This window comes from Corynebacterium jeddahense (assembly GCF_028609865.1).
Taxonomy (GTDB): Bacteria; Actinomycetota; Actinomycetes; order Mycobacteriales; family Mycobacteriaceae; genus Corynebacterium; species Corynebacterium jeddahense.
In genome coordinates this window covers 115,344-341,212 of record NZ_CP063194.1, presented here as the reverse complement: position 1 = coordinate 341,212, position 225,869 = coordinate 115,344, and the positions used below count along the sequence as shown (strand labels likewise).

Here is a 225,869-nt window from a genome sequence, read left to right as displayed (position 1 = left end):
GCCATGGGCTAGTTTCCCCAGCGCACCCCATACAGCAACTGTACAGCAAACTCTCGGACAACAGATGCGTAGGTACCCGCGTAATTTAAGTAGGTGCCTGCATACTCATCCGCATGAGCAACCGATTCTCCCGCGCATGCGCGGCCCTCGCCCTCACCGTCAGCCTCGCGTCCTGTTCCGTCGCCCCGGACCACTCCGCAGCCGGCAACCCAACCGCCACACCGGCCGCCGCCACCGCGAGCGCCACCTACGCCAACGCCTCCCAGACCACCGGCACCCAGACCACCGCCGCCACCGCTGCCGCCGCCCAGGCCTTCATGGACACGCTCACCGACGAGCAGAAGCAGGCCCTCGTCGGCGACTTCAACGACGCCAACCGCACCGTCACCTGGTCCAATTTCCCCGTCACGTTCGTCCAGCGCGCGGGGCTGAACCTCAGCGACCTCACCGACGAGCAGCGCGACGCCGCCATGAACGTCCTAGACACCCTCCTCAACGACGCGGCCTACAAGCGCGTCGAGGACATCATGGCCTCCGACGAGTACCTGCACGAGCACTCCTCCTCCACCGAGGGCTCGCTGGGGCAGTATTACATCGCGTTCTTCGGCGAACCCGACGCGAACGGCGACTGGACCCTCCAGTTCGGCGGCCACCACCTCGGCCTCAACGCCACCCTCGAATCCGACGGCATGGTCACCTTCGCGCCGACCCACTTCGGCGTGCAGCCCTCGCAGTGGACGGACGAGTACGGCAACGACGTCGAGGCCCTCGGCAGCATCTACGAGGCCGCCTTCACCTTCTACGACAGCCTCGACGACACCCAGAAGGCCAAGCTCTACCAGGGCGAACAGGTGCAGAACATGGTGTGCGCCCCGGGCAGCACGTGCTCCTACCCCACCGGCACCGGCATCAAGGGCAGCGAGCTTCACGACGACCAGAAGTCCCTCCTGCTCAACCTCATCTCCCAGTGGGTCTCACTCACCGACGACGCGAACAACAACGCCAGCATGCAGGCCATCGCCAACACGCTCGACGAGACGTACGTGAACTGGTCCGGCGCCACCGTCTACGACATGACCCAGGGCGACGGCATCTACTTCCAGATCTCCGGCCCGCGCGCCTACATCGAGTTCGCCAGCCAGCAGGGCTCCGCCGGCGCGGACATCCCGGGCGTGGTCACCTCCGGCTGGGGCCACGTGCACACCATCTACCGCGACCCGGCGAACGACTACGCCGGCGCCGTGGAGCAGCAGCAGGGTTCCGGCCCGGGCGCGGGCATGGGCAGCCCCGGCGGCGCCCCGGGCAACGGTGGCCCCGCGGGTGCCCCGGGTGCGGCGCCGGGCGCTCCCGGCGCGGGCGTGCTCCCCGACGCGATCACGAACTCGACGTCGAGCTCCAGCGATAGCCTGAGCAGCGCCAGCACCCGCCGCGACTAGGCGGTTGCGTATCGACGCCCCTCCGGCCCCTACCCCGCCACCAGCGCCGCCGCGCGCTGGTAGGAAACGCCCAAAACTTGCCCCATCTCGCGCAGCGTAAATCCCGCGTCTTTCATCTTGCGCGCGAGCGCGGTCCTGGCAGCGGCGGCCTTTTCCGAAGCCGCCTTGGCCTTCGCGCCGAGATCGTCCGCTTGCACGCGCAGCTGCTCAATCTCGCCGGGGAGGACCGGTACGACATCAACGGCAAAATCACCGGGCTCTAGCCCCGATTGGAACGCGATCGCCTCTGTGACCTCATCTTCTGCACGGTCGAGACGTTTCGTCTGCGAAACGACCCCGAGCTCGTCGCACTCCAGCACCCACGCGCCGCTCGCCCCGCGCTCCGCGGTCACCGTAAACACTTTCATCGCCACCACCCTTTTCCGAGTTCATCCTTGAATTGATCAATTACCGCACGCTGTTTCAGGTTTCAACCACCCCTTGTTGCAAAGTGTCAACCATCTGTTGACGTCGCACTGTCCCACCAGCCCCCTTTTCGAACACCCGATCCCCAAGCCCCTTGCCACGCCCTCCCCACGTCGTTACGTGAGATAGGTTGATTTCAATTGCAGACACAAGTTGGCCTCACGTTTGTCTCCAACGGCGGCTGGATCGATGGCAATACCGGCGACGGCGTTCGCTTGTCGATGGAACAGGACTTCACCGACCTTTACGTGTTCAACCTTCGAGGCAATCAACGCACTGCAGGTGAGCAGTCACGTAAAGAGGGCGGCAAGGTCTTCGGTCCGGTCCGTGAGGCCCCGTCTGGGTTGTTCAACATGGTTCTTGACGCGCAGCGCTACATTCATAACCGGACGATCCAGACTAAGGACGGCCGGCGTCTCGCGAACTTTGTTGCCCTGCATGCTGGGGCGATTGCGAATCAGTTCCCGGCCGCCGATGATCTCCTGGAGCTCATCATCGAGCAGACCGCCTATATCGCCCGCCAAATCGAGAAGCGCGTGGGCGCGTCAGCTCCGCGCCCGGAGGCCCGCCATAACTCGACGGTCATCTGTGCGTTACTGGCCCAGCAGGGGGTGAGTGTGACACCTGAGCTGCCACGGAAGTGGGCAGAACGCGGGAAGATCTCTTCCGTCAACGACACTGGTGGGAGTCGGAACGAGTATCTACTCAGCGAGGTATTGCGAAGGGTAACGGATAAGCACGACAGTCAGTGTTGACCGACCACACTCGATGTCAACGCGAGTACCAAACCGCCTTATATCGCGTTCCCTAAGGCAAGCTGACAGGCCAATCATCAATATTCGTGTGGTGGTCGATGTTGATACTATCGATCTATGAATAGATCTACGGCTCCCACAATTCACCTTCCTCTTTCCGCTGAAGGGGCGGCATATTTCGTAGATGAGGCGGGGAGCAAAGGGAGTCTCGGCAAGCATTTCGTAACCGCGGCAGTTAGAACCACCGATCCCGACAAACTTAGTCGAACTATCAAGGCATGTCGAGACAAAAATCGATTTACTAATGCGGACGAGATCAAATTTTCAAAAGTGAATCGGAATTCCCAGCCTATTCTCTCTGAAATCTTTTCTGAGGCCGTATCTTCGGGATGCACTTTTGGAGCTTTCGTGCTTGATAAGCGTCATTTTGACCCGTGGTCGGATAGAGACCAGTGGCAAGGGCATCTCTTTGCAACCGACAGACTGCTGCGTGGACTTATTACTCGTCGCGAAGTCAGCGTTGCATTGCTGGATCATATTGATGTCCCGGCGGGAATCTCATACGGTGATGAACTCGCAGCTTCCTTAAATAATCGATTTGGTAACAAGCGTGTAATCACCGCAGTCAGCTTAGATTCGAGAACTTGCCCAGCTTTACAGGTTGCGGATCTTCTGGCCAGCGCCGTATTTCACACAAGGAAGAAAATAGAAGACCATGGACTTGAGAGGTTCCTAGAAGATAGAACACCAAAGGCCCGATTAGCTAAGGATATCGCTGCAGCACTAGGTGAAACGCACTTTGCTGATTGCCGAACTCACTTGCTGAAACTCCAAACCAGCCATAAAAAGTCTTTGACGGAGTTGACGAAAGCGCATCATGAAGTAGTCTAGAGATAGACGCTTAAGCCATAGTCGCAGACTAACAGCGAGCGTCGCTCGGGCCGAGTCTCAGACTCACAACCCGTGAACAGCGGATATCGTAACCGCATCTGTTGCCGTACTTATCGCGACGCCTCACCTAAAGGTGGGGCGTTTGCTTTGCGGCATATTCTGTCACGCTTGGTGTTACGAGGAGCTGGAGCCGTTGCCTCTCGACGTGCGCGTGAAGGGCGACCCGGACGACCGCGAGACGTGGCGCGTGATCAAGCCGAAGTGGGCGAAGAAGAAGGACCTGGAGACGGGCAAGAACGTCAACGACACGACGACGATGATCTACAACTCGCGGGTGACCATCGCGGGGATCCCTGAAGAGGCTGAGGAGTACCAACTTGGTTCGCGCTCGGCGCTGGGGTGGATCATCGACCGGTACCAGGTGAAGAAAGACAAGGCGTCCGGGATTGTGAACGACCCGAACGACTGGGCCGACGAGGTGGGCAACCCGCGCTACATCGTGGACCTGGTTGGAAAGGTCACGCGGGTGGTGATGGAGACGAACCGGATTGTGCGGGGGCTGTAGTTCCGTTTCCGACAGCCGCCGCTGTCTTTCGTCAAAGACACCCTTGTATGAATCGAAGCTGCCGCTACACTTTAGGGAGACATGACTCGTGATCATGTCTCCCAGCGGCTAGGCCCCCGCGCCGCTTTAAGGTACAGCGCGAGGGTTTGGCGAGACTAGCTATCTGGCGAGTTTCTCCGACGCACACAGCTCTGACGCCCAGCGCAGGTCCTGGTGCCACTCCTTCGCGGTATCTTGCAGCCGCGAGTTCAACACCGTGTGCGACACACCCGCCCACGCGATCAGCGCCGCGCCTAGAGGCCCAATCGCCTTCGCGGTGAAATCCAACACCGCCACTGTCATATTCGGTGGCCCTAGAGCAAGCGTGACCGCGTATCCGAGTGATGTCGCAACGGAAAGACCGGTAAACAACCAAGGTAAATTTGTTGAATTCTTCATACCGACTAGACGCGGCAACCCTGGCTACGGTTCCATCGGCGTGACCTCGATCTTAAATTCATCTTCCGCAAGCCCAGATTGAAACGCGACCGCCTCGCGAACTTCATCCTCTGCCCGGTCCAGGCTGTCCGTCTGGGACACCACGCCAAGCTCCTTACACTCCAGCACCCACACACCATCCGGCGAGCGCTGCGCGTCAACGTTAAAAACCTTCATCGTTCATCCCCTCATGTAGTTGTCCTCGTTCTTACCAGCATTTCTTCGAACATGTTTGTCAAACCCGCTTGTTCCCCATTCAGCGCGGGACCTTATCGGTCCCAGGTGACGGCCTCGGGGCCAGCAGGAGGTCCGCGAGCTTCTCGTTATGGAAGCGCGAGTACATCGTGGAACCGCGACGCATCAACCGGGTATTCAGATTGAACGCTGCATCAACAAGCTCATCGAAGTACGGAAAATCGATATCCCCGTAGATGATCGCGAGGAAGGTGCCGAGGTCGAGCTGGAGACTCGAAACGGTCTCACCTCGGTAACCAAGACGACCGACGGCCCACCTTCCTGCGGGATCCCGAAAACGCGACTCGTCGTCGAGTAGCGCGGTGTTCATATTGACGAAGACAAACGCATCAGGGTCGTTCGCATAGTCGCGAGATGTGCTCGCGACAATAAACAGCGTTTCCAAGTTTCCGCAGGACAATGTGAGCAGCCGGTGCTCGGTTTTGGTGCGGTTCGTCTCCTCGTGCATCGCTACCCTCCCCTGTCTCATTCCGTTGCCTAAGTCACGCAACTTTGATTTGATTGAAATCAATCGAGACCCCCCTCCGAGCTTCCCGTAAGATCAGCGTCATATGAGAGGGGGGCTTTTACCTCGTGGTCCCGGCGGCTCCCCCCTCATACCGGAACGGCATCGCACGTCCTAAACATTCTTGAGCTTGCCGCCAACGTTCCCGAGAACTCACAAAGCACAATCGTGTAATTCGTGCCACAATGCGGCAGTGTGAGGATCGAGAAGCAACGCTCCCGAAAACCGTCCAGTAATCCGAAGTACGCAACCTCCCCCTCCACCACCCACTACCGCGGCACGTCGCCGGCGCGCATGCAGGCGTCGAGGTTCCGCAGCAAGCAGCGAATCCCGATGATCCCGGCGTACTAAAGAGGCGCTACAGGAGTTCGTCGATAAGCGAGCGCACGCGGGCGTCAATGTCGTCGCGCACGAGGCGCATGCGCTCCATGCCCTCGATGCCGCGGAGGGAGGGTTCGTCGGTGCGCCAGCGCTCCAGCGTCCCGCGCGCGCCATCAGGCAATTCCACCTGTGCGTCCTCGCCGAGCACCACGACGCGATCAACACTGCGCAACAGTTCCGGATCGATGGGTTTGGGCGTACCGTGCGACATGTCGGCGCCAGCCTCTGCGATCGCCTCGACCGATTCCTGGTTCAGTTTCGTGCCGGGGTTGGTACCCGCGGAGTGGATGCCGAGCTGGCTACCGGCGTGCTTCTCGGCGAGCGCCGCCGCCATCTGGGACTTGCCGCCGTTGCCGACGCACACAAATAGGACTGAGGGCTTCACGTAAGGCTCCTTTGGTTAGGCAGGGTTGGGTCACCGGGGAACAGTTTCGGGCCGATCCCCCGCATGAGGTAGACCAAGCCGACGAGCACCGGGATCTCGATAAGCGGGCCGATCGTGCCCGCCAGCGCCTGGGCGGAGGTGGCGCCGAAGGTGCCGATGGCCACCGCGATGGCGAGTTCGAAGTTGTTGCCGGCGGCCGTAAACGCCACCGAGGCCGACTGGGCGTAGTCCATGCCCGACAGCTTGGCCACCACAAGAGCCACGGCGAACATGCCCACGAAGTAGCACAGCAGCGGCAGCGCAACCGTGGCCACGGTCAAAGGCCTGGACAGGATCTGGTCGCCCTGCAGGGAAAACAGCAGCACGATCGTGTACAGCAGGCCGATCAGCGCCAGCGGGGAGATCCGGGGCAGGAAGGTGTTCTCGTACCAGTCGCGGCCCTTGGTGCGCTCGCCGATGATGCGCGAGAGCAGCCCGGCCAGCAGCGGGATGCCCAAAAAGACGAGCACGGAGGAGACGATCGCCCAGAAGGAAAACTCCGCCGAGGTGGTCTCCAACCCCAGCCAGCCGGGAAGGACCTGCAGGTAAAACCAGCCGAGCTCGCCGAACATGAGCACCTGGAACACCGAGTTGATGGCCACCAGCACTGCGGTGGCTTCCCGGTCGGCACAGGCAAGGTCGGACCACACCAGCACCATGGCGATGCAGCGCGCCAGGCCGACGATGATCAGACCAGTGCGCAGCTCAGGCTCGTTGGGCAGGAAGATCCAGGCAAGCGCGAACATGAACGCGGGGCCGACAATCCAGTTGAGGATGATGGACACGGTCATGAGCCGTTTGTCGGTGGCGATCTCGCGGGTCTTGTCGTAGCGCACCTTGGCCAGCGGCGGGTACATCATCACCAGCAGGCCGAGCGCGATCGGCAGCGAGATCCCGCCGACCTCAAGGCGCTCGAGTGCGCCCGAAAGCCCCGGCACCGCTCGGCCGATGGCGAGGCCCGCTGCCATGGCGAGCATGATCCACACCGGTAGGAAGCGGTCAAGAAATGACATGCGCCCTATCGGCTGAGAGGTTGTGTCTTCCATCTGGAATCCTTATCTATTGACGATTATCAATACGAACACTAAAAGGCATATTTATCGCTGTCAATATGAAAAGGTAGGAAGCATGAAAGATTCTGTCGCCACGACAGCAGACGCTGGCTCCGACTGCTGTTCTCTGGGCTCCGGCTTGCTCTCCGCAGACGACGCGACGCGTTACGCGGCCCTGTTCAAAGTTTTGGCGGACCCCGGCCGGCTGCAACTACTCTCCTGGCTCGCCGAAGAGGGGTGCGAGCCGATGAGCGTGAGCGAACTGACGCAACGCTCTGGGCTAAGCCAACCGACGGTTTCCCACCACCTCAAAAAACTTACCGAGGCCGGGCTCCTAGAAAAGAGCCGCCTGGGCAGGTCGGTTATTCACCAGGTGCGTCCGGAACTCTTCGCGGAACTTCGCACCGTGCTGCAGATGGACTGAGACAGACCGACGCATACCCCCTACTCCGCGGCGCGCAGCTTTGCCACGTCCTCGGCGGAATAGGTCGCGGCGATCTGCGCGTCGTTGCCGCCGGACAGGTTCACGCGCGACAGCCGCACGCGCTGCGAGCCCGGCACGAGCGGGAAGTTCGCCGAGCGCTCCTCCACCTGCCGCACCGGGAACCCGGCGCGCAGCGCGCAGTGGTTGAGCCAGACGTCGTCGGCGCGCGGCGCGAGGTCGAGGAACTCGGTGCCGCGCGCGGCCACGAACTGCACCATTTCCTTCGGGTAGCGCACCCCGTCCACACCGGTTGCGAAGTTGCGTATCGACGGCTCCGCCGTCTTCACCGGCTTCCACTTCTTGTACGGGGCAATTTGGCCGTCTTCAAGCATGAGGCGGTGGGCGCGGTAGGCGGTGACGGTGGAGTCCGAAGGTGCGTCGACAAGCAGCTGCGCGAAGGTGCGCGGGTAGAGCACGTCGTCGTCGACCGTGATCACGTTGCGGTCAGTGTACTGCTGGAACGTGCCGAAGTACTTGGTGTGCGGGCCGAAGCCGCCCGGGGACTCGTGGAACTGCAGGCCGCGGTCCGCGAGCCCCTGGAGCGTCTCCGGCCAGCGCGCGTGGAAGTCCACCGGGTCGAGCCACAGATGCACGGGCAGGCGCACCGTGCCCACGAGGAGCGAGGCGATCGCGGCCGCCGCGGACTTCAGCCGGGTGCCGTGGGTGGTCAGGGAAATGACGGTGTCGCCGTCTTCGGGGAAGGCCACGTCGGCGTGGCGCGCGGCGTGCTGCAGGACCGGCAGGCGCACGAACGCGCCGGTAGCAACGATCCCTTGGCGCACGGCATAGTCGATCCACATGGCGAATAACCCTAGCCCACCGCAGAATTTGCGGGCATGATGGAGGCCATGAATCACTCCGCCACCGTCCGCGACTGGTGGGAGGCCGCCCGCCCCCACACCTGGCCCAACGCAATCGCCCCCGTTATCGCCGGCACCGGCTGCGCCGCACTCTACTTCCAGGCCGACCTCGGGCGCGCGGTGCTCGCGCTCATCGTGGCGCTGGCCCTCATCGTGGGCGTGAACTACGCCAACGACTACTCGGACGGCATCCGCGGCACCGACGCGGACCGCACCGGCCCGACGCGCCTCACGGGCTCGGGGCTGGCCAAGCCGGAGCAGGTGAAGCTCGCCGCCTTCGCCGCGTTCGCGGTCGCGGCCATCTTCGGCATCATCCTCTCCGTGGCGGCCGGGCAGATGTGGCTCATCCTCGTCGGCGCGCTGTGCATCGCCGCGGCCTGGTTCTACACCGGCGGGGAGAGCCCGTACGGCTACTCCGGGCTCGGCGAGGTGTCCGTGTTCATCTTCTTCGGCCTCGTCGCCGTGATGGGCACCGAGTACACGCAGTCCGGAATCGTCACCTGGGAGGGCTTCCTGTGCGCCCTGGCCATCGGCGCGATCTCGGCGTCCGTGAACCTGGCCAACAACATCCGCGACATCCCCACCGACGCCGCCGCCGGCAAGAAGACCCTCGCAGTGCGGCTTGGCGACGATCGTTCCCGCACCCTCTTCACCGTCCTCACCCTGTTCCCCTTCGTCATCTCGGTGATCCTCTCGATGAGCGCCGTCTCCTCCCTCGCCGCACTGGTGGCCCTGCCGCTCGCGGTGGCGGCGGTGCAGAAGGTGCGCCGCGGCGCGACGGGCGCGGACCTCATCCCGGTGCTGGGGATGAACGGCAAGACGATGCTCATCTGGGCGGTGGTGACGGCGGTGGCCTTCGCCTGGACGGGCTGGGACTTCTGGATGAGCGACCCGACGCCGTACTCGGACTGGGCGACGCTGTAGCTCCTCCCCACCGGGCGCAGTCCTAGGCTGGGAGACATGCTTGACGTCCTCACCGGCTTTGCCATCATCTTCACCGTCATCGCGGCGGGGTGGTGGCTCGCGCACAAGGGCGTCATCGGCCCGGGCGAGGAGCGCCTGCAACTCAACCGCATTGCGTTCTACGTGGCCACGCCGTCGCTCATCTTCTCCTCGGTGGCGGTGAGCGACACCGACGCGTTCTTTTCCCCGGTGATCCTGGTCATCGCGGCTGCCACCGTGGCCACGATGCTCATCTACTGGGCCATCTCCGCCGCCGCGTTCCACCAGGACCCCGCGGAGACGATGGCGGGCGCGGCGAGCTCGAGCTACTACAACTCCGTGAACATCGGGCTGCCGATTGCCACGTACGTGCTCGGCGACCCCACCTACGTTGTCCCCGCGCTCGTGCTGCAGATGGCGGTGCTCTCCCCGATCGTCATCGGCGGGCTCGACCGGGGCTCGAGCGGCTTTCTGCGCTCGGTGCTCTCCGGCCTCACCGCGCCGGTGGTGCTCGCCGCGTTCGCGGGCTTCGCCGTCTCCGCCGCGGGCTGGACGGTGCCGGAGCCGGTGCTCGCGCCGCTGAAGATCCTCGGCGGCGCGTCCATTCCGCTCATCCTCATGAGCTTCGGCGCCTCCCTCACCGGCGAAAAAGTCCTGCAGAGCCACCGCGCCCCCACGCTCACGGCCACCGCGCTCAAGCTGGCGGGGATGCCGGTGGTGGCTTTAGTCGTCGCTACGCTGCTGCACCTCGATGCGACCGAGACGTACGCCGCACTCATCCTCTGCGCGCTACCGACGGCGCAGAACGTGTACAACTACGCGGCGACGTACCGCTCGGGCGAGGTGATCTGCCGCGACACCGTCTTCCTCACCACATTCCTCGCGCTGCCGGCGATGCTCGTGATCGCGGGCGTGTTCTGATCGTCTTGACAGGAACACGTAGCGTAGATCACACTTTGGGAATGACGAAACGACGAAAAGCGCTGGCGGCCGCGCTACTGGCGGTGGTTGCGGGGCTGGGCGGATGCTCGTCGACAGGCGGGGCGCCCAGAAACGAGCACGGCGGGGACACCGCGGGCGGGGTGGACACGCCGCGCTACGTCGTCGCGATGGTCACCCACGGCGCGCCCGGCGACACGTACTGGGACCTCGTGCGCAAGGGCGCGGAGGACGCGGCGAAGAAGGACAACATCGAGCTGCGCTACTCCTCCGACCCGCAGGCGCCGAACCAGGCGAACTTCGTGCGCTCCGCGGTGGACGCAGGCGTGGACGGCATCGCCGTGACGCTGCCCAACGCCGAGGCGATCGGGCCCGCGGCGCGCGACGCCGTCGACCACGGCATCCCGGTCGTGGGCCTCAACGCCGGCATGACCGCGTACAAGGACTACGGGCTCAGCGGCTTCTTCGGCCAGGACGAGACCGTCGCCGGCCGCGCGGCGGGCGAGCGCCTGCGCGACGAGGGGAAGAAGAAGGTCCTCTGCGTCATCCACGAGCAGGGCAACTCCTCCCAGGAGGCGCGGTGCGCGGGCGTGCGCGACGGCCTCGGCGGGGGCGCGGTCGACCTGCTCTACGTCAACGGGCAGGACCTCACGTCGGTGCAGTCCACCATTACCTCGAAGCTGTCCCAGGACAAGAGCTTCGACACCGTCTTCGCGCTCCAAGCGCCGGTGGCGATGCGCGCGGTGGAATCCGTGCAGCAGTCCGGTGCGCAGGCGCAGGTGGCCACCTTTGACACCAACGCGGAGCTCGTCGGCGCCATCAAGGACGGGCGCGTCGCGTGGGCCGTGGACCAGCAGCCGTACCTCCAGGGCTACCTCGCGGTGGACTCGTTGTGGCTGGCCAAGCGCAACGGGGCCACGCTCGGCGGCGGGCAGGCGGTGTACACCGGCCCGAGCTTCGTAGACTCCACCAACGTGGACACGATCGAAGAGGCGGCGAAGGCGGGTATGCGATGAGCACGGCAGTGGAGGGGTCCGGGGGATCACAGGGGGCGCCGGAGGCGTCGTCAAGCGATGACCGCCTCCGCACCCGCACCGGGTTTGCCAAGCTCATCCGCCGCCCCGAGTTCGCCTCGCTGCTCGGCTTTCTGGCCATCTTCGCGTTCTTCCTCGCCGTCGCCCCGGCGTTTCGCTCCTTCGAAGCGCTGGCGACGACGCTCTACGCCAGCTCCACGCTCGGCATCGTCGCGCTCGCGGTGGGGCTGCTCATGATCGGCGGGGAGTTCGACCTCTCCTCCGGCGTCGCCGTGACCACCGCCGCGCTCGCCGCGACGATGCTCAACTACAACCTGCACCTCAACTCGTGGATCGGCGCGCTGCTCTCGCTCGGCATCGCGCTGGCGATCGGCGCGCTCAACGGCATCCTGGTCACGCGCACCGGCATCGACTCGTTCCTGATCACCCTCGCCGCGTTCCTCATGCTCCAGGGCCTCAACCTCGCCGTGACCAAGCTGGTCACCGGGCAGGTGGCCACCCCCACCATCGCGGACATGGAGGGCTTTCCGTCCGCGCACTCGTTCTTCGCCGGCACGTTCACGGTGGGCGGCGTGCGCATCAGCGTCACCGTGCTGTGGTGGGTCCTCTTCGTCGCGCTGGCGTCGTTCCTGCTGTTCCGCACGAAGTGGGGCAACTGGATCACCGCGGTCGGCGGCAACGAGGACGCGGCGCGCGCCGTCGGCGTACCAGTGCGGCGCGTGAAGGTGGCGCTGTTCATGGGCGTCGGCTTCGCCGCGTGGTTCGTGGGCATGCACACCCTCTTCGCGTTCGACTCCATCCAGGCGGGCCAGGGCGTGGGCAACGAGTTCCTCTACATCATCGCCGCGGTCATCGGCGGCTGCGCGATGGACGGCGGGCGCGGCACCGCGGTGGGCACCGCCATCGGCGCGCTCATCTTCGGCATGACCAACCAGGGCATCGTCTACGCCGGCTGGAACCCGGACTGGTTCAAGTTCTTCCTCGGCGCGACGCTGCTGTTCGCCGTGCTCACCAACACCTCGTTTGCCAAGTACACGAAGGGGCACTAGTGGCGGTCATCGAGCTTCGCGGCATCACCAAGAGCTACGGCACCTTCGAGGCGCTGCGCGGCGTCGACCTCGCCGTGCGCGCCGGCGAAGTCACGTGCGTCCTCGGCGACAACGGCGCCGGCAAATCCACCCTGATCAAGATCCTCTCGGGGCTGCACCAGCCCACATCGGGCGAGTTGCTTATCGACGACCATCCGGCCACCCTCTCCTCCCCCCGCGACGCGATCAACGCCGGCATCGCCACCGTGCACCAAACCCTGGCCATCGTCGACGAGCTCAGCGTCTGGCGCAACTTCTTCCTCGGCCAGGAGCTTGTCGGCCCATTTGGCGTGCTGCGCGAGGCGGAGATGCGCCGGATCTGCTCCGAGCAGCTGCTCGCGATGGGCATCGACATCCCCGACGTCGACGTCGAGGCCGGCAACCTCTCTGGCGGCCAGCGCCAGGTGGTCGCCATCGCCCGCGCGGTCTACTTCGGCGCGCGCGTCCTGATCCTCGACGAGCCCACCGCCGCCCTCGGCGTTAAACAGTCCGGCGTGGTGCTGCGCTTCGTCGCCGCCGCGCGCGACCGGGGCATCGCCGTCGTCCTGGTCACGCACAACCCCCACCACGCCTACCTCGTCGGCGACCACTTCACCATCCTCAAGCTCGGCCGCCAGGAGCTCGACGCGCCCCGTTCCGACGTCACCCTCGAGGAACTCACCCACCAGATGGCCGGCGGCGGCGAGCTCGAGGCGCTCAGCCACGAGCTCCAGCGCGACTAGAGGGGCTGGGCGGGGGCGTTCGGCCTGTTTCGGCCCCTGCGCCCACCGGACCCCGCCACGCCCGCCTGGCCCCACCACGCCCACCTGGCCCCACCACGCCCGCCTGGCTCCACCACGCCCGCCTGGCCCCACCTCGCCCACCTGGCCCCGCCACGCCCACCTGGCCCCACCATGCCCACTCGCCGGGTCACTCCACGCCCACTCGCCGGGTCACTCCACGCCCGCCTGGCTCCACCACGCCCGCCTGGCCCCACCTCGCCCACCGGACCCCACCACGCACGCAAACCATGAGAACCAAACCATGAGAAACCCCGAAATAGGGGCATTCTCATGGTTTGGTTCTCATGGTTTGTGCCCAGGGGGTGGCTGGAGGCGGTGGCGCGCCGGTGAGCCAGGGCGAGTGGGGCGAGTGGGGCGGCTGGGGCGCCGGTGAGCCAGGGTGGCTGGAGGCGGGGGCGGTGCGGAAGGGGCAGGGCGCGCCGGTGAGCCAGGGCGAGTGGGGCGGGTGGGGCGGTGCGGAAGGGGCAGGGCGCGCCGGTGAGCCAGGGCGAGTGGGGCGGGTGGGGCGGTGCGGAAGGGGCAGGGCGCGCCGGTGAGCCAGGGCAGTGCGCACCGGTGAGCCAGGGCAGTGGCGCTGGGGTAGGCGGGGGTGGCGGAACGGACGTCGAGAAGCGGGGTGCCCTAGCGGTCGGCGAGCTCGCTCTGGATCCAGTCCTTGCGGGCGGCGCGCTGGCGCTTCAGCTCCGCGACGGCCGCGTTCGCCTCGAGGCGGTGGCGCTTGAACACGAGCATGGACAGCGGGAACGCCACGATGAGGGCGAGCAGCGCCGACATGATGACCGGAACCGGCGCGCCGATGAGCATCGCGAGCGTCTGGATGACCACCGTGAGCGCGATGAACAGCAGCAGCCGGTCGAACCCGTAGACCCCCACGGCCTTGCGCGCGCGGGACCGCGCCTGCGGGTCGACCTGGGGCGAAGATTGTTCTGTCACAAGGCATAACCCTATCCCCCGGCCAAGTATGTTTAAAACCATGGGAAGAGTGCTACTGCTGGTCCTGGTCATTTTCGCCGCGGCGCTGCTGTGGCGCGCGTTCGGGCCTGGCTCGAGCGAGCGCTACGGGTCGCTCCGCCCGGGCCAGTCCGGCACGTCCGGGGCACCGGCGAAACCGGCGATCAAGGGGCCGGATGACGACGAGGAGTTTCTCTGGAACATCGAGAAGAACCGGTTCAAGGAGCGCCGCGCGAAGGAGGAGGCGGAGCGCAAGCGGCTCGAGGCCGAGCGGCTGCGGCGTGAGGACGAGGAACGGCGACGCCGCCGCGAAGAAGGCCGCCGCGAAGAGCACCCCGAAGAGTAACGCCCCTACTTGCCCCTACTTGTCGCTGAACTCCACCTTCAGCCCCAGCTCGCCGGCCACCGCGACAACCTTTTCCCAGCGCACGCCGGAGCCGCCGTGCTCGATGGTGTGCAGGGTGGAGCGGGACACGCCGGCCGCGTCGGCGACGTCTTGTTGGAGGCGGCCTGAGGTGCGGCGTCGAGAAGCGATCTGCTCCCCCAGCGCGATGAGCACCGGGTCGTCGCTCGCGGGCTTGCCCTGCTTGTTGCGGGGCTTGTGCTGGGCGTCAGCCACAGGCGGCCTCCTCGGCGAGTACGGCGGGCAGTTTGGTGGACCAGGCGAGGGAGTCGCGGACGCCGTCGACAAGTGAGCGCTCTGGTGCCCAGCCGAGTACCGACGACGCTTTGCCCGTGCGGGTGGCGCAGCCGACGACGTCGCCGGGGCGGGCGGGGCCCGTCTGCACCGGAAGCGGCGCGCCGGTGGCCTCGCCGAACGCCTCCGCGAGCTCGAAGACGGTGGTGCCCTGGCCGGTACCGAGGTTGATCACGTCGTAGCCGGTGCCGGAGCGCGAGGCGGCGCAGACCTCGTCGAAACGCTGTAGCACGGCGACGTGCGCGCGGGCGAGGTCCCAGACGTGGATGTAGTCGCGCAGGCCGGAACCGTCGCGGGTGGGCCACTCCACGCCGGTGACGGTGAACGACTCGTGCGCCTCGTACGCCTCGATCATCTTGCCCAGCGCGTGGGAGGGCGCCGGGTTCTGCAGGCCGGTGCGCAGCGCGGGATCCGCGCCGATGGGGTTGAAGTAGCGCAGCGCCACGGCGGAGAGGCGGCCGGCGGCGGCTGCGTCGCGAAGCACGCGCTCGAGCAGCCACTTCGACGCGGCGTAGGGGCTCTGGGGGTCAACGGGGCTCGTCTCGTCCACCATCCAGTCCGGCCCCGGCTCGTACATCGACGCGGTGGAGGACAGCACAACGCGGCGCACCCCGAGGCCGCTTAGCGTGCGCAGCATGGTCACGGCCTTGGCCACGTTGTTCTCGTAGTACTCCAGCGGCTGCTCGACGGACTCGGGCACGACGATCTTCGCCGCGCAGTGCACGACCGCGAAGATGTCCGGGTGGTCCGCCACCACGCGCTCGAGGAGGGCCTCGTCGGCGATGTCGCCCTCGTAGCACTCGAACCGCTCGGCGAAGACGCGCAGCCCCGTGGAGTAGTCGTCGAGGATCACGGGCGTGATGCCGTTGTCCGCGCAGCACGAAGCGATGGTCGACCCGATGTAGCCGGCGCCGCCGGTGATGAGCACCTTCACGCTAGTTCAGCCCCGCGTACGAGTGCAGGCCGGCGATGACGGTGTTCACGTACGTCATGTTGAAGATGGTCATGCACATCGCGAACACGTTGATCCAGGCGGCGGCGGTGGACTTCCAGCCCGCCGTCGCGCGGGCGTGGAGGTACGCGGCGTAGAGGATCCAGGTGATCATGGAGACGGTCTCCTTGGCGTCCCAGCCCCAGAACCGGCCCCACGCCACCTCGGCCCAGATGGCGCCGAAGACGATGCCGATGCCGAACAGCGGCAGGGTGATCACGGCGGTCTTGTACGCGATCTGGTCGAGCGTCTTCGCGCTCGGCAGCGGGCGCGCGATGGCGCCGAGGAAGCCGCTCTCCTCGCCGCGCGGCTCCTTCATGCGCAGCAGGTAGAGCAGCTCGAACACGCCGGAGACCAGGCCGATCGACGCGCCGATGGACACCGACGACACGTGCACCGGCAGCCAGTAGGACTGCAGCGCCGGCACGACGGGCGCGGCCTGCATGTGGAACACCGTCGAGTTGAGGAACATCGCGATGACCATGGGGAACAGTAGCCACGGCCACACGGTGTGCCAGCCCTTGCGCTGGATCACCACCGCGGCGACGACCATGATCACGGCCGTCATGAACAGGATGTACTCGTACAGGTTGCCCAGCGGGAAGCGCTTCGCGGCCAGCCCGCGGGTGATAAACGCCACCACGTGCAGCGCCACGCCGACCCACACGAGGGCCTGCGTCATGCCGGCCCATTTGCGGGCGGAGGCGATCTTCGCGGCGTATTCCTCGTCCTCAAGGGGCGATTGCGTATCGACGACCTCCGGCCCACCAGCGCCAACCAACACCTTCTGTTTGGCCTGCACCTCGCGGCGGGCCTCGATGACACCGTTGACGCGGCCGTAGTAGATGAACGACATGATCAGCGCCACGATGTAGACGATGAAGGCGGTGCGGAACGTCAGATCCGACAGCTCCGCCATGGTGGTGTTGACAAGCATGACGCTTAACCTACTCCACCGGGCAGGTGTCAACCAAGGTCATAGGGGTCGAACTCTTCCTCCTCCACCTCCGTGTGGGTGCCCAGCACGGACCCGGCGATGCGGTGGAACTCGCGGCCCCAGCCGGCGCGGTCGGTGCGGGCGAGGCCGGCGATCTCGACCGCGGTTTCCGGCTCCCCAGCGTCCGAGGTGTGCGGGCGCAGGCGCACCCAGATGCGGCGGCGCTTGATGGCCAGTGAGCCGGCGAGCGACACGAGCGTGATCAGCGTGGCGGCGAGCGCCCACACCTGCGTGGGGTCGCGCGAGATCTGGTAGTTCGCGTACTCGGCGGCGCCGTCGAAACGCACCTTGACCTTGCCGTCGCCAGTGTCCACCTCGGCCTCGGCGCCGGGGGTGAGCTGGATGCGCTGCTTCTTCTCTAAGCGCCCGTCCGCGACGAGCGACTGGTCGAGCACGAACACGTTCTGCGGGCGGCCGGTGTCCAGGCCGGCGTCGCCCGCGTAGACGTCGAGGGTGACGGCCGGGTCGTCCATCGTCGGGAAGGAGGACTGTAGCTGGTCCCCGTTCGGCCCGGTCCACTTCGCGGTCGGGGCGAAGTTGCCCTCGAGCGCGATCTGGTGCGCGCGCCGGTCGTTGAGGTCCGGGTACATGCCGGCGGGCGGGTCGAAGCGCATGACGCCGGAGGAGAGGAACGTGAACACGTCGGTGGGCCGGAACTGCACCATCTGCGTGCGGGTCTCCCCGTTCGGCCACGTCACCGTCACCTGCGGGGCGAAGCCGTGGCCCTGGAGGTAGACGCGGTCGCCGTGGATGCGCAGCGGGTGGTTCACCGACACGGTCGTGGGCGTCCACTCGTCCTGCGGCTTGGACACGTCGTCGGTGTAGCGCAGGTCCGAGCTGAAGCCGCTCGCCTGGCCGGTGTTGAGGTAGGACGCCTTGAAATTCTCGGACTCGAAGCAGAACGGGGTGAGCCCGGTGCCGTCGAAGAACGGCCCGGCGCGGAAGACGTCGAAGTTCGCCGGCGAGGTGTTGCAGAACACGCGCGACTGCGTCACGGGCACCGCACCCTCGGCCTCGGAGTTGGTCACCACGATGACCTGGCCCTCGTAGAACACCATCCGCCCGGCAATGAAGGTGACAATCATGGCCACGAGCCCCACGTGGAAGATGAGGTTCATTAGCTCGCGCGTGTAGCCGCGCTCCGCCGAGACGGACAGCGCGCCCGCGCGGTCCTCCTCCGGCGCGTAGGTGGCCACGTGCCACCCCTTGAGCTGTTCGCGCAGCCGCTTCTCGACGTCCTCCGGCGCCCCTGCCACAACCCCCTCGCTGTGCAGCGGCATGCGGCCGAGGTACTTCGGCGCGCGGGTGGGCGTGGCCCGGTAGGCGCGCCAGTGGTCGATGGAGCGCGGGATGATGCAGCCGACGAGCGAGATCATGAGCAACGTGACAATGGCCACGAACCACGTCGAGCTGAACACGTCGAACATCTGCAGTTTGTCGTAGATCGGGCCCATCGTGGGGTTGGCCCGAAGGTAGTCGTCGACAAGCGAGGCGCTCACCTGGCGCTGCGGCAGGAGCGCGCCGGGGATGGACGCGAGCGCGAGGAGGAACAGGAGCATGAGCGCGGTGCGCATGCTGGTGAGCCAGTGCCACGCCTTGCGCAGCCAGGAAAGTGCGGTTGCCATTTAGATGACCGTCCCTCCGTATCCGACGACGAGCTGGCGGGTCCAGCCGATGAACGCGTCCCACGCGCCGGTGAGCAGCATGACGCCGACGGCGATCATGGCCACCCCGCCCGCGATCTGGATGCCGCGCGAGTGCTTGCGCAGCACGTTGATGCTGCGCACCGCCTTCGACGACCCGAGCGCGAGGAGCAGAAACGGCAGGCCGAGGCCGAGGCAGTACGCGACGACGAGGAGCACCCCGCGCGCGGCGGTAAGCCCCTGCGTGCCCACGGACACCGAGATGATCGAGGCGAGCGTGGGGCCGAGACACGGCGTCCACCCGAGGGCGAACACCCCGCCGAGCAGCGGCGCGCCGAGGATGGTGGTCCACCGCTTCGGGGCCATGCGCGTGTCGTTTTGCAGCGCCGGGACCGCGCCCATGAAGACGAGGCCCATGAGGATGGTGACCACCCCGCCGATGCGCGTAAGCGTGCGCGCGTTGAGCGCGATGAGGCTCACCGCGCCGAAGACCGTCACCGTGGCCAGCAGGAACACGACGGTGAACCCGGCGACGAACAGGGCGGCCGCGCCGGCGACGGCCCAGTGCTTGCGGGACACGCGCGCGCCGTGCTCGTCGATCGTGACCTCGCCGCCGACGACGCCGGTGAGATACGAGATGTAGCCCGGCACGAGCGGGATCACGCACGGGGAGGCAAAGGACACGAGCCCGGCGAGCGCCGCCGCGAGCATGCCGAGCAGCAGGGGGCCGTCGGCGGCCAGGTCAGCGAACCCCACCTAGGCCTCCCCCGCCAGGCGGTCGACGACGTCGAGGACGTCCTGGGCGGACACCTCGCGCAGGAAGACCGCGGCCGGGCGGTGCTGCTTGTCCAGCACGATCGTGGTCGGGATGACGGAGCTGGGCACGCCGCCGAGCGACGCCGCGGTCTTGAACGGCGGGTCGTAGATCGACGGGTACGTCACCCCGTTATCGGCGAGGAAGTCGCGGGCGATCTGCGGGTTCTGGTCGCGCACGTTGATGCCCAGCACCGTGCCGAGGTGCTCGGACTGCAGGTGCTGCTGAATCTCCTCGAGGTCGTCCACCTCCGCGCGGCACGGGGCGCACCATTGCCCCCACGCGTTGAGGACGACGATCTGCCCGTCGAAGTCGGACAGCTTGATCGTCTGCCCCTCGTCGGTGAGCGACTCGCCTTCGAGGCCGGCGAGCGGCTTGCGCTCCGCCTCGTCGTAGGTGATCTCCGTCTGCCCGCCCGGGGAGTGGAACGAGAAGGTGCCGCCGCTGTCACCGGCGCCGCCGGAGCAGGCGGTCAGCGCGAGCGTGGCGGCGCACACGGTGGCGCACACGGTCGCGGCGATGGGCTTTCGCATGGGTGGTTACAGCCTTCTAGATGTCCTGGGCGGGGGTGGTGTAGGCCCAGTCAACAACACTGTCGCCCTCGAACACAAGTGACGTGACGCTGGCGAGGGCGCACTCGCGCGACACGTGGGCGAGCGGTTTGCCCTGCACGTGGCGCTGCACCATGACAATCGGCAGCTGGTGGCTCACCAGCACCGCCTCGTGCCCCGCGGCGCGCCCGCGCGCGTCCTCCACGGCGGACCACATGCGCTCGAAGATCTCCTGGTACGGCTCGCCCCAGCTCGGCTCGAGCGGGTTGGTCATGTGCCGCCAGCGAATCGGGTTGAACAGCTGCGAGCGCCACCCCTTCGTGCGCAGACCCTCAAAGGTGTTGCCCGCCTCGAGGATGTCCTCGCGGGTCTCAATCTCGCAGCCAGTGACCTCTGCGATCGGCCGGGCCGTCTCCTGCGCGCGCTCGAGCGGGCTCGCGGCGAGGTAGACCACGTCGCGGCCGCGGAAGAAGCGCGACGTGGCCACCGCCATGGAGTTGCCGCGCGAGGAGAGGTGGTAGCCCGGCATGCGCCCGTAGAGGATGCGCTTCGGGTTGTACACCTCGCCGTGGCGCACGAGGTGCACGGTCGTGGTGGGGCTCACTCCGGCGCCACCGCCGCGGCCGCCGCCTTCGCCGCCGGGCGCAGCGCGTCCTCGATGCGGCCGAAGTCCTCGTCCGTCAGCGCGGTGGAGACGAACCAGGTCTCAAACGCGCTCGGCGCCGCGTACACGCCGTTGTCCAGCAGGGCGTGGAAGAACGGGGCGTAGCGGAACGTCTCGGCGGCCTGCATGTCCGCGAAGTTCGTGCCCTCCCCCTCGGCGAAGCGGATCGAGAGCATCGTCGAGGCGCGCTGGATGTGGTGGGCGACGCCTTCGGCCGTGAGCGCGCTGTCAAGCAACCGCTCGAGCGTGTCCGCGTTGGACTGCAGCGTGGGGTAGATGTCCTCGGTGGCCAGTTGCAGGGACGCGAGCCCGGACGCCATGGCGACGGGGTTACCGGAGAGCGTGCCGGCCTGGTAGACGGGGCCGTTCGGCGCGAGGCGCTCCATGATGTCGCGGCGCCCGCCGAACGCCGCCGCGGGCAGGCCGCCGGAAACGACCTTGCCGAATGTGGTGAGGTCGCCCGCGACGTGGTCCACGCCGTACCAGCCCGAGTAGGAGGTGCGGAAGCCCGTCATCACCTCGTCGAGGATGAGCAGCGCGCCGTTGAGGTGGGCGAGCTCCTTGAGCTTCGCGTTGAAATCGTCCTGCGGCGCGACGGTGCCCATGTTGCCCGCGGCGGCCTCGGCGATGATGGCCGCGATCTCGCCCTCGTTCTCGCGGAAGGCGCGCTCGACGGCGGCGATGTCGTTGTAGGGCACGACGATGGTGTCGGCGGCCTGCGCGCCGGTCACGCCGGGGGAATCCGGCAGGGAGAACGTCGCCAAGCCGGAGCCCGCGCTCGCGAGCAGCGCGTCCACGTGGCCGTGGTAGCAGCCCTCGAACTTGAGGATCTTCGGCCGGCCCGTAAACCCGCGCGCAAGCCGCACCGCGGACATCGTGGCCTCGGTGCCGGAGTTGACCATGCGCACCTCCTCCACGGACGTGCGGGCGATGATGTGCTCCGCGATCTCGATCTCCGCCTCCGTCGGCGCGCCGAAGCTCAGGCCGTTGACCAGCGACTTCTCCACCGCCTCGACGATCTGCGGGTGCGCGTTACCGTGGATCATCGGACCCCAGGAGCAGACGAGGTCGACGTAGCGGTTGCCGTCGACGTCGATGAGCTGCGAGCCGTGCGCGCTCTGGATGAAGCGCGTCTGCCCGCCCACCGAACCGAACGCGCGCACCGGGGAGTTCACCCCGCCCGGCGTCGAACGCTGCGCCCGCTCGAACAGCTCGTGGGAGCGCTGGGTGTTAGCTGAGGTCGGAGTTTCGGCAGTCATGGTTGTCTATCGTAGGCCATATGAAGATCGCGTTTTTAGGCCTCGGCCGCATGGGCACCGAGCTCGCCCTCAAGCTCGTCGACGACCACGACCTCACCGTTTGGAACCGGACCGCCTCGAAGACCCAGCCGCTCGTGGACCGCGGGGCCACCGCCGCCGCGACGCCGGAGGAGGCCGTCGCGGACGCCGAGTTGGTGATCACCTCCCTGTTCGGGCCGGATGAGGTCCGGGAGGTCGTCGTCAAGCCTGGGCTCATCGGCGAGCGCACGTGGGCCGACGCCACGACCGTCTCCCCCGCCGACGCCCGCGAGTTCGCCGAGGCGGTGCCGGGCTACGTGCACACGCCCGTCGTGGGGTCGCTGCCGCCCGCGCGCGAGGGCAAGCTCGGGGTGTACGTCGGCGGGGCCGATGATTCTCGACGCCGTTCCGTCGCCACCGTCGTCGCCCCCTGGGCCGCCGCGAACCCGGACCGGCTGAAGGAGGTCGAGTCGGCCGCGGCCGCCGCGACCGGCAAGCTCCTGGCCAACCTCGCCCTCGCCGTGACCATCGAAGGCTTCAAGGAGGCGCTGGTGCTGGGCGAATCGCAGGGGCTCTCCGAGGCCGACGTGGTGGACATGCTCGGCTCCACCGGCCTGGAGTTCATCGTGAACATGAAGGCGCCGTTCCTCCTCGGCGAGCGCTCCACCAAACCCGGCGACTTCTCCGTCGACGCCATTGCCAAGGACGCGCGCCTCATGCTCGACACCGCCGCCTCCGCAGACCGAGACCTGCCCGCCGTCGCCGCCGCCCTGCGCTCGCTCGAGGCGCAGCAGGAGGCGGGCCACGGGGACGAGGACTTCTCGTCCGTGGTGGAGCACCGGGCGTAGCCGCTTACCGCCCCGCCTCGATCTCGTTGCCCACGATCTCCGTCTCGGCCTGCTTCTTCTTCGACTGGTTGCGGAACACGCCGACAAACACCACCACGAGCAGGCCGATGGCCACCCAGTTGGCGATCTTCGCGTAGCCGTCCAGCACCGTGACCACCGGGTCGCCGATCCACCAGCCGAGGCCGAGGTAGAGGAACGACCAGGCCGTCTTGGAAATGAAGTCGAGCGCGAGGAACTTCCCCAGTGGCATGTCGGTCATGCCCATGAGCACGAACACCACAAACGCGATCGGCAGCGGGATGGGCACGTAGGCGAGGAAGATGCCCAGCCACCCCAGCTTGGCGGCCCAGTGCTCGACGCGGTCGATGTTCTTCGCCGTGCGCTTCGAGCTCGCGGCCTGCACGTCGAGGATGCCGCGGCCCCACAGCTTGCCGGCCCACCAGTAGATCCAGTCGAACTTGATGGCGACCACCGAGCCGATGAGCAGGTACAGCAGCCAGTGCCTCGCCTCGCCGGCGGCGGCAAGCGCGCCCGTGGACGCCGCGCCGATGCGCGAGCCGGTCAGGGCGAGCATGGTCGGCGGGTCGAGGCCGAGCAGCCAGGCGCGCAGCGGGATCATCGCCATGCCGAACAGGCCGACGAAACCGAACCAACCGAGGCACCAGTAGTCGGCCTTCGTCGGCTTGCCGTTCCAGGGCAGGCCGTCGTCCTCCCACCACTCCTGCTCGGCGCGCCCCCGCTCGAGCATGGCCTCCTCGGCCGCCGACTCCGCCTGCTCGCGCCGTTCGCCGTGTGCACTCATAGGTGATCAACCTACCCCGTCGCAGCTAGGGCAGTTGCTTAGCAGCGTCTACAGCCACCGCCCGCGCGTCCGCAATCACCGCCGGCACGCCCACCCCGCCTGCCCAGGCGCCGGTGACGGTGACGCCGGAGGCCTTGGGGTCGTCGAGAAGCAGGCTGCGTACGCGGGCGACGGTGGCGAGGTGATGCTCGTCGAAGCGGGGCAGGCCGCCGAGCCAGCGCTGGACGTAGATTTCCTCGAGGCCGGCGGCGCGGCCGTCGAAGCCGGTGATGGTCTGCAGGTCGTCGAGGGCCCAGTCGACGAGGTCGTCCTCCGAGGTGGTCAGCGCGACGGTGTCGCCGAAGCGGCCGAAGCTCGCGCGCACGAGCGCCCCGCCGCGCTCGGCGAGGTGGGGCCACTTGCGCGATGAGAACGTGAACGCCTTCGCGTGGACGTCCGTCGCGCCGGTGGCGACGAGGACGCCGGAGTGTTGCGGCAGGTCCCCGCTCGGGCTGGTGTCGCTGGCGAAGCGCATGCCCACGACGGCGGAGTTCGACAGCTTCACGGCCTTGAGCGCCGCGGCCGCCTCGGGCGCGACGCCGTGGAGCAGCAGCGCCGCCGTGGGGGAGGGCACGGCGAGGATGACGCGGTCGTAGAGCTTGTCGTTGCCGTCGTCGTCGCGCTCGGCGCCCTTGAGGCGGTACTTCGGCGCGTCGGGCGAGCCCGCGAACTCGACGCCGGAGATGAACGTGTCGATGTAGATGTCGGCGCCGCACTGCTCGGCGAGCGTCTCGTAGAGCTCCTGGTAGCCGTCGCGGAAGGTCTTGAACACCGCGCCCTGGCCGGTGGGCATCTCGCGGCGGGAGCGCTCGAGGTTGGCCACGGCCTCGGAGAGGCGCACCGTGCCGTCGGCGGAGGCGGCGGCGAGCCGGTCGAGCTCCTCGGCGAGCTGCGGGATGGTCGCGCGCACGCCGAGGTCGTCGGCGTTGCAGGAGTACACCCCGCCAAGCAGGGAGGAGACGACGTTGTCCACCACCTCGTCGCCGTAGCGCTCGCGCACCAGCGTGCCGACGTTCACGTCACCGCCGACCTCCCACGCGAACCCCTCGCGCGCGCCCTCGGCGTCGATGCGCGCGGCGGTCTCCGCGCCCACGAGGTGGGCCACCGGCGCGGAGGAGGAGGGGATGCCCATCACGCCCCCGGCGGGCAGCGCGCGGGCCTCGCCGTCGACCCAGACGAGGGAGCGCAGGCCGCTCGGCTCGACGAGCGAGCCCGCCAGGCCGAGCTGGGTGAAGAAGTCGACGGCGTCCTGGCGCCGCGCCATGAACGCCTCGGCGCCCATGTCGGTCGGCCCGGCCTCGAAGGCGACGGTGTAGAGCTTGCCGCCGACGCGGTCGGTCGCCTCGTAGACGTCGACGTGGGCGTCTTTATCGTTGAGCTCGTAGGCGGCGGTAAGCCCGGCCAGGCCCGCGCCGATGATGGCGATGTTCATTTACTGCTCCTCGTGGATAATGCGCACGGCCTCGGTCACCGCGTCCGGGTCGGTGGTGGGCAACACGCCGTGACCCAGGTTGAAGATGTGCCCGGTGGCGTCGCCGGTGGAGATGGCGCGGGCGGCCTCGCCCTTGATCCGCGCGACCTCGGCGCGCACCACGTCCGGGCCGGCGAAGAGCAGCGCGGGGTCGAGGTTGCCTTGGAGCACCTTGGGCGTCGCAAAGCGGGATGCGGCGACGTCGAGGGGGACGCGCCAGTCCACCCCCATCACCTCGCTGCCGGCCTCGGACATGGCGCCGAGCAGCTCGCCGGTGGCCACGCCGAAGTGGATGCGCGGGATCTCCCCCGCCACGGACGCGAGGATCTCAGCGGAGTACGGCAGGACGAACTCGCGGTAGTCGCGCTCGGTGAGAAAGCCCGCCCACGAGTCGAACAGCTGCATCGCGTCGATACCGGCCTCGACCTGCATGCGCAAAAACGCCGTGATCGTGGGCACGAGGCGGCGCATGAGCGCGTGCCACGTCTCCGGCTCGGCGTGCATCATCGCCTTCGTCTTCTCGTGGTTTTTGCTCGGCCCGCCCTCGACGAGGTAGCTGGCCAGGGTAAACGGCGCGCCCACGAAGCCGATGAGCGCCTGGGTGTCCGTCAGCTCGCCGAGGATGATGCGGATGCCGTCGGCCACCTCGTCCACGGTGTCCTCGAGGAGCGGCAGCTTCTCGACGTCGTCCCGCCCCCGCACCGGGCTGGCCACCACCGGCCCCTTGCCGGGCACGATCGCGACGTCCACGCCCGCGGCCTTGAGCGGGACCACGATGTCGGAAAAGAGGATCGCGGCGTCGACGTCGTGCCGGCGCACCGGCTGCAGCGTGATCTCGGCGAGGAGCTCGGGCATGAAGCACGAGTCGAGCATCGGGATACCCTCGCGCGCTTTCCGGTACTCCGGCAGCGAGCGGCCGGCCTGGCGCATAAACCACACCGGGGTGCGCGAGGGGGTGCGCCCGTTGGCGGCCTCGATGAGGGGGGCGTGGGCGAGGTCGCGTCTGCTCATGTCGCCCAAGCCTACCGGCGCAGCCGCCTAGGTCCGGAACCGCCCGGCGCGCCTGGAACCGAACTCCACCAGCAGGGAGCTGCCCAGCATGAGCAGCGTCGCGCCCACCGGGGGCAGCACGCCCGCCGCGGCGAGGACGATGGCGACGATGTTATAGATGCCGGCGAAGGCGAGGTTGGTGTTCACGATGCGGTTGACGCGCCGGGCGTGCTCGATGAGTTGGGGTACAGCCATGACGTCGTCACGCACAAGCACCACGTCGCAGGTGCTGTCCCACTTCGGCTCCTTCGTGCCCACGAGGTCCTCGGAGGCGTAGAGGATGCCGGTGTCCGCCACGCGCAGGACGGGCATAACGCTGGAATCGCCCACCATCGCGACGATGGCGCCCTGGGTGTGCAGCGCGCGCACCGCGGCCGGCTTCTCCGGCGAGCGCAGGCCCGCGAGCACCTGGGAGATGCCGAGGAAGTCCGCGAAACGGCGGGCCACCGGGTAGGTGTCGCGGGTGAGCATGACCGTCTCCACGTCCATGGACTCGAGCCGGTCCACGGCCTGGATGGCGTCCTCCTTCGCCGGGTCGTAGAGCGTGATCACGCCGCGGTCCTTGCCGTCCCAGCGCACGACCACGGGCGTGCCGCCGGTGGTGGCCGCGACCGAGAGCTTACCGGAGAGCTGCGAGAGGTTGGTCGGGCGCCACAGGGAGGCGTCGAACGTCTGCGAGCGGGCGTTTTCGCCATTGCCCCACGTGGCGGTGACGCGGCCGCCGAACTCGCCGTCCGGGGTGACAATGTCGTCGCCGGCCTCGATCCAGTCCGGCAAGCGCGGGTCGCCCGAGCGGGCGTCGCGCACCTCGCGGGCGGCCTTGACAATCGCGCGCGAGGCCGGGTGATCCGAGTCCGCGGAGAGCACACCCGCGATGCGCACGACGAGCTCACTGCTCTCCCCCTTCGCCGGCGTGACGGTCTCCACCGTCATCTCCGGCTTGACCAGAGTGCCCACGCGGTTGAACACCACCATGTCCGTCTTGGACAGCACGCGCAGGGTATTGCCGTCGCGCACGAGCACGCCGTTGCGCACGGCAGACTCGAGGCCCTGGCGGATCGCCAGCGCGGGCGAGATGGCCAGGCTCACCGGCGCGACGACGATGAGGATGGCCAGCGCCGTGGACACCGCGGTGTTGACGTTGCCGGTGAACAGCAGCCAGAGCCCAAAGTCGAAGGCCGCGATGATGTACGCCGCCGGGATGAGCAGGCCCGCCGAGCGGGTGGAGACCATCGTCGCGGCGTTCTGGTGCCGGGAGGCCTCCTCGAGCCAGCGCTGCACCGCGGCAAGCAGCGTGGTGTGCCCGACGCGGGTGGTGCGCACCTTGATCCGGCCGCTGCGCAGCACGGATCCGGCGAGCACCTTCGCGCCCACCTTGAGCTGCGGCGTGGCGTACGTGCTCACGAGCTCCCAGTCGATCTCGCCGGAGCCGCCGATCACCTCGCCGTCGACGGGGATGACCTGGCCGGCGGTGACGTGGACGTCGTCGCCCTGGCGAATCTCGGTGGCGGGCATCTCCTCGCCCGGCCCGCTCGTGCGGGCGCGGTGGTTGACCTCGTAGAGGGAGTCCGGGCCGGGCCGGCGGGCGTCGAGGGCGTCGCGCAGGCTCGAGCGCACGCGCATGGAGAAGTAGCGGCCGACGAGGAGCAGCGTGGTCACCGTGCAGGCGACCTCGAAGTAGAGCTCCGGGCCCTTGCCCACGCTCAGCGGCATCCAGCTGCCGCTCGACTCGTAGCCGATCGTGCCCGCGGAGGTGAACAGCAGCGCGGCGAAGGACCACACGTAGGCGGCGAGGATGGCGATGGAGCTCGCGCCGTCGAGCGCCGACAGGCCGCGGCGCACGCCGCCCGCCATAGCGCGGTGGAACGGCTCGGCGCACCACAGCGCCACCGGGGTGGACAGGGCGAGCGAGACCCACTGCCAGCCCGGGAAGCTCAAGGCCGGCACGTAGGTGAGCAGCAGCACGGGGATGGTGAGCAGCACCGCCGTCCACAGCCTCGCCGGGGTGACCAGGTCGCGGGCGGTGAACAGCACGTCGCCGGTGCGCTGCGGGCGGCGCGGGGTGTTTTGGACGAAGCCCTGGGCGCGGGCGATGAGGTTCGCGTCCTCCTCCTTGCGGTGGTGCTTCGCCCGGCGCGGCAGCGGATGCTCCGTCCAGTACCGGCCGTGGGCGCGGCGCTGCAGCGTCGAGTCCGTGACGTTCGCCTTCACACCGAAGCGCTCGATGGTGTCCGTGATCTCGGACAGCGGGGTCGTCGCCGGGGCGGTCACCCACGCCATCCGGGTCGGGTACACGAGGCGGGCGGACACGCCGTCGAGCGACTCGAGCGCGTCCTCAATCTCGGTGAGCTGCGGCCCGTCCTCGATGCCGGTGAGCTCGAACGCGTACGAGGCGTTCGGCCGCACGAGCTCGCCGTCGAGGTCGCGCCGCGCCGTCTCCGGATCGATGCCGGCGAGCCGGGCCGCCTCGCGCGCCGCCTCGAGGTGCTCGTCGAGCGCGTTCTCGCCCGCACGTTCAAACCCGCGCATCTACTCCACTCCCCTCCACGGGTCGCCGCTGCGCTCGTCCACGAACGCGTTCGCCGCCGGGCGGAACATGAAAAACAGGGCGATCACCAGCACGATCACGACCACGAACGACGCCCAGCCGGCCACGCCGACAACGAAGCCGGCGAGGTTCAAAAACACCGTCAGGCCGATCGTCGCGCCGGCGACGCGCCGCGCCGTCTTCGAGCCCTTCGGGAAGTACGCGGCGGCCGATGCGAGCACGAGCGCGAGGACGATGTTGCCCCAGGCGACGAGGCGGAGGTTTCGGGAGAACGTGTCGCGCACGGCGTCGTCGATACGCTCGGGCGTCCCCGCCGCGATGAGCGCGAACCCGATGACCAGCATGAGCACCGCCGAGATGAGGCACAGCACGTACCCGCGGCGCAGCGCGTCCGGCCACGTCTCGCCGACCTCGCCGGTGAAGCGGCGGTTCCGGTCGTTTGGGTCCGAGACCAGCGTCGGAAACATGCCGGCCATGGCCTATTTCCCCTTCTTCTGGGCGTTCTTCTGGGCGCGATCCGTCCACGCGACGGCGTCCTTATCCATCGCGTAGATCAGGCCCATCACGCCCGCGACGCCGAGGATGATCTGGAGGACACCGTCGAACGCGTAGAACGCCACCGGCAGCGTGGTCGACGACGGCAGCATGAAGAACAGCGAAAGCATCCGCAGCCCGAAGAACCCGCCGAAGATCTGCAGCAGGCGCCGCGCATTGCGCGCCCACGAGCCATTCTCCTTCACCGTCCGCAGCGCGAACGCAAGCAGCACGAGCACCGCGAGCTGCAGCAGCGCCATGACGAAGATGGAGCCGTAGACGGTGGCGTTGACCAGCCCGTCCGAGACCTCGCCGCCGCGCGACTTCGCCGTCTCGCGCGCCGCCTCCCGCAGCGCCGCCGGGTCGAGCGCGGTGGAGACAACCACGAGGATCTGGTGCAGCAGCTCGCCCGCGATCATCACCGCCCAGCACGAGAGCATGAGCCGCACGGCCTCCGGGGTCTTGCCCGGGCGCTTTTGCGTATCGACGGCCTCCGGCTCCACATGGCTCGGCGCCTTCGGGTTCACGGGCGGGAGACTAACCATTGCAGGCCCTCGCCGCCTCGATGGCGTAATACGTGAAAATCTGGTCCGCGCCCGCGCGCTTGATGGAGGTCAGCGCCTCCATCATCGTCGCCTCATAGTCGATCCAGCCGTTCTGGCCCGCGGCCGCGAGCATCGCGTACTCGCCGGAGACCTGGTAGGCGGCCACCGGGACCGGGGAGATCTCGGCCACCTTCGCCACCACGTCGAGGTACGGCAGGGCGGGCTTGACCATGACGAAGTCGGCGCCCTCGGCGATGTCGAGCTCCACCTCGAGCAGCGATTCGCGGATGTTGGCCGGGTCCTGCTGGTACGTGCGGCGGTCACCCTTGAGCGAAGAGCCGACGGCGTCGCGGAACGGGCCGAAGAACTTCGAGGCGTACTTCGCGGAGTACGCCATGATGGCCACGTCGGCGAACCCCGCGGCGTCGAGCGCCTTGCGGATCGCGCCGATCTGGCCGTCCATCATGCCGGACGGGCTGACGATGTGGGCGCCGGCGCGGGCCTGGGCCACCGCCATCTCGCAGTAGATGTCCACCGTCGGGTCGTTGTCCACGACCTCGTTGCCGTGCGCGTCCGTGGTGAGCACGCCGCAGTGGCCGTGGTCCGTGAACTCGTCGAGGCACGTGTCGGACATGATGAGCAGGTCCTCGCCGAACTCCTCGCGCAGCGCGGCGATGCCGCGGTTGAGGATGCCGTCCTCGGCGACGGCGACCGACCCCGTCGCGTCCTTGTCCTCCTCGCGGGGCACGCCGAACAGGTCGACGCACTTCACGCCCGCGTCGAGCGCCTCGTGGCAGATGCGCTTCAGGGAGTCCTCGGTGTGCTGGTGCACGCCCGGCATGGACGGGATCTCGCGCGGCGCGTCGATGCCGTCGGCGATGAAGAGCGGGAGGATGAAGTCGGCCGGGTGCAGACGCGTCTCCGCAACGAACTCTCGGATCGCGGGGTTGCGCCGCAAGCGGCGGGGGCGTCGTGTCAGGTCGTAATCAGCCATGCGCCACATCTTAGGACCAGGACCCGACACCGCCTAGCTGACTGCCTAGCCGACTGCCTAGCTGGCCGCCGGGGCGTCGTCGCCCGGCGCGGCCGCGGCCTTGCGGCGCTTCTTGCGCGGCGGCGGCAGCTGCCCGGCGGCGCGCAGGCCCGCCACGTGATCCGCCAGCGCGTCGACGAGGGAGGGGATGTCGGCTGCGTCCGGGACGACGTCGACACGCAACCCCTGCTCCCTCGCCTCCGCCTCGGTGGCGGGGCCGATGCACGCGATGATGGTGCGCGCGTGGGGCTTGCCGGCGATGCCGACGAGGTTCTTCACCGTCGACGGCGAGGTGAAGCACACGGCGTCGAAGCCGCCGGTCTTGATCATGTCGCGCGTCTCCGGCGGCGGCGGGGCGGCGCGGACGGTGCGGTAGGCGACGACGTTGTCGACCTCCCAGCCCTTCTCCACCAGTGCGTTCACCAGCGCGTCGGAGCCGAGGTCCGCCCGCGGCAGGAGGACGCGGCACACCGGGTCGATGTCCTCGACGTACTCCGGGAACGCCTCCGCGAGCCCGGCCGCGTTCTGCTTCGTGCGGTGCGGCACGAGCTCCGCCTGCATGCCGTGGGCCTTGATTGCGTCGGCGGTCTTCTGCCCCACCGCGCCGAGGTGCACGCCGGCGAACGAGCGCGCGTCGAGCCCGAGCTCCTCAAACTTGCCCCACACCGCGTCCACGGCGTTGACGGAGGTAAACAGGATCCACTGGTAGCGGCCCTCGACGATGCCCTTGATCGCGCGATCCATCTGCGCCGGGTTGCGCGGCGGCTCCATCGAGATGGTGGGCACCGAGTGCGGGATCGCGCCGTGCTGCGACAGGCGGGCGTTCATCGGGCCCGCCTGCTCCTTCGCCCGCGGCACGAGCACGCGCCAGCCGTAGAGCGGCCGGTTTTCCCACCAGGAGTACTTCGAACGGTCGTCCGCCACCGTGCCCAGCGTGACCACGAGGTGGCCGTCGAGCTCCGTGTCCAGCTTGCCCACGGTCTCCAGCGTCGCATCGATCGTGCGCTGCAGCCGGGTCGTGCCGTTCGTGGTCACCGTCACCGCGGTCGAGCCGACGAACCCGCGCTGCATGAGCTGCGCCGCCATCTCCGCGAGGTGCTCCTGGCTCGCCTGGAACACGAGCGGCTGCGGCGCGTTGGCCAGCTGATCCCAGTCCACGTCCCCGTTGTGCAGGTCCGTCTCGGTGTACGTCGAGCCGAGCGCGATGCCGGCGAACGAGGGCACCGTCGACGGCAGCGACATCCCCGGCACCACCTGGAACTCCAGGCCGGCCGCGGCGACGGCGGAGAGCTCCTCCATCACCGAGTCGCGCGTGAGCGGGTTGCCGCACACCAGGCGGATCACGTCACCGTCGCCGGCCTCGCCGCGCTCTACCGCGGCGGCGGCCTCATCGAGCGCCGTCTTCAGCTTTTCGACGATCACGTCGCCCCCCAGCCCAACCTCCTCAAGCTCGGCCGCGGTCGGGTCCTCCGGGCGGGGTGGCTTGCGGCGCGCGCCGGCCTCTTTCGCCTCGGCGCACATCTGCTCGTAGCGGGCGTCCGCCGCCTCCATCTTCGCTTTCGGCACCGGCAGCGCCGACGCGACGACACTCCGGACCCCCGCTGAGACCTCCGGGTCCACCAGGGCGATAGAGTTGGATTCCATTACCTCGCGGGCGCGGACGGTGAGCAACTCAGGGTTGCCCGGTCCCGCGCCGACGAAGATCACCTTCCCCAGCTGGGGGGCGTGTGAGGGTTGGGTCATGGAGAATTTCTCTTCTAGGCACAAGTAAACCGCCCCCGCGCGGTCGGTGGTGCGGCGCTGCAGTTGCTGTTGCAGTTGCTGTTGCTGTTGCGCCGACCCGGTTGCACGGAGGGGAAAGAACGTATGGTATCTCCACCATAAAATGCTTCCGCCCGAGAACAAAACCACCGTCCGGTTTTGGGAGCGCCGTCCGCCGCCTCCGGGGCCACACACGGGGGATCCGGGGCCGCGCGCGGGCCCTCTCCGCGCCGCCGCCGAGCCAAATCCAGCTACCAAGACCCAGCTTTTCGGCTCTGAGGGGCGATTAGCTGGGTCTTACCAGCTGGATCTGGCGATGAGGGGCGGCAGGCGGGCCCCATGGCGCGGCGAAAGGGCCGAACCAGGGCGGCCGAGCGCGCCTCGAACCGCGTGGCCGCTAGTTCATCAGCTCGGCGGCGCCGCGCGCCAACAGCGCAGCGGCCACCTCGCGCCCGACCGTCTCCGGGTCGTCGCCGCGGGCCTCCTCGATGAGCTGGCGCGAGCCGTCGAGGGCGAAGACGCCGGCGCGCAGGGTGATCGAGGCGCCTGCGCCTGCGCCAGCGCCACCACCAGCGCCTGCGCCAGCGCCAGCGCCAGCACCTGCACCACCCACGAACGTCGCGGTCGCGGCGACCGGCGCGGTGCAGCCCGCCTCGAGCTCGGCGAGCACGGTGCGTTCGGCGAGGGATTCGGCGGTGGCGGAGGCGTCGATAAGTGTGCTGATCGCCTCGCGCATCGCGGCGTCGTCCACGCGGCACTCGACGGCGAGCGCACCCTGCGCGGGCGCGGGCATGAACGCGCGCGGGTCGAGCAGTTCGGTGGCGCGGTTGCCGAAGCCGCCGCGCACGAGACCGGCGTTGGCCAGCACGATCGCGTCGAGTTCACCGGATTCGACGTGGCTCATGCGCCGCTCGATGTTGCCGCGCAGCGGGCGGATGTCCAGGTCGGGACGCAGCGCGAGCAGCTGTGCCACGCGACGCGGAGCCGAGGTGCCCACGCGCGCGCCGTGGGGGAGCTCGGCGAGCGTGAGCCCGTCGCGGGCGATGAGCGCCTCGCGCGTGTCCTCGCGCACCGGCACGGCGAGGAACGCGCGCGGCTCGTACGCCGTGGGCAGGTCCTTGAACGAGTGCACCGCCACGTCCACCTCGCCGCGGAACAGGGCGTCGCGCAGCGCGGAGGTGAACACGCCGATGCCGATGCGCTCCACTGGGGCCTGCGAGAGGTCCCCGGCGGTGGTGACCACCTGCAGCTCGGCGTCGTAGCCCGCGCGCGACAGCGCGTCGCGCACGTGCCCGGCCTGCGTGGTGGCCAGGTGGGATCCGCGGGTTCCGATTTTCAGCATCTACTTCTCCTTGCCGTGCAGTTCCTCGGGCAGCGGCAGCCGCTGCGCCTCCACCGCCACCGCGGGCCGCCCGAGCCCGAACAGCTCCGTGACGGCGTCCTCGACGCTCACGCTCCCCCCCGTCGCGGCGAGCTCCTTGATCTTCACCGTCGGAGTGTGCAGCAGCTTATCGACGACCCTCCGGACCGCCCTGCCCACCTGGTCGAAGTCCTCTTCAGACAGGTCCGGCAGCTTGGTGCGCAGCCGCTCGAGCTCTTGGCCGGTGATCTCCTCGGCGTTGCGGCGCAGGCGCGTCACCGCCGGGGCGACCTCGCGCACGCGCTGCTGCGAGCCGAAGAGCTCGACCTCCTCGGCGATAATTGCTTCGGCGCGGCGCAGGGCGCGGGAGTCCTCGGTGTCGGCGGCGAGCATGGATTCGTGGAGGGACTCGATGTTCACCAGCTCCACGCCGTCGATCTCGGCGACCGCGTCGTCGATGTCGCGCGGCAGGGACAGGTCCGCGAGCACGACGGGCCCGGCGATGTCGTCCGGGGTGATGGTGAACTCGTCCGACGCGGTCGCGGAGACGGCGAGGTCCACCCCGCGCAGCGCCGCGGCGCGGTCGGCGAAGTCGACCACCTCGGCGGCCACGCCGGCCTCGCGGGCGTGCTCGGCCAGACGCTCGGCCCGCTCGCGGGTGCGGTTCGCGATGACGAGCGAGTCCACCCCACGCCGGCCCAGGTCGGTGGCGGCGAGCGAGCTCATCGCGCCGGCGCCGAGGACGAGGGCGCGTTTGCCCCGGAGGTCGTCGATACGCATGAGCCCCGTCGCCTCATCGAGGGCGACGGTGACCATGGAGGCGCCGGAATCGTCGATGCCGGTTTCGGTGTGCACCCGCTTGCCGGTGTGCAGCGCCGCCTGCGCGAGCGCGTGGAGGTTCGGGCCGACGGTGCCGCGCTCACCCGCGTCGACGTAGGCGGTGCGCACCTGGCCGATGATCTGCTGCTCGCCCACGACCATCGAGTCGAGCCCGGCGGCGACGGTAAAGAGGTGCTCCGCGGCGGCGTCCGCGTAGCGCACGTAGAGGTAGCGGCGCAGCTGCGCCGGGTCTACCCCCGAGACGTCCGCGAGCACCCGCAGCACGTCCTCGACGCCGGTGTGGAAGGCGGTGGTGACGGTGTAGACCTCGAGGCGGTTGCACGTGGAAACGATCATCGCCTCCGACAGCGACGGCTGCTCTACCAGCGCGGATGCCGCGCCGTGCTGCACGTCCGGGTCCATACTGAGCCGTTCCAGCAGGGCCACAGGCGCCGTCCTGTGCGACATGCCCACGACAAGAACACTCACGAAATAACCCTCCACTGCCGCTTGAAAATCAAACTAAAGGATAGCCCCTTACGCGGACAGTTCCGCAGCGAGGTCGTCGTTGTCCACTTCCCAGCAGGCGAACTCCTCGCCGTCGATGACGACAACCGGCACGCGGTCGCCGTACTCGGCGGCGAGCTCGGGGTCGGCGTCGACGTCGCGAAGCACGAGCTGCGCGCCGTGTTCCGCGACGACGGGCGCAATCTGCGCGGCCACCCGCTCGCACGACCCGCACGTGGACCGCACCATCAACTCCACAGTTTTCATGCACGCTCCTCCACGTTCGGCCCCGGCTGGGCGTTGTACGATTGCACACGCTAACACCGGCGGCAGAAAGGGCCCACTCGCCATGTCTGAACAGCGCGAATTCCTCGCTCAGTGGTCCGTGTCCCAGGGCAACCTGCGCCGCTTCCTCGAGGATCTTGCGCTTCGCCCGCTTGACGACGACGCCCAGCGCACCGCCGGCCGCGCCGCCGCAGCCGCCGCGGTGGAAGAGACCTTCGGCATCAACCTCGACGACTTCACACTCGGCGTGGACTCCGTCGGCGGCGCCTTCGCCACCGCCGGGCGCGGCAAGATCACGCTGCCCGACCCAGAGATCCCCCAGGACGCGGAGGCAGCCGCCTTCTTCGACGTGGACAACACGCTCATCCAGGGCTCCTCGCTCATCCTGCTGGCCAAGGGGCTGTTCCGCCGCCACTTCATCACCCTGTCCGAGCTCGCGCCCGCGCTGTGGAAGCAGATCCGCTACCGCGTGTCCGGCTCCGAGAACGCCGCCGACATCGCCGAGGGGCGCGAGCAGGCCCTCGCCGTGGTGAAGGGCAAGAGCGTGGCGGAGCTCAAGGCGGCCTGCAAGGAGATCGTGGACCAGCAGATGTTGCGCAAGTCCTACCAGGACACCGTCGAGCTGGCCGCCATGCACATCGCCGCCGGGCAGCAGGTGTGGCTCGTCTCCGCCACCCCGGTGCAGATCGGCCAGGCGCTCGCGGAGCAGCTCGGCTTCACCGGCGCGCTGGGCACCGTCGCGGAGGAGGAAGACGGCAAGTTCACCGGCCGCCTCGTCGGCGACATCCTGCACGGGCCCGGCAAGCAGCACGCGGTGGCCGCGCTCGCCGCGCTGCAGCAGCTCGACCTGTCCAAGTGCACCGCCTACTCCGACAGCATCAACGACCTGCCCATGCTCGAGATGGTCGGCGTGCCGGTGGCCATCAACCCGGACCGCAAGCTGCGCCGTCACGCGAAAGCGCAGGGCTGGGCGATCCGGGACTTCCGCTCGGTGCGCCGCGTCGTGCGCGCCGGCGCCGCGCCGGTTGCGGTGGGCGTGGCCGGGGCGTGGTGGTGGCTTCGCCGGAAGCGGCGGTAGGGCTGCGGCGGTTGGGCGCCGGAGGTCGCGTCGATACGCTGCCTGCTAGCAGACAACGAAAAACCCGCCGTCCTCTACGAACGGCGGGTGGTCCCAGGCTTACTTGCCCAGCTTGCGACGCTGCACGCGGGTGCGGCGGAGCATCTTGCGGTGCTTCTTCTTGGACATACGCTTGCGGCGCTTCTTAATGACGGAACCCATAGGGCATAGCCTCTTTTCCTTGTTGAGAGTACGTACGTACGCGGCCGGCGCGACCGCTTGCGCGGCACAGCGGAAGGTGCACACTCCCGCAGGTGGTGGCCGACCTGAACATGCCAAGCATACAGTCAGGCCATTTGAGCACCAAAACCACGCCGGCGGCGCCGAGACGCGAAAACGCCCGCCGCGGCCGGAATTCCGACCGCGGCGAGCGTTGGGCGCACCCGAGGTTATCCCACGTCGTAGACGGAGGACTCCAGGTACTCGTTCACTGCCGACTCGTTCACGCGAAACGAACGGCCCACCCGCACCGCGGGCAGCTCGCCCGAGTGGACGAGGCGGTAGACGGTCATCTTGGAAACGCGCATGATCTCGGCGACCTCGGCAACCGTCAGGAACTTTCCTTTATCTTCGTTAACCACTATTCATACCTCTCGGCACGCAAACGCGCTGCAGGCTTCCCCTCCTGCAGGACGAACACGCACGTGCATGAACCACCCTAACGTGAAATGTGCGCCGAGTGCGACTTATGTGGGGGAAAATTTTCAAAGTGCAGGCAGTTAACACACAGCAATTGGTGTCAACGGATGTGAAAACTGGGGAGTCTCCCCCGTAACAGGGGCAAAACCGCCCCTACTCCCCCAGCTCAGCGGAGCGGCGCGCGCACGCCTCCGTCGCGCGGTAGAACGCGCCGCGCAGCCCGGATTCCTCGAGCTCCCGGATCGCGCGCACGGTCGTCCCCGCCGGCGAGGACACGCCGGCGCGCAGCTCGGCCGGGGTCCGCCCGTCGTGGGCAAGCATGGCGCCGGCACCTTCGGCCGTCGATACGGCGAGGCGTTCGGCGAGATCCCGCGGGAGGCCGAGCGAGACGCCCGCGTCCGTGAGCGCCTCCGCGACGAGGAAGAAGTAGGCCGGGCCGGAGCCGGAGACCGCGGTGGCGGCGTCCATCTGGTCCTCGGTGATGTCCACGACCTCGCCGACGGCGGACAGCAGGTCGGCGACGGCCTCGCGCTGGGCGCCGTCGACAAAGCGGCTGTACGCGACTGCCAGCACCCCCTTGCCCTGCAGCATCGGGGTGTTCGGCATGACGCGCACGACGGGCGTGCCCGCGACCGAGACCGCGCCCTGCATCGCGGCGATGGACACGCCCGCGGCCATGGACACGAGCACCGTCTCCCCGCCGGCGACCGCATCGCCGAGCTCGCCGATCACGTCGAGCACCTGCGCGGGCTTGACGCACAGGAACGCCACATCCGCGTCGCGCACCGCCTGGGCGTTGTCGGAGGTCGTGCGCACACCGTAGCGCTCCTCAAGTTCGCGGCTGCGTTCCGACGACCTATTGGTCGCCGTCACCGCCTCCCCCTCCACGCCGGAGCGGATGAGCCCCGCGATAAGCGCCTCGCCGATGTTGCCGGCGCCGATAACCGCGATTCGCTGCACCTTCGCCACCCCCTAGAGCAGCGCCGGGCCGAACGCCATGACGGCGGCGGCGAGGCCGGCGAGTGTCATGGTCAAGCCGTCGCGGCCGGTGCGCAGCGCGCGCACGAGCCCGGCGACCGCGGCCACGGCGGCGATGCTCAGCAGCACGGCGGCGACGGTGGCCAGGTTCGCCCACACCCACTTGAACGCGAGGAAGCCGAGGACACCGAGCAGCACGCCGAAGAACACGAGCAGCACGAGCAGGATCGGGTTGACCGACGCCTCCTCGACCTCGAGTTTTTGCGCCGGGGCGAGCTCGTCCTCGTCTACGCGCTCGAGGAACGGGTCGTCGTCCTCGACGCGCTCCTGGACAACCGGCTCGTCCTTGACCACCGGGAAGACGTTCGTGTCCTCCTCCGCGGGGGTCGGCGCGGGCTCCTGCTTGACGACGGCCTCCGGCTCCGGCGCGGGGCTGACCTTCACGGACGTGGCCGCCGGGGCCGGCGGTTCCGCGGGTTCCGCGGCCGGGGTGCGCTCGATCTTGGTGAAGGTGGTGCGCTCCGACTTGGGCGCGGGCGCAGGCTCCGGCTTCGGCGTGGGCTGGTCCGAAGGTGCGTCGAGAGGCACGCTCGAGTGCTTCACCTCGGCGGGCTTGGCGTCGACCTTCTTGAAAGAGTCGGTGAGCTCGGCGACGGAGACGCCCCCGTCCTCGAGGCTGCGGCGGCGGCGCGGGCGGCGGGCCGCGTCCGGGTTTTCTTTCTCGGCGCGCGCGAGGAGCTCGGCAACCGTGAGCTGCTTATCGGCCATTAGTTGTCGTCTCCTTTATCGGCTTTCCCTGTGTTGTCCTCGGTGTCGAGGGATCCCTGATCCATGCGTTTGAGGATCACGCCTTCGCGCAACGCCCACGGGCAGATCTCCAATTTATCAACATTCAGCGCTCGCATCGCGGCTTCCGCCACGAGCGCGCCGGCGACGATCTGGTGGGAGCGGTCCGAATTAATGCCCTCGAGCTCCGCGCGATCCGCCGCCGTCATGCGCGAGATGAACGCGATGAGCTGGCGCAAGCCCGGCGCGGTGAGGGTGCGCTGGACGTACGGGCCCGCCGAGGACGGGGCCGCGCCGGTGAGGCGGGCGAGAGAGCGGAACGTCTTCGATGTGCCCACCGCGAGGCCGGCCTCCCCGAGCGCCTTGAACTGCTCGGCCGGGCCCGCGAGCTCCGCGTCGATGTAGTCGCGCAGCATGTTGATCTTCTTGCGCTCCGGCGGGTCGGTGTCGAACCACTCGTGGGTGAGCCGGCCGGCGCCGAGGTCGAGGGAGACCGCGAGGTCCGGCATCTCCTCGGTGCCGGTGGAGATCTCCAGCGAGCCGCCGCCGATGTCGAAGTTGGTGATGCGGCCGGCGGACCAGCCGTGCCAGCGGCGCGCGGCGAGGAAGGTTAGACGCGCCTCCTCCTCGCCCGAGAGGATCTGCAGGCGCACGCCGGTTTTCTTCTCCACGCGCTTGAGCACCTCGTCGGAGTTCGACGCGGAGCGCACGGCGGAGGTGGCGAAGGCGAGCAGCTCGTCGCACTTGAGGTTGTTGGCGAGGTCCGAGGCCTCCTGCACGGCGCCGACAAGCTTGTCGATGCCCTTTTCCTCGATGTTTCCCTTCTTGTCCAGCAGCTCCACGAGACGCAGCGGCTGCTTCCAGTCGCTCATCGGGGTCGGCCGGCCACCGCTGTACGCGTCGACCGCCACCATATGCACCGTGTTGCTGCCGACGTCTAAAACACCTAATCGCACCACCCCAGGGTAACGGGTCTACCGTGTCCAGGTGTGAATCAACCAGCCCCGAAACCCGTTTTTCTCGGCTTCCCGTCGGATTCCCCCGCCGGCCGCTCCATCACGGCCGGGCGCGAAATCCGCCCCGACTTCCCCCGCGAGTGGTTTGAGTTCGTCCACCCGGAGGACCCGAACCACATCTTCTCCATCGACCTCACGTGGCTGGAATCGACCTGGTCCTGCCGCTTCGGCACCCCCGAGTGCAAGGGCATCGACGAGACGCGCCCCGCCCTCGGCTGCTGCATCCACGGCGCCTACATCGCCGACGAGGAGGATCGCGACACCGTCTTCGCCGCCGTCAAGGCGATGGACCCGCAGTTCTGGCAGCTGCGCCCCGCGGAGACGGACGCGTTCTTCGCCGCCGACGACCCGACGTGGCTCGAGCCGTGGCTCGAGTGGGTTGAGGAAGACACCGAGGCGCTCGACCCGGACGAGGACGAGGGCCCCCACATCAAGACGAAGGTCGTCGACGGCGCCTGCATCTTCGCCAACCGCCCCGGCCACCCCACCGGCCCTGGCTGCGCGCTGCACCAGTGGGCGATGGCGGAGGGCCGCGACATCGTCGGCTCAAAACCGGAAGTCTGCTGGCAGGTCCCCTTCTCCCGCGAGGACGCGTGGGAGGAGCGCACCGACGGGCAAGAGATCCTGCGCACCACCATCGGCGAGTACCACCGCCGGCAGTGGGGAGGCGGCGGCGAGGACTTCGACTGGTGGTGCACCGCCGCCCCCGCCTGCCACACCGGCGCCACCCCCGTCTGGCAGTCGATGAAAGACGAGCTCATCGGCCTGATCGGGGAGGAGCCGTACGGTGTCGTCGCCAAGCATTGCGAGAAGCGCATGCAGCTTGACGACGACCTCCGGGCCACCCACCCCGCAACCCGGGCCGCCCGCGGGCGCTAGGCCTCGAACTTGTAGCCGAGCCCGCGCACGGTGACGAGCTGGGTGGGCCGCGACGGCTCCGCCTCGATCTTCGTGCGCAGGCGCTTGACGTGGACGTCGAGGGTCTTCGTGTCGCCGACGTAGTCCGCACCCCAGATCCGGTCGATGAGCTGGCCACGGGTGAGCACGCGCCCGGCGTTGCGCATGAGGTATTCAAGCAGGTCGAACTCTTTGAGCGGCATGGGCACCGGCTGGCCGTCGACAAGCACGGTATGCCGCTCGACGTCCATCTTCACGCGGCCGCCCTCGAGCATGCGCTCGTCGTCTTCCTCGATGTCCTCCGTCTCCGGGCCGCGGCGCAGCACGGCGCGAATGCGGGCGACGAGCTCGCGGGTGGAGTACGGCTTGGTCACGTAATCGTCCGCGCCGAGCTCGAGGCCGACGACCTTATCGATCTCACTGTCGCGCGCGGTGACCATGATGATGGGCACCGACGACTCGGCGCGCAGCTTCTTGCACACTTCGGTGCCGCTCATGCCCGGCAGCATGAGGTCGAGCAGCACGAGGTCGACGTTGCCCTCGTCGAACGTGTCCAGCGCGGTTTGCCCGTCCGGCGCGACGACAGCCTCAAACCCCTCCTTGCGCAGCAGGTAGGCCAAGGGGTCGGAGAGGGATTCCTCGTCTTCAACGATGAGAATGGTCGTCACTTCACTCTTCCCTTTCTGTACTGCCGGTGTGTTCCGGGTCGAAGATGGGCAATTCGATGGTGAACGTCGAGCCAGTGCCCGGCCGGGACCACAACGTTATGGTACCGCCATGGTTCGCCACCACGTGCTTCACGATGGCCAGGCCCAGCCCCGTCCCGCCCGTCGAGCGCGAGCGGGCCTTGTCCACGCGGTAGAAGCGCTCGAAGACGCGCTTTTGGTCTTCGGGCGCGATGCCGATGCCGCGGTCGGTGACCCGGATGAGCACGACCTTGCCGCGCACGACCTTCTGCGTCACGCTCACGGGCTGGCCGTTCGGCGAGTAGTTGATCGCGTTGGAGATGAGGTTCGACACCGCGACGGTGAGCATCGCCCGGTCCCCCATCACGCGCAGCCCCATCGGCTGGCCGCGCTTGAGCTCGATGCCACGGTTTTCTGCGGTGACCAGGTTGCGCGCCACGGCGTCGTCGATAATGTCGTCCACGCGCACGGGCGCCATCTCCGGCAGCGCCTCCGCGCCCTGGAGCTTGGACAGGGAGATGAGGTCCGTGATCATCTCCCCCATGCGGTGGGCCTCTTTGTGCAGCTTCTCGCCGAAGTAAACCACCATCTCCGGGTCCGTCGGGTCCTGCAGCAGCGCCTCGGCGAGCAGCGAGATGCCCCCGACCGGGGTCTTCAGCTCGTGGGAGACGTTGGCCACGAAGTCGCGCCGCGCGCTTTCCATGCGCACGTTCTCGGACTCGTCGGAACCGTAGATGATGGCGTACGAGTTGTCCGTGAGCGTGAGCGGCGCGACGATGGCGCGTACGTTGCGGATCCTATTGCCGGTGGTGCGCTGGGGCAGCTCCAGGTCGAGCACGTGCTGCTCCTGGTCGGCGAAGACCTCCGTGGCCACCTCGAACACGAGCGGGTTGACCGTGCCGTCGTGGACGAGGGACATGTCGTGGGCGCGCGCGTTGGACAGCAGCACGTTTCCGCCGCGGCTGACCACGACGATGCCGGTTGGCGAACCCTGCGTGACCAGGTGCATCACCTGCGTCACGGTGTTGACCGTCGCGTCCTCCCCGCTGTCTTCGACGCGGTTGCGCGCACGCCAGCGCAGCGCCCGCTGGCCGAGGAGCACAGCGGGCGCGGCCAGGACGGCGCCAATGAGGAACGCGAGGACCGGCGTCACGGACGGGCAGCTACTTCTTGCCCTGGTTCGCCACCGCGGCGGCGCCCGCCTCGGCAGCCTCCGGATCGAGGTACGTCCCGCCCGGGTTGAGCACCTTGCCGCGCTCGCCGATCTCGTAGACGAGCGGCATGCCGGTCGGGATGTTCAGGCCCGCGATGTCGTCGTCGGAGATGTTGTCCAGGTACTTCACCAGCGCGCGCAGGGAGTTGCCGTGCGCCGCGATCATGACGTTCTTGCCCTGCAGCACCTGCGGGAGGATCGCGTCTTCGTAGTACGGCTGGAAGCGCGCCACCACGTCCTTGAGGCACTCGGTGCGCGGCACCTCGGGGAGGAAGGCGTAGCGCGGGTCGTCGGTCTGCGCGTACTCGTTGTCGGTGTCGATCTCCGGCGGCGGGGTGTCGTAGGAGCGGCGCCACTGCATGAACTGCTCTTCGCCGTACTCCTCGCGGATCTCCGCCTTGTTCAGGCCCTGGAGGGCGCCGTAGTGGCGCTCGTTGAGGCGCCAGTTGCGCACGACCGGGATCCAGTGGCGGTCCGCCGCGTCGAGCGCGATGTTCGCGGTGCGGATCGCGCGGCGCAGCAGCGAGGTGAAGACGATGTCCGGCAGGACGCCCTTGTCGGCCATGAGCCGGCCCGCGTTCTTGGCCTCGGCCTCGCCCTGCTCGGTGAGATCCACGTCCACCCAGCCCGTGAACTGGTTCGACTTGTTCCATTCGCTCTGCCCGTGTCGGACGAGAATCAGCTTTCCGTTACCCATGCTTTCAAGCATGCCACGGATGCCGTTAATGTCGTCGGCATGTTGCATCGATCCCGCGCTTCCGCCCGCCTCTCCGCTCGCCCTTCAGCCCGCCTCTCCGCTCGCGCAGCCGCCCTCGTCGCCGCCGCGGCCGCCGCCCTCGCAGCGGCGCCCGCCGCCCCCGCCTCCGCCGCCCCGGCCACCGCGGCGCCGGGCGCGCCCATCGCCATGCGTTTCGACGACAACACGCCCTTCAGCCACACCCCGCGCTGCAGCCAGGGGCCCGTGGGCACGGTGCGCACCCCAGACGGGCAGGTGAAGACGGTGATGCTCACCGCCGCCCACTGCTTCGAGGTGGACGACAAGACGGTGCGCCCCGAGACCTTCACCCCGGTGCGCGTGAACGGCCGCGTGGAGTACCCGCGCCTGGGCACGGTGGACGCGCAGCGCATCCCCTTCGAGATCCAGGGCGAGCTGTTCGACTTCTACCGCATCATCGACGAGCCGGACTGGTCCTTCGTGCGCCTCGACCCCGGTGTGAGCGGCTCCGGGGCGTCCACCTCCCGCGACGAGCGCGGCAGCGCACCCTCCCCCGAGGTGGCCATCACCGGCGTGAAGGACTACCGGGACCTGCGCGGCGACGAGCTCATCAGCTTCGACAACGCGGGCCAGCCGATCTGCAAGGACGGCATTCGCACCGGTCGCTCGTGCGGCCGGCAGCTCTTCCGCACCCAGAACTTCGTCTGGCACGTCGGCCTGTCCTACAAGCCGGGCGATTCCGGCGGCATCAACTACGACCCGCGCACCGGCGAGGCCATCGGCCTGAGCGTGATCGGCTACGGCCCCTTCGGCAACTCGCAGCAGGTGGACCGGGCCATCGAGGACGCCTACGGCATCCCGGACAGCCAGGTCAACGCCGCCTTCACCCCCGCCCCGCCGGCCGAGCGCGCAGACTTCGCCCCGCTGCGCGAGGAGCTCACCCGGGCCAAGGCGGAGAACCCGCCGGCTGCCCCCGCACCGGCCCCCGCGCCAACCCCCGCGCCGACCCCGCGCGAGCGCCTCGACCAGGCCGTGGGCAGCGCGCAGGCCGACGCGGCCCGCTTCGCCGGCGAGGCCCAGCAGATCCCCGGTGCGCAGAACCCGGCCGCGGCGGCGCAGGACCTCGCTGGTCGTGCCTCCGCCGCGGCCCAGCACCACGCCGAGGAGATCGGCGCGGCGGTCGGCGGGCTCCTGCCACGCCCTTGAGGTCTTATTTCGGCTCGCGGAGAATAAGACCTCAAGCGGAAATGGGCGAGAACGCCGGCACCGCAGGATAAAGTGCGATTCATGCGCCACCCCAGAGCCCTCGCAGCAGTCGTAGCAACAGCAACAGCCACCATCCTCGCCGCCCAGTCACTGGCCGCCCCCGCGCTCGCCGCCGAGCCCGCGCTCGCCGCGCCCGGCGCGCCCATGCGCAACATGCCGGAGCAGGCCCCGCCGACGCTCACCATCTCCACCGGCGACAGGCTCAGGGTGCCGCCCGAGGTCTTCGCGATGATCTGCACGCAGGGCCCGAATGGGACGGTGCGGATGCCGGATGGGACGTCGCAACGCGTGATGCTCACCGCCTCCCACTGCGTGAACACAGTCCCGGGCAACCCCCCGATCAAGAACGAGTTCATGGCCCCGGTGGGCACGAGGTACGTGCGCCTCGGCGAGCGCGTCGCGTCGAACTACATGAAGCCCGAGGCGATGTACCTCCAGGACCCGATGGAGGCGATCCGCACCGCGGACTGGGGCATCGTGCGTCTCGACGACAACGTCACCGCCACCAACCTCTCCCAGTCGCGCGACTGGAACGGCAGGTCGCACGGCGAACCGGTGCGACTGACAACGATCAAGGACTACCGCACGCTCGCCCCGGGCGAGGTCTCGACGGACAACTTCGGCGAGCCGATCTGCAAGGACGGAGCGACGTCCGGGCGCAGCTGCGCAACACAGATCGGGCGCACCCGCAACGGCGTCTACTCGTGGAACCTCGGCTACCAGCACGGCGATTCCGGCGGCGTGAACTTCGACCCGCGCGACGGGTCCATCATCGGCGTGTCCTCGATGACGCTCGGGCCGCTGGGCAAGACGCAGCCGGCGGACCGCATCATCGAGGACGCGTACGGGGTGCCGGACGGCCACGTCAACGAGGTGTTCACCGTCACCGACTCCGCCGCGCCGCACGCGAACTTCACCACCGCCGGCGAGGAGGCGGACCGCCTGGACAAGGCCGTCACCGAGCTCAACCCCGACTTCACCCCGCCGGTGCCGCGCGAGGAGCTGCGCAAGGCCGTGGGCAACGCGCAGGCCGACGGCGCGCGCCTGGCGGACAAGGCGATGCGCGGCCAGTTCGACCGCGCCGAGGTGGAGCAGGCGGTGGACCACCACGCCGAGCAGATCTCGTTCTGGGGCGGGGCCGTCCTCGGCCAGGAAGTGAACAAGCTGCTGAGCTAGCGTTCCGGGACGCCGGCCGCGTCGCGCCCGGCGCCGCCGGGCACGAACGCGCGCGCCACGTCCTCGTACACCGCGGCGAGCTGTGTCGCTGAGGCAGCCCAGCTGAACTGGGCGGCGTGGCCGGTCGCGGCTTCGCCCATGGCGATGCGCCGTTGGTCGTCGAGAAGCAACTGCTCGAGCGCGTCGGCCCAGGCGGGCGTCTCGTGGCCGACAACGAGCACCCCGGTCTCCCCGTCCGCGACGGCGAGGGGGAGGCCGCCGACGCGCGCCGCGACGACGGGCGTGCCGGTGGCCTGCGCCTCCACCGCGACGAGGCCGAAGCTCTCGTTGTAGCTGGGCACGGCGACGATGTCGGCGGCCTGGTACACGCTCACGAGCTCCTCCGGCGGGCGGGGGCCGAGGAACCGGACCACCCTGCGCAGGCCCTCCTCCTCCGCGATGGCGCGGTAGCGCTCCACGGATGCGTCGGAGCCGCTCGCCCCGCCGCAGACGATGACGCGCACCGGCGCGCCGACGCGGCCGCGCCGGACCACCTCCCCCATCGCCCGGAGCAGCACCTGCGGGCCCTTGAAATCCTGCAGCCGGCCGACGAAGGCGACGACCTTCGCGTGCAGCGGAATGCCCAGGTGGCGCCGGGCGAGCTCGGTGTTCCGGTTCGTGCCCGGGGTGAACAGCTCCGTGTCGGCGCCGGGGCTGACCACGGAGATCTTCGCCGGGTCGACGTCGTAGAACCGCGCGAGCTCCGCGGTCTCCTCGGACGTGTTCACGACGAGGGCGTCGGCGTTGTCCACGAGCTGCTGCTCGCAGATGCGACGCGCCTCCGACTCCGCCGAGTCGGTGCCCGCGGCGTTTTTCACCGCCGCCCACGTGTGGCCGGTGTGCACGAGGGGGATGCCGGCGAGGTCCGCGAGCAGCCAGCCCACCTGGCCCGAGAGCCAGTAGTGGGAGTGGATGAGGTCGTAGGCGCGCGCATTCGTGCGGGCGAACTGGACGATGCCCCCGGCGAACGCGGCGAGCTGGGTGGGCAGATCCGCCTTCTCCAGGCCCTCGTACGGGCCCGCGACGACGTTGACCACCCGGTAGCCGGGCTCGACCTCGACAACCTCGCCCTGGCTCGGGCGCGTCGCGCGGGTGAACACGTCCACCTCCACGCCCTGGCGCGCGAGCTGGGTGGCGGTGTTGTGGACGTAGACGTTCATGCCGCCCGCGTCGCCGATGCCCGGCTGTTCCAGCGGGGAGGTGTGCATGGAGATCATGGCGACGCGCATGCGCGCCAGAGTAGCGCGCAACGCCGGCGCGGCTCCCGGGCGGCGCTTACCCGGCTTACCGGGCGGCGTGGCGGTGCCAGGACCCGAAGTCCGACGCCACCGTCGCAGCGAGGTGCTGGTAGGCCTTGCGCGTGGCCGGGGACATGCGATCGATGTCCACGACCGCGCCCTCGGCGAGGTGCCGGTCGTACGGGATGGTGTGCACGGCCCGGGTGCGCGAGGCGAAGTGGTCGCAGACCTTCGCCATGTCGATGGTCGGCTTGCCGGGCGCGGAGGCGGAGACGACCACGACGGCGTTGGCCGCGAGCTGGTCGTAGCCGTGGAGGTTGAGCCAGTCGAGCGTCGCCGCCGCGGACTGCGCCCCGTCGAGCGCGGGCGAGGTGACCAGGACCAGCGTGTTGGCGAGGTCGAGCACGCCCGCCATCGCCGAGTGCATGAGCCCGGTGCCGCAGTCGGTGAGGATGACGTTGTAGTGGTGCTGCAGGATGTCCAGGGCGCGGCGGTAGTCGTTCTCGGAGAACGCCTCGGATACCGCCGGGTCGCGCTCCGAGCCGATGACCTCGAGACGGGAGGACGCCTGGTTCGTGTACGCGCGCACCTGTGGGTATCGGTCCGTGTCTGGCGCGTGAAGCAGGTCGCGGATGGTCGCCGGCGGGGCGGCCGCGGCGCGCTGGGCGAGCGTGCCCAGGTCCGGGTTCGCGTCGATGGCGATGACGCGGTCCCCGCGCGTCTGCGCGAACACCCCGCCGAGCGCGACGGTGGTGGTGGTCTTGCCCACCCCGCCCTTGAGGCTCATCACGGCGATGCGGTAGTCGCCGCGCAGTGGGGTCCGGATTGCGTCGAGAAGCAGCTGCTCCTCGAGCTCCCGCTTCGAGCCGCCCGGGTTGATGCGGCCGCGGCTGGCGGTGTGGACGAGCTTGCGCCAGCCCTGCCGCGGCGGCGCCTTGACCGGGTCCACGAGGTTGGACTGGTCGAGCACCGCGGGCGGCGCGAGGTCGAGCTCGGGCGCGGGTTCAGGCGCGCTGGTGCCATCGAAACTGGTGCCGTCGAAATACGTGGTCATGGTTTCCCCCAAACATCCCCCGTTTGCATGTCACGGCACAGCATAAACGACGGGCCGGGGGTGCGCAGCGCGGCGAACCTACGCGTCCGTAGGTTACACTCTGGCGTATCGTCTACACCTGACCACAATGAGGATCGCATGAGCGCACTCGACGACCACGCCTGGACCCGCTCTACACCGCGGCGGAGCTCGAGCCGCAGTTCAGTGACCACCAGGCGCGGGTGGCCATCGTGTTTGACAGGGTGGCGGACACGTTTACGTCGTTACGCGGAAGCACCCCGCTCGAGACCGTCATCGCGGTGAACATGCTCGACGCGATGCCGCTGCACCTGCGGGCGGCGCTCGCCCTGCCGCTGCCGCCGCTGCGACGCCAGCGCGCGGAGCTCACCGCGGCCACCCCCGCGCCCGGCACGCCCGACATCGAGGACATCGCGGTCGTGGGCCGCCCGCGCGCGGACGGGTCGGAGGACGTCGTCGCGTGCGTCACGCTTGTCGACGGCTCCGCCCTCGACCCCGAGGGCCTCAAGACCTTCGCCCGGCAGCGCCTCACCCGCTACAAGGTGCCGCGCGACTTCTACCACTTCGAGCGCCTCGAGCGGGACCAGACGGGCAAGATCCGCCGCCGGGAGGCGCGACACCCTCCTCTCACTTCTTACGCAACCGTAGGTTTGACGTAGGGTAGTGCGCATGCCTACCAGCACATCACACGTCAACGAAGAAAAGCCCTGGCTGAAGTACTACCCCGAATGGACCGACCACTCGCTGGAGTACGGCAACGCCACGCTGAACCAGCTTTACGACGCCAACCTCTCGGCCAACGCCGCAAAAATCGCCACCCGCTTCTTCGGCCGCACCCAGACGTTCGGGGAACTCGACCGCGAAGTCCGCCGCGCCGCCGCCGGCCTCAAGGCCTTCGGCGTGCGCCCCGGCGACCGCGTCGCCATCATGCTGCCGAACTGCCCGCAGCACGTCGCCGCCTACTTCGCCGTGCTCAAGCTCGGCGGCGTCGTAGTCGAGCACAACCCGCTCTACACCGCCCACGAGCTCAAGCCACAGTTCGAGGATCACGGCGCCCGCATCGCCATCGTTTGGGACAAGACCGCCGGCACCCTCGAGCAGCTGCGCCGCGAGACCCCGCTGGAGACGGTGGTGAGCGTGAACATGACCAAGGCCATGCCGCGCACCCAGCAGCTCGCGCTGCGCATCCCGCTGCCGAAGCTGCGCGAGGCCCGCGCCTCGCTTACCGGCCCGTCGAAGAATACGGTGCCGTGGGAGGCGTTGACGTCGTCGGCAATCGGCGGCTTCGGCGGCGACCTCGAGCCCCCCGCCGAGATCACCCCCGACTCCCCCGCCGTCATCCTCTACACGTCCGGCACGACCGGCACGCCGAAGGGCGCCGTGCTCACGCACGCCAACCTCATCGCCAACCCGGTGCAGGGCCGCGCGTGGGTGAAGGAGCTGCAGGAGGGCAACCAGCGCATGCTGGCCACCCTGCCGTTCTTCCACGCGTACGGCCTCACCTTCTCGCTCACCCTCACCATCCTCATCGGCTCCGAGCTCATCCTCCTGCCGGCGCCGAAGATGGACCTCATCATGCAGGCGGTGAAGAAGACCCCGCCGACCTTCGTGCCGGGCGTACCCACCGTCTTCGAGCGCATCGTGACCACCGCGCGGGAGCAGCACGTCGACATGTCGAAGGTGAAGATCGGCTTCTCCGGCGCATCCTCCCTGCCCGCCTCCGTCATCGAGGAGTGGGAGCAGGCCACCGGCGGCCACCTCGTCGAGGGCTACGGGCTTACCGAGACCTCCCCCATCATCATCGGCAACCCGGAGTCCGCCGACCGCCGCCCCGGCTACATCGGCATACCGTTCCCGGACACCCAGATCCGCATCGTCAACCCCGACAACCCGGACGAGGACATACCGTTCGGCGAGGCCGGCGAGATCCTGGCGAAGGGCCCCCAAGTCTTCCACGGCTACCTCAACAACCCCGAGGCCACTGAGAAGGTCTTCCACGACGGCTGGTTCCGCACCGGCGACATGGGCATCATGGAGGAGGACGGCTTTGTCAAGCTCGTCTCCCGCATCAAGGAGCTCATCATCACCGGTGGCTTCAACGTGTACCCGGCTGAGGTCGAGGACGTCATCCGCACCCACAAGGACGTTGCCGACGTCGCCGTCGTGGGGCGCCCGCGTTCCGACGGCTCCGAGGACGTCGTCGCCTGCGTCGTCCTCAACGAGGGCGCCGCGCTCGACCCGGACGGCCTGAAGGCGTTCGCGCGCGAGAACCTCACGCGCTACAAGGTCCCGCGCACGTTCTACCACTTCGACGAGCTGGCGAAGGACCCGATGGGCAAGATCCGCCGCCGTCAGGTGCGCGAGGACCTGCTGGCCAAGCTCGCGGAGGGCTAGGCGCGCCCGTCACCCCCACCCCAGCGCCCCCACCCCGGTCGCACCCGGTTCTCTACAAGAAACCGGCTACCTACAACCGGCTACCACGCCTATTTGGGGATGCGGTCTTTTTGTTGGAGTGCGTTTTGGGGGACTTTGTCTCGTTGTTATGCACTCAGTGCCTTGCGGTGCTCGGCGATGGTGGTGTAGCCCTCGCCGAGTGTCGACTTCAATCGTGTGTTGATGTAGAAGTCGATGTAGGAATCAATATAGTCGCGCATTTGCGCCACCGTCATCGTCGACACCACAGGCCTGCCTTTGAGCAGTTCTTGTTTCATCGTGCCGAAGAAGCCTTCGGTGCGCGCGTTGTCGCCGCTGGTGGCTTTGCGCGACAGTGACGGGATGTATCGCCACCGGTTGCCGCACCATGTATCGGCCTGGCAGTCGGGGCAATCCAAGATGTTGTGGGTGTGGTCGGTAATCAGACTGACCCAGCGTTCACTGCGGTAGAGCCCACCACGATCGGAATGGATGATCGGTTGTGCCTCGTCGGGTTTTACCTCGTCGATTCGCGCGATCATCTCGGCGACCAAGTCGTGGTTCGGTGATGTTGACATGGTCACCGCAATCGGCATCCCGTCGTAGAAATCGATCGCTGCCGACAGAAACAATTTGCCGTCTGGGCAGTGGATTTCGGTGACGTCGGTGCCGATTTTCTCCCACGGGGCATCCGCGTGGAAATCGTGGGTCAGCCCCTGAGCGTCGGCGTGGTCGATGAAGTACTGCGACGGTGCAACAACCGGCCGGGCCACATCCACATCCGCATCCCCATCATCGTCACTGTTGTCGGTTGGGGCGATCAGCAGCAGGTTCGCGGGTTTGTGGTCGGTTTCACCGGTGTAGGAGGAGTATTTGCCCGACGCTTTCGCCGGCGGGCGGCACCCAAGCTCTTCCATGAGGGTACGCACGATCTTTTCCGACACTGTATGCCCCATGATCTTCAGCCAGGCGTGGATGCGCCGGTAGCCGTAGCTTTGCCCGGATTCGGCTGCTGCCTGCAAGATCAGCGGTTTGAGTGCAGCGCGGCGCTGTTCGCGCTGGTGCACCACCTTCGTGTGGGTGTGTCGGTGGTAGTAAAACGTCGACTGCGCAATCCCGACAACCGCGCATGCTTTGGCGATGGAAAACCCGTGGGCGTCCGTGAGGGCAACCACCACTGCGGCTTTCGCCGCGGTGGACAGTTCCCCGTCACGGACGTCGTCTTTTCCCCGCGACTCACCGCCACGGACGTTGCCTTTTCCCTGCGGCTCACCGTCGCTCATGAGCACTTGGATAATGGCGTCTTTGACTGTTTCCCGGTCGCGCATCTCGACAACGAGCTTTTTCAGCTCGTCCATGTCACTGGGTAAATCAGCGATGTCGTCTATCGGTCCAGGCCCTGGCAGCCACTCGTTGACTGGCCGGGGTGGCCTTTTCGCATCGGCTGCTTCATCGACTCGCTGCTGTTGATGGTTGCGTTGGACTTTGCGGTGTTTGCTCACGCGTTCCATTGTCGCCGCAAACGCCTCGTCGAAGGTCATCGACGCTGCCGAATCGCGGTCGTCATCGTCTGGCCAGTACCGCTTCGTCCAGGTCAGTGCTGCGGTGTCGTTGACATCGAACTCCACGGCAATCTCACGCACCGTCGCCTGCGAGGTCAACCTGCGTGCTACAACCTTCGCGATGGTCTCAGCGTCGTAGGCGCGTCGCGTGCCATCAAAGGACTGGCCGCGGCGTTTGGCCGCAACCCAGTTGCCGACCGTGTCCACCGATGGTCGGCGACCACATACGTCTTCAGCCCAGTCGCAGACCTCACGGGCAGACGCCCCAGCCAAAAACCTCTCAACCGCACCATCGCGGATATCAGATGGAAACCCTGCGGGCATTGGAATACCTTCCAGCCCCCAACACTCCAACTTTTTGTCCGCGCTCCCTTTCGGGCTGGTAACCGGCTCCAGGTAGCCGGTTTTGGCGTCCGCGGGGCGGTGCGGGGTCGAAGCGGCGGTGCGGCGGCGGGGGCGGCGGCGGGGCGGGGGCGGGCCGACCCCGGCGCGCCCGTCACCCCCACCCCAGCGTCCCCACCCCAGCGCGAAACCGGCTACCTACAACCGGCTACCACGCCTATTTCGGGCTGTTAACCGGCTCCAGGTAGCCGGTTTTGGCGTCCGCGGGGCGGCGCGGGGTCGAAGCGGCGGTGTGTCCGCGGGGCGGCGCGGGGTCGGGCGGCGGCGCTACAGCCCCACCCACACCGGCTCGGGGTGCAGCTCCACGCCGAACGCGTCGCGCACCTGGTCCTGCACGCGCCGGGCGAGCGCGGCGATGTCCGCGGCGGTGGCGGAGCCCCGGTTCGTCAGCGCGAGGGTGTGCTTCGTGGACAGGCGCGCCGGGGCGCCCTCGCCGGGGAAGCCGCGCGGGCACCCGGCGCGCTCGATGAGCCAGGCCGCGGAGAGCTTCTCCTGCCCGTCGCCGGCGGGGAAGCGCGGCATGCGCTCCTCCCCCACCTGCGCCTCGATGGCGTCGGCGAGCGCCGAGGGCACCACGGGGTTGGTGAAGAAGGAGCCGGCGGACCACGTGTCGTGGTCGGCGGCGTCGAGCACCATGCCCTTCGCGCGGCGGGTGGCCAGGACGGACTCGCGCGCCTCGGCGAGTGGGACGCGCTCGCCGCCGAGGTGGCGCAGCGGGATGGATACGTCAGTCTCTGCAAGCTGCAGCTCGATTTCCAGGACGACCGCGCGCGAGGTGAACTTCAGGTTGGAATACCGGTACGCCAGGTCGAGCGAGGACGCGTCGACCCACTCGTCGGCGCCGGTCTCGCGGTTGTAGAGCCGCACGCGGGTGAGCACGTCGGCGATCTCCGCGCCGTACGCGCCGACGTTTTGCACCGGCGTCGCCCCCGCCGAGCCCGGGATGCCGGACAGGGCCTCGATGCCGCCGAGGCCGTGTTCCACCGCGTAGGCCACCACCGCGTCCCACTCGGTGCCGGCTTGGGCGCGGAGCCGGAGGTCGTCGTCAAGCGAGATGCCCTCGTTGCGCACGAGGACCGCGGCGAGGTCGAGCTCGCCGTCCGCGACGAGGAGGTTGGAGCCGCCCCCGACGACGAGGAGGGGAACACGGTCGCGGTCCAGCTTGGCGACGGTCTCCGCCAGCGACGCGGCACTCGCGCACTCGTAGAGCGCGGACGGCGCGCCGCCGACGCGCAACGTGGTCAGGGAGGCGAAAGATGGGGTTGACACGCAGACAACGGTAGTCTGTGACACATGACTGCACGTAGTGACATCACCGTGACCATCAACCAGCCGATCGAGAAGGTCGCCCAGGCGTACGCCTCGCGCGAGTACTGGGAGTTCATCGCGGAGAAGCTGTCGCCGGAACCGGGCGAGCTGCACGAGTTCGCGGACAACACCGCGACCCTCTACGAGATCCTGCCCACCTCCGTACTGCCGGCGGCCGCGCAGGCGATGGTGTCCCAGGACCTCAAGCTCAAGCGCGTCGTGCACGTCGGCGAGCTCGAGGGCGACACCGCGAAGCACACGATGACCGGCGACGTGAAGGGCACCCCGGTGGACCTCGGCGCCGAGTACACCGCCACCCGCGACGGCGACGCGACGAAGCTGGACTACGAGCTCGAGGCGAAGGTGAACATCCCGTTCATGGGCGCCGCGCTCGAGCCGAAGGTCGCCGAGGCGCTCGAGGAGATCGTGGAGAACGAGGCCAAGCTCACCGACCAGTGGATTAGCGAGCACCTCTAATCCCCCACTACCACAACCTCCGCGCCGCGCAGCCGGGCACCGGGGCCGCGGGCAAACCCTACGGGGTCGTCACGCGCGGCACCACCGGCGTGAACCGGCTACGCCGCTCGGACCGCTGGACCCGCTACAACCCGCGGGTCCAGTCGTTGTTGCGCGCCGCGGATGCGCCGCTCGCGGTCGACGTCGGCTACGGCGCCTCGCACACCACCACCGTCGAGTGGGCCGGCTGGCTGCGCCAGATCCGCCCCGACGTCGAGGTCGTGGGCCTCGAGATCGACCCGGAACGCGTGCTGCCGCCCCGCGACGGCGTGCGCTTCGAGCTTGGCGGCTTCGAGCTCGCCGGCTACCGGCCCCACCTCGTGCGCGCGTTCAACGTGCTGCGCCAGTACGACGTCGACCAGGTCCCCGACGTGTGGGCCACCGTATGCGCGCGGCTCGCCCCCGGCGGGCTCTTCGTCGAAGGCACCTGCGACGAGCTCGGGCGGCGTTGCGCGTGGGTGCTTCTCGACGCCTCCGGCCCCCAAACGCTTACCCTCGCCTGGGACCCGCACCACACGGCCACGCCCAGCGACGTCGCCGAGCGGCTGCCGAAGGCGCTCATCCACCGCAACGTGCCCGGCGAGCCGATCCACGCGTTCCTCGCCGACGCCGACGCCGCCTGGAAGCGCGCTGCGGGTTGGGAGCCGCACGGGCCGCGGGTGCGGTGGCGCCACGCCCTCGACGACCTCGCCGCTCGCTGGCCGATCGCCCCGCAGCGGCGTCGCCTGCGCGACAACCTGGTCACTGTGGATTGGCTGGCAGTCGCTCCGGCTTCGTAAACTGTCCGGCATGAACAAAGCGTGGAAAATCGCCCTCTCCATCGTCGCCGCCGTGCTGCTCCTCTTCGCCATTGCGGAGGTGGGCATCCGCGCCTTCGTGGCGCACGAGGTGACGTCGCAGGCGCCCGAGGGCACGAGCGTGTCCTTCGGCCCGAGCCCGGTGACCATCGGGCTGCTCGGGGGCAAATTCCCGCACATGAAGGTGGACCAGCAGTCCAGCCTCGTGGTCAACGGCGACGACGTGCAGGGCACCCCGGCCTCGGTGGTGGAGATGGACAACATCCGCATTGCCGACGGCGACCCCGTGGCGGACTCGCTGCACCTGACCACCGAGCTGCCGAACGACTTCGTCCGCGCCATGCTGAACAACCAGCTCAAGCAGCAGCTCGGCGACAACTTCCTGGCCAACCTCATCACGGTCTCCGACGTCACCTCGAACCCCGACGCGGAGACGTTCACCATCACGTTCACCGCCGGCGCGGCCGGCATCGAGCTGCACCCGGAGATGCGCGACGGCCACCTCACGTTCGACGCCCGGAGCACCGAGCTGTTCGGCTTTGACCTGCCGGGCGAGGTCGCGCAGGCGATCAGCGACGCGATGTCTCAGGGCGTCGAGGACGAGGCCACGGAGGGCATGCGCGTGGAGGACTTCACCGTCGTGCCCGGCGGGCTCAAGGTCCAGGTCGCGGGCGAGAACGTGAACTTCCGCGAGCTGCAGGACCAGCAGCAGGCACCGGACCAGCTGCAGACGGGCCAGCAGGCGCCCGCCTACCAGTCGTAGTTGCCGGCGAGGATCTCCTTGATCTGCGGGCGGACGTCGAAGAAGTAGATGCCGATGGCCACCGCGCCGAACCACGCGATGAACGAGAGCTGAACGAGGCACGCCACCGCGGAAATGACGAGGATGCCCACCCAGGCGCCCTTCGACTGACGGTTCGCGGCCTCGAAGGCGTCGGGCCGCGTCGTGGCCACAAAGACGGCGCCGAGGAGGCCGGCGACGCCCACCGCCACCATGAGCACCCTGCTGACCACGCCGGGGATCGACATGATCTGGTGAATCTGCATGACGGTGGCGGTGTCCATAGCTGCTACTTCAGGTCCTCGTTGTCGACGATGTCGGCGTCGATGATATCTCCCTGCTGCTTCTTGTCCCCGAACTGGTCCTGCACGCGCGCCACGAGGCCGTCGAAACGCTCGCGAACGTCGTCGAACGCGCCCTTCGTGCCGGCGGTCTCGGTCTTGTCCATGCGCTCGTTGAAGTTCCGGCGGGCGTCCGCGATCGAGTCGCGCACCTTCGCCTTCATGTCGTCGGTGAAGGTGACGTCGCGCTCGCGCAGGTTGTTGAAGAGGCGCTCCGCCTCGTCCGTGAAGCCCGAGGTGGCGTTGCGCACGTCGTGGTCCGTCTTCGCCTGCGCGAGGTTCTGGCGCGCGCTCTCCGTGGCGGTCTTGAAGCGGTCCGACAGCTCGCCGGTGGCCTTGCCGATCGCGGTGCCGATGGCGGAGCCGGCAGCCACGAGGGCGTCGCCCGCCTCGCGCAGGTTCTCGCGGACCTCGCTGCGCTCCCGCTCGCCGCCGGTGGGGTTCGTGTTCGGGGTGGTCTCGGACATTGTGGGTCTCCTTCGCTAGTAAAAGATGAGCTGAGACACAGTGTAAACAACCAGCCCGGCGAGCGCACCAACAATCGTGCCGTTGAGGCGGATGAACTGCAGGTCCTTGCCCACCATGAGCTCGATCTTGTCCGCCGCCTCCTCGCCGTCCCAGCGCTGGATGGTCTCGGCGATAATGCCGACGATCTGCCCCGCGCCGTTCTCCGCCGCGAAGTGGGTCACCTTCTCCAGTTTCCGTTCGGCGTCGGCGCGGACCGAAGGATCGTCGACAAGCTTGCGGCCCCACTCGTGCGCCGTCGCAGTTGCTTTACGACGCAGCACGCTGCCCGGATCCGTCGCGGCGGCAGTGAGCGCCTCGGCAAACTGGGCCCAGATGCCGCCCGCGGCGGAGCGCACCGCGTTCGACCCCATGACGTCCGCCTTGAGCGCCTCCACCCGCGAGATTATGTCCCCGTCGAACTGGAGGTCCTGGGCGAATTGGTTGATCTGGCGGCGCACCGCGCGGCGCGCCTCGTGCTGAGGATCCGCGTCGACGTCCTCCATGAACGCCACAAGCTCGTCGTAGACGCGCTGGCCCACGAGCTCCCTGGCGAAGCGGGGCGCCCAGCCGGGCATCCGCTCGTCGATCATGGCGACGACGGAGGCCTCCATCCCGTCGACCTTGCGGCGCGCCCAGCTGACGATGTCGTCGACGACCGGCTCGACCTTCCCGTCCGCGATGAGGCCCTCGAGCGCGCGCCCGAGCGGCGGCGCCCAGACGGGCTCGGCGAAACGGTCGATCACCTGGGCGTCGATAAACCGCTCCGCCTCGGCCGGGTCGATGCCCTCGACGGCGCGGGCGACGAACGCCCCCGCCTCCGCACTCACGCGCTCGGCGTTCTCGGGCTCGGTGAGCCAGCGGCCCACCCGCTGGGGGATGCCGGCCGCCATGACCTTATCCGTGATTGTGCGGGCGTTGAGGAAGTTCTCGCTCACGAACTCGCTCAGCGCGTCCGCCACCTGGTCCTTCTTGTTCGGGATGATGGCGGTGTGCGGGATCGGGATGTTCATCGGGTACTTGAACAGGGCGGTGACCGCGAACCAGTCCGCGAGGCCGCCGACCATCCCGGCCTCCGCCGCGGCGCGGACGTAGCTCACCCACGCCGCCGCGCCGCCGGAGCGCGACTCCGCCCACGAGCAGACGAGGAAGATGACGGCGGCGAGCCCAAGCAGGCTCGTCACCGCGATTTTGTGGTTGCGCAGCACCCTGCGCCGCTCCGCCTCGTTGCCTGGGCTCGGCATGAGCGGAGGCGTCCCCTGATCAGTCATACCCCCGATTAAAGCAGCCGCCCCGACACGGGCACGAAAAACTCCCCGCCGGCGACGGCGGGGAGTGCGTGGCGACCGGGGTTAGTTCCGGCGGCCGGTGCGCTTGCGGTAGGCCTTATATTCCTTGCGGCCGGAGATGATGAGCACCGCGCCGAGCACGGCGGTGATCACTGCCTCCGCGATGCCGAGGATGAGCAGGCGCTCCGCGAGGTCGTGGGTCTGGGAGCCGAAGCCGTAGACCATGGCACCCGCGCCCCACACGGCGAGGCCGATGCCGAACAGCGTGGAGAGGATCAGGCCCATCGCGATCCAGGTCTGCGTGTGCGCCAGGGAGGAGTGCGGCGCACCGAGGGAGACCGGGTCGTAGCCCTCAATGTAGGTGTCGTCGATCCTGCCCTCGTACGTGCGGTAGGACTCGTTGCTGATGTCTGCAACTGCGTGGGAACCCATGATGTTGTTTCCTTTTCGTACTGCTGTTTCTGCCGGTGAGTATACGCGGGACTAGTCGTCGCCGCCCTTGAAGGCTGCGCGTGCGCGCTCCGCGTTGATCGCGCCGACGGCGTCGAGCGGAATGCCGGCCGGGCAGACGTCGGCGCACTCGCCGTAGAGCGAGCAGTGGCCGAAGTTGGTCTCCAGCTCGTCGACCATCTTGCGGGCGCGGCGGGCGCGCTCCTGCTGGCCCAGCGGGAGCAGCTTGAGGTGCTTGAGCTTCGCGCCGGTGAACAGATGCGCCGCACCGTTCGGGCAGGCCGCGACGCAGGCGCCGCAGCCGATGCAGGCCGCGTAGTCGAGCGCCTTCTCGGCGTCGTGGTGGTTCACGGCGAGGGTGTCCGCATCCGGCGCGGTGCCGGCGTTGATGGAGACGTAGCCACCCTGCTGCATCACGCGGTCGAGGGCCGAGCGGTCCACCGCCAAGTCCTTGATCACCGGGAACGCGCCGGAGCGGAACGGCTCGATCTTCAGGGTGTCGCCGTCGTTGTAGTTGAACAGGCGCTGCAGGCACGCGGTGGTGTTCTGACCAGCGCCGTGCGGGCGGCCGTTGACCAGCAGGCCACAGGTGCCGCAGATGCCCTCGCGGCAGTCGGAGGCGAAGACGAACGGCTCCTTGCCCTGCTCAACGTAGGTGTTGTTGACGTGGTCGAGCAGCTCCAGGATGGACATCTGCTCCACAGCGTCGTCGACCTGGACGGTCTCGAAGCTGCCTTCGGTGTCCGGACCGGCCTGGCGCCAGATTTCAAGTGTCAGTTTCATTACTTGTAGTTCCTTGCCATCAGCGGGATCGAATCAAAGTGCAGGGGCTCGGCGTGGCGGATGAACTGGCCCTCGCCGGCCGGCTCCCAGGCCGACACGAAGCACCAGTTGTCGTCGTCGCGCTCCGCCTCACCGTCGTCGGTGAGGTGATCCATACGGTAGTGCGCACCGCAGGACTCGTCGCGGTCGAGTGCGTCCACGCACATCAGCTCGCCGAGGTTGATGTAGTCCACGAGGCGAAGCGCAGCCTCGAGGGTCTGGTTCATGTCGTTCGGGGAGCCCGGGATGGAAATGTTCGTCCAGAAGTCCTCGCGCAGGGCGCGGATCTTCTTGATGCCCTCCTGCAGGCCCTCGACAGTGCGGGACACGCCGCAGTGCTCGTAGAGGATGCCGCCGAGCTGCTCGTGGAAGTGCTCCGGACCGTGCGGCTCCGGGCCGCGGATCGACATGATGCGCTCGATGCGCTCCGTGACGTTGGTGACCACCTGCTGCGCCTCGCGGGAGTCCGGCGGCAGCACGTCCTCGCCGAGGTGGCCGGCGAGGTAGTTCGGCACGGTGAACGGAAGGGTGAACCAGCCGTCCACGGAGGCCGAGAGCAGCGAGTTGGCGCCCAGGCGGTTCGCGCCGTGGTACGTCCAGGAGCACTCGCCGGCGGCGAAGAGACCGTCGATCGAGGTCATCTCGTTGAAGTCCGTCCACAGGCCGCCCATGGTGAAGTGGACGGTCGGGGCGATGCGCATCGGGGACTTGTACGGGTCGTCGCCCGTGGAGTCCTCGTACATCTCGAACAGGTTGGAGTAGCGCTCGCGGATGGTGTCCTCGCCGAGGCGCTCGATCGCGTCGGTGAAGTCCAGGTACGCGGAGTTGTGCAGCGGGCCGACGCCGTAGCCGTCGTTCAGCTGCTGCGAGATGGCGCGCGACGCCACGTCGCGGGGCACGAGGTTGCCGAACGCCGGGTAGCGGCGCTCGAGGAAGTAGTCGCGCTCTTCGTCCGGGATCTCGTTCGGGTCGCGGTCGTCACCCTTTTCCTTCGGGGTCCAGATGCGGCCGTCGTTGCGCAGGGACTCCGACATCAGCGTCGTCTTCGCCTGCCACTTCGCGTTGACCGGCAGGCCGGTCGGGTGGAACTGCACGAAGCACGGGGAGGCGAGGTAGGCGCCGCGCTCGTAGGCGCGCATCATGGCGGAGGAGTTGGAGTTCTTCGCCAGCGTCGTCTTGTGGTAGACGTTGCCGTACCCGCCGGTGGCGAGGATGACGGCGTGGCCGGTGAACGGCGCGATCTCACCCGTGATCAGGTTGCGGGTGACAATGCCCTCGCAGTGCTTCTTGCCGTCCTTCTCGGTGATGATCAGGTCCATCAGATCGTGGTGGGTGAAGATCTCCACGTTGCCCAGGTGGATCTGACGCTGCAGCGCCGAGGCGGTGGACAGCTGCAGCTGCTGGCCCGTTTGGCCGCGGGTGTAGTAGGTGCGCGAGACCTGCACGCCGCCGAAGGAGCGGGTGGCCAGGGTGCCGCCGTACTCGCGGGCGAACGGGGCGCCGATCGCGTTCATGTGGTCGATGACGCGGACCGACTCGATGGCCAGGCGCCAGCAGTCGGACTCGCGGCAGCGGTAGTCGCCGCCCTTCACGGTGTCCTTGGTGTGGCGGTACGCGCCGTCGTTATCCACCTTCTTGCCGCGGGCGGAGTTCACGCCGCCCTGGGCCGCGATGGAGTGCGCGCGGCGCGGGGCGTCGTGGTACGTGAAGGCCTTGACGTTGTAGCCCAGCTCGCCGAGCGCTGCAGCGGCGGCGCCGCCGGACAGGCCGGTACCGACGACGAGGACGGTGAACTTGCGGCGGTTGAGCGGCGAGACCAGGTTCATGTGGTCCTTCTGGTGCTGCCACATGTCCTTCATGCGCACTTCGTCGCGGTTCGGCTCGTTCGACTCGAGCACGTGGCCGGGGGTCACGCCGGGGCAGGCGGACTCGGGCTGGCGGAAGTCGCCGGAGCGCTTCGCGTCCTGCTTGGAATCCTGCGCCGAATCCTGAGTCTGCGCTGCACCCTGGGTGCCGGCGGCGGCGTTGCGCTGCTCGCCGCCCTGGTTCCCCGAAAGACCGGAAATAGAGGTAGTCATAGTTGTTCTCCTAGAAAGCCGTTACCTGGAAAAGTCGGGGAGCCAGCCGCACATGATGGCGATTGGCATGACAACGTTGCCGAGGACAACGATGAACGGGAGGATGTAGGCGAGCAGCACCATCAGGCCCTCGCCGCGCTTGCCCAGCCAGCCCAGATCGGAAACGGCGAGGTAGACGCCGTGCGTGAGGTGCAGGAGCAGCGCGAGGTTGGCAATCACGTAGATGAGCGTGACCCACCAGCGGCTCGGGGCGAAGGTGGCGATCATGTTGTTGCGCACCGCGCCCTCGACGAAGTCGCCGGACGCCACGGCCGTACCGAAGGTCAGGTCGAGCAGGTGGAAGATGATGAACAGCAGCAGGATCACGCCGGTGACGAGCATCGCCTTCGTCGCGGTCGACTGCCAGCCGCCCATGAGGTTCGTGCGCTTGAAGCGGCCGCGGGACTTCGAGGAGCGGGCCCGCAGGGTGAACGCACCCCAGATGTGCAGCACCAGGCAGGCGAGCAGCACGATGCGGACGCACCACAGGAAGCCCTCGTGCGGGAAGAGCGGCTCGCCGATCTCGCGCAGCCAGCGGCCGTAATCGTCGATCGGCGCGGAGCCGTCGGCGTGCAGCGGCATGAAGATCTTCAGGTTGCCGATCATGTGGCCGAGAACGAACAGGCCGAAGATAAGGCCGGTGATGGCCATGGTCAGCTTGACGGCCCACGTGGGGTAGGACGGCCGCTCGCGCAGCGGCTTTTCAGTGATTTTTCCGTGACGAATGGCTTCACGGTCTGCGTGTTGAGCAGCGTTTTGTACAGTCATGGCACCTCCAGTGTCGATAACACTCTAGGAAACCTTTCCCGTCGGTACACACCGGATTCGCAGGTTGGACGCGCCGCGCGCAAGGGTTCAAGCTGTGGTTTACCCAATCATCCTGCACTCCGAGCAAAATGTGACGTTTGCCACTAAAGCGGCTGCGGGGTGGTTAATCGACATCCCTCACCCCGTTCAGTGTCAATCTTTGGTTGGTTAGTTTCACCTAACAACCAGGGCCGACTCGCGAGGGCGAAAATCGGTACCCTGGCAGGCATGGCTATTGACAAGAACACCGAGAACTCCGCTACCCGCCAGATCGACGCCTCCGCGGCCGAGATCTTCGACATCCTCTCCAACCCGCAGCGCCACGCCGAGACCGACGGCTCCGGCATGGTCGTCTCCGCGGACCAGGGCGACCGCCTGAAGAACGTGGGCGACACCTTCACCATGAACATGACCAAGGAGGACGGCGACTACCAGACCACCAACGAGGTCTTCGCCATCCAGGAGAACAAGCTCATCGGCTGGAAGAACGTCGAGAACACCACCGCCGGCGTGAAGGTCGGCGCGAAGTGGCTCTACGAGCTCGAGCCGATCGACGCGGACAACACCAACGTCACCCTCACCTACCAGCGCGACGAGCTGGAGGAAAACCTGCTGTCCATGTCCGAGAAGTTCGACGACGACTTCCTCGCGAAGTCCCTCGACTCCCTCGCCGCAGCGGTCGCCGGCGCCTAAGCGCCTGCGTATCGACGCCACCAAAGGAGGGCACCCGCAACCGCGGGTGCCCTCCTTTATGCCGTCCGCGCGCACGCAACAGGCGGGCCCTGCCGGGATGGCAGGGCCCGCCTGTGGTTCGTCGATACGCGACTGCTTAGAGGTTGATCATGTGGCCCTCGACGCCGTGCGCGATCTCCTTGAGCACCTCGGACAGCGTCGGGTGGATGTGGATGGAGCGCGCGATCTCACCCGCGGTGAGGTCGAAGCGCTGCGCGAGGACGACCTCCGGCATGAGCTCGGAGACGTTCGGGCCCACGAGGTGGCAGCCGAGGATCTCGCCGTACTCGGCGTCCGCGATGAGCTTGCCGAAGCCGGCGGTCTCAGCGAGGCCCACGGCCTTGCCGTTCGCGGAGAACGGGAAGGTGGCCACCTTAATGTCCTTGTCCGGCCACTTCTCCTTCGCCTGGTCCTCCGTGTAGCCCATGGAGGCGACCTGCGGGTTACAGAAGGTGGCGCGCGGGGTCATCATGTAGTCCTCGATCTCGAGGGTCTCGGCGTCCGCGATGGTCTCGGCGGCGATGATGCCCTGCGCCTCCGCGACGTGGGCGAGCTGCAGCTTCGCGGTGACGTCGCCGATGGCGTAGATGTGCTCGACGTTGGTGCGCATGCGCTCGTCGATGGCGATGGCGCCGCGCTCGGTGAGCTCCACGCCGGTGTTCTCCAGGCCGTAGCCCTCGGTGCGCGGGGCGAAGCCGACGGAGATCATGACACGGTCGACGGTGAGCGTCTCGGTCTTGTCGGTGCCGTTCTTCTGGATGTCCACCTCGACGGAATCGCCGTTGTCGCGCACCGCGGTGGTGGCGTGGCCGGTGAGCAGCTTCACGCCGAGCTTCTTGTAGGCCTTGGCGATCTCCTTGGAGACGTCCTTATCCTCGTTGGGCAGGACGCGATCCATGTACTCCACGACGGTGACGTCCACGCCGTAGTTGGACAGCACGTAGGCGAACTCCATGCCGATCGCGCCCGCGCCCACGATGACCATCTTCTCCGGGGCCTCGGGGTTGAGGATCTGCTCCTCGAAGGACACGACGTTCTCGGACAGCTCGATGCCCGGCAGGGTGCGCACGACGGAGCCGGTGGCGATGATGCAGTCGTCGAAGGTGACGGTCATGCCCTTGTCGTCGCCCTCGGTGACCTCGATGGTGTTGGCGTCCTTGAAGGTGCCCAGGCCGTTGATCTCCTGGATCTTGTTCTTCTTCATCAGGTAGTGCACGCCGCCGACGATCTTCTCGGAGACCTTGCGGGAACGCTTGTGGGCATCCGTGTAATCGAACTCCACGTCGCCCTTGATGCCAAAGGTCTTGGCGTCGTGGGTGAAGATCTCCGCGACCTCCGCGTTCTTAATGAGCGACTTGGACGGGATGCAGCCCACGTTGAGGCAGACACCGCCCCAGTACTGCTTCTCGATGACGGCAACTTTCTTACCCAGCTGAGCTGCGCGGATGGCGGCAACGTAGCCACCGGGGCCCGCGCCGAGGACAACAACGTCAAAATGTTCTTTACTCACGGTGCTTATGGTACGTGCCTGTCTGGCAAAATGTTGCCGAGTATCTCCCCCGGTTCTGTTTGAAAGCGAGTGAACTCCCGTGAAATTCTCCCGTCCGGCGATCGCAGTCGCAGCCGCCGCAGTCATCGCCGCAGGCGCCGTGCCCGCTGTCCAGCACGTGTCTGCAGCCGGCGGGCGCGCGACCGTCCTCGACCCAGCCGTCTCCGCGGTGGAGACGACGCTCGCCGCCGCGCCGACGCGGGAGGAGACGGCCGCGAGCACCACGGGGACGATGAGCGAGCAGCCCACGACGAGCGCGCTGAGCACCCAGAACACGCCGACGAGCAGCACCACGGCGGCGGCTACGACGGCGGCTCCGACCCCGAGCACGACCCAGCGGGCCGCGGTACCGGCCACCGCCCCCGTGGCGCTCGAGGGGAAGGCCCCCGACAAGGTGGTCTCCGTCAACCCGGCCCCCACCGCGCTCGACCGCGCGCCCGTCGACCCGAACAACCCGCTCGTCAACGGCGCCGCCGGGACCGGCGACGCGGCGGGCAATGCGGCGGGCGCGAGCGCGGTGAAGCCGCTGGGCGACGTGCCGCAGACCACGAAGGGGAAGGACCAGCGCTGGGTGGGCATCCTCCAGCGCAACGAGAGGGCCTGGCCGAACGCGGCCGTGCGCGTACACTCCGACGCCATGGGCCGCGACATCCCGGTGGCGGTCTTCCGCGCCACCGACGCCCAGGGCAAGCACGTGGACAACGCGCCGACGATCTACCTGCTCAACGGCGCGGGCGGCTCCGAGCAGGACACCGACTGGGTGTCGCAGGCGTTCGACGAGATGTTTGACACGTACGCCCGCGCGGGCGTGAACGTCGTCGTGCCGATGGAGGGCGCGTTCTCCTACTACGTCGACTGGGCCGCCGAGCCGCCGGTGAACAACATCTTCTACAAGGGCAAGCAGATGTGGTCGACGTTCCTCGCCGACGAGCTGCCCGACGCAATCGAGCCGTACCTCGGCGCCGACCGCGACCGCCGCGCCATCGCCGGGCTGTCCATGGCGGCGACGTCGGTGCTCTTGCTCGCCGAGCACAACCCGGGCCTGTACAAGGCGGTCGGATCCTTCTCCGGCTGCGCGGCGACCTCGACGCCGATCCCGAACTGGTTCGTCGGCCTCACCGTCCACCGCGGCGCGACCGGCATGACGCCGGAGCACATCTTCGGGGAGATGGGCTCGGACTACAACCGCTACAACGACGCGCTGGTCAACGCCGCGGCGCTCAAGGGCACGCCGCTCTACATCTCCACCGGCACGGGCCTTGCGGCGGAGACCGACATGCCGGGCTACCTCAGGGAGCGGCTGGAGAAGGCCGGCTACGGCTCGGCCGAGTCGCTCGCCACGGGCGTGGCTAACGCCGCCACGCTGCAGATTGAGGGCGGCGCGATCGAGGGCGCGATGAACGCCTGCACCCACGATTTCCTGGTGAAGGCGCAAGCGAACGGCGTCGACGTGACGCACGCGGAGCTGCGCCCCGTGGGCACCCACGCGTGGTCCTCGTGGCGGCAGGACCTCAAGCTGTCGTACGACACCGTGTTCAAGCAGGCGCTCGGGCTGAAGTAAGCCCTTTGGCCTGAAGTAGCCCCTTAGAACATGCCCAGGCTGTAGGCGATGGTCGAGGACATCGACGAGCCGGCGTGGATGAGGTAGCCGAGCGCCTCGTTGATCTGCAGCTGGATGGATTCGATCGGGTTCATGGTCAGTCCTTTCGGGCGGGGCCGGGCGGGGCCGGAACGGCGGGTGGGCAATTGCGCCACACCTGTAACGCTAGCCCCAAGCGTAACGACGTTGCTTTAGGATGTCGCAATGACACCGTAGACGCCTGTAGAGCATAACTTCCCCGAGGACTGGATTCACATATGAAATCAATTAAGGCCGCAGCCCTTGCCGTGCTCAGCGCGGCCGCCCTGACCACGGGCGCAGCCACCGTCGCCGAGGCGCAGCCCGTCGGGGTGATCAAGCCGTGGAACGCGCCCGAGAACCCACCGATCTCGCCGGCGACGAACGCGCCGGAGCGGTGGGTGGAACACGTCGACCACAAGAACGTGCTGTCCTACAACGTCTACTCCCCCTCGATGCGCCGCGACATCCCCATCGCGGTCATCCCCGCGACCAACGCGGCCGGCCAGCGCGTCCAGGGCGCGCCGACGCTCTACCTGCTCAACGGCGCGGGCGGCGCGGAGCAGAACCAGGACTGGCTCACCCTCAACCCCTCGCGCGAGTTTTTCGCCGGCAAGGGCGTCAACGTGGTCATCCCCCAGGCCGGCGCGTTCAGCTACTACACGGACTGGGTCGACGAGAACGTCCGGGGGCGCTACCTCAACGGCCCGCAGAAGTGGGAGACGTTCCTGACCAAGGAGCTGCCCGGCCCCATCGAGCGCATGCTCGGGGCGAACGACCGCCGCGCCATCGCCGGCTTCTCCATGTCCGGCACGACCGCGCTCGTGCTGCCGGAGCACAACCCGGGGATGTACAAGGCGGCGGCGTCCTTCTCCGGCTGCGCGGCGACGTCGTCGGTGCAGGGCTACAACTTCGCCCGCCTCACGGTCAACCGCGCGGCGTGGGAGCAGAACTACCAGTCCATCACCCCGGAGCAGATGTGGGGTCCGATGGGCGGGCCGTACAACCGGTACAACGACGCCCTCGTGAACGCGGAGAAGCTGCGCGGCACGCAGCTCTACGTCTCCTCCGGCACCGGGCTTGCCGGGCGCGCGGACCAGGTGAGCTACCTCATGGGCATCGGCGCGCCCGAGTGGGCCGCCTACTACAGCGCGGGCGTGCTCCAGGTCGAGGGCGGCGTCATCGAGGCCGCGATCAACTCCTGCACCCACGACCTCAAGGCGAAGCTCGACGGGCTGAACATCCCGGCGCACTACGAGCTGCGCAACGTGGGCACCCACTCCTGGCCGTACTGGCGCGAGGACCTGGGCAAGGCGTGGCAGACGACGCTCGCGCCGGCGCTCGGCGTCTAGCGCCCGTCCCGGGGTGAACACCGGCTGGGCTAGACTTCCCCTCCGATGAACAACCTCAGGCTCCGCACCACCCCGATCCCCGGCACCCGCGACCGCTACACGGGGGTGGAGTTCAACCTGGGCTTCCACGTCACGCACTACGACCTCGACGCGGATTATCGGGTCGTGCCCAACCGGCTCGACGCCACCGCCACGCTGACGCTGACTACCTGGCGCGAGATGCGCACCATGTCGCTCGACCTCGCGCCGGGGTTGGCGGTGCGGCGCGTGGAGTCGTCGCTACGCATCGGCGTGAAGCGCTTCAAGCAATCCGGTGGCAAGCTCCACATCACGTTCGCCGAGCCGGTGCCGGTGGACACCGAGTTCCAGCTCACCATCCGCTACGGCGGGGTGCCGCGGCCGCGCCGCACGGCGTGGGGCGAGCTCGGCTGGGAGGAGCTCAACAACGGCGCGCTCACCGCGAACCAGCCGAACGGCGCGCCGACGTGGTTGCCCTGTGACGACACGCCGGACGAGAAGGCCACCTACACCTTCAACGTGCGCGCGGACCGCGGCTACGTCGCCGTGACCAACACCACCGCGCGACCGATGGCGACCTACCTTGCCACGGTGCAGGTCGGCCAGTTCCAGCGCATCGCGCTCGGGCGCAACACGCTCGCCTGGGTGCCGGGGACGGATGTCGGGGACCTGGCGAAGCAGCAGGCGATGCTCGACTACTTCGAGACCGTCTTCGGCCCCTACCCCTTCGAGGACTACCAGGCGGTCGTGCACGAGGACTCGCTGGAGATCCCCCTCGAGGCGCAGGGGCTGTCCATTTTTGGCGTGAACCACCTCCACCACCACGAGCGCCTCATCGCGCACGAGCTCGCGCACCAGTGGTTCGGCAACTCGCTCGGCCTCGCGCAGTGGGAGGACATCTGGCTCAACGAGGGCTTCGCCTGCTACGCCGAGTGGCTGTGGGCGGATTTCGCGGGGCAGACGCCTATCGACGCCTCCGTGCGCGCCCACTACGACCAGCTCACCCCCATGCGCTTTACCCTCGCCGACCCGGGCCCGCGCAACATGTTCGACGACCGCGTGTACAAGCGCGGCGCCATCACGCTCCATGCGTTGCGACGCACCTTCGGCGACACCACGTTCTTCACCGCCGTCCGCGACTACACCGCCACGAACGCGCACGGCGTGGTCGAGCCGTTCGACCTCGCCAACGCGTTCACCCGAGCCGGCGCCGACGCCGCGACCGTCGACGCGGTGCTCGACGCCTGGGTGCGCCGCCCCGAGCTGCCCGACTGCCCATGAAGCACCTCTCCTACGCCACCGTCTTCGCCGCGGCCAGCGGCTTCATCGTCATGTGGATCGCCGGCTGGGCGATGGACGTGGAGAACGGCTACCGCTACTTCACCGCGTACTGGGGGCTCTTTTTCGCCTGCACCGGCCTGATCGACGGGATTACGCACGAGACGACGCGCGCCGTGGCGTCGTCACGCGAGACGCGCGTGCGCGGCACCGCGAACCCGTGGGCGATCGGCGCGGCGATCGGCTGCGTGGTGGCGCTGCTCGTGTTCGTCTGTGGCTACTTCGGCATGGACGCGCTCGTGCCGCGCGACCCCGACGCCGCCACCACGCTGCTCGCGTTCGGCCTGCTCAGCTACGCGTTCCAGGCGGTGCTCTCCGGCGTACTCTCCGGCGCGGGGCTGTGGGCGCGCTACGCGGCGCTCGTCGCGCTCGACTCCGGCGTGCGGCTCGTGCTCGCGCTCGTCGCCTGGGCGCTCGGCGGGGGTCTGTTCGACTTCATGTGCATCACCGTCGTCGGCGCGCTGAGCTGGATCGCCATCCTCGCCGTGGACCCGGTGAAGGTCACCCTCGACGTCGACCGCGCCGCGTTCGTACGCCGCGTGTGCTCCGCCATGGTCGCCTCCGGCGCGTCCGCCGCGCTCATCACCGGCTTCCCCACCGCCGTGAGCGCCGCGTTCCCCTCGTTCGACCCGGAGGTCTCCGTCGCGGTCGCGGCGCTGAACAACGCCGTCATGCTCACCCGCGCGCCGGTGCTCGTGCCGCTGCAGCGCTTCCAGTCCGCGCTCGTGGTGCGCTTCGTCGAGCGTCGTGGCCAGATCTTCGCCGCCCTGGCCGCCCCCATCGGCGCGGTGCTCGGCCTCGGCGTGGCCGGCTTCGGCGCGGCGTGGCTCATCGGCCCGTGGATCCTGCGCGCGGCGTTCAAGCCGGAGCTCTACGTCGGCGGGCTCACGCTCGGCCTGCTCACGCTCGCCTCGGCGTTCATGGGCATGCTCATGATCACGGGCGTGGCCGTGCTCGCGCTGGAAAAGCACGCGATTTACGTCGCCGGCTGGGTTGTGGCCACGCTCACCGCGTTCGGGGTGCTGTTTTACGCGCCGTGGGGCGTGACCACCGCGGTCATCGCCGCACTGTTCGCCGGGCCGATCGCGGGCGCGCTGGTGCACGCGGTCGGGCTTGTAAAGTAGCGGGCCATGGAACGATTGCTGGTCACCGGGGGCGCGGGGTTCATCGGGGCGAACTTCGTCCGGATGGCGTCGCAACGCTACCGCGTCACCGTCGTGGACAAGCTCACCTACGCCGGCAACCGCGCGAGCCTTCCGGAGGGCATCGACTTCGTCGAGGGGGACATCTGCGAGCGTCCGCTTATCGACGAGCTCGTGTCCGCCACCGACGCCGTCGTCCACTTCGCCGCCGAATCCCACAACGACAACTCGCTGCGCGACCCGTCCGCGTTCGTGCAGACCAACCTCGTGGGCACGTTCACGCTGCTCGAGGCGGTGCGCGCGCACGGCACGCGGCTGCACCACGTCTCCACCGACGAGGTGTTCGGCGACCTCGCCCTCGGCGGCACCGACGCGTTCACCGAGACCACGCCCTACAACCCCTCCTCGCCCTACTCCGCGACGAAGGCCGGCTCCGACCACCTCGTGCGCGCCTGGGTGCGCTCGTTCGGGGTGGCCGCGACAATCTCGAACTGCTCGAACAACTACGGGCCCTACCAGCACGTGGAAAAGTTCATCCCCCGCCAGATCACGAACATCCTGTGCGGCCAGCCCGCGAAGCTCTACGGCACGGGCGCGCAGGTGCGCGACTGGATCCACGTGGACGACCACAACGCCGCCGTGCTCGCCATCCTCGAGCGCGGGCGGCTAGGCGAGACCTACAACATCGGCGCCGACCAGCCACAGAGGACGAATAAGCAGGTCGTGGAGACGATCTGCGACATCATGGGCGGGGACTACATCCACGTCGCAGACCGGCCGGGCCACGACCAGCGTTACACCATGGACGCCACGAAGATCCGCCGCGAGCTCGGCTGGCGCCCGCGGTACACCGACCTGCGCGCCGGACTCGAGCAGACCATCGCGTGGTACGCCGACAACCGCTGGTGGTGGGAGGCGGGCAAGGGAGACGTCGAGAAGCAATACGCCCAGAGGGGACAGTGATACACTGACCTGGGAAAAAGGGGGAATTATGGGGCATGGGCGAAAGCTACTACTGGTGGCGGTCCAATGCGGAAACTGAACGCCAAAATGGGATAACAGTGTCGGCTTCAGTTTCGGGATCAGGTGGTAGCCTGGCGTATGGTTTGCTCACCGTAGATACCACGATGAGCATGGATTTTGATGAGCGAGATGAGGCCAATCTTCTGACAACGGCACGCTTGCTCGCAGCGTTTCGGGATGCCGCCGACCGACTATGACCCACAAAGGAGTGAGTGAGATGAGCACCAGCTATCCCGCAAAGGCAATCCAACTGGATCAACAAACCGTTGATGCTCTCCGACAGCGGCTTGAAGCGAGCCGCAGGGTCAATGCGGAAAAGGCCCGGAAGCGCGCAGAATCCAATACTCGGGCTTCTCGGAAGATTCTGGGTTTCTAGTCGCGCGCCGTGAATAGCCACAACCCTCCCATTGAAGGCCTCGAGGTCCACCACCTCACCCTGCACGAGGATAACCGCGGCTGGTTCAAGGAGAACTGGGCCGGCCAGAAGCTCTCGCCGCGGCAGCAGAACGTGAGCTTCAACGCCCGGCGCGGCGCCACCCGCGGCATGCACGCCGAGCCGTGGGACAAGTGGGTCTCGGTGGCCACCGGGCGCGTTTTCGGCGCGTGGGTGGATATGCGCGAGGGCTCGCCCACGTACGGCGAGAAGTTCACCTGCGAGATCGGGCCGGACACCGCCGTGTTCGTCCCGCGCGGCGTGGCCAACGGCTTCCAGGCGCTCGAGGACGCGACGACGTACATCTACCTGGTCAACCAGCGCTACTCCCCCGGCGGCGCGTTCTGCTCGTACCGGGAGATCGACTGGCCGCTGACACCCACCGAGCTCTCCGAGAAGGACCTTTCGCACCCCATGCTTTGCGACGCCGTCCCGCTCCCCCCGCGCCGCATCCTCGTCACGGGCGCGGACGGCCAGCTCGGCCGGGCGTTGCGCAAGGTGTGGACGGATGCGGAGGCGCACTTTATCGGCCACGCGGAGTTTGACATCACGCGCCCGCCGGAGCTGGATTGGTCCGGGTACTGGGCGATCGTGAACTGCGCCGCGTACAACGACGTCAACGGCGCGGAGAACGACCGGGCCGGGGCATGGAGGGTGAATGCGGACGCTCCGGCGAAGCTTGCGTCGATAAGCAATGCCCACGACCTCACGCTCGTGCACGTCTCCAGCGACTACATCTTCGACGGCGCGCTCGAGGTGCACGACGAGGCCGAGACCGCATCGCCGCTGAGCGCGTACGGCGCGTCGAAGGCGGCTGGCGACACGGCGGCGCAGGTCGCCCGCAGGCACTACGTCGTGCGCACGAGCTGGGTGTTCGGCGAGGGCAAGAACTTCATGGCGACGATGGCGGACCTCGCGCAGCGGGGCGTGTCGCCGAAGGTGGTGTGCGACCAGCGCGGGCGGCCCACCTACGCCGAGGACCTGGCGAAGGGCATCGCGCACCTGCTGGCCACGGGCGCGGAGTACGGCGTGTACAACATCTCGTCCGACGGCGACGCCGCCACGCGCGACGAGATCGCGATGGCCGTCTACATCGCGATGGGCTGCGACCCGTCCGACGTGCACCCCGTGACCACCGAGCAGTACGGCGCGGAGTTCGGCGCCGAGGCGCCGCGGCCGCGCGAATCGACGCTCGCGCTGGACAAGATCAAGGCGACCGGCTTCGCACCCTCCAACTGGCGGGCGGCGCTCGCCCTCTACGTCGCGCTGCGCTGAACAGGGGTTATAGCAACATAACACTCAACATAACACCTACTTCCCACAGTGTTATGTTGAGTGTTAAGTTGGGTGTTATGTTACAGCAGGAGGTGGCGGAGATCGTCGCGCAGCTCCGCGCGATCGGCTCTGAGAGCTCTCGCGTGGAGGCGAAGTCAGGCATCGGGAAAAACGTCCTTGAGACGCTAAGCGCGTTTTCCAACCAAGGCGGCGGGATCATCATTGCCGGGCTGAGCGAAGCCAGCGGATTCACCCCGGTCCCGGACTTCGATCCGAAAGCGGCGCGCGACGCGCTGACGACGTATTGCGAGAAACTCACCCCGCCGGTCCGGGCTGAGATTTCCACCGTGCCGTTTGAGTCTGGTCAAGTTCTCGTCGCCGAGGTGCCGGAGATGGAACTGCAGGATAAACCCTGCTACGTCACGGACCGTGGACTGTACAAGGGCAGCTACGTGAGAGCGGGAGAAAGCGAACGCAAGCTCACCCAATATGAAGTGGATCGAATCGTCGAAAACAAGGGCCAACCGTCGTGGGACCGCACACCAGTGGACGAAGCTTCCCTCGCAGACCTCGATGCACAACTGCTCTCCAGCTTCACGGAGAAGCAGCAGGCGGCGCGGGCGAAGACGTTTGCCGACGGGATGCCGACTGCGCTTCAACGCCTTCAAGTCATGCGCGGGGAGCACCCGACGCTGGCGTCGCTGCTCACGATGGGCGAGTACCCGCAGCAGTACTACCCCCGCCTCGCGGTGACGTTCGCCCTTTACCCGGGCACAGGGAAGGGGGACGTGACTGAGGGGTTTCGCCTCCTCGACAGCGCCCGCATCACGGGGCCAATCCCAGAGATGGTTGACGAGGGCGTCCGGCTCGTCGAAAAGAATATGCGCACTGCCGGGCTTATCGAGGGGGTCTTTCGTAAGGACGTTCCCGACTATCCCGCGGTTGCGGTACGAGAAGCACTCGTGAATGCCTTAATGCACCGCGACTACTCCCCCACTGCGCTTGGCACCCCGGTGCAGATCGACATGTATGTGGACCGACTAGAAATCTCCAACCCGGGCGGGCTATTCGGAGGTGTGACCCCCGAAAACCTCGGACAGCCAGGTGTATCAACGTCGCGGAACCAACTTCTTTCGACGTTCCTCGAGGACATGCATTTCTCCGGCGGCGGCACAGTCGCGGAGAACCGTGGAACCGGAATCGCGGTGATGAGGTCTGCGACCGCGGAGGCACTGATGCCACCCCCTGAATTTACGAATACGCTGACGCATTTCACGGTGAGATTCCACAAGCGGAAAGTGGCGGTCACAGAGACGCACGAAACAGCGTACGAGCAGGTTAACCGCCTACTCAACGAGCGCGCGTCCTGGTCCACGACGGAACTCAAGGAGACCACTGGGCTCAGCCGAACCGCCGTCCAGAAGGCCCTCAACCAGCTTTTGGAACAGGGACTCGCCGAGCCAACTGAGCCACAGCGCAGCCCTCGCCAGCGCTACCGTCGGACTCGGTAGCAACATAACACTCCACATAACACCTACTTCCCACAGTGGTATGTGGAGTGTTAAGCAGGTGGCAAGTTGATTTCGCGACAGCGCGCGTGCAGGTTGCCGGAGGTTTATACTTATCCGGTCAACACCCATTCCTCAGGAGCCTTCCATGAAGAAGTCCCGCCTCGTCGCCCTTGCGACCGCCTCTGCTGTCGCCTTGTCCTCCGTCGTCCCCGCACACGCTGCACAGGTTGGCCCGCTAGACCAGAACAAGTGCAAGGTCACGTTCACTGCTGCTGAGAAGGCCGACCTCAAGCGCATTGAAACGGCATTAGACAGTTTCCCGGCCTGGAAGTCCTACCGCGACATCGCCTTGGCCATCGAGCAGGCATATAACGTGCGAGGCTATGGCGACAACTTCGTCGCAGCGCACAAGAATGAGCTGTCCGGGTACACGAGCGAAGCGGCGTTCGACGCTGCATACCGCAACCTCGATACGAGGTATCACCGTTCACTGCTGGCTATGGCGGGCATGACGGACGAACTTGCTCAGTCGTACCTCAAAGCCCGCGCGAAAGCCGAATACGGCCAGAGTTTTGTCCACCAGCAAACCAAGACTTCCGCAATCGAGGACTCGATGGAGGTGGAGGCACGCTCGGTCGATGCCGTTCCGGACGAAGGGCAAGACGCGAATTACGTCGTCATCTTGTTCACGCTTCTTTACGGTTTCGGCGGGACCCTCGGGGATTCAGCGAATATGCAATCGTTTTACAAGGCGCTTGCCAAGACCGAAACCGGCGCCGTACTCCGAAATTACGACCCATTTCTCACCTTCTACGCCCAGGCCGGCGATGCTTGCCTCCGCGGCGGCAACACGTCCATGACCTGGCTGAAGAACACCGAGAAGCCGGCACCGAAGCCGAACACTCAGCCGTCGACGGGCGACTCCACACAGTCCAAGCCGAACACGGACACGAAGCCGTCGACCGGTGACCACGCCGCGAAGGAGCAGGGTTCCTCCACCGCCGGCATCATCTTCGGCGTGATCGCAGCGCTGCTGGCAGTGATCGGCCTCGTGGTCGTCGCCGCGCCGCAGCTCGGCATCCAGATCCCCGGTCTGAACTAGTCGCAGGGCCTGCACGCCCAACGCCACCGCGCTCGCGCGAGACGGCGTCGGGCGTTTCGCGTGCGCGTTACCGCTCCCCGGCCCCGCTAGACTCGCACCTCATGAAGGGCATCATCCTCGCCGGCGGCTCGGGCACGCGCCTCTACCCGATCACCCAGGGCATCTCGAAGCAGCTCATGCCCATCTACGACAAGCCGATGATCTACTACCCGCTGTCCACGCTCATCGGCGCGGGTATCCGGGAGATCCTCATCATCACCACGCCGGAGGACAGGCCGAACTTCGAGCGTTTGCTTGGCGACGGCTCACGCCTCGGCATCATGCTCCACTACGCCGAGCAGCCGAGGCCTGAGGGCCTGGCGCAGGCCTTCCTCATCGGCGAGGACTTCATCGGCGGCGACTCGGTCGCCCTCGTGCTCGGCGACAACATCTTCGACGGCGCCGGCCTGTCCGGGGTACTCGGGCAGATCCGCGACATCGACGGCGGCGCGATCTTCGCCTACGAGGTGTCCGACCCGCAGCGCTACGGCGTCGTCGAGTTCGACGCCGACGGCACCGCCCTGTCGATCGAGGAGAAGCCCGCCGAGCCGAAGTCCAACTTCGCCGTCGTCGGCCTCTACTTCTACGACAACAGCGTGGTGGAGATCGCGAAATCCATCGCACCGTCCGCGCGCGGGGAGCTCGAGATCACCTCCGTCAACGAGGCGTACCTCCAACGCGGCGACCTCAAGGTCCACCGCCTGCACCGCGGCGACGTGTGGCTGGACACCGGCACCATCGACTCGATGAGCGAGGCCAGCGCGTACGTCGAGGTGCTGCAAAAACGCACCGGCACCGTCATCGGCTCCCCCGAGGTCGCCGCCTACCGCGAGGGCTTCATCGACGCCGCGCAGCTCGAGGCGCTCGCGCTGCCCGTGATGAAGTCCGGCTACGGCCGCTACCTCCTCGACGCAGCAAGGGACTGACCATGGCAACCATCACCGCACTCGTCACCGTCTACCACGGCACCGACGCCGACGACCTGCAGCGCGCGCTCGACTCGCTGGCGGCGCAGACCCGGCCCGCGGACGAACTCGTCATCGTCGCGGACGGGCCGGTGAGCGAGGGGGTCCGGAAGGTCGTCGAGAAGCAGGACGCCCGGGTGATCTGGCTGCCGGAGAACGTGGGCGCGGGACCGGCGTCGCAAGCCGGCTTAGCGACGATCGATGCCGACTACACCGCCCGCCTGGACTCCGACGACGCCGCCAAGCCCGAGCGCTTCGCCCGGCAGCTGGAGTACCTCGAGGCCCACCCGCAGTGCGGGGCGCTCGGCACCGCCGTGGAGGAGTTCCGCGATACCCCCGGCGACACGGGCAAGGTGCGCGCGCTGCCGGAGAACCCGCACGCCTACGCGAAGATGAACTCGCCGGTGAACAACCCGTCGGTGATGCTGCGCACGCGCGCCGTCAACGAGGTCGGCGGGTACGTTGACGTGCACTTCATGGAGGACTACGACCTCTACGCGCGGCTCATCGCGGGCGGCTGGCAGGTGCGCAACCTGCCCGAGCCGCTCACCGACTTCCAGGTCACCGACGCGCAGTTCGCCCGGCGCACCGGCCGCGAGATGCTCGCCGCGGAGGCGCAGATGCAGCGCAACCTGGTCTCGTACGGGCTGGTGTCGCGGCCGCGAGCGGCGTTCAACCTCGCCGCCCGCACCGCGTACCGCGCGCTACCGGCGGGGCTACTTCGGCGCGTGTATGCGGCCTTGTTCCACGACGCGGGGTAACGTATCGCCTGATATGAGCGGATTCGACGACACCTGGCTGATCGTGCCCTGCTACAACGAGGGCACGGTCATTTTTGATGTCCTTTCGCACGCACGCGAGACGTTCCCCAACATCGTCGCGGTCAACGACGGCTCCCGCGACGACTCGGCGGCGCAGATCCGCGCCGCCGGCGCCCACCTGGTCAACCACCCGGTGAACTTGGGCCAGGGCGCGGCGATCCAGACGGGCGTCGAATACGCCCGCGTCCAGCCCGGCGCGCAGTACTTCGTCACCTTCGACGCCGACGGGCAGCACCAGGTGAAAGACGTCGTGCGCATGGTCGAGCGGCTGCGCACCGAGCCGCTCGACATCATCGTGGGCACCCGCTTCGCCGGCCAGGACAACTCGCAGGTGCCGTGGATCAAGCGGGTGGTGCTCAAGACGGTGGTGCTGCTCTCCCCGCGCACGAAGAAGCTCGGGCTTTCCGACGCCCACAACGGCCTGCGCGCGTTCAACCGCAAGGTCGCCGAAGAGATGAACATCCGCATGAACGGGATGTCGCACGCCTCGGAGATCGTCGGCATGATCGAGAAGAACGGCTGGCGCGTCGACGAGGAGCCGGTCGACATCCTCTACACCGAGTATTCGATGTCGAAGGGGCAATCGCTGATCAACGGCGTGAACATCCTCGCCGACGGGCTCGTGGCAAGGAGGCTGCCGTGATCCAAGCGTTGCTCCTGCTCGCCGTCGTAGGCCTGGCGTGGTACTTCTTCGCCAACCGCCGCAAGGCCAACGCGAAGGCGTGGGTGAAGATCGGCTTCGCGCTCATGATGGTGGCCGCGATCTGGGCGATCGCGCGTCCCGACGACGTCACCGTCCTCGCCAACTGGCTCGGCGTGGACCGCGGCACGGACCTCATGCTGTACGTGCTGGTGATCGCGTTCTTCTTCACCACCATCTCCACCTGGACGCGCTTCCGCGAGCAGGAACTGCGCTACGCGCGCCTCGCGCGGGCAGTGGCGCTGCAGAACGCAGAGCCACCGGTGGCGGAGGGTGCGCCGGAGGAACGTCGCTAAGCAACCGCGCTAGTAGCCGCGGCGAATCCACTCCTCCAGGTGCGGGGCCTCGTCGCCGATGGTGGTGTGGTCGCCGTGGCCGGTGCGCACCACCGTCTCCGCCGGCAGGTCCAGCACAGACTTCTGCAGCGAATGAATGATGGTGTCGAACGAGGAGAACGACCGCCCCGTCGCGCCCGGTCCGCCCTGGAACAAGGTGTCGCCGGAGAAGAGCTCACCGGCCTCCTCGGCGTAGATGACCACCGACCCGGGCGAGTGGCCCGGCGTGGACATCACGCGCAGCTCGGTGCCGGCGATGGGGAACGTCGCGCCGTCGAGAAGCTGGCGGTAGTGCACGCCCGGGTTCTGGCGCTGCCAGAGGAACCCGTCGGTCGGGTGCAGGTACACCGGCGCGTCGACGAGGCACGACAGCTCCGGGGCGGCGTCGATGTGGTCGGAGTGGCCGTGGGTGGCCAGGATGCCCTTGACGCGGCGCCCGCCCACGGCGTCGGCGATGGCGCGCGCGTTGTGGGCGGCGTCGATGATGTAGCACTCGGAATCGTCGCCGACGATCCAGACGTTGTTGTCCACCTCCCACTCGCCGCCGTCAAGCTTGAACAGGCCGGATGTAACCACGTTGTCGATGCGCATTTAGAACTCCACCACGCTTCGCAGCACGTCGCCGCGCTTCATTTTGGCAAACGCCTCTTCGATGTCGCCGATGCCGATGCGCTCCGAGACGAACTCGCCGAGCGGGTAGCGGCCCTGCTTGTACAGCTCCACGTACGCCGGGAAGTCGCGCTCCGGCAGGCAGTCGCCGTACCAGGCGGGTTTGATGGAGCCGCCGCGGGCGTACAGGTCGATCGCCGGGATGTCCACGTGGTCGGTCTGGTTGGGCACGCCCACCATCACCATGCGGCCGGCGAAATCGCGGGAGTAGAACGCCAGGCGCCAGGTGGGCTGGATGCCCACGGCGTCGATGGTCACGTCCGCGCCGAAGCCGCCGGTGAGCTCGCGCACGCGCTCGATCACCGCGTCCTCCTCCATGTCCTTCGAGCAGACCGCGTGGGTCGCGCCGAAGCGCTCGAGGGCCGCGTCGCACTTTCGCTTATCGACGTCTACAGCAATCACCGTGGTTGCCCCCGCCAACGCCGCACCCGCGACGGCCGCGAGGCCGACACCGCCGAGGCCGAAGACGGCGACCGTTTCGCCGCGCTGGACGTCGCCGGTGTTCACCGCGGCACCAAGGCCGGCCATGATGCCGCAGCCGAGCAGGCCCGCAGCGGCCGGGTCAGCCTCCGGATCCACTTTGGTGCACTGCTTCTCGTGCACGAGGGTCTTTTCGGCGAAGGAGCCGATGCCGAGGGCGGGGGTGAGCTCGGTGCCGTCGGCAAGCGTCATGCGCTTGGAAGCGTTGTGGGTGTTGAAGCAGTTCTTCGGGTCGCCCTTGCGGCAGGCGCGGCACTCGCCGCACACGGCGCGCCAGTTCAGGACGACGAAGTCGCCGGGTTCGACGTGCGTGACGTCCTCGCCGCACGTTTCGACGACACCGGCCGTCTCATGGCCGAGGAGGAACGGGAATTCGTCGGCGATGTCGCCGTCGCGGTAGGCCAGGTCGGTGTGGCACACGCCGGTGGCCTTGACCTTCACCACGACGTCGTGCGGGCCCGGGTCCGGGATGACGACGTCTGCGACCTCGACGGGCGCGCCCTTGGAACGGGCGATTACTCCTTGAACAGTTTGTGTCATGCCCTCCAACACTAGGAGCGCGCGATGACGTTTGCCACGTGCTCGTGTCCGCGCTGGTTGACGTGGATGGGCAGGTTGCCCGGGCCGGCGTAGAAGTCGACGATGCCGGCCCACATGCGCTTGTCGTCGGGGGCGCACATGTTGTTGTTCCAGGTCGACGGCTTGAGGTCGAGGAACTCCACGCCGGCGGCGCGGGCAGCGTCGACCTCCATCCACTGCGCGAGGTTCTCCCAGCGCTGGACGTCCTGGTAGCGGGTCCAGTCGGAGGTGTTCGGCGCGATGTGGAAGAGGCAGACGCGGTCGCCGTCCGTGATCTTCGGGTAGCCCACGATCTGGATGCGGGCGTTCGGCGCGGCCGCCTTGATGCGGCGGATCTGCGGGACCATGTAGTTGACAAAGTCGCGGCGGATGTCGGCGTCCGGGCGCGAGGTGTTGTTGTACGTGTCGTTGAAGCCGACGGAGATAATGACGCGGGCGGTCGCCGGCGAGAGGCCGCGGTCCGCGATTGCGCGGTCGACCTGCTGGAAGAAGCCGGGGCCCTTCGAGATGGTGACCACGCCGGTGCAGGAGTAGTCGCGCGGCGTCAGGCCGAGCATGCCGGCGGAGCGCTTGCCCCAGTTTGTGGGCGACGTCGGGCACCAGGTGCCGTTGTCGGAGCGGCCCTGCGGGGTCAGGCCCAGCTTGCCGGCGGCCCAGGTGGGCACGTTCGGGTCGGCGATGACGGAGTCGCCGAAGATGACCATGTTGCGCTCCTGCGCTTGCGCGGCGGGAGCGAGCGGGGTAAAGAGGGCGGCGGCCGCGACAACGGCGGCGGCGATGCGGCGGGAAATAGACACGGGAAGCCTTTCACAGGGGACACATGCGCAACATAGGTTACATTACTTTCATGCGACCCACCCACCGACCGCTGTTCGTGTTGCGCTCCTTCGCCCGCTTCGTGCCCGCCGTCGTCCGCTCCGGCATGGTCAGCGCGGAGGGCGGCCCGCGCGCGGCCCTCGCCCTCGCGCCCAACCTTGCCCGCTACTGGTTCACCACCGCCCGCGAAATCGAGCAGGGCGCTGCCGCCGTCCCGGACCGCCTCGCGCTCATCGACGACGCTGGCGCCCTCACCTACCGCCAACTCCGCGACGACGCCCGCGCGCTCGCCAGGTGGCTCATCGCGCTGCAGGAGGAACGCGGCCTCGACGAGCTGCGCATCGGCGTCATGGCCCGCAACGGCCGCGGCATCGTCCTCCCCCTCAGCGCGAAGGGCTACGCCGGCGGGCACATCTTCCTGCTCAACATCGGCTCCTCCAGCGAGCAACTGCGCGGCATCATCGCCGAAAACCGCATCGACGTCCTCTTCGTCGACGACGAGTTCGCCGACCGTATCCCCGACACAGGCGCCACCGTCGTCCGCGCGTTCGAGGACAACGGCACCGGGCTTTCGCTGCGCGAGATTGTGAACCGGAGGGACGTCGATACGCAACTGCCCCGGTGGCCGAAGCACGGCAACCTCGTGCTCATGAGCTCCGGCACCACCGGCATCCCGAAGGGCATCGTGCGGCCCGAGCCCAAGCTGCCGTTCGTCGTCGCGGGCTACCTCGAGGCGATCCCGTGGCGCGCGGGCGACACGGTGCAGCTCACGGCGTCGATCTTCCACACGTGGGGCTGGTCCGCGCTGCAGGTGGCGCTGGCGACGCGCTCGACGATTGTCACCCGCCGCGTCTTCGACCCCGACGCGTGCTTCCGGCAGATCGAGGCGTTCCGTTGCGACGGGCTGATCTCCTCGCCGATCTTCTTCAAGCAGATGCTCGACCTCGACGAGGACTACGACACCTCCTCGCTGCGCTACCTCGCCACCGCCGGCAACGCCGTCACGCCCGCGCTGCTGCGGCGCACCACCGAGCGTTTCGGCCCGATCCTGGCGAACATCTACGGCTCGACCGAGCTCGCGCTCGCCGCCGCCGCCTCGCCCGCGCAGATGCAGGCCGACCCCACCACCGTGGGCAAGGTCCCGCCCGGCACGGTGCTCAAGCTTTACGACGACCAAGGGCACGAAGTCCCCACCGGCGAAACCGGGCGCATCTTCCTGCACAACGAGACGGCGCTGCGCGGCTACACCAACCCCGACACGCCGATGGTGGAGATCGACGGGCTCATCGAGATGGGCGACCTCGGCTACTTCGACGCGGACGGGTTCCTCCACGTGCAGTCGCGCAACGACGACATGATCATCGTCGGCGGGGAGAACGTGCACCCGCAGTCCGTGGTCGAGGTGCTCGACGACATGCCCGGTGTCGCCGAGGTGTACGCGCACGGTGTGGACGACGACGCGATGTTCAAGCGCATCGCCGTGTGGATCGTGCGCTCGGAGGGGCACCCCGAGGTCACCGAGGATGGCGTGCGCGAGTGGGTGCGTTCGCGCCTCGCCGACCACTCGATTCCGCGGGACGTGCACTTCGTCGATACGCTGCCGCGCAACGCGGTGGGCAAGGTCGTGCCGAGGTTCCTGCCCGGGCTTGGACAAAAAAATTGAGCCACCTGCGAGAATCGAACTCGCGACCTTCTCATTACGAGATCTGTGCTTTAGAGCGTTGACCAGCACCGTTAGTGGTCGTGCTCGGTGTGTGCTCGGTGCGGGGTTCTAAACGTTCTGTTTTTGAGACGCAAGAAGACCCCCGCCCGGCGCGATGGCGGGGCGGGGGTCTGGGTGGGTTACTTGGGCGGGTTTCTGGCTCGCGGCGGCGTGTCGACGAGCGCTTGCCAGGTGTCGATGTCGGGGGCGGGCGGCGCCGCGATGGTGTCGGGCGATGCCTGATGCTCTAGTGTCTCTGCGATCCAGGCGAGCGCGCGGCGAAGTGCGTCGCGGAGATCGCCGGCATGGGACTGGACAGCGTGCAGCTCGGCGCGGGTCTCGCGGAGCGCCGCTTCGACGGCGTCGAGGCGTCCTTCCAGTCGGTCAATGCGCGACGCCTGCCCGGTGATGAGCGCTTCAGACGCGGACTGGCGGGTCTCGTCGCGCTTGCCGAGGAAGCCAATGATGGCGCCGGCGACACCAGCGATACCGGCGATGATGCCGACGACGATTTCAGTGGCCATAGGGCACCACCCGCTTCACGCGCGCGCGCTCGCGGGCAATCATCCATGTGGAAAACAGGGCGTTGACCAGAAGCATGGCGTAGTTTTTGCCGGATACCCAGCCGCGGGGCTCGTCGACGAAGAACGCGACCGACCAGATGACGAGCTCGGCAGTGACGATCATCATGCCGATGATGCGCAGCCAGCTTGCCCAGTCCGTTGCCCGATCGGACGCTCTGGACGGCACGAGCACACCCAGGAGGAGCGCGACGGCGGCGACGGCCCACAACAACCACACTGGAGTGGCGATCGCACCGTCGACAGCTTCGAGCTGCTTCGGCACGAGGTGGACGTACGCAACGGCGGTGGCCGCCGCCCAGGCCGCCCATGCGACCGCGAGCAGCCGCGGCAGGTAGCGCTCGACGTACCCGCTCACTTTCGCTCGCGACCATCTATTGGGCACCGTGCACCTCCTGCGGGTAGGCGGTGAACCCGTCGAGCAGGCCTCCCTCGTCCGGTGTGGTTTCGCGGGCGGGCTTCTCGACGTGCACTGCCGCCATCCCGCCGCCGATCAGCGCTCCGAGGGAGACAATTTGGGCGAGCCAGTTGTCCACGTCGGCAGGCTCAACCAGGCCGAGCGCGGTGGCGATGAGGCCGCCGATTGCGACGACGACGTAGAGGCACAGCCGCAGCCACCACGGCGTGCCCACAACGTTGCGGGCGTTTTGCATGCGGTGGGTCATGGTCTACTTCCTTCCCTTGAAGATGCGGCTGAATGCCGCGGCAAGCGTGGGCAGCATGTTGCGGTGGATATCCTCGATCTTGCGGTCGAGGTTCAGGATGTAGCCCACAAGCGTTTCTTTGTGGACGTCGGCAGGCGTGATCTTCCCCTGCTCGAGCAGATCTAGGTCGTAGCGGGAGTCGAAGCGGTGCGTCATCTCGTGGTGAATGCGGGTGACCTTTTCGTACAGGTCGCGCTGCTGGTCGTCGGTAAGTGCCATGAGCATGCCTCCTTGGGGCTGAGTGATGCGGGTGGAGCCGGACGACGGGGCCGGCACCTTGGTCTTGGAGTAGGCGTAGCCCTTCGGCGGGATCAGCGAGCACAGCTGCTCGAAGTCGATCCAGTAGCCGTAGGGGGCGAATCCACTGTCGGCGATCCACACCCGCCGGCGGCCGTCCGCGTCCTGGGCGACGCCCATCGCGGCGACGTAGTGGGACACCCACCCGCCGGCATACGCCGGGGAGATCGTCGACGGCGCCACCGCGCGCGGGTAGTTCGACGGCGGCGCGACGATATTGGCGACCACGCCGTGGCCCGCGGTGATGGAATCCACGAGGTGCTGCCACAGCCGTTCCTTCTCCTCGCGGCTCGGCGGGTCGTTCGGCATTTCGACGTGGACGTACTCGGCGCCGTCGATGTAGTCGTTGAGCACCGCGGGGAAGGAGCCGATCCAGTCGGTGCCGTTGAGGGTGGTGCCGAGGCGACGGGCGAGCTCCGACTCCTCGATCAGCTTGCCGGTGGAGAAGATGACGGTCTGCGCGCTGGCGGGGCCGCACCAGTAGCCGGTTTCCTGGGTGATCTGGGTGCGCGGGTAGGGCAGCACCTTCTCGAACGTCACGGGCACCTCCTTTGGCTTGGTTGTGGCTGGTGGTGGGTTGAAGATGGCGGCAAGTTCGGCGCGGGCGCCGCAGAAAGCGTTGACGTCGACCGGGTGGTGGCCGGCGACGATTCCGTTGGAGCCGAACTGGAGAATGGCCGGTCGGCGGTCGCCTAACGGATATGACCAGCCGCGGTGCCCGTCGCCGCTGTCCCGGTCGTAGGTCGCCCGCGGGGTGCCGGTGCGGTTGTGTCCGTAGTTTGACACCCACAGATTCCCCAGCCCCGCCATCGACGGTTCACCGCCGGGCATGAGCTCCCAGTACCACGCGCCGGAGTAGATGCCGGCGACGTAGTACCCGCGGCGCTCCAGCTCGTGCTTTGCCGCGTGAACGTCGGCCGCGGTGAGCAGTTTCCGCCCGGCGCGATCGACGGATTCGACGTCGATCCAGACGGAGAGGTCGCGGCGTCCGCCCATCTGCTGGTCGATGACGTCGACTTGCTGCGCGATCGAGGTTCCCTCCGATGGTGCGCGGAGGTACCAGTAGGTGGAGACGAGCAGGCCGTTGCGCTCCGCGTCGTACAGGTGGGAGCCGAACGTCCTATCTCGGTAGGTGCCATCGCAGAGCCGCAGAATGACGAACTCGATGCCCTCCTGCTTGGCACGGGTGAGCGACAGGCCGTCCTGGTGCTCGGATATATCAATGCCGAAGATGGTCACGGTGGCCTCCTTTGTTTTTGGGCATGAGAAAAGCCCCGCGGTTGCGGGGCTTAGCTGGCGGGTTGAGCGAATGCAATGTCTCGAAGCGTCAACAGGGTGATCTTCCCTTCATCACGTTTCCTTGCCAGCCAACGCAAAAAGTCCTTGACCTCATCGACACCTACTTTGCCTTCCCCACCGAGCACTTCGGGATGGAAACTCACCATCGTCCCCCACCCCGCGGGAGTGGCCTTCTTGGCGTCCGGTGACGGGGTTAATACGCGGTCCGAATTCAGACGCAAGGTTGAACGTGCCACGTTTGAGCGGTAAAAACACGATGTCCTCCTGCTTAGGTAGCGACCATGCCGCGGTTGCGGATGAACTCGGCGAGTTTTTTCGCGATAGCAGCGTGGGCTGGCTTGTCAACGTGAACGACTTCGCCAGCTGGGTAGAGCGAGCGAGGGGCAAACCCATTCGCAACGTCCTCCCGGTCGCCGTCGGTGATCGTCAGTCCCGCCATTTGCATTGCGCCAGCATCGCCAAGGTCCTTGAGGAATCCGAAGTTGTCGAAGAATTGCCGGGGGTACGCTGCCTTTAAACGGGCATTGATCTCGGTGACAACATCTAAGCTGTACTTTTTCCCGTAGTGTGGAGTGATGGACATGACGATGATGTCGTGTGCTCGATTTGGTCTGGAATCTACAATCTGCCCAATCCCAGCCACCACATGATCAATCATTTCTGGATGCGGACCCCTAGTGCCGCCTGTGTTGTTGATGCCGATGTGGAGAATCGTCGGGCACGATCCGTATGTAATCGAGAGACCGGACTGCCACTCAATCCACCCGTCCCCCACAGTCAAAGGCATCCCGTTCAACGCTTTGTCTTTTCCACGCCTCAACGTCCACGCACCAGTCACGCCATTCTGCTCGAGGAATACTCGAGCTCCTGCGCAGAATCCTTCTGCAGAGAACCACCGAGGCGATCTAATTGCCGGTGACCAGTTCAGTGTCACCTCGACGCTCTCGCCCTCACCGGGGATTATTCCACCCTTGATTTTGAGGAATGTCCGGCGCGCACCTACCGCGAGGGCGGTCTCATCTACAACCGCACCTCCCTTACCCGCATTCTTTACCGCTACCCCGAGTTCCTGTGCGAGTCTGTCTGCCCACGCTGCACCGTCGGTCCACAGAACATTGTTCGCTCCGCCTTCCACCCATGAGTCGCCTATAGCCAGCACCGCTGTTCGGTTCGTCGCCGAGAGATCGGTAGTGTCACGCCGCTGCCACTGCGACCAAGTACTCTTTCCGTACACCTTGGTACGGATAAACTGCTCTCCCGTCTGACGGAAAATGTACGTTGCAGTTTGGATCGCCTGCTTAGTATTCGAGTTTTCCTCGTGGCGGATCATATGAGGTGCTGCGTCAAGTGGAGGTTGGTATCCGCGAGCGGCTGCATAGCGTAAGTTTCCCCAATCGGTCACCATCCACACACCGTTATCCGCACCCGTTAAGTCATTTGGAGTCTTTCCCGCTGCCGCTATATCCCCCCGAAAGTCCAAGGCGTTTCCGGTTCCAAACGCATTGAACCGGCCCCACGGTCCCCATGGTTTGTTATATTCTCTGGACCTCTTGTACAGCGTTGCCTTACCGTCGGCTGTGTAAGCAATCTGAACAGAGCCTGACGCGCCCGACAAGCTCCTATCCATGTGCATGAGGAAATGCGGTGTCATGTCCGCGGGCGGGTTATACCCTAGGTTTTTCAGAACGGTGATGCTACTCCAATCTGGAATGTCCCAAATCCCCTGCCGGCCTTGCCCACTTTCCCACTGCTCCGGGGATTCTCCTTGCGGCGGCTTGCCACGATTCCACGTCAAGCTCGCTTTTACAGCTTCTTCCCGAAGCGCCAGAAGGGCCTTGCGCTTAGCTTCCTCTATCGCCATGCCAGCGGCTTGCATCCCCTCCAAGAGATCCGCGAGCATTGCAGAGTTCGGCAGCGCGTTGACCACTGCTTCCCATAGTGTAGTCATGCCAGTAGCAGCGACGAACCGAATGCTGTCGGTCCAGCCGTCGCCTTCCAGGTACAGCCATCCGACCCCAGCCACAACATTAAGGGTGATTCGCCCATCGTTAGGCACGTCGACCACTGCGGGCTGAGAAGTGATGATGTCAACGTCGGGCCCAGGGCGGTACGCTGGTGCTTTCACCGTGACCTTGGTTACGGATTCAATGCTCCGGTCTGTGACATCGGAAAGTCGGCCGGATAGCGTGATAGTGGTTGCCACAATTGTTCTCCATTCATGCGAGAAGCCCACCTGACGCGTGCCGGTGGGCTGAAAGTTCGTGTGTCGTTAGGCGCTACAGCGGGAGGAGGGTGATGGTCACGGACGCGGGGGTGGTGTTGTCGAGAGTGACCCAGAATTGAAGCCAGTGCTCGGAGGTGATCGTGGCGGTGGCGAACGTTCGCCCTTGCGTGCCTACGAGGTAGTCGGTTGGCTCCCCGTTTTTTGCTATGCGCAGATTTGAGGTTGCTGCTACGCCTGTGGCCTCGACCAGTACGAGGTATTTGCCCGCAGGTGGGTACGCTGCCGTCGATGTGGAGCGTGTGCCTGGCGGTGCTTTGAATTGCACCCACCCGTTCGATGTGCGCGACCCGGTGAGCACAATAGGGGTTAGTCGCTGAATGTTCGCTACTGCCTGGTCAACGTAGCGTGTGGTCGCCACATCATCCGGCACAACGGGTCGCTCCTCCAATTTTTTCACCCGAGCTGCGAGCTCCCCCGCACTCGTATTCGCCGATTGCGCAGTCGCGTAAATCTCGGCCTGCACCTGGCCTGCTTGGGCGCCGACCTGCTCAACCGTGGCCACGAGATCTTCGGCGAGCTCCTGGCGAGTGTCCGTGACAGAGTCGTTGTCGCCGAACGGCTTAATCCCCACGCGCACCGCCCTCTGCCAGGTGGATGGCTTTGGCGCGCTGTGCGGCCTGCGCCCGCACAATCACGTCCTCGAGCTCTTGGAGGTCCATGTCCTCGAGTTGGCGGGCCGGAGCGGCGCCGGTTGGCGGGGTTTGGCGTGGCTGGTCGATGGGTATCCACTTGCCGGCAGCCCCCGGTCCGCCTGGCCCGCCGAGCGGGTCATACTTGAGCTTCGGGCCGAGGCGGAACGTGGCCTGGTACAGGCCAGCCTGTTTGAACGTGCCGACAAGCCGGCCAGTGTGCGGCACGAGCCTGATGCCGGGGGGCAGCGCACCACTGGTGAGGGTGACGGCGGTGTCGAACCCGACGCCTTCGTCTAGGTCGTCACCAACGCTGACGACCTCGCGAGCGGAGACGTCGAGTGGCCAGTCCACCGCCCACGCTAACGTCACCTCTCGCGGCTCCGGGGTCTCCAAGCGCGCCCCCAAGTCGTCAAATAGGTGACGGCACAGCTGGTTGATGGTGGTGGCGTCTAGGCCGAAGCCATAGAACACCCAGCTAAGCGGGTGCGCGCCCTCGGGCACGTCGAACGGGTAGAGCTTCATCATTTCCTCCTTAGTCGACAGTTGACGTCAATCGAGATAGGCGGCCCCGGATTGTCTCGACGTTCGAAGCGAACAGTGCCTCCGGGTCCTGCACCGGCCGCACATCCCCCACCCCGACGGTGAACCCGACCGGCTCGCCCGGCGCGGACGTCCACTCGATTGAGGAGACGTATGCGGCCCAGACTTCCCCCCAGGCGACGAAGCCGACGGTGTCGCCGAGCTGGAAGTCCCTTCCCGGCAGGTACGGGTAGGCATCGGCAATCGCGAACTCGACCGACAGGCCACCGTTTGTCTCGGTCTTGGCCTGCCAGGCCTTCTGGATGGACTCCATGCTGTTCGCCTCGCCCTGTTTGGCGATGGCGAGGTAGCCGGAGCGGCCGTGGCGGCGTTGTCGGTCGCGGTCGATATGCTCGTTGAGGTTCAGGAAATGGTCGGCTGAGAGATCCGCGAGGATGTCGCCGCCGGTGCGGATCGCTTCTGCCACGGGCGGGCCGATGCCGGGGATGAACGAGATGATGTACGCCGCAGCGCCTTTGATCGCTGCTTTCACCGTCGTGTTGACGACTTTCGGGGACTTCCCGCCGACGAGGAAGCGGGAGTCGGTCGACTTCCGCAAGGTGACCTTTGGCGCTTCGTCGCAGTCGAACACGACCCACGGCTTCTTCCCAGCCCTAGTAGGGGTCGCGGCGTCCGAGAACTCGGTGGCCGATGTGATCTGGTCTCCGGCGTCGATCTTGCGGGTGAGGGAGCGGATGCCCTGCCCGGCTAAGGTGCGCGCGCCGGACAGCATGGACACGGGACGGAAGTCCACCACCACCGTCGGCAACGTCAACGTGGTGTGGTCGGGGAACGGCTGATAGTCCCCCGGCAGCCACAACGACACGATGGGGAGGATGCCGGCGGCTTCCCATGTCGGCCGCAGCAGGTCGAACGCGTTATCCCACCGGGCGCACACCACGCTCCATTCGGACGGCAGGCCGGAGGAGATCGGCGAGCAGATGATCCGGTGCATCTCCGGCACCATTGCCCGCCACCGCTTCGGATTGTCATACCCGTCCGTCAGGGCGGTGAGGCCCGTGGCGGAGCCGTCGAAAAGCTGGTGGAACATGCCCGGTTGCTGGTAGCCGATCAGGTTGCGGCCAACCAGCTTGCGGGACACCCATTCGGCGGAGCCTTGCTGCTTGTCCTCGAACTGCATCTGCACGACCTTGGAGCGGGTCGACGGGTCCGCCCACAAGGGCAAGTGCTTGAGGTACTCGATACCGTCCAGCCCCGTCACAGTGACGGTTTCCGGGTAGTCCCTGCCACCCTCCGGGATGATGTCGAGGATCCGGTAGAAGCGGCGGAGGTTGCCGTTGTAGCCGCGGCGCTCCACCACAATCGTCACCGCATCGTGGAACACCCCGTCGGGGTCACTCGACCCGGTCTGCAGAAGCCACCGCACGAGCGGGTTCTGCACGCCCGGCGCGATCTCGCCCGGCAACACCATCTGCATGTTCGCGGTGTCCTGGTAGACCTCACCCCACGATGCGGACTGCCAATCCTCGACCTCCATGACGAACTGGAAGTCGCGGTCGAGCACGCCGACCCATTGGCCGCGGGTGCGGACAATCTGCTCGCGCTCCGCTCTAGTCGGTAGCGTCGGCATGGGTGATCACCTCCACGGGTGTAGGTAGCGAGGCGTGACACGCAGCGTGCAGCCCGACAGGTTCCAATACGACGCCTCGCGCGGCGTGAGCTCGACGCCGCGCATCTTCCCCTCGAGCACGGGCCAAAATTCGTACATCGTTGCCCCGCCAGGCTCCGTGGGCTGCCCCATCATCCCTGGCTCCATATTGAACCGGACCACGGACGGGAGACTGCCGGTGTACGACGACCGGGCGAACGACACCCGCCGGCCGTCGGGGAACGTCACGGCCAGGTCTTGGCTGGTGTCCCACTCCAGCGAGACGATGGGCGACAGCCCCGAGTCGGAGGTGTCGCGCACTTCCGCCGAGCCGGTGTAGGTGCGGGACTTGCCGAACCAGACGCCATCGAGGCACGACCACGAGACGTCGCACGGATAGGAGGGCCGGCCGCGCAGGTTGTTCGGCACGTCGGTCATGGACACGAGCCGGAAGCGGGCCCAGGCGTTCCCGCCGTCCGTCGCCGTCACCGTGCACACCGTGTCGACGAACGGGGACCAGGTGCGGCGCCACTGCCGGTCGATGTGCGCCAGCGGCACCCGCAGCGCGGGGTTGCCGACCACCACTTTCATGGTGCCGCCGAACGGCGGGAGCTTTTTGCCGACGACGCGCTCGCCGTACTTGTTCACGGTCGCCCGGCGCGTCAGGTCGGGCTTCACGCTGAACCCGTCCGTGCCACCTTGGAGCAGCATCACGGGCTGGTCGGCACGTTCCTGGCCGTGCGGCGTCGCAATGTTGAGCACCTGCTGGCCACTGGACAGGGTGATCTTGTAGTCCCCCTCCCACGAGTGGGTCAGCTGTGGGGTTGTCACATCGCACCTCCTCGGGTCACGGCCATCGGGCGCGGCCTACGCGGAGCCTTCAGCCCCAGAATCTCCTCCGTGTGCAGGTCGATCTGTTCCTCCGCCTCGTCGAGGCGGCGGCGCATGACCTCCTGGCCGTCGATGTTGATCACCACGGTCGAACCGGCGCGCTGGACAACGTTTTCCAGGCCGTCGAGTGCCTGGAATGTGTCGCCCACGGCGTCAAGGGCTGCCCCGGCAGCTCGTTCATTGCCACCGAGATAGCGCGCCGTGCCAGCGAGACCGAAGTCATCGCCGTAGCGCGCCGCTTCCATCTCTTCGGCGGTGAGACCTGCCCACGACAATTCGTCGAGTAGACGCGCGGCCGCGGACTCGTTGCCGCCGAGGTAACGCGCAGTCGCGGCAAGACCAAAGTCTTCACCGCGCCACGCCGCCTTCAATTCGTCGACTGCAGTGCCTAGCCAGGCGGCTTCATCAACGAGCGCCCGACCTGTTTCCTCGCCCAGCAAGTGGGCAGCGGAGGCATAGCCGAAGTCTCCACCAGCAAACGCCTCTTCTAATTCGGCAACGAGACCGCCAGTCCAGAACGCCCCATCAGCGAGACGGTAGCCGACCTCATCGCCGAAGAGCTCGGCGAGGGCACCGTACCCGGCATCACCGCCGGCATAGGACTCACGGAGTTCACCGCGAGCAGTGTCCACCGTGCCCATGAAGGCAGGCAGAAGACCGACGAACCGCTCAAATAGTGGGGTCATCTGCGGGGACAGAACACGCTCAGGTTGGATCGTCGCCTTCGGCAAGAATCCGATCCCTCGTGCGAGTCCACCCCGGTCGAACACACCGGTCGAGGAGAGCAGTCGCTCCGCCTCGGCCATCTGCTGCCCGTACCGGTCGGGGAACGCCGACACCTGCACCTTCTGCGCCGCCGCCCCCGGGTCCATCTGGTGGTAGTCGAACCCTTGTAGCTTGGCGAAGAACATCTTCGCCGACGACGCCGGTGTCATCCGGTCGGCCACCGTGCCCCACGCGCCGTTGTTGCGCTGTTGGAACAGGCCGACACTGTCGTAGTCCGAGCCGAGTGCGTCGTGCCGGAACGACAGCGACTCCGGCACCGCCTGGTTCGCGTACATCTGCATTGGGTTACCCGACTCCACGAGCGCGGTCGCGATGCCGATCTTCGCGGCGAGCCGGTCAAGGCCCATCGTTTTCGCCTGCTGGGCGATCTCGTGGGCGAAGAACCCCGGCCCCCACTCGGGCACCTTCGGCTGCTCGATGACATCCTGGGTGGACGCGTGCGACATTTGCGGGTCGCGCGCGAGCTCCGCACCGGTCATGGTCGTGACCGCTTCGTCGTGAACCTGTACGGCATGCTGGCCGGCGACGTTCGTCGACGGGTTACCCACCGCTGCGTGTTGGTCAAGATCTTTCACGCCGAGGAGTTCGTCCATCGGCGTGAACAAGACCTTGCGCGTCAGCTTCGGGTCGACACCGAAGAAGTCCGCCACCGCGTCGAACCCGATCTGGGCCACACTGCGGTTGCCCATCTCCTTGGCGAACGTGGTGGCGAATGCCTCGTACGGGGTGAGCTCGCGCTGCTGGGCCGCCGCGGTCGACCCCATGCTCGTCGTATCCATCGTGTCCACGGCGGTGACGACGACCTGCCGCTCGCTCGTCGACAAGTCCTTCAGCCCCGTGACTTCCGGGTCCACCCACTTCTGCTCCTGCATCGGCAGGTAGAAGAACGTGTCGAAGTAGCTATCCCACGCCCCGGCGCCTGTGTTGTAGTGCCCCTCGGACGGGTAGCCGCCCATCTCGATGTTCACACCGTTCGGCAGCGTGGCCGCAGTGTGCCCACCGCCCGGACCGCCGTCCTTGAACCCAATGCGGAAATCGCCGGCGCCGCCGCGGCCACGGAGGAACCCGTGGGAGGACAGCCACGCCGCCTCGTCGCCTGTGAAAAACAGGCGAGGGAACGGATCAAGGCCAACCGCGAGACCAGCGCCGGCGGAGACCGTGCCTGAACAATCGCCCCAATTCGACCCGCCAAACACATAGGGCGCTGACTGCAGCGGACGCGACGCTTTATGCCCATTGACCGCGCCACCCTTGTAGAACAGGTCAAGGTCGTCGCCGGTGATACCACCGTTAGCGAACACGCCCACCGTCTGCGGCCCGAGATCACCCCGATACGTAGAACGGTACGGCGCACCCGTGGCCACGTCGACGAGCGCGTAGCCGAACGTGCCCGCCACCTGATCCAGAATCGCGGTAGAGCGCTCGCGTTTCCCCACGGCCAACGGGATGAATGCTTCGCCGCCAGTTTCGTCTTCCGCCCACTGGACGAGGCCACGCTTGCCGTGCGGCCGCTCAATCACCGCGCGCGTCGGCAAGTGGCCGCCGTTCGCGTAGGCCTCCGCCGCGGCGATACCGCCGGCAACGTACTGAGAGTACGAGCCGTTCGCGTGGCCGAAGCCGAAGCTGATGGACCCGATGGAGTTTCGGATGCGCCCCGGCAGGCTCGCCAGCCAGCCGGTGACGTTGTCCCACATGCGCTGCATGCCCGACCACAGGCCGGAGATCACGTTCATGCCGGCGGACACGAGCCACGACCCGGCGTCCGCGAACACGCCCTTGATTTTGCCGGGGATCTCCGTGATGTTCGTGACCATCTCGGAGATCTTGGCCTGCACCTGGACCACCACGTTGGCCACGGTGGTCTGGAACGACACCCACGCGTCCGAGATAAGCGACACGAGGTTACGGAAGTAGTCCAGCGCGACGTTGATGGGGCCCATCACGATTTCGTGCAGGTGAGTACCCATCGACTCGAACCTGTTACCGATGTTGGTGAAGTTTCCGGTCAGGATGTCAGCCAGCAGGCCGGCACCGTCGCGGAACAGGCCCCACACCGGTTCGATGATGTTGACCCAGACGGACTGAATCATCTGTCCGACGAACTGGAAGCCCAGTTTGATGAGGTCGAACGCGCCAGATGCGATCGTCGCCATCACCTGCGCGCCCGCCTGGATCATGGTCCATGCGGGCATGATGAGCGCCGAGGTGACCCCGGAGATGATGGATCCGACTTGCTGGAACACGCCGCCGATGAAGCCGGCGACCTGGCCCAGCATGCCCATGAACACCTGGATGTTCGCCACACCTAGCTGCCAGATGGAGCGGAAGAACTCCACCTGGGGTTGCACCCAGGTCTGGTAGAACTTGCCGACGCCGACGCCGAACTCGGTGAGCTTGCCGTCAATCCAGTCGAACGCCGACCCTACGGCCTCGCGTACCGGGGCGAGCTTCTCCCCGATCCAGGTGAAGGCGTCGCCGACGGCGGTGCCGAGGTCGACGAAGGCGGGAACGAGGGCGCCGGTGACCCATTCGCCCCCGGCGCGCAGTCCGTCCATGAAGCCTTGCCAGATTTTCTGGCCGGTCTCGGTCTTGGTGAAGAACAACGACAGGCCGGTGGCCGCAGCCGTCAGGCCAGCGACCCACAGGCCGATTGGCGATGCCAGGAACCCAAGGTTGAGCTTCCCGAGTAGTTCGGCTCCGGTCTCGGCGGCCTTGATGGTCTTTGTGATCTCGCCGGCGATGCCGACGGCCTTCACCGCCGCCGCACCAGCAGCCAGCGACGACACCGCCGTCGCCATGCCCGCCAGCAAAGCCGGATGGTCACCCAGCCAGGTAAACCCGTTCTTGATGCCCTCGGCGAACCCCTGGATGGCGGGCCGGGCGTCCTTGAGTTTCTGGGTGAGCAGTTCCACCCCGCGGGTAGCCGGGTCGATGAACGGTCCGATAAACTCCGCAGCCGCCGACGACACGGCGGTACGGAAGTTCCCCATTTTCGCGGGCAGGGTCTCACCCATTTCCTTGGCGAGGTCGCCGGTTTTCGCGTTGATGGCGTCGACCACCTGCTCGTAGGTGATCTTGCCTTCCTCGCCGAGCTTCTTGACTTCCTCGAAGCTCATGCCGAGCGACTCCGCGAGGTAACCATAGATGTTCACACCTCGCTGCTGCAGCTGCATCGCGTCGCCACCCATCAGGCGACCCGCAGCCTTAATCTGCATCAGCACCAGACCGACGTCCTCGGCAGAACCGCCGGCGATGGCAGAGATGTTCGTCAGCGCCTTAATCGAGTCGTTGAGAGGCTTGCCAGCTTCGACACCGGCCTGCATCAGCATGGACGCGGTCCCCGCGGCGTCCGCGAGGGAGACGCTGGTGCCGGTGACGAGGTCGTTGAGGTCGTCCATCGTTGCCCCGGCCTGCTCTGCGGACAACCCCACGTTGCGGAACATGATGTCCGCGCGCTGCAGGTTATTCAAGCGTTCGAAGCCGCCGGAGAGCGCCTGCGTCGCACCGGACACGCCAAGGAACGCGCCGCCGGCCACCGCGGCCTTCTTCGCGAACCCGCCGAGGGAGGAGATGAACCCGCTACCGGAGCGAGACGCCCCTTCCATGTCCGAGCCGAGCCCGCGGATCTTCCCGCGCGCCGTCTCCGCTTCATCCCCCGCGCGCCGCTCTGCGGCCGCGACGTCTTGCTGGGTGGCCTTGTGGGTACGAGACTTCGCGGCGACCATGTCAGTCGCCGACGCGAGCTCCGCGCGCCGCTTCGCGACGTTGCCCGTCGCCGCCGCCACTCGCTTATCTGCAGCCGCGGCCTCGTTCTTCGCCGTCTCGAGCTGCTTCTCAGCCCGCGCCGTCTCCTTCGTGTTCGCACCATACCGGTCACGCACGTTGATCAGGTTCAGCTCGGCGTCAGCGACAGCCTGATTCTTCGCCTGCTGCTGGTCTTTCGCCTCACCCAAACGAAGCTCGGCAGTGTGCAGCTTATCGGTGGCGGTTTGCGCCTGCGTCTTCGCCTTCGCGAGGTTGTCCTCCGACCGGGCCAGCGCAGACGACGACGCCTCACCCCCGGCGCGCACAGACTCGAGGTCACCCTCGGTGCGAGCCAGTGTGCGAGTGGCGTCCTGGTGCTGGTTCTTCGCGGTGGTCAGCTTCTGCTCCGCCGCGGCGATCTGCGACGCGGAGGCGTCAGACCGCGAGCGGATTGCTTGTAACTCTTGCTCGGCAGCGGTCACGTCGGCGGACGCCTTGGCTTCCACCTTGCGCGCGTTCGCTACCTTCGCCGTGACCTGCTCGATCTTCGCAGCCTGGGAAGACAGGCCAGATGCAAGCGCCTGGCCGGCGTCCTTGCCGGCCTTTCCCATCTCACTGGTGACCTTCGCCCCCGCCTGCTGCGCGGCACCGGACGCCTCCTTGACAAGGGTCCCAATGAACCCTTTCATCTCGGCGTTGACGGGTACCCATACTGCGTTCGACATGGCTGGTCCTCCTTAGAGTGAATCGAGGTAGTTCAGGACTTCCTCCGGCGTGTGGTCGCCGAAGGAGCCGTAGGCATTCGGGTTGTCGGGCTTCTTCCACGGGAATTGCGGCATCTTGTCGAAGATGTTCTGGTCTTTGCCGGCCATGCCCTGGGCGATGGCGGCGAGTGCCCAGAGGGAGCGCCACCCGATGGCGTCAGCGGTGGAGAACGGTTGCCCGTCCGTGGTGTGCCAGCGGGCGGGCGAGTTGTCCGGCAGGTACTCGATCAGCACGCGGAGCTTGCGGAGGGTGATCTCGCCGCGCCAGTACGCGGCGAGCACATCCCACCCGTAGGCCTGCTCTAGTGCTGCTTCCGCCGCTTCCGCGCCGCCGCACGCCGCGAGGAGCGATTGCGCATCGTAGGGTTTCCCTCCGCATCCGAAGCGCGGGCGGTGCGCATGTGCTCGCGCAGCACCAGGAAGAAGAAGCTGGACGAGCCGGTCTTCTTGATGGTCTTTCCGTCCTCTGCCGGGATTTCGACCTCGGTCAGGAGGAATTCGTCGTATTCTTCGTCGCCCATGTACCAAGCGGCAATGTCGGCGTCGTAGTCAATGAGTTCCAGTTCGTCCTTTTCCTCGTCCGTGAGCATGAGGGGGTCGCGGAAGGAGAAGGTCTTGTTGCCGAACTCGAAGGGGATGCGGTCGCCGGCGATGCCGGTGGCTTCGCTGCGCTGTTCGACGATCTCGTTGAAGTTGATAGTCATGGGGGCTGGCTCCTTTTCAAAAGCTTGAGGGCAGGCTCTTTGGTGCGGGCGTGTAGGCAGGGGTGCGGGCGAGCCTGCCCGGTGCTTCCCGCACCCCACCCCTACTAGCGGTCGGTGACGGTCATAGTGAACTGGCGGCTGGCCACCAGGCCCGCGGCGTCAGTCACCTTGACGGTGAACGTGGTCGTGCCTGACTCGGTTGCGGTGCCCTTGATCTCGCCGGACTTGTCGTCGAGCGTCACACCCTTCGGCAGGGCGCCGTTGGAGACCTCGTAGGTGTAGGGCGACGTGCCGCCGTTGGCGGTGATCTTCTTGGACACGGCGGGCTTCGAGGAGCCGAGAGTCGCTGCGGTGGCGATGGTTAGCGGGCGCACGCCGTCAGTGGTGGAGGACGTGGCGTCCTTGCCCTTGGCCCACGCGTCGTTGAACTGCCAGTGCGCCGTCCGGCCCACTGCCGCAGAGTCGACGTCTTCGTACTCGGCGCCGGCGGGGAATGCGGTGATGGTCTGCTCCAGGCCGAAGATCTGGTCCTTCTTGAACACCATCGCGCCACGAGCGGTGAGCTGGGCGTTGAACACCGTCAGGCGCATCGCCGTATCGCCGTCGACTACGTCGAACACCTGCTGCTCGTACGGGAACACCGGCAGTGCGTCCTCGTAGAAGCTCGCGGTGCCGTTGTTGTCGAAGACGATGTCGTCCTCGCGCACGCCGAGGTGGTCGGCGATGTTCTTGAGGTCGGTCTCCCAGAGGGTGTACTTGATCGACTTCACGGACTTCGTGATGTCGGTTCGGATTGCTGAGACCTCCTGCCACGGGATGTACTCCTGCTTCTCCTCGTCGAAGGAGATTTCCAGGCCGTCCGGGGACGTGTAGCCCTTGTTGGTGTGGGTCTCGGTGTCGAACTTGATGCCCAGCGGGATAACCGGGGTGCCGAGTGCGGCTCGGCGGATAGCTCCGGTCATGCCGACGCGGGCGGCGCGGGCGTTGAAGCCCTGCAGAGTGGACTGCTTAGCCATGATTCCTCCTAGGAACGTAGGTAAAGCCCCACCGGACGGCAGGGCTGGAACGGGTTAGTGGGGTGCGACGCCAAGGTCGGCGACAACCCCGAGGACTTTCACATACGGGTTCAGCTCCTCGCGGGTTGCGAGGCGCGGGCAATCGACGTGTTTGACGCCAGTGCCCTCGATGTAGGGCAGCTGGTGAAGCGCTTGCCGCACTTTCACGCCGATTTTGGTGGCCTCCGCCCGCGACGGGGCGAACACCTCCACGTCGAGAGGCACCGCATCGAGCAGCGACGGGCTATCCCGGCCGCCCCATGGCACGGTTTCCTCTCCTGGCAGCAGATCAATTACCACCGCCGGCAAGCTCTCGGTGAGCCTGTCGGCCTCCGGGAGCCGGTCAGCCACCCACACACCGTCCGGCAGCACGTCGCGGACCGCGTCGAGCGCGATCTTGAGGATGTCCACCTCTTGAAGCTCGTCAATCACCGCAGACTCCTTCCTGCCCGGCGCGCTATGCGGCCTGCTTTTCTGGCGTCTTCGGGTCTTGCGACGCTTCCGACGACGTTGAACGCGGCGCGTCCGCTGGATGTCGGGTGCGGTTCGATCTTCACTGCGGCGTCGATGCTGGCGCGGGCGAGTTCGCGGCGGGTGAGTGCTGCGATTCTGGTCGCTTTTTCCTGGACTTTGGCCTGGACTCTGTCGGATCCCATGACTTGCATGAAGATCGCGTCGTTGTCGATGTCGATTCGGACCACTAACGCCTCCTGTTTGATTCTCGGCCGGCGCCGCGAATGACTTCGAGGTCGAACTCGGAGTGCGGCAGGATGGCTGTCCGCCAGTGCAGCGGGCGCGCGACTGCCCAGAGGACCTCTCCCCAGGTGTCGACGCGGATGCGGTCGGTTGGTTGGAGCTGCTCGATCAGGTGCGGCGGTTCGGTGAAGACCCGCCAGTGGTCGGTCACGAGGTGCGAGCGTCCGTCAGTGTCTTCGGTTGAGGTCACCGGCTGGACTGATACCGGGTGCGGGTAAGGGATTTCCTCTGCCTGTTCCCAGTCCTCGACCAGGCCGCCGTATTCGCCGGGGACCATGCGGGCGCGGATGATGGTGATCCGCTCGGTGAAGATCAGCGAAGCCATCATGGCATCGGCCCTAGCTTGTAGCGGTCGAGCAGACGCCATTCAGAGGACTGCGGCGTCATTGCGCCCGGCGCGCCGACCGAGATTCCGCCGACTGTCATGTTGGTTCCGGGTTGGGTGGCGCGGGCGGCCATGTGCATGGCCACGCCCGCGAGGGGGGTTGTGTCGAATCCGTGGGTGATGGTCGCTTTGGCGCGGCGGAATCCCCTGCCGCTGCGCCGTTTGAGGCGGATCATTCCGGATTCTGACCACTCGATGGTGTCCAGGTCCACCGGGGTGCCGTCGAGGGCGAGTGCGTGGACTTGGAGGAGCCGCAGTGTGGGCAGGAAGATGACGTTGTCTCCGGCGGTGTCGACGGTTATGGTCTCCTGCCGCACGGGCCAAATGTGCCAGCCCGCCAGGTCTCGCAGCGTTTCGACGGCAAGGTCGATGTCTGCTTGCGTGACCGGGACGGCGGCTGACGGGTTGGGGGCCAGCCCATGGTCCGGGGTGGTGTTCATGGTGTGGTCCCTCCTTGGCTGTTACTGCGACGGGGTGCGCTTGCGGGGCCGACGCTCCTTGTCGGGGGATTCCTTGGTCTCCGGCAGACCCGTGGCGACGCGCACAGCGCCCGGGTAGCGGGTGGCTGCGGTCTCCTCCGTGAGCCGGATCGTGAGCGGGCCCTGGTCGGTGTTGACCCGGTAGGGGTAGAGCCGGCTCATGGGTTACGCACCTGCCCCAGGCGTGCCAAGGGTGCCGGTGACGAACGCTGCCGGCAGCGGAACCATCAGGCCGACACGCTCTTCGGCGCGCAGCGTGATCAAGTTCTCCTCGAAATCCCGCTCGTTCTGGTTGGCCGCGTCGACGCGGACACCGCCCTTGCGCAGCACGGTCGCGCCTTGGCGGAAGTTGCCCACCACGTAGGTGCCCTCCGGCACCGCAGCGTTGGTGGTGACGGTCTTCAACCCCCAGACGGGCGGGTTGATCAGGACGCCGCCGTTGCCGTACTGGCCAGTGAACGGGCCTCCGGCGAGGAACTGGCCGTTCGCATCCTGGGCGAGGCGCATGCGACCGTAGTCGAGCTCGTTGAGCACCAGCGCGTCAGCGGAGAGGTTCGTGGCGCGGCCCGGCAGGCGGGACGCCTCGTACAGGCCCTTGAGCTGCTCGATGGGGTCGGTGGCGTCGATGTTGAATTCCTGAATGCCCTCGCGGTTGAGCAGACCGCGCAGGTTGGAGCCCTGGCCGTCGCCCTGCATGAGCTGGAACTCTTCCGCGACGGAGAGGTCGTAGACGAGCTGGTTGTTAATCCAGTCGACGATGAAGCCGTAGTCTGCCGCCATCTCGTCGGAGACCTTGGTCAGGGCCGCGATCTTGGACAGAGACTCGGTGACAACGTCGAAGGAGTCGTAGCGGATGTAGGGCTTCTGCGCACCCTCGGCGACGGTGGCGAACGCACCCTCGACGATGCGCTTCGCCTTCTCGACGAGGTACTTGATTACCGGCTGGGAGACGGAGGCGGACCCCATGAGGTCTGCGACAACAAGCTGCTCGCGGCGCTGGTTGACGATGGAGCGCTGAAAAGTGGTGCCCCACCCCGCCAGCGGAGCGTCGTCGACGGGACGGACCATCGGGTCGTTGGCGGCCTTGACTTCGAACTCCGGCACGGCGAAGTCCAGGCGCTCGCCGTTCTTCTGGCGCTTGACCATGTCCAGGCCGTGCTTGGCGAAGTGGTGGCCGATCGTGTGCGGCTCTGCCGACTTCTGGCCGGGGGCGGCCTCGAACGTAGCGCCGGAGAGAAGCTTCTCCGCGTTGACCGTGACCTCGGCGGCGCGCAGCTCGGCGTCGATCTCGTCGACGGTGTTAATCGCGGACTCAAGGTCGCCGCGGAGGTTGTCGTCGGTCGGGTTGGCCTTGTAGTTAGCAAGTGCGGAGCGGACGGCGTCCATCGCCGTCGCACGCTTTTCCATGAGGGTCTTAGACATAGTGCTTCCTTTCGAGGAATTTGACGGTTGCTTCGAAGACGGCGACGTCGCCGTCTTTGGCGTGGTTTGGCTCCGGGGGGGCCTCCGCGCCGTTTTCCGCGGCGGGGTCCAGGAGCGCGGCGATGGAGCCCGCGTGCTTGGCCACGGACTCGGCAACTGCTGGGTTAGCCTGCTTCGCAGCGGTCACCAGCGCTTCGGTTGCCTGCTTGACGGTGAGAATTTCGGCCTGCGGATTCGCGCCGACAGGAACGACCGAGACTTCGAAGAGCTTCACGCGCTTGATCTCGTAAATTTCCTCGCCGTCGATCTCGGCCCAGCTGCCGTCAAGGACGTTGAACGCGAACGACATCTCGTTGAGCCGCTTTGCTTTCATCAGCCGGTAGACCTGGGCAGCTTTCGGGTTGTCCAGATCAAGCCTCGCCTTCACCCGGAGCCCGTGGCCGTCCTCAACGATCTCCTCCACGGCCCCGATGTTCGAGAACGGGTCGCTGAAATCGTGGCCGTAGAGCACCGGAATCACCCGGCCGCGCTCCTGGAAGTCATTGATGGTCTCGGCGAACGCGCCCGGTCGAATCACGTCTCCGTAGGTGTCGGTGTTGTTGAACACGCTGGCGTAGCCCTCGAAGGTGCCGGCATCTGCGATGTCGACGTCGTCGGGGGTTGCCTTGAGCCCAACAGTGATGGTCTTGGTCTTCACGTTGTCTCCTTTCTCCCCCGGTATCTCCGGCGGGTTGAGGTACCACTGCTTGATCCGCTCCACCGTCGAATCAGGCCGCCCGGCGCGGATCGCCCGGGCAATGCACTCCTCCTCGCCCGAGTCGATGACGTGGAACTGCGCGCCTTGGGCTGCGAGTGCGGCAATGAGGGTGTCGGGTGGGCGGGAGTTGATTAGCCAGAACTCTTCGACCGGGGCTTCGACGTCGAGGAGCCACCCGGTGAGCCCTCGGCGCATAGCAAGTACCGCGTCGAGCACGGTGCCCGGCGCGGTGTCTGCCACTGGTTGTGCGGCGATGGTGGACGCGACCTGTTCGAGGTCGAAACGGGCCACGCCCGGCGCGGCGGTGGTCTCGACGAAGGTGGTCTTGCCGGAGCAAGGCGGGCCCATTACTACGTGGATCATGGCGGGTCACCTCCCGGCGCGGGGTTGAGTGCCGGCGGCGGGTCTTGCGGCTCGCCTTGGTCGGCGGTGGCGGTGGTGACGTTGAGCGGTCGAATGAGGTCGTCTCCGCCTTCGAGGGCTGGGAGGTTGCGCATGGCGCGAACCTCGTTGATGGTCATCCACGGGCCGCCGGCGGCGGCAGTCTGCATAGCTGCCTGTTCTTCGAAGTTGCCGCGCAGTTTCTCTTCGAGGTTGAACTCGACGTAGTAGCGGGTCTCGTCGACCTTGAGCATGGGCAGGACAAAGGAGTTGATGGTGCCCTCGATCTGCTTGATCAGCGGGCCAAGGCTGTCGACGTAGAGGCTTTGGCGGAAGGCCTGGACGTTGGAGTAGTTGGCGTTGTCCAGCAGGCCGACCATGGTGGGGTTGACGTGGTAGACCTGCGCGACGGTGGAGAGCGATAGCTTGGTCATCTCCGGTAGTTGCTCGTCTTTGGCGTTGAGGTGCTGCGGCTCGAACTTCATGCCGTCTTCCAGGACCATGGTGCCGCCGGCGTTGGAGCCGCCGGCGCTGTATTGCGCCGCGAGCGACGCCTTGAAGCGGCGACGGCCCTCCGGCGACCATTTCCCGACGTCCTTCTCCGGGGGGCGGGTGATGACCCCGCCGAGGCGCGGGCCGTTGCGCCACAGCTCCGAGCGGTAGGACGCGGCCTGCAGCTGCTCGCGGAGGGTCTCCTTAAGGGAGTCGACCGGAGAGACGCCGATTTCCTCGTACTCCGGGTTGTAGCCGTGGACGTGGATCAGCTTCTCGCCGCTGTACTCGCGGACGTAGCCGCGGTTGTCGCGGATGCGGATCGCTTTGAGTGTCCACGGGTCTTTCCACTTGCGGCCGATGATCCAGGACACCGGGATGCGGACTATCTCCGGCAGCTTGTCGGGTGCCTCGTCGATCGCCCACATGAACTCGTCGAAAAGCAGGTAATCCAGGATGGACGCGCGCAGCAGGTCCTGCATGAGCTGGTGCTTGTTGGGCTTTTGCATCAACTGCGGCACAAGGCCCGGGCGGTCGGCGTAAAGCGAATCGTCGCCGGTCTCGTCGCCGATGCGGACGCGCTCGCGGCCGCCGTCCGGCTTGTGTTCGAAGGTGTGCAGCGATACCGCGGCGATCTGCTCGGCGATGAAGGTCACCACCGTGCGCAGGTGCGGCTGCTGGGCGTAGAGCTCCGCGGCGCCGAGCTTGTCCACGTCCCGGGCGAGAGCGGTGAAGATTGGGGCGGAGAACATGTACTCGTCGTCGGAGTTGGCCACGATGGCCGCGGTCTCTTCGAGACGCCCGAATAGCCTGCTGAAGATACCCACGGGCATCACCTCCTTAGACGAACATCAGTCCGCCGTCGTCAAAGTCCTCATCGTCTTGTGGCTCGTCGATTTCGAACTCCTGCGCGGGAGCGTCATAGTTTTCATCGTCGTATGCCGAGGTCACTGTCGTTTCGTGCCTGGTGGCCATCCACCACGCGATATTCGCGGCCACGGTCGGCGCCGCGTCGGTCGCTGACTTCTCGCGATCCCAGATGAAAATGTCGCCGCGGCGCTTCTCCACCGCTCCTTCCACCGACACCGTCAGCACCGGCTGGTCGCGGTGGCGGATACCGCGGTTTTTGATCTCCGTGACAAAGCCGAGCACCGACGCCGACATGTCCGTGCCCTGCCACTCCGCGACCTCGATGCCGGCCTCCTGCAGGAGGGGCAGCAGCGCCGCCGAGGCGGAGCCGCGAACCTGCATGCCCACCGTCCCGGAGAACCACCCTCGGCCCTTGCGCGCCGCGAGCCACGCGGGTACCCACCGGTACCCGGCGCGGCTGGCCACGATCTCGACGTGCCACAGGCCGTCCTCACGCTGCGATGCGATGGCCACATGCGCCCAACGGCCGTCCAAGGCCACGTCGACGCCCACGAACACCTCCGCGCCCGGCGCGCGCGCCGAGGTGGGGTCTGTGAGCGATTCCCAGAGCTTGAGGGAAATCTTTCCCGGGGTGAGCACGTCTTGCCATTGACACAGGCACTCGGCGCGGAAACCGGCCTCGTTGTCACCGGCGACCGCGTCCTTGGCCTCCGCCATGATCGAATCGGCGGTGAGATTCGAGTAGCCCATCGAGGGGTTCGCCTGAGCGTGCGCGTCCGGGTCGAGGACGTCAGCGTCCGGGTGGGCCGAGTACGAGAAGAACGCCGTGCGGCTCGCGTCCGACGTCCCATCGTCAATCTGCTTGATGGCCGATTCCCGGAGGGAGCGGAGCACGACCGAGCGAAGGTCTCCGGCGTTGGACAAGCCCCACGTCTGCGACTGCGGCCGGTTACGCGAGGTCGGCACGATGGCGTTCCACGCTTCCCAATCCAGGTGCTCGCGCAGCTCGTCGAGCAGCGCCAGGTCTGCCGACTTCGAGCGGCCGCCCTTACGCGAGGTCACCGCCAGCGACCAGATCGGCATCTTGCCTGCCAGGTCGAGCGCTTCCGGCCGGGGTGCGAGCGCGAGCTCCATTGCCGGCTTGCCGTTGGCGCGGGAGCGGTACGCGCCGTTGTAGGCATCGTCCTCCTCGTCCGCGCGCGGGTTGTCCGGCAAGAAGTAGCGCAACACCGGGTTCCACGCCGCGATCGCGAACGCCTCGTCGAGCGTGTCCTCGGCGTCACCGAGCGACTGCGCGGCCGAGATGATGCGCGACGCGCCGAACTGGAACATCCGCCACAGGCCGAGCACCACCATCAGCAGCGTCTTGCCGTTCTGGCGGGCGACCTCGACGATGACGACCTTGACCCGGAACTCCCCGTTCGGCAGCAGTTCAAGTCCGTGGATCAGCACCCACTTCTGCCACGGGTACAGCTCAATACCGAGCAGCTCGGCGAACTCGATAACTTCGAATCCCTTCGAGGTCTCTGGGGTGAGTTCCCGCAGTGGCGGGGTATAGAAACGCGGCTCGGTATAGCCCTTACGCCCCATTCTCCTGGGCAGTCTCTCGGCTCATGCGGCGCATGATGTCGATGACGTCCGGGCTGGTCGTGCCGCCCTTCTTCGTCCCGGCAGTCTCCGGTGCCTCGGTCGGAGCGATGCCGAGCAACTTCATCACGCCCAGCAGGTGCGGGCCCAGGTACAGCGACTTCGTCGCCGTCTCCGTGTCCGTCGAGCGCGACTCGTCGATGTTCTCCGCGTACGCCCGGCCGAGAGCGACGACGCCGCCGTACTCGGCGGGCGGTTGCTCCTCCAGCGCCGCAAGCGAATCAAGAAACGCCTGCTCTAGCTCGCCCACAGGGCGCCCGGAAACTTTGTCCACGGTCAACCTCCATTTCCACAGCTCGACCCCGCTACTGGCCTCGGCCCTAGGGGGGATACCTCGCGGGGAGAGAGGCCACCTCACCCGCCCGGAGGCGGCCAGGCACGAACGCCAGCGATCTCAAGGCCCCTCCCCCCTTCACCACTGCTCCGAGCACGAACCGAGGTCCGGCGGCGGAGCACCATCTTTGCGCGACCGGTTGCACGACGCGTGCGACGGCCGCCAATTCTCCGGGTCATCTTCCAGCTCCGGGTGCGTCGAGCGCGGCAAGACGTGATCCGGCTCGAATGCGTTCACCGACTGCGGCGCCGCGGCGTAGTCAATCGGCTGCCGACAAAGCCAGCACACCGACTGCAGCGCCTCGTGTTCCTCCCGGAACTGCTTGCGCCGCTCCTTCGTCGCCCGATCATTCCACGCCAAAGGCTCACCTCCCGCGGACACGACAAAGGCCCCGGAACATGTCACCGGGGCCATAGCTCTTTCGAGCGTCAGCTTACAACGCTAGGTGGGCCACCACTGAATCGGCGACGTTTCGCCAGTTCAATAGCGTCAGCCAAGCGCACCACACGCCGCCCATCATCAAGCATGCGGCACTCAAGATCGCCGGCATCAATCCACCGCCGAAGCGACGCCCGACTCGCAGGCACACCGAGAAGTCGCAGCCATGATTCAATCTCCCGGGTGGTGCCCTCCTCAATCGGCTCCGGGGCGCTCTCTCTCAGGCGGCGACACCACGTCACGAACCAAGCGGGCCCGCGACGCCACCTCATCGGCCATCATCTCCGCCCACGGCATCGCGAACAATTCAGCGGCATGGCCACGCAACCACCCCGCCCGGGCAGCGATACGCCGACTCGACGGTGGTGGCCCAAGATCGGGAACCGACGCCACCAGCTGGCCGCACCAGTACCCGAGCATTTCCTCCACCTCAGCCTTGAGGTCCACCACGCCCAGCACTACCGGGGGCTTCGACTTCCCACGCTGAGGCGGACGCCCAGCGTTCTCACCAGACGTCGGCTGACGAGGAACAAGAAGATCATCAAGAAGATCCCCATCAATCTCCAACCAGTACAGGTGTCTACCTAAATCATCAATGCTCACTTATACTTCCCTCCCCTCTTCCCGCGCCTTCGGCGCTTTCGAGCCGAACCTTCCCGTCCCGACCCGTCCCGACCCGTCCCGACCCGTCCCGACCCGACGTTCTCGGGTCCGTCACCCGGGCGTCCTAGGACGCGCTCTGATTTCGTTACCTTTTCGTTATCTCCGCCGCCTTTCGGCGCATTGGGCGCTGCCTGCCGTGGCGCTGCTCGGTGGGCTGGCGCTGCTGCCGCTTCGGGCGCTGCTGCCTTCTCATCCTGCTGCTGCCTAGTGGCCGCTGCTGCCTCGTCGCCGGGTCGCGCTGCTGCCGCTTCGGGCGCTGCTGCGGGGGCGGGGCGGGATACGAAATCAGAGCTCGGTTGCCGGAGCCATGCCGGCTCCTCCTCGTCGGAGGTCGGCGCTGCGTGCCGTGGCGCTGCTCGGTGGGCTGGCGCTGCTGCCGCTTCGGGCGCTGCTGCCTTCTCGTCCTGCTGCTGCCTAGTGGCCGCGAAGGGAAGTGTCGGCTGGGTTGGCTCAATATGGATGCCGTGGTCCTGGCACCACTTGTCTCGATTGACGAAATCTACTGTTTCTGGCCCGTAAATCATCCTTTCTGGGGTCGGTGGTGCAAGGAGTTTCAGCTGCTCACCATTGCCGCGTTTCGTATTGCAGGGACTACACGCGACGACAAGGGTGTCGACGGTGCTGTCCTTGTGGCTGCTGAGCGAATCGTACGTCGCCGCACGGAAGCCGGTTCGAACGGACCAGCTGACAGACTTCGCACACCAACGGCAGCTGTCTCCATCGCGTACGCGCACCTGCGCGAGGAGTCCAGGAGTGCGCTTATCCCGCGCTCGACGCCTGTCTGCCTCAACCTCTTCACGCCGCTTCGCGTGGACAAACTTTTCGTCATTAATGACCAGGCGAATCGCCTTATGCTCGTCCACCTCCACTTCGGTGGCGAGGCCGGCTTTTTTGAGGACGTTGAGCACCTCGCGCTCGCGGCCCGGCGCGACTTGGGCGAGGGAGCCGTATTCGACGAGGTAGTCGGTGAGGTGTCCGGCGGAGACGGAGGCGAGTTGGACGAGTACTCCAAAGGCTTCGTTCTTTTCTTGGTGGTTGAGGTTGGTGGCGACGAGGAGCTTGGCCATGTACGGGTGGGTGGTGGCGTCGTCGCCGATCCGCAGCCAGGACATGTGCGCATCTCCTCTCTGATGGTTGTTGTGATCATGGTCGTGGGGTGCCTATTGGGTTGTTCTCTTGGTAAGAGCGTTTCGGCGATGGTGGTGGCGGGTTGCGCACTGCCCGCGCGAGGCGTGGGTAGCACTGATCGCATAGTCCTTCGCCCCGATGGTCGCGCGCTCCGGCGGGGAACTTCCGGTTGTTGCTCACTCCTCCTTGTGGCCGCAGGGGTGCGCGGCAGCCGCGGCAGGTGGTTTGCACGAACCTGCGCTCGCCATTGGAGTACGCGATGACGTCGGAGTACCGGCCCGCCATGACGCCGTCGACGCGGAGGCTTTGCTTCTCCATGTCGCTAAGTGCGCGTTCGCATGCTTCGAGCAGTGGGCAGCGGTGGCAACGCAGACGTGCCTCCTCGTGGCGTGCGGAGACTTCCTCGTACGACTCGCGGGGGTGTGAGCCGTCCCACGGCGAGACACCGGTACTCTGCCGCTTGTGCCAGCATAGGGCGGTTGTTTCTGCTCCTGGTTCTAACCCCCAGAGGGATTCTTCTGCGAAGATCACCGAGGTTCTCCTCCTGCGCGGACTAGTCCATCGCTCGGCGTGGCGAAGTTATCGGCGTGCTGTTGGAAGTAACTCTGTGTCGCGCGGGCGCACTCCTCTTCTAAGGGGGTCGGGAATCGCACCCCCGCGTTTTTGAAAGTCTCCATGAGACGGAGGACCTCCGGGAGCGCGTCGGAAACTGGCTGGAATACGGCATCGAGGAAGTCGGGATACCGATAGTGGAGGCCGCGGGTGATAAACGGTGGCGGAAAAGCGGCTGCTGTCATGCAAGACCTCCGACGGGCAGGGCGAGCATTCGGCGCGGCGGGAGGGCGGTCTGCTCCGGGTCGTCTCCGGCGGGCGGGGTGGCCACCGGTTCGGCGTGGCGGAGCTTCTCCTTGTTCGAGATGGTCATCTGCCAGTCGTCGCCGAGGACGTACCAGCGGGAGGCGAACTCGGCCGGTTCAGAGCGTTTGAGCATGACGATTCGGCGGTGGAGCACTTTGGCCACGCCTGCGATGGTGCCGATGGCCTCGGGGGTTATCCAGAACGGTGCGCCCGGTGCGCTTGCGGCGTCGTAGAAGATCTTCTCGTGGTCGCCGGGGAGGATCGGGTCTTTGAGTCGGTGTTCGTCGCGCCCGCCGGCGGTTTGGAAGAGTCCGGTGGCGTCCTCGACGCGGATGCGTTCGTGGCCGATTTGGATCGAGACGAGTGGTTCGACGTCTAGTCCCTCGGGCGTTTTGACTTGGTAGCCGGCGAGTGAGTTGGCGGCGTGCTTGGAGATCTCGACGCGGTCGTCGCGGTCGTCGTTCCAGTGGATGAAGTCGACCTTGAGCTTGGCGCGGAATGAGACGTCGTTGCCTAGCGCGGAGACCGAGAGGGTGTCCCCGTTGAGTCGGTGGAGGCGGACGAAGGCGAGCTCGTCCTTGCCGGCTACCTTCACGGCTGCTTTGAGGGCGAAGGCGAGGCTGTCCATGCGGCAGAGGAAGCTTGAGTCAGTCACAGTTTTTCTCCTTCCTGTTCCTGTCCCTTCTGGAAAAGGGGGATTTGGTTTGGTAGTTCGCCTGGGTCTTCATCTTTTGAGAGCCAGGAGTGGATCTGTGTCTTCCGCTTTTGCGGAAGGGCTGCCCACCAGTCGTCGAGGTCTCGTTCACGCACTGTCCCCCCGCTCCTCTATCGGATCGAGGCCGACGACCTGCAGCGCTCGGTTCATGGCGGCAGTGTTGCGCTTCGGCGGGTACTTGACCTCTCTGCAGCGGTGGACGTACCAGTTCGAGACCGAGGTGCCTTCGGCGAGGGCTGTCTTGACCCGGACGAGGTCCCCGGCGCGGCCGGGTTTGTTCTCGACGAGTATCGGGCCGGATTGTCCTTGCACTTCCCAGGCTTCGGCGCCGCATCGTTGACACCACGCCCGCCTCATCTGTGGCGCTCCGAGATTCGGTGAAGCAAGGCCTTGAACTTCGGACCGTGCTTCCAGTTGATGCCGGCTTTGCGCGCGGGTGCAATCGCGTGGTGCTTTTCAAGCCATTCGAGGGCGTAGTCCGGGACGTCGTCGATGCCGCACTCGCCTTTGGCCAGGGGCACGAGCGCGGTGCGGACGCCTCGGGGCATGAGCCGCATCAAGTCGTCAGCTGTGGCGCTGACGCTCTTAGGTTGGCCGTCGCTGGCGGTGATGCGCGGCGAGCAGTCGTAGACGTGGGAGGAATACATCACTGCTCCTTCGGAGGTGATCCGTCCGGGTTCCAGGCCCGGGGGAGGTCGGGTCGGATGATGATCTGCTCCGGGTCGGCATACAGCGGAAAGCTTTCAGTCGGGATCTTCACTCGTCCGCCGAGGAATGACCCTTCGTAGATGGCGAGGACGCCAGGCTTGTTCGTCAGCTCGCACCAGCAGCCGACGTATTCGGCGGCTTCGCCTGGCGCGAGTGTGGCGAGGGGGACGGTCATGGTCTGCCCTCCGTCTCGTGTGGTGGCGGTGGTCTGGGGTGGGTGGTTGACGCCGGGCGCCCGGGCGGGCACTGCAGCGCCGAACGCGCCACGCGGCGCGAAGCCGTTCTGGTTTGAGTCGGTCACAGGTCCTCCTCCGGCTGAATCGTGAGCACCACCGCGAGGGTGAGCAGGGCGGCGGTTTGGCTCGTGGTCACAGTTGACTGGGTGTCGAAATGGTGGAAGATGCGCTCAACGTCTTCCACGGCCGGGGCGAAGCCGCCGAGGAGGCGGCGGGCCTGGCTTTCGCTCGTCTTGCGGGCGACGTCGCCCGGGGTGATCGGCGCCATCTACGCCGTCCCTAATGCCCACAGGCCGATGACGGCGAGGATGACGCAGGCCGTGGCGAAGCCCGCCATCCAGGCCGTGACGATCTTCACGGTGTACTGCGGTGCCGCCTTATCGGCGTGATTCTGGGCGTACAGCTCGGGGTTAATCTTCTGCATCGTCGGGCTCCCTCTCGATCGTGTAAATGAGGTCTTCAAGAGCGTCCTGCCAATGCACCGGGATCCGGCCGTCGTAGAACGCGGCCAAGTCGCGGACCTCCGCGACGAAGTTGGCCTCGGAGACGGGCGTGCAGCGCTCGGTGCGCGCTAATGCCTGCTCGCTCATGCCGCACCTCCGAACAGCACCCAGGTGCAGACGTAGAACACCCAGAACACGACCAGGCCGGCGGCCGCGAGTGCGGCGTCACGCCACGTCGGGATGAACGGTTCGTCGGCGGTGTCGTCCTGGAGCGCGGCCGCGGCCGGCGAGATGTGCTCCATCGGCGGTCGGTGGAACTCGCGTTCCAGCACCCCCACGGCAGACGCCATTGCAGTCAGATCAGTCTTTGCCATGACTACACCCACGCGAGCCCAGCGAGTGTGGCCGCCGGCAACAGCGGCCAGATGACGTCAATGGTTTGGTTGATAGCGACGGTGACCAGGGTGGGGTCAGCCACAATCACGATTTCTTTCACGGTGATCTCCTCTGTAGTTGGTCTAGGTGGAGGCGCAGGGTCGCCTTGCCGCGCGAGCGAGAGGACTCGAACGAATGGCGCGGATGCGCCCTTACGTGCGACACGGTGCAGCCGCACTACGCCTCCGAGTGCCCGTCCCCGGATTCGAACCGGCGCGCAAGCCTGCAGCGCGAGGGGGACATGAGTCGTGCCAGACCACCTGGCATGGACGGGCTCGAGGCGGTTACAGCTGCAGGAGCATGCGTTCCTCCTTTGACACCATCTGTGCGGTGCTAAAGTTCTGGCTGCACTTCAGGTCCATCGAGAACACTCCTTTCGTTCAGATTTCTTGTGTGCGTCCGAGGTAGTTGCGAGCACGGAAAGCGGCCTAGGTCTTATGGGGCAGAACAAACATTTCGATGTCCTCCTTGAGCGAGTTCAGCGAGCGACGACGCACCGAGACGAGATGTGGCACATCGCGTCCGACCATCTGGAGGCCCACCCGGTGGTGGAAACACATCGACCGACGCCCAAATGAGCAGATCATCATGGTCGAAAGCACACACCCCTTCCCTCCTGCCTTGTCTGTGCTGTTCGGAGAGTGGCTTTACAATCTGAGGGCCGCGCTCGACGGACTGTTCTATGAACTCGTCGTCTACGACACCGCCACCGATCCCCCACCGAACGCCGGCAGACTGTCGTACCCGATGACCACCAGTCCGGCGTCCTTCCACGAGCGGATACCCAGCGCTTTGTCCGAGCGGATGCGCGAATTCATCGAAGCCACGCAGCCCTACCACTCGACCGGCGGCCATCTCGGGAGTGCATTGTGGTGGATCAACGAGCTTGCTCGACTCGACCGCCACCGCCGTGGACGCTCTCTGACTTGGCGCGTGATCGAACTGGAGGTCAACGGTCCGTCTCTCGCTATCGACGCCTCGCGAACGCGTAAATGCGATCAATTCGCAGCGTTCATCCGGGACGATGAGCAATTGGAGCTCGCCCGCATCGCCATCAAACCCGGCTTCACGCCTAAAGGAGACGACGGTATAGACGTCAGCTGGAAGATCCAGTTCGATGTCCCCGAGTGGGTTCAACGATCCGTCCCCTCCTACGGGGCGTGGTCGATGGACGACCGGATGGCAAACGCCGAATCCACGGTTCACGAGACCGTCCAGTTCTTCCGTCGCCACCTCTTCGACATCTGAGGCAACGCCCGAATTGTGCAGCCGCAGAAGCATTCGCTGACGCTCACGGCCTGCGCTTTCGGCCAAGTCGAGATACTGCATCGTTCGAACTCCCTCGTTATCAATTCCCTCTAGGCGACTTCCTCCATGCGCACGAAGCGCTCGACCTCCGAGTCGGGGATCAGGATCTTCACCCCCTTGCCGGGCTTCTGGCCACGGCGCCGGCCGGAGTGAATCTCGCCGCGGCGGACGAGCTTTCGGATGGTCTTCTCCGCGTAGCCGGTGCGCTCCGCGAACTCGCGGACAGTGATGAACGTGCTCATTTCTTCACCTCCCGTCGCCGAATGTTCGTACCTGCTGCGAAGGCTCGGTCTGTGCGGCGCTTCACCCGCGCCTTGCGGATACGCTTCACGACATGGCGAACAGCGTTTTCTCTCTTTGCTTCGAAGATGACCGTGAATACCCAATCCCCTTGAGGGATTTCGCGTATGTCCACGCTGCCTGGGTGAACGCGCAGCAATACGGTGTGCCGGTGAAGCTTTACTCCCCTGGCAATCCGGTGCTCTGGCTTGAGCCAACCGATGACATCTATCTCGATGTCCCGGATGCCGCTGAACCCGAGTGCCTGCAGCCCCTCACGGAGGATGAGTACGACGACTTTATGGATATCTTTTCTGGCCGTCGTCGGTACGGTTACTGGGTCCTGGACCTGCAAAGTAGCGGAGCGGCGCCCCTCTACACCGAGCCCGGCGACGAATAGTTCAACCCCTGCCCCGAAGAATCGTCGAGACCGGTAAAACAGGTACCCGTCGCCGCCTGCTGTTCTGATCCACGCCATCGGTCAGTTCACCTCCCGGAGTTCGAGCCCGTGAACCATGCGTTTCACTACGCGGGCTGCCTTGGACGACGCCCCTTCGGAGAGACGCAAGGCGTCCTCAAGGATTGCCGCAGGCGTCACGCTGCTGTTCAGCTCGATTAGTGCGAGGTTCTGCCGCTCGCGGACAGCAATGAAGTACGGGTCGCTTGCTACGACAGCGTTAACCTCCCGTTGGAAGCCAAGGAGTGCAGTGAGAAACCCATCGAGTGCCTCGATGGTGTGCGGAAGCCAGTCCTCCGGGTGCCCGGTCGCGTCGAACATCTGGAAGTTGCCGAGCGCTTCACCCAGCTTCTCGTAGGCGTTGTGCATTTCCGCCTGTGCCGTCTGCGGCCTGGTCATGTTGGCGCGGCGATATGCGCGCTGCTCCGGGGACAGGGCAAGAACACTCGCGCGCTTTCCCGACGGACGCCGGCGGTCATACACCAGAGCTTCACGGGTCATCATGTGCCCCTCCGCTGATGTTGAAGTGGTATTGTTCTGCATGGTTTTCCTTTTCTGGATCCACACCCGCCTGCTGCTATCAGGCGGGTTTTCCTATTCGTGGGTGGTTGCTGCCTCCGCCATAGCCAGGGCATCGTCGCGGAGGTCGCGGTGCTTTGCGAGGATCTCGTCTTTACGGGCTTCGCTCTGCGCCTTGCATTCCGCGAAGTGCGTCTTTTGGTAGGTGGTCTGATCACCGGCGAGCTCGCAGAACATTTGCGAGAAAGCCAACATCTTCCCGATTGCCTGGTGCCAGGCGTCCGTCCCGAACTCGTCGGGGCCAGCTTCAAACAACACCGTGGCTTCGACCCACTGGTCGAAGAGTCTCTGGATACTTCCCTGCTTCATCGTTTCCTTCCTGCCCGGCGCGCCTACGCAGCCGGAGCTTCTGTCTTTTGCTCGTCTTCCCACACGACCACCTCGGAGAGACCGAGCCCGAACGCCTGCGCAACGCCAACTGCGAAGCCAATAGACGGTTCACGCTCGCCATTGCGCGTAGCGATTAGCGTCTGCCGGGAAACGCCGATGGTGCGGGCGAAGGCTTCATCCGAGGTGATTCCGCTGTTCTCTTTCAGACGCTCAAGTAGTCCAGGTCGGACCTTGATCACGGTGTTATCCACATTCGCTCCTCTCTGTGCCGTGTGCGGTTCACATTAAACCAGTTACGGTTCATTAGCAAGCCGTTTTTGATACTTTTTGTATTGCCTGCGATACATACGTGTGCCATAATTGGTTCATGACCAAGTTTGAGCAGTGGCTTAGCAGCTTTCGCGGCCATGATTCCGACCGGCAGATTGCTCTCAATTCGGGCCTTCCGCCTACGACGTTGGCGAGGCAACTCCGCGAGGAAACCGTCACCGTCGAGACCGCCGTGAAGATTGCGCGCGCCTATCAAGTGAGTGCCGTCCCCGGCCTCCTAGCCTTGGACATCCTCATCGAGCAGGATCTCGAGGGTTACGCGGCACAAATGAAGATGGAGCTACTTAGCGACGAGCAGCTGGCCGCCGAGGTGCTGAAGCGCATGAAGCGTGGCAGCGAAGTATGGAATCGCCCAATCAGCCACGTCGAGGACGATTTGAAGCAGATACGGGATCAGCGAGAGGCGCAAGACCTGGGCGCGTTCGCCGCCGACTCGTCCCCGGACGAGCCGGAGGAGGGAGATGAGGGCTTTGGCGAAGGACCCTAGCCTCGTGGAGATCGCGCTCGAGCACGGCATCGAGGTCGTCTCCCACCGCGGGGGCGACAAGGGCCGGTGGTATCCCGCCCGCCGGACGATCAGCCTCCGGGCCGACCTTCCCGCCCGCGCGCGACGATGCACGCTCGCGCACGAACTCGGCCACGCCGTCCTTGGACACGATGCGGGGCCGGATCTGCCGCGGTGGGTCGTCGAGAAGCAAGAGCGCGCCGCCGATCGCTGGGCGGCCGAAACACTGATCAGCGAAGATGAATACAAGAGCGCCGAAGCAGCGCTCGGTCCCCACCCCGGCGCGATCGCGGCCGAACTTGGGGTCACTGTCCACCTACTGGAGGTCTGGCGCGCACCCCGGCGCGCCAGCGCGTGAGAGGAACGTAAATGAGCACGCCGATCTCGAACTATGAATCATCCACTCCCCCGCCAGCAAATGAGACCACGCCGCCGGAAAAGAAGAGGGGAGGCTGTCTCAAGTGGGGCGGAATCGGACTAGGCGTCCTGTTCGTGGTTGGTGCTATCGGCACGTTACTGGACGACTCGTCCGGCGAGGACACCGCTTCTCCGGGGCCGACGACCAGCGTGTCATCTGAATCCCCCTCCCCCTCGACGGAAACGAGTAGTCAGCAGACTACGTCCGAGGCTCCCGCGTCTACATCGAGCGAGGAGGAAGCTCCCAGCCCTTCTTCCGAGGAGGAGAAACCTTCACCCAACGCAGCCGACGGCGTCGACTTAGCCCGCGCGCCTCAAGACTGGTTCGACGAGGAGATCTACAAAGCAAGTAACTGCGCATCACAAAACCTCGCCGCTGGTGGACTGCCAGTCTGTGCGATCCGCGGTGTAGACACCGAGGATGGCGGAACCCGATTCGTCGGTTACATCGACCAGGATCGCCCGGGCGTTAAGGAGCACTTCCAGTCAGAGGTCACCCGTAAAGAAATGGCAAACTCCGTGGCTTCGATGATCTGGATGGCCAAGTCAGACGGCGACCCGCGTGTTCAACACGTCACCGATGTTCGCTTAGCGACGACCGGCGGCGGCATTTTCTCCGGTTGGAGCGTCGACGCAGAGGTTCCGAAGTAGAACGGAGTTAGGTGCGCCCCGCGGGAGCCGGCCAGCTACAACCGCGGAGCGACTTATGGAGTGCCCAACCACCTCGGGGGACTGGGTGGCTAGACGAAAGAGAGAATAGCAATGGCTCACGTTCGCGACCAGTGGACGAAACGCAATCCCGACAAAACCAGCCAGAAAACCCGCATCCGATCCTCCCGATGGGGCAAAGGCAAACGCTGGCTCGCCGTATGGGTGGAAAACGGCCGCGAAGTCACGAAGGCGTTTTCCACGTTCGACGCGGCCGAAGCGCACTGCGCGCGCGTCGAGGTTGGCCAGCAGCAAGGCACCTGGATCACCAAAGACAAACGCGACATCACGCTCGAGGACCTATGGGACCCCTGGATTAAGTCCAAGGAGGGCAAAGCTAAGTCGACCGTGGCGTCTTACCGCTCTGCCTGGGCCCACGTAGCGCCGGTCTTCGGCAAAACGCCGATCTGCGAGCTGGACGGGCCGACGATCACCACCTGGATCGACAGCCTGCAGTCCCGGCGGCCGCACCAGAAGGAAGCCAAACCGCTCGGTTCGGGGCAGAAGCGCAAGGTGGGCATCGTCATCAATGCTTTGTGCACGCTCGCGGTGAAGCAGAAGATCATCTACGACCACCCGCTCGAATCTGGTGACCTTGTCCGGCAGGAGAAGGGGAAGCGGCGCGCGCTGCGCGTGTCCGAGGTCGACCGTCTTCTACAAGCGGCGCCGACCCCGCAGGCCAAGCTTTTCGTGCGGGTGCTGCTCTTGACTCTCGTCCGCCCGGGTGAGGCCAAGGGGTTCCACGTCGAGGACCTCGACTACCGCCGGCGGCGACTGCACGTGCAGCGCTCTGTGGACCAGCTCGGCCGCGAGGGCGACACCAAGAATCACCTCTGCCGTGACGTACCCGTCGGCGGCGAGCTCCTCCTGGACCTCGAAGACGAGTGCGTGGGCAAAGCACCCACCGACCCGCTGCTGACCGACGAGCACGGCAACGTCTGGACCACAGCCCGCTGGCGGCGTATCTGGGCACAGATGTGCAAAGACGCCGGGTTGGAAGGCGTTGACACCTACACCCTCAAACACACGGGCGTCTCCATTGCCATCGCCTCCGGCGCTGACGTATACGCGGTGCAACGCATGTGCGGCCACGCCGACGCCTCCACCACCCTCAACATCTACGGCCACCTCTGGGACGAAGGACTCGACGCCGTCCCCAATGCAATGGACACCTACCTCGCCGCCGAACGCCAGCGCGACGCCGCCCGCGCGCAACGCCGCGCGGAGCGCACCGCCCGGCGCGACGGTCTGCGCGCGGTGCCGGATGCCGGATAGCCACGGTGGCTAACTCTTTGAGTTCGTTTAATGGTTCGGGGACAATTCAACTGTCGCCTGCGGGGGTATTTTTCGGGTGGTGGATCGCAAATTTTTTACCTTCTTTACCTCGTCTTTTTGCAAAACATCTCGTTTGATGTGCGTGTATGTGTTGTGCAAGTGTGGTTGCGCAATTACGCTTGCGGATACAACGCCAACCCGAGAAGGATAAAGCTGGGTTCCCGAATGGGAGTAGGGCTTCGGCCTGAGAATTCCTTTGCTCCGAGGGTTGGCGTTTTTACTTTTTCGTCGTTTTGGCATGCAGTGCATCGATGCACGTTTCAGGCTCTTTTTCAAGGTTGGCAACGATAAAGTCGATAGCCCTCTGCGAGTAAGTCCAGGATGGGTTGCTCTCTCCCGCAGTGCTTCGATCGTAAGCGAATTTCGAATCCTCACGGAACTGAAATACCTGGTTGAATAGGTTGAAGTGCCACCAGTTAAAGGTTTTCTTCTCACCCTTGTAGTAGATGGTGGTCTTCGACTTTTTCAAACGGTTTTGAACTTCCCGGACCGCGTTCTTAACCGTGAATGGATAGTAACTCGCGGCATCGCGAACGTCTTTCACGATCGCAATGCCGGCGTCCGCGTCATTATCGACATAGACGTTGAGGTCGGCGTCCTTCGCCTTTTTGACGATGCGGAGATTTGTCTCGTAGATGGCTGCAGCGGCGCCTCCCTCCCCAGTCCCAGCCGCGTCGGCGGCCTGCTGGCTCATTTTCAGTAGCTTCTCTGCAACATGGGGCTCGTATTTCGTCCGAATCACATCAGGGTCGATAGCGCCGCGACGCACTGCGAGGGTGAGGTGATTTTCGGGTATCAAGTCGCTGACTGATTCATCGTGCAGTTCGAGAAGCTTGTCTGCGTAGTTCATCACAGATTTCTGCAGGAACGGGCCGATGAAGATCTCATACTCGTCGGTGATGAAGTGCGTGTTGACGTTGCGGAAGCGGATGATCTCCGCCATGTTGATGCGCAGTGGGTCCTTTTCGTTCGTGAAAATCTTTTTAAGACAATCTGCAAGCGCAATGGTCTTGTCCGGCTCATCCGAATAGTAAATCGAGTCGATGCCGCGCTCTCGGATCAGGTACGCCTTGAGCATCAATTCCCAGGCGTTACAGAGAAAGATCGAGCAGGACTCAGCGTGGTATTTCAGCGTCGGCCTGTTGTAGAGCTCCAGCGCGAGAGCAAAGGCCTCCTTGCTCTTCTCCAGGAGCCGCTCAACGATCTCTTCATTTCCCGTATCCATAACGGTTCAGTCTAACGATCGCCCAAATGCGGTCATTTTCGTAGTAGCACTGCGTGCTCGGTCTGTGCTCGGTCTGTGCTCGGTAATAAACGGGGCAACCTGGGACAACTCGGGACAACCCGAAACGCCGGAGACGAAAAGAAAGCCCAGCTAAAACGGCTGTTTAGCTGGGCTTTTGGTGGAGCCACCTGCGAGAATCGAACTCGCGACCTTCTCATTACGAGTGAGATGCTCTACCGACTGAGCTAAGGTGGCCGGGCATTGCTGCACCGAACGTTGAGCTTATCGCAGGGCGGCGGAACTGAGAAACCGGCAGGTCAGGAGGCGTTGCAGGCGAGCCGGATCCGGCCGAGCATCCCGTTGAACGCCACCGCCGGCGTCACGCTCTGGCCGAGGCGCTCGCGGCACTGCGAGATCGCCTCCAAGCACTCGACAAGCCCCACTGCCGGCACGCGGCCCGCGATCTCGCGCGCGAGACCCTCGAAGTCCGGGTTGACGAGCGGGAGGCCGGCGCCCGTCTGCACGACGAGCGCGTCGCGGTACACGCTCGCGAGATCCACCAAGACGAGGTCGAGCATGTCCCGCCTTCGCCTCGTGCTGCGGCGCTTCTGCTCGTCCTCGAGCTGCTTCACCGACGCCGAGACCGAGCGCAGCGCCTTCGCCGCGCCCTTGCCCTTCGCCCCCACGCCGAGGGCGTTCTCGAGCTTCGCGCGCTCCGCCTCGTCCTCCGCCTTGTGCGCCTCGACGGCCTCGTTCTCCGCCGCCTTGAGCAGCGCGCCCACCGCCTGGAACGCCTGCGAGCCGTGGAAGACGAGCTCCGCGAGCTGCACCGCCATTGCCCGGCGGGTGCGCACGCCGTCGTTGTGCACCATGAGCCGGGCGCGGCCGACGTGCTGGAAGGTCGCGGCGGCGTACGTGCGGGCGTCGTCGGGGCTCGCGCCCTCCTCCTCGCGGAGGATGCGCTCGACCTCCGCGGCGGACGGCGGCGGAATGTGCAGGTGGCGGCACCGCGAGCGCAGCGTCGGGCGGAAGTCTTCCGGGTCGGTGGACGGGGCGCACATGATCACGACGGTGTGCTCCGGCGGCTCCTCCACCGTCTTGAGCAGCGCGTCGGCGGCCTGCTCGTTGAGGCGGTCGGCGTCCTCGATGATGACGACGCGCCACGGTGCGACCGTGGGCAGGCGCGCCGCCGTCTTCACGATCTCCTCGCGCACGAAGTCCACCGTGATGAACACCCCCTCCGGCACGACCCGCACGAGATCCGTGTGCGTACCGGCGAGCGCGTCGCGGCACCCCGCGCAGCGGCCGCACCCGATCTCGTCCGGGTTCTCGCACATGAGCGCCGCCGCGAACGCGAGCGCGGCGGTGGAGCGGCCGGAGCCGGGCGGGCCGGTGAACAGCCACGCGTGCGTCATGGCGTAGCCGTCCCCGGAGCGCGCCGCGGCGGCCGCCGACATGATCGTGTCGCGCACCGCGGGGGTGCCTGCGAGACGCTCGCTCACGCTTCGGGTAGTCACGGATGATCACCCTACCCGCGCGCTATGGTGATACACCATGGAACGTTTCTGGCGCGAGCTGCGGTGGCTCTGGGGCACGTCCTGGCCCCTGTACGCCGCGAGCGTGCTGGGGACGAACATCGCCACCGCCGTCGGCTGCATGCTGTTCGTACGCTACCTCATCCCGATGCCGGAGGTGCGCGAGCTCGGGTTCTCCGGCGAGCTCGGCGCGATCGGCGTGATCTATGCGGTGGTCGCTGTGATCCTTGGGGTCGTCGTCACGCTGTATCTGTTCCGGCCCGTGCTCGAGTGGCAGCGCCACCCGGACGGGCACGACCCGAACATGGTGCGCCACCTGGTGATGCGCCTGCCGGTGCTGCAGACCGCCATCGTGGTGGCGGTGTGGGGCATTGGCATCGCGATTGTCACCATCGCGGCATTGCGTATCGACGCCCGCCTGGCCACCGTCGTCCTCACCTCCGCCATCCTCACCTGCTTTGTCACCGCGGTGCTCACATACCTGCAGGCGGAGCGCCTCGTGCGCCCGATCGCGGCGTCCGCGCTGGCGCGCCGCTTCGAGGATTCGACGCTGCAGCCGCCGATCAAGTCGCGCCTGTACCTCACCTGGTTCACCACCTCCGCCGTGCCGATGGCCGGCGTCTTGCTGCTCACCCTCGCGCAGCGCGGCGGATACTTCACCGGCACGGTCGGCGAGCTCACCGCGGCCATCGTCGCGCTCATCGGCGCGGGGCTGGTCACGGGCTTCATGGGCACGACGTTCGCGATCATGAGCGTGGTCGACCCGATCAAGGAGCTGCAGGTGGCCATCAACCGCGTGCGCCGCGGCGAGCAGGACACGCAGGTGGACATTTACGACGGCTCCGAGATCGGCGTGCTCCAGGCCGGCTTCAACGAGATGATGCGGGGCCTGCGCGACCGGCAGCGCGTCCGCGACGTCTTCAGCCAGTACGTCGGCGCGGAGGTCGCGCAGAAGGCGCTCGAGGAACGCCCGGAGCTCGGCGGCGAGGAGCGCAAGGTGGCGGTGTTGTTCATCGACGTCATCGGCTCCACGACGTACGCCGTCGACCACACCCCGGAGGAGGTCGTGGCGGCGCTCAACGAGTTCTTCGACGTCGTCGTCGAGGTGGTGCACCGCAACAAGGGCGTGATCAACAAGTTCCAGGGCGACGCGGCGCTCGCGGTGTTCGGCGCGCCCGTCTCACTCCACGACGCCGCCTCGCACGCCCTCCAAGCCGCCCGCGAGCTCCAGGACGAGCTGTCCGGCCACGAGCTCAAGGCCGGCATCGGCGTCGCCTCGGGCCACGTGGTGGCCGGGCACATCGGCGGCTCCGACCGCTTCGAGTACACCGTCATCGGCGACGCCGTCAACGGCGCGGCCCGCCTCACCGAGCTGGCGAAAGACACCCCGGGGCTTGTGCTCACGAACGCCGCCACCCTGCGCGCCGCGAACGAGGTCGAGCAGCAGCGCTGGACGCTCATGAAGTCCGTCGAGCTGCGCGGCCGCGGCAAGATGACGCAACTGGCCCGCCCGGTCCGCTCCACGATGGCGGACCGCTACTAAGTTTCGGGCGCGCCGAATTGCCCGCCCTGTTGGGCGGGTTTGGGGTGGGGTGGGGGTTAGTCGAAGAGCAGCTCCATGGCGCCGGGGGTGGTCATGGGCACTTCGGCCCCGTTCGGGGCGATCCAGTAGATCCGCCCGCCACGGGTATCAATGTGGCCGCGCCACGCGCGTTCCCGGTCATCGTCGTTCGCCCCGTTGTGGTGGGGACACAGTTGCACGAGGTTGTTCATGTTGGTCATGCCCCCGTGTTTCCACGCCCGCATGTGGTGGGTTTGCGTGGTTGCTGCGGAGTGGCGGCAGTCCGGGAACGCGCACGCGGGGCTGACCAACTTCGACAAGGTGCGCTGCTTCGTGTTCGCGAGCCGGCTCGTGCGGTAGAGGTTCACCGCACCGGCCTGCGGGTGGAACGCCGCGACCTCGAGTGTGGCCCCGTACTCCTGCTGCAGAAACTCCGCCCCACTCATCGTGGTGCCGTCCGTGAGCGTGAGGGTGATGTCATCCCCGGTGCCGGACGTGATGCGCAGGTAGTCCGGGATGGGCACGAGCACGATGGGCCGGGGTGCGGCGTGGGGGACGGCAGCCCCGTCGTGGAGCAACGCGCGCAGGGCGTGGGCGAGATCCGCAGCACCGGGGATGTCGGATTCTGCCATTGTGCGTAGCAGGTGTTCGAGGTCGGCGATGTCGCGCTCGTTGTAGGTCCAGATCATGGTGCGCATCCCTGCGACGGACTGAGTAAAGCGGCAGGCGGGTTGCGGTGCGCGCACCGGAACCTTCACCAACCGCGTGATGCGCTTCGACAGGGCGCGATACGACCCGCGGTGGCGCACGAGGTCGAGGCGGATGCGCCACCGCTCGGCAGCATCGGCCACCACCCGCAGTTTCTTCTCAATCAGCACCAACTGGTCGAGCGGCATGCCCGCCGCGAACACAAGCGCATCAGCCTGTTTGCGGGTGAACTTCGTCGGCCCGTAGTAGGCCTCCCACACCCGCCCCAGGTCGCGCACCCGCGTCGTCGACAGGCCAGCGGCCAACGCCGCGTCGCGGGAGAAACCGGCGAGCACCTCGACACCCGCGGAGGCAAAGTCAGTAAAGTTCATGCCCCGCACGCTAGGGCGGGCACGAAACGTCGACAAGCACCCGCGAAATTTCTGTGGAGAACCGCGTTGAAGCGTCAACAACCCCGCGGGGTTATCCACAGTTAGCGCTTCTTCGCCTTCACCACGCGCTTCGTCGTCTTCTTCGGCTTGGTGGCCTTCTTCTTCGCCGCTTTCTTCGCCGCTTTCTTCTTCGCGGTCTTCTTGGTGGCCTTTTTCGGCCCGTCCTCGGCCTCGCGGGCGCGGCGGGCGGAGAGCAGCTCGTTGGCGCGCTGGTCCGTCATCGTCTCGGGCGTGTCGCCGCGCTGCAGGGACGCGTTGGTCTCGCCGTCGGTGACGTACGGGCCGAAGCGGCCGTCCTTGATGCTCATCGGCTTGCCGGAGACGTCGTTGTCGCCGAGCATCTTCAGCGGCGGCTTCGCGGCGGTGCGGCCACGGCGCTTCGGCTCGGCGTAGATGCGGCGCGCCTCCTCGAGGGTGACGGTGAAGATCTGGTCCTCGGAGGCGAGCGAGCGCGAGTCGTCACCTTTCTTCAGGTACGGGCCGTATCGACCGTTCTGCGCGGTGATGACCTCGCCGTCGGACGGGTCCACGCCCACCTCGCGCGGCAGGGAGAGGAGCTGCATCGCCTCGTCGAAGGTCACGGTCGCGGGCTCCATCGAGCTGAACAGCGACGCGGTGGCGGGCTTGAGTTGCTCCTCGACAAGCTGGGCCACGCGCTTCTCCTTCGCCGCGGCCGCCGTCTTCGTCTCCCAGTTCTTCGCGCGCTTGCCCTCCTCGGCGCGCTGGGCGTCCTCCGCGGCGCGCTCCTGCGCGATGACCTCTTCGGCGCGGGCTTCGGCCTTGGCGCGCTCGTCGTCACGCACGAGCTCCGTGACGTACGGGCCGAAGCGCCCTTCCTTTGCGACGACCGTTCGGCCATTCGCCGGGTTGACACCGAGCTCGCGGCCGGACTGCGGGGTGGCGAAGAGCTTCTCCGCCATGTCGAGGGTGATCTCGTCCGGCGTCGCGGACTCGGGCAGGTTGGCGCGCTGGTACTCCGGCTCACCGGCGGCGTCGGTGCCGACCACGCGCTCGATGTACGGCCCGTAGCGGCCGACGCGGACGACGACAGGGCGGCCTTCGGCGTCGTCGAAAAGTGTCAACGAGTTCGCCTCGCGCGCGTCGATATGCTCGAGGTTGTCCTCGATCATGTGTTTCAGGCCGCCGCGGCGCGCGAGCGCCTGCGCCATGGACTCGGTCGCGTCGGCGTCGCCGAAATAGAAGCCGGACAGCCACTTCGTGCGGTCCTGGTTGCCGTGGGCGATGGCGTCGAGCTCGTCCTCCATCGAGGAGGTGAAGTCGTAGTCCACGAGCGCGTCGAAGTTGTTCTCCAGCAGTCCGACCACGGAGAACGCGACCCACGACGGCACGAGCGCGTTGCCGCGCGCGACGACGTAGCCGCGGTCCTGGATGGTTTTGATGATCGAGGCGTACGTCGACGGGCGCCCGATGCCCAGGTCCTCCATCTTCTTCACCAGCGAGGCCTCGGTGTAGCGCGCCGGCGGGTTCGTCGTGTGACCGTCCGCCGTGACGTTATTCGTGTCCAGCGCGTCGCCCTCGGCGAGCTGCGGCAGGCGCGTCTCCTTGTCCTGTGTGTCGGAGTACGCGCGCAGCCAACCCGGGAACGTCACGGTGCGGCCGGTCGCGGCGAACTCGCACGGGGTGCCGTCGGCGCGCCCGAGCACGGTCACCTTCATCGAGGTCCCGCGCGCGTCCTGCATCTGCGAGGCGACGGTGCGCTGCCAGATGAGTTCGTAGAGCTTGAACTCCTCCGCGTCGAGCGACCCGGCGAGCTGCCCGGGGGTGGTGAAGCGCTCGCCAGCGGGGCGAATCGCCTCGTGCGCCTCCTGCGAGTTCTTCACCTTGCGGTCGTAGATGCGCGGCGAATCCGTGACGTATTCCGCGCCATAGAGCTCGCGGGCGGCGGAGCGGGCGGCGTCGAGGCCCTGCTTCGACAGCGACGTCGAGTCCGTACGCATGTACGTGATATGGCCGTTTTCGTAGAGGCGCTGCGCGATGCGCATCGTGCGCGCGGAGGTGAAGTGCAGCTTGCGCCCGGCCTCCTGCTGCAGCGTCGAGGTCATGAACGGCGGGTACGGCTTGCGCGTGTACGGCTTCTCCTCGACGGCCGTGACCTGCATCGTTTGATTCCGGAGGCCGTCGACAAGCGAGTGCGCGTACTGCTTATCGACGACTAAAGCCTCCCCCTTCAACCGACCCCTGTCGTCGAAGTCGCGGCCCTGCGCGATGCGCTTGCCGTCGACCGCGACGAGCTTCGCGTCGAATTCCGCGGACCGTGCCTGCGCGGGCGTGAGCGACGCGGTGAGGTCCCAGTACTCGGCGGGGATGAACGCCATGCGCTCGCGCTCGCGCTCGACGATGACGCGGGTGGCCACGGACTGCACGCGCCCGGCGGACAGGCGCGGCATGACCTTCTTCCACAGCACCGGGGAGACCTCGTAGCCGTAGAGGCGGTCGAGGATGCGGCGGGTCTCCTGCGCGTCGACGAGGTCCATGTCGAGCTCGCGGGTGTGTTCGGCGGCCTCGCGGATGGCGGACTCGGTGATCTCGTTGAACACCATGCGCTCCACCGGAACCTTGGGGTTGAGCGTCTCCAGCAGGTGCCAGGCGATGGCCTCGCCCTCGCGGTCCGGGTCTGTCGCGAGGAGGAGACGATCCGCCTGCTTGAGCTTGGCCTTTAAGTCCGCGACCTTCTTTTTCTTGTCCCCGTCGACGACGTAGATGGGCGTGAAGTTGTCCTCCGGGTTCACGCCGAGCTTCGCCCACGGCTCCTTCTTGTACTTCGCCGGGATGTCGGCGGCGCGGCCGGGGAGGTCGCGGATATGGCCGACGGAAGCCTCGACGATGTAGTCGTCGCCCAGATACTTCTGTATCTTCTTCGCCTTCGTCGCGGACTCCACGATGACCAGAGTCTTGCCACCTTCAGCCACGTTGACCGACACCTCGTTTCGCACAGCAAATATTCCTATCAGACAACTAGCACACGATTGGGCGGTCTGGTATTTCGGCCACTTCGGCCTACACTGCACGAGTGGTTGATTCACTCATCGAATTCCTGCACACCCTCATGGGGATATGGGTGTTCTACCCCATCGTCACGGTACTCATCGTCGCCGACGCGCTGTGCCCCCTGGTGCCGTCGGAAACCGTGCTCAACCTCGCCGGCGCCTTCTCCGCCTCGCGCGGCGTGCCCAACGTGTGGGGCGTGATCCTCGCCGCGGTGATCGGCGGCGTCGTCGGAGACAACGTCTGCTTCGCCCTCGGCGGCAAGCTGATCAACCGGGTGGAAAACCTCGACCCGGAGTCGAAGACGGGCCAGACGATCGCGTGGGTGCGCCGCAACATGAACCGCGGCGCCGGCGCGATGATCATCATGGCCCGCTTCATCCCGTGGGGGCGCTGGGTGGCCACGATCGTGCTCGGCTCGGTGCGCTACAACTGGTTCGCGTTCCTGTTCTTCGACACCATCGGCGTGATCGTCTGGGCGCTTCTCGGCGTCGGCGTGGGCTACCTCGGCGGCACGATCCTCTCGGACTACCCGCTGCTCGCGATGCTGTTCGGCGTGCTGCTCGGCTCGCTCGTGGGCTACGTCATCCAGAAGTGCCAGAACAGCTTCATGGAGTGGAACGACGTGCGGCGCGGGGTGAGCGCCTAGGCGGCATGAAAAAACGGGGCCTGCCGGCAGGCCCCGTCGATACGCAATATGCGCTAGATGGCGCGCACCTGCTGCGCCTGCGGGCCCTTCGCGCCCTCGCCGATCTCGAACTCGACCTGCTGGTTCTCCTCGAGGGTGCGGAAGCCGGAGCCCTGGATCTCGGAGTAGTGGACGAAGACGTCGGACGAGCCGTCGTCCGGAGCGATGAAGCCGAAGCCCTTTTCTGCGTTGAACCACTTAACAGTTCCGGTTGCCATGGTGAAACCTTTCAAAGTATTGCGTGATGGAAGTCGTCCACCAGGGCCGAAGCCGGTCCTGGTGCCCGCGTGCACGATCCTCGCGAGCACCACGTTGGGCGCACACAAATCTGTGACCGCACTCCAGTCTGCCACGAATCGGGTGACGTGGCACTAGTTCTGTGCTAGATCTTTGCCGCCAAATGGCATACTTCGGTTCCATCATGGATTCCCGTTTCGGCGCCGAGCTCGTCGGCGCGCTCGAACGCCGCCTCCCGTCGGCGACGATCACCCACGTCGAGCACGTTCCCGCACGTCAGGCGCGCTACGCCGAGTGGCCGTCGTGGGTGCAGCCAGAGCTCAAGCAGGTGCTTATCGACGCTGGCGTGTCCCGCCCGTACGCACACCAGACCGCGTGTGCGCAGCTGGCGTGGGAGGGCCGCGACGTGGTGGTGTCCACCGGGACGTCGTCGGGCAAGTCGCTCGGCTACCAGCTGCCGGTGCTCACCGCGCTGGCGCAGGACCCGACGGCGTGCGCGATGTACCTCACGCCGACGAAGGCGCTCGGGTCCGACCAGCTCCAGGCCACGCTGCGCATGACCCGGTCTGCGGGGCTGACCAGCATCAACCCCGCCCCGTACGACGGCGACACCCCGGCCGAGGCCCGCGCCGGCATCCGCGAGCAGACCCGCTTCGTGTTTACAAACCCCGACATGCTGCACGCCGGCATCCTCGGCTCACACGCGAAGTGGGCGCGGCTGCTGCGACACCTTCGCTACGTGGTAGTCGACGAGTGCCACACCTACCGCGGCGTCTTCGGCGCGAACGTGGCGCTCGTACTGCGCCGCCTGCTGCGCATCGCGCGCGCCTACGGGGCCTCGCCGACCGTGGTGTTCGCCTCCGCCACCGCCGCCGACCCGGCCGGGCAGGCGCGCCGGCTGTGCGGGCGCGAGGTGGCGGCGGTGACCGAGGACTGCGCCCCCGCCGGCGAGCGCACGATCGTGCTCTGGGAGCCCGGCTTCATCGAGGGCGCGGAGGGCGAGGGCGGCGCGCCGGTGCGCTACCCCGCCACCGCGGAGGCGGCCACCATCATGGCGGAGCTGCTCCGCCAGGGTGCGCGCACGCTCACGTTCGTGCGCTCCCGGCGCGCCGCGGAGACGGTGGCGATGCGCGCGCAGGAGGACCTCGTGGTCGCGGGCCGGGCCGACATGGCCGAGCGGGTGGCGTCCTACCGCGCCGGCTACCTCGCCGAGGACCGGCGCGCGCTCGAGCGTCGCCTCGACGAGGGCGACCTGCTCGGCCTGGCCACGACGAACGCGCTCGAGCTGGGCATCGACGTCGGCGGCCTCGACGCGGTGGTGATGGCGGGGTTCCCGGGCACCGTGGCGTCGTTTCGCCAGCAGGCGGGCCGCGCGGGGCGGCGCGGGCAGGGCTCCATCGCGGTCATGGTCGCGCGCGACGAGCCGATGGACACCTACCTCGTGCACCACCCCGCCGCGCTGTTGGGCAGGCCGGTGGAAAACAGCGTGTTCAACCCCTCCAACCCGTACATCCTGCGCGGTCACGTCTACTGCGCGGCGGTGGAGCGCCCGCTTACCGACGGCGACGTCGACGCGTTCGGCGCCCGCGAGGTGGTCGAGGAGCTCACCGCCGCCGGGCTGCTGCGCCGCCGCCCGCGGGGGTGGTTCGCGGTGCCCCAGCTCGGCTGCGAGGTCACGCCGGAGTCGGCGCACGCGCAGGTGAGTATCCGCGGCGGCGTGGGCGAGCAGGTGATGATCGTCGACGTCACCGACGGCCGGCTGCTGGGCACCGTGGACGCGGGCCGCGCCATGAGCCAGGTGTACGACGGCGCGGTGTACATCCACCAGGGCGAGTACTACGTGGTGCAGTCGCTCGACCTCGACGACTACGTCGCGCTCGTGGCCCCGGAGCGGCCGGACTACTCCACGCAGGCGCGCTCCACCACCGACATCACCGTCCTCGGCGCGCCGCACGCGCTCGTCGCGCCGTCGCCGGGTCTGCAGGTGGCCAGCGTCGACGTCGAGGTGGTCGACCGCGTCACCGGCTACGTCGTGCGGCTCGCGGACGGCACCGTGAGCGAGCACATCCCGCTCGACCTGCCCGAGCAGCGGCTTCACACCCGCGCGGTGGCCTACACGGTCGACCCGCTCGTGCTCGACGAGCTGGGCATCACCGCGGGCGAGACCCCTGGCGCGCTGCACGCGGCGGAGCACGCCGCGATCGGCCTGCTGCCGCTGCTGGCCACGTGCGACCGGTGGGACATCGGCGGGGTATCCACCGCGCTGCACCCGGACACGCTGCTGCCCACGGTGTTCGTCTACGACGGCCACCCGGGCGGGGCGGGGTTTGCCGACGAAGGCTTCGCCCGCTTCCACGAGTGGATCGAGGCGACATACGAGGCGGTGCGCTCGTGCGGCTGCGAGGACGGCTGCCCGTCCTGCGTGCAGTCGCCCAAGTGCGGCAACGGCAACCAGCCGCTGGACAAGCGCGCCGCGCTGAAGCTGCTCGGCGCGCTCGTGACCATGACGGCGTGAGACTGGGTCGGCGCGGGCACAGTGTCACGGGCCGGCGCGGGCGGCGGCCCCGCTGCCCCGGCGGGCGGCCTCGACGACGACGTCGCCCGCGTCGAAGGTGCAGGCGCGCAGGTCCGCCCCGTTCGCCTCGGCGGTCGAGCGTGCGGCGCCGCAGTAGTCGGCCCCGCGGTACAGGGCGCCCGCCCCGGCAACGGCGGCGAGGTCGGCCGCCACGCGCACGCGGTGGGCGTCGGCGACATGGGCCCCGAGCGCCGCGACCGCGAGCGCCAGCGCCACCACCGCGGCGATGATGCCGGTGGCGGTGACGGTGGCGGAGCCTTCGTCGTCACGCAGCCGCGTCACGGGAGCACCGCTGGGAACTCGGCGGGGAACTCAACTGGGAAGACCGCGGTGGCACGCATGGTGCCCACCGGCGCGGGGATGGACGCGGTGGCCGTGGCCAGGCCCGCGTGCTCGGTGACGGCGACCTCCCCGCGCGGCGCGGCGTAGTCGACGCCGAGGGCGTAGGCCCGGGCGGCGGCGCCCGCGGTGTCCACCGCGGCGATGTAGGCCGACATGGTCGCGATGCCGCCGACGATCGCCGCCGCGACGGCGACGAGCGTGGCCAGCGACAGCGCCGTCTCGACGGTGGTCATCGGCGGCCCGGCGTCGAGGAAAGGGCGTCCGTGATCACGCCTTCGATGGCGTTGGTGACGCCGTCGCCGTTGACCACGAGGTAGAGCACCCCGGCGAGCGCGGCGGCGGCCAAACTTCCGAAAGCGTATTCGATGGTCGACATCCCGTCGTCGCGGCGCAGGGTGCGCAGGCGGTCGAGGGCGAACAGGTAGGTGGCGGTGAGTGCGGAATTGATGTGCTGCATGGGAGTTTCTCCTTCGTGTTGAATGCGTTGAAGCGGGTTAGTTGATGAGGGTGGCGCCGAGGCTGATCACCGCGGGCGCGAGCCCGAGGACGAAAAACGCCGGCAGGAAACAGGCGGTCAGCGGGATGGCGATGAGGACGCCGGCGCGTTCCGCTTTGGCTTTGGCCCGGTCGCCGGCCTCGTCGCGCAGGTGGGCGGCGATGCGCTCGCACCCGTCGACGACGGCGGCACCGGAGGCGGCGGACATGGTCACAAGCCCGGCCAGGTCTTCCCCGCCGGGGAGGCGGTGGAGTTCGGACCAGGCGCGCGCGGGTTCTACCCCGAGCGCTGACAGCGAGGCCACCGTCTGCCACGGGCTGGGGCCGTCGACGTGGGTGTCGGCGACCGCGGCCGCGGCGGCGGCGGGCGGCAACCCGCTGCGCACGCATGCTGCGAACAGCTCGATGTCGCTGGCGCAGCGCTCCGGGTCGGCGGCGCGGGGGCCGTCGCGCGGAGCGTTCGAGGTGGCCTGGCGCGGGGTGCCGATGCGTTGCGACGGCTCCGCCGGCGCCACCACCAACGCCGCCGCGAGCAGGACGGCAGGGATGAGCCCGATCATGACGCCGCCCCCTGGATGATCCGCTGCGAGACGACGACGCCGGCGCACACGAGCGCGGTGCCCACGGTGAGCAGCACCCCACCGAGCCCGCCGCCAACAAGGAACGCGACCGGATTCGCCCCCATCGCGGTGCCCATGAGCACGCCCGCGAGCGGCAGCAGCGCGAGCACCACCGCCGTGGTCTGCGGCCCGGCGAGCGCGGCGCGGGTGGCGGCGCGGTGCCGGTTGGCGTGGTCGATCTCGTCGCGCGCCGCGGCGGCGAGGCGCGCGAGCGGCACGCCGCGGGTGGCGGACAGGGCCCACAGCACCCCGAGCCGGGCGAGCTCGGGCGTGTCCGCGGTGAACGCGCCGACGCCGGCGCCGGTGCGCGCGTGGTGCTTAAGGCGGGCGACGTCGCCGGCCAGCTCCGGCGGCGCGTCGGCAGGCAGGTGGTCTGCGGCGCGGGCGAGGGCGACCGGCGGCGCGGCGCCCGCCTCGAGGTTCGTGGCCAGGTGGCCGAGGAACGCAGCCGCGGCCTGGCTGCGGCGCGCCGCGGCCGCCGCCTCCCGGCGCGCGGCGACGGCGTGGACCGCGGCGGCTGCCGCCATGGACGCCGCGAAGACGAGGCTCGCCCGGTCGACGACGAGGGCCGCGGCAACGACGAGGGCGACGGCTGCCGGGATCGCGCGCGGGGCCGGGCGCCGCCGCGCGGGCTGCGTGTCCACCCGTGCGGCGGGCGGGGGAGGCGCCGCGGCGGCGGCAGCGGCGGCAAGCAGAAACGGTGCTGTCATGGGAGGAGCTCCTCGTAGCCGTCGGCGGGGCCGGTCGCCGCGTCCCAGACCACCCGGGCACGCACCGGGGCGCCCTCGAGCACGCCGATCTGGTGGAGCACCCGCACCCCGTCGGCGCGGCGCTTGACCACAAGCACGACGTCGATCGCGGCGGCGAGCTGCGCGTGTAGCCCGGCGCGGTCGAGCCCGCCGAGCGCGGCGAGGGCCTCGAAGCGGGCGGGGACCTCCTCGATCGAGTTGGCGTGCAGGGTGCCCGCTCCCCCGTCGTGGCCGGTGTTGAGCGCCGCGAGCAGGTCGACCACCTCCGCGCCGCGGATCTCGCCGACGACGATGCGGTCGGGCCGCATGCGCAGCGACTGGCGGACGAGGTCGGCGATGCCGATCGCGCCCGCACCCTCGGCGTTCGCGGCGCGGGTGGTCAAGTTGACCACGTGGGGGTGGGCGGGCGTGAGCTCGAGCGTGTCCTCGATGGCGACGATGCGCTCGGCCGGGTCGACCTCCGCGAGCAGCGCGGACAGCAGCGTCGTCTTGCCGGAGCCGGTGCCGCCGACCACCACGAACGCTTTCCGCTTCTCGACGACGCCACGCAGCACCCCCGCCCGCTCCCCGTCAAGCGCGCCGCGCGCCACCAAGTCGTCCAACGTGGCCGAGGCGGTGCGCAGCACGCGCAGGGAGATGCAGGTGCCCGCATGGGCCGTCGGCGCGAGCACGGCGTGGAACCGCAGCAGCGTGCCGTCGGCGCGGGCGACGTGGCCGTCGCAGAACGGCTGGGCGTCGTCGAGCCGGCGACCGCAGCTCGCGGCGAGGCGTGCGGCAAGGCGGCGCACCGCGGCTTCCGAGTCGAAGGTCAGGCCGCTGCGTTGCAGGCCGTGGCCCGCGTCAACGTAGACGGCGTCGGGCCCGTTGACGCAGATGTCGGTCACCGCCGGGTCCGCGAGCAGGGCTTCGAGGGGCCCGGTGCCTGTGGTGTCGTCGCGAAGCTGGCGCATGATGTCGAGCACCCCGAGGTCGCTGATCACCACCGCCTCCTCCCTGATGAGCGCCGCGAGGCGGGCGGGGTCGGGCGTGACGGGCTCGTCGGCGAGGCGGCGCTGCACCCGCGCGAGAATGTCGGCCTGCTGCATCTACGCCACCTCCCCGAGCACCGCGTCGGCGGCGCGCGCGAGCCCCCGCGGCAGGCGCAGCGGCAGACCGTGGCACTCCACCGTCTTCGGCAGGCCACGCACGTCGGGCACGTGCGCGACGACGCGCGCCCCGGCGGCGTGCTCCACCTCCGCCGGGCTGAGCGCGGCCCAACCGTGGTCGCGCAGCAGCAGCATGGGCGCCACACCGGCGGCGTTGCACTCGGCGACAAGGCGCGACGCCGCGGTGGCGGAGCGCAGCTGCGGCGCAGCCACGATTACCGCCGCGTCGCAGCGGCCCGGCAGCAACGGCAGCGGCGCGTCGACGACGCTGAGGCCGCCGCCGGCCGCCGCGCCGACGACCGCGTCGAGCTCGTCGCGCGTGAGCGGGTGCGAGTCCGCCACCTTCGTCCGGGAGAACGTGAGCACGGCGACGCCGTCCTCGGTCGCCGGCAGCGCGTGGCGCAGGTCCGCGTGGTTCACGGCGCCCTCGCCGATGTCGAGGTCGCCCCACCGCGCGCCCGGGGTCTGCTCGACCCCGAGGATGAGGTCGAGGGCGCCGGTGACCCTGTGGGCGTCGATAAGCATCGCGCTTTGCGACGCTGCCGCCCTCCCCAGCGAGCAAGCCACAACCGACGCGCCTACCCCGCCGCCCGCCCCGAGGACGGCAACGACGCGGCCGCTCGCCTGCGGCCCCGTGGCGAGGGAGAGGGCGCCGATCGCGCGCAGCAGGTCCGCGGCCTGGGCGGGCAGCGCGAAACAGGCGGGGCCGAACGCGGCGGTCGGGTCCTCGGCCGGGGTGGTGATGTCGGCCGCCACCGTGAACACCCGGGCGCGGTCGACGCTGGTGGCGGCGAGGTCGGGGGCGCGTGCGGCGTCGACAAGCAGGGCGAACGCCTTGGGCGCGTGGCGGGCGAGCTGGGTGGCGTCGGCGGCGTCGACGACCTGGCGCCCGGTGGCGGCGGCGATGTGGACGGCCTCGGTGTGGGCGGCGGGGTCGGCGACGGCGACGACGATCGTGGATTGCGTGTAAGCCATGCGCCTAGCGTGCAGCGACGCAATATCCGAATCAATACCCAGCCGTTTTTCTGTGGATAACCACCCCGTTTCGCTGACGCTGCAACAATTTCCTTGTGGATAACTTGCCACTTGAGTCACACGCGTTTCTCAGGCGGCAGTTACGGCGCCGTAGGGTTCGAGGAGTTAGACTTCTCAGCATGTCTTCCGCACAGCCCGTGGCGGCGTTCTTCGACCTGGACAAGACGATCATCGCGACATCGTCCGCGTTCGCGTTCGGCAAAGAATTCCTGCACAACGGGCTCATCTCGCGCCAGAAGGCGTGGGATCTTACGCTCACGAAGGCCCAGTACATGCTCGTCGGGCAGTCGAGCGAGAAGATGGACTCCACCCGCGACACCCTCGCCAACATGGTCACCGGCTGGCCGGTGCAGGAAATCCAGCGCATCACCACCGAAACCATGCGCAGCGTGGTCACCCCCGCCATCTACGCGGAGGCGCGCGAACTCATCGACACGCACAAGACCCAGGGCCACGACGTCATCATCATCTCCGCATCCGCCCGCATCCTCGTCGAACCCATCGCGCGCGAGCTGGGCGTGGACACCGTCGTAGCCACCGAGATGGCGGTCAAGGGCGGCCGGCTCACCGGCGAGATCACCCGCTACCTCAAGGGCGCGGCGAAAGCGGACGCGGTGCGACAATTCGCTGCGGACCACGGCTACGACCTCGACCAGTGCTACGCGTACTCCGACTCCGCCACCGACATCCCGATGCTCGAGCTCGTGGGCAACCCGGTCGCCGTGAACCCGGACCGCGCGCTGAAGAAGCACGCGCTGGCGAACGGGTGGCAGACCCGCACGTTCAAGAACCCGGAGCCACTCATCCAGATGCCGAACGCCCGCGAAGTGGGCATCGGCGCGGGCGTCATCGCCGGGGTGACGGCGCTCGCGGTGGCGGGCGTGTTCATCGCGCGGGCGGTGTCGGGCAAGTCGTCGGGCAAGTCGTCGGGCAAGTCTGGCGAGGACAAACGCCGCTCGGCCTAGCGCTGAGGTCTTATCCCCCGGCCCCGCAACACCCACAACCCCGCCACCCCGCCCCGGATTCGGGCATGTTCGCACCACTCCGGCTACCATCGTGTGGGAATATCTACAGGCACGATGCGGGTGCGCCACATGCAACCCGCCGCCGCCACGCAGGAAGGTTAGAAAACAGTGAGCAACGAAGGTCTCTACACCAGCGGCTCGACCGCTGTGTCCGCCAAGGTGGATTCGATTCCGCTGCGCGACACCGACGTCACGGTGCCCGGCCAGCAGTCCATTGGCACCCTCATCTCCAACGCGTCGGAGCAGGTGTCCACCCTCGTGCGCGGCGAGATCGAGCTGGCCAAGGCCGAGGTCGTCGGCGAGGTGAAGAAGGGCGCCGTGGGTGGCGGCCTGTTCGCCGTCGCGGGCGTCATCGCCCTCTACTCCACGTTCTTCCTCTTCTTCGCGCTCGCCGAGATGCTCGCCTCCTGGATGCACCGCGGCTGGGCGTTCCTCATCGTCTTCCTCATCATGCTCGCGCTCGCCGGGCTGCTCGCGTTCCTCGGTTTCAAGAAGCTGAAGAACATCAAGGCGCCGGAGAAGACCATCGAGAGCGTCAACGAGCTGAAGAACCTCAAGCCGGGCCAGGCGCAGAAGAACCTGGCCAAGGACGAGGCCGGCCTCTACACCTCCACCGGCACCGGCGCCACGGTCCCGCGCGCCGGCTCCACGGCGGTTACCCGCTAACGCACGCTCGCGTATCGACGGGGCTCCGCAGGCCCCGCACATCCCCCACGCGCTGCTGCACCTGGTGTGCAGTCAGCGCGTATCCCGTTTCTGAGGTGTCCAGCGAGGCGCCGAAGATCATGCCGGCCACCGCCCCGTCGGGGGTGAGCAGCGGCCCGCCGGAGTTGCCCTGGCGGATGTTCCCGCGGATCGTGTACGCCTCGCGCTCCACGCGCCCGGTGGTGTAAATGTCCGGCCCCGCGATGGTGAGCCTGCCGCGCACCCGCGCCGGCTCGGCCTCGAACGGCCCGGACTTGGGAAAGCCCATGACCACCGCGTCGTCGCCCTGCTCGAGCTCGCCCGCCGCCCAGCGCACCGCCGGCAGGCCGAGGTTGTCCGCCCGCAGCACCGCGATGTCGGTGTCCGGGTCGTAGAGCACGACCTCCGCGGGCTTGACACCCACCGCGGTGTCCAGCGCAACGCGCTCCGTCCCGGCGACGACGTGCGCGTTGGTAAGCACGTAGCCGTCCTCGATGACGAAGCCGGAGCCCATGAGGCGGCGCCGGCAGCTCTCCGCGTCGCCCATGACGTGCACGACGCTGGGCCGCAGCTTCTCGACGACCTCCGGCCGCAGCGCGTCATTACTCGGCGCCGCGACCTGCGCTCCGCGCGGGGACTCGAACGGGGACACGAGCGGGGGAAGGCCGGACTCGTCGAGGAGCGCGGCGAGCTTCGCGGGCAGCGCGGCCGCCCCGTCCGGCGCCGCCGCGTCGATGCCCGCGAGCACCCGCGAGTTGCGCAGCTCCTCCCCGAGCGCGCCGGGCACGGAGGCCGCGAGCGGGATGGAAATGAACCACACCACCAGCGCGAGCGCCACGGCCTGGAACAGCGCGCCCGCCGCCGAATCCGCGATCCGGGCGCCCCGCCCGCGCACGCGGGTGCGCAGGGTGCCGCCGACCGTTGCGCCCACGATATTGCCCAGGCCCACGAACAGCACCACGAGCGCGACGAGCAGCACGACCCGCACCGCCGTGGACTCGCTTAAGCCGAGGAAGAACGGGGCGAGCGCGAGGGCGATGACAAGCCCGGCGACGACGGCGACCGCGGAGACGACAGCGCTGAAGGCCCCCTGACGCCAGCCGCCCACGAACGCGGCGATGAGCGCGAGGGCGAGGGCGACGTCGATAAGCACTCGGCAGATGTTACCGTTCGCCGTTCGCGGAGCGGGCGAGCGCGGCGCGGAGGTCGCCGGGGCGCTCGTCCCACGGCTGCGCCCAGCCGCCGAGCTCGAGGGCGACGGCGAGCAGCACGCCGGTGAACCCCCAGACGAGGTACTCCCCCGCCCAGAACGACGGCCCGGCCCACGCCTTCCACCCCAGCATGGCGCGGTTCGCGGGCGCGACGAGCTCGCGCACCGGCGCGAAGAACACCGCGTCCGTCTCCTCCTCGCTGGCGGGGTGCACGTCCCCTGGGTCCGGCGAGTACGCAACCACCGGGCGCACGCGGCGGTTCGACCCGCCCGTGGTCGCCGTCGCCATCACCGCGAGCGGGATGACGCGGTCGGGGTCGAGCCCGGTCTCCTCCTCCGCCTCGCGCAGCGCGGCCGCCACGGGACCGGCGTCGCCTGGGTCGATGTGCCCTCCCGGAAACGCCATCTGGCCGGAGTGGCTGCGCATGCGCGGCGTGCGGTGCGTGAGCAGCACCCGCGCGTCCTTGGGGAGCTCGGCGGCGCCCGGGTCGCCGGCGAAGAGGATGAGCACCGCCGCCTCGTCCTCCCCGTCCGCCTGCCGCACGCGTTTGCCCAGCAGCCGGCGCGCGGCCGAGGCCTGCTCTCCGTCCTCGAGCGCGCGCACGAGCGGGGCGAGCCACGCGGGCGCCTCGTCCGGGTGCAGCGGGGTGTCCGCCACTACAGCACCCCCGCCACGGCGTCCGCCAGCTCGTCGGCGGAGGTGAACTCGCGAGCGAAGACGGCGACCCGCTCGCCGCCGCGCAGCACCACCGTCACGGGCACGACGCCGGGCAGCCCGAGAGTGCCGGCGAACCGGTTCGCGTCGTCCTGGTAGCTCGGCAGGTCCACGCCGAGGTCGTTGAGCAGCGCGGCGCCGTTCGCGGCATTGCCGTCCGCGTGGACGCCCACCACCTCGTACTCGGGGTGGGCCCGGGCGAAGTCCGCGACCGCCGGCAGCTCCTCGCGGCACGGCGCGCACCACCACGCCCACACGTTGACCACGGCGATCTCCTTGCCCTGCCCCGCCTTTCGCCCGCCGAGGCACGGCAGGTCCACCCCGCCGATCGCGCCGTCCGGGCAATCGGGGCGCGCGGGCACGTCCGGCGCCGAGGATGCGCCGGCGGATTCGCCGGTGGCGTTGTCGGCCGGAGGTGCGTCGTCGATAAGCAATATGCGCGCGCCCGCGACGACGAGCGCGGTGAGCGCGACGACGGCGACCACGCTGGCCCACACCGTCCTTTTCACAGGCGCACCTCCCCCTTGATGAGGTCCGCCGCCTCGGGGCCGGTGGGGCCGGCGCCGAAGCTCGGGCAGTCGAACGCGATGGGGCACACGCCGCAGGCGGGCTTGCGGGCGCGGCAGACGCGGCGGCCCTGGAAGATGATGCGGTGGGAGAACATCGTCCACTCGGCGGGTTCGATGAGCTCGGCGACGGCGCGCTCGATCTTCACCGGGTCCGTGTCCTCGGTGAGCATGAGGCGCTTGGTGAGGCGCTGGAAGTGCGTATCGACGGTCAGCCCCGGCAACCCGAACGCGTTGCCGCGGACGACGTGCGCGGTCTTGCGGCCGACGCCCGGCAGGGTGACGAGGTCCTCGAGTGCTTCCGGCACCTCGCCGCCGTAGTCCGCGACGAGCTTCTGGCCCAGGCCGATGAGGTTTTTCGCCTTGGACCGGTAGAAGCCGGCGGAGCGGATGATCGCCTCGATGTCGCCCTGGTTCGCGCGCGCGTACGCCTCCGCGGTGGGGTATTTCGCGAAGAGCTCGGGGGTGACCATGTTCACCCGCGCGTCGGTGGTCTGCGCCGAGAGCACCGTGGCGACGAGCAGCTCGAGGGCGTTGGAGAAGTCGAGCTCCGCGTGCGCGTCCGGGAAGGCCTCCGCGAGCGTGCGGTTGATGCGGCGCGCCCGGCGCTTGCGGCCCAGCGGCGTCTCCTCCCCGAGCGCCGCTGGGTGGGTGCCGGGGCGGCGGTGCTTGGCTGGGGTGGTTGACGGCATGGGAGACATGCTAGCCAGCGCGTCCGTAGAATGGCAGCCATGAGTGTGATCCTGGTGCTGCTCGTCCCGCTACTGTTGGGCATCTTCCCGCTGTGCATGGAGCGGCTGGAGGCGCGCGTCGTCGACTAGGCGGGCGCTTCCCAAGCCCCGGCGAATCGGCCGGGCGAAACAGCCGTCGACGAAAATCTGTAGATGGTACGATTCGAAAATGTTGTGACGGTCACACCGAAACAGCGCGGACGTGGCGCCCGCCACGGGCCCCACCGCAACCCTGAACGCGACCCCGAGGAGAACACATGGAAGGCGTACAAGAGACTCTCGCCCGCGCCGGCATCTTTCAGGGCGTGGATCCGGAGGCTGTCTCCGCCCTGACCGAGGAGATGGACACCGTCACCTTCCCCAAGGGCACAACGATTTTCGACGAAGGCGAGCCCGGCGACCGCCTCTACATCATCGTCGAGGGCAAGGTGAAGCTCGCCCGCCACGCGCCGGACGGGCGCGAAAACCTCCTCTCCGTGATGGGCCCGTCCGACATGTTCGGCGAGCTCTCCATCTTCGACCCGGGCCCGCGCACCTCGTCCGCCGTGTGCGTCACCGACGTCACCTGCGCGACCATGGACTCCACCATGCTGCGCACCTGGATCGACTCCCACCCGGAGATCTCCCAGCAGCTCCTCCGCGTGCTGGCGCGCCGCCTGCGCCGCACGAACGCGTCGCTCGCAGACCTCATCTTCACCGACGTTCCGGGCCGCGTGGCCAAGACGCTGCTGCAGCTGGCCAACCGCTTCGGCACCCACGAGGGCGGTGCGCTGCGCGTGAACCACGACCTCACGCAGGAGGAGATCGCGCAGCTCGTCGGCGCCTCCCGCGAGACCGTGAACAAGGCGCTGGCCACCTTCGCCCACCGCGGCTGGATCCGCCTCGAGGGCAAGAGCGTGCTCATCGTGGACACGGAGCACCTCGCGCGCCGCGCCCGGTAGCGACAGCGGCGCGCCTCGTAGCGGCTAGTTCGTCGCCTTGAGGTAGCGCAGCGCGACGCGGGTCGACTGCTCGGCGGCGCCGCGCAGGACCGGGTCAACGTCGTCGTAGATCGCGTCGACGATGCTGTTCACATCGGCGTTCTCGCCCTGGGTCTTCAGCGCCTCCCGGATCTGGTCGAGGCGGAGGTTGCGGCGGTCGGTGTACTTGCGGGCGTAGGCGGAAAGATCCTCGCCCTCCGGGCCGTGGCCGGGCAGCATGGGGATGCCCTTGCCCGCCTCCTCGAGCATCTCCAGGGAGTCGAGGTAGGCGCCGAGGTCGCCGTCCGTCTCGGAGATCATCGTCGTGTGGCGCCCGGCGATCGTGTCGCCGGTGAGGATGGCCTCGGGCGCGCCGTCGGTGTCCTCGCCGGGGTAGACGAAGTAGCACACGGAATCGCTCGTGTGGCCCGGGGTGGCCACGACCTTCACGCGCGGGGTGACGCCGTCGACGGCGATGACCTCGCCGTCCGCCAGCGGCTCAGCGCCCGCGCAGTACTGCTTGTCAAAGGCCCGGATCGGCGCGCCGGTGAGCTGGCGGAAACGCTCCGCGCCGTCCGCGTGGTCGTGGTGGCGGTGGGTGAGCAGGATGAGGGCGACGTCGCCGGCCTTCGACTGCAGGACGTTGAGGTGGCCCTCGTCCTCCGGACCCGGGTCCACGACGATGCTGCGTGCGTCACCTTCGCCGCGGATCACCCAGGAGTTGGTGCCCTCAAGCGCCGCGTAGCTGGGGTTCGGCGCCAGGACCACCGCGGCGTTGGGGGTCACTGGGCGCAACTGGCTGTATGCGGGATGCTTCATGGTTCCCAGCGTACCTGCCTGCGGTGGCGTCGATACGCGGGCTAGCCCTTGAGCTCGACGACGAGCTCGACCTCGACCGGGGTGTCCATCGGCAGCACCGCGACGCCGACGGCGGAGCGCGCGTGGGCCCCGGCCTCGCCGAAGATCTCCTGCATGAGCTCGGAGGCACCATTGACGACGCCCGGTTGGCCCGTAAACGCCGGGTCGGAGGCCACGAAGCCGACGACCTTGAGCACGCGCTCGACGTTGTCGATGCCAACGAGCGCGTCGACCGCGGCCAGCGCGTTGAGTGCCGCCTGGCGGGCGTAACCGTAGGCGTCCTCCTGCGACACCTCCGCGCCGACCTTGCCGGTGGCGGGGAGATTTCCGTCGACGAACGGGAGCTGGCCCGACGTCCACACCTGGTTGCCTGCCTGGACGGCGGGCACGTACGCCGCAACCGGGGCCGCGACGGCCGGCAGCTCGATGCCGAGTTCCTTGAGCTTGTCAGACCACATTTACTCTGCCTCCCGCTTCATGTAGGCGATGACGTTATCCGGCGTCGGGCCCGGGGTGACGGCGACGAGCTCCCACCCGTCCTCGCCCCAGGTGTCCAGGATCTGTTTCGTCGCGTGCGTGAGCAGCGGCACTGTCGCGTATTCCCACTTCGTCGTAGCCATGGCGCCCAACACTACCTACAGGCCGACGACTTCGCCGCCGCTGAAGAGGTACTCCGCCCAGTCGGTGACGTGGGGGTTCTTGCGCAGCACCGCACGGCGCTGGCGCTCGGTGAGCCCGCCCCAGACGCCGAACTCCACCTTGTTGTCCAAGGCGTCGGCGCGGCACTCGGTGAGCACCGGGCAGGCGCGGCAGATCGCCGCCGCCTTGCGCTGCTCGGCGCCGCGGACGAAGAGCGCGTCCGGGTCGCCGCCGCGACACTGGGCGTGGGTGACCCAGTCCCCGCGGTCGTATACGAGGCGGCCGGAGGCGTCGCACTTGCGGGCGGTGGCGTGCTGCTGCGCCTGCGCCGTCGTCTCCCGAGTCGTACGTCCCAGCGTGGTGGTCATTGCCGTGCTCCTTACATCTCACCGCATATCTTCCGAACAATGTAAATGTAATCACACGGCAGGATTTTCTGTCTAATGGATCACAATTTCGGGGGGACGCGAGTATTCCCCCGCGGCTCCGTCGTCATTTAAGGTATTGGCGTGTCCGCCTTGAAATCCCTCGGAAGCATGCTCGCCGCGCTCGTCGCCGCAGCCCTCGCCATCGCGCTGTGCATCGCGCCGGTCGCAGGTCTCGGCGGCGCCGCCATCGCGCGCACCGACGACACGATGCAGTCCAACCTCTCCGACCTGACCAGCGGCGACCTCCCCGGCGTCTCCACGATCACGGACGTCAACGGCACACCGATGGCGTGGATTTTCAAGCAGCGCCGCTACGACGTCCCCAGCGCCGACATCGCCCAGTACGCGAAGGACGCGCTCGTTTCCACGGAGGACCGCCGCTTCTACGAGCACGAAGGCGTGGACATGCAGGGCTTCGCCCGCGCGATGGTGACCAACGTGCTCGCGGGCGGGGTGGAACAGGGCGCGTCCACCATCAACCAGCAGTACGTGAAGAACTACCTCTGGCTCATCGACGCAGACAACGAGGAGGAGGCGCAGGCCGCCACCGAGCAGTCGATCCCGCGCAAGCTGCGCGAGATGCGCATGGCCTCCGACCTGGACAAGACGCTGGACAAAGACGAGATCCTCACGAGGTACCTCAACCTCGTCTCTTTCGGCAACCACGCCTTCGGCATCGAGGCGGCCGCGCGCACGTACTTCAACACCTCCGCGCGCGACCTCAACCCGGCGCAGGCGGCGCTGCTCGTCGGCCTGCTCCAGTCCGTCGAGGGCCTTAACCCGTACACGAACCCGGACGGCGCGGTCCGCCGCCGCAACGTGGTGCTGAATAACATGGCGGCCGAGGGCTACATCGAGCAGTCCGAGGCAGACCGCTGGGCCGGTGCCCCGCTCGGCGTGCTGGATACGCCGAACACGCTGCCGGAGGGCTGCATCACCGCCGGCGACAGCGGCTTCATGTGCGACTACGCGCTGAAGTACCTCGCGGACAAGGGCCTCGACCTGGACGCGATCAAGAACGGCTCGTACACCATCACCACCACGCTCGACCCGGTCGCCCAGGAGGCGGCGCTCAACGCGGCGCGCAACAACGTCAGCCCGTACACCCCCGGCGTTGCGGAGGTCCTCGACATCGTCGAGCCCGGCACGGAGTCGCACGACATCAAGGCGATGGCGTCCTCGCGCTACTACGGCCTCGACCTCGACCAGAGCCAGACCATCCTGCCGCAGCCGGCCTCGCTCGTCGGCGCGGGCGCGGGCTCGGTGTTCAAGATCTTCACCGCCGCCACCGCCCTCGAGCAGGGCTACGGCCTGGACACGATGCTGGACACCCCGGCGCGCTCCGTCGTCTACGGCATGGGCAAGGGCGGCGCGGACAACTGCCCGCCGGACGCCTACTGCGTGGAAAACGCCGGCACGTACGCGCCGCGCATGTCGCTGCAGGACGCGCTGGCTCACTCCCCCAACACCACCTTCATCGAGCTCATCCAGCGCCTCGGCGTCGCCCCGGTGGTAGACATGGCGGTGCGCCTCGGCCTGCGCTCCTACAACGACCCGAACTCGTTCGGCGACGGGCGCAGCATCGTCCAGGCGGCGAAGGACGAGAACATGGGCTCGTTCACGCTCGGCCCGCTCGCGGTCAACCCGCTCGAGCTCGCCAACGTCGGCGCGACGCTCGCCTCCGAGGGCCGCTGGTGCGAGCCGAACCCCATCGCCCAGGTCGTCGACGAGCACGGCAACCAGGTCTACATCGACCGCCCGGCCTGCGAGCAGGCCCTCGACCCGGACATCGCGGGCGCGCTCGCGGCGGGCATGTCCAAGGACGTCGTCGACGGGACCGGCTCCGCGGCGGCGAAGCACAACAACTGGACGTTCCCCGCCGCCGCGAAGACCGGCACGACGGAGACCCACCAGTCCTCCGCGTTCCTCGGCTTCACCCGCGCCTTCGCGGCCGCGCCGTACATCTTCAACGACGGCACCCAGACCGCCCCGCTGTGCACCACGCCGGTGCGCCAGTGCGTCGAGGGCAACCTGTTCGGCGGCAACGAGGCCGCGGAGACGTGGTTCCAGGCCGCGTACGGCGTACCGGGCGCGGCCGCCGCGGGCCTGCCCACCTCGAGCGCCGTCCACCAGCGCGGGACGCGGCGCGCGGCCCTCGACGCGGTGGTGGGCATGCAGGCCGCGGCGGCGAAGGCCCAGCTCGAGTCGCAGGGCTTCACGGTCACCCAGACCACCGTCTTCGGCGACGGCTCCCCCGCCGGCACCGTCGTTGCCGCGATCCCCGCGGACGAGGCGCTCGCGTCCGGCGCCCTGGTCACGCTCAACGTGTCGGACGGTTCCCGCGCCACCGGCACGTTCGCGCCCCCGACCACGTCCGGCGCGGCCCCCACCGCGCCGGCCGGCGCGAGCGCGACCACCTCGCCCGCGCCGCTCGATTTCAGCGGCATCGAGCAGTCGCTTTCCGACGCCCGCGATGCGATCGCCGACGTCTTCGGCAACTAGCCCCCAAATTAACCCCGGAGCTAGCCCAGCCGCGCCTTCACGGCCTCGGAGATGCGCTTGCCGTCGGCGCGGCCCTCGGCCTTCGCCGTCGCGGCCTTCATCACCTGCCCCATCTGGGCCATGGAGGTGGCGCCGGTCTCGGCGACAGCGTCGTCGATAAGCTGCGAAAGCTCCTCGTCGGTGAGCTGCTTCGGCTGGTATTCCTCGAGGATGGCGGCCTCCCCGAGCTCGGTCTGCGCGAGATCCTCGCGGCCGTTGGTCTGGTAGATCTCTGCGGACTCGCGGCGCTTTTTGATCTCGCGGGCGATGATCTTCTGGATCTCCGCGTCGTCCACCTCGTGCTTCGCCCCCTCGGTCTCGGCGGTCTGGATCGCGGCGAGCAGCATGCGGATCGTGCCGGTGCGCTCCTTCTCCTTCGCCTTCATGGCTTCTTTGAGGTCTGCGCGGATCTGGTCTTTCAATGCACTCATGGCTGCGAGATTACAGTGGTGCGGGTGAAGAGGTTCATGGGTACCGCAGGAGCACTAGGCGTATCGACGGCTGCGTGGGCCTACGCCGAACGCAACAACTTCCAGCTCAGAGAGGTCGAGCTGCCGCTGCTTGCACCCGGGGCTCTCGGGGGGCGCGACGCGTTCCGGATCCTCCACATCTCGGACCTGCACATGATCCCGGGGCAGCGCAAGAAGGTGTCGTTCGTCTCCGGGCTGGACGCGCTCGAGCCGGACTTGGTGGTCAACACCGGCGACAACCTCTCCGACGAGGCCGGGGTGCCGTGGGTGCTCGACGCGCTCGGCCCGCTGCTCGACCGGCCGGGCGCCTTCGTCTTCGGCACCAACGACTACTGGGCGCCGCGGCCGGTCAACCCGCTGAAGTACCTCACCGGGGCGAAGCGGGAACCCTCGTACGTGGACCTGCCGTGGGAGGGCATGCGCGCCGCGTTTATCGAGCGCGGCTGGCACGACGCCACGCACGCCCGCCTCGAGTTCAAGGCCTCCGGCGTGCGCCTCGCCATCGCCGGTGTGGACGACCCGCACCACGACCTCGACGACTACGCGCAGGTCGCCGGCGCCCCGAACCCGGACGCGGACCTGTCCCTCGGCCTGCTCCACGCGCCCTACCGCCGCGTCCTAGACGCGTTCGAGGCGGACGGCTACCAGCTCGCGCTGGCCGGGCACACCCACGGCGGCCAGATCTGCCTGCCGGGCGGGCGCGCCATTGTAACCAACGCCGACATCGACCGGCGCCGCGCGTCCGGCCTGCACCGCTACGGGGCGATGTGGATGGAGGTGTCCAACGGGCTCGGGCAGTCGAAGTACGCGCCGGTGCGCTTGTTCTGCCCGCCGTCGGCGACGCTCATCCGGGTGACGGAGCGGTAGCTTCTGGTTTGCAAGACCTCAAGCCGCAAACCCCACCTACGCAGCAGTTTTGGCCACGCGCGCGCCCGGGGGTATTGTGTTCCGAGTACCGCGGGCAACCGCGAGATACAACCGGGATATGGCGCAGCTTGGTAGCGCGCTTCGTTCGGGACGAAGAGGTCGCAGGTTCAAATCCTGTTATCCCGACCACCACGAAAACCCGCCACTACGGCGGGTTTTTTCGCGTTAACGCTCCCGCAACACCGCCTCCTGCACACTGAGGGCGTCCCACAGTCTCTACGCCCCGGCGCTTTGCTCTACTGCGGCAGGTGCTTCGAGATCTCCGGCCACGCCACCGCGACCCCGATCACGGCCAGCACCGCAATCACGATGCCGATGATTGCGCCGGTGCTGCTGCCCTTCGACGTCGGTGTGGAATCGGTGCCCGAGTGCACCGCGGGCGACGGCGAGGGAGCCGGAGTCGAGGTGGAGGTGGGGGCAGGGGTCGGGGCAGGAAGGGTCTCCGTCACCTCACGCTCGACAACGAAGTCGCGCTCCCGCGGGCGCGACGCGTCGAGCGTCTGCAGCGCCGCTCGCTTCGCTGCCGCTGCGGTGGACGCATCGTCCGCCGCCTTGCGCGCCTCGGCGAGCGCCGCGTCGGCGGACGAGGCTCGTTTCTGCTGGTCGGAGAGGTTCTGCGTGGTGGCGGTCACGGCGTCGATAAGCGGCTGCTTCGGGGTCCGCTTCGCTTTGTCCAAGGTGGCATCGGCGTCGGTCTTCGCCGCGGCCGCCGCGTCGCGGTCCTTGCGGGCAGCGTCGCGGGAGGCGGACACGCGGTCGAGGTCTAACTGGGCCTGCTTGCTCCGAGCGGCCGCGCTGTCGGTCTTCGCGGAGACTTCATCGGCGTTCTTGCGCGCCCCGTCGACCCCGGCGAGGTAGATCACGATCAAGCCAGCTGCGAGCTTCTCGGCGTTCTCGATCTCTTTGCGGTCCGCGTCGTAGTCCACCTTGGTGATCTTCGGGTCCATGCCCTGTTGTGCGTTTCGCGAGAATCCGCGCACGTCGGAGGCGATGTTGGCGTACGACGGCGTGACGCCTTTCGTGTCCCGGAGATTGTCGCGCATCGCGGGGGTTTGCATGGCCTCTCTCGCTCCCGCGGGGAGGTAGAACGGGCTACCGCTGCGCTTGGCGCGCTGGGTGGAAGCGTCGGCCGGGAAGTAGGATCGGGTGTTCAAATTGACCTGGTCGTGGAAGAACATCGTGGTCGCCCAGACGGTGCCATCTGGTTCGACGGTGATGCCAAGCCCCATTCCCTCATAGTTCGGGCTCAACATGTTCTTGTTATGCCCCGGCGAGTTGTGCCACCCAGTAAACAGCTTTTCGGGCAGTGTCTTCCACTGCTCTCGCGTCGCTTTTGCGGTCGGCGCGCCAAGGAAGTGCCCCGCGATGTTTTCGCCCGAGCGGCCATAGTCCGCCGCCTCGGAGTGCCGAAACGCTGTCTCATCGCCCTTTTTCGCACCAACCCAGGTGCCAAGCCGGGGGATGTCCGCCACCATCTGGTCGGACCACGCCTGCGCCTGCTGGATGTAGATTTCGTGGGTCACCAGCGGGTGCAGCCCGTTGGCGACGCGGTAGTCATTGATCATTTCGGCAACAGCCTGGCCGGTGAGCCGCTCCCAGTCCTCCACCGAGTAATCGGATCCGGTGCGCACTCGCTCGTCGAACTTGGCGCGCTCCGCCTTGACCTCTTCGCCGATCGCAACCGATTTTCTCAGCCCGTCCTCGGCCTTGGACAGCGCGTCCTTCTTCTCCTGCAGCTGCTTGTCCAGGTCGTTGAATTCGGCTTGGGCGGCGTCGCGGGTGGCGCGGGCGTCGTCGACACGCTTTTGCGCCGTGCCGAGCTTGGCCTCCGCATCACGCAGCTGGGACGACGCCGCATCGGCCGCTCGCTGCTTGCCCTCGACATCGATGGCGTCCAGCGCCGCCTTCGCAGCCGCCGCGTTTGCGCGAGCCGTATCGACGTCCGCACGCGCCTTCCCTGCCGCCTCCTCCGCGTCGGCAACGCGCTGGTTGGCCTGGTTCAGGGTGCGCTCCGCCTCAGAAACGTCGCCGCTCGCCGCGTCGCGGTCCCGCTGCCATTCCCCCAGCGCGTCGGCGTAAGCCTGCTGGTCCACCTCCGAAACGGTGCGGGTTTGCACTGTCTGCGCGAGCGCGTCCGGCGCGACGACGTGGATGGTGGAGACCGACATGGCGACCGCCAGGGTGGCGGCGGTGAGACGTGTGCGTTGCATGGCATCCCTCTGGGTTTTCTCTGTGACCAGTAGATGCACTCAGACTAATACGACGACTTCAACCCCGAGATATTACTTAACAACTTCTCAGTTTCCCGGGGTAATCGTCTCTACTGCGGCAGGTGCTTCGAGATCTCCGGCCACGCCGCCGCGACCCCGATCACGGCCAGCACCGCGATGACGATACCGACGATTGCGCCGGTGCTGCTGCCCTTCGACGCCGGCTTGGAATCGGTGGCCGGCTTGGAATCGCCAGCCGGCGCCGTGCTCGAGGGCGCCGTGTTCGTCGGCGTATCGGGAACCGCAACGGAAGCCAGGCGCGGGTCCAGCCCCCGACGCTTCCCGGCAGCCTTGCTCGCCTTGTCGAGCTGCACGGTGACCGCGGTGCTCTCTTTGGTCTGCGGACGCGACGACGTGGGTGGAAGCGAACGGGACGGCGACGACGAGCACCACGGCGGGGATGGTTGTGCGTTTCATCGATAGCTCCTTACGACGGGCTGGACGCTCAAATGTACTCCTATCCAAAGCGTGCGAAAACCCTCCGGAACGTGGGGTTCCGGAGGGTTATTCGTCGTCAAGCGATGCGCTAGAGCTTCGCAATCGGGCCGAGCACGTCGTCGACCGCGAACGGCGCGACGAGCGCGATCACGGACAGCAGCGCGAGGATGCCGAGGATCACCGCGGCGATCGGGGAGCTCACCGAGCTACCGCTAATCGACGAGCCTTCGGCAGAGGACCCGGACGAGCCATTCGCATCCGTCTTGGCATCCGTCTTGGCATCCGCCGGCTTGTCCTCAGCCTTCATCATCTTGTTCTCGAAGGTGAGGCCGTGGTTGATCGGGTCGATGCCCAGCGCGTTCATGGACGCGAAGAACAGGTCCGTCTGGTCGATCTGGCCGGTCAGGTTCGCCGCGCCCGGGCCGGAGGCCGCGACGCGCAGCTGGGAGCCGGTGTGCTCCTGGCCACCGAGGGCGTCGGCGTCCTCGTTGGTCTTGGAGGTGGCGAAGTTGATGGCCATGGTCGAGCCGTCGGCGGTGGTCAGCTGGGTGACGCGGCCGGCGGTGTTGGCGCCCTCGTAGGTGATCTGCGCGGTGTGCGCGTGGTCCGCGGTGGCGACGATGAGGGTCGGCTCCTGGGTCTTGTTCACCCAGTTCTGCACGGCCTGGACGGCCTCGTCGAGCTGGCCGACCTCGCCGATGAGGCCGCAGGCGTCCGCCTGGTGGTCAGCCTTGTCCGGGGAGGCGGACTCGACCTGAAGCAGGAAGCCCTTGTCGTTCTGCAGCAGCTCGAGGGCCTTGGTGGTCATCGCGGACAGGCGCGGGGTCTCGGCGGTGAACTCCGGGTTGGCCACGCACTCGGCCGGGGCGACGTCGCCGCCGTTGACCGTCGGGATGGTCTGGCTGAGCACGCGCGGCATGTTGCCGCCGGCGAAGAGGCCCAGGACCGGCTTCTCGGAGTTCGCCACGGAGATGGCGTTGAGCTCGGACGCCTTGGTCACCACCTGGTAGCCGTTGTCCTTCGCGTTATCCAGCACGGACTTGCCGGCGGTCCAAGTGTTGCCGTCCTTGCCCCACTTGCCGCCCTGCTTGACCTCGGCGTCGAAGTACTTCGCGCCGCCTCCCAGGGTGACGTCCGCGCGCAGGTCGACGATCTGCTCGGAGATGGAGCCGAGGCCGCCGTTCTCGCGCAGCTGCTCGCCCTTCGCCGGCTTCGCGTCGCCGGACGGCGCGTAGTAGGCGCGGTTGAGCGCGTGCGCCGCGAAGGCAGCCGGGGTGGCGTCCTGGATCTCGGCGGTGGTGACGTTACCGATCTTCATGCCCTTGGCCTTGGCCAGCTCGCCCATGGTGGCAACCGGCTTGCCGGCGTTGTCCACGCCGATCGCGCCGTTGTAGGTCTTCACACCCGAGTTCCAGCCGGTGCCGGACGCCGCGGAGTCGGTGACGTAGTCCGGCAGGCCCGTCTTCTTGTCCAGCGCGAACGTGGTCATGTAGCCGGTGTAGTCGAGGTTGTCCAGGCCGTCGAAGCGGCCCGCGGAGCCCTTGAGGTAGTTGCGGGCTGCGGTGATCTCGGAGTCGCCGGTGCCGTCGCCGATGAGGACGACGACGTTCTTCGCCTTCGCGTTGTCGATGCCCTGGCCGGCGGTGCCGAACTGGGCGCAGTCGCCGACCTTCGGCGCCGCGCCGGCGGCGACGAGGTAGCAGAGCTGGTCGCCGGGCTTTGCGTTACGACGGTTCGCCAGCGACATCACCTTGTTCCCAGAGTTCACCTTCCACGGCTTCTGGCCGCCCTTGGTGCCGTTGTTCAGGCCGAGGGCGTTGGCCATGACGTAGAAGGCATCGGTCTGGTCGAGCTGGCCGTTGACGTTTTCAGAACCCGGGCCGTAGCCCGCGATGCGCACCTGGGTGCCGGTGTGCTGCATGGAGTAGTTGCCGGACTCGAAGGTCTCCCACGGCACAGTGCCGAAAGCGACGGACATGACCGCACCGCCGTCCTTCGGGGAGCGCAGGCGGGTGACCGGGGAGACGGACGGCTGGCCGTCCGGCACGATCTCGGCGGTGTGCGCGTGGTCGGCGGTGACCACGATCAGGGTGTCCTTGTCCTTCTTGGCAAAGTCCAGGGCTTCCTTGATCACTTCGTCGATCTGCTCGGTCTCGCCGATGAGGCCGCAGGCGTCGGCGGCGTGATCCGCCTTGTCAATGGACGCCGATTCGACCTGCAAGAAGAAGCCCTTGTCGGCCGAAGGGTCGTCGAGAAGCTCGATGGCTTTCTTGGTCATCTCCGCTGCGGTCGGCTCGTTGCCGGTGTCCTGCGCGAGGCAGGTCTCCGGCTGCATGTCCTCGGCGTGGCCCGGGACGGTGCGGTTGTAGCGGCGGGTCATGTTGCCATCGTTGAATAGGCCCAGGACCGGGTTGTTCTGGTCGGCCTTGGTGATGCCGTCGAGGCCGGCCTTGTCGTCGACGACGGTGAAGCCCTTGGCGATGGCGTTTTCGCGGACGGTCTTGCCCGCCTCCCAATCGGCGCCGCCGTCGTTCTTGTTGGTCAGGAACGGGTTGCGGTTCTCGCCGCCCGCCTGCACCTCGGTGTTGAAGTACTTGCGGCCGCCGCCGAGGGTGACGTCGGCGCGGGTGTCAATGATCTGCTCAGAGATGGAGCCCAGGCCGCCGTTCTCGCGTGCCTCCGGGCCCTTGACAACCTTCTTCTCGCCCGACGGCGCGTAGTACCCGCGCTGGGAGATGTGGGAGTGCATCGCGCCCGGGGTTGCGTCCTGGATCTCCGCGGTGGAGACGTTACCAGTGCGCATGCCGGCGTTCTTGGCCATTTCGAGGAGGTTCTCGTGCGGCTTTCCGGCGATGTCCACAGACAGCGCACCGTTGTAGGTCTTCACACCAGCTGACCACCCGGTCGCAGACGCGGCGGAATCCGTGACGTACTGGCGCTTGCCGTCCGCTCCAATGGCGAAGGTGGTGTATGCGCCGGATGCGGTCAGCTCGTCTAGGCCCTCGAAGCGGCCGTTGGCGCCTTTGAGGTAGTTGCGGGCTGCGGTGATCTCCTGGTGGCCCATGCCGTCGCCCAGAATGAAGATGACGTTGCGGGCCTGGGCGTCGGAGTTGCCCTGTCCGCCCTTGCCAAACTGGGTGCAATCGCCCGGCTGCGGCGCGCGGACGTTGCCCTGGGAATCGATGGTGATGCAGGACTCTTTGCCATTGAAGTTCTGCTCCGCCGGAGCGGCGAGGGAGGTGGGCAGGTTGGCCATGGCCAGCGCGGAGACGCTGACCACCGTGGCGGCTGCCTTAAGCGGGAAACGCATGTGAGGTTCCTTTAGAAACGAGCGGGTAGATGCCGGTCTTTCAACCAATGCGCAAGCTACGCCCGCCACGTTTCCAACAGGAAACACTCAGATGAATTTTAGGTGGCGCCGAGTTACGGCCAGTTCAAGGCCCCACCGCAGGAGGGCTAGCCGATGCGCGGAAGCCCTAGCTGCGCCGCCAGGTCCGGGGCAACCATCGGCAGCGCGACTGCAGCTGCGCCGAGGGCGACGAGCAGCGCCGCGACAACGCCGGCGACGATGCCAGCGGTGCTGCTGGAGCGCTCGTCCGCCGGCGCGGGCTGCTCCTTGGTGGGTTGCTGGGTGTTCGTCGAGTTTGCCGCAGCGGTCGCAGTCACGGTCTCGGTCGCAGTCGCTGTCGACGTTCCTCCGGTCTTAGACGGGATCTCCTTCAACGTCGGCGTCGGCTTCGGTGGCTGCGGGAGCTCAGGCACCGCTGGCGTCGTAGACGGCTGCGCGACCGACGTCGGTGCGGGCGGGGTCTGTGCGGGCGGGGTCGGCGCAGACGAGGTCGGCGCGGACGAGGGCTTTCCCGTCCCCGGCGTGGAAACGCTCCCGACCGTCCCGCCCGCCACGGGGTCTAGGCCTCGGGCGGCAGAGGCGGCCTTGTCCAGCACAAGTTTGCCGTTGGAGGATGTGCGCAGCACACGGATTTGGAGGGCATCCTTGCCCGAGCCCTCAACGAGGTCGTACGAGACGGCGTACCCCTTAGTGTCCTTGGGGTCAGCCACCGCACCAACCCCGAGCCGCGCCCTGGCACCTTCGGGGACATAGAACGGTGCGTCGCTCTTCTTGGCGGATTGCGTCACGCCGTCAGCGGCGAGTTGTGCCTCTCCCCTGCCTTGCACGTTGACGGGGATCGTGTCGATGAAGAACATGGTGGTCCCCCACACATTGCCATCCTCGTCGCGCACGAGCCCGAGGCCCATCCCCTGGGCGTCCGCGCGCAGCAAGTTTTCGTTGTGGACCGGGGAGTTGCGCCAGCCCTCGAACAGTTGCTCCGCCACCCGCTTCCACTCAGTGTCGGTGTCAGCGTAGTACCCCTGGACGATGATGTTCTCGCCAGAGTGCCCCCACTTTTTCATGTCCGAGTGGCGGAAGGACCCGGACGCGACCATGGCCCCCTTCGAGTCGTACTGTGGCTTGCCCCAGTGGGGATCGTCCTGGTCAGCGATCATTTGCCGTGACCAGGCCAACGCTTGCTCGTCGTAAAGCATGTGCGTGACTAGCGGGTGCAGGCCGTTTGCTTCGCGGTACTCGTTGATCATCTCCTCGATCGCCTGCGCGGCGAGCCGAGCGCGCACTTCTGTGGAGTTCACGTTGACTGTTGCGGTTTGCGCGTCCGCCTCTGGCAGGGGTGCGATTTGGACGGCGGCGAGCGGAAGCGCTAGCGCGAGTGCGAGCGCGGGGAGGGTGGACCGTTTCACGGGGGCTCCTTTTCACTGGAATATGACACCTTTAAGGTACGACGATCTCGCCGGATCCACACGGTTCTCCCCGATTTAAAGTCACGGGGGCAATTGCTTATGGACGCAAAACCGCCCCGGCGACGCAACGTCACCGGGGCGGTTCACCACGCGAGGGGGTGTGCCCTACTTCTTCGAGGACCTCGCTGCCTCTGCAGTGTTGTCATCCTTCGAGGAGCCGAGCACGGTCAGCCCGTTGTCAAAGCCGTCCTCGGAGCACGCTTGCGCTACCAGCACGCCGGTGAGCGAGAGCAGCGCAATCGCGCCGAGTGCGATGCCAACCGGCTGCAGCTGCTCCGCCACCGGGGCGAAGCGCTGGTTGATCGCGTTGATCTGGCCCTCGATCTCGCGGACGAACTCCGGCTTCTCAACGCCGTGGCCGACACCGAAGTCCGGCATGTTGCGGCGAACCGCTTCGTCGAACCGCGCGTTGAGCTGCTGGATCTGCGGACCGAACGCCTCGTTGACGCCGTAGCCCACCGCGCCGAGGATGCTCAGCGGCAGCAGCCACAGGAACGGGCTGTTGGCGGCGAACGCGTTAGCCAGGCAGCGACGTGCCGTGTCGGAGGAGGCCTTGTCGTCCTCCGGCGCCGGGGTCGGAGCGGCTCCACCATCCGCAACGGTGACTTCCATTTCAACGGTGGAAGTGTTGCCGTCCGCATCGGTGACCTCGACAGGCAGTTTCACCTTCGTGCCCGGCTTGGCGTCCGCCGGCGGCGTCACACGCAGCTTGCCGGTATCCGGGTCAACGCTGCCTTCCCAGCCTTCCGGCCATTCGAGCTTGCGGTACTTGTTGCCCTCAACGTGGCCGGTGGAGGGCTCAACATCCGCCGTCTGCCCCGGGCGCAGCGTCACAGAGCTGTACGTCAATTCTGCTACGACGTCCTTCGTGCCGATCTCAAAGATGTAGTCGACCGGCTCGGTAACAACCTCGCCCTTGCCGTTGACGTAGCGCTTCAGGCCCGGCACGCCGTCCTGAACAACGCGCGACTCGCCACGGGTGAGCTCAGGGTTCTGGCGCACTTGCACCTTGAACGGGATCTCCTCCGTCCACTCCACATCGTCTGCCGGCTTACTGCCCACGCGGACCACGCGCTGGACCGGCTCCTTGACTGTGTTCACCGTGGGCTCACCATTGACAACCTGGATCTTCACCTGGCCTGCGGCGCCCTTGACGTCCTCAACCTCGACGCCCGGCTCAAGCGTCGGGTCCCAGACAATCTTGGTGGTGAACGGAAGCTCGACGATCCGCTCAAAGTCCGGCAGCGGCTGCGGTGCGTCCGGCTTCTTGGTGCCGACGCGGATGACCGCGTTCGTGGGTGCGACCGTCTGCTTGGTCGTGGTGATCGGATCACCGAACGGCCTGCCATCCTTCAGCCCCTGGACGGTGGTGACGACTTCCTCGCCAACCTCACCCTGGGCAATGACCTGGGTGCCCTCAGGCAGGTTCGGGTCCTCGATGACTTCGGTGTCGAACGGCACTGGGCGGGTCACAGTGGTGACAGCCTTGTCGTCCGAAGCGTCCGGACCGTACTCGACGATACGTTCAACCGCCGCCGAGTCCTCGAGCTTGACTACCTCACCGGTCTTGATGTCGATCCTGTAGCGGACAAGGCCGGCCTTGCCTTCCTGCACGATCTTCCGCTCGCCCGGTGCAAGCTCGAAGTTCGGGCGGACGGTGGTGCCGAAGGGCTGCACCGAGGTGAACTCAAACGGGTTGGTTATCACCTTGTGCGTACCGACCTTGATGATGTGGTCGGTCGCCGCAGTGGTCTCCTCCGTGCCGTCGGCGCGGTGAATCACCCGGCCCGGCTTGCCTTCTTGCACCGTCTCGTACTTGCCAGCCTCGAGTTGGGCATCGAGGACGACGGTCACCTTGAACGGGGTCTCCTCGGTCCACTCGACGCCATCAGCCGGCTTGCTGCCGACGCGTACAACGCGCTGCACCGGGTTTGTCACCGTTTCAACCTTGGACTTGCCGTCGGCCACAGTGACCTGGACCTTGCCGTCCACACCTGCGACATCCTCGACCTCTTGCCCCGGCTCCAGCGTCGGATCCCAGACAGTCTTCGTGGTGAACGGCACGGTGACCGTCTCAGTCACCGGCGCCGGCTTTTCAGTGACGGTGGTGGTCGCCGGGGCCGGCGTCACCGTCGAGGTAGCGGTCGTGGTGGTGTTGACCGTCATCGGGACCGTCGTTGGCACGGTCGTGGGAACCGTGGTTGGGACAGTCGTCACTACCTGCGTGGTGTAGGTAGTCGGGACCGACTTGGTCTCAGTCACCGTCGTCGGGGTGCCCGCAGCAGTGGTCGTCGAGACAACCGTCGTCGGAACCTCGGTCGTGACGGTGGCCGGAACCGTCGTCGGCACGGTGGTTGGCACAGTCGTCAACACGGTTGTGGGAACCGTGGTCGGCACCGTCGTCGTGACCGGCTTCGTACCGACGCGGATGATGGCCTTCGTCGGCTCCTTAGTCTCGGTGGTTATCGACGGCTTACCAACCGGCTTACCGTCCTTGATCTCCTGCGTCGAGGTGATCTTCTCTTCGCCGTTCTCACCCTGCTGCTCAACCTTTTGCTCACCAGCTGGGAGAGTGTCATCGAAGATGATCTCGGTCTCAAACTCAATCGGACGCGTCGTCGTCGACGTCAGCGTCTGATCCGCAATCGTCGGACCGTACTCAACAATCTTGTCGGTCGGCTCAGTGCGATCCTTCGACTCGGTCACCGTGGCCTGGCCATTGGTGCCCTCGAACGTCGCGGTGTACTTCGCCTCGCCGTTGACACCCTCCTGGACGGTCTTGACCTCGCCCGGCTTCAGATCCGGGTTCGGACGCACAACCGTGGAGAACGGAATCGGCTCGGTCCACTCCACCTTGTCGGTAGCGGTGGCCTGCTTCGTGCCGACCTTGATCACCTCAGTCACCGGCTGCGTGGTCACGTCCTCCTCACGCTCGGAGTCAGTGACCTGGCTGTTGACGATGGTCTGCGTGACCTTGACGGTCTTCTCACCAGCCTTACCCGACGTCACAACCTCATACGTGCCAGCCGGCATGTTCGGGTCGTACTCGACCTTGGTCTCATACGGCACCGGCTCGGTGTGCTCAACCGTGTTCGCACCCTCAGTCTTGGTGCCCACGCGGATCACAGCATCCTGCTTCTCTGTCACCGTGGTGGTCTTAACAACCGGGTCGCCGGAGGGTTTGCCGTCGACAAGCTTCTGCGTGCTCGTGACCTTCTCCTCGCCGACAACGCCTTGCGTATCGACGACCTGAGTACCCGCCTCGAGAGTGTTGTCGTAGACGATGGTGGTCTCGAACGGGATCTTGCGGGTGGTCTCGGTAACCAGTTCTTGGTCTTCGAGGCGCGGGCCGTACTCGATGATCTCCTCGACCGGCTGCTTGGCGTCCTCGGACTCGACAACCGAAGCTTGGTCGCCGGTAGCGGTGAACTTGGCGGTGTAGGTGCGCTCGCCGCTCACACCCTGCTGAACGACCTTCGTCTCACCAGGAGCGAGCGCCGGGTTCGGGCGGGTGGTGGTGCTGTACGGAATCGGGGCGGTCCACGTCACGTCCTTGGACGCAGTGGCCGGCTTGGTACCGATGTGCACGACCTCGTTGGTCGGCGCAGTGGTTTGCTCCCACGTGCCGTCCTTGTGCTGAGTCTCTTCGCCCTTCACGCCTTCAGTGACGACCTTGTACTCACCGGCCGGGATCGTATCGTCATAGACGTACTTCACGTCGAACGGAACCGGGCGCTTCGGGTTGTCTTCCACCGCGATCGAGGCAGTCACGTCATCCGTGGAGCCGTCGGAGTAGGTGACCTTCACAGGAACGTTGATGGTATCGCCCGGCTTCGCGGTCTTAGGTGCGGTGGCGACGACGTTGCCCTTGTCGTCGAGGCCAACGATCCAATCGCCGTTTTCGGTGGTCACCGTGTAGGTGGGGTTACCGAACCCGTTATTGTCACCGGTAGCTTTGTAGCCCTCCGCGGGCTGGATGGCGTACGGGTTCTCCTTCGCCACCTCGACGCCCTCCGGCTTCTGGATGGCCAGCGGCGACGTTACAGTCTCACCCGGGTACACAGTCTCCGCCGGGTAGTTCGGCTCAGCCTCCCAGCTGTTGGTCAGCTTCACCACGGTGGTGACGGGAACCTGTGCGACCGAACCGTCCTGGGTCTCAACCCTGACCGTCGCGGTGTTCTTGTCGCCCGGCTTGGCGTCAGCCGGCGGAGTGGAGGAGACGACACCGGTTGTCGGGTCGATCGTGTACTTCCAGCCGTCATCGGTTGTCATCTCGGTGAGCGGCGAGCCGTCAGATTTCTTGCCGAAGGAGAACGTCGAACCCTCCGGCGCATCCGCGATCTGGTGATTGACTGCCTGGCCCGGGCCGGTGGTTTCCACTGAGTAGACGGGAGCAAGGTCGCCCTTGATGACGACGATGGTGCCCTTCACCTTCTGTGGATTCTCCCCGTCATAGTGAGCGAGAACCGAAACGTTCAGGACGTAGCCTTCCGGCGCAGTCTTCGGAATAGTGGTGGTGATAACACCCGTGTTCTCGTTGATCTGGAGCCTCCACGTGCCGCTGTCATCCGTATGGGTGAGCGTGGTCGTGCCGTTTTCGAAGGTGTAGCGCTCCGGAGCCTTGTCGGTCGTGTTGCCGCTGAGACCCCGCTCAGGGATCTCAGGTTTCAGCGTGACGTCAGAGTTCGGCTTGTTGGTCACCGTGTCGTAATCGGGAACCTTGATATCCACGATGGCCTGGAACTGGACCTCGACCTCGTCGTCGGTGCCGTCCGGGTAGGTCGCCGTTATCTTCGGGGTGATGACGGTACCCGGCGCAACGGAATCGTCGGCTTTCGCGGTGACCTTGCCCGTGTTGTCGACGTTGACAGTCCAGCCATCCGGAACAGTGGCCGGGTCAATCTCGTACTTCGCCGGGTAGACCGCCTTGTAACCCTTCATGATGGGCTTCAGAGCAATCTGGGCGGTGAGTTCATTATTCACCTTGCCCTTGGAGAGGTCCGGGCGCACCAAATCAGTGACCTGGGTGTTGTTCGGATCAACGATCACAAGGAGGCTCAGCACATCGGTCGAGCCGTTCGAGTACTCCACGACGACCTTGGGCTGCGCGAATGTACCCGGTTTAGGGTTCTCCGGGGCTGTGACGGTGACGTTGTAGTCCTCGTCCATCTCGGCGGTCCAGCCCTCGAAGACGTACTTGTCGTCTAGGGTGACCTTGGCTTCGAAACCGCCGTCGCCCTTCGTCTTCACAAGCTCAGCGATTTTGTCCGGAACCTGCGTGAAGGTCACCTTCTGCGGCTCGGTAGCAAGTGGGCCGGTAGCACTATCGACGCCGGAGATGATCGCAGCTTCGGTCTTCTCGTACTTCGGGTCGTGGAACTCCGTGTCGTCGAGCGAGATGGTGCTTCTGCCGAGCTCATTCGGTTTGCTGTAACGCGGCAACGAATTCGAGCTGCCGAAAACTTTGGCATTAGGACCGTAATAAGGGTCCAATTCGTACGCCGCTTCCAACTGGCTCGTAGTGCGCGGCTTCGCCACGACGGAGAACTGCACGTTTTTATCGGCCGCCAGATCAGTTCCGCGGTATTCGGGCCAGGTGTAGTAGATGTCACCGTTGGCGTCGACACGCAGCAGCTGCTCGCCGCCGTTCGAAGCGGCGGTGTCGCTGGAAGCGATGTACTTGCCGTTGCCGTCATAGGCCTCCACAACCATGCGAGACAGCGAGTCGTCGACGCTGCCGTCCGAGAGTGCAGGTACGTTAATGTGGCCGACCTTGGTCTCCTCACCCGGCACAATCACGTGTTGCTGGATGCCCTCCCAAGTCACTTTGATGGGGTTGCATTCGTTGTTCTCGCTCGGCCACGGGTTCACCAGGGCAACGAACGCCGAGTTATCCGTGGCTTTGATCCCGGTAGCATTGTTTTGGGTGTACTGAGTCTTCCACACGTAACGCACAGGAGAGCCCGCCCCAGCCTGGGCGAATTTCGCAACCTTCTCCTCTGTGAGAACCGACTGCAACCCGTAGGTAATTTGGGGTCCGCGGAAAACGCCCAGCTCCTCGTCGGCCTTGTCGGAGGCTGTGACGTCCGTCCCCAGGGATGAGGCTGTGGCGCCATCGAACAGGGACTCCCCGGCAGGCGCTGCCGGCACGGATCCAAACGTGACGGGAGCTCTATTGTTACTGCTGCTACTCCACTCCCAGTAAGCAAACGTGCGGTCCTGCGAGTTGTCGAAGGCGACGGACACGCCCCAAGTGAGTTTGTCGTTTGTATTGTTGGACGGCTCAAGCCTGTCCCAGCTGAAACCCGCCTGACTTCCAGTTTTCGCCTCCCCCTCTGACATGACCAAACACGACCCCGCATCCAGGTCAGACTCGAGTTGTTTGCCTGTGTTTATCACCTTGGAGCCGTCGCCTCGGATACCGCCGGTCAGGGAGGTGTCCTCACCAGCTTCCTCCTCCGCAGCAGAGGCGAGCGGCCCCGGGCCCACAACGCTGAAAGCGCCAAGCGCCAAAGAAATGGCGGATGCCGCGGCAACGCCCGAGCGGCTGAACTTGCGCGCTTGCCGGGTCGAATTAGTCATTGATACTCCTTATGGATTTTCGCAGAGCGTGCTCGCAACCATCTGGGCACACTCCGCGCATTTTGAGCGCATTAGTCTCACGTTTAACCCACAGCAGCCTACCAAATATTCCCTTCTACTAAAAGGGAATACTTCTTTGCCCGCCCGACAGAGCCCTCCAGAGGCCGGAACGAACCCCCTCAAGACAATGGACCCAGACACACCGGCAGGACAGAGCGCACAAACACCCCCCCAACACCCCAATAGTGCTGTTTCGCTGAGTTAGCCGCGCCCGCGCGCACCCGCCAGCCCCGCGGCCGCGAGCAGCGCACTCAGCAGCAGCGCCGAGACAATGCCCCGGTAATCGCCACCGTTGCCCGCAGCAGAAACCGCCGTCGTCGCCCAGTGCATCGGCGCCGCCTGCGACAGCGCCACCCACACAGAGTCCACCTGCGCGGTCGTGGCAGTGCGCCACACCCACCCCACAACGCCGGTCTGCGCCAGCGCCACCACGCCGGCCGCTCCCAGGCCAGCACCCGGCCCGAGCGTCCGCACCAACACGGACGCGAGACCGGCCGAGGAAAGCGCGCCCGCCAGCACACCGGCAAACGACAGCGCGTATTCCTGCACGCCAAAACCGGATCCGATCACCCCGGCCAAAATTGTGCCGGCCGCGGCCACGACCACGGAACCGGCTCCGAGGATCCACCAGCGCCCGCGGGACGCGAACCGCGCCGCCCCCGCCAGCGCGGTGCCGCCGAGCACGGCCATCGCGGCGAGCAGCATCGCGGCTACCGGGGCGAGCGTCGGGTCGGCTGGCTCAGCGGCGTCAGCCCCCGGCGCGGCCGCCGGCACCGGAAGCGCCGCACGAACGGCGGCAACCTTATCGGCGTTCATGCCCGCCATCTGGTTGATCTTTTCCACGCCGGCGACCAACTCGTCTATACCGCCGGTGGCCTGCCCGGTCTGCGCCTGAAGCTCGCGCAGGCCCGCGGCCAACTCTGCCGAGCCGTTGGTGGCTGTATATATACCGTCGTGGAAACCGTATCCGGGCACGGCCAGCTGGTTGGCCAGTTCGCGGGAGCCGTCGCGAAGCTGGTTCATCTTCGCCACCACGTCCGGCGGCAGTTGGGCGGTTTCAGCCTGCTCGCGCAGACCTTTAAGGGACTCGCGCGCCTGCACCGCCTCCGGATCCTTCGCGTCCTTCAGCTCCTCCATCGCCCGGTCGATCGCCCCGACCACCTGGCCGCGCACCGCCTCAAACCCGGCGACCTGGCCCACAATCTCCCCGATGGAATCCGCCAGCTGTGTCGCGCCCGCGCCCAACTGGCCGGTGCCGGCCTGGAGCTGGACCATGCCGTCGGCGAGTTCTTGGGATCCGGACTGGGCGGCCGTGAGGGCGTCGATAAGCTGCTGCGTTTGCCCCTGCGCCTCGCCGATGCCCGCGGCGAGCTGCCCCGCGCCCTCCTTGAGCACCTTCGCCTGCTGGCCGGCCTCACCGGCGGCACGGCGCGCGTCGCCAAGATTGTCCGGGCCGACTTGCGGGGCGCCGGAGACCTCCGAGTCGCGCGCGGCGTTTGCCCACGTATCCGCCGGGCTCATGGGCAGAAACGCGCCCACCACCAGCGCGAGAAGCGCGCACACCAACCGCAGACCGTTGCCCGATTTCATGGGACTGTTCTTAGCACCCGGGCGCACCCGGCTGCGGGAGGCGCACCGCCTGCGAAAACCGCATCGTTAGAACCGTGTCGGCAGCCTTGATACTGTCGTAAGAGTTCTTGCCAAAACCATGGAATGAAATGGGTTCACCATGACACTACCCCTTGTCATCGGGCTCGTCGCGGCGACGGTGGTGCTCTCGCCGATTCTCGTGCGGGTCATAGACAAGAAGGCCGGCTACCCGCTGGCGGCGCTGCTGTTCGCCGCCGCGGCCGTGCTGGGCTCGAAATTCACCAGCGTTGCCCAGGGCGACGCCCTTTTCTGGTCGCGCACCTGGGCGGCGGACGTCATGGGCACGGGCACCTCGATCGATTTCGCGTTGCGCGCGGACGGCCTGGGCATCTTCTTCGCGCTACTGGCGCTGGTCATCGGCGGGGTGGTGTTCCTGTACTCAGCCGCGTACCTGCCGGAGCGCGACGGCAACACCAGCTTCTACACCATCATGACGGCGTTCACCCTGTCGGTGCTATTGCTTGTGCTTGCGGACGACGCGGTGCTGCTCTTCATCGCCTGGGAGCTCGTCTCCATCGCATCGTTCCTGCTCATCGCCCGCTCCGGATCTTCCGGCGAGGCCGGGTCTTACCGCACGCTCATCCTCACCTTCTTCGGCGGCCTGACGCTTTTGGCGGGTTTGGCGGTCGCCTCGATTCAGGCGGGCACTACACGCCTCCAGGACATCCTCGCGTCCGACGTGTGGGGCGACAACCGCCTCACCGTCGTGGTGGCAATGCTGATCGCGTTCTCCGCGTTCACCAAAGCCGCGCAGTTCCCCTTCCACTTCTGGCTGCCGGAGGCCATGGCGGCCGCCACCCCGGTGTCCGCGTTCCTGCACGCCGCGGCCGTGGTGAAGGCCGGCGTGTACCTGCTACTGCGCTTCTCCACCATCTTCCATGACGTCGCTGCCTGGAACTACCTGCTGGTGATCACCGGCCTATTCACGGCACTGATGTCCGCGATCTTCGCGATTACCAAGACGGACCTGAAGCACCTCACCGCATACTCCACCGTGTCCCACCTGGGCTGGATCGTGGCCGCCATTGGCGTCGGCTCCCCCATCGCGCTCGCTGCGGCGATGACCCACACGCTCGCGCACGCACTGTTTAAGTCGTCGCTGTTCATGCTCATCGGCGTGGTCGACCACGAGGCCGGCACGCGCGACATGCGCCGGCTGGGCCCTCTCTACGACAAGATGCCGTACACCTTCGTCTCCACCGTCGTGGCCGCGTGCTCCATGGCTGCGGTGCCGCCCCTGTTCGGCTTCGTGTCCAAGGAGTCCATCCTCGACGCGTTCCACGAGGCGCCGCACGGCATGGTCCTGCTGCTCATCGCCGGGTGCGCCGCCTTCCTCACCTTCGTCTATTCGGCGAAGATCGTCTTCGGTGCGTTTATCGACGGCCCGAAGGACATGACCGGGGTCCACGAAGCCCCGGCGGCCCTCTGGGTGCCCGCCGCGCTGCCGGGCTGGATGTCCGCAGTCCTGCCCTTCCTGCTCTTCTGGGTGGACAGCCCCATCTCTGCGGGCGTGCGCGCCATCACCGGCGACGAGACCTTCGAGGTGCACCTCGGCCTCTGGCACGGCTTCACCGCACCGTTCCTGGTCTCGGTGATCGTGCTGGCCGGCGGCATCTTCTTCACCGTCTACCACCGCAAGCCGGTCTACGAGCGCTTCCGCAACAAAGCACTCCTGCCTGCCGACGGCACCGAGGTCCTCTCCTGGACCACCCGCAAGCTCTCCCGCATGGGCGAAAGCTTCGGCGCGCTGGCGGACGGCTTCAACCCCTCGCGCCACCTCTTCCCCCTCCTCGCCTCCGTCACCGCGATGGGCCTGGCCGCGCTGCTGCTTACCGACGGCGTCGACGGCGTCGCACTCGCCCCGCGCGCCGACGGTCTCGACGTGTGGTGGGACCTCATCCCGTTCGCCATCATCGCCGCCTCCGTGCTCGGCATGGTGTTCACCCGCTCGCGGCTCGCCTCCGCGGTGCTCCTGGGCACCGTCGGCGTGGGCATGACGCTGCAGATGTTCATGCTCGGCGCGCCGGACGTGGCGCTGACCCAGTTCCTGGTCGAGGCGCTCACCGTCGTGGTCATCCTGGTGGTCCTGCGCTACCAGCCGCGCATGTTCCCGGAGACGAAGCGCCGCCGCAAGGTCTTCGCCGGCGTATTCGCCCTGCTGGCGGGCGTGGTCGCCTTCTTCGGCGTGTACAACCTCACCGGGCGGCGCGACCGCTCCGAGCTGGCGCAGTGGTACCTCACCGAGGGCGGCAAGCTCACCGGGGCGGACAACATCGTCGCCGTGATCATCGTGGAGTTCCGCGGCTTCGATACGTTGGGCGAGCTGTCCGTGCTCGGCATGGCCGCCGTGGTCATCGCCGCCGTGGTCAGCTCCATGCCGCGCCACATGTTCGAGGCCGGCACCCGCCCGCGCCCGTTCGGCCAGTCCCAGCTCAACTCCATCCCGCTGCGCAAGGCCGCGGCCCTGGTGGTGCCGGTGCTGATCGTGCTATCCGTCCTCATCTTCTTCCGCGGCCACACGGCGCCGGGCGGCGGCTTCGTCGCCGCCCTGGTGCTGGCCACCGCGTTCGCCCTGAACTACCTCTCGCGCGGCGCAGACGCGGACGTGGTCCACCCGATGACGCCGATCCGCCTCACCGGCTGGGGCATCATCATCGCGATCTCCTCCGGCTTCCTCGGCCTCATCGAGGGCGGGTTCATGTACGCCATCCACGGCGAGATCGCCGGCGAGCACCTCACCACCTCGCTCATCTTCGACTTCGGCATCTACCTCGCCGTGCTGGGCATGGTCACCTCCGCGATCAACGCCCTCGGCGGCTACCTCCGCCCCGGCGCGGAACTCTCCGAGCTCGACTACGCGCGCGACGAGGCGGAAAACCCGCTGCCCGCCGTCCCCGAGCCCGAGCAGCCCGAGAACGCGGTGGACGCCCACCCCGCCCCCATCAACCCGGCGCACGACCCGCAGCCGCTTACCACGAAGGAGCAGTAACCCATGGTCATGGCACTTACCGTCGCGGTCCTCGTCGCGGGGTCCGTCTACCTGGTCCTGCAGCGCGGCATGGTCCGCATCGTCTTCGGCATGTCCCTATTCGGCCACGCCACCAACCTCACCCTGCTGGCCACCGGCGTCGGCGCCTGGCGCGGCGAGGACTTCCCCTCGCGCACCCCGTTCGAGGACATGGCGGACCCGCTGCCGCAGGCGTTCGTGCTCACCGCCGTCGTCATCGCGATGGCCACCACGACGATCCTGCTCATGCTCGCCTCGCTCGGCCGCAACGACGACACCGCCGAGCAGCCCACCGGCACCGACGCCGGCTACTCCAAGATGTGGCTCAGCCCCTCGGCGCTGTCCACGGCGGGGCGCAACGCGCGCCTCAACCCGAAGAAGCTCGACGAGGTGCACGAGAACGAGATCAGCCACGTCACCAACGAGAAGTTGAAGGTGAAGGACTAATGGCCGTCGACGCAATCCTGCCCGTCTTCGTCGCCCTGCCGCTTATCGTCGCGGCTGTGACGGCGCTGAGCCCCTGGAAGCCGCTCAACGACGCGCTGTCCGTCATCGTCCCCGCCATCAACATGGTGGGCGGCATCTGGCTGTACCGCTACACCGACACGCACGGCACGCTCAGCCACGTCATCGGCCTGTACCAGGGCGGCGTGGGCATCTCGTTCGCCGCGGACACGTTCTCCGCGGTGATGCTCGTGACCACGATGATCGTCGCGCTCTCCTCGAACTGGTTCGCCATCGCCGTCGGCGAGACGCAGGCGCGCTACTACACGCCGCTCACGCTCGTGCTCGTCACCGGCGTCTCGGGCGCGCTGCTCACGGCGGACCTGTTCAACTTCTTCGTGATGATCGAGGTGTGCCTCCTGCCCTCCTACGGGCTGATCGCCATGTCGGGCACGCGCCACCGCCTGCTCTCGGCGCGCATGTTCGTGCTGGTGAACCTCGCGGCGTCGACCATGCTCGTGCTCGGCGTCGGCTACCTCTACGCCGTCACCGGCGCGGTGAACCTCGCCGCGCTCCAGGGCACAGCGGCCGGCCACGGCCCGGCGACGGTGGCCACCGGCATCGTCGTCATCGCCATCGCCGCGAAGGCGGGCGTGTTCCCGGTGTACACGTGGCTGCCCAGGACGTACCCCTCGACAAGCGCGAGCGTCATGGGCCTGTTCTCCGGCCTGCACACGAAGGTCGCGGTGTACATGCTCTTCCGCATCTGGGTGATCATGTTCGACATGGACCCGCGCTGGAACACGCTCATCATCGTGGTTATGGTCATCTCCATGCTCATCGGCGGCTACGCGGGCCTCGTCGAATCGACGATGCGCCGCGTGCTCGCCTACCAGATGGTCAACGGCATGCCGTTCATCCTCATCATGCTCGCGTTCACGCAGGACGACGCCCGCTACGCGCTCGCCGCCGGCCTGCTCTACACGCTGCACCACATGATCACCATCGCCGCGCTCACCCTCAACGCCGGCGCGATCGAGGAGACGTACGGCACCGGCACGATGGCGAAGCTCTCCGGCATCGCCCGGCGCGACCCGTGGACGTCCGCGGTGTTCGCGGCCGGCGCGTTCTCCATCGTCGGCTTCCCGCCGTTCTCCGGCCTCTTCGGCAAGGTGACGGTCGTCCTCGCCGCCGCCACGCCGGGCGACTGGCGCTCCTGGGTGGCCATCACCGCGATCATCGTCGCGTCCTTCGGCGCGCTGTTGTCCATGATGCGCATGTGGCAGCGCGTGTTCTGGGGCCGCCCGATGCAGAACTACCCCGAGGCACTCAACGTCCGCGCGAGCTTCATGCTCCCGTCCGCGGTGCTCATGGTCATCTCGCTGTGCATGTTCGTCTTCGCCGGCAACCTGTGGCACGTCGCCACGAATGCGGTCGACGACCTGCTCGACGTTGAGGCGTACACGAGCGCCGTGCTTGGCGACGATCCTATCGGCGTCCCCGCCCCCGGCGACGACTTCGGCGCCAACTCCCCCGCTGCGACTGGAGGTGCACGATAATGCGAGGCTTCTTCCACGGCGTGGGCTACGCCTGCTGGATTATCAAGGAAATCTTCGTCGCCGGCTTCGACGCCGTCGTCGCCGCCTTCAACCCGAAGGCCCAGATCGAGCCGATCGTGGTCTTCTACCCCCTGCGCGTGAACACGGACTGGGACGTGTTCTGGTTCACCACCTCCATCACCGCCACCCCGGGCACCCTGTCCATGGGCCTGCGCCACCCCGCCACGCCGGGCGAGCCGAATATCCTGCTCGTGCAGGCCGTGTTCGGGTCGGACCCGCAGGACATCATCGCAGGGCTGGCGGATATGGAGGAGCACCTCCGGCCGTCGTTACGCAATCGCCCCCTCGACCCGGAGACGGTGGAGTGGGAGCCCTACGTCGACCCGGGCCCGGACAACTCGGGCGCGGTGCCGCCCGCGGAAAGGATGGACTAGATGTTTACGACGCTGATGCAGGCCTGCATGATCATCATGTCGGTGAGCCTGCTTGTCGCGCTCGGCGCGGTGATCCTGACCAAGGACGAACTCTCGCGCGCCGTGATGGCCGACGTCATCTTCTACGGCATGGTGTGCATCTACCTCGTGTGGACGCTGTGGCACTCCACCACCATCGGCTACGAAATCCCGATCCTCGCCGGCCTCGTGTGCGGCGTGATCCCCACCATCTCCATGGCCCGCATCATCTCGAGAGGACGCCGCTAGCATGACCGCCGCCGAAATCGCCGTCTCCGCACTCGTGGTGCTCGCGACCATCTGCGTCGTCGCCACGACGATCCTCCAGCTGCGCGCGCCCGACGCGCTCACCCGCGTGAACCTGCTCGGCCCGCTCGTGTGCATCGCGTTCCCGCTGCTCGTGGTGGCCAAGCTCGTCTACTCCTGGTCCACCACCGGGTTCGACCTCAACGACTTCCTCCGCGCCGTCATCGCGATCGCCGCGGTGTGGATCGTCGGCTCCGTCGCGTCCTTCATCATGGGCCGCTCCGTCTACGGCGTGACCGTCGTGGACAAGATGCCCATCGCCAACGGCCGGTAACTTCAAAGGCGTGAGCACGAGCGACGACGCCTACGTCACCGACCTGGCCCTGCGCGCCGGCCGGGGCGACAAGGCCGCGCTCACCGAATTCATCCGGCTCACCCAGGACGACGTGTGGCGCCTGCTCGCCCACCTCGCCGGGCCCGAGCACGCCGACGACCTCACGCAGGAGACCTACCTGCGCGTCCTCGGCGCGCTGCCCCGCTTCCAGGGCCGCTCCACCGCGCGCACGTGGCTGCTCTCGCTCGCGCGGCGCGCGTGGGTGGACTCGGTGCGCCGCGACAGCGCCCGGCCGCGCGCCGCCGCCAGCTACGAGGCCGCACCCACCGAGGATCCCAGCACGTGGGGCGACGTCATCGACGCGCGCTCGCTTCTCGACGAGCTGCCGCCCGAGCGCCGCGAAGCCCTCGTGCTCACGCAGGTGCTCGGCTACACGTACGAGGAGGCCGCGAAGATCGCCGGGGTGCGCGTGGGCACGATCCGCTCGCGGGTGGCGCGGGCGCGGCGGGATCTGGTTGCCGGGAGTAACTAGGCCCGCGAAGCTAGGGTTGAGGGCATGCGTATTTCTCAATCACTGGCACTGACCACCCTTGCGGCGATGGCGGCCATTTCGGTGGCTGGGTGTGCGTCGGAAAGCGACGACGCCCCCACGGAGCACGCCGAGCACGGAGCGCACGGCGGGCACGACCACCCGGCGGACGGCGGGCCTGCCCCGGCCGGCATCGCCGAGGCGACGGACCCGACCTACCCTGTGGGCACCGAGGTCACGCTCACGGCCGACCACATGCCTGGCATGGACGGCGCCACCGCCACCATCTCCGGCGCGTTCGACACCACCGCGTACGCCGTGTCCTACACGCCGACGGACGGCGGCGACCCGGTGAGCAACCACAGGTGGGTCGTGCAGGAAGAGCTCGACGGTGTTGGCGGCGAGGAGCTCAAGGCGGGCGACACCGCCACGATCACCGCGGAGCACATGTCCGGCATGCAGGGCGCGGAGGCGACCATCGATTCCTCCACCGACGAGACGGTCTACATGGTGGACATCGACTCGCCGGAGATGACCATGAAGCGGCACAAGTGGGTCGTCGAGAGCGAAATCCAGCCCAAATAGGACCTTTGAATAGACTGAACGCATTATGTTGAAGAACGCACTCTTAATTTCATTTGCCTTCATCGGCACCGTCGTGGGCGCCGGCTTCGCCTCGGGCCAGGAGGCGATGCTGTACTTCTCCGCCTTCGGCACGAAGGGCATGTGGGGCGCAGTCCTCGGCTCCGTGCTCATGCTCATCGCCGGCGTGACCATCCTCCAGCTCGGCTCCTTCTTCCAGGCCAAGGAGCACATGGAGGTGCTCGGCTCCATCTCATCCAAGTTGATGGGCTGGATCCTGGACATCGCCACCATCGTCACGCTGTTCTCCATCGGCTTCGTCATGTTCGCCGGTGCGGGTGCGAACCTGAACCAGCAGTTCGGCCTGCCCGTCTGGGTTGGTGCGGTGCTCATGCTCGCGCTCACCATCGGCTTCGGCATGCTGGACGTGGACAAGGTCACCGGCGCCATCGGCGCGCTGACCCCGTTCCTGCTGGTCTTCGTCATCGTCGGGTGCGGTTGGACGCTTATCAACGCCAACCCGGACTGGAGCGCCCTCAACGCGGCGGCCGCAAACGTGGACACCTCCCTGCCCAACTGGTGGATCTCCGCGCTGAACTACACCGGCCTCAACGTCATGTGCGTGGTGTCCATGGCGCTCGTCATCGGCGGCAACCAGCTGGACACCCGCGCGGCAGGCCTCGGCGGCCTGTTCGGCGGCCTGGGCTACCTGGTCATGCTCATGCTGCTGGCCCTGGCGCTGTTGGTGAAGATCGACACCGTCTCCGGCCAGGACATGCCGCTTCTGACCCTGATCACGGACATCAACCCGACCATGGGCCTGATCATGTCCCTGGTCATCTTCGGCATGATCTTCGCCACCTCCCTGGGCATGTTCTTCGCCCTGGGCAAGCGCCTGGCCCGCGGCCGCGAGGACAAGTTCCGCGTCATCTTCATCTCCGCCTGCGTGATCGGCTTCGTCCTGTCCTTTGTGGGCTTCCAGCAGCTGGTGTCCACCGTGTACCCGATCCTGGGCTACCTGGGCATCCTGCTCATCGTCGTGATGACGTTGGCGTGGGTCCGCGGCATTCCGAAGCTGCGCAAGGAAGGCGACCGCCGCCGCCGCGCCCTGGAGCTGACCCGCAAGAAGATGGACCCGGCCGAGCGCTTCACCAAAAACGACGAGCGCGAGCTGGAGTACATCACCGCCAAGTCCAACGTGGACTCCGAGGAGCTGTCTGAGGCCCTAGAGGAGGAGGTCGCACAGGAGCTCGCGGAGGACGAGGACAGCGACTTCGAGCTCGAGGACCTGGAGAACCCCTCCGACGTGGTGTACGTCTCCTACACCGAGCCGGTCACGGCCGAGGAGTACGCGGCCAACCCTGACGAGCCGTGGAACGACCGCACCGTCGACGAGCTCATCGCCGCCGAGGAGGCCGAGGAAGCCGCGGCCGGCGAGGACAACAGCCTGGGCGGCTCCACCGCGGTCGACGCCAGCAGCGCCAGCACTACCGACGACACCGGCTCCACCAAGCTGTAGCCGCCAACCCCAAAGCCCCTCTGACAGATTCCGCCGGAATGTGTCAGAGATCACCGGAGCGGGGGCGCCAAACCCGCTAGACCAGCAGCTCGGCGATCTGGATCGTGTTCAGCGCCGCGCCCTTGCGCAGGTTGTCGCCGGACACCACGAGCACGAGCCCGCGCCCGCCGTCGACGGTCTGGTCCTGGCGGATGCGCCCCACGAGCGAGTCGTCGCCGCCGACCGCGGCGCGCGGGGTGGGCACGTCAACCACCTTCACGCCGGGCGCCGCGCCTAGCAGCGCGAGCGCCTGCTCGGGCGTGATCGGCTCGGCGAACTCGGCGTGCACCACCATCGTGTGGCCCGTGAACACCGGTACGCGCACGCACGTGCCCGCAACCTTGAGCTCGGGGATGCCGAGGATCTTGCGGGACTCGTTGCGCAGCTTCTGCTCTTCGTCGGTCTCGAGCGTTCCGTCGTCGACAAGCGACCCCGCCATCGGCAGCGCGTTGTACGCGATGGGGGCGACGTAGGGGCCGAGATCGCCCTGCGTATCGACGTCCTCCCGGACCAGCCCACGCGCATCCCCGATCGCCTCGACCTGGCTCGCCAGCGCCTCGACGCCAGCCAGCCCCGAGCCCGAGACCGCCTGGTAGGAGGCGACGCGCAGGGTGGTCAGCGTCGCGGCGTCGTGCAGCGGCTTGAGCACCGGCATCGCGGCCATGGTCGTGCAGTTCGGGTTGGCGACGATGCCCTTCGGGATGCGCTGAAGGTCGTGCGGGTTGACCTCCGAGACAACGAGCGGCACGTCCGGGTCCTTGCGCCACGCCGAGGAGTTGTCCACGACGGTCGCGCCGGCCGCCGCGAAGACGGGCGCCCACTCGCGCGAGGTGCCGCCCCCGGCGGAGAACAGGGCGATGTCGACGTCCGCGACGGATTCCTCCGTGACCTGCGTGAGGTCCTCCACGGTGATCTGCTCGCCGCGGAACTCGAGCACCTTGCCCGCCGAGCGCGGGGAGGCGAAGAAGCGGACGGTGTCGGCGGGGAAGTCCCGCTCGACGAGGATGTCGCGCATCACGCGGCCGACCTGGCCGGTGGCGCCGACGACTGCGAGGGTGGTCATGCTGGGGTCCTCCTTGAGCGTCTCGAGTTAGCGTCCAGTGCCGGCGTAGACCACGGCCGGCTCGTCGCCGCCGAGGTCGAACTTCGTGTGGATGGCGCGCGCGGCCTCCGCGACGTCCTTCTGCCGCACGACGGCGGTGATGCGGATCTCGGAGGTGGTGATCATCTCGATGTTGATCCCGGCGTCGCGCAGCGCGTCGCAGAAGTCCGCGGTCACGCCCGGGTGCGACTTCATGCCGGCGCCGACGAGGGAGACCTTGCCAATCTCGTCGTCGTAGCTCAGGTCGTCCCAGCCCTCCGCGGCCTGGAGGGCGCGCAGCAGCTCCATCGTGCGCGCGCCATCGGCCTTGGGCAGGGTGAACGTGATGTCGGTCTTGTTGTCCTCGACGTTGGAGATGTTCTGGATCACCATGTCGATGTTCACCTCGGCGTCCGCGAGCGCGCGGAAGACCTTCGCGGCCTCGCCCACGGCGTCGGTGATGCCGAGGATGGTGATCTTCGCCTCCGAGTCGTCGGTGGCCACGCCGGTGAGTACTGCTTCTTCCATGGGGATATCCTCCAATGCTCCGGCGACGAGGGTGCCGGTGTCGTTGCTGTATGACGAGCGCACCCGCAGGGGCACGTTGAACGCGCGGGCGTACTCCACGCTGCGCAGGACCAGGATCTTCGAGCCGCTCGCCGCGAGCTCGAGCATCTCCTCGAAGCAGAGCGTGTCCAGCTTCTTCGCGTCGGGCACGATGCGCGGGTCGGCGGTGTAGACGCCGTCGACGTCGGAGTAGATCTCGCACTCGTCGGCGTTCATCGCCGCGGCGAGCGCCACCGCCGTCGTGTCCGAGCCGCCGCGGCCGAGGGTGGTCACGTCCCTCGTCTCCCGGTTCACGCCCTGGAAGCCGGCGACGATAGCGATCCGCCCCTTGTCCACCGCGTCCTGCACGCGGCCCGGTGTGACCTCGAGGATGCGCGCGTTGCCGTGCCGCTCTGTCGTGATCACGCCGGCCTGCGAGCCGGTGAAGGACTGCACCTTCTCCCCCAGCGCGTGCACCGCCATGGCAACGAGCGAGTTGGAGATGCGCTCACCGGCGGTGAGCAGCATGTCCATTTCGCGCGCGGGCGGCGCCGGGTTGACCTGGGCGGCGAGGTCGAGCAGCTCGTCGGTGGTGTCGCCCATCGCGGAGCAGACGACAACGACGTCGTTGCCCGCCCGGCGCGTCGCCACGATGCGCTCGGCGACCGCCTTGATCCGCTCCGCGCTTTCCAGGGAGGAGCCCCCGTACTTCTGGACGATCAGTGCCATCTGCAACCTCCCGCAATTCCACGCGTGCATTCCAACGGTCAAGAATAGCGTCCCAAAAGTGCGCCCCCCGCCACCCGCGTTAATATCATTCACCGTGCACAACAATTTTCTCGCCGTCGCGTTCGCGCTTCTGTCGGCCGCGACCATGGCGGCGGGAACGGTCTGGCGGCACCGCATCATGCGCGGCGGCGCCCGCCAGGGCGAGGAGGCGGCCGATTCCCCGCTGTCGTCCATCAAGCAGTGGTCGTGGTGGGCGTCGATGGGGCTCGCGTTCCTCGCGTACGGCTTCCAGGCCACCGCGCTCGCGTTCGGCTCGCTGCTCGTGGTCCAGCCGGTGCTCGCGCTGTCGCTCATGCTCACGCTCATTTTCTCCGCGTGGGCGGAGCACCGCCACATGACCACGCCCGAGGCGTTCTGGGCGATCGCGCTCACGGCGAGCGTCGGCGGCGTCGTCGTCCTCGGCCACCCCGGCCACGGCGAGCGCACGCCGCCCGCGTGGGAATGGGTCATCGTCGTCGCCACCGCGATCGGGGTCGTCGTCGGCGCGTTCGCACTCGCTTCTCGACGACGCGCCAGCGCCAAAGCCCTCATCTTCGGCATCGCCTGCGGCGCCATGTTCGGCTACCAGGCCGTGTTCTCGAAGGTGGCGGTCGACGATTTCGTCGCCGGCGGGCTGACCGGCCTCATCACGTCGTGGCAGCTCTGGGCGATGCTCGTCGCGGCGACCGCCGGCACGCTCGTGCAGCAGTACGCGTTCGCCGCGGGCAACCTGGCCACGTCACTGCCGGCGTCGAAGATCGTCGAGCCGATCGTGGCGTTCTCGCTCGGCATCGCGGTGCTGGGCGAAACCTTCGGCGTGCAGTCGGCTGCGGGGTGGGTGGCCGTTGGGACGTCGATAAGCGTGATGCTCGTCTCCGCCGCGATGCTGACGCGGGTGAGCGTCAAATAGTGTAGGCTGTGACGCATGTCGCAACGGGCGCTTCTCCTTCGACGCCGCGGCGGGAATCAGGCTTTCTAACACGGCCGGCACCCCGTCGCGGAGTTTGTGTTGGCCGGCCGTGGAACCCCACACACTCAGGAGATAACGACAATGTCCAACGATTTCTTCGCCCCCCGCGAAATCCGCACCCCCTCCGGCCCCCGCAACGACGGCCAGCCCGCGTGGAACAAGCAGCGCGGCTCGCAGATGCCGGTCGACCGCTACCTCGCCTTCGCCCAAGAGGTAGAGGACATCGCGCTGCCCGACCGCACGTGGCCGGACAAGAAGATCACCCACGCCCCACAGTGGTGCGCCGTGGACCTGCGCGACGGCAACCAGGCGCTCATCGACCCGATGAGCCCCGAGCGCAAGCGCCGCATGTTCAACCTGCTCGTGGAGATGGGCTTCAAGGAGATCGAGGTCGGCTTCCCGTCCGCCTCGCAGACGGACTTCGACTTCGTGCGCGAGATCATCGAAAACGACATGATCCCCGACGACGTGACCATCCAGGTCCTCGTGCAGGCGCGCGAGCACCTCATCCGCCGCACGTTCGAGGCGTGCGCCGGCGCGAAGAACGTCATCGTGCACTTCTACAACTCCACGTCGAAGCTGCAGCGGCGCGTGGTGTTCCGCAAGGACCGCGAGCAGATTAAGCAGCTGGCCACGGACGCCGGCGAGCTGATCAAGACGATCGCGAAGGACTACCCCGACACGAACTGGCGCTGGGAGTACTCGCCGGAATCCTTCACCGGCACGGAGCTCGACTTCGCGCTCGAGGTGTGCGACGCCGTCGTGGACACGATGGAGGCGACGCCGGAGCAGCCGATCATCATCAACCTGCCGGCGACGGTGGAGATGATCACGCCGAACGTCTACGCCGACTCGATCGAGTGGATGCACCGCAACCTGAAGAAGCGCGACAGCGTGATCATCTCCCTGCACCCGCACAACGACCGCGGCACCGGCGTCGCGGCGGCGGAGCTCGGCTTCCTCGCCGGCGGCGACCGCATCGAGGGCTGCCTGTTCGGCAACGGCGAGCGCACCGGCAACGTCGACCTGGTCACGCTCGGCCTGAACATGCTCACGCAGGGCGTGGACCCGCAGATCGACTTCTCCGACATCCAGAAGATCCGCGAGGTCGTGGAGTACTGCAACCAGCTACGCGTGCCGGAGCGCCACCCGTACGGCGGCGACCTCGTGTTCACGGCGTTCTCGGGCTCGCACCAGGACGCGATCAACAAGGGCCTCGACGCGCTCGCGCAGAACATCCGCCCCGACGCGACCAGCTCCGACGTCACGTGGGAAGAGCTGCGCGAGACCACGTGGGAGGTGCCGTACCTGCCCATCGACCCGAAGGACGTCGGCCGCACGTACGAGGCCGTCATCCGCGTGAACTCGCAGTCCGGCAAGGGCGGCGTGGCCTACATCATGAAGACAGACCACGGCATCAACATGCCCAAGGCGATGCAGCCGGAGTTCTCCGCGATCGTGCAGAACATCACCGACAGCGAGGGCGGCGAGGTCAACTCCAAGAACATGTGGGACATCTTCGCCACCACGTACCTCGACCTCGAGTCGCCGCTCGCGCTGTCGCACTACCGCATCGACGCCGCCGAGGAGGAGGGCGAGGACACCCGCGTCACCGCGTCCGTGGACTACGAGGGCGCGCGCCGCGAGATCGCCGGCACGGGCAACGGCCCGATCGCGGCGTTCGCGAACGCGCTCGAGCAGCTCGGCATCGACTTCGAGGTGCAGGACTACTCGCAGCGCTCCCGCTCGGCGGGCGACGACGCGGACGCGGCGTGCTACATCCACGCCGACGTCGACGGCACGTCCGCGTGGGGCGTGGGCATCGCCGGGTCGACGACGCGCGCCTCGCTCGAGGCGATCGTGTCCGCGGTGAACCGGTCGGTGTCCGCGAACTAGCGTTTCGCGCCGCGGTCGTTATACTTGCGGGGAACTAGACCACACATTTTAGTCAGCGGAGTTGGTGCGCATGGCCGTCTACGCGGTGCCGAAAGGGCCTCGTCGGGAGGCGATTTCGGGCATGCGTATCGACGGAGCTTCGCCCACCACCGCCGCCCTCCGCACGAACGGTGACGGCGGCTTCGACGTCGTCGCCGACGGCGCCGTACTCGGGACGATCGGCGCCGACCGGGAGCTGCGCCAGATCGCCGACGCCGGCCTCGAGCCCGAGGTCGCCGTCGTGGACGGCGCGGTCGCGCTGCCCGAGCCGGGCCAGGTGCTGCCGGTCAACGTTCCCCCGCGCGCGCCGTGGGTGCTCCTGCCGGAGGCGGCGGTCTACGGGGCGGCGCTGGACGAGCCGTTGGACGTCGATACGCCGGCTCAACTGCTATTCACCTGCGACGGCGCGGCGCTCAACCTCGACGGCGACCCGGTCGGCGAGCTCGGCGCGCAGGCGTGCGAGGCGCTCGCGCCGACGCTCGAGCGGCTGCGGCAGCGCGGTCTCGAGGCCGTCGTGCGCGGGTTTATCGACGCCTCCGGCGACCTCACCGTCTCCGCCGCGCCGCTGCCCGCGGGCGCGCTGCCGGCGGTCTCGCCGCTGCCGGCGCTCGTGCGCGACCTCAGCGAGGAAGACGACGTCGCGCGCCCCGACACCGGCTTCTTCGCCACCGCCGACGCGGAGGCCGCCGCGCTCGCCGCCGACACGGAGGAGTTCCCCGGCGCCACCGAGCCCGCCTCTAGGGGCCGCGGGCGGGGCACCCTCGTCGCGGCGGCCGCGGCCGGGGCGGCGCTGCTGCTCGCCGGCGTCGGTGCCGTGGTGATCACCTCGCCGTCGGGGGTGGACCGCGACTCGGCGTCCGCGTACATCGGCACGGTGACCAACAGCGTGGGCGGCTCGGCGACCGGCAGCACGACGGCCGCGCCCGAGACGGCGGCGGCGACGGTGACCGCTACGCCGTCGGCCGAGGCGCACGACACGCCGACCGAGTCTCCGTCGAGCGCGGAGTTCAGCACCGACCTTCCCGCCGCGCCGGTGCAGCAGGCGCCGGTGCAGCAGGACCCCGCGCCCGCGCCGGTGCAGCAGGCGCCGGTCCAGCAGGACCCCGCGCCCGCGCCGGTGCAGGCGCCGGTGCAGCAGGCCCCAGCCCCCGCCCCCGCGCCGGCGCCCGCCCAGCCCGCCGACCCGCGCCCGTACGAGTACTCCATCGGCGGACTGCAGGTGCGCTCGAACACCCGGCTCGATCAGCCGCTGTACGAGGTCGCGGAGCCGTAGGCTACGTTGGAACGATGATTGAGAGCGATTACCCCTTCGTGGCGGTGTTCGCGCAGGCGACGGGGATCCACCCCGCAACGGGCCGGCTGCTCACCATCGACGCGGTCTCGTTCGACGACGCCGGGCGCGTCGGCGAGGAATTCCACGCCGTGGTCAACCCCGGCACCGACGCCGGGCCCGCCCACACACACGGGTGCTCCCCGCACGACTTCGCGCAGGCGCCGCGCTTCTCCCGCTACCTCAAGACGCTGGACAAGCTTATCGACGGCCGCGTCCTCGTCACCCACGACTCCCCCGTCACCTGGGGCTTTCTGGTGTCCGAGGCGCGCCGCGCGATGAACGCGGCGGCGCGCGCGAACCGCTCGCGGCGCGGGCGCGGCAACAAGCGCCGCCAGCGCGTCGGCCACGTGCCTAAGCCGGAGTCGATCGTCGACCTGCTCGCCACCGCGCGCCGCCAGGGCCACGTGCCGGTGGACCCGCGGATTAACGCGGTTGCCTCGCTCGTCGGCGTCGAGTCGGCGCCGCCCGAGGCATCCGTCGCGCGCCGCGCGGTGCCCGAGGAGGAGTTCTCCCGCGGCCAAACGCTCAAGCTCGTGGCGATGTACCTGCAGCTCGCCGAGTCCGGGCCGCTCGCCTCGTTCGACCCGGCGGATCTCGCGCCGGACCAGTTCGGGCTGCAGCGCTCGTCGCTACGCGTGGATGCGGAAAAGGCCCCGGCCGTCGCGGAGAACCCCGGCGTGCTCGGCGAGAGTGGCCTGCGCAAGGGCATGGAGTTCGTGGTCTCCGACGACGTCGCCGCCGACCCCGACGAGCTCATCGACGCCGGGGTGCGCGCGGGCCTGACGTACCGAGAGAAGCTCACGCGCGAGACGTCCGTGGCCGTCTCCGACGCGGTCGTGCGCGGCGCCGAGCTGCGCGGCAAGGCGATGCACGCGCACCGCAAGGACATCCCCGTCGTCGACGGCGAGGAGTTCGCGCGGCTGGTAGGTGCGATGGAGCCCGCGGGGTAGCCTAGTCCGCATGCAAGGACCCTTTTCCCGCGCGCGGTCGGCGCTCGCCACCGCCGCAGCGAACCTCGCCACCGCCGCCTCGCGCGCGACCGGCCGCGGCGCAGGCGGCATGATCGGCGGCCTCGTCGCCGGCGCGATCGACCCGAACATCATGGCCTCGCTCGGCGGGGGCCGGCCCGCGGTGCTGGTCACCGGCACGAACGGCAAGTCCACCACCACCCGCATGCTCGCCGGGGCGGTGCGCACGAAGTACGCCGTGGCCACCAACGACGGCGGCGACAACATGGACGCCGGCATCATCTCCGCGCTGCTCGCCGGCAAGGACGCCGACGCGATCGTCCTCGAGTGCGACGAGCTCCACGTGCCCAAGGTGGCCCAGCGCCTCAACCCGAAGGCGTTCGTGCTGCTCAACCTCACGCGAGACCAGCTCGACCGGGTCGGCGAGATCAACAAGATCGAGCGCGCCCTGCGCGAGGCCGTCATGGCGCACCCGGAGGCGACCGTCGTGGCGAACTGCGACGACGTGCTGGTCACCTCCGTCGCCTACGACCACCCGAACGTCGTGTGGGTCGCCGCCGGCGCGGGCTGGGTGGGCGACTCCGTGACCAACCCGCGCTCCGGCGGCCACGTCGTGCGCACCGAGGACGACTGGTACGCCGTCGAACCGCTTCCCGACGGCCGCGAGTTCCGCCGCCCCACCCCCGCCTACGCGGTGACGGAGTCGGCGCTGGTGACGCCGCAGGGCGTCGCAACGCTTGAGCTCAAGCTCCCGGGCCGCGCGAACCGCGGCAACGCCGCCCAGGCGATCGCCGCGGCCGTCGAGGCGTTCGGCGTCCCGCTCGACGACGCCGTGCGCGCCGCCGGCGAGGTGGACAACGTCGCCGGGCGCTACACCACCGTCCACCTCGGCGACCACGACGTGCACCTGCTGCTGGCGAAGAACCCGGCCGGCTGGCAGGAGGCGCTGTCGATGGTGGACCGCGACGCGGACGGCGTGGTCATCGCCGTGAACGCGAAGCAGGGCGACGGCGAGGACGTCTCCTGGCTGTGGGACGTGCGCTTCGAGGACTTCGGCGAGACCCACGTCGTCGCCGCCGGCGAGCGCGCCACCGACCTCGCGGTGCGCCTCACTTACGCCAACATCGACCACGAGCTCGTCCACGACCCGGTCGAGGCGATCCACGCCTGCCCGCCGGGCCGCGTGGAGGTGCTCGCGAACTACACCGCGCTGCTCAACCTGCGCAAGGCCCTGACCAGGCAGGAGGATTACCGTGCCTAAGCTCACCATCGGCCTCGTCCTGCCCGACGTGCTGGGCACGTACGGCGACGACGGCAACGCGCTCGTCCTGCGCGAGCGCGCGCGCCGCCGCGGCATCGACGCGCACGTCCAGCGCATCTTGCTTGACGACGACGTCCCGCCCACCTGCGACATCTACACCCTCGGCGGCGGCGAGGACGCGGCCCAGCTCATCGCCGCGGCCCGCCTCGCCGCCTCCCCCGGCCTGCAGGCGGCGGCCGCGGACGGGCGCCCCGTCTTCGCCATCTGCGCCGGCCTCCAGGTTCTCGGCCGCACGTTCCGCGCGCACGGCGAGGAGGTCGAGGGCATCGGGCTCATCGACGTCACCACCGCGCCCCTGACCACCCGCGCCACCGGCGAGCTCGCCTCGACCCCGACGCACGCCGGCATCACCGCGGAGCTGACCGAGCCGCTCACCGGGTTTGAGAACCACATGGGCGCGACGACGCTCGGGCCCGAGGCGCAGCCGCTCGGCGCGGTCACCCGTGGCGTCGGCAACGGCGCGGGCGAAGGCAGGGTTGACGGGGTCGTGCAGGGCAGCGTCATCGCCACCTACATGCACGGCCCTGCACTCGCGCGCAACCCGCAGCTCGCGGACCTGCTGCTGGCCCGCGCCCTCGACGTCCCGCTCGCGGACCTCGAGCCCCTCGACCTCCCCGTCGTGGACCAGCTCCGCCGCGAGCGCCTGCGCTAGCCGAAGAGTTGGTCTATGGCCCCGCGGTTGGAGTTTTTCACTGGGGTTCCGTGGGGGCTGATCCACCAGGGTGCGCCGCGGATCATGGCGATGTGGCCGCGTTTGTTGCGCGATGGGTCGTCGTCGTTGACGCGGTTGTGGTAGCGACACAACGGGGCGAGGTTGTCCAGGTTGGTTTCCCCGCCGTGCTTCCAGGCGGTGACGTGGTGGATCTCGCAGGCTTGCGCCCCGTGGCGGCAGCCCGGGAACGCGCACACCGGCATGACGAGCCGGGCGAGGTCGCGTTGTTTCGTGTTGGCGAGGCGTTGGGTGCGGTAGAGGTTGACGGCACCTGCTTCGGGGTGGAACGCGGCGACGTCGAGCGCCTCGCCGAATTCCAACGCGAGGAATTCAGCCCCGGTCATGGTGGTGCCGTCGGTGAGTGTGAGGATGACGTCGTCGCCTAAACCTGCGGTGATGCGGGTGTATTCGGGTAGGGGGACGAGGATCATGGGGCGGGGTGCGGCGGCGGGGACGGTTTCGCCGGCGTCGATGAGGTTCCAGAAGGCGGCTTCCATTTGGGGTGCTGCGGGTTGGGTGGGGTCGATGTGGTGGCGGAGGGCGTGTTCGAGGTCGGCGGCGCGGCGGTCGTCGGCGGTGATGGTGATGCGGGTGCGTCCGTGTTTGGGGGCGGAAAACGTCATTTGTTTTTTCGCCGGTTTAGGTTCGGCGGTGGGGAGGATGTCGTTGGCGCGGCGGCGCAGGGTTTCGTAGGTGCCGCGTACGGAAAGCAGGGCGTGGCGTAGTTTCCATTGTTCGGTGCCGGTGAAGCGGGTGAGGTGTTTTTCGATGAAGACGAGTTTGTCCAGGCTTGTGCCGTTGTCGCGGGCGAGGGTGAGCGCGCGGCGTTGCTGGGTGCGGTAGCGGGTTGGCCCGTAGTAGGTGGTGTGGATGCGTGCCCATTCGCGTAGCGTGTCGGGTTTGACGCCGGCGGTGGTGAGCGCGTCGCGGTCGTAGTGGGCGAGGGCGTCGATGGCGCCGGCCCCGACCGCGAGTGCGAGTGCTTCGAATGGGTTCATGACCGTCACACTAGAGGAAACCGAGGCAATGTCAAGACCACCCACCGAAACCTGTGGATAACTCCCGCAACCAACGCCAAGTTATCCACAGCGTTGGGTGCCGGACGGACGTCGATACGCAAAAAATGCATAATGGGGCGCATGTTCGTGCACCTGAGCCACATCCTCGACCCCGACGGCCCCCACTACCCCACCTCGCCGACCCTGACCACCGAACCCCACGCGGTGATCGGGCAGGGCAGCGACTCCAACGACGTGATCAGCCAGCTGCCCAACCACTTTGGCACCCACATGGACGCCCCGCGCCACTTCACCCCCGACGGGCTCACGTTCGCCGAGCTGCCCACCGAGCGCTTCAACTTCGACGGCGACGAGATCCTGCTCATCGACGTCCCCGCCAAGGGCGAACCGCGCTCCATCGTCACCGTCGAGGACGTCGAGGGCGAGGACTTCAACGGCATCCGCATGCTGCTCATCCGCACCGGCTTCGAGCGCTTCCGCGACACCGACCCGGAGACGTACATGAACGAGGGCCCCTGCCTCGACCCGAAGCTGTGCGAGTGGCTCGCCACCGAGACCGGCGTCGAATGCGTCGGCATGGACTGGCTCTCCGTTGCCGCGCCGTGGAACGACCTCGGCACGGAGGCGCACCGCCAGCTCCTCGGGTACTACCGCGACAACTTCGTCACCGCCATCGAGGACCTCTCGCTCGCCCCGGTCGGCGACAACTGGATCGACTTCCTCACCCTCGGCGGCCTGCGCATCAAGGGCATCGACTCGTCGCAGGTGAGCGTCACGGCGTTCCTCAACGACCTCGACTTCCTCGACGAGCTCGACGGCCGCGATGGCCCCGACGCCGAGGAAGCGAGCTTTGACGGCGTCGTGCGCGACCCGAACGCGCCGGCCCCCGCCGCCGAGGACGAGCCCTAGAGCTTGAGCCGCCCGGTGAGGGCGCGGGAGAGCGTGAGCTCGTCGACAAACTCCAAGTCCCCGCCGAGTGGCATCCCCGACGCGAGCCGCGAGATGGTGAGCGCCGGGAAGTCCTTGAGCAGCCTGACCAGGTACGACGCCGTCGCCTCGCCCTCCGTGTCGGGGTCGGTGGCGAGGATGACCTCCGCGATTTCCGGCGCCTCCTCCCCGTCGACGTCCGGCAACACCCCGCCGATGCGCTGCAGCAGCGGCGCGATCGCGAGGTCCTTCGGCCCGACGTTCGCGAGGGGGTCGAGCGCGCCGCCGAGCACGTGGTAGCGCCCGGAGTACTCGCCGGTGCGCTCGATGACCTGGATATCCTTCGCGTCCTCCACGACGCACACCGTCGCCTTGTCGCGCCCCGAGTCGGCGCAGATGCGGCACACCTCGTCGCGCGAGACGTTGTTGCAGATGCGGCAGAACGTCACCCCGTCGCGCACCGCCGCAAGCGCAGCCCGCAGCCTATCGACGTCCTCCGGCTCCGCCTTCAGCAAATAAAACGCAATGCGCTGCGCCGACTTCGGCCCGACGCCGGGCAGGCGCGAGAATTCGTCGATAAGGTCCTGTAACGGCCCCTCGAACACGCTGACCTCCTTCCTTCCGGCACGAAAAACGCGCCCGACCTGGCGAGGCCGGACGCGAAAGCGGCAACGTTAGATGATGCCGCCGAACGGCACCTCGCCCGGGCCGGCCTGCTGGCCACCGAACGGCGCGCCACCCTGCTGGCCGCCGAGCGCGCCGCCGGTGAGCGGGGCGATCTTCTCCTCGGCGAGCTTGCCCGCCTTGTTGTGCGCGTCGCGGTAGGCGGCGAGGATGAGGTCCTGCAGCGTCTCCACGTCCTCCGGGTCGACGGCCTCGGGCTTGATCTGCAGGTCGACGATCTCGGCGCCACCGGTCATCGTGATGGTGACCAGCTCGCCGCCGGCGGTGCCGGTGACCTCGGTCTGCAGCAGCTCCATCTGCGCCTGCTGGAGCGCGGCCTGCACCTCGGCGGCCTGGCGGATGAGTTCCTGCATGTCGTTCGGCTGGGTCATGGTGTCCCCTTTCGTTTGTCAGTAAAGTTCGCTCGCCAGTGTACCCGCCCGGCTACAGCGGCTTCGCGCCCAGCTCCTGGGCGAGCAGATCCATCGCCACCTGCGTCGCGTCGCGGCGGTCTGCGCTGCCCTCCTCGTCGCGCGCCTGCTCCGCCATGTCGCGCTCCTCGTCCTCGCGGGAGTACGGGGCGACCTCGCGTATCGACGCCTCCGGTTCCTCCTCCTCAAAGTCAACCGGCTCCGGCGGCGGCGGGATCTCGTCGCGCTCGCGCTTCGCCTTCTCGGCCGCCTTCTGGCTGGCGGCCTGGGCGGCGGCGCGCCAGTCGTCCTGGCGCTGGGTCGGCTGGGGTTTCTGCGCTGGCTGTGCGGGCTGTGCAGACCGCGCCGGCTGCGCTGGCGCCGCTGGCGCTGCTTGGGTCGGCTCCGGCTGGGCCGGCTCGGCCGGTTCCGGCTGACCGATGGGCGCGGGCTCGTCCCACCCGCCGGCAGGGGCGGGGTCGTCGCCGTCACTGCTGCCGTCGCCACCCTGCTCGGGAGGCGTCCACACCTCGCGCTTCGCGGGGCGGCGCAGGTTCGCGGCGGCCGGATCCGTACCGACGACGCACCGCACCTCCACCCGCGACCCAAGCTTCTCGGAGAGGACGGCGGCGATGTCCGCGTTGTTCTTCTCCGCGTTGATGCGCTCGGCGAGCGCCCCGGTGTGGTGGCCGACGACGAGCACATCCCCGTCGAAGCCGAGGGGTTTCGCCTCGGTGAGCATGATCTCGGCAACCTTGTTGCGCTCGCCGACGGACTGGCGCAGGCGCGTCCAATCCCGCTCGATGCGCTCGAACAGCTCGTCCGTGTCCCCCGCCGACTCCGGCTGCTGCGGCTGCGCTGGCTGCTGCGGCGGACGCTCGGCGGCGGGGCGCTGCTCCGCGCGCGGCGTGGCGGCGGCCGCAGCGGCAGCGGCAGCCGCGGCCGCGCCCCCGCCCTGGCGCACGCCTTGCGACGGCGGCGCCTGCTGCGGCCCGCGCGCCTGACCAGCCTGACCCGCATGTCCCGCGGCACCCGCCGCGCCCGCCGCGCCAGCCGCGCCCGTCGGCAGCGCACCGCCGCCCGGCTGGAGCGTGAGCAGATGCGCCATCATGATCTCGAGCAACAGGCGCGGCGAGGTCGCCCCGCGCAGGCCTGCGACGAGGTCGTTGACCTCCGTGGCCAGGGCTGCGAGGTGCTGCGGGGAGAACCGCTGCGCCTCCTGGGTGAGGACGTCGGCGCGGTCCGAAGGTGCGTCGACAAGCCCTTGCCCGAAAGCGTCGGGAACGCTGCGGATGAGCAGGAGGTCGCGCATCCTGTCGAGCAGGTCGAGCGCGAAGCGGCGCGGCTCGTGGCCGGACTCGATGACCTGGTCGATGGTGCGGAAGAGCGCGGCCCCGTCGCGGTCGGCGAGGGCGTCGACGGCGGCGTCGAGCAGCGTGAGATCCGTGGCGCCGAGCAGCGGGAGCGCGAGCTCGTACGTCAGCCCATCCGGGCCGGCGCCGGAAAGCAGCTGGTCCAGGATGGACAGTGTGTCGCGCGGGGACCCGCCGCCGGCGCGGATGACCAGGGGGTAGACGTTCTCGTCGACGGTCACGCCCTCCTCGGCCACCACGTGCTCGAGCAGCTCGCGCATCGCCTGTGGCGCGAGGAGGCGGAACGGGTAGTTGTGCGTGCGCGAGCGGATCGTGTTCAGCATCTTCTCCGGCTCGGTGGTGGCGAAGATGAAGATGAGGTGCTCCGGCGGCTCCTCAACGATCTTGAGCAGCGCGTTGTTGCCCACCTTCGAGATCATGTGGGCCTCGTCGATGATGAAGACGCGGTAGCGCGATTCCGCCGGGGCGAACAGGGCGCGCTCGCGCAGGTCGCGCATGTCGTCGACGCTGCCGTGCGAGGCGGCGTCGATCTCCATGACGTCCAGGTTGCCCGTCCCGCCCGGCGCGAGCGAGACGCACGAGGGGCACACCCCGCACGGCGTCGACGTCGGCCCCTCGACGCAGTTGAGGGAGCGCGCCAGGATGCGCGCGGACGAAGTCTTGCCACAGCCGCGCGGGCCGGAGAACAGGTAGGCGTGCGAGATGCGCCCGTTGTCCAGCGCGGTGGACAGCGGGCGGGTCACCTGCTCCTGGCCGATGACTTCGCCGAACGTTGCGGGGCGGTATTTCCTGTACAGAGCCACGCGCGCCAGTCTACTTCGCGCGCCGACGGGGCCTACCGCTGCGCGGCGTCCACGCACGCGAGCAGCACGCAGGTGGCCACGCCGTCCATGGCGGTGCGCACCTCGTCGAGCGGCGGCAGCGACGGCGCGAGGCGAATGTTCGTGTCCGTCTCGTCGACGCCGTGCGGGAACGACGCGCCCGCCTTCGTCAGCGTGATGCCGGCGTCCTTCGCCAGCTCCCATACGCGGGTGGCGGAGCCGTCGGTGACGTCGAGGGAGATGAAGTAGCCGCCCTTCGGCTTGGTCCACTCGGCGACGCCGTAACCGCCGAGGCGCTCCTCGAGGATGCCGATGACGGCCTCGAACTTCGGCGCGAGCGACGCCGCGTGCTTGCGCATGTGGGTGTGCAGCCCGTCGACGTCGCCGAAGAAGCGCGCGTGGGCGAGCTGGTTGACCTTGTTCGGGCCGATCCCGCGGATGGAGGCGTGGGAGGAGTACCACGCGAGGTTCTCCTTCGACGACGCGAAGAACGCCACGCCCGCGCCCGCGAGCGTGATCTTCGAGGTCGACGACATGTACCAGAACCGGTTCGGGTGGCCGTTGCGCGCGGCGATGTCCAGCACGTTCGGGTTCGCGGGGAACTCGTCGGTGAGGGTGTGGATCGCGTACGCGTTGTCCCACACGATGCGGAAGTCCTCGGCGGCGGTCTCCATCGCAGCCAGCTTCTCGACGACCTCCGGCGAGAACGTGATCCCCGTCGGGTTACCGAAAATCGGCACCGTCCACATGCCCTTGACCTGCGGGTCCTTTACCAGCTCGGCGACGGCGTCCACGTCCGGCCCGTCCGGCGTCATGGGCACCTGCACCATCTCGAAGCCGAAGTGCTCGGTGATGGCAAAGTGGCGGTCGTAGCCCGGCACCGGGCAGATCCACTTCACGCGCTCCTCGTCCTTCCACGGGCGCGGCGAGTCGTTCGTGCCCCAGATGTAGGCGTAGGAAATGAGGTCGAACATGATGTTTAGGCTCGAGGAGTCGCCCGCGATCACGTTCGCCGGGTCGAGGCCCAGCGCCGCGCCCCACAGCTCGCGGATGTCGGCGATGCCGGCGAGGTTGCCGTAGTTGCGCACGTCCGCGCCGGTGGCGTCGGTGTAGTCGTCCTCCCCCGGCAGCGCGAGCAGCGCGTTGGACAGGTCGAGCTGCTCGCTCGACGGTTTGCCACGCGTGAGGTCGAGGTTGAGGTCGCGGGCCTTGAGTTCGTCGTAACGCTGGCGCGTCTCCTGCGCGAGGGCGTCGAACTGGGCTTGGTCGAGGTCCTTGAGTGACATGCCCACCATCGTACCGGCACAAATAAGGGACCCCACGCACCTGCCAGAGCTCGCTGACCCTTGCTGCGTTCCCGCCCTGGGGGAGTTCACAAGATAACACCGCGTGGGATCCTGCCCGCTACTGTAGCTGGCAGCCTCGCCGCCACACAACCTGCCCGCCTCATCTGCAATTTTGGTGCGGGGGCCGGGGTGGTCTACCATGTCCCAAGACACTTTCGAGTGTCGCTGGAGGATTCGACTAGCGGCCTATGTCACACGCCTGGAACGCGTGCGGGTTTCACGACCCTCGTGGGTTCAAATCCCACATCCTCCGCCACAAGCCGGCGCCCCGCGGGGTGTCGGCTTCATCGTTTATAATCTATAATCGCGGAGCATGATCAACGAACAGCTCTACACCGCCATCAACCAGCAGGTCACCGAGGAGTACGCGGCGGCCTACATCTACCGCCACCTGGCCAACGAGATGGACGCGCTCTCCTTCCCCGGCCTCTGCGAATGGTTCGCCGCCCAGGCCGCCGAGGAGTGCGAGCACGCCCTGAAGTTCGCCAAACACCTCATCGACCGTGGCGAGCGCGTGTGCCCGCACCCCATCGAGATCGACGCGCCGAAGATCGCCGGCCCGCTCGAGGCGTTCAAAGCCGCGCTCGAGCACGAGAAGAAGGTCTCTGAGCAGATCCGCACCATCACCCGCCTCGCCGACGAGGTCGGCGACCTCGAGTCGCGCCCGCTGCTCAACTGGTTCCTCAACGAGCAGATCGAGGAGGAGTCCACCGTCGGCGAGATCGTGGACCAGCTCGAGCTCGTCGGCGCGGACGGTTCGGGGCTTTTGCGTATCGACGCCCGCCTGGCCGGCCGACCCGTCCCCAACCCCGCCGCGGCAGAGTAAACACCGCGCGAACTGGCGTTAAACAGCTCGCGAAATCGCAGCGAAATTCCCGCGACATCCCCCTCCCCCGGTCGCGAAACGGTAACGGCGGGCCGAAAATGCGCGTGTGACCAGCTCCGAGCGCCAGCCCACCCGCCGCCAGTTCTCGCGCCGCGGGTTTCTGCGCACTGCGGCTGTCGCCTCGAGCGCGATGGGCGCGGCCGCCGTCGTGCCCAGCGCGCAGTCCCAGAGCTCGGTGGACACGACGCCGACGTTCGTGGAGATGGAGCTGCCCCCGCTGCCCTTCGTCCACGGCGTGGCCTCGGGCGACCCGCTGCCGGACGCGGTGGTGCTGTGGACGCGCGTGACGCCGGACGAGTTTGCGGTGCCTGGGTCCGGAGGTGGCGTCGATACGCAACTGCACTGGTGCGTCGCGCGCGACGCCGAGCTGAGCGACATCGTCGCGCAGGGCGAGGCGACCAGCCGTGCCGAGCAGGACCACACGGTGCACGTCGAGGTGGCGGGGCTCGACGCGGACACCGTCTACTACTACCGCTTCACCGTCGTGGGCGGGCCGCACCACGGCGCGGTCTCCCCGCTCGGGCGGACGAAGACCGCGCCGGTGGGGCACGTCGTGGCGCAGCGCTGGGCCGTCGCCTCCTGCGCCAACTGGGAGTCCGGGTTCTTCTCCGCCTACGCCGACATGGCGCGACGCGGCTGGGCGGGCGAACTCGACCTCACCGTCTTCCTCGGCGACTACATCTACGAGTACGCCCAGTACGAGTACGCGGGCCGCGGGCCGGTGCGCCTCCACCAGCCCGCCCACGAGACCCTCAGCCTCGCCGACTACCGCACCCGCTACGGCCGCTACCGCACCGACCCGGCGCTGCAGGACGCCCACGCCGCCATGCCGTGGGTGGTGGTGTGGGACGACCACGAGATCGCGAACAACAACTGGCGCGACGGCGCCGCCAACCACCAGCCGTACGAGGGCGACTTCCACGCCCGCCGCGACGCCGCCATGCGCGCCTACTACGAGTGGATGCCCGTGCGCCTGTCCCAGACCTCGGAGCAGGGCCACATCTACCGCTCATTCACGTTCGGCGACCTCGTCGAGCTGACGATGATGGATCTGCGCACCTACCGCGACGTCGAGTTCTGGAAGGGCGGCTCCCGCCAGCCCGGCGACGCGCGCACCATGCTCGGCTCGGAGCAGTACGACTGGCTCACGCAGACCCTCGAGCGCTCCACCGCGACGTGGAGCGCGCTGGGCAACTCGGTGATGTTCTCGCCGCTGCACGTCGGCGCCGTCTTCAACAACCCCGCCACCCGCCCCGTCGCGGAGGCGCTGAGCGCGAACATCCTCACCTCGAAAGCGCCGGTGCCGCAGCTCAACGAGATGCCCCTCAACGGCGACCAGTGGGACGGCTACGACTTCGAGCGCCGCCGCCTCATCAACACCCTCGGCCGTCTGGGCAAGCAGCCCGTCTTCCTCACCGGCGACATCCACTCCGAGTGGGCGCACACCATCATGCACAACGGCAAGCAGATCGGCTGTGAGATCGTCTGCTCCTCCATCACCGCGCCGAACGTGTCGGAGTCCACCGGCATCGGCACCGGCAGCCGACTCTTCGGCGCCGCCGGCCGCTACCTCTACGCAGCGAACCCGAGCCTCCACCACGTCGCCCTGGACACCCACGGCTACACCGCCGTCACGTTCACCCCCAACGAGGTGTCGATGGAGTGGCGGCGCGTCGACAACATCCTCGCCCCCGTCTCGCCCGTGCGCCCGGGCCCGGTGCTGGCGTGGCGCAGGGGCGACGGGTTCGCGTCGTAGCGCTAGGGCCATCCGTTTTGTAAAAATCCACACCCGCCCCCGGAAAACCCCAGGTCGCTACTGGCCGCATCGGGGCGCGCTTTGTGTCAAGTGGTTGTGAACGGGTTTGGGTGTTAGATCGTGATGGGTTGTGGGGTTGGGGCGGTTTGGGTGGTGGTGCGGATGATGCTGACTTCTGCCGGGAGGCCTGTGCCAGCTTTGGTGTCCGGTAGTTGTGTGATGGTGCCTTTGCTTAGCGCGTTTCGCATCCCTTCTTCTCGTTTGCGTTGCAGTTCGCTCCAGGTGCCGTCGAGGACTGCTTGTGGTGGGTAGTAGTTGATCCCGCTGTGTGGGGTGGCGTTGTAGACCGGCACCCAAGCGCTGACCCAGGTGTTTGCTTCGCCCAGCGTGGTGAAGGTTTTCGGGTAGTAGGTCCTAGTCTTTAGGGTGTGGAACACCGACTCGGTGTGCGGGTTGTCGTTGCTGGTGTGCGGCCGGTTCAATGAGCGGGCCACACCATGTTCGGCAAACAGTTTGCCGAGTCGTTTGCTGGTCATGGCAGCGCCGTTGTCGGAGTGGACAGTGTGCACATTTGGAAAACGGGTGAAGATGTCGGCGAACATCGCTGCTGCAAGCTGGCTGTTTTCTCGTTCTGCGACGACGAACCCGACGATGGCGCGCGAGTACAGATCGATCACCATGTGCAACGCGAAGGTCTGTCCGTAGTATTGGCCAGGCAAAAACGTGATATCCCAGCACAGTACCTGCCCGGGGGCGGTGGCGTGCACATGCGGCGGTGTGGCGTCGCGGCGGCGTTTGGCTTGTCTGGCTTTGGTGTTGTGGCGTTGGTGCAGCAGTTTGCCGTGGGCTTTAGCCACCCGGTAGAAGCTGCGCAGGCTCGCCAGGTAGGTCCCGTTGTTCAACGCGGCGTAAAACACCTGGTCCACCCCGCAATGCGGATTGTCGTCCAGCAGCTCCACTATGTCTGTGACTGTGGCATCAGACAGCCGGTTGATCCGGCGTTGGTGATGCGGGATCGGGTTGTCGGTGCGTGGGCGCGGATTGGTTTCGTAGAAGACCCGGCTGCGCGAGGCACCGATGATGCCCATCGCCTTCGTTTTGGAGTAGCCGACGGAAACGAGCTGGTTGATCAGCGTTTCTTCTGCTTGCCGGCCTTGCTCGTAGAGGCGTTGTTGGGCGTCGGTGAGGACTTTTCCTCCGCGTTTGAGTCCACGCCAGGTGCTCCTGGCATGGTCGCTAAAGCTTTTCCCAACACATCAGTGGCCAGCTCAGCCCGCTCTGCCCTTTCCGTCGCCTTATCTAAGGCACGCTGCATTGCTTCTTCACGGCGTTTGGCATCGAGTTCGATCTTGCGTTTGTCCTGCGTCAGCGCGGAAATTTCCTTGCGCAGCTGCTGAATTTCGGCGCATTCATCCATCGTCAACGTTCCAATCCTCCTTGGTCTTGTGCGTGTTGGCAGGTCACCGTCAGCCACCATTGCTGTCCAGCGTCGCACGGTGTGACCAGCAAGTCCATGCGCCACCAACCAGGCTTCTTTCTGGCCATGCGGCACTAACCCGTACTCGACGACCACCTCACGGATGTACTCCGCACTCGGTCTGCCCAGGTAGGCAGCATCAACCATGTGTTTGGCGCGCTCGACGCCGTCAACGCCGTCGTCAATAGTTTTCGACTTCTGCAATGCGCGGGCCCACCGCCCGATATGGGGATACTCGATTCCCTGCCGGGCGCACCACGGGCCTTTCGTGCCATGCGGCAACAGGTTGTAAATCGTGATCATCTGCCGCTGCTGCGCTGGATGAAACCACTTTCCAAGGCCAGTCACGCGGTACGGGGAGAACACGAACGCCACAGCCTCAAGCGACGCCAACGTCTCCTCATCGAGTACTTCCCCCGCCGCCAGCACACGCGGCGGCTGCGACAAGATCTCCTCGACCTCCTCGCGCGACGTCTTAGGCTTGACCTTTCGGGCAACCACCGGGGCTTCAGCAACCGGTGGCGACGTCAACGTCGACGGCACCAACTGAGGCAACTGCGAATCGGTCATGAACAAAACCTCCTACGGTTCGTCGTTCACAACCACCCTGACACTAAGGGGCGTCGCTTCGCTTTGTGTCAAGTGGTTGTGAACAGTTTCTGGTTTAGGCGACGGTAAGTGTGGGTGGCTGTGGGCGGGTTTTGGTGGTTGTGCGGATGATGGTGACCTCCTTGGGTAGTCCGGTCGGTGTTTTTGGCATAGCGGTGATGAGTCCGGCTTCGAGTGCGGCGCGTGCTGCGTTGATGCGGTTGGTTTCGTATTGTCTCCAGGTGCCGTCGAGCACGCTTTGCGGGGTGTAGCCGTTGATGCCGCTGTGGGGCCGGTTGTTGTAGTGCCTGGTAAACCGGGCTACCCATTGGGTGGCGGCGTCGATGTCGGCGAAGACTTTCGGGTAGTACGCAAATCCCTTCATGGTGTGAAACAGCGATTCCATTTGGGGGTTGTCGTTGCTGATGGCCGGCCGACTAAACGATGCGGTGACGTCGTGTTTGGCGAACACACGCTTTAAGGCGTTGCTTCGCATAGCTGCCCCGTTGTCGGAGTGCACGGTTTGCACTGTGGGGTAGCGCGTCAAGATGTCGTCGAAGAGTTTGGATACACCGCGCGCGTCTTCGCGGTGGGTGACCAGCGTGCCAATCACGGCGCGTGAGTACAGGTCGATAATGGTGTGGCAGGCGTAGGTTTCGTTGACGAACGGGCCGGGCAGGAATGTGATGTCCCAGCACAGCACTTGTGCTGGTGCAGTAGCGACGACATGTGGTGGCTGGTTGTTGCCGCGTTTCGACCTGCGTTTGGTGCTTGTGCAGTTGCGGTGTTTCAACAGTCTGTTGTGCTTGCGGGCGATGCGGTAGAAACTGCTCAAACTGGCGATGTAAGCGCCGTGGTTGTAGGCGTTGTAGAACACATCGTCCACGCTGGACTGCGGATTGGCGTCCAGCTGGGCGAGGATCTGGTCGATGTGTTCTTGTGTGAGCCGGGGGATGTTGCGTTCGTGGTGGGCAATCGGGTTGGCGGTTTTCGGCCGTGGGTTGGATTCGTAGTAGATCCGGCTGCGGCTGACTCTCAGCAACACACACGCCCGGGTTGTGGAGTGGCCTAATCCGACAAGTGCGTCGATGAGTCGTTGTTCTTCTTGTCGACCAGCTTCATAGCGTCGCGTTTCGTCTTCGGATAGGCGTTTTCCTCCGCGTCGTAGTCCACGCCAGGAAGATCGGGCATGGACGCTAAAGCTTTTCCCAACACATCACTGGTTTTGACCCATTTATCCAGTTCTTGTTCTTGCCGGGTGAGTTTGCGGTTGGCTTTGGCGAGTTCTTTTTTCAACCGGTCGTTTTCTCGAATCATCGCCTCAACCTGGCGCCGTGACTGCGTAAGGTCATCGGAGGTGTGTTTTCCCACTGTTCCTGCCTTTCGTGTATGCGTGTAATGCGCGATCGATCCGTCTGCAACCATGGTGGCCCACCGGAGGGTGTCAGGAAGTTTGTGTGTGAGGCTCTGATTGAGAAGGAGTTTCACCGATAATGACTACGGTGTCACCGAAGAAGAACCATGACCCGGCGAGGGTCAACGAGATCAGCGAGAAGCTGATGGAAAATCCTGAGCTCGCCAGTTTGATCAGTGAACTGTCGACCTCGGCTGATGATGCAAGCGAGCTGGTCAAAGGCTTGCTGCAGGCATCGATCAACGCTGGTTTGCAGGCGGAGATGGATGCGCATTTGGGTTACGGCCATTCCGACCGCAAGGCGAAAGCCCAGGTGGAAACCGGGCGGGGCAGCAATCACCGCAACGGGTCGTACACCAAGACCGTCGATTCTGGCTACGGCCCGGTGGAAGTGACTGTGCCCAGGGATCGTGCCGGCACGTTTACTCCCCGGATGGTGCCGAAAGGTGCACGCCGACTCACAGAGCTCGACGACATGATCGTCTCGCTGTACGCCGGCGGGATGACCGTGCGCGATATTCAGCACCATTTAGCGACCACCCTTGGGGTGGATATGAGCCCGGATACGATCAGCACCATTACCGATGCGGTCTTGGAAGAGGTCATGATCTGGCAGAACCGTCAGCTCGATGAGTTTTACCCGGTGATCTTCCTCGACGCGCTGCGCGTGAAGATCCGTGATGGCCACCGCGTGGTCAACAAGGCTTGCTACATGGCGGTTGGTGTCGACATGGACGGCATCAAGCACATCCTGGGATTGTGGATCGCGGACAATGAAGGCGCTGCATTCTGGGCATCGGTGTGCGCGGATCTGGCCAACCGCGGTGTCCAGGACGTGTTCATCGTGTGCTGCGACGGACTCAAAGGCTTGCCGGAAGCTGTCGAGGCAACCTGGCCGAATTCGATGGTGCAGACCTGCATTGTGCACCTGATTCGGGCTGCGAACCGGTGGGTGTCGTATCAGGACCGCAAGGGAGTTTCCCGTGCGCTGCGTGAGGTCTACACGGCCGCCAACGAAGACACCGCACGTGCCAGCCTGGATGCGTTCGAGACCAGTGAACTCGGCCGGAAATACCCGCAGTCGGTCAAAGTTTGGCGTGATGCGTGGGAGCGGTTCGTGCCGTTTCTGCAGTTCCCGCCGGCGGCACGACGGGTGCTCTACACCACGAATTCGATCGAGTCGCTCAATGCTGAATTGCGTAAAGCTACCCGTAACCGGGGCCAATTCCCGAACGATACTGCGGCGCTGAAAACGCTGTGGCTGATGATCTGCAACATCGAAGACAAGCGCGCCGCCCAGCGAGCGAGGAAAGCGAAGCGCGAGATTGAATGCAACGGCTATATTGAAGGAGCGAAAGCCACCGGGTGGAAACAAGCCATCAACCAACTAGCCGTGGCTTACCCCGACCGATTCGCGGACTACTTGTAAACCAAACCCCCGCACACAAAGAATCGGACACTCTCGCCCACCGCAGCACTGTCCGGTGGCACAGATCATGCTTGGCTAAAAACGCCTCCTTTTCACCGTAAGGAAGTGCAAGGTAGCGCTGCGCCAGCGACGTCACCGCCGCAGCGTCAAGCACCGCTGGTAGTTCCTCGTCGCCGACCGACGCTGCTTTTTGCTGCGCGCAGGTCAAAAGCCCAAGCTGTTGGCCCCACCGAAAGATCTTGACTCCATACAGCCCATGGCGATCAAGCCAGATACCTTTCGCCCCGTAGGGCAACTGGCGATAGATCGTGACCATCTGCCGCTTCTGAGTGGCAGTAAAATCCAACCCCCGCGAATACGGCTCACACGCTCTAAACACAACCGCGCCAGCCTGCGGCATGACCAGGTCATCCTCGTCGAGGACCTCGCCAGGAGACAGCACCGTCACAGCAAGGGACAACACATCATCAGCACAAAGCCTCCGCCTGGGCAGGCGACCGCTTCGAACCTGTTGACCACCGACCGAAGCTGCCTCGGACAGCGCGTCCGGCTCCGGGATCAACACTGGAACATCGAGCAAAGTCATGAACAAAACCTCCTACGGATCGTTGTTCACAACCAGCCTGACAGAGAGGGCTTTGTGTGGATTTTTACAACGCGGGCGGCGGCAACAGACGCCAAAAGGCCCAGCCGCGCGGGGCGGGCTGGGCCTTGTGGGTGCGGGCGGGGGTTACGCCTCGCTCTTCGGCGCCGCGGTGGTGGTCGCCGCGGTCGACGTCGTGGCGGCCTTGTCCTTCTTGGACGAGCCGGTCAGCGAGGACGAGCCCTCAGCCTTCGTCGCCCACTCCGGCAGCTCGCCGTCCTTGCACAGCGCGGCCATGATGCCCGCGACGGTGGTGGACTTGCCCAGGCGGACGGTGTTCGGCTCGTTGTACTCGGGCGCGAACTTCGCCACCGGGACCTCGCCGCTGAACTTCGGGGACTCTCCGGTGACCGTGCCGTTGTCTTGCGCGACGCGCAGGACCTGCGGCTGGTTGTAAGCCTCGTAGCGCGAGTCCTTCGTCGCTTCGCGCGGCTGGGCAGACAGCTCCACGTCGACCTTCACCGGCTTGTCGTTGTCCACCGCGCCGGTCGCGCCCTTGGGCAGGGTGACGTAGACCTTGCCGGAGGCGTCGACACGCACCTTCGCGTCCTTGATGGTCTTCCCGCCGATGGAAACAGTACCCGTAAGACGCTGGTAGTCCTTCTCCGCGTTGGCGACGGTGATCCCCGTGGAGTACTCGGTGCCGTCGGCGATGATCGGCTTGGACGTGGTCGCGGACGGCACAAGCGGCAGGCAGTTGTCGTTCTCAATCGTCCACGGCGCGACCTCCGCGTCGACGACGGGGGTGATGCGCGACTGCTCGTTGGCCTTCGTGGAGGGGGCCGGGATTTCCCACGCCCACAGCTGCCGGTCGCTGTTCGAGTCGACGCCCAGCTTGGCGGTCACCGACTTACCGTTGGTCTGGCCCGCCCTGACGTTGACGGCCTTCGGATTAGTGACGGCCAGATCCGTCACATCGAGCACCGTGTCGGTGCCCTTGATATCCACCGCGTCCTTCTTGGACGGGGACACCGTGTAGCTCAGCGTGTTGTCGTTTTTCAGTGATGTGTCCACATCCACGGATCGTGTGACAGGAGCGACGGATCGAACCTCTCGAGTAACTCTGCGACACTCGAAACACCTGCGTAACCCAGCGATCCGGCGATATCCGCCACAACCTCCCCCGCCGTTTGCTCAGCCAATAATTCACGGAGGGTCACCGCCCCATCGCGCTTTGCTAACCGACGTCCCTCCGGCCCCACCACCAACGGCACATGAATATAAATAGGCTGGACCAGCCCGAGTTGGTCCGCAAGGTAGGCCTGCGCGGGCGCCGATGCCAACAGGTCGTCGCCACGCACGACCTGGTCCACGCCCTGGTACCCGTCGTCGACCACCACCGCCAGGTTGTACGCCCAATCCCCCGCCTGCGCCTGGTCGGTGCGCCCGCCGCGTTTCAGGATCACGTCGTCCACCGGCCCGGTGAACTCGCCGCGGTAGTAGTCCTGCACCGTCCACTCCGTCGCGTGCGCGCGCAGCCGAATCGCCGGGAGGCGGCCTTGCGCGGCGAGCTCGGAGCGTCGTAACGCACGCTGCTTCTCGGTGAGATCGCGGCAGGTGCCCGGGTACATGCCCGGCTGCGCGTGGGGTGCGGACGCCGCCTCGCGGATGTCGCGGCGCGTGCAGTAGCACTCGTACGTGTCCAGCTGGTCGAGCGCCTGGGCGTACGCGGTGCCGCGTTCGTGCTGGTAGAGCACCGGCGGGTCGAAGTCGAGGCCGAGCGCCTCGAGGTCCGCGATCTGACGCTGCGCCGACTCCGCGCTGGAACGCTCCGAATCAATGTCCTCCACGCGCAGGTAGAAGTGGCGGCCCGTCTGGCGGGCGAACAGCCAGGCGAGCACCGCCGTGCGCAGGTTACCGAAGTGGAGATCCCCGCTCGGGCTCGGCGCGTACCGGCCGGCGGGCGCTAGAAACGTAGACATTTGTGCCATGATAGAGCGCATGTCACCGCGCGTCTCCCGCTCCCCGTACCCCTACCTCGTCGCCGTGTTCTGCGCGGTGTTTCTCATCTCGAACATCACGGCGCAGAAGGGCGTCGCGCTCGGGCCGCTGATCACCGACGGCGCGTTCTTCCTCTTCCCCCTCGCCTACGTCATCGGCGACGTGCTCGCGGAGGTCTACGGCTTCGACGCCGCCCGCCGCGCCGTGTTCACCGGCTTCGGCGTCGCGGTGCTGGCGGTGCTGTCGTTCTACATCGCGATCTGGCTGCCGGGCGCCGACTTCTACGACGGGCAGGACGAGTTCGCCTCCGTACTCGGGCTGCTCCCGCGCGTGGTGGTGGCGTCGCTGAGCGGGTACCTCGCCGGGCAGCTGCTCAACGCGTGGGTGCTGCAGCGCATGAAGGACCGCTTCGGCACGGGCAGGCTGTGGGCGCGGCTCATCGGGTCGACCGTGGTCGGCGAGTTCGCGGACACCCTGCTGTTCTGCTCCATCGCCGCGGGCGTGATCGGCATCGACTCCGCCGGCGCGTTTGTGAACTACGTCGTGGTCGGGTTCCTCTGGAAGACGCTCATGGAGGTCGTGCTGCTACCCATCACCTACCCGACCATCGCCGCGGTGCGCCGGGCCGAGGAGCGGGTGGGCGCGGCGTAGGGGTGTGGCGTTGCGGCGGGGTTGGCGGTTCGGCGGTTCGGCGGTGTTCGGCGACGCCGAGTCCGGCCCGCTGGGGCCCGCCACACGCAGATCCAGCTACAAAGACCCAGCCAATCGGCCCCAGAGGGCGAAAAGCTGGGTCTTACCAGCTGGAAACTGGTGAAAACGGCGGGAACGGCGGGCGTGAGAACGGCCGCGGGGTGAAAACGGCCGCGAACAACCCCGCGAACAACCCCGCGAACAACCCCAGCCCCCGCAACCCCTACCCGCGCGCCCCGGCGTAGTAGCGGCCGAGGAACTCGTCGCGGTAGGCCTCGTAGTCGCCGGCGTCGATGGCGGCGCGGATGTTGTCCACCAGCCGGATCATGAACTCCAGGTTGTGCATCGTGCACAGCGTCCCGGCCAGGTACTCCTTCGCCTTGAGCAGGTGGTGGATGTACGCGCGGGAGTAGTTGGAGGAGACGTAGCCCCCGAACTCCTCGTCCACGCCGGAAAAGTCGCGCTTGAACCGGGCGCCGGCGAGGTTGAGCCGCCCGTCGAGGGTGTACACGCCACCGCGGCGGCCCAGGCGGGTCGGGGCGACGCAGTCGAAGGTGTCGGCGCCGGCCTCGACGGCGGTAAAGATGTCGTCGGGCTCGGAGATGCCCAGCAGGTGCCGCGGCATGGACACGGGCAGCTCGTCGGTGACCCAGCCGACGATCGTGCCCAGGTTTTCCTTCTCCAACGCCCCGCCGATGCCGAAGCCGCCGAAGCCGCGTCGGCCCTCGTCGCGCGCCTCGCGGTCCAGGTCCAGCAGGCCGCGAACGGCACGGCGTCGCAGGTCCTCGTACTGGGCACCCTGGACCACGCCCCAGAGGGATTGGCGGGGTTTGGCGGAACGAAGCGTCGTTAAGCGATCATGCTCTACCAAGCACCGGCGAGCCCAGCGGCGCGTGCGCTCGACGGAATGTTCCTGGTAGGCGCGGGTGTCCACGAGCGTGGTCAGCTCGTCGAAGGCGAACATGATGTCGGCGCCCAGCTGGTGCTGGATCTGCATGGACACCTCGGGCGTGAAGCGGTGGGAGGAGCCGTCGATGACGCTTTTGAAGTCCACGCCGTCGTCGTCCACGCGCGCCATGCGGTCTTTGTTCGCGGCGCGGATGTCGGACTCGGTGAGCCCGGCGGTGTCCATGGCCAGGACTTTCTTGAAGCCGACGCCGAGGCTCATCACCTGGAACCCGCCGGAGTCGGTGTAGGTGGGCCCGTGCCAGTTCTCGAAGGCGGCCACGCCCCCGGCCTCGTCGACGATGTCGGCGCCGGGCTGGAGGTAGAGGTGGTACGCGTTGGACAGGATCGCCTGCGCGCCGGTCTCGCGGATCTGCTCGGGCGTGAGCGTTTTCACCGTCGCCTTCGTGGCTACCGGGATGAACGCCGGGGTCTGGATGTCCCCGTGCGGGGTGTGGATGACGCCGGTGCGCCCGTGGCGGCCCGGCGCGGGTTCGAGCTGTGTGCGCGCCTCAAAGCTCAGGTCCTCAAAGCTCAGGTCCGTCATGCGTGCTCCCCTTCCAATTCGGTGCCCTCGACGTCAACTTCCGGCAGCAGCCTGTCCAGCCACTTCGGCATCCACCACGTCGCGCGCCCGAGGATGAACATGGTCGCCGGCACGAGCGACATGCGCACGAAGAACGCGTCGAACAGCACCGCCACGCCGAGCGCGAAGCCGAAGATCTGGATGAACGGCAGCGGCTGGTCCAAAAACGCGATGAACACCGCAATCATAATCACGGCGGCGGCGGTGACCACGCGCGCGCCCTGCGCGAAACCGTCGATGGTGGATTCGTGAACGGCGCGTTGCGTATCGACGTCCTTTCGGCGCAAATACGCCTCCCTCATCCTCGTGACCAGGAACACCTGGTAGTCCATGGCGAGGCCGAACGTCACCCCGATCATGAAGATGGGCAGGAACGACAGGATCGGGGCGGGCGTGTTCACGAGCCCGAACAGGCCCTCCTGGAACACGAGCACCGTCACGCCGAACGCCGCGCCGACGGAGAGCAGGAAGCCCAGGCCCGCCACGAGCGGCACCATGATGGAGCGGAACACGATCATGAGCAGCACGATCGCCAGCCCCACCACGATGGTGAGGTAGAGCGGCATGGCGTTGGCGAGCTCCTCCGTGATGTCCATCTGCACGGCGGTGAGGCCGGTCAGCCCGATGTCGGTACCGGTGGCGTCCTCCACCTGGCGGGTGACCTCCCGCACGCCGTGCGCGACGTCGAGGGTGTATTCCTCCTCCGGGCCGCCTTCCGGGGTGGCCAGAATCTGGGCGGCGGTGAGGTCGTCGTTCGCGCCGATGAGCTGCGCGTGCGCGATGCCGTTGACGGAGCCGACCTGCCCCACCGCATAGAGGAAGCTCGCGAGCGCCGCCTTCTCCGCGTCGCCGCCCGCGCTGTCCGGGATCGCGGACATGTACGGCTGGAGGATCTCCGCGCCCGGGTTCACGGTGTGCGCGTCCACCACGAGCAGCAGCGGCGCGTTGACGCCGGGCCCGAAACCTTCCGCCATGAGGTCGGCGGACTTGCGCTGCGTGGTGTCGTGGTTCGAGGTGGAATCGGACGGCAGCGCCATCTCCAGGTCGAGCACCGGCAGGGTGAGCGCGCCGAGGCCGAGCACGACCACGGCCATGACCAGCCCGGGGACCTTCTCTACGACACGCACCCAGCGCCGCCCCATCGAGTTCTGGTCGAGGTCCTTGCCCGGGCGCTTCCCCGGCCCGGGGTTGCCCGCCACGCCCGGCACCTTGCCCGCGAACGCCTTCGACCCCCACGCGCCGAGCAGCGCCGGCACGAGCGTGAGCGCGACGAGCACCGCGATGAGCACCGTCGCCGCGGCGGCGAAGCCCATCCAGGTGAGGAACTCGATGCGCGCGAGCGCGAGCGCCACAAGCGCCGTGAACACGGTCGTGCCGGCGAACACCACCGAGGAGCCCGCCGTGCCCACGGCCATGCCGGCCGCCTGGTCGGGCGGCAGCGTGCGGGATTCCTGCCGGAAGCGCGAGAGGATGAACAGGGCGTAGTCGATGCCCACGGCGAGGCCGATCATCACCGCGAGCACCGGGGTGACGTTGTTGAGGTCCACCCAGTGCGTGGTGAGCAGCACGAGCAGCGCGCCGATGCCCACCCCCACCACGGCGGAGAGGAGCGGGATTATCGACGCCGCCAGCGACCCAAACGTGACCACCAGCACGACGAACGCGACGCCGAGGCCCACCATCTCAGACGTGGTCTTCACGGCGATCGGGTCGCCGAACCCGGCGCCGCCGGCCTCCACCTCAAGCCCGGCGTCGCGGCCGAGCTGCATCGCCTGGGTGACCACGTCGCGATCCGCCTGCTCGACGGACATCGAGGATTCGGCGTTGAAGTCGAAAGTGGTGTAGCCGATGCGCCCGTCGTCGCTGAGGGTGCGCAGGTTGTGGGCGTCCGCCTTCGCGCTCTCTGCGGGCATGCCCATATCCGTCATCTGCTCGATGACGGACGCCTGCAAGTCCCGGTTCACCGTGACGGGGTTGCCGAAGCGCTGGCCGTCCACCCCGAGGTGGTCGTGGATGTAGTTGACCGTGGCGTCCACCGCGGCCATGTACTCGGGCGTGTCCAGGCGCTGCCCCTCGGGCGCGGCGAAGACCACGTTGACGCTCGGGGCGGTGGCGACGTTGCCGGCGTCGGGGAAGTTCTCCTCGACGGCCGTGAGGGCGTCGATAGCCGGGGTGCCCTCGATGGCGAACTCGGAGGTGAACGGCCGCATGAGGCTCAACGCCGCCGCCGCGGCCGCGCCGAGCAGGAGCAGCCACGCGACGATCACCCGCCACTTGTGCAGGTAAGACCAGCGTCCGAGCTTGTACAGCAGCTTCGCCACGAAAAAACGTTTCCCTCTCGTCGTACGGAAAAAGCCCCCGTTGCCGGGGGCTCAATCACATTGGCGGTAGCGGCGGGATTTGAACCCGCGGTGGTTTTGACACCACACTCGCTTTCGAGGCGAGCACCTTCGGCCGCTCGGACACGCTACCGCCGACTAGGTTAACGGCAGCGTGGCCGAGAAACCAAATTAGCGGTCGCCCTCAGCCTCAGCCGCGTCGCGCTTGTCCTCGAGCTTCGCGGCGACCTCGTTGGCCTTGTCCTTGATGGCCTCGCCAGCCTCGGAGAGCTTCTCCTTGACGCCACCCTTGAGCTGGTCGGCCTTGCCCTCGTTGGTGAGGGACTCGTTATCGGTGGCGCTGCCGAGCGCCTCCTTGGCCTGGCCCTTGAACTGCTCTGCCTTGTCTTCGAAACCCATAATCATTCTCCTTTTCGTTGGTGTATCGCTTGCGTCCGCCCAGTGTAGGTGCTTCCCCGGGGGCCGTGGGTAACGATTCAGTTACTCCTCACACCTTCAAAGAACTCCCCCAGCATCCGGACAGTTTCGGCCTCGAGCACGCCCCCGCGCACCTCCGGGGCGTGGAGGTGGCGCGGCTCGCGGATCGCGTCGAGCACCGAGCCGACCGCCCCCGTCTTCGGCTCCCACGCGCCGAAGACCAGCGAGGACACCCGCGCGCCGAGGATCGCCCCCGCGCACATCGTGCACGGTTCCAGCGTGACCACGAGCTCGCAGCCGTCGAGGCGCCACGTCCCCAGCGTCCGCGCGGCGTCGCGGATCGCCTCCACCTCGGCGTGGGCGGTGGGGTCGCAGTTCGCTTCTCGACGGTTCACGCCCCTGCCCACCACGTTCCCCGCAGCATCGAACACGACGGCGCCGACCGGGACGTCCCCGGCCGGCGTCCGCGCCGCCACCGCCATCGCCTCGCGCATGCGGGCCTCCGCGCGGCGGGCCGGGGCGCTGACCGACTCAGCCAACGGTGTCGGCGAGCTCGTCGCCGAAGCCCAGCTCGTCGGCGATGGTTTGGGCGAGGTCGGCCGGATCGGCGTCGTCGTCAAGCAAAATGCTCAACCGCTCCTCGGACAGGCCAAGGTCCGCGAAGATGGCGAAGTCCCCGTCCGCCCAGGCGTCGACGTTGTCGAGCTCGTCCGGGTCGATGTCGGGGATGTCGATGTCCGCCTCGTCGAGGATGTCGGCGGCGAAGTCGTCGTCCACGGCCATCGTGGCGTCGGAGATGAGCACCCGCGTCTGCGACGGGCCGGGGCGCACGACCACGAGGTAGTCGTCCTCGACGTTGAGCAGCGCGAACGCCGCACCCTCCGCGCGCAGGGCGCGGACCGCGCCGACGGAGGTGGCCAGGTCCGTGAAGTCGTCGTCGAACTCGCGCACGAGCCACGCGCCGTCCGCCTGCGCGACGGTGACGGCGTATCCGTCCGGGTAGTCCTGGCTCATGGCGCTCATGGTTTGGAAGCGTAGTCCGCGGGCGCGGGCGTGTCACTAGAGTTGTGCGCGTGACTACGCCTCAACTGCCCCCAGTGTGCATCGTCGGCCTCGGACTCATCGGCGGCTCCCTCATGCGCGACCTCCACGCGCGCGGCGAGCGGGTGTACGGCTGCACCCTGCACGGGGCGCGGGCCGCCCGCCGCGACGGCTTCGACGTGTGCGACTCCGTCGAGGAGGTGCTGCGCCGCGCCGAGGCCGACCGCGCGTTGGTCGTGGTCGCCGTGCCGATGCGTGCGGCGGCCTCCGTCCTCGACCAGGTGGCCGAGCTCGCGCCCTCGTGCTGGGTGACGGACGTGGTCTCGGTGAAGCAGCCCGTCTACGACCTCGTCGTGGAGCGCGGCCTGGCAGCGCGCTACGTCGGCGGGCACCCGATGGCTGGCACCGAGTTCTCTGGCTGGACCGCCTCGCAGGAGGGGCTGTTCGCCGGGGCGGCGTGGGCGGTGACCTTCGACTACGCCCGCGAAGCGCCGACAGACCGGGACTGGGCCGCACTCTTTACGACGGTGTGCACGCTCGCCCGCGTCGTCGGCGCCGAGGCGGTGCCCGTCTCCGTGGCCCGCCACGACGAAGCCGTCGCCCGCGTCTCCCACCTGCCCCACGTGATCGCGGAGGCGCTCGCGCTCGTCGGCGACCGCGGCGGCACCCTCGCGCAGTCCCTCTCCGCCGGCTCGTTCCGCGGCGCCACGCGCGTGGCCAGCACGGAGCCCGAGCTCGTGCGCAACATGTGCGAGACCAACGCCGCCTCGCTCGTGCCGGTGCTCGACGAGTTCATCGCCCTGCTTACCGACGCTCGCGCCTCCCTCGACTCCACTCCCCCCTCCATGCAGGCCCTCGCCGAGTCCGGCCACCGCGCCCACCTGCGCATGGCGGCCCGCCACGGCGCGCGCCGCGAGTCCGTCTCCCCGGTGAAGATCTCCTCGCGCCCCGTCATGCGCGTGCACCCGGGCGCCCCGGGATGGGTGCACCAGCTCGAGCAGATCGAGTCGCTCGGCGGGCGCGTCGAGGTGTTCTAGGGGGCTGCTGGGGCTGCTCGGGCGCCGCTGCGCTACTACGCGTTGTCGCGGCGGCGGCCCAGCGCGATGTACACGCCGCCGAGCAGCATGGCCAGGATGCCCAGCGCGATCACGCCGCGCATCGGGGTACCGGTCTCGGCGAGATCCTCATCGCGCTCGTCGTCATCGTCGTCCACGATCGTCGCGCGGGTGGTGCTGCCGTTGGAGACAACGCGGGCCGTCGCGGTGGAACCGCCGGAGCGGGCCACGACGCGCGCGGTCGAGGTGGCGCTGGTGGAGCGGCCGGTGGACACGCCGGACGTGGTGGTGGACGTGGAAGTCTTCGACGTCGTGGAGATCTTCGTGCCGCCGAACGGCTTCGAACCCGCGCCCGCGGCGCCGGCGATCGCGGCAACCGGCAGCAGCGCGGAGGAGACCACCGGCTTGGCCTGGTTGATCACCTGGAGGATCTCCTGCGGGCGGTTCAGCGAGGACGTCGGCGTGACCTTCGGGTCACGCTTGAGCTCGAACAGGACCTCGTCGGTGCCGCGGCCCACCAGTGCGCGCTGGTTGAGGTAGCCCGCCGGAGCCTCGTCGAGGGAGAGCTCGAAGCGGTTCACGCCCGGGTTGTCCGGGATGATGTCGATGTCGGCGTAGCCGTCCGCGTCCGTGAAGCCGATGACCTTGCCGCCGACAACCTTGAACGAGGCGTCCTGGACGGTCTTCTTGTCCTCGGTGATCACGCGCACGCGCATGGACACGATGTCGGATTCCTTCGCCGGGGTGGTCACCGGGGCGGTCGTGGTCGCGGACGCCGCCGGCTCGGAGGACTGAGCCGGCGTGGTCGTTGACGGAGCGGAGGACGGGGCAGTGCTGGACGGGGTCGCCTCCGCAGAGGAGGACGGCGCCGCGGTCTGGGTCACCACCTTGTACGGCGAGCCGAGCGCCAGGCCGGCGACGCCCGCGTAGTTGTCCACGAGGCGGCGCTCCTCGGCGGAGACCTTGCCGCTCTCCAGCTTGAGGCCGCGGCCCGTGCCGTCGCTGAAGACGGTGGCGCCACCCTCCTCGTTGTACGCGTAATCCAGCGCTCCGAGCTCAGCGAGCTTCGTGCCTGCCGCAACCTCCGCCTTCTTCGGCTTGGCGGTGGCGGCCTTGCCGTCCACGTTCAGCGTCCAGACGGAGGCGTCCTTCCCCTTCACCGACACCGCGACAAGCTCGTTGTCCTTGCCCGGCACCGCGGCCCAGGCGCGTGGCGTGCCGGCGCTGTCAAGGTCGGTGAGCTCGAGCTTCTTCGTGGTGAAGTCGAGGTCGGGCATGCCCTCGCCGGCGGCGTCGTCGCTGAGGTCGAGGGTGTGGACCCGTTGGCCGTCGAAAAGCACGAGCGTCCCCGCGGAGGTGAACGCCGCGGAGGTGATCGACGTCGCGTCGCCGCCGGGCAGCTCGATTTCGCCGAGGTCCGCGACGAGGCCCGACGACGGCGCGATGCGCAGCAGGTGGCCGGCGGGGTAGCCGTCGCGCGCCTCGGAAATGGCGTACACGCGCTGGTTCTTGGGGTTGCTCGCGAGCGCGGTGTAGGTCCAGCCGTTCGAGGCGTAGCGGGCGTCCGCGGTGCCCGTGCCGTTGCCCTCAACAGGGGCCTTCACGCTTGTCGACGGCGTAACCGCCGACGTCGCCGGCGCCGAGGAGGGGGCGTGGCTGGTAGACGGCGTGGTCTCCGCAGCGCTCGACGCGGGGCTATTCGAAGACGGCGTGTCAACCACCGGCGCGTGCGTGGTCGTCGGCGTCTGCGCGGACGCCGCCGGGACCATCGTGAGCGAGCCCGCGACGGTAGCGGCGAGCGCAAGCCCGACCATGCGGTTGACCTTGGAATTTGCAGCCATGATTACCTCTCGAACGTGAAAAAGCGCGTGTGCGCCCCCAAAAGCACCTACGAATGTATACGGCTCCTATGACTTTCTCAATACATTCGGAGACATCGCTGCGGGGTCGGCCGCCACGAGCTGAGGTCCTATTTGCCCCAGCGCGAAATAAGACGTCAGCGCATATAAGACGTCAAGTGGGCAGGAGGGGCAGGAAGCAGCGCAGCAGGGGTTGAACTCACACCGCGGTGCGCCACCCGGGAACGGCGAAACCCGCCGCGGCGCCGTGTTTGGCGCCGGGCGGGTTGTTGCGGGGCGGGTTACTTAGCTTCCGTCGCCTTGGTCTCCGTCGCCTTGGTCTCCGCAGCCTCGGACTCCTTCGCGCCGCGGTCGCGCTTCGAGGAGCCGCCGAAGATGGAGCGCTTCTCCTTCGTCGTGGCGGTCTCGGTCGCCTCGGTGCCGGTGGCCTCGGCCTCGCCCTTCTTGGACGAGGAGGAGGAGCTGCCATCCGCGGACGGCTCGTTCCAGCCGAGCTGGCAGCTCGCGTAGAACAGGCCGGTGAGCAGGCCGGCGATGGCGAGGATGCCCACGCCCGCGGCGGCCGCCGGGGCAGCCGGGTTGATCTCGGCCAGCTGCGCGTTGACCTGGTTGATCTGGGCCTGCCACTTCGCCTGCGCCTCGGTGACCCACTCCGGCTGCTGGAAGTTGATGTCCAGGTTCACGTTCGGCATCATACGGCGCACGGCCTCGTTCGCCTGCGCGGCGGCAGCGTTGAGCTCGTCCTCGTAGCGCATGCCGATACCACCCATGACCGCGGCGAGCAGGCCGAGCGGCACGAGCCACGCCACCGGGTTATTCACGGAGGAGGCGGTGGCCAGGCACTTGCCCAGCGAGCTGCCGTCCTCCGCCTGCGCCACGTCGGTCGCGGGCTTGTCGGTGGCGGTGCCGTTGCCGCCGATGATGGCGCCGCCCTCATCAGCCTGCGACGGGGTGAGCAGCTTGAGGCTGATCCGGCGCTCCTCGGCGCCGACCTCGAACGTCTTGCTCTTCAGGGTCGTGCCGGCCTCGAACGAGTTCTGGTTCGGGTCCGCCGGGTCCGCAAGCCGCAGGTTGCCCGGGTTCTTGATCTCGAAGTAGTACTCGCCGTACGGCGCCGACTCGAAGCGGACGTTGCCGTCCTCGTTGGACTCGCCCTTGACGGCCGGGCGGCCGTCGGTAGGCACGAGCGTGATCTCGAGGCCGCTTACGCCCTCGCCCGGATCCTGCTTCGCGTTGCCGTTCTTGTCGTTCCACGCCACCGCGTACACGTCCTGGGCCAGCGGCGCGCCCTCATCGACGATGATGTGCGCGTTGCCCTTGATGTTGTCGCGCGGGGAGATGATCAGCTCCGACGACGGGTCCTCGCCGTAGTCCGGCTCGCCGTCGAACTGCGTGCCGCGATTCGGACGCTTGGGCAGCTCGCCGCGCGCCTCGGCGGCGTCGTGGTGCTTCGCGCCCGGCTTGAGGCCCTCGGGGATGTCGGCGGTGAAGATCACCTTCTGGCCCGGCAGCAGCGTGCCGTTGAAGCCCTCCGGCTGTTTCACGTCAAGCTGGTAGCACTGGGCACCGTCCCGCTTCTCCCCAACCTTCACGGGGATGCACTTCTCCTCATCGACCCCGTCTTCGTAGACGACGTCAGCGAGGCTCACGTTCACCATCGGCGCGGAACCGGTGTTCTCCACCTCGTAGGTGAAGGAGAGCGCGTTGTCCGCGGCCATCTTCACCGGGTCGTCGGCGTTGGAGGCGAAGCGGGCGTTGACCTTCTTCTCCACCGAGCCGTCGACAAACTTCGCGTACGCCGAGTCCGGGGCGGAGCCGACCGCCTTGCCGGCAGAGGTCTTGCCGTTGGCCGTCGCCACGTTGTTGAAGTCGAACGCGTCCTCCGGCGCGTCGATCTCACCGACGAAGTGCAGCTTCTCACCCGGCTTCAGGCTCTTCGGCGTCGCCGTCCAGCCCGCCGGCATCTCCAGCTTCGGGGTCACGCCGCGCTTGGCAAACTCCGGGTCATCCAGCGTGATGTCCGTCAGCGTGTCCTTGCCGGTGTTGGTGACGTAGAAGTCGTAGCGCAGCTTCTCGCCCTTGATCAGCGTCATCACATCGTCGACGTCGTTGCCGTCGGCGTCCTTGACCTTGCCCACGCCGTTGGCGTCGCGGTACCAGACGCGCTTCTCCAGCTTCAGCGACGCGTCCTTGGTCAGGTGGATGTCCGGCAGCTTGACGTCCTCGCCCGCGCGCACCGGCACCTTGATCGGATCCGTATCGCGGCCGTCGCCCGGGGTGAGGACCTCAATCTCGTGCACACCCGGAATCGCATCCGGGATCTCGAACGTGCCGTCGTCCTTGACCGGGATCACGCTCGAGTTGCCGCGCGGGTCGGTCACCACAACCACCGTGCCCGGCACGGCCTTGCCGTTGCCGTCGTCGACGCGGCCCTTGATGGTCTGCGTCTCCGGTGCCTTAACGCGAATCTCGCCGATGTCTGTGAACTTGTCAGACTCGACCGTCACGGTGCGGTTCAGCGGCTTGCCGGTGACGTCCTTGTCCGGCCAGCCCTTCGGCAGGTCGATGACGAGGTCAAAGTCGGCCTTGCCCTCCGGGAAGTAGGTGAAGTCAATCGGCGGGGTGACAAAGAACCCGTCCGCGTCGACCGTCAGCGGCACCTCGTAATCGAAGGTCTTGCCCGTCGACGGGTCGGTCACGCCCTTCTTCACCAGCTTCAACTTCGCGCCCGGGATCTGGCGGCCGGAGTCATCCACCAGCCAGCCCTGGAACGAACCCGGCTTCGCTCGGCCGGTCTTGTCCTCGTGCGTCAGCTCCGGCTTGTCCGCCTTGAACGACGCATTCGTCGGCTCTCCGCCCTTCACCGGGACAACTACCGGCTTCGGGTTGTTGTAGCCCTCAGGCGTATCGACGACCACAACGTAATCACCGTCAGGCAGATTCGGAACGGTAAACCCACCGTTCTTATCCGTGACAACCGGCTTGCCCACCTGGTTGCCCTTACCGTCCTTGATGGTCACCGCCGAACCCGGCAGCGGCGTGCCGTTGTTGTCCGTGACGGAACCCTTGATGGAGCCGGTCGGCTTCGGGGTGGGCTTGGGGGTCGTCGGCTTCGGCGTGGTCGGCTTCGTGGTGGACGTCGGCGTGGTCGCCTTCGTCGGCGTGGCCGGCTTCGTCGTGGTCGAGGTCGGCGTGGCCGGCTTCGTCGGGGTGGGCTTTGCCGTAGTCGACGTCGGGGTGGGCTTTGCCGTAGTCGACGTCGGGGTGGGCTTCGCCGTAGTCGACGTCGGCGCGGGCTTCGCCGTAGTCGACGTCGGCGCGGGCTTCGCCGTAGTCGACGTCGGGGTGGGCTTTGCCGTAGTCGACGTCGGGGTGGGCTTTGCCGTAGTCGACGTCGGGGTGGGCTTTGCCGTAGTCGACGTCGGCGTGGGCTTTGCCGTAGTCGACGTCGGCGCGGGCTTCGCCGTAGTCGACGTCGGCGTGGGCTTCGCCGTAGTCGACGTCGGCGTGGGCTTCGCCGTAGTCGTCGTCGGCGCGGGCTTCGCCGTAGTCGACGTCGGCACGGGCTTCGCCGTAGTCGACGTCGGCGCGGGCTTCGCCGTAGTCGACGTCGGCGTGGGCTTCGCCGTAGTCGTCGTCGGCGTGGGCTTCGGCGCCGTGGTCGTGGTCGCCGGCTTCGGCGTCGGTTCACGCTCAGGCGTGAGGTCATCAAGTGACGCCTCCTGATTCTCACGCACCGTCACAGAACGCGTCTTAGGCTCGAGGTACCCCTCCCCCGGAGTCACCTCAACCCGGTACTCACCAGTGGGCACATCCTTAAACTCAACACGATCCGCAATCGTATCGACCGACACCTCAAAACGCTTCGACGGATCCTTGACATCAACAAGGACAACCTTCGACACCGAACCCGGCGTCACCGAACCAACAACCGAACCCTTCGCACGCTCAGGCGTGAGGTCATCAAGTGACGCCTCCTGATTCTCACGCACCGTCACAGAACGCGTCTTAGGCTCGAGGTACCCCTCCCCCGGAGTCACCTCAACCCGGTACTCACCAGTGGGCACATCCTTAAACTCAACACGATCCGCAATCGTATCGACCGACACCTCAAAACGCTTCGACGGATCCTTGACATCAACAAGGACAACCTTCGACACCGAACCCGGCGTCACCGAACCAACAACCGAACCCTTCGCACGCTCAGGCGTGAGGTCATCAAGTGACGCCTCCTGATTCTCACGCACCGTCACAGAACGCGTCTTAGGCTCGAGGTACCCCTCCCCCGGAGTCACCTCAACCCGGTACTCACCAGTGGGCACATCCTTAAACTCAACACGATCCGCAATCGTATCGACCGACACCTCAAAACGCTTCGACGGATCCTTGACATCAACAAGGACAACCTTCGACACCGAACCCGGCGTCACCGAACCAACAACCGAACCCTTCGCACGCTCAGGCGTGAGGTCATCAAGTGACGCCTCCTGATTCTCACGCACCGTCACAGAACGCGTCTTAGGCTCGAGGTACCCCTCCCCCGGAGTCACCTCAACCCGGTACTCACCAGTGGGCACATCCTTAAACTCAACACGATCCGCAATCGTATCGACCGACACCTCAAAACGCTTCGACGGATCCTTGACATCAACAAGGACAACCTTCGACACCGAACCCGGCGTCACCGAACCAACAACCGAACCCTTCGCACGCTCAGGCGTGAGGTCATCAAGTGACGCCTCCTGATTCTCACGCACCGTCACAGAACGCGTCTTAGGCTCGAGGTACCCCTCCCCCGGAGTCACCTCAACCCGGTACTCACCAGTGGGCACATCCTTAAACTCAACACGATCCGCAATCGTATCGACCGACACCTCAAAACGCTTCGACGGATCCTTGACATCAACAAGGACAACCTTCGACACCGAACCCGGCGTCACCGAACCAACAACCGAACCCTTCGCACGCTCAGGCGTGAGGTCATCAAGTGACGCCTCCTGATTCTCACGCACCGTCACAGAACGCGTCTTAGGCTCGAGGTACCCCTCCCCCGGAGTCACCTCAACCCGGTACTCACCAGTGGGCACATCCTTAAACTCAACACGATCCGCAATCGTATCGACCGACACCTCAAAACGCTTCGACGGATCCTTGACATCAACAAGGACAACCTTCGACACCGAACCCGGCGTCACCGAACCAACAACCGAACCCGTAATCGGGCTATAAGAGGTCGTAACCCAGGCAGATGCATTCCTGAGACTTACGGTGACTGGTTGCCCCTCAGCGTTGAGCTTAACTTGGCCCTTCTTATCCAGCTCAACGGCTGTGATGGCAGCGGGGTCAAGGGCTTTGAATGTGACCGAACTTGACGCCTTAATTTTCTCGATCGGTTCTTTAATCCGGAACGTAAATCCACGGCCATCAGAGTGAGGTGACGCTATTCCCTCGTAATTTTCTTCATGGGTGCGGTAAACGCCCTTTTCGTCTTCGTACCCCCAGCGGTAGACCGCGGAGACAGGAAAAGGTTCGGTAGTCGAGAATTTGTATGACTTATACTCATTCTCCCTAATCCGCGCTTCAAATGTGTTCAGCCGGTCCGAATCTTCGGGGAAATCAGAAAAGACACTGCGGAAAGCCTGTCCCTTTTCATAGTTTACCGAGCCACTGATAGCCGTCTGCGCACCCGCAAGCGGCACCTCACCGACTAACCCCCCACTCACCGCAGGCACCGTCAGCCCCGCCAGCGCGAGCGAGATAGAGGTCATACCAGCGACCACCGTGCGCTTGCCGGAGTGCCCGCGCCTAGCAGAACGGGAACGAGAAGCCGGGGCGTTGTAGCGCTCGGGGTCAGCAGGCCCCTGCGCGGCGTTTAAATCGTTGGACTCGAAAGAAGAAGCGTTCTTCAAGATTGCTCCAATGTGAGAATGTGAGAGAAATTGCTGGGAGAAATTCGAAGGAAGAAGTACACAGAACACACACTTCTGCCACGAAACTGCGAAATAAATTACCAACCAGCCAGAGTCCACACAAGGCGAGACCCCCTAATAGTACAGATTATTAGACAGATATCAGAACAAGTCCCGGAAACAAAGAAAACCCCAAGCAGTCTGGCCGGAGCCTAAATGCTTGGGGTTTACCCACAATTGGTGCGCCCGGAGGGATTCGAACCCCCAACCTTCTGATCCGTAGTCAGATGCTCTATCCGTTGAGCTACGGGCGCATTCACTTGTTACTGTCTCTCGACAACGGAGAAGAACATTACACCGGGGTGAACAGACCACCAAAACAGCAGGTCACAACCCCAACACGGCCTTCGCGATGAGGAAGTAGATGATCAAGCCCGTCGCGTCGCAGAAGGTGGAGATGAATGGGTTGGAGAACACCGCCGGGTCCGCGCCGACAGACTTCGCAATGATCGGCATCGCGCCGCCCACCGTCGCCGACATCGCACACACACAAAAAAGTGTGCTTCCTATCACAATGCCAATATCGCGCCCGAACACGGCCCACGCGATGCCCAGTCCGAGGACGCCAAGCACCGCCCCGAGCGTCGCGCCCACCCGCAACTCGCGCCACATGACTTTGAGGATGTCGCCTTTGGAGACGTCGTTAAGTGCGAGCGCTCGAGTGACCGTCGTGGCGGCCTGGTTGCCGGTGTTGCCGCCCGTGCCGGTGAGCAGCGGGATAAACAGCGACAGCTGCGTCACCTGCTCGAGTGTGCCCTCGAAGATGTCCAGCACCTGCACGGTGAGGATCGCGGAGACCGCGAGCACGAGCAGCCACACGATGCGCGAGCGCACGAGCTTGAGCACCGGCGTGGACAGATACGGCTTCTTCAGCGACTCGGAGCCACCCTGGCGCGCGGAGTCCTCACTGTCGGCGTGTTCGACGATGTCCGCGGCCTCGTCGAAGGTGAACAGGCCCACGAGGCGGTTGCCGTCGTCGACTACCGGGAACGCGAGGCGCCCCGCGGACAGCAGGCGCCGCGCCGCATCCTCCGCGTCGTCCGCGGCGTGCACGGTCGGCGCCTCGCGCATCACGTCCCCGACGAGGTCGTCGGGCTCCGCCTGGAACAGGTCACGCAGCGTGACCACACCGCACAGCGTCCGCTCGTCCCCCACCACGGCGGCGGTGTACACCGTCTCCAGGCTGTCCACTTCAGAGCGAAGCGTATCGACGACGTCCCGCACCCGCGCATCCGCCCCCACCATCGCCACATTCGGGCTCATCGCGCGGCCGACCGAGCCCTTCTCGTAACCCAGGATGACGTCGGTGTGGGCGCGCGCGTCCTCGTCGAGGTCGCTGAGGAAGCGCTGCGCGATCTCCGGCGGCAGGTTGTCCAGGAGGCGCACGCGGTCTTCGGGGCCGAGATTGTCGAAGAGCCCCGAGACGTCCTCGCGACCAAGCGCGGCGACGATCTCCGCCTGGTGGGCCGGGTCGAGCGCGTCGAACAGTGCCGCGGCGCGCTCCGGGGGCAGCAGGCGCACGAGCACCGCACCGCGCTTGGCGGGTTGGCGCTCGACGAGGCGGATGACGTCGCCAAGCGGCAAGCCCGCGAGCTGACGCTGAATGCCGTCCAGGTCCTCGGTGCGGATCGAGCGGCGGCGCCGGAGCGTGCGCTCGAGGTCGTGGAGCGACTGCGCTGTTGTCGCTGTTGTCGCCTGGGTCGCCGTCTGGGTTGCCATCTGCGTGTGCCTTTCCGCTGGCGCCGGTGTGGTCGCCGGCTGCTGTGCCGGTGCAGACGCTACCGCAGCGGGGGTAGCGGGGTGAGCCAACCTGTCAATCGCACGCATTACTCCCCACGAATGCGTGGCACGTGTAAAAATCTCTGAGGATTCTGCGATACAACCGCCGGATACCTGTCCCTCGCAGCAAGGAGCTCCCATGGCACGACCCTTCCGTACCCGCCGCACCCAGATCGCGGCCGGCGTTCTTTCCGCGGCGTTGGTCGCGCCGTTCATCTCCCCCGTCCACCTCGCCCCCGTGGCTTCCGCGGTGGAGGCCACGGCCTTCAACGCCCGCTACAACACCACCAACTTCTGGGACGCGAACGAGGCCGTGGTCCAGGGCCTCGTGCTCGAGCCCGGCGACTCGGTCGCGGCAACCACAAACACCATCTTCAACTGGCGCTTCCGCACCAGCGGCTGCAACCTCGTGCTCGTCCGCCCCGAGTCCAAGGCGGCGTTCAAGTCCGGCAACCAGGACATCCCCGTCAAGGTGACCAAGGCGGACGGCTCCTCCTACACCACCACCCTGCGCGTGAACGTGGTGGACTCCCAGACCACGGGCAACTCGTTCACCGAGCCGGCGGACCAGTGCCCGTCGCCGACGCCGACGCCCGAGCCGACGAGCACGCCGGCTTCGTCTGAGCCGTCGGCGGCGGAGACGACGTCGCCAAGCATGAGCTCCACGACGGCGAGCGACTTCAACGGCCGCTACACCACCGCGAACTTCTGGAACAAGCAGGAGGCCGAGGTGGAGGGGCTGCGGCTGCAGCCGGGCGACGGCGTGTCCCCGACCACGAACACCATCTTCAACTGGACGTTCCGCAACGACAACGGCACGCTCACCGTCATCCGCCCGCAGTCCGCGACGGCGTTCCGCTCCGGCGACGTGGACATCCCGGTGAAAGTAACCACCGCCGACGGCGGCTCGTTCCGCACCACGCTGCGCCTCAACGTGGTGGACAGCCGCCCCGTCGCCGACTGGGAATCCCAGCTGGACACGCGCTACCCCATCGACTTTGAGAAGTCCACCGCCGCCCGGTCCATCGAGGGCATCTCGCTTCCCGACGGCGTCACCGCCACCAAGGCCAGCATCACCGTCCCTGCTGGCTGGGCCGTGTCTACCGAGGGCAACACCCTGCGCGTCACCCCGCCGAGCACGTTCAAGGACGGCGACGTGGACCTGCCGATCAAGGTCGTCGACGGCGAGAACTCCTTCGCCGCGACCCTGAAGATCGCGGCGAAGAACCCGTCGCAGACCCCGTCCGAGGCCGCCGGCACCGCGGCGGACATCCTCGGGCCGATCATCGGCGGGATCATCGGCGCCGGCACCGGCGGCGGCGCGCTCGGCGGGCTGGGCAACATCATTGGCGGGCTGCTCGGTGGCGGGTCTGGGTCTGGGTCTGGGTCTGCGGGTTCCGGTTCTGGTTCCGGTTCTGGTTCCGGTTCTGGTTCTGGTTCCGGGAAGGGGCTGCTCGAGGGCATTGTGAAGGTCGACGTGCACCCGAGCGCCGTCGTGATCACCGGCAACGCAAACCCGACCGTGGTGGTCACCGGCAACGGTTCCAACAACGGCTCGAACAACTCGGCCGTCGTAACCGGCAACGCAAACCCTGTGATCACGGGGAACGCGAACCCGAGCAACAACGGGAACAACAACGGCTCGAACAACTCGGCCGTCGTGACCGGCAACGCCAACCCGACCGTCGTGATCACGGGCAACCTCAACCCGACGAACAACGGCAATAACAACGGGAACAACAACGGCTCGAACAACTCGGCCGTCGTGACCGGCAACGCGAATCCGGTGATTACGGGCAACGCGAACCCCGTGGTCACGGGCAACCTCAACCCGACGAACAACGCCAACAACAACGGTTCCAACAACTCGGCCGTGGTCACGGGCAACGCCAACCCGACCGTGGTGATCACCGGTAACCTCAACCCGAGCAACAACGGCAACAACAACGGTTCCAACAACTCGGCCGTGGTCACGGGCAACGCCAACCCCGTCGTGACGAACAACGCCAACAACAACGGTTCCAACAACAGCGTGGTGGCCACGGATAACGCGAAGGCGACCGTCATCGTCACCGGCAACTTGAACCCGAGCAACAACGGGTCGAACAACAGCGTCGTGGCCACAAACAACGCCAACCCGACCGTGGTGGTCACCGGCAACCTCAACCCGAGCAACAACGGCAACAACAACGGGTCGAACAACAGCGTGGTGGCCACGGATAACGCGAAGGCGACAGTCATTGTCACGGGCAACGCCAACCCGGTGATCACTGGCAATGCCAACGACAACGGGAACAACAACGGCTCGAACAACTCGGCCGCCGTCACGGACAACGCCAACGGCGGGCTTTTCGGCCGCAAGAAGCAGGGTGCCCAGGGCAGCGGCAGCGAGGAGCCCTCCGCCCAGGGCAAGGGTGGCTCGAGCCTGTTCGACGCCAACGTTGAGGTCGCCGGCGGCTCGTCCGACCCGCGCTGCATCGCCCCGCTCGTCGGACTGGGCTTGCCGCTCATCGCTCTCGTGCCGATCGCAGCGGCACAGCAGCTGCGCATCCCGGGCCTCGAGCAACTCGCAGCGCAGGCATCCCGCGCGTTCGACGACACCGCGCGCCAGTTCTCCATCGAACCCGCGCAGCTGACGGCGGTTGGTGGTGGGGCCGTAGGTGTCGTCGCAACGCTGTTGCTTGTGGCGGCCCTGCGCACGTGCGTGCCCGAGGTCCGCGGGGTGGATATCACGCTCGGCGGCAGCAGCAAGGAGACGGTGACCACGACGGTGGCCCCGGTCGTCGAAACGAAGCCGGCGTAACCGGGCTTCGATTTACCCAAACCCTGAGAACCAAACCATGAGAATAGGGGGCTATTCGGCCGATTCTCATGGTTTGGTTCTCATGGTTTGGGGGCGCGAGCGGGCGGGGTTTGGCAGCGCGAGCAGGAGGGGTAGCGCCCAAAAAGGAATGAGGACAAAACTGACCTCATTCCCTCCAACACACCCACCCCACCCATGACAGCATCAGCACGCAGGCGGGGTAGCGCCCAAAAAGGAATGAGGACAAAACTGACCTCATTCCCTCCAACACACCCTCCCCACCCAACAAGGAGGGGCACAACCCCAAAATGTGCGCCCGGAGGGATTCGAACCCCCAACCTTCTGATCCGTAGTCAGATGCTCTATCCGTTGAGCTACGGGCGCAATGGCGGAGATGACAGGATTTGAACCTGCGGCCCCCGCGAGGGGGCAACTCCTTAGCAGGGAGCCCCATTCGGCCACTCTGGCACATCTCCAGCGCTTCGCATACTCTACCCGCTTCCCCGCGGCCGTCCAAATATCCGCAGCGTCCGGCGGGGAATTGTCCGTATACTCGGGCGCATGAAAATCCACACTTGGCTCACCTCCGGCCTCGCCGCCCGCGACAATTCGAAGAACCCCGCCGACTACCTCGTTTGGTTCCCCGCGAACCTGGACACGCTCACCGACGGCCCGCTCGTCGGCGAGAGCGAATCCGTCCCCTTCTACCTCACCCCGAAGACCTCCGCGCTTCGCGGCGCCGGCGAGGGCATCGTCCTCCTCGGCGTCCCGCTCGGCGAGCTGAAGGGCAACTGGCGCTTCGACAACCTCGGCGCGTCCGCAAACCGCAAGTCCACCGAGAGCATCGACGAGATCGCCAGCATCGTCGGCGACAACTTCGCCTACCAGGGCGACGGCGCCGCCGTGGTGCAGCTGCGCGGCGAGTTCCCCATCGAGCAGGTGCAGGTCGTCGCCGGACAGAACCGCCCGGACACGAAGCGCGCGATCGAGTTGCTTCGCGACGTCCCTTCGGACTTCAACGGCGAGCGCCAGTTCCACACCATGCCGGAACTCTTCCCCGACGAGGCCTAAGCCCCTACTGCTTGCTCTTCGGCCGCCACTCGTGCTCGATGCGGTCGAAGAGCTTTTTCTCGGCCTCTTCCTTGTCCTTCAGCCCGTCGAGCACCTCTTCCAGGCGCTCCGCCGGGATCACGGTCACGCCGTCCCGGTCGCCCACGATGATGTCGCCCGGGCGCACCACCGCGGAGTCGCACGCCACCGGGTAGCCCACCTCCGCCGGGCCGAATTTGGAGGGGCCCATGGGCGTTTCGCCCGTCGCAAAGATCTGGAGCCCGTAGCCCTCAAGGTCGTCGAGGTCGCGCACCGGCCCGTCCACGACGGCGCCAACCACGCCCGCCTCCACCATCATCTTGCCCAGCTGGCCGCCCAGGATCGCGGCGCCGAAGGACCCGCGGGCGTTGATGACAAGGACGTCGCCCTCCTTGGCGTCGTCAAGCGCGCGCCACACCCCGAGGTTGTCACCGGGCTGCACCGAGATGGGGAACGCGTTGCCCACGAGCGTGCCCGTGCCGGTGAGCCGCCTGATGCGGCCGGACATGGTGGTCAGGTGGTTCAGCGTGTCGCCGACGACCGCGGCCTCCGCGTCCTTGAGGCGCTCGAGCTCGCTCGCTTCACGACGTTCCCACGGCTCATTCACCCGCACATTCGACAAATCTGCGTCGATGATCATGCGCGCCATCGTAGCGCGATGCCGCGGCGGGTTAGCGCCGGGAGCGAGCGGTCGTCCGCGTGGTGGTCGGCGCCACCGTGGTCGGCGCCGGCGACTTCCCAGCGTCACCCCTATCCGACGAGCCCTTCACCACCGTGAACGCCTCACCAGGCTCATTCGAGCACCAGTCGTAAATCACCGCACCAGCAGCAATCAGGCCAATCACACCAGCAGCAATCGTGCCGAAGCGCTGCACATCCGGATCCGCAGCCATCTGCTGCAACTGACGATTCGCCGCATCAAACTGCGCACGCAACTCCGCAAACTGATCATCATTGCGACCACCGTTGCCGTGCACACCCCAATCCGGAGTGTTCCGACGCCACGCATCCTGCAGCTCACCATTAATCTTGTTCACCTGCTCGTTCACCGCAGCAGCGTACGGGCGAGCAATCTCACCACCGACAGCACCCAAAATCGCCACCGGCACCAAGTACAAGAACGGCGATCGCACCGCATTCGCCACACAACGATCGAGGAAGTTATTACCCTCCTCCACACTCGGCGTCGGCACCGGCTGCTTCACCGTCTCCGTCACAGGAACCGGAACAGTCTGCGTGACGGTCTCCTTCACCGGTGGCTTCGGCTCGCTCGGCTTCACACCGAGGTCGATGTCGAGGTACTCCTTACCGGACTCGACCGTCACCGTGCGCTTGACCTGCGACGGATCGGTCGGCTGCCAGTCGCGCGGGCGGTACTCAACCGTGTAGTCGCCCGGGGTGACGTCGACCTTCCAGTTGCCGTCGTCGTCCGTGACGGTGCGCGTGACCTCGTTGCCGTCCTTATCGCGGATGATCACGGTCACGTCCGGCACGCCCTGTTTCTCGTCCGGGTCTTCCTTGCCGTTGCCGTTTTCGTCGACCCACACGCGGTCACCGATGCGGCCCGGCTTGATCGGCTCGCAGCCGCAATCCGGCTTGCCCTTCTTGATGCCCAGGTCGTACGTGTCGTTGAACTCCCGCGGGCCAACCGTGACCTTGGACTTCAGCCCCGTCTCATCCGAACCGGGGGCCTTGGACGTGATGTCCCAGCCCTCCGGTTTGATGAAGCGGATGTCGTATTCCTTGCCGGGCGTGAGCCCGTCGATACGCCAAGCGCCCTTCTCATCGGTGAAGGTGGTGCGGGTCGGCTCGCCCGGACGCGACACCTCGACGATGACGTTGGGCACGCCCTCCTCGTTCTCGTCGTCCTTGCCGTTGCCGTTCGCGTCATTCCAGACGCGGTCGCCCACGGAGCCCTGCGGGAGGACGCCGAGATCAACGTCGAAGTTGTCCTCGCCCGGCTCGACCACGATCGTGCGCTCCACCTGCTCCTTCACGCTGGGCACGCGCGTGCCCGGCTCGTAGCGCACGGTGTACTCGCCCGGCTCGACCTGAACCTTCCAGTTGCCGTCCGTATCCGTGACGGTGCGGGTGACAACCTTGCCGTCCTTATCCAGGATTTCGACCGGCACGTTCGGGATACCCGTGTTCTCGCCCGGGTCCTCCTTGCCGTCGCCGTTGGTGTCCTCCCACACCTTGTCGCCAATCGTGCTCAGCGTCGGCGGCACCGTGGTGGTCTCGTGGACGGTGGTGGGCACCGGCTTCTCGACGACCTTCGGCACCTCCTCCGTCCGCACCGTCGTGGACACGGTGGTGGACACGGACGTGGTGGGGGACGCCACCGTCACCGTGGTCGGGACGGACCTAGTCCTGGTGGTTGGGACCGGCTGGGTGACCGTTGTCGGGAGCGGCTGGGTCGTTGTAGCGAGAACCGTGACCGGCGTGCAACCGCAATCCTCGGTGGTGACCACCGTCGTCGAGCTCTTCTCGGTCACCGTGGTCGAGCTCTTCTCGGTCACGGTCGTCGGCACGGAAGTGGTCTCCGTGGTGGTCTCCGGCACGTCCGAGAACAAGCCAAGGTCGTAGGTGGTGTTATCCTCGCCGGACTTCAGAGCTGCGACCTTGTCAGACAAACCGTTGGAGTCAGAAGCCGCGTCGCCCACCTTCGTCGGCGAAACGCGGTAGCCCGAAGGGGCATCGAACTCCACTCGGTAGTCGTCCACGCCAGGCGTGAGACCCGTGATCTTCCACTCGCCATCTGCACTCGTCTTGGTCTCGCGGACGGGTTCGCCAGGGCGGGAAACACGCACGACAACGCCTGAGACCCCGCCTTCGCCATCGTTCTGGATGCCATCACCCTTGCCAACCTTTTCCGCGTTGCCTTCATCCAGGCCTTCATCCAGCCAGACGCGGTCGCCGATGGATGCGGGGGCAACGCCAAGGTCGATCGTCGGGTCGTGCTGGCCGGACGTGAGCGTGACCTTGGTGCTCAGCTCGTTGGAGTCCTTGCCGCGATCTTCTCCAACCAACGCGGTTGTCGCAGACGTGCCGTCGGGAAGCGTAAACGTGACGGTGTACTCCACCCCAGGGGTCAGGCCGTCGATACGCCACATGCCCTTATCGTCGGTGGTGGTGGCGCGCGGCTGCTCGTCGACGCCCTCCGGCGGCGTCACCGTTACGGTGATGTTCGGGACGCCGTTCTTCTCGCCCTCGTCCTGGATGCCGTCGCCGTTCTCGTCGACCCAGACGCGGTCGCCCACAGAAGCAGGCTTGACCAGGCCGAGGTCGTAGGTCGTGTTGTTTTCACCCGGCTCGAGCGTCACCTTGGAAGTCAGCGGGTTCGAATCCTTACTCGGGTCATCGCCCTGCTCCGTCTTCGTGACCTGGTAACCAGCGGGCGGGGTGAACGTGACGGTGTACTCCACGCCCGGATTCAACCCATCGACGCTCCACTCACCGTTCTCATCGGTCACCGTCGTGTGCGTCTCACCGTTGGGGCCGGTTACCTTGACGATGGTGTTCGGGACGCCGTTCTTCTCGTTATCGTCCTGGATGCCGTTGCCGTTGGTGTCCTCCCAAACACGGTCGCCAATCGACGCCGTCTGGAACACGCCCAAGTCGTACGTATCGTTGAACTCGCCCGGCGCCAGCTTCACCGTCGAACGCAGACCGTTGGAATCGGTGCTGCGGTCATCGCCGACAAGCGCGTCCGTCGCCTTGTACCCCTCCGGCAACTCGAAAGTCACAGTGTACTCCACACCCGGGGTGAGCCCATCGACGCGCCAATTACCGTCCGCGTCGGTGATTGCGGTGCGCGGCTGTTCATCCGAACCGGGCGGCGGGGTCACCGTCACCTTCACATTTTCAACGCCGGCGGTCTCGTCGGCATCCTGAACACCGTTCCGGTTCGCATCCACCCACACGCGGTCTCCGAGGGAGGCGGCAGCACCGAATTTAAGCTGCGCCTCTGCTTCAGCTTCAATCGGCGGTCGCAGTGAGACGAAATGTGCGAGAGCGCGATCGCCGGCACCGAATTGGCAAGAACTACTTTCGACCAGCTGATGGATCTCAATAGTGGTTCCGGATCTGACCCACATTTCCGGGGCCGTGACGTTGCTCGAATAGGTGAATGGCCACTGCCAGACTTTCAGCCACTGCGGGTCGGGGACCCCTGTGTATTCCTTTAGCGGCCTCGTTTGATCTGGAATTGCTGCGGTTGCCTTCCGCATCACTTCATCGGTGATGTCGTAGCCTTCCGGATCGGTGACTTTGATGGAGAAAGCGCCCGGCACCAGTGAGATGTCTGGATCGTTTGTGCCTAGAAACAGCTGAACCAATTTTTCACCGTAACCGCCACCCTTTAGCTCCGACACAACCCACATCTCAGCCCGGCACGGGTCAGGAGTTGTGTGAAACTGGACTCGCTCTCCCTGATAGCCAGTGTCATTTGCTTTGTAAAGCAAGTCGCTGTACGGCTGCGTCCATCCGGTAGCAGGAAGAATGAATCCGTAAGCGCCACCTACTGCTTCAAATGGGCCCGTCTTTCCATCGACAACATGAGCAGGAAGAGTCGCGCCCACAAGACGGTCACCGTCGGTAATTTCGGTGTAGGTCGTTCCATTCTGGTTCGTTCGCGGCTCGCCGAACCAGATTAGCCACTCATCGCCGGTCTTCTCTACGGAATAAATTGGCCTCGTCTGACCACTCGCCCATCGGAAATCGGACGGCTGAGGATCTCTGTCGAGTTCGGTCTTCCCATCGGGCAGTCGCAACCAAACCTTCAAATCGCGCAGATTGGATTCCCCAGGTTGCTCCTCCCTCGCCGGCCGAGGAGCTTCCACGTCGTATTCCAATATGTAATTGAAGCTGCCTGTTGGGATCTCCTTATCCGCGGCAATAGATACCCCGACGTTAAATTCCGGAGCATCGACGTCATCCCAGCTGTGGTCCGTGTCAGCCGCCCGCGCCGCCGTCGCGAACTGCGGCGCCACCGCCGGCACCGCCACGCTGCCGCACGCTAGGGCAACGGAGCTGATTACTGCGGCGACGTTCTTGCGCACGCGGTTGTTCCTCGTCGTGTTCTTCTCGCTCATATCGGCCTCCACATCGCAAGCGGGTTAATGGGACCCACTCCAGTCGGCCAGGAACGCAGCGACGTGAAAGCGGGGTTAACCGAGAATATACACCCGTCTATAACGATTCTTCCAGCATTTTCGAAGATTTAACCGAAATTTCAGACAGGGATAAGACGAAGTGAAACCCGGCCCGACGCCGGAAAGCGTCAGGCCGGGTTTCGTTCACCGGCAATGGTTAGCGCCGAGTGCGGGCGGTCGTCCGCGTGGTAGTCGGGGCCACCGTGGTCGCCACCGTGGTCGGCGCCGGCGACTTCCCAGCGTCACCCCTATCCGACGAGCCCGCACCAGACGAGCCCTTCACCACCGTGAACGCCTCACCAGGCTCATTCGAGCACCAGTCGTAAATCACCGCACCAGCAGCAATCAGGCCAATCACACCAGCAGCAATCGTGCCGAAGCGCTGCACATCCGGATCCGCAGCCATCTGCTGCAACTGACCGAACCCGGCACCTTGCCCGTGACTTCCCAGCCTTCCGGCTTGATAAAGCGGACAGCGCACTCCTTGTTCGGGTTCAGGCCCTCGATCTTCCAGTCGCCGTTCTTGTCGGTGACCGCCGAGCGCGTCGGCTCGCCCTCGAAAGTTGCCACACGAATGGGGAGAACGGGAGTTAGCGCGTAGCCATGCGCACGCCGCGCATGATCAGCTCAATGATCTGGCCGATGACCGCGACGCCGATCATTACCGGGATGATAACCGAAGTAGCCTGGGAAGATCCGGCGGAACTCTGCGCGAAATCGCCGTTGAAAAGCCCCGAAGACATCATCGCGGAGCCCTGGGCCTCCTGCTTCCACAGCTCAACCGGGTTCGCCGTATCCGGGATGGAGGAATTTGCCGCCCACGCTTGAGCGACGTCCGGTTCCTCCCCCTCTGCCGGCTCGCCCGTGACGCTGAGGAACATCTCCGAGCTGGAAACCTTCTTCAGCGGATTCTTTTCCGGGTCGATGTATAGCGGATCGTTCTCCGGATCCCGGTCCAGGGCTTCCAGTGACGAACCCTCGCCGTCCTGGCCGGTGGCGGCCGAGAGTTCCCGGAACGCGTTTCGGGTGTCGATTAACGCTGCGGCTGCGTCGGCGGGAGCATTCGCGTCCATCGCGCCGTCGTCTTTGTTCCCGTCGGCCTTATTTTCGGTGTTTCCCGTGTTCTCGGCGGGGGTGGACGCAGCCGGGTCGGGGGTGTCGGTCTGAGCCATTACCGGGGCTGCATTGATGGAGGCGAACACGACGGATGCGGCGACAAAGCCGGCCAGAAGGGACGTACGCATAGCGGGTATCTCAACCAATCCCTTAACAACAACGATCCGATGCCGGGCTAGTCACTGCGTGTACCCAGGATCTACTACGAACTCTTGACAGTATGTTGTGTTTATACAATACTTCGACGCATGCCCCTAAAGAAGTCTGCAAGTGATCCGCTATTCAACCGGGTGAAATTGCTGCGGGTCGAGAGGGACATGTCGCGTCAGCAACTCGCCGACGCGGTAGATGTCAACGTTCAAACAATCGGCGCCTTGGAGCGCGGCAACCACAACCCGAGTCTGAGCCTCGCGTTTCGGGTGTGCGAGGTATTCAACCTCCCCGTGGAGGCAGTCTTTTCTAGAACCGAGTTCAGCCCAATGTCGACCGAGATGTACCGAAAGGACACGAAATGACGCTCACCCCTGTCCCTGCAACCGTGGCCCAGCGCAAGCGCGCGATGCGAATAGGGGATGGTGCAATCGCCGCCCTGATTCTGGCAGCCGCGCTTCATTTCCCCGCGCAGGGTCTTTCGAACTTGTTGTGGATGCTCGGCAGCCTTGCAGCGGCGTTGGGCATCTACGAACTACGGAAGTCCATCGGTTACTCCGACCTGCCCGAGGCGGAGCTGGACGAGTACGAGCTGAAGCGGCACCTGGAGGCAAGGGAGGACGGATTGCGCTGGTCTCTCGGCCTCTCCCTCGCGGTGTTCCTTCTCAGCGGTGCTGTGGCCTGCACCGCGCGCTTCTGGGTAGAACCGGACGGACTCTCCGTAGCACTCTTCTTTGCGAAGGTCGTTTACTGCCAGATGATCTGGGTGCCGTTCATTGTGGCGCGTTCTCTCGCGGGGAAAATCAACCGCGACGAGCTCATCGCTCGCGATTGAACCGACCGCGTCACGACGCGTCAATGGTGTTGCCTCGCGCATAGTGCCGGAAAAACCGTCGATTCTCGCGGGCTGATGAGAACCGCGCCTCGACACCCGGATAACGCTCCGGACGTTTCAATACGCTTGTCCCAGCTAAAGAGAGGACCCCAATGTCCCGTCTAACGGACCTGCTTCAACAGATCAGAGACCTCGACCCGCGGTTGGCCGCGGAACTTGAGCGAGAGATTCGTCATTCGCAGAACAAGCGCTCGTTCGATTGTGGGTCAACGACTATCTGGTAAAAGGTCTTGAGCGCGGCGACGCGGAGGGCGACCTTATCCCAGACGCGCACCTTGAACTGGCGGTATTGGCTCAGGTCAATGGTGCAAAAGAGGCGTTGTGGCGCGACGCGGACCTCACGGCGAAGTGGAATGCCCTTAACCCATGCTTCGGAAAGTAGGATGAAAGATGAACGTAAAGGCGCTACGTAAATCCGCGCTAGTTGTAATCATGCTCTTGATCCTCGGCGTTTTGACGTACGAAGTATTCACTGGGTCACTGACTGTTAGTACGACCGTCGTTGCAGTGGGTGCTTTGGCATTGATGGCCTGGGGGTATTGGAAGGTTTCCCACGAGCAGCCGAGCACGGTCACAAACGGCTAGTAAGAAGCTAAGGCGGGTGCTTTGGGCATCAGATATTTTCCAAAGCACCAGCAAACGGCGCACGTCCCCATACCGGTTTCTAGGAACACTTCGGTAGCCCTAAGCGAGCGTAAAACGGCATCAACAGGCTCGATGAATGGGTGCGCAGGTTACCCATTACACGTCCCAACCGCAACAGGGGCGTGATAAATTGGCCGTCGACTCGGCGCCCCACCTCGCCGCCCTTGGTTTGACGAGGGCAGCACCGACAATGACCCGACACCGCGCGGCCGCAACGAACTTGACCGCAAAAGGAGCGACCGTGCGTTGGCCGGCACGTTCCCAAATGCGCTACCAGTCGCAGCGTAAAATCGCAGGCCGCAAGCCGCCGGAAACGAGTTCTGGAAGTCAGCGGCCTAGAAGCCGTGTTCGAATAGCAAAAACCGCCCGGAAATCGGTCTCAATCTGCC

The 225,869-nt window shown here is 67.0% G+C and carries 216 protein-coding genes, 7 tRNA genes, 1 other RNA gene and 4 pseudogenes (1 of these 228 only partly in view); 80 read left to right on the top strand and 148 right to left on the bottom strand.

What is annotated here, in order from left to right; translation table 11 throughout:
- Window position 1, top strand: a 1-nt sliver of a protein-coding gene (gene menE, locus CJEDD_RS01645; RefSeq protein ID WP_042410407.1) for an o-succinylbenzoate--CoA ligase. The gene continues 1,139 nt to the left of window position 1, outside the view; only 1 of the gene's 1,140 nt is visible here; its start codon lies beyond the left edge, outside the window; only part of the stop codon is in view: it crosses the left edge, with 1 base visible at window position 1.
- Between the two features lie 106 nt (window positions 2–107).
- The gene (locus CJEDD_RS01640) at window positions 108–1,436 is read left to right on the top strand and encodes a DUF3500 domain-containing protein (RefSeq protein ID WP_420536342.1); all 1,329 of its coding nucleotides are present in this window, start codon (window positions 108–110) and stop codon (window positions 1,434–1,436) included.
- 29 nt (window positions 1,437–1,465) lie between these two features.
- Here the strand turns inward: CJEDD_RS01640 and CJEDD_RS01635 are convergent, their stop codons facing one another.
- Window positions 1,466–1,843: a type II toxin-antitoxin system HicB family antitoxin gene (locus tag CJEDD_RS01635; protein ID WP_042408075.1), complete on the bottom strand. Its 378-nt coding sequence runs from the start codon at window positions 1,841–1,843 to the stop codon at window positions 1,466–1,468.
- 198 nt (window positions 1,844–2,041) lie between these two features.
- Between CJEDD_RS01635 and CJEDD_RS01630 the strand changes: the two genes are divergently transcribed.
- The 3 genes and pseudogenes from CJEDD_RS01630 to CJEDD_RS01620 form a co-directional block, all read left to right on the top strand.
- Entirely contained in the window at window positions 2,042–2,656 is a 615-nt protein-coding gene (locus tag CJEDD_RS01630) for a hypothetical protein (protein WP_042408050.1), read from the top strand.
- 117 nt (window positions 2,657–2,773) lie between these two features.
- Window positions 2,774–3,547 (top strand): DUF3800 domain-containing protein, encoded by a 774-nt coding sequence (locus CJEDD_RS01625; RefSeq protein WP_157034494.1) that lies wholly within the window; start codon window positions 2,774–2,776, stop codon window positions 3,545–3,547.
- A gap of 175 nt (window positions 3,548–3,722) precedes the next feature.
- A pseudogene (locus CJEDD_RS01620) lies at window positions 3,723–4,112 on the top strand (type ISP restriction/modification enzyme); the annotation flags it as partial.
- A gap of 159 nt (window positions 4,113–4,271) precedes the next feature.
- On the opposite strand, the gene CJEDD_RS01615 reads toward CJEDD_RS01620, so the two are convergent.
- The 3 genes from CJEDD_RS01615 to CJEDD_RS01605 form a co-directional block, all read right to left on the bottom strand.
- The gene (locus tag CJEDD_RS01615) at window positions 4,272–4,550 is read right to left on the bottom strand and encodes a hypothetical protein (RefSeq protein ID WP_157034495.1); all 279 of its coding nucleotides are present in this window, start codon (window positions 4,548–4,550) and stop codon (window positions 4,272–4,274) included.
- A gap of 24 nt (window positions 4,551–4,574) precedes the next feature.
- The gene (locus CJEDD_RS01610) at window positions 4,575–4,766 is read right to left on the bottom strand and encodes a hypothetical protein (RefSeq protein ID WP_042408078.1); all 192 of its coding nucleotides are present in this window, start codon (window positions 4,764–4,766) and stop codon (window positions 4,575–4,577) included.
- 79 nt (window positions 4,767–4,845) lie between these two features.
- Complete coding sequence (locus CJEDD_RS01605; RefSeq protein WP_198133006.1) at window positions 4,846–5,292, bottom strand: protein kinase family protein; 447 nt, start codon at window positions 5,290–5,292, stop codon at window positions 4,846–4,848.
- Between the two features lie 252 nt (window positions 5,293–5,544).
- Between CJEDD_RS01605 and CJEDD_RS01600 the strand changes: the two genes are divergently transcribed.
- Complete coding sequence (locus CJEDD_RS01600; RefSeq protein WP_157034496.1) at window positions 5,545–5,700, top strand: hypothetical protein; 156 nt, start codon at window positions 5,545–5,547, stop codon at window positions 5,698–5,700.
- 7 nt (window positions 5,701–5,707) lie between these two features.
- On the opposite strand, the gene CJEDD_RS01595 is transcribed toward CJEDD_RS01600, so the two are convergent.
- Both CJEDD_RS01595 and arsB read right to left on the bottom strand, forming a co-directional pair.
- Complete coding sequence (locus tag CJEDD_RS01595) at window positions 5,708–6,064, bottom strand: arsenate-mycothiol transferase ArsC (protein WP_042408083.1); 357 nt, start codon at window positions 6,062–6,064, stop codon at window positions 5,708–5,710.
- Between the two features lie 47 nt (window positions 6,065–6,111).
- Entirely contained in the window at window positions 6,112–7,200 is a 1,089-nt protein-coding gene (arsB, locus tag CJEDD_RS01590; RefSeq protein WP_042408058.1) for an ACR3 family arsenite efflux transporter, read from the bottom strand.
- A gap of 82 nt (window positions 7,201–7,282) precedes the next feature.
- Here arsB and CJEDD_RS01585 point away from each other — a divergent pair, with 82 nt between their 5' ends.
- Window positions 7,283–7,630 (top strand): ArsR/SmtB family transcription factor, encoded by a 348-nt coding sequence (locus CJEDD_RS01585; RefSeq protein ID WP_042408061.1) that lies wholly within the window; start codon window positions 7,283–7,285, stop codon window positions 7,628–7,630.
- A 20-nt stretch (window positions 7,631–7,650) separates the two neighbouring features.
- Here the strand turns inward: CJEDD_RS01585 and CJEDD_RS01580 are convergent, their stop codons facing one another.
- On the bottom strand, window positions 7,651–8,490 hold the full coding sequence (locus CJEDD_RS01580) for a hypothetical protein (protein ID WP_042408062.1): 840 nt from the start codon (window positions 8,488–8,490) through the stop codon (window positions 7,651–7,653).
- 39 nt (window positions 8,491–8,529) lie between these two features.
- Between CJEDD_RS01580 and CJEDD_RS01575 the strand changes: the two genes are divergently transcribed.
- From CJEDD_RS01575 to CJEDD_RS01555, 5 genes are read left to right on the top strand one after another with little or no spacing between them, the layout of a single operon-like run.
- Window positions 8,530–9,474 (top strand): 1,4-dihydroxy-2-naphthoate polyprenyltransferase, encoded by a 945-nt coding sequence (locus CJEDD_RS01575; RefSeq protein WP_042408085.1) that lies wholly within the window; start codon window positions 8,530–8,532, stop codon window positions 9,472–9,474.
- A 36-nt stretch (window positions 9,475–9,510) separates the two neighbouring features.
- Complete coding sequence (locus CJEDD_RS01570) at window positions 9,511–10,413, top strand: AEC family transporter (RefSeq protein ID WP_042408064.1); 903 nt, start codon at window positions 9,511–9,513, stop codon at window positions 10,411–10,413.
- Between the two features lie 41 nt (window positions 10,414–10,454).
- Window positions 10,455–11,447: a substrate-binding domain-containing protein gene (locus CJEDD_RS01565; protein ID WP_042408066.1), complete on the top strand. Its 993-nt coding sequence runs from the start codon at window positions 10,455–10,457 to the stop codon at window positions 11,445–11,447.
- Window positions 11,444–12,514 carry an ABC transporter permease gene (locus CJEDD_RS01560; protein ID WP_042408067.1) on the top strand — a complete coding sequence of 357 codons (1,071 nt, stop codon included), beginning with the start codon at window positions 11,444–11,446 and terminating at the stop codon, window positions 12,512–12,514. The genes CJEDD_RS01565 and CJEDD_RS01560 overlap by 4 nt, the downstream gene beginning before the upstream one ends.
- The gene (locus tag CJEDD_RS01555) at window positions 12,514–13,275 is read left to right on the top strand and encodes an ATP-binding cassette domain-containing protein (RefSeq protein ID WP_042408069.1); all 762 of its coding nucleotides are present in this window, start codon (window positions 12,514–12,516) and stop codon (window positions 13,273–13,275) included. The genes CJEDD_RS01560 and CJEDD_RS01555 overlap by 1 nt, the downstream gene beginning before the upstream one ends.
- Window positions 13,276–13,956: 681 nt before the next feature.
- Here the strand turns inward: CJEDD_RS01555 and CJEDD_RS01550 are convergent.
- The gene (locus CJEDD_RS01550) at window positions 13,957–14,268 is read right to left on the bottom strand and encodes a DUF4229 domain-containing protein (RefSeq protein WP_415857847.1); all 312 of its coding nucleotides are present in this window, start codon (window positions 14,266–14,268) and stop codon (window positions 13,957–13,959) included.
- Between the two features lie 40 nt (window positions 14,269–14,308).
- On the opposite strand from CJEDD_RS01550, the gene CJEDD_RS01545 reads away from it, so the two are divergent.
- Window positions 14,309–14,632 (top strand): hypothetical protein, encoded by a 324-nt coding sequence (locus CJEDD_RS01545; protein WP_042405590.1) that lies wholly within the window; start codon window positions 14,309–14,311, stop codon window positions 14,630–14,632.
- A 15-nt stretch (window positions 14,633–14,647) separates the two neighbouring features.
- Here the strand turns inward: CJEDD_RS01545 and CJEDD_RS01540 are convergent, their stop codons facing one another.
- Genes CJEDD_RS01540 through hemL form a run of 8 tightly spaced genes read right to left on the bottom strand, consistent with a single transcriptional unit; the run spans window position 14,648 to window position 21,902 of the window.
- Window positions 14,648–14,905, bottom strand: a complete 258-nt coding sequence (locus tag CJEDD_RS01540; protein WP_042405588.1) for a helix-turn-helix domain-containing protein — start codon at window positions 14,903–14,905, stop codon at window positions 14,648–14,650.
- Window positions 14,898–15,917, bottom strand: a complete 1,020-nt coding sequence (galE, locus tag CJEDD_RS01535; protein WP_042405586.1) for a UDP-glucose 4-epimerase GalE — start codon at window positions 15,915–15,917, stop codon at window positions 14,898–14,900. Before galE ends, CJEDD_RS01540 begins: the two co-directional genes overlap by 8 nt.
- Window position 15,918: 1 nt before the next feature.
- Entirely contained in the window at window positions 15,919–16,911 is a 993-nt protein-coding gene (ccsB, locus tag CJEDD_RS01530) for a c-type cytochrome biogenesis protein CcsB (protein WP_042405585.1), read from the bottom strand.
- A 29-nt stretch (window positions 16,912–16,940) separates the two neighbouring features.
- The gene (locus CJEDD_RS01525; protein WP_042405584.1) at window positions 16,941–18,596 is read right to left on the bottom strand and encodes a cytochrome c biogenesis protein ResB; all 1,656 of its coding nucleotides are present in this window, start codon (window positions 18,594–18,596) and stop codon (window positions 16,941–16,943) included.
- Window positions 18,597–19,325, bottom strand: a complete 729-nt coding sequence (locus CJEDD_RS01520) for a cytochrome c biogenesis CcdA family protein (protein WP_081764479.1) — start codon at window positions 19,323–19,325, stop codon at window positions 18,597–18,599.
- A gap of 45 nt (window positions 19,326–19,370) precedes the next feature.
- Window positions 19,371–19,961 (bottom strand): TlpA disulfide reductase family protein, encoded by a 591-nt coding sequence (locus CJEDD_RS01515; protein ID WP_042405580.1) that lies wholly within the window; start codon window positions 19,959–19,961, stop codon window positions 19,371–19,373.
- Window positions 19,962–19,977: 16 nt separating this feature from the next.
- Window positions 19,978–20,583, bottom strand: coding sequence for a histidine phosphatase family protein (locus tag CJEDD_RS01510; RefSeq protein WP_042405579.1), 606 nt, complete (start codon window positions 20,581–20,583; stop codon window positions 19,978–19,980).
- On the bottom strand, window positions 20,580–21,902 hold the full coding sequence (gene hemL, locus CJEDD_RS01505) for a glutamate-1-semialdehyde 2,1-aminomutase (RefSeq protein ID WP_042405576.1): 1,323 nt from the start codon (window positions 21,900–21,902) through the stop codon (window positions 20,580–20,582). Before hemL ends, CJEDD_RS01510 begins: the two co-directional genes overlap by 4 nt.
- A gap of 20 nt (window positions 21,903–21,922) precedes the next feature.
- On the opposite strand from hemL, the gene CJEDD_RS01500 reads away from it, so the two are divergent.
- Window positions 21,923–22,768 carry an NAD(P)-dependent oxidoreductase gene (locus tag CJEDD_RS01500; protein WP_042405574.1) on the top strand — a complete coding sequence of 282 codons (846 nt, stop codon included), beginning with the start codon at window positions 21,923–21,925 and terminating at the stop codon, window positions 22,766–22,768.
- A 4-nt stretch (window positions 22,769–22,772) separates the two neighbouring features.
- On the opposite strand, the gene CJEDD_RS01495 is transcribed toward CJEDD_RS01500, so the two are convergent.
- The 11 genes from CJEDD_RS01495 to CJEDD_RS01445 form a co-directional block, all read right to left on the bottom strand.
- The gene (locus tag CJEDD_RS01495) at window positions 22,773–23,570 is read right to left on the bottom strand and encodes a DedA family protein (protein WP_042405571.1); all 798 of its coding nucleotides are present in this window, start codon (window positions 23,568–23,570) and stop codon (window positions 22,773–22,775) included.
- Between the two features lie 25 nt (window positions 23,571–23,595).
- The gene (locus CJEDD_RS01490) at window positions 23,596–25,041 is read right to left on the bottom strand and encodes a protoporphyrinogen oxidase (protein ID WP_042405569.1); all 1,446 of its coding nucleotides are present in this window, start codon (window positions 25,039–25,041) and stop codon (window positions 23,596–23,598) included.
- Entirely contained in the window at window positions 25,042–26,091 is a 1,050-nt protein-coding gene (hemE, locus tag CJEDD_RS01485) for a uroporphyrinogen decarboxylase (protein ID WP_042405567.1), read from the bottom strand.
- Between the two features lie 27 nt (window positions 26,092–26,118).
- On the bottom strand, window positions 26,119–28,659 hold the full coding sequence (locus tag CJEDD_RS01480) for a heavy metal translocating P-type ATPase (RefSeq protein WP_042405565.1): 2,541 nt from the start codon (window positions 28,657–28,659) through the stop codon (window positions 26,119–26,121).
- The gene (locus tag CJEDD_RS01475; protein ID WP_042405563.1) at window positions 28,660–29,154 is read right to left on the bottom strand and encodes a hypothetical protein; all 495 of its coding nucleotides are present in this window, start codon (window positions 29,152–29,154) and stop codon (window positions 28,660–28,662) included. It abuts the gene before it with no gap.
- A gap of 3 nt (window positions 29,155–29,157) precedes the next feature.
- Entirely contained in the window at window positions 29,158–29,739 is a 582-nt protein-coding gene (locus tag CJEDD_RS01470; protein WP_157034404.1) for a hypothetical protein, read from the bottom strand.
- Between the two features lie 10 nt (window positions 29,740–29,749).
- Window positions 29,750–30,751, bottom strand: a complete 1,002-nt coding sequence (gene hemB / locus CJEDD_RS01465) for a porphobilinogen synthase (protein ID WP_415857846.1) — start codon at window positions 30,749–30,751, stop codon at window positions 29,750–29,752.
- Between the two features lie 57 nt (window positions 30,752–30,808).
- Window positions 30,809–32,533 (bottom strand): bifunctional uroporphyrinogen-III C-methyltransferase/uroporphyrinogen-III synthase, encoded by a 1,725-nt coding sequence (locus CJEDD_RS01460; protein WP_042405556.1) that lies wholly within the window; start codon window positions 32,531–32,533, stop codon window positions 30,809–30,811.
- 415 nt (window positions 32,534–32,948) lie between these two features.
- Window positions 32,949–33,893, bottom strand: coding sequence for a hydroxymethylbilane synthase (gene hemC / locus CJEDD_RS01455; protein WP_042405555.1), 945 nt, complete (start codon window positions 33,891–33,893; stop codon window positions 32,949–32,951).
- On the bottom strand, window positions 33,894–35,198 hold the full coding sequence (locus CJEDD_RS01450; RefSeq protein WP_042405553.1) for a glutamyl-tRNA reductase: 1,305 nt from the start codon (window positions 35,196–35,198) through the stop codon (window positions 33,894–33,896).
- 69 nt (window positions 35,199–35,267) lie between these two features.
- On the bottom strand, window positions 35,268–35,504 hold the full coding sequence (locus CJEDD_RS01445; RefSeq protein ID WP_042405551.1) for a glutaredoxin family protein: 237 nt from the start codon (window positions 35,502–35,504) through the stop codon (window positions 35,268–35,270).
- A gap of 82 nt (window positions 35,505–35,586) precedes the next feature.
- Here CJEDD_RS01445 and CJEDD_RS01440 point away from each other — a divergent pair, with 82 nt between their 5' ends.
- The gene (locus CJEDD_RS01440) at window positions 35,587–36,600 is read left to right on the top strand and encodes an HAD family hydrolase (RefSeq protein ID WP_042405548.1); all 1,014 of its coding nucleotides are present in this window, start codon (window positions 35,587–35,589) and stop codon (window positions 36,598–36,600) included.
- 99 nt (window positions 36,601–36,699) lie between these two features.
- Here CJEDD_RS01440 and CJEDD_RS01435 read toward each other — a convergent pair whose 3' ends face one another.
- The 5 genes from CJEDD_RS01435 to CJEDD_RS01415 form a co-directional block, all read right to left on the bottom strand.
- Entirely contained in the window at window positions 36,700–36,801 is a 102-nt protein-coding gene (locus tag CJEDD_RS01435; RefSeq protein WP_003855542.1) for a 30S ribosomal protein bS22, read from the bottom strand.
- Between the two features lie 227 nt (window positions 36,802–37,028).
- Window positions 37,029–37,220 (bottom strand): helix-turn-helix domain-containing protein, encoded by a 192-nt coding sequence (locus CJEDD_RS01430; protein WP_042405545.1) that lies wholly within the window; start codon window positions 37,218–37,220, stop codon window positions 37,029–37,031.
- Between the two features lie 211 nt (window positions 37,221–37,431).
- Window positions 37,432–38,238, bottom strand: a complete 807-nt coding sequence (gene proC, locus CJEDD_RS01425) for a pyrroline-5-carboxylate reductase (protein ID WP_042405598.1) — start codon at window positions 38,236–38,238, stop codon at window positions 37,432–37,434.
- 12 nt (window positions 38,239–38,250) lie between these two features.
- Window positions 38,251–39,024: a hypothetical protein gene (locus tag CJEDD_RS01420; RefSeq protein WP_042405543.1), complete on the bottom strand. Its 774-nt coding sequence runs from the start codon at window positions 39,022–39,024 to the stop codon at window positions 38,251–38,253.
- On the bottom strand, window positions 39,024–39,998 hold the full coding sequence (locus tag CJEDD_RS01415) for a Ppx/GppA family phosphatase (RefSeq protein ID WP_042405597.1): 975 nt from the start codon (window positions 39,996–39,998) through the stop codon (window positions 39,024–39,026). Before CJEDD_RS01415 ends, CJEDD_RS01420 begins: the two co-directional genes overlap by 1 nt.
- Before the next feature lie 33 nt (window positions 39,999–40,031).
- On the opposite strand from CJEDD_RS01415, the gene CJEDD_RS01410 reads away from it, so the two are divergent.
- Entirely contained in the window at window positions 40,032–40,937 is a 906-nt protein-coding gene (locus tag CJEDD_RS01410; RefSeq protein WP_042405541.1) for a DUF3109 family protein, read from the top strand.
- Here CJEDD_RS01410 and CJEDD_RS01405 read toward each other — a convergent pair.
- The 3 genes from CJEDD_RS01405 to CJEDD_RS01395 are packed head-to-tail and all read right to left on the bottom strand — an operon-like array spanning window position 40,934 to window position 43,551.
- Window positions 40,934–41,623 (bottom strand): response regulator transcription factor, encoded by a 690-nt coding sequence (locus CJEDD_RS01405; RefSeq protein ID WP_042405539.1) that lies wholly within the window; start codon window positions 41,621–41,623, stop codon window positions 40,934–40,936. The genes CJEDD_RS01410 and CJEDD_RS01405 overlap by 4 nt on opposite strands.
- Window position 41,624: 1 nt before the next feature.
- Window positions 41,625–42,794 (bottom strand): sensor histidine kinase, encoded by a 1,170-nt coding sequence (locus CJEDD_RS01400; protein ID WP_042405536.1) that lies wholly within the window; start codon window positions 42,792–42,794, stop codon window positions 41,625–41,627.
- A 10-nt stretch (window positions 42,795–42,804) separates the two neighbouring features.
- Window positions 42,805–43,551 (bottom strand): phosphoglyceromutase, encoded by a 747-nt coding sequence (locus CJEDD_RS01395; protein WP_042405595.1) that lies wholly within the window; start codon window positions 43,549–43,551, stop codon window positions 42,805–42,807.
- A 39-nt stretch (window positions 43,552–43,590) separates the two neighbouring features.
- Here CJEDD_RS01395 and CJEDD_RS01390 point away from each other — a divergent pair, with 39 nt between their 5' ends.
- Both CJEDD_RS01390 and CJEDD_RS01385 read left to right on the top strand, forming a co-directional pair.
- Entirely contained in the window at window positions 43,591–44,775 is a 1,185-nt protein-coding gene (locus CJEDD_RS01390) for a chymotrypsin family serine protease (RefSeq protein ID WP_273657577.1), read from the top strand.
- Window positions 44,776–44,856: 81 nt separating this feature from the next.
- Window positions 44,857–46,011, top strand: a complete 1,155-nt coding sequence (locus tag CJEDD_RS01385; RefSeq protein WP_052333868.1) for a chymotrypsin family serine protease — start codon at window positions 44,857–44,859, stop codon at window positions 46,009–46,011.
- Here CJEDD_RS01385 and mshA read toward each other — a convergent pair.
- The gene (gene mshA / locus CJEDD_RS01380; RefSeq protein ID WP_042409727.1) at window positions 46,008–47,279 is read right to left on the bottom strand and encodes a D-inositol-3-phosphate glycosyltransferase; all 1,272 of its coding nucleotides are present in this window, start codon (window positions 47,277–47,279) and stop codon (window positions 46,008–46,010) included. The two genes, CJEDD_RS01385 and mshA, sit on opposite strands and share 4 nt — an antisense overlap.
- A gap of 55 nt (window positions 47,280–47,334) precedes the next feature.
- Complete coding sequence (locus CJEDD_RS01375; protein WP_081764609.1) at window positions 47,335–48,342, bottom strand: MinD/ParA family ATP-binding protein; 1,008 nt, start codon at window positions 48,340–48,342, stop codon at window positions 47,335–47,337.
- Between the two features lie 413 nt (window positions 48,343–48,755).
- On the opposite strand from CJEDD_RS01375, the pseudogene CJEDD_RS01370 reads away from it, so the two are divergent.
- Window positions 48,756–49,019 (top strand): annotated as a pseudogene (locus tag CJEDD_RS01370) (AMP-binding enzyme); the annotation flags it as partial.
- A gap of 10 nt (window positions 49,020–49,029) precedes the next feature.
- Window positions 49,030–50,754, top strand: a complete 1,725-nt coding sequence (locus CJEDD_RS01365; RefSeq protein WP_042409738.1) for a long-chain-fatty-acid--CoA ligase — start codon at window positions 49,030–49,032, stop codon at window positions 50,752–50,754.
- Window positions 50,755–50,900: 146 nt separating this feature from the next.
- Here the strand turns inward: CJEDD_RS01365 and CJEDD_RS01360 are convergent, their stop codons facing one another.
- Both CJEDD_RS01360 and CJEDD_RS01355 read right to left on the bottom strand, forming a co-directional pair.
- Window positions 50,901–52,658: an IS3 family transposase gene (locus CJEDD_RS01360; RefSeq protein ID WP_273657480.1), complete on the bottom strand. Its 1,758-nt coding sequence runs from the start codon at window positions 52,656–52,658 to the stop codon at window positions 50,901–50,903.
- 345 nt (window positions 52,659–53,003) lie between these two features.
- Window positions 53,004–54,005 (bottom strand): UDP-N-acetylmuramate dehydrogenase, encoded by a 1,002-nt coding sequence (locus CJEDD_RS01355; protein ID WP_232297763.1) that lies wholly within the window; start codon window positions 54,003–54,005, stop codon window positions 53,004–53,006.
- Window positions 54,006–54,029: 24 nt separating this feature from the next.
- Between CJEDD_RS01355 and CJEDD_RS01350 the strand changes: the two genes are divergently transcribed.
- The 3 genes from CJEDD_RS01350 to CJEDD_RS01340 are packed head-to-tail and all read left to right on the top strand — an operon-like array spanning window position 54,030 to window position 56,120.
- Window positions 54,030–54,521 (top strand): DUF2505 domain-containing protein, encoded by a 492-nt coding sequence (locus tag CJEDD_RS01350; protein WP_042409387.1) that lies wholly within the window; start codon window positions 54,030–54,032, stop codon window positions 54,519–54,521.
- Entirely contained in the window at window positions 54,521–55,339 is an 819-nt protein-coding gene (locus tag CJEDD_RS01345; protein WP_042409384.1) for a class I SAM-dependent methyltransferase, read from the top strand. Before CJEDD_RS01350 ends, CJEDD_RS01345 begins: the two co-directional genes overlap by 1 nt.
- 10 nt (window positions 55,340–55,349) lie before the next feature.
- Window positions 55,350–56,120: an LmeA family phospholipid-binding protein gene (locus CJEDD_RS01340; protein WP_052333855.1), complete on the top strand. Its 771-nt coding sequence runs from the start codon at window positions 55,350–55,352 to the stop codon at window positions 56,118–56,120.
- Here CJEDD_RS01340 and CJEDD_RS01335 read toward each other — a convergent pair.
- From CJEDD_RS01335 to CJEDD_RS01305, 7 genes are all read right to left on the bottom strand, one after another.
- Window positions 56,108–56,422: a DUF2516 family protein gene (locus CJEDD_RS01335; RefSeq protein ID WP_232297762.1), complete on the bottom strand. Its 315-nt coding sequence runs from the start codon at window positions 56,420–56,422 to the stop codon at window positions 56,108–56,110. The genes CJEDD_RS01340 and CJEDD_RS01335 overlap by 13 nt on opposite strands.
- Window positions 56,423–56,427: 5 nt before the next feature.
- On the bottom strand, window positions 56,428–56,946 hold the full coding sequence (locus CJEDD_RS01330; RefSeq protein WP_042409382.1) for a CGLAU_01105 family protein: 519 nt from the start codon (window positions 56,944–56,946) through the stop codon (window positions 56,428–56,430).
- Between the two features lie 15 nt (window positions 56,947–56,961).
- Window positions 56,962–58,254 (bottom strand): DUF445 domain-containing protein, encoded by a 1,293-nt coding sequence (locus tag CJEDD_RS01325; protein ID WP_232297761.1) that lies wholly within the window; start codon window positions 58,252–58,254, stop codon window positions 56,962–56,964.
- 81 nt (window positions 58,255–58,335) lie between these two features.
- On the bottom strand, window positions 58,336–58,704 hold the full coding sequence (locus CJEDD_RS01320; protein WP_042409377.1) for a hypothetical protein: 369 nt from the start codon (window positions 58,702–58,704) through the stop codon (window positions 58,336–58,338).
- 51 nt (window positions 58,705–58,755) lie between these two features.
- Window positions 58,756–59,505, bottom strand: a complete 750-nt coding sequence (locus CJEDD_RS01315; protein WP_042409374.1) for a succinate dehydrogenase/fumarate reductase iron-sulfur subunit — start codon at window positions 59,503–59,505, stop codon at window positions 58,756–58,758.
- Window positions 59,505–61,622, bottom strand: a complete 2,118-nt coding sequence (locus CJEDD_RS01310; RefSeq protein ID WP_273657576.1) for a fumarate reductase/succinate dehydrogenase flavoprotein subunit — start codon at window positions 61,620–61,622, stop codon at window positions 59,505–59,507. Before CJEDD_RS01310 ends, CJEDD_RS01315 begins: the two co-directional genes overlap by 1 nt.
- Window positions 61,623–61,643: 21 nt before the next feature.
- A complete protein-coding gene (locus CJEDD_RS01305) occupies window positions 61,644–62,429 on the bottom strand; it encodes a succinate dehydrogenase cytochrome b subunit (RefSeq protein ID WP_042410341.1) in 786 nt (261 codons plus the stop codon).
- A gap of 267 nt (window positions 62,430–62,696) precedes the next feature.
- Between CJEDD_RS01305 and CJEDD_RS01300 the strand changes: the two genes are divergently transcribed.
- Window positions 62,697–63,161, top strand: a complete 465-nt coding sequence (locus CJEDD_RS01300; protein WP_042410338.1) for an SRPBCC family protein — start codon at window positions 62,697–62,699, stop codon at window positions 63,159–63,161.
- A 136-nt stretch (window positions 63,162–63,297) separates the two neighbouring features.
- Here CJEDD_RS01300 and lpdA read toward each other — a convergent pair whose 3' ends face one another.
- Window positions 63,298–64,710, bottom strand: a complete 1,413-nt coding sequence (lpdA, locus tag CJEDD_RS01295; protein WP_042410259.1) for a dihydrolipoyl dehydrogenase — start codon at window positions 64,708–64,710, stop codon at window positions 63,298–63,300.
- A 79-nt stretch (window positions 64,711–64,789) separates the two neighbouring features.
- Here lpdA and CJEDD_RS01290 point away from each other — a divergent pair, with 79 nt between their 5' ends.
- From CJEDD_RS01290 to CJEDD_RS01235, 12 genes are all read left to right on the top strand, one after another.
- Window positions 64,790–66,310 (top strand): alpha/beta hydrolase, encoded by a 1,521-nt coding sequence (locus CJEDD_RS01290; RefSeq protein ID WP_052333886.1) that lies wholly within the window; start codon window positions 64,790–64,792, stop codon window positions 66,308–66,310.
- Window positions 66,311–66,606: 296 nt separating this feature from the next.
- Window positions 66,607–67,719: an alpha/beta hydrolase gene (locus CJEDD_RS01285; RefSeq protein ID WP_042410377.1), complete on the top strand. Its 1,113-nt coding sequence runs from the start codon at window positions 66,607–66,609 to the stop codon at window positions 67,717–67,719.
- A gap of 45 nt (window positions 67,720–67,764) precedes the next feature.
- Window positions 67,765–69,018, top strand: coding sequence for a M1 family metallopeptidase (locus CJEDD_RS01280; RefSeq protein WP_273657575.1), 1,254 nt, complete (start codon window positions 67,765–67,767; stop codon window positions 69,016–69,018).
- The gene (locus CJEDD_RS01275; RefSeq protein WP_042409219.1) at window positions 69,015–70,199 is read left to right on the top strand and encodes a polysaccharide biosynthesis protein; all 1,185 of its coding nucleotides are present in this window, start codon (window positions 69,015–69,017) and stop codon (window positions 70,197–70,199) included. Before CJEDD_RS01280 ends, CJEDD_RS01275 begins: the two co-directional genes overlap by 4 nt.
- Window positions 70,200–70,205: 6 nt before the next feature.
- The gene (rfbB, locus tag CJEDD_RS01270; protein ID WP_042409223.1) at window positions 70,206–71,180 is read left to right on the top strand and encodes a dTDP-glucose 4,6-dehydratase; all 975 of its coding nucleotides are present in this window, start codon (window positions 70,206–70,208) and stop codon (window positions 71,178–71,180) included.
- A gap of 445 nt (window positions 71,181–71,625) precedes the next feature.
- Window positions 71,626–72,948 (top strand): sugar nucleotide-binding protein, encoded by a 1,323-nt coding sequence (locus CJEDD_RS01265; RefSeq protein ID WP_042409225.1) that lies wholly within the window; start codon window positions 71,626–71,628, stop codon window positions 72,946–72,948.
- A gap of 68 nt (window positions 72,949–73,016) precedes the next feature.
- On the top strand, window positions 73,017–74,459 hold the full coding sequence (locus tag CJEDD_RS01260) for an ATP-binding protein (protein ID WP_198133018.1): 1,443 nt from the start codon (window positions 73,017–73,019) through the stop codon (window positions 74,457–74,459).
- Window positions 74,460–74,604: 145 nt separating this feature from the next.
- Window positions 74,605–75,561, top strand: a complete 957-nt coding sequence (locus tag CJEDD_RS01255) for a hypothetical protein (protein ID WP_042409228.1) — start codon at window positions 74,605–74,607, stop codon at window positions 75,559–75,561.
- A gap of 101 nt (window positions 75,562–75,662) precedes the next feature.
- Window positions 75,663–76,526, top strand: coding sequence for a glucose-1-phosphate thymidylyltransferase RfbA (gene rfbA, locus CJEDD_RS01250; protein ID WP_042409231.1), 864 nt, complete (start codon window positions 75,663–75,665; stop codon window positions 76,524–76,526).
- Window positions 76,527–76,528: 2 nt separating this feature from the next.
- The gene (locus tag CJEDD_RS01245; protein WP_273657573.1) at window positions 76,529–77,326 is read left to right on the top strand and encodes a glycosyltransferase; all 798 of its coding nucleotides are present in this window, start codon (window positions 76,529–76,531) and stop codon (window positions 77,324–77,326) included.
- A 13-nt stretch (window positions 77,327–77,339) separates the two neighbouring features.
- Window positions 77,340–78,029, top strand: a complete 690-nt coding sequence (locus CJEDD_RS01240; RefSeq protein WP_042405677.1) for a glycosyltransferase family 2 protein — start codon at window positions 77,340–77,342, stop codon at window positions 78,027–78,029.
- Window positions 78,026–78,382 (top strand): DUF2304 domain-containing protein, encoded by a 357-nt coding sequence (locus CJEDD_RS01235; RefSeq protein WP_042405678.1) that lies wholly within the window; start codon window positions 78,026–78,028, stop codon window positions 78,380–78,382. Before CJEDD_RS01240 ends, CJEDD_RS01235 begins: the two co-directional genes overlap by 4 nt.
- A gap of 9 nt (window positions 78,383–78,391) precedes the next feature.
- Here the strand turns inward: CJEDD_RS01235 and CJEDD_RS01230 are convergent, their stop codons facing one another.
- The 3 genes from CJEDD_RS01230 to CJEDD_RS01220 are packed head-to-tail and all read right to left on the bottom strand — an operon-like array spanning window position 78,392 to window position 80,946.
- Window positions 78,392–79,012 (bottom strand): MBL fold metallo-hydrolase, encoded by a 621-nt coding sequence (locus tag CJEDD_RS01230; RefSeq protein WP_042405679.1) that lies wholly within the window; start codon window positions 79,010–79,012, stop codon window positions 78,392–78,394.
- Complete coding sequence (locus CJEDD_RS01225) at window positions 79,013–80,110, bottom strand: S-(hydroxymethyl)mycothiol dehydrogenase (RefSeq protein WP_042405709.1); 1,098 nt, start codon at window positions 80,108–80,110, stop codon at window positions 79,013–79,015.
- A gap of 11 nt (window positions 80,111–80,121) precedes the next feature.
- Entirely contained in the window at window positions 80,122–80,946 is an 825-nt protein-coding gene (locus tag CJEDD_RS01220; protein WP_042405680.1) for a GDSL-type esterase/lipase family protein, read from the bottom strand.
- A gap of 50 nt (window positions 80,947–80,996) precedes the next feature.
- Here CJEDD_RS01220 and CJEDD_RS01215 point away from each other — a divergent pair, with 50 nt between their 5' ends.
- The gene (locus CJEDD_RS01215) at window positions 80,997–82,628 is read left to right on the top strand and encodes an AMP-binding protein (RefSeq protein WP_042405681.1); all 1,632 of its coding nucleotides are present in this window, start codon (window positions 80,997–80,999) and stop codon (window positions 82,626–82,628) included.
- Between the two features lie 179 nt (window positions 82,629–82,807).
- On the opposite strand, the gene CJEDD_RS01210 is transcribed toward CJEDD_RS01215, so the two are convergent.
- The 34 genes from CJEDD_RS01210 to CJEDD_RS01045 all read right to left on the bottom strand — a co-directional run bounded on the left by CJEDD_RS01210 (window position 82,808) and on the right by CJEDD_RS01045 (window position 111,682).
- Window positions 82,808–83,191 carry a hypothetical protein gene (locus CJEDD_RS01210; protein ID WP_042405682.1) on the bottom strand — a complete coding sequence of 128 codons (384 nt, stop codon included), beginning with the start codon at window positions 83,189–83,191 and terminating at the stop codon, window positions 82,808–82,810.
- Window positions 83,181–83,606: a hypothetical protein gene (locus CJEDD_RS01205; protein WP_042405683.1), complete on the bottom strand. Its 426-nt coding sequence runs from the start codon at window positions 83,604–83,606 to the stop codon at window positions 83,181–83,183. Before CJEDD_RS01205 ends, CJEDD_RS01210 begins: the two co-directional genes overlap by 11 nt.
- A gap of 16 nt (window positions 83,607–83,622) precedes the next feature.
- Window positions 83,623–83,913 (bottom strand): hypothetical protein, encoded by a 291-nt coding sequence (locus tag CJEDD_RS01200; RefSeq protein ID WP_042405685.1) that lies wholly within the window; start codon window positions 83,911–83,913, stop codon window positions 83,623–83,625.
- A gap of 3 nt (window positions 83,914–83,916) precedes the next feature.
- Window positions 83,917–85,488, bottom strand: coding sequence for a GH25 family lysozyme (locus CJEDD_RS01195; RefSeq protein WP_232297669.1), 1,572 nt, complete (start codon window positions 85,486–85,488; stop codon window positions 83,917–83,919).
- A 50-nt stretch (window positions 85,489–85,538) separates the two neighbouring features.
- On the bottom strand, window positions 85,539–85,784 hold the full coding sequence (locus CJEDD_RS01190) for a hypothetical protein (RefSeq protein WP_157034408.1): 246 nt from the start codon (window positions 85,782–85,784) through the stop codon (window positions 85,539–85,541).
- A 32-nt stretch (window positions 85,785–85,816) separates the two neighbouring features.
- The gene (locus CJEDD_RS01185) at window positions 85,817–87,751 is read right to left on the bottom strand and encodes an SGNH/GDSL hydrolase family protein (protein ID WP_157034409.1); all 1,935 of its coding nucleotides are present in this window, start codon (window positions 87,749–87,751) and stop codon (window positions 85,817–85,819) included.
- Between the two features lie 73 nt (window positions 87,752–87,824).
- A complete protein-coding gene (locus CJEDD_RS01180) occupies window positions 87,825–88,403 on the bottom strand; it encodes a hypothetical protein (RefSeq protein WP_157034410.1) in 579 nt (192 codons plus the stop codon).
- Window positions 88,393–88,989: a hypothetical protein gene (locus CJEDD_RS01175; RefSeq protein WP_052333725.1), complete on the bottom strand. Its 597-nt coding sequence runs from the start codon at window positions 88,987–88,989 to the stop codon at window positions 88,393–88,395. The genes CJEDD_RS01180 and CJEDD_RS01175 overlap by 11 nt, the downstream gene beginning before the upstream one ends.
- A 7-nt stretch (window positions 88,990–88,996) precedes the next feature.
- The gene (locus CJEDD_RS01170) at window positions 88,997–90,634 is read right to left on the bottom strand and encodes a Gp37-like protein (protein WP_042405689.1); all 1,638 of its coding nucleotides are present in this window, start codon (window positions 90,632–90,634) and stop codon (window positions 88,997–88,999) included.
- 6 nt (window positions 90,635–90,640) lie between these two features.
- On the bottom strand, window positions 90,641–91,483 hold the full coding sequence (locus CJEDD_RS01165; RefSeq protein WP_042405691.1) for a hypothetical protein: 843 nt from the start codon (window positions 91,481–91,483) through the stop codon (window positions 90,641–90,643).
- Entirely contained in the window at window positions 91,480–96,798 is a 5,319-nt protein-coding gene (locus tag CJEDD_RS01160) for a tape measure protein (protein WP_042405693.1), read from the bottom strand. The genes CJEDD_RS01165 and CJEDD_RS01160 overlap by 4 nt, the downstream gene beginning before the upstream one ends.
- A 12-nt stretch (window positions 96,799–96,810) precedes the next feature.
- The gene (locus CJEDD_RS01155; protein WP_042405695.1) at window positions 96,811–97,119 is read right to left on the bottom strand and encodes a hypothetical protein; all 309 of its coding nucleotides are present in this window, start codon (window positions 97,117–97,119) and stop codon (window positions 96,811–96,813) included.
- 20 nt (window positions 97,120–97,139) lie between these two features.
- Window positions 97,140–97,541 carry a hypothetical protein gene (locus CJEDD_RS01150; protein ID WP_042405696.1) on the bottom strand — a complete coding sequence of 134 codons (402 nt, stop codon included), beginning with the start codon at window positions 97,539–97,541 and terminating at the stop codon, window positions 97,140–97,142.
- A 104-nt stretch (window positions 97,542–97,645) separates the two neighbouring features.
- A complete protein-coding gene (locus CJEDD_RS01145) occupies window positions 97,646–98,557 on the bottom strand; it encodes an Ig domain-containing protein (RefSeq protein ID WP_042405698.1) in 912 nt (303 codons plus the stop codon).
- A 54-nt stretch (window positions 98,558–98,611) separates the two neighbouring features.
- Entirely contained in the window at window positions 98,612–99,028 is a 417-nt protein-coding gene (locus CJEDD_RS01140; RefSeq protein WP_232297670.1) for a hypothetical protein, read from the bottom strand.
- Complete coding sequence (locus CJEDD_RS01135) at window positions 99,025–99,297, bottom strand: hypothetical protein (RefSeq protein ID WP_042405700.1); 273 nt, start codon at window positions 99,295–99,297, stop codon at window positions 99,025–99,027. Before CJEDD_RS01135 ends, CJEDD_RS01140 begins: the two co-directional genes overlap by 4 nt.
- Window positions 99,297–99,680, bottom strand: coding sequence for a hypothetical protein (locus tag CJEDD_RS01130; protein WP_232297671.1), 384 nt, complete (start codon window positions 99,678–99,680; stop codon window positions 99,297–99,299). Before CJEDD_RS01130 ends, CJEDD_RS01135 begins: the two co-directional genes overlap by 1 nt.
- Window positions 99,677–100,177 carry a hypothetical protein gene (locus tag CJEDD_RS01125; RefSeq protein ID WP_052333726.1) on the bottom strand — a complete coding sequence of 167 codons (501 nt, stop codon included), beginning with the start codon at window positions 100,175–100,177 and terminating at the stop codon, window positions 99,677–99,679. Before CJEDD_RS01125 ends, CJEDD_RS01130 begins: the two co-directional genes overlap by 4 nt.
- Before the next feature lie 21 nt (window positions 100,178–100,198).
- Window positions 100,199–100,378, bottom strand: coding sequence for a hypothetical protein (locus tag CJEDD_RS01120; RefSeq protein ID WP_042405702.1), 180 nt, complete (start codon window positions 100,376–100,378; stop codon window positions 100,199–100,201).
- Between the two features lie 3 nt (window positions 100,379–100,381).
- On the bottom strand, window positions 100,382–101,638 hold the full coding sequence (locus CJEDD_RS01115) for a phage major capsid protein (RefSeq protein WP_042405704.1): 1,257 nt from the start codon (window positions 101,636–101,638) through the stop codon (window positions 100,382–100,384).
- Window positions 101,631–102,758: an HK97 family phage prohead protease gene (locus CJEDD_RS01110; protein WP_042405706.1), complete on the bottom strand. Its 1,128-nt coding sequence runs from the start codon at window positions 102,756–102,758 to the stop codon at window positions 101,631–101,633. The genes CJEDD_RS01115 and CJEDD_RS01110 overlap by 8 nt, the downstream gene beginning before the upstream one ends.
- Window positions 102,755–104,101, bottom strand: coding sequence for a phage portal protein (locus tag CJEDD_RS01105; protein ID WP_273657572.1), 1,347 nt, complete (start codon window positions 104,099–104,101; stop codon window positions 102,755–102,757). The genes CJEDD_RS01110 and CJEDD_RS01105 overlap by 4 nt, the downstream gene beginning before the upstream one ends.
- Before the next feature lie 7 nt (window positions 104,102–104,108).
- Entirely contained in the window at window positions 104,109–105,728 is a 1,620-nt protein-coding gene (locus CJEDD_RS01100; RefSeq protein WP_042405978.1) for a terminase large subunit, read from the bottom strand.
- Window positions 105,718–106,059 carry a terminase small subunit gene (locus tag CJEDD_RS01095; RefSeq protein ID WP_042405976.1) on the bottom strand — a complete coding sequence of 114 codons (342 nt, stop codon included), beginning with the start codon at window positions 106,057–106,059 and terminating at the stop codon, window positions 105,718–105,720. The genes CJEDD_RS01100 and CJEDD_RS01095 overlap by 11 nt, the downstream gene beginning before the upstream one ends.
- Window positions 106,060–106,197: 138 nt before the next feature.
- A complete protein-coding gene (locus CJEDD_RS01090) occupies window positions 106,198–106,479 on the bottom strand; it encodes an HNH endonuclease (RefSeq protein ID WP_042405981.1) in 282 nt (93 codons plus the stop codon).
- A 273-nt stretch (window positions 106,480–106,752) separates the two neighbouring features.
- On the bottom strand, window positions 106,753–107,160 hold the full coding sequence (locus tag CJEDD_RS01085) for a hypothetical protein (protein ID WP_157034424.1): 408 nt from the start codon (window positions 107,158–107,160) through the stop codon (window positions 106,753–106,755).
- Window positions 107,157–108,332 (bottom strand): hypothetical protein, encoded by a 1,176-nt coding sequence (locus tag CJEDD_RS01080; RefSeq protein ID WP_074432489.1) that lies wholly within the window; start codon window positions 108,330–108,332, stop codon window positions 107,157–107,159. Before CJEDD_RS01080 ends, CJEDD_RS01085 begins: the two co-directional genes overlap by 4 nt.
- An 809-nt stretch (window positions 108,333–109,141) precedes the next feature.
- Entirely contained in the window at window positions 109,142–109,861 is a 720-nt protein-coding gene (locus tag CJEDD_RS01075; RefSeq protein ID WP_157034423.1) for a hypothetical protein, read from the bottom strand.
- Window positions 109,862–110,274: 413 nt separating this feature from the next.
- Window positions 110,275–110,568 (bottom strand): hypothetical protein, encoded by a 294-nt coding sequence (locus CJEDD_RS01070; RefSeq protein ID WP_042405968.1) that lies wholly within the window; start codon window positions 110,566–110,568, stop codon window positions 110,275–110,277.
- Complete coding sequence (locus CJEDD_RS01065; protein WP_042405966.1) at window positions 110,568–110,930, bottom strand: hypothetical protein; 363 nt, start codon at window positions 110,928–110,930, stop codon at window positions 110,568–110,570. Before CJEDD_RS01065 ends, CJEDD_RS01070 begins: the two co-directional genes overlap by 1 nt.
- On the bottom strand, window positions 110,927–111,133 hold the full coding sequence (locus CJEDD_RS01060; protein ID WP_042405964.1) for a hypothetical protein: 207 nt from the start codon (window positions 111,131–111,133) through the stop codon (window positions 110,927–110,929). Before CJEDD_RS01060 ends, CJEDD_RS01065 begins: the two co-directional genes overlap by 4 nt.
- Complete coding sequence (locus tag CJEDD_RS01055) at window positions 111,134–111,289, bottom strand: hypothetical protein (protein WP_157034422.1); 156 nt, start codon at window positions 111,287–111,289, stop codon at window positions 111,134–111,136.
- Complete coding sequence (locus tag CJEDD_RS01050; protein WP_042405962.1) at window positions 111,276–111,455, bottom strand: hypothetical protein; 180 nt, start codon at window positions 111,453–111,455, stop codon at window positions 111,276–111,278. Before CJEDD_RS01050 ends, CJEDD_RS01055 begins: the two co-directional genes overlap by 14 nt.
- The gene (locus tag CJEDD_RS01045; protein ID WP_157034421.1) at window positions 111,452–111,682 is read right to left on the bottom strand and encodes a hypothetical protein; all 231 of its coding nucleotides are present in this window, start codon (window positions 111,680–111,682) and stop codon (window positions 111,452–111,454) included. The genes CJEDD_RS01050 and CJEDD_RS01045 overlap by 4 nt, the downstream gene beginning before the upstream one ends.
- A gap of 682 nt (window positions 111,683–112,364) precedes the next feature.
- On the opposite strand from CJEDD_RS01045, the gene CJEDD_RS01040 reads away from it, so the two are divergent.
- On the top strand, window positions 112,365–112,991 hold the full coding sequence (locus CJEDD_RS01040) for a hypothetical protein (RefSeq protein ID WP_157034420.1): 627 nt from the start codon (window positions 112,365–112,367) through the stop codon (window positions 112,989–112,991).
- A 110-nt stretch (window positions 112,992–113,101) separates the two neighbouring features.
- On the opposite strand, the gene CJEDD_RS01035 is transcribed toward CJEDD_RS01040, so the two are convergent.
- A complete protein-coding gene (locus tag CJEDD_RS01035) occupies window positions 113,102–113,293 on the bottom strand; it encodes a helix-turn-helix domain-containing protein (RefSeq protein WP_042405956.1) in 192 nt (63 codons plus the stop codon).
- A gap of 92 nt (window positions 113,294–113,385) precedes the next feature.
- On the opposite strand from CJEDD_RS01035, the gene CJEDD_RS01030 reads away from it, so the two are divergent.
- Complete coding sequence (locus CJEDD_RS01030; protein WP_042405954.1) at window positions 113,386–113,730, top strand: hypothetical protein; 345 nt, start codon at window positions 113,386–113,388, stop codon at window positions 113,728–113,730.
- A gap of 81 nt (window positions 113,731–113,811) precedes the next feature.
- Here the strand turns inward: CJEDD_RS01030 and CJEDD_RS01025 are convergent, their stop codons facing one another.
- From CJEDD_RS01025 to CJEDD_RS01015, 3 genes are read right to left on the bottom strand one after another with little or no spacing between them, the layout of a single operon-like run.
- Window positions 113,812–114,330, bottom strand: coding sequence for a hypothetical protein (locus CJEDD_RS01025; protein ID WP_157034419.1), 519 nt, complete (start codon window positions 114,328–114,330; stop codon window positions 113,812–113,814).
- Window positions 114,331–114,381: 51 nt separating this feature from the next.
- On the bottom strand, window positions 114,382–114,675 hold the full coding sequence (locus tag CJEDD_RS01020; RefSeq protein ID WP_042405950.1) for a hypothetical protein: 294 nt from the start codon (window positions 114,673–114,675) through the stop codon (window positions 114,382–114,384).
- 23 nt (window positions 114,676–114,698) lie between these two features.
- A complete protein-coding gene (locus CJEDD_RS01015) occupies window positions 114,699–114,947 on the bottom strand; it encodes a helix-turn-helix transcriptional regulator (protein ID WP_042405948.1) in 249 nt (82 codons plus the stop codon).
- A gap of 116 nt (window positions 114,948–115,063) precedes the next feature.
- On the opposite strand from CJEDD_RS01015, the gene CJEDD_RS01010 reads away from it, so the two are divergent.
- The 4 genes from CJEDD_RS01010 (at window position 115,064) to CJEDD_RS00995 (ending at window position 117,931) form a co-directional block, all read left to right on the top strand.
- The gene (locus CJEDD_RS01010) at window positions 115,064–115,513 is read left to right on the top strand and encodes a hypothetical protein (RefSeq protein ID WP_052333738.1); all 450 of its coding nucleotides are present in this window, start codon (window positions 115,064–115,066) and stop codon (window positions 115,511–115,513) included.
- Window positions 115,514–115,517: 4 nt separating this feature from the next.
- The gene (locus CJEDD_RS01005) at window positions 115,518–115,889 is read left to right on the top strand and encodes an ImmA/IrrE family metallo-endopeptidase (RefSeq protein ID WP_232297678.1); all 372 of its coding nucleotides are present in this window, start codon (window positions 115,518–115,520) and stop codon (window positions 115,887–115,889) included.
- An 11-nt stretch (window positions 115,890–115,900) separates the two neighbouring features.
- Complete coding sequence (locus CJEDD_RS01000) at window positions 115,901–116,599, top strand: hypothetical protein (RefSeq protein WP_157034418.1); 699 nt, start codon at window positions 115,901–115,903, stop codon at window positions 116,597–116,599.
- 111 nt (window positions 116,600–116,710) lie between these two features.
- Entirely contained in the window at window positions 116,711–117,931 is a 1,221-nt protein-coding gene (locus CJEDD_RS00995) for a tyrosine-type recombinase/integrase (protein WP_042405945.1), read from the top strand.
- A gap of 277 nt (window positions 117,932–118,208) precedes the next feature.
- Here the strand turns inward: CJEDD_RS00995 and CJEDD_RS00990 are convergent, their stop codons facing one another.
- The 3 genes from CJEDD_RS00990 to CJEDD_RS00980 all read right to left on the bottom strand — a co-directional run bounded on the left by CJEDD_RS00990 (window position 118,209) and on the right by CJEDD_RS00980 (window position 120,733).
- On the bottom strand, window positions 118,209–119,216 hold the full coding sequence (locus CJEDD_RS00990) for a DUF3644 domain-containing protein (RefSeq protein WP_042405944.1): 1,008 nt from the start codon (window positions 119,214–119,216) through the stop codon (window positions 118,209–118,211).
- 179 nt (window positions 119,217–119,395) lie between these two features.
- Window positions 119,396–119,471 (bottom strand) — tRNA-Thr (locus tag CJEDD_RS00985).
- Window positions 119,472–119,533: 62 nt separating this feature from the next.
- The gene (locus tag CJEDD_RS00980) at window positions 119,534–120,733 is read right to left on the bottom strand and encodes a DNA polymerase III subunit delta' (protein WP_042405943.1); all 1,200 of its coding nucleotides are present in this window, start codon (window positions 120,731–120,733) and stop codon (window positions 119,534–119,536) included.
- Between the two features lie 37 nt (window positions 120,734–120,770).
- Between CJEDD_RS00980 and CJEDD_RS00975 the strand changes: the two genes are divergently transcribed.
- On the top strand, window positions 120,771–122,294 hold the full coding sequence (locus CJEDD_RS00975; RefSeq protein ID WP_042405942.1) for an adenylate/guanylate cyclase domain-containing protein: 1,524 nt from the start codon (window positions 120,771–120,773) through the stop codon (window positions 122,292–122,294).
- Window positions 122,295–122,350: 56 nt separating this feature from the next.
- Here the strand turns inward: CJEDD_RS00975 and CJEDD_RS00970 are convergent, their stop codons facing one another.
- Together CJEDD_RS00970 and topA are read right to left on the bottom strand one after the other, a co-directional pair.
- Window positions 122,351–123,391 (bottom strand): HNH endonuclease signature motif containing protein, encoded by a 1,041-nt coding sequence (locus tag CJEDD_RS00970; RefSeq protein WP_042405940.1) that lies wholly within the window; start codon window positions 123,389–123,391, stop codon window positions 122,351–122,353.
- Between the two features lie 101 nt (window positions 123,392–123,492).
- Complete coding sequence (topA, locus tag CJEDD_RS00965; protein ID WP_273657692.1) at window positions 123,493–126,381, bottom strand: type I DNA topoisomerase; 2,889 nt, start codon at window positions 126,379–126,381, stop codon at window positions 123,493–123,495.
- A 101-nt stretch (window positions 126,382–126,482) separates the two neighbouring features.
- Between topA and CJEDD_RS00960 the strand changes: the two genes are divergently transcribed.
- Window positions 126,483–127,106 (top strand): DedA family protein, encoded by a 624-nt coding sequence (locus CJEDD_RS00960; RefSeq protein ID WP_042409177.1) that lies wholly within the window; start codon window positions 126,483–126,485, stop codon window positions 127,104–127,106.
- Between the two features lie 53 nt (window positions 127,107–127,159).
- On the opposite strand, the gene CJEDD_RS00955 is transcribed toward CJEDD_RS00960, so the two are convergent.
- Window positions 127,160–127,363 carry a cold-shock protein gene (locus tag CJEDD_RS00955; RefSeq protein ID WP_042409175.1) on the bottom strand — a complete coding sequence of 68 codons (204 nt, stop codon included), beginning with the start codon at window positions 127,361–127,363 and terminating at the stop codon, window positions 127,160–127,162.
- 203 nt (window positions 127,364–127,566) lie between these two features.
- Here CJEDD_RS00955 and CJEDD_RS00950 point away from each other — a divergent pair, with 203 nt between their 5' ends.
- Complete coding sequence (locus CJEDD_RS00950) at window positions 127,567–129,897, top strand: DEAD/DEAH box helicase (RefSeq protein ID WP_198133016.1); 2,331 nt, start codon at window positions 127,567–127,569, stop codon at window positions 129,895–129,897.
- Window positions 129,898–129,921: 24 nt separating this feature from the next.
- On the opposite strand, the gene CJEDD_RS00945 is transcribed toward CJEDD_RS00950, so the two are convergent.
- The 7 genes from CJEDD_RS00945 to ssd are packed head-to-tail and all read right to left on the bottom strand — an operon-like array spanning window position 129,922 to window position 134,283.
- Window positions 129,922–130,239 (bottom strand): Rv3654c family TadE-like protein, encoded by a 318-nt coding sequence (locus tag CJEDD_RS00945; protein ID WP_042409169.1) that lies wholly within the window; start codon window positions 130,237–130,239, stop codon window positions 129,922–129,924.
- Window positions 130,236–130,532 carry a hypothetical protein gene (locus CJEDD_RS00940; protein WP_042409167.1) on the bottom strand — a complete coding sequence of 99 codons (297 nt, stop codon included), beginning with the start codon at window positions 130,530–130,532 and terminating at the stop codon, window positions 130,236–130,238. Before CJEDD_RS00940 ends, CJEDD_RS00945 begins: the two co-directional genes overlap by 4 nt.
- Window positions 130,529–130,756: a DUF4244 domain-containing protein gene (locus tag CJEDD_RS00935; RefSeq protein ID WP_042409165.1), complete on the bottom strand. Its 228-nt coding sequence runs from the start codon at window positions 130,754–130,756 to the stop codon at window positions 130,529–130,531. Before CJEDD_RS00935 ends, CJEDD_RS00940 begins: the two co-directional genes overlap by 4 nt.
- A gap of 37 nt (window positions 130,757–130,793) precedes the next feature.
- Window positions 130,794–131,354, bottom strand: coding sequence for a type II secretion system F family protein (locus CJEDD_RS00930; RefSeq protein ID WP_042409163.1), 561 nt, complete (start codon window positions 131,352–131,354; stop codon window positions 130,794–130,796).
- On the bottom strand, window positions 131,351–132,124 hold the full coding sequence (locus CJEDD_RS00925) for a type II secretion system F family protein (RefSeq protein WP_042409161.1): 774 nt from the start codon (window positions 132,122–132,124) through the stop codon (window positions 131,351–131,353). The genes CJEDD_RS00930 and CJEDD_RS00925 overlap by 4 nt, the downstream gene beginning before the upstream one ends.
- Window positions 132,121–133,248, bottom strand: coding sequence for a TadA family conjugal transfer-associated ATPase (locus CJEDD_RS00920; RefSeq protein WP_042409159.1), 1,128 nt, complete (start codon window positions 133,246–133,248; stop codon window positions 132,121–132,123). The genes CJEDD_RS00925 and CJEDD_RS00920 overlap by 4 nt, the downstream gene beginning before the upstream one ends.
- Window positions 133,249–134,283, bottom strand: coding sequence for a septum site-determining protein Ssd (gene ssd, locus CJEDD_RS00915; RefSeq protein ID WP_273657571.1), 1,035 nt, complete (start codon window positions 134,281–134,283; stop codon window positions 133,249–133,251).
- Between the two features lie 179 nt (window positions 134,284–134,462).
- Between ssd and CJEDD_RS00910 the strand changes: the two genes are divergently transcribed.
- Together CJEDD_RS00910 and CJEDD_RS00905 are read left to right on the top strand one after the other, a co-directional pair.
- The gene (locus tag CJEDD_RS00910) at window positions 134,463–135,308 is read left to right on the top strand and encodes an HAD family hydrolase (protein ID WP_042410529.1); all 846 of its coding nucleotides are present in this window, start codon (window positions 134,463–134,465) and stop codon (window positions 135,306–135,308) included.
- Window positions 135,309–135,476: 168 nt separating this feature from the next.
- A complete protein-coding gene (locus CJEDD_RS00905) occupies window positions 135,477–136,034 on the top strand; it encodes a phage holin family protein (RefSeq protein WP_042408630.1) in 558 nt (185 codons plus the stop codon).
- Here CJEDD_RS00905 and CJEDD_RS00900 read toward each other — a convergent pair.
- The 4 genes from CJEDD_RS00900 to nth are packed head-to-tail and all read right to left on the bottom strand — an operon-like array spanning window position 136,024 to window position 139,235.
- Entirely contained in the window at window positions 136,024–137,205 is a 1,182-nt protein-coding gene (locus tag CJEDD_RS00900) for a MarP family serine protease (protein ID WP_232297743.1), read from the bottom strand. The two genes, CJEDD_RS00905 and CJEDD_RS00900, sit on opposite strands and share 11 nt — an antisense overlap.
- A gap of 10 nt (window positions 137,206–137,215) precedes the next feature.
- Entirely contained in the window at window positions 137,216–137,920 is a 705-nt protein-coding gene (locus CJEDD_RS00895) for an NUDIX hydrolase (RefSeq protein ID WP_052333841.1), read from the bottom strand.
- Window positions 137,920–138,486 carry a TlpA family protein disulfide reductase gene (locus tag CJEDD_RS00890; RefSeq protein ID WP_042408632.1) on the bottom strand — a complete coding sequence of 189 codons (567 nt, stop codon included), beginning with the start codon at window positions 138,484–138,486 and terminating at the stop codon, window positions 137,920–137,922. Before CJEDD_RS00890 ends, CJEDD_RS00895 begins: the two co-directional genes overlap by 1 nt.
- Window positions 138,483–139,235: an endonuclease III gene (nth, locus tag CJEDD_RS00885; RefSeq protein ID WP_081764569.1), complete on the bottom strand. Its 753-nt coding sequence runs from the start codon at window positions 139,233–139,235 to the stop codon at window positions 138,483–138,485. The genes CJEDD_RS00890 and nth overlap by 4 nt, the downstream gene beginning before the upstream one ends.
- Before the next feature lie 296 nt (window positions 139,236–139,531).
- Between nth and glxR the strand changes: the two genes are divergently transcribed.
- The gene (glxR, locus tag CJEDD_RS00880; RefSeq protein ID WP_042408637.1) at window positions 139,532–140,215 is read left to right on the top strand and encodes a CRP-like cAMP-activated global transcriptional regulator GlxR; all 684 of its coding nucleotides are present in this window, start codon (window positions 139,532–139,534) and stop codon (window positions 140,213–140,215) included.
- Between the two features lie 24 nt (window positions 140,216–140,239).
- Here the strand turns inward: glxR and CJEDD_RS00875 are convergent, their stop codons facing one another.
- From CJEDD_RS00875 to CJEDD_RS00860, 4 genes are read right to left on the bottom strand one after another with little or no spacing between them, the layout of a single operon-like run.
- A complete protein-coding gene (locus CJEDD_RS00875) occupies window positions 140,240–141,052 on the bottom strand; it encodes an MBL fold metallo-hydrolase (RefSeq protein ID WP_042408639.1) in 813 nt (270 codons plus the stop codon).
- 41 nt (window positions 141,053–141,093) lie between these two features.
- Window positions 141,094–141,549 carry a RidA family protein gene (locus CJEDD_RS00870; RefSeq protein ID WP_042408641.1) on the bottom strand — a complete coding sequence of 152 codons (456 nt, stop codon included), beginning with the start codon at window positions 141,547–141,549 and terminating at the stop codon, window positions 141,094–141,096.
- A complete protein-coding gene (locus CJEDD_RS00865; RefSeq protein WP_074432558.1) occupies window positions 141,550–141,711 on the bottom strand; it encodes a Sp36 family protein in 162 nt (53 codons plus the stop codon).
- A 15-nt stretch (window positions 141,712–141,726) separates the two neighbouring features.
- Entirely contained in the window at window positions 141,727–142,098 is a 372-nt protein-coding gene (locus tag CJEDD_RS00860; protein WP_042408643.1) for a WhiB family transcriptional regulator, read from the bottom strand.
- A 141-nt stretch (window positions 142,099–142,239) separates the two neighbouring features.
- Here CJEDD_RS00860 and CJEDD_RS00855 point away from each other — a divergent pair, with 141 nt between their 5' ends.
- A complete protein-coding gene (locus CJEDD_RS00855; RefSeq protein ID WP_042408645.1) occupies window positions 142,240–144,660 on the top strand; it encodes a transglycosylase domain-containing protein in 2,421 nt (806 codons plus the stop codon).
- A 20-nt stretch (window positions 144,661–144,680) separates the two neighbouring features.
- Here the strand turns inward: CJEDD_RS00855 and CJEDD_RS00850 are convergent, their stop codons facing one another.
- Window positions 144,681–145,130, bottom strand: coding sequence for a GatB/YqeY domain-containing protein (locus tag CJEDD_RS00850; protein ID WP_042408647.1), 450 nt, complete (start codon window positions 145,128–145,130; stop codon window positions 144,681–144,683).
- Between the two features lie 36 nt (window positions 145,131–145,166).
- Between CJEDD_RS00850 and CJEDD_RS00845 the strand changes: the two genes are divergently transcribed.
- Window positions 145,167–146,036 carry a metallophosphoesterase gene (locus CJEDD_RS00845; protein WP_042408649.1) on the top strand — a complete coding sequence of 290 codons (870 nt, stop codon included), beginning with the start codon at window positions 145,167–145,169 and terminating at the stop codon, window positions 146,034–146,036.
- 112 nt (window positions 146,037–146,148) lie between these two features.
- Window positions 146,149–146,225: transfer RNA gene (locus tag CJEDD_RS00840), tRNA-Pro, on the top strand.
- A 107-nt stretch (window positions 146,226–146,332) separates the two neighbouring features.
- Here the strand turns inward: CJEDD_RS00840 and CJEDD_RS00835 are convergent.
- The 7 genes and pseudogenes from CJEDD_RS00835 to CJEDD_RS00810 all read right to left on the bottom strand — a co-directional run bounded on the left by CJEDD_RS00835 (window position 146,333) and on the right by CJEDD_RS00810 (window position 161,851).
- Entirely contained in the window at window positions 146,333–148,306 is a 1,974-nt protein-coding gene (locus CJEDD_RS00835) for a CAP domain-containing protein (protein ID WP_042409976.1), read from the bottom strand.
- Window positions 148,307–148,416: 110 nt separating this feature from the next.
- Window positions 148,417–148,680, bottom strand: coding sequence for a hypothetical protein (locus tag CJEDD_RS00830; protein WP_042409979.1), 264 nt, complete (start codon window positions 148,678–148,680; stop codon window positions 148,417–148,419).
- A gap of 212 nt (window positions 148,681–148,892) precedes the next feature.
- On the bottom strand, window positions 148,893–152,114 hold the full coding sequence (locus CJEDD_RS00825) for an alkaline phosphatase (protein ID WP_273657569.1): 3,222 nt from the start codon (window positions 152,112–152,114) through the stop codon (window positions 148,893–148,895).
- 146 nt (window positions 152,115–152,260) lie between these two features.
- Window positions 152,261–153,559, bottom strand: coding sequence for a CAP domain-containing protein (locus tag CJEDD_RS00820; RefSeq protein WP_042405914.1), 1,299 nt, complete (start codon window positions 153,557–153,559; stop codon window positions 152,261–152,263).
- Between the two features lie 165 nt (window positions 153,560–153,724).
- On the bottom strand, window positions 153,725–159,418 hold the full coding sequence (locus tag CJEDD_RS00815; protein ID WP_198132967.1) for a G5 domain-containing protein: 5,694 nt from the start codon (window positions 159,416–159,418) through the stop codon (window positions 153,725–153,727).
- A 111-nt stretch (window positions 159,419–159,529) separates the two neighbouring features.
- Window positions 159,530–159,961, bottom strand: a pseudogene (locus tag CJEDD_RS12305) (adhesin domain containing protein); the annotation flags it as partial.
- Window positions 159,962–160,462: 501 nt separating this feature from the next.
- Window positions 160,463–161,851 (bottom strand): hypothetical protein, encoded by a 1,389-nt coding sequence (locus CJEDD_RS00810; RefSeq protein ID WP_042405916.1) that lies wholly within the window; start codon window positions 161,849–161,851, stop codon window positions 160,463–160,465.
- Window positions 161,852–161,990: 139 nt separating this feature from the next.
- Between CJEDD_RS00810 and CJEDD_RS00805 the strand changes: the two genes are divergently transcribed.
- Genes CJEDD_RS00805 through CJEDD_RS00765 form a run of 9 tightly spaced genes read left to right on the top strand, consistent with a single transcriptional unit; the run spans window position 161,991 to window position 170,583 of the window.
- The gene (locus CJEDD_RS00805) at window positions 161,991–164,900 is read left to right on the top strand and encodes a DUF4040 family protein (protein WP_042405917.1); all 2,910 of its coding nucleotides are present in this window, start codon (window positions 161,991–161,993) and stop codon (window positions 164,898–164,900) included.
- A gap of 3 nt (window positions 164,901–164,903) precedes the next feature.
- Window positions 164,904–165,365 (top strand): cation:proton antiporter subunit C, encoded by a 462-nt coding sequence (locus CJEDD_RS00800; RefSeq protein ID WP_042405919.1) that lies wholly within the window; start codon window positions 164,904–164,906, stop codon window positions 165,363–165,365.
- A complete protein-coding gene (locus tag CJEDD_RS00795) occupies window positions 165,365–166,921 on the top strand; it encodes a monovalent cation/H+ antiporter subunit D family protein (RefSeq protein ID WP_042405920.1) in 1,557 nt (518 codons plus the stop codon). The genes CJEDD_RS00800 and CJEDD_RS00795 overlap by 1 nt, the downstream gene beginning before the upstream one ends.
- Window positions 166,921–167,355: a monovalent cation/H+ antiporter subunit E gene (locus CJEDD_RS00790; protein ID WP_042405921.1), complete on the top strand. Its 435-nt coding sequence runs from the start codon at window positions 166,921–166,923 to the stop codon at window positions 167,353–167,355. The genes CJEDD_RS00795 and CJEDD_RS00790 overlap by 1 nt, the downstream gene beginning before the upstream one ends.
- A complete protein-coding gene (locus tag CJEDD_RS00785; RefSeq protein ID WP_042405923.1) occupies window positions 167,356–167,622 on the top strand; it encodes a cation:proton antiporter in 267 nt (88 codons plus the stop codon). It abuts the gene before it with no gap.
- A 1-nt stretch (window position 167,623) separates the two neighbouring features.
- Entirely contained in the window at window positions 167,624–167,953 is a 330-nt protein-coding gene (locus tag CJEDD_RS00780; protein WP_042405924.1) for a Na+/H+ antiporter subunit G, read from the top strand.
- A gap of 10 nt (window positions 167,954–167,963) precedes the next feature.
- Window positions 167,964–168,485 carry a sigma-70 family RNA polymerase sigma factor gene (locus CJEDD_RS00775; protein WP_042405926.1) on the top strand — a complete coding sequence of 174 codons (522 nt, stop codon included), beginning with the start codon at window positions 167,964–167,966 and terminating at the stop codon, window positions 168,483–168,485.
- A 24-nt stretch (window positions 168,486–168,509) separates the two neighbouring features.
- Window positions 168,510–169,067, top strand: a complete 558-nt coding sequence (locus CJEDD_RS00770) for a YdhK family protein (RefSeq protein WP_042405928.1) — start codon at window positions 168,510–168,512, stop codon at window positions 169,065–169,067.
- 25 nt (window positions 169,068–169,092) lie between these two features.
- Entirely contained in the window at window positions 169,093–170,583 is a 1,491-nt protein-coding gene (locus tag CJEDD_RS00765) for a YkvI family membrane protein (RefSeq protein ID WP_074432487.1), read from the top strand.
- A 76-nt stretch (window positions 170,584–170,659) separates the two neighbouring features.
- Here the strand turns inward: CJEDD_RS00765 and CJEDD_RS00760 are convergent, their stop codons facing one another.
- Both CJEDD_RS00760 and CJEDD_RS00755 read right to left on the bottom strand, forming a co-directional pair.
- On the bottom strand, window positions 170,660–171,685 hold the full coding sequence (locus CJEDD_RS00760) for an aspartate-semialdehyde dehydrogenase (protein WP_042405929.1): 1,026 nt from the start codon (window positions 171,683–171,685) through the stop codon (window positions 170,660–170,662).
- 27 nt (window positions 171,686–171,712) lie between these two features.
- Window positions 171,713–172,978: an aspartate kinase gene (locus tag CJEDD_RS00755; RefSeq protein ID WP_042405931.1), complete on the bottom strand. Its 1,266-nt coding sequence runs from the start codon at window positions 172,976–172,978 to the stop codon at window positions 171,713–171,715.
- 94 nt (window positions 172,979–173,072) lie between these two features.
- Here CJEDD_RS00755 and CJEDD_RS00750 point away from each other — a divergent pair, with 94 nt between their 5' ends.
- The 6 genes from CJEDD_RS00750 (at window position 173,073) to CJEDD_RS00725 (ending at window position 180,196) form a co-directional block, all read left to right on the top strand.
- A complete protein-coding gene (locus CJEDD_RS00750; RefSeq protein ID WP_042405932.1) occupies window positions 173,073–173,927 on the top strand; it encodes a DMT family transporter in 855 nt (284 codons plus the stop codon).
- A 141-nt stretch (window positions 173,928–174,068) separates the two neighbouring features.
- On the top strand, window positions 174,069–175,883 hold the full coding sequence (gene leuA / locus CJEDD_RS00745) for a 2-isopropylmalate synthase (protein WP_042409744.1): 1,815 nt from the start codon (window positions 174,069–174,071) through the stop codon (window positions 175,881–175,883).
- A gap of 70 nt (window positions 175,884–175,953) precedes the next feature.
- Window positions 175,954–177,195 carry a hypothetical protein gene (locus CJEDD_RS00740; RefSeq protein WP_042409747.1) on the top strand — a complete coding sequence of 414 codons (1,242 nt, stop codon included), beginning with the start codon at window positions 175,954–175,956 and terminating at the stop codon, window positions 177,193–177,195.
- 14 nt (window positions 177,196–177,209) lie between these two features.
- The gene (locus CJEDD_RS00735; RefSeq protein WP_042409749.1) at window positions 177,210–178,205 is read left to right on the top strand and encodes an exonuclease domain-containing protein; all 996 of its coding nucleotides are present in this window, start codon (window positions 177,210–177,212) and stop codon (window positions 178,203–178,205) included.
- A gap of 10 nt (window positions 178,206–178,215) precedes the next feature.
- On the top strand, window positions 178,216–179,484 hold the full coding sequence (locus CJEDD_RS00730; RefSeq protein ID WP_042409752.1) for a Mur ligase family protein: 1,269 nt from the start codon (window positions 178,216–178,218) through the stop codon (window positions 179,482–179,484).
- Window positions 179,477–180,196 (top strand): type 1 glutamine amidotransferase, encoded by a 720-nt coding sequence (locus tag CJEDD_RS00725; protein ID WP_042409755.1) that lies wholly within the window; start codon window positions 179,477–179,479, stop codon window positions 180,194–180,196. The genes CJEDD_RS00730 and CJEDD_RS00725 overlap by 8 nt, the downstream gene beginning before the upstream one ends.
- Here the strand turns inward: CJEDD_RS00725 and CJEDD_RS00720 are convergent.
- Window positions 180,193–181,254 (bottom strand): HNH endonuclease signature motif containing protein, encoded by a 1,062-nt coding sequence (locus CJEDD_RS00720; RefSeq protein ID WP_273657567.1) that lies wholly within the window; start codon window positions 181,252–181,254, stop codon window positions 180,193–180,195. The genes CJEDD_RS00725 and CJEDD_RS00720 overlap by 4 nt on opposite strands.
- Before the next feature lie 141 nt (window positions 181,255–181,395).
- Here CJEDD_RS00720 and CJEDD_RS00715 point away from each other — a divergent pair, with 141 nt between their 5' ends.
- The gene (locus tag CJEDD_RS00715; protein WP_081764629.1) at window positions 181,396–182,184 is read left to right on the top strand and encodes a cyclase family protein; all 789 of its coding nucleotides are present in this window, start codon (window positions 181,396–181,398) and stop codon (window positions 182,182–182,184) included.
- Here the strand turns inward: CJEDD_RS00715 and recR are convergent.
- The 5 genes from recR to ffs form a co-directional block, all read right to left on the bottom strand.
- Complete coding sequence (recR, locus tag CJEDD_RS00710; protein ID WP_273657566.1) at window positions 182,181–182,807, bottom strand: recombination mediator RecR; 627 nt, start codon at window positions 182,805–182,807, stop codon at window positions 182,181–182,183. The genes CJEDD_RS00715 and recR overlap by 4 nt on opposite strands.
- A gap of 69 nt (window positions 182,808–182,876) precedes the next feature.
- Complete coding sequence (locus CJEDD_RS00705; RefSeq protein WP_042409533.1) at window positions 182,877–183,257, bottom strand: YbaB/EbfC family nucleoid-associated protein; 381 nt, start codon at window positions 183,255–183,257, stop codon at window positions 182,877–182,879.
- Between the two features lie 52 nt (window positions 183,258–183,309).
- On the bottom strand, window positions 183,310–185,451 hold the full coding sequence (locus CJEDD_RS00700) for a DNA polymerase III subunit gamma and tau (protein ID WP_042409536.1): 2,142 nt from the start codon (window positions 185,449–185,451) through the stop codon (window positions 183,310–183,312).
- Between the two features lie 32 nt (window positions 185,452–185,483).
- The gene (locus CJEDD_RS00695; protein WP_042409537.1) at window positions 185,484–186,755 is read right to left on the bottom strand and encodes an aspartate aminotransferase type Ic; all 1,272 of its coding nucleotides are present in this window, start codon (window positions 186,753–186,755) and stop codon (window positions 185,484–185,486) included.
- Between the two features lie 20 nt (window positions 186,756–186,775).
- An RNA gene (gene ffs / locus CJEDD_RS00690) (signal recognition particle sRNA small type) lies at window positions 186,776–186,871 on the bottom strand.
- A 111-nt stretch (window positions 186,872–186,982) separates the two neighbouring features.
- Here ffs and CJEDD_RS00685 point away from each other — a divergent pair.
- The 3 genes from CJEDD_RS00685 (at window position 186,983) to CJEDD_RS00675 (ending at window position 189,457) form a co-directional block, all read left to right on the top strand.
- Window positions 186,983–187,071 (top strand) — tRNA-Ser (locus CJEDD_RS00685).
- A 60-nt stretch (window positions 187,072–187,131) separates the two neighbouring features.
- The gene (locus tag CJEDD_RS00680; RefSeq protein ID WP_042409541.1) at window positions 187,132–187,641 is read left to right on the top strand and encodes a ferritin; all 510 of its coding nucleotides are present in this window, start codon (window positions 187,132–187,134) and stop codon (window positions 187,639–187,641) included.
- A gap of 106 nt (window positions 187,642–187,747) precedes the next feature.
- Window positions 187,748–189,457: an alkaline phosphatase D family protein gene (locus CJEDD_RS00675; RefSeq protein WP_042409539.1), complete on the top strand. Its 1,710-nt coding sequence runs from the start codon at window positions 187,748–187,750 to the stop codon at window positions 189,455–189,457.
- Between the two features lie 113 nt (window positions 189,458–189,570).
- On the opposite strand, the gene CJEDD_RS00670 is transcribed toward CJEDD_RS00675, so the two are convergent.
- The 4 genes from CJEDD_RS00670 to CJEDD_RS00655 all read right to left on the bottom strand — a co-directional run bounded on the left by CJEDD_RS00670 (window position 189,571) and on the right by CJEDD_RS00655 (window position 193,010).
- A complete protein-coding gene (locus CJEDD_RS00670) occupies window positions 189,571–190,590 on the bottom strand; it encodes an IS3 family transposase (RefSeq protein WP_273657694.1) in 1,020 nt (339 codons plus the stop codon).
- Window positions 190,587–191,504, bottom strand: coding sequence for a hypothetical protein (locus CJEDD_RS00665; protein ID WP_042410540.1), 918 nt, complete (start codon window positions 191,502–191,504; stop codon window positions 190,587–190,589). Before CJEDD_RS00665 ends, CJEDD_RS00670 begins: the two co-directional genes overlap by 4 nt.
- Window positions 191,505–191,598: 94 nt before the next feature.
- Window positions 191,599–192,567 (bottom strand): DDE-type integrase/transposase/recombinase, encoded by a 969-nt coding sequence (locus CJEDD_RS00660; RefSeq protein ID WP_074432590.1) that lies wholly within the window; start codon window positions 192,565–192,567, stop codon window positions 191,599–191,601.
- Window positions 192,568–192,590: 23 nt separating this feature from the next.
- A complete protein-coding gene (locus CJEDD_RS00655) occupies window positions 192,591–193,010 on the bottom strand; it encodes a hypothetical protein (protein WP_273657565.1) in 420 nt (139 codons plus the stop codon).
- 5 nt (window positions 193,011–193,015) lie between these two features.
- Here CJEDD_RS00655 and CJEDD_RS00650 point away from each other — a divergent pair, with 5 nt between their 5' ends.
- On the top strand, window positions 193,016–194,365 hold the full coding sequence (locus tag CJEDD_RS00650) for an IS256 family transposase (RefSeq protein ID WP_273657485.1): 1,350 nt from the start codon (window positions 193,016–193,018) through the stop codon (window positions 194,363–194,365).
- On the opposite strand, the gene CJEDD_RS00645 is transcribed toward CJEDD_RS00650, so the two are convergent.
- The 3 genes from CJEDD_RS00645 to gluQRS form a co-directional block, all read right to left on the bottom strand.
- A complete protein-coding gene (locus tag CJEDD_RS00645) occupies window positions 194,316–194,951 on the bottom strand; it encodes a hypothetical protein (RefSeq protein WP_273657564.1) in 636 nt (211 codons plus the stop codon). The genes CJEDD_RS00650 and CJEDD_RS00645 overlap by 50 nt on opposite strands.
- Before the next feature lie 144 nt (window positions 194,952–195,095).
- Window positions 195,096–196,022: a hypothetical protein gene (locus CJEDD_RS00640; protein ID WP_042410327.1), complete on the bottom strand. Its 927-nt coding sequence runs from the start codon at window positions 196,020–196,022 to the stop codon at window positions 195,096–195,098.
- A complete protein-coding gene (gene gluQRS / locus CJEDD_RS00635; protein WP_042410328.1) occupies window positions 196,007–196,930 on the bottom strand; it encodes a tRNA glutamyl-Q(34) synthetase GluQRS in 924 nt (307 codons plus the stop codon). The genes CJEDD_RS00640 and gluQRS overlap by 16 nt, the downstream gene beginning before the upstream one ends.
- A 19-nt stretch (window positions 196,931–196,949) precedes the next feature.
- Here gluQRS and CJEDD_RS00630 point away from each other — a divergent pair, with 19 nt between their 5' ends.
- On the top strand, window positions 196,950–197,600 hold the full coding sequence (locus CJEDD_RS00630; protein WP_042410325.1) for a queuosine precursor transporter: 651 nt from the start codon (window positions 196,950–196,952) through the stop codon (window positions 197,598–197,600).
- A gap of 262 nt (window positions 197,601–197,862) precedes the next feature.
- Here the strand turns inward: CJEDD_RS00630 and tgt are convergent, their stop codons facing one another.
- The 6 genes and pseudogenes from tgt to CJEDD_RS00600 form a co-directional block, all read right to left on the bottom strand.
- Complete coding sequence (gene tgt, locus CJEDD_RS00625; RefSeq protein WP_042408594.1) at window positions 197,863–199,131, bottom strand: tRNA guanosine(34) transglycosylase Tgt; 1,269 nt, start codon at window positions 199,129–199,131, stop codon at window positions 197,863–197,865.
- Window positions 199,128–201,491, bottom strand: coding sequence for an MMPL family transporter (locus CJEDD_RS00620; RefSeq protein WP_042408591.1), 2,364 nt, complete (start codon window positions 201,489–201,491; stop codon window positions 199,128–199,130). Before CJEDD_RS00620 ends, tgt begins: the two co-directional genes overlap by 4 nt.
- Window positions 201,492–201,552: 61 nt before the next feature.
- A tRNA-Ser gene (locus CJEDD_RS00615) sits at window positions 201,553–201,642 on the bottom strand.
- A gap of 38 nt (window positions 201,643–201,680) precedes the next feature.
- A pseudogene (locus tag CJEDD_RS00610) lies at window positions 201,681–201,842 on the bottom strand (CsbD family protein); the annotation flags it as partial.
- A gap of 143 nt (window positions 201,843–201,985) precedes the next feature.
- Complete coding sequence (locus tag CJEDD_RS00605; protein WP_042408597.1) at window positions 201,986–202,420, bottom strand: nucleoside deaminase; 435 nt, start codon at window positions 202,418–202,420, stop codon at window positions 201,986–201,988.
- Window positions 202,421–202,457: 37 nt separating this feature from the next.
- Entirely contained in the window at window positions 202,458–202,940 is a 483-nt protein-coding gene (locus tag CJEDD_RS00600; RefSeq protein WP_042408585.1) for a tRNA adenosine deaminase-associated protein, read from the bottom strand.
- Window positions 202,941–203,062: 122 nt separating this feature from the next.
- Here CJEDD_RS00600 and CJEDD_RS00595 point away from each other — a divergent pair, with 122 nt between their 5' ends.
- A complete protein-coding gene (locus CJEDD_RS00595; RefSeq protein ID WP_420536349.1) occupies window positions 203,063–204,004 on the top strand; it encodes a prephenate dehydrogenase in 942 nt (313 codons plus the stop codon).
- A 35-nt stretch (window positions 204,005–204,039) separates the two neighbouring features.
- On the opposite strand, the gene CJEDD_RS00590 is transcribed toward CJEDD_RS00595, so the two are convergent.
- Window positions 204,040–205,863 carry a hypothetical protein gene (locus tag CJEDD_RS00590; RefSeq protein WP_157034508.1) on the bottom strand — a complete coding sequence of 608 codons (1,824 nt, stop codon included), beginning with the start codon at window positions 205,861–205,863 and terminating at the stop codon, window positions 204,040–204,042.
- A 299-nt stretch (window positions 205,864–206,162) separates the two neighbouring features.
- On the bottom strand, window positions 206,163–208,901 hold the full coding sequence (locus CJEDD_RS00585; protein ID WP_042408579.1) for a DUF7507 domain-containing protein: 2,739 nt from the start codon (window positions 208,899–208,901) through the stop codon (window positions 206,163–206,165).
- A gap of 34 nt (window positions 208,902–208,935) precedes the next feature.
- Here CJEDD_RS00585 and CJEDD_RS00580 point away from each other — a divergent pair, with 34 nt between their 5' ends.
- Window positions 208,936–209,607 carry a hypothetical protein gene (locus CJEDD_RS00580; RefSeq protein ID WP_273657562.1) on the top strand — a complete coding sequence of 224 codons (672 nt, stop codon included), beginning with the start codon at window positions 208,936–208,938 and terminating at the stop codon, window positions 209,605–209,607.
- A gap of 2,421 nt (window positions 209,608–212,028) precedes the next feature.
- Here CJEDD_RS00580 and CJEDD_RS00575 read toward each other — a convergent pair.
- A tRNA-Arg gene (locus CJEDD_RS00575) sits at window positions 212,029–212,104 on the bottom strand.
- A 73-nt stretch (window positions 212,105–212,177) separates the two neighbouring features.
- The gene (mgtE, locus tag CJEDD_RS00570) at window positions 212,178–213,569 is read right to left on the bottom strand and encodes a magnesium transporter (protein WP_042410333.1); all 1,392 of its coding nucleotides are present in this window, start codon (window positions 213,567–213,569) and stop codon (window positions 212,178–212,180) included.
- A gap of 199 nt (window positions 213,570–213,768) precedes the next feature.
- Between mgtE and CJEDD_RS00565 the strand changes: the two genes are divergently transcribed.
- On the top strand, window positions 213,769–216,432 hold the full coding sequence (locus CJEDD_RS00565) for a hypothetical protein (protein ID WP_273657560.1): 2,664 nt from the start codon (window positions 213,769–213,771) through the stop codon (window positions 216,430–216,432).
- Between the two features lie 311 nt (window positions 216,433–216,743).
- Here CJEDD_RS00565 and CJEDD_RS00560 read toward each other — a convergent pair.
- Window positions 216,744–216,816, bottom strand: a tRNA-Arg gene (locus CJEDD_RS00560).
- Window positions 216,817–216,818: 2 nt separating this feature from the next.
- Window positions 216,819–216,908, bottom strand: a tRNA-Ser gene (locus CJEDD_RS00555).
- 85 nt (window positions 216,909–216,993) lie between these two features.
- Between CJEDD_RS00555 and CJEDD_RS00550 the strand changes: the two genes are divergently transcribed.
- The gene (locus tag CJEDD_RS00550; RefSeq protein ID WP_042407384.1) at window positions 216,994–217,503 is read left to right on the top strand and encodes a hypothetical protein; all 510 of its coding nucleotides are present in this window, start codon (window positions 216,994–216,996) and stop codon (window positions 217,501–217,503) included.
- A 4-nt stretch (window positions 217,504–217,507) separates the two neighbouring features.
- On the opposite strand, the gene CJEDD_RS00545 is transcribed toward CJEDD_RS00550, so the two are convergent.
- The 4 genes from CJEDD_RS00545 to CJEDD_RS00530 all read right to left on the bottom strand — a co-directional run bounded on the left by CJEDD_RS00545 (window position 217,508) and on the right by CJEDD_RS00530 (window position 223,918).
- Window positions 217,508–218,161: an RraA family protein gene (locus CJEDD_RS00545; RefSeq protein ID WP_042407412.1), complete on the bottom strand. Its 654-nt coding sequence runs from the start codon at window positions 218,159–218,161 to the stop codon at window positions 217,508–217,510.
- Window positions 218,162–218,192: 31 nt separating this feature from the next.
- Entirely contained in the window at window positions 218,193–221,438 is a 3,246-nt protein-coding gene (locus tag CJEDD_RS00540) for an SdrD B-like domain-containing protein (RefSeq protein WP_198132994.1), read from the bottom strand.
- Between the two features lie 1,590 nt (window positions 221,439–223,028).
- Window positions 223,029–223,244, bottom strand: coding sequence for a hypothetical protein (locus CJEDD_RS00535; protein ID WP_042407388.1), 216 nt, complete (start codon window positions 223,242–223,244; stop codon window positions 223,029–223,031).
- 20 nt (window positions 223,245–223,264) lie between these two features.
- On the bottom strand, window positions 223,265–223,918 hold the full coding sequence (locus CJEDD_RS00530) for a hypothetical protein (protein WP_042407390.1): 654 nt from the start codon (window positions 223,916–223,918) through the stop codon (window positions 223,265–223,267).
- A 120-nt stretch (window positions 223,919–224,038) separates the two neighbouring features.
- Here CJEDD_RS00530 and CJEDD_RS00525 point away from each other — a divergent pair, with 120 nt between their 5' ends.
- The 3 genes from CJEDD_RS00525 to CJEDD_RS00515 all read left to right on the top strand — a co-directional run bounded on the left by CJEDD_RS00525 (window position 224,039) and on the right by CJEDD_RS00515 (window position 225,217).
- Window positions 224,039–224,305, top strand: a complete 267-nt coding sequence (locus tag CJEDD_RS00525) for a helix-turn-helix transcriptional regulator (RefSeq protein WP_042407393.1) — start codon at window positions 224,039–224,041, stop codon at window positions 224,303–224,305.
- The gene (locus CJEDD_RS00520; protein WP_042407396.1) at window positions 224,302–224,775 is read left to right on the top strand and encodes a hypothetical protein; all 474 of its coding nucleotides are present in this window, start codon (window positions 224,302–224,304) and stop codon (window positions 224,773–224,775) included. Before CJEDD_RS00525 ends, CJEDD_RS00520 begins: the two co-directional genes overlap by 4 nt.
- A gap of 259 nt (window positions 224,776–225,034) precedes the next feature.
- A complete protein-coding gene (locus CJEDD_RS00515; protein ID WP_157034472.1) occupies window positions 225,035–225,217 on the top strand; it encodes a hypothetical protein in 183 nt (60 codons plus the stop codon).
- The last annotated feature ends 652 nt before the right edge of the window (window positions 225,218–225,869 follow it).

Excerpts from the sequence above, each read along its gene's own strand:
- CJEDD_RS01635 (WP_042408075.1), bottom strand. The coding sequence starts at position 1,843 with ATGAAAGTGTTTACGGTGACCGCGGAGCGCGGGGCGAGCGGCGCGTGG.
- CJEDD_RS01625 (WP_157034494.1), top strand. The coding sequence starts at position 2,774 with ATGAATAGATCTACGGCTCCCACAATTCACCTTCCTCTTTCCGCTGAA.
- CJEDD_RS01615 (WP_157034495.1), bottom strand. The coding sequence starts at position 4,550 with ATGAAGAATTCAACAAATTTACCTTGGTTGTTTACCGGTCTTTCCGTT.
- CJEDD_RS01610 (WP_042408078.1), bottom strand. The coding sequence starts at position 4,766 with ATGAAGGTTTTTAACGTTGACGCGCAGCGCTCGCCGGATGGTGTGTGG.
- CJEDD_RS01605 (WP_198133006.1), bottom strand. The coding sequence starts at position 5,292 with ATGCACGAGGAGACGAACCGCACCAAAACCGAGCACCGGCTGCTCACA.
- CJEDD_RS01595 (WP_042408083.1), bottom strand. The coding sequence starts at position 6,064 with ATGGCGGCGGCGCTCGCCGAGAAGCACGCCGGTAGCCAGCTCGGCATC.
- arsB (WP_042408058.1), bottom strand. The coding sequence starts at position 7,200 with ATGGAAGACACAACCTCTCAGCCGATAGGGCGCATGTCATTTCTTGAC.
- CJEDD_RS01585 (WP_042408061.1), top strand. The coding sequence starts at position 7,283 with ATGAAAGATTCTGTCGCCACGACAGCAGACGCTGGCTCCGACTGCTGT.
- CJEDD_RS01580 (WP_042408062.1), bottom strand. The coding sequence starts at position 8,490 with ATGTGGATCGACTATGCCGTGCGCCAAGGGATCGTTGCTACCGGCGCG.
- CJEDD_RS01575 (WP_042408085.1), top strand. The coding sequence starts at position 8,530 with ATGGAGGCCATGAATCACTCCGCCACCGTCCGCGACTGGTGGGAGGCC.
- CJEDD_RS01570 (WP_042408064.1), top strand. The coding sequence starts at position 9,511 with ATGCTTGACGTCCTCACCGGCTTTGCCATCATCTTCACCGTCATCGCG.
- CJEDD_RS01565 (WP_042408066.1), top strand. The coding sequence starts at position 10,455 with ATGACGAAACGACGAAAAGCGCTGGCGGCCGCGCTACTGGCGGTGGTT.
- CJEDD_RS01560 (WP_042408067.1), top strand. The coding sequence starts at position 11,444 with ATGAGCACGGCAGTGGAGGGGTCCGGGGGATCACAGGGGGCGCCGGAG.
- CJEDD_RS01545 (WP_042405590.1), top strand. The coding sequence starts at position 14,309 with ATGGGAAGAGTGCTACTGCTGGTCCTGGTCATTTTCGCCGCGGCGCTG.
- ccsB (WP_042405585.1), bottom strand. The coding sequence starts at position 16,911 with ATGCTTGTCAACACCACCATGGCGGAGCTGTCGGATCTGACGTTCCGC.
- CJEDD_RS01525 (WP_042405584.1), bottom strand. The coding sequence starts at position 18,596 with ATGGCAACCGCACTTTCCTGGCTGCGCAAGGCGTGGCACTGGCTCACC.
- CJEDD_RS01520 (WP_081764479.1), bottom strand. The coding sequence starts at position 19,325 with ATGCTCGCGGCGGCGCTCGCCGGGCTCGTGTCCTTTGCCTCCCCGTGC.
- CJEDD_RS01515 (WP_042405580.1), bottom strand. The coding sequence starts at position 19,961 with ATGCGAAAGCCCATCGCCGCGACCGTGTGCGCCACCGTGTGCGCCGCC.
- hemL (WP_042405576.1), bottom strand. The coding sequence starts at position 21,902 with ATGACTGCCGAAACTCCGACCTCAGCTAACACCCAGCGCTCCCACGAG.
- CJEDD_RS01500 (WP_042405574.1), top strand. The coding sequence starts at position 21,923 with ATGAAGATCGCGTTTTTAGGCCTCGGCCGCATGGGCACCGAGCTCGCC.
- CJEDD_RS01495 (WP_042405571.1), bottom strand. The coding sequence starts at position 23,570 with ATGAGTGCACACGGCGAACGGCGCGAGCAGGCGGAGTCGGCGGCCGAG.
- CJEDD_RS01490 (WP_042405569.1), bottom strand. The coding sequence starts at position 25,041 with ATGAACATCGCCATCATCGGCGCGGGCCTGGCCGGGCTTACCGCCGCC.
- hemE (WP_042405567.1), bottom strand. The coding sequence starts at position 26,091 with ATGAGCAGACGCGACCTCGCCCACGCCCCCCTCATCGAGGCCGCCAAC.
- CJEDD_RS01480 (WP_042405565.1), bottom strand. The coding sequence starts at position 28,659 with ATGCGCGGGTTTGAACGTGCGGGCGAGAACGCGCTCGACGAGCACCTC.
- CJEDD_RS01475 (WP_042405563.1), bottom strand. The coding sequence starts at position 29,154 with ATGGCCGGCATGTTTCCGACGCTGGTCTCGGACCCAAACGACCGGAAC.
- hemB (WP_415857846.1), bottom strand. The coding sequence starts at position 30,751 with ATGGCTGATTACGACCTGACACGACGCCCCCGCCGCTTGCGGCGCAAC.
- CJEDD_RS01460 (WP_042405556.1), bottom strand. The coding sequence starts at position 32,533 with ATGACCCAACCCTCACACGCCCCCCAGCTGGGGAAGGTGATCTTCGTC.
- hemC (WP_042405555.1), bottom strand. The coding sequence starts at position 33,893 with ATGCTGAAAATCGGAACCCGCGGATCCCACCTGGCCACCACGCAGGCC.
- CJEDD_RS01450 (WP_042405553.1), bottom strand. The coding sequence starts at position 35,198 with ATGTCGCACAGGACGGCGCCTGTGGCCCTGCTGGAACGGCTCAGTATG.
- CJEDD_RS01445 (WP_042405551.1), bottom strand. The coding sequence starts at position 35,504 with ATGAAAACTGTGGAGTTGATGGTGCGGTCCACGTGCGGGTCGTGCGAG.
- CJEDD_RS01440 (WP_042405548.1), top strand. The coding sequence starts at position 35,587 with ATGTCTGAACAGCGCGAATTCCTCGCTCAGTGGTCCGTGTCCCAGGGC.
- CJEDD_RS01435 (WP_003855542.1), bottom strand. The coding sequence starts at position 36,801 with ATGGGTTCCGTCATTAAGAAGCGCCGCAAGCGTATGTCCAAGAAGAAG.
- CJEDD_RS01420 (WP_042405543.1), bottom strand. The coding sequence starts at position 39,024 with ATGGCCGATAAGCAGCTCACGGTTGCCGAGCTCCTCGCGCGCGCCGAG.
- CJEDD_RS01395 (WP_042405595.1), bottom strand. The coding sequence starts at position 43,551 with ATGGGTAACGGAAAGCTGATTCTCGTCCGACACGGGCAGAGCGAATGG.
- CJEDD_RS01390 (WP_273657577.1), top strand. The coding sequence starts at position 43,591 with ATGTTGCATCGATCCCGCGCTTCCGCCCGCCTCTCCGCTCGCCCTTCA.
- CJEDD_RS01385 (WP_052333868.1), top strand. The coding sequence starts at position 44,857 with ATGCGCCACCCCAGAGCCCTCGCAGCAGTCGTAGCAACAGCAACAGCC.
- mshA (WP_042409727.1), bottom strand. The coding sequence starts at position 47,279 with ATGCGCGTCGCCATGATCTCCATGCACACCTCCCCGCTGGAACAGCCG.
- CJEDD_RS01375 (WP_081764609.1), bottom strand. The coding sequence starts at position 48,342 with ATGACCACGTATTTCGACGGCACCAGTTTCGATGGCACCAGCGCGCCT.
- CJEDD_RS01365 (WP_042409738.1), top strand. The coding sequence starts at position 49,030 with ATGCCTACCAGCACATCACACGTCAACGAAGAAAAGCCCTGGCTGAAG.
- CJEDD_RS01360 (WP_273657480.1), bottom strand. The coding sequence starts at position 52,658 with ATGCCCGCAGGGTTTCCATCTGATATCCGCGATGGTGCGGTTGAGAGG.
- CJEDD_RS01350 (WP_042409387.1), top strand. The coding sequence starts at position 54,030 with ATGACTGCACGTAGTGACATCACCGTGACCATCAACCAGCCGATCGAG.
- CJEDD_RS01340 (WP_052333855.1), top strand. The coding sequence starts at position 55,350 with ATGAACAAAGCGTGGAAAATCGCCCTCTCCATCGTCGCCGCCGTGCTG.
- CJEDD_RS01335 (WP_232297762.1), bottom strand. The coding sequence starts at position 56,422 with ATGGACACCGCCACCGTCATGCAGATTCACCAGATCATGTCGATCCCC.
- CJEDD_RS01330 (WP_042409382.1), bottom strand. The coding sequence starts at position 56,946 with ATGTCCGAGACCACCCCGAACACGAACCCCACCGGCGGCGAGCGGGAG.
- CJEDD_RS01325 (WP_232297761.1), bottom strand. The coding sequence starts at position 58,254 with ATGACTGATCAGGGGACGCCTCCGCTCATGCCGAGCCCAGGCAACGAG.
- CJEDD_RS01320 (WP_042409377.1), bottom strand. The coding sequence starts at position 58,704 with ATGGGTTCCCACGCAGTTGCAGACATCAGCAACGAGTCCTACCGCACG.
- CJEDD_RS01315 (WP_042409374.1), bottom strand. The coding sequence starts at position 59,505 with ATGAAACTGACACTTGAAATCTGGCGCCAGGCCGGTCCGGACACCGAA.
- CJEDD_RS01310 (WP_273657576.1), bottom strand. The coding sequence starts at position 61,622 with ATGACTACCTCTATTTCCGGTCTTTCGGGGAACCAGGGCGGCGAGCAG.
- CJEDD_RS01305 (WP_042410341.1), bottom strand. The coding sequence starts at position 62,429 with ATGACTGTACAAAACGCTGCTCAACACGCAGACCGTGAAGCCATTCGT.
- CJEDD_RS01300 (WP_042410338.1), top strand. The coding sequence starts at position 62,697 with ATGGCTATTGACAAGAACACCGAGAACTCCGCTACCCGCCAGATCGAC.
- CJEDD_RS01285 (WP_042410377.1), top strand. The coding sequence starts at position 66,607 with ATGAAATCAATTAAGGCCGCAGCCCTTGCCGTGCTCAGCGCGGCCGCC.
- CJEDD_RS01280 (WP_273657575.1), top strand. The coding sequence starts at position 67,765 with ATGAACAACCTCAGGCTCCGCACCACCCCGATCCCCGGCACCCGCGAC.
- CJEDD_RS01275 (WP_042409219.1), top strand. The coding sequence starts at position 69,015 with ATGAAGCACCTCTCCTACGCCACCGTCTTCGCCGCGGCCAGCGGCTTC.
- rfbB (WP_042409223.1), top strand. The coding sequence starts at position 70,206 with ATGGAACGATTGCTGGTCACCGGGGGCGCGGGGTTCATCGGGGCGAAC.
- CJEDD_RS01255 (WP_042409228.1), top strand. The coding sequence starts at position 74,605 with ATGAAGAAGTCCCGCCTCGTCGCCCTTGCGACCGCCTCTGCTGTCGCC.
- rfbA (WP_042409231.1), top strand. The coding sequence starts at position 75,663 with ATGAAGGGCATCATCCTCGCCGGCGGCTCGGGCACGCGCCTCTACCCG.
- CJEDD_RS01245 (WP_273657573.1), top strand. The coding sequence starts at position 76,529 with ATGGCAACCATCACCGCACTCGTCACCGTCTACCACGGCACCGACGCC.
- CJEDD_RS01240 (WP_042405677.1), top strand. The coding sequence starts at position 77,340 with ATGAGCGGATTCGACGACACCTGGCTGATCGTGCCCTGCTACAACGAG.
- CJEDD_RS01230 (WP_042405679.1), bottom strand. The coding sequence starts at position 79,012 with ATGCGCATCGACAACGTGGTTACATCCGGCCTGTTCAAGCTTGACGGC.
- CJEDD_RS01225 (WP_042405709.1), bottom strand. The coding sequence starts at position 80,110 with ATGACACAAACTGTTCAAGGAGTAATCGCCCGTTCCAAGGGCGCGCCC.
- CJEDD_RS01215 (WP_042405681.1), top strand. The coding sequence starts at position 80,997 with ATGCGACCCACCCACCGACCGCTGTTCGTGTTGCGCTCCTTCGCCCGC.
- CJEDD_RS01210 (WP_042405682.1), bottom strand. The coding sequence starts at position 83,191 with ATGGCCACTGAAATCGTCGTCGGCATCATCGCCGGTATCGCTGGTGTC.
- CJEDD_RS01200 (WP_042405685.1), bottom strand. The coding sequence starts at position 83,913 with ATGACCCACCGCATGCAAAACGCCCGCAACGTTGTGGGCACGCCGTGG.
- CJEDD_RS01175 (WP_052333725.1), bottom strand. The coding sequence starts at position 88,989 with ATGATGAAGCTCTACCCGTTCGACGTGCCCGAGGGCGCGCACCCGCTT.
- CJEDD_RS01170 (WP_042405689.1), bottom strand. The coding sequence starts at position 90,634 with ATGCCGACGCTACCGACTAGAGCGGAGCGCGAGCAGATTGTCCGCACC.
- CJEDD_RS01160 (WP_042405693.1), bottom strand. The coding sequence starts at position 96,798 with ATGTCGAACGCAGTATGGGTACCCGTCAACGCCGAGATGAAAGGGTTC.
- CJEDD_RS01150 (WP_042405696.1), bottom strand. The coding sequence starts at position 97,541 with ATGACTATCAACTTCAACGAGATCGTCGAACAGCGCAGCGAAGCCACC.
- CJEDD_RS01145 (WP_042405698.1), bottom strand. The coding sequence starts at position 98,557 with ATGGCTAAGCAGTCCACTCTGCAGGGCTTCAACGCCCGCGCCGCCCGC.
- CJEDD_RS01130 (WP_232297671.1), bottom strand. The coding sequence starts at position 99,680 with ATGATGGCTTCGCTGATCTTCACCGAGCGGATCACCATCATCCGCGCC.
- CJEDD_RS01125 (WP_052333726.1), bottom strand. The coding sequence starts at position 100,177 with ATGAACACCACCCCGGACCATGGGCTGGCCCCCAACCCGTCAGCCGCC.
- CJEDD_RS01120 (WP_042405702.1), bottom strand. The coding sequence starts at position 100,378 with ATGAGCCGGCTCTACCCCTACCGGGTCAACACCGACCAGGGCCCGCTC.
- CJEDD_RS01115 (WP_042405704.1), bottom strand. The coding sequence starts at position 101,638 with ATGTCTAAGACCCTCATGGAAAAGCGTGCGACGGCGATGGACGCCGTC.
- CJEDD_RS01110 (WP_042405706.1), bottom strand. The coding sequence starts at position 102,758 with ATGATCCACGTAGTAATGGGCCCGCCTTGCTCCGGCAAGACCACCTTC.
- CJEDD_RS01105 (WP_273657572.1), bottom strand. The coding sequence starts at position 104,101 with ATGCCCGTGGGTATCTTCAGCAGGCTATTCGGGCGTCTCGAAGAGACC.
- CJEDD_RS01100 (WP_042405978.1), bottom strand. The coding sequence starts at position 105,728 with ATGGGGCGTAAGGGCTATACCGAGCCGCGTTTCTATACCCCGCCACTG.
- CJEDD_RS01080 (WP_074432489.1), bottom strand. The coding sequence starts at position 108,332 with ATGTCCTGGCTGCGGATCGGCGACGACGCCACCACCCACCCGTACATG.
- CJEDD_RS01070 (WP_042405968.1), bottom strand. The coding sequence starts at position 110,568 with ATGTATTCCTCCCACGTCTACGACTGCTCGCCGCGCATCACCGCCAGC.
- CJEDD_RS01060 (WP_042405964.1), bottom strand. The coding sequence starts at position 111,133 with ATGGCGCCGATCACCCCGGGCGACGTCGCCCGCAAGACGAGCGAAAGC.
- CJEDD_RS01055 (WP_157034422.1), bottom strand. The coding sequence starts at position 111,289 with ATGCAGAAGATTAACCCCGAGCTGTACGCCCAGAATCACGCCGATAAG.
- CJEDD_RS01050 (WP_042405962.1), bottom strand. The coding sequence starts at position 111,455 with ATGAGCGAGCAGGCATTAGCGCGCACCGAGCGCTGCACGCCCGTCTCC.
- CJEDD_RS01045 (WP_157034421.1), bottom strand. The coding sequence starts at position 111,682 with ATGGCAAAGACTGATCTGACTGCAATGGCGTCTGCCGTGGGGGTGCTG.
- CJEDD_RS01035 (WP_042405956.1), bottom strand. The coding sequence starts at position 113,293 with ATGAGCACGTTCATCACTGTCCGCGAGTTCGCGGAGCGCACCGGCTAC.
- CJEDD_RS01030 (WP_042405954.1), top strand. The coding sequence starts at position 113,386 with ATGGCGAACAGCGTTTTCTCTCTTTGCTTCGAAGATGACCGTGAATAC.
- CJEDD_RS01025 (WP_157034419.1), bottom strand. The coding sequence starts at position 114,330 with ATGCAGAACAATACCACTTCAACATCAGCGGAGGGGCACATGATGACC.
- CJEDD_RS01020 (WP_042405950.1), bottom strand. The coding sequence starts at position 114,675 with ATGAAGCAGGGAAGTATCCAGAGACTCTTCGACCAGTGGGTCGAAGCC.
- CJEDD_RS01010 (WP_052333738.1), top strand. The coding sequence starts at position 115,064 with ATGACCAAGTTTGAGCAGTGGCTTAGCAGCTTTCGCGGCCATGATTCC.
- CJEDD_RS01000 (WP_157034418.1), top strand. The coding sequence starts at position 115,901 with ATGAGCACGCCGATCTCGAACTATGAATCATCCACTCCCCCGCCAGCA.
- CJEDD_RS00995 (WP_042405945.1), top strand. The coding sequence starts at position 116,711 with ATGGCTCACGTTCGCGACCAGTGGACGAAACGCAATCCCGACAAAACC.
- CJEDD_RS00990 (WP_042405944.1), bottom strand. The coding sequence starts at position 119,216 with ATGGATACGGGAAATGAAGAGATCGTTGAGCGGCTCCTGGAGAAGAGC.
- CJEDD_RS00975 (WP_042405942.1), top strand. The coding sequence starts at position 120,771 with ATGGAACGTTTCTGGCGCGAGCTGCGGTGGCTCTGGGGCACGTCCTGG.
- CJEDD_RS00970 (WP_042405940.1), bottom strand. The coding sequence starts at position 123,391 with ATGAACTTTACTGACTTTGCCTCCGCGGGTGTCGAGGTGCTCGCCGGT.
- CJEDD_RS00955 (WP_042409175.1), bottom strand. The coding sequence starts at position 127,363 with ATGGCAACCGGAACTGTTAAGTGGTTCAACGCAGAAAAGGGCTTCGGC.
- CJEDD_RS00950 (WP_198133016.1), top strand. The coding sequence starts at position 127,567 with ATGGATTCCCGTTTCGGCGCCGAGCTCGTCGGCGCGCTCGAACGCCGC.
- CJEDD_RS00940 (WP_042409167.1), bottom strand. The coding sequence starts at position 130,532 with ATGACCACCGTCGAGACGGCGCTGTCGCTGGCCACGCTCGTCGCCGTC.
- CJEDD_RS00935 (WP_042409165.1), bottom strand. The coding sequence starts at position 130,756 with ATGCAGCACATCAATTCCGCACTCACCGCCACCTACCTGTTCGCCCTC.
- CJEDD_RS00930 (WP_042409163.1), bottom strand. The coding sequence starts at position 131,354 with ATGATCGGGCTCATCCCTGCCGTCCTGCTCGCGGCGGCGTTGGTGGTG.
- CJEDD_RS00925 (WP_042409161.1), bottom strand. The coding sequence starts at position 132,124 with ATGACAGCACCGTTTCTGCTTGCCGCCGCTGCCGCCGCCGCGGCGCCT.
- CJEDD_RS00920 (WP_042409159.1), bottom strand. The coding sequence starts at position 133,248 with ATGCAGCAGGCCGACATTCTCGCGCGGGTGCAGCGCCGCCTCGCCGAC.
- ssd (WP_273657571.1), bottom strand. The coding sequence starts at position 134,283 with ATGGCTTACACGCAATCCACGATCGTCGTCGCCGTCGCCGACCCCGCC.
- CJEDD_RS00910 (WP_042410529.1), top strand. The coding sequence starts at position 134,463 with ATGTCTTCCGCACAGCCCGTGGCGGCGTTCTTCGACCTGGACAAGACG.
- nth (WP_081764569.1), bottom strand. The coding sequence starts at position 139,235 with ATGCCGTCAACCACCCCAGCCAAGCACCGCCGCCCCGGCACCCACCCA.
- glxR (WP_042408637.1), top strand. The coding sequence starts at position 139,532 with ATGGAAGGCGTACAAGAGACTCTCGCCCGCGCCGGCATCTTTCAGGGC.
- CJEDD_RS00875 (WP_042408639.1), bottom strand. The coding sequence starts at position 141,052 with ATGAAGCATCCCGCATACAGCCAGTTGCGCCCAGTGACCCCCAACGCC.
- CJEDD_RS00870 (WP_042408641.1), bottom strand. The coding sequence starts at position 141,549 with ATGTGGTCTGACAAGCTCAAGGAACTCGGCATCGAGCTGCCGGCCGTC.
- CJEDD_RS00865 (WP_074432558.1), bottom strand. The coding sequence starts at position 141,711 with ATGGCTACGACGAAGTGGGAATACGCGACAGTGCCGCTGCTCACGCAC.
- CJEDD_RS00860 (WP_042408643.1), bottom strand. The coding sequence starts at position 142,098 with ATGACCACCACGCTGGGACGTACGACTCGGGAGACGACGGCGCAGGCG.
- CJEDD_RS00850 (WP_042408647.1), bottom strand. The coding sequence starts at position 145,130 with ATGAGTGCATTGAAAGACCAGATCCGCGCAGACCTCAAAGAAGCCATG.
- CJEDD_RS00845 (WP_042408649.1), top strand. The coding sequence starts at position 145,167 with ATGGGTACCGCAGGAGCACTAGGCGTATCGACGGCTGCGTGGGCCTAC.
- CJEDD_RS00835 (WP_042409976.1), bottom strand. The coding sequence starts at position 148,306 with ATGCAACGCACACGTCTCACCGCCGCCACCCTGGCGGTCGCCATGTCG.
- CJEDD_RS00825 (WP_273657569.1), bottom strand. The coding sequence starts at position 152,114 with ATGCGTTTCCCGCTTAAGGCAGCCGCCACGGTGGTCAGCGTCTCCGCG.
- CJEDD_RS00810 (WP_042405916.1), bottom strand. The coding sequence starts at position 161,851 with ATGAAATCGGGCAACGGTCTGCGGTTGGTGTGCGCGCTTCTCGCGCTG.
- CJEDD_RS00805 (WP_042405917.1), top strand. The coding sequence starts at position 161,991 with ATGACACTACCCCTTGTCATCGGGCTCGTCGCGGCGACGGTGGTGCTC.
- CJEDD_RS00800 (WP_042405919.1), top strand. The coding sequence starts at position 164,904 with ATGGTCATGGCACTTACCGTCGCGGTCCTCGTCGCGGGGTCCGTCTAC.
- CJEDD_RS00795 (WP_042405920.1), top strand. The coding sequence starts at position 165,365 with ATGGCCGTCGACGCAATCCTGCCCGTCTTCGTCGCCCTGCCGCTTATC.
- CJEDD_RS00790 (WP_042405921.1), top strand. The coding sequence starts at position 166,921 with ATGCGAGGCTTCTTCCACGGCGTGGGCTACGCCTGCTGGATTATCAAG.
- CJEDD_RS00785 (WP_042405923.1), top strand. The coding sequence starts at position 167,356 with ATGTTTACGACGCTGATGCAGGCCTGCATGATCATCATGTCGGTGAGC.
- CJEDD_RS00780 (WP_042405924.1), top strand. The coding sequence starts at position 167,624 with ATGACCGCCGCCGAAATCGCCGTCTCCGCACTCGTGGTGCTCGCGACC.
- CJEDD_RS00770 (WP_042405928.1), top strand. The coding sequence starts at position 168,510 with ATGCGTATTTCTCAATCACTGGCACTGACCACCCTTGCGGCGATGGCG.
- CJEDD_RS00765 (WP_074432487.1), top strand. The coding sequence starts at position 169,093 with ATGTTGAAGAACGCACTCTTAATTTCATTTGCCTTCATCGGCACCGTC.
- CJEDD_RS00760 (WP_042405929.1), bottom strand. The coding sequence starts at position 171,685 with ATGACCACCCTCGCAGTCGTCGGCGCCACCGGCCAGGTCGGCCGCGTG.
- CJEDD_RS00755 (WP_042405931.1), bottom strand. The coding sequence starts at position 172,978 with ATGGCACTGATCGTCCAGAAGTACGGGGGCTCCTCCCTGGAAAGCGCG.
- leuA (WP_042409744.1), top strand. The coding sequence starts at position 174,069 with ATGTCCAACGATTTCTTCGCCCCCCGCGAAATCCGCACCCCCTCCGGC.
- CJEDD_RS00740 (WP_042409747.1), top strand. The coding sequence starts at position 175,954 with ATGGCCGTCTACGCGGTGCCGAAAGGGCCTCGTCGGGAGGCGATTTCG.
- CJEDD_RS00735 (WP_042409749.1), top strand. The coding sequence starts at position 177,210 with ATGATTGAGAGCGATTACCCCTTCGTGGCGGTGTTCGCGCAGGCGACG.
- CJEDD_RS00730 (WP_042409752.1), top strand. The coding sequence starts at position 178,216 with ATGCAAGGACCCTTTTCCCGCGCGCGGTCGGCGCTCGCCACCGCCGCA.
- CJEDD_RS00720 (WP_273657567.1), bottom strand. The coding sequence starts at position 181,254 with ATGAACCCATTCGAAGCACTCGCACTCGCGGTCGGGGCCGGCGCCATC.
- CJEDD_RS00715 (WP_081764629.1), top strand. The coding sequence starts at position 181,396 with ATGTTCGTGCACCTGAGCCACATCCTCGACCCCGACGGCCCCCACTAC.
- CJEDD_RS00705 (WP_042409533.1), bottom strand. The coding sequence starts at position 183,257 with ATGACCCAGCCGAACGACATGCAGGAACTCATCCGCCAGGCCGCCGAG.
- CJEDD_RS00695 (WP_042409537.1), bottom strand. The coding sequence starts at position 186,755 with ATGTCACTCAAGGACCTCGACCAAGCCCAGTTCGACGCCCTCGCGCAG.
- CJEDD_RS00665 (WP_042410540.1), bottom strand. The coding sequence starts at position 191,504 with ATGACCGATTCGCAGTTGCCTCAGTTGGTGCCGTCGACGTTGACGTCG.
- CJEDD_RS00650 (WP_273657485.1), top strand. The coding sequence starts at position 193,016 with ATGACTACGGTGTCACCGAAGAAGAACCATGACCCGGCGAGGGTCAAC.
- CJEDD_RS00645 (WP_273657564.1), bottom strand. The coding sequence starts at position 194,951 with ATGACTTTGCTCGATGTTCCAGTGTTGATCCCGGAGCCGGACGCGCTG.
- gluQRS (WP_042410328.1), bottom strand. The coding sequence starts at position 196,930 with ATGTCTACGTTTCTAGCGCCCGCCGGCCGGTACGCGCCGAGCCCGAGC.
- CJEDD_RS00630 (WP_042410325.1), top strand. The coding sequence starts at position 196,950 with ATGTCACCGCGCGTCTCCCGCTCCCCGTACCCCTACCTCGTCGCCGTG.
- tgt (WP_042408594.1), bottom strand. The coding sequence starts at position 199,131 with ATGACGGACCTGAGCTTTGAGGACCTGAGCTTTGAGGCGCGCACACAG.
- CJEDD_RS00605 (WP_042408597.1), bottom strand. The coding sequence starts at position 202,420 with ATGCGCGAGGCGATGGCGGTGGCGGCGCGGACGCCGGCCGGGGACGTC.
- CJEDD_RS00600 (WP_042408585.1), bottom strand. The coding sequence starts at position 202,940 with ATGAGCCAGGACTACCCGGACGGATACGCCGTCACCGTCGCGCAGGCG.
- CJEDD_RS00595 (WP_420536349.1), top strand. The coding sequence starts at position 203,063 with ATGCGCGACCTCCACGCGCGCGGCGAGCGGGTGTACGGCTGCACCCTG.
- CJEDD_RS00590 (WP_157034508.1), bottom strand. The coding sequence starts at position 205,863 with ATGGCTGCAAATTCCAAGGTCAACCGCATGGTCGGGCTTGCGCTCGCC.
- mgtE (WP_042410333.1), bottom strand. The coding sequence starts at position 213,569 with ATGGCAACCCAGACGGCGACCCAGGCGACAACAGCGACAACAGCGCAG.
- CJEDD_RS00565 (WP_273657560.1), top strand. The coding sequence starts at position 213,769 with ATGGCACGACCCTTCCGTACCCGCCGCACCCAGATCGCGGCCGGCGTT.
- CJEDD_RS00550 (WP_042407384.1), top strand. The coding sequence starts at position 216,994 with ATGAAAATCCACACTTGGCTCACCTCCGGCCTCGCCGCCCGCGACAAT.
- CJEDD_RS00545 (WP_042407412.1), bottom strand. The coding sequence starts at position 218,161 with ATGATCATCGACGCAGATTTGTCGAATGTGCGGGTGAATGAGCCGTGG.
- CJEDD_RS00530 (WP_042407390.1), bottom strand. The coding sequence starts at position 223,918 with ATGCGTACGTCCCTTCTGGCCGGCTTTGTCGCCGCATCCGTCGTGTTC.
- CJEDD_RS00525 (WP_042407393.1), top strand. The coding sequence starts at position 224,039 with ATGCCCCTAAAGAAGTCTGCAAGTGATCCGCTATTCAACCGGGTGAAA.
- CJEDD_RS00520 (WP_042407396.1), top strand. The coding sequence starts at position 224,302 with ATGACGCTCACCCCTGTCCCTGCAACCGTGGCCCAGCGCAAGCGCGCG.